The sequence below is a fragment of the Promicromonospora sp. Populi genome (genome assembly GCF_041081105.1).
In the GTDB taxonomy this organism is placed as follows: Bacteria; Actinomycetota; Actinomycetes; order Actinomycetales; family Cellulomonadaceae; genus Promicromonospora.
Genome location: NZ_CP163528.1, coordinates 3,993,439 through 4,221,464 on the forward strand (window position 1 = coordinate 3,993,439; position 228,026 = coordinate 4,221,464).

General features: G+C 70.9%; 210 protein-coding genes and 1 tRNA gene (2 of these 211 only partly in view). 127 read left to right on the forward strand and 84 right to left on the reverse strand.

The window, feature by feature from the left end; genetic code table 11:
• Positions 1-283, reverse strand: partial view of a M50 family metallopeptidase gene (locus AB1046_RS18080; RefSeq protein WP_369370677.1) — the 5' end (the start) only. It extends 485 nt beyond the left edge of the window; only the first 283 of its 768 coding nucleotides appear in the window; it begins with the start codon at positions 281-283; its stop codon lies off the left edge, out of view.
• A 190-nt stretch (positions 284-473) separates the two neighbouring features.
• Here AB1046_RS18080 and AB1046_RS18085 point away from each other — a divergent pair, with 190 nt between their 5' ends.
• Together AB1046_RS18085 and msrB are read left to right on the forward strand one after the other, a co-directional pair.
• Entirely contained in the window at positions 474-1,988 is a 1,515-nt protein-coding gene (locus AB1046_RS18085; protein WP_369370678.1) for a DEAD/DEAH box helicase, read from the forward strand.
• A 133-nt stretch (positions 1,989-2,121) separates the two neighbouring features.
• Positions 2,122-2,520, forward strand: coding sequence for a peptide-methionine (R)-S-oxide reductase MsrB (msrB, locus tag AB1046_RS18090; protein ID WP_369370679.1), 399 nt, complete (start codon positions 2,122-2,124; stop codon positions 2,518-2,520).
• A gap of 32 nt (positions 2,521-2,552) precedes the next feature.
• On the opposite strand, the gene AB1046_RS18095 is transcribed toward msrB, so the two are convergent.
• The 11 genes from AB1046_RS18095 to acs all read right to left on the reverse strand — a co-directional run bounded on the left by AB1046_RS18095 (position 2,553) and on the right by acs (position 16,402).
• Positions 2,553-3,101, reverse strand: a complete 549-nt coding sequence (locus AB1046_RS18095; protein ID WP_369370680.1) for a MarR family winged helix-turn-helix transcriptional regulator — start codon at positions 3,099-3,101, stop codon at positions 2,553-2,555.
• An 85-nt stretch (positions 3,102-3,186) separates the two neighbouring features.
• Positions 3,187-4,803 carry a DHA2 family efflux MFS transporter permease subunit gene (locus AB1046_RS18100; RefSeq protein WP_369370681.1) on the reverse strand — a complete coding sequence of 539 codons (1,617 nt, stop codon included), beginning with the start codon at positions 4,801-4,803 and terminating at the stop codon, positions 3,187-3,189.
• Entirely contained in the window at positions 4,800-5,303 is a 504-nt protein-coding gene (locus AB1046_RS18105; RefSeq protein ID WP_369370682.1) for a MarR family winged helix-turn-helix transcriptional regulator, read from the reverse strand. Before AB1046_RS18105 ends, AB1046_RS18100 begins: the two co-directional genes overlap by 4 nt.
• Positions 5,304-5,483: 180 nt before the next feature.
• Positions 5,484-6,923, reverse strand: a complete 1,440-nt coding sequence (locus tag AB1046_RS18110; protein WP_369370683.1) for a sugar porter family MFS transporter — start codon at positions 6,921-6,923, stop codon at positions 5,484-5,486.
• Positions 6,924-6,933: 10 nt separating this feature from the next.
• Positions 6,934-7,938 carry an anion permease gene (locus AB1046_RS18115; protein WP_369370684.1) on the reverse strand — a complete coding sequence of 335 codons (1,005 nt, stop codon included), beginning with the start codon at positions 7,936-7,938 and terminating at the stop codon, positions 6,934-6,936.
• Position 7,939: 1 nt separating this feature from the next.
• Positions 7,940-8,557, reverse strand: a complete 618-nt coding sequence (locus tag AB1046_RS18120) for a DUF47 domain-containing protein (protein ID WP_369370685.1) — start codon at positions 8,555-8,557, stop codon at positions 7,940-7,942.
• 336 nt (positions 8,558-8,893) lie between these two features.
• On the reverse strand, positions 8,894-9,493 hold the full coding sequence (locus AB1046_RS18125) for a hypothetical protein (protein ID WP_369370686.1): 600 nt from the start codon (positions 9,491-9,493) through the stop codon (positions 8,894-8,896).
• A gap of 105 nt (positions 9,494-9,598) precedes the next feature.
• Positions 9,599-10,552 carry an NUDIX domain-containing protein gene (locus AB1046_RS18130; protein WP_369375762.1) on the reverse strand — a complete coding sequence of 318 codons (954 nt, stop codon included), beginning with the start codon at positions 10,550-10,552 and terminating at the stop codon, positions 9,599-9,601.
• Between the two features lie 80 nt (positions 10,553-10,632).
• The gene (locus AB1046_RS18135; protein ID WP_369375763.1) at positions 10,633-12,888 is read right to left on the reverse strand and encodes an RNA degradosome polyphosphate kinase; all 2,256 of its coding nucleotides are present in this window, start codon (positions 12,886-12,888) and stop codon (positions 10,633-10,635) included.
• 372 nt (positions 12,889-13,260) lie between these two features.
• Positions 13,261-14,262: a mycothiol synthase gene (gene mshD, locus AB1046_RS18140; RefSeq protein ID WP_369370687.1), complete on the reverse strand. Its 1,002-nt coding sequence runs from the start codon at positions 14,260-14,262 to the stop codon at positions 13,261-13,263.
• Positions 14,263-14,371: 109 nt separating this feature from the next.
• On the reverse strand, positions 14,372-16,402 hold the full coding sequence (acs, locus tag AB1046_RS18145; protein ID WP_369370688.1) for an acetate--CoA ligase: 2,031 nt from the start codon (positions 16,400-16,402) through the stop codon (positions 14,372-14,374).
• 181 nt (positions 16,403-16,583) lie between these two features.
• Between acs and AB1046_RS18150 the strand changes: the two genes are divergently transcribed.
• A complete protein-coding gene (locus AB1046_RS18150; protein ID WP_369370689.1) occupies positions 16,584-17,675 on the forward strand; it encodes an NADH:flavin oxidoreductase/NADH oxidase in 1,092 nt (363 codons plus the stop codon).
• Positions 17,676-18,166: 491 nt separating this feature from the next.
• On the opposite strand, the gene AB1046_RS18155 is transcribed toward AB1046_RS18150, so the two are convergent.
• A complete protein-coding gene (locus tag AB1046_RS18155; protein ID WP_369370690.1) occupies positions 18,167-18,997 on the reverse strand; it encodes an HAD family hydrolase in 831 nt (276 codons plus the stop codon).
• 289 nt (positions 18,998-19,286) lie between these two features.
• Between AB1046_RS18155 and AB1046_RS18160 the strand changes: the two genes are divergently transcribed.
• From AB1046_RS18160 to AB1046_RS18200, 9 genes are all read left to right on the forward strand, one after another.
• Positions 19,287-20,069, forward strand: a complete 783-nt coding sequence (locus AB1046_RS18160; RefSeq protein WP_369370691.1) for a pilus assembly protein FlpE — start codon at positions 19,287-19,289, stop codon at positions 20,067-20,069.
• Positions 20,066-21,271 (forward strand): TadA family conjugal transfer-associated ATPase, encoded by a 1,206-nt coding sequence (locus AB1046_RS18165; protein ID WP_369370692.1) that lies wholly within the window; start codon positions 20,066-20,068, stop codon positions 21,269-21,271. The genes AB1046_RS18160 and AB1046_RS18165 overlap by 4 nt, the downstream gene beginning before the upstream one ends.
• Positions 21,265-22,410 carry a type II secretion system F family protein gene (locus AB1046_RS18170; RefSeq protein ID WP_369370693.1) on the forward strand — a complete coding sequence of 382 codons (1,146 nt, stop codon included), beginning with the start codon at positions 21,265-21,267 and terminating at the stop codon, positions 22,408-22,410. Before AB1046_RS18165 ends, AB1046_RS18170 begins: the two co-directional genes overlap by 7 nt.
• A gap of 166 nt (positions 22,411-22,576) precedes the next feature.
• Positions 22,577-22,795 carry a DUF4244 domain-containing protein gene (locus AB1046_RS18175; RefSeq protein ID WP_369370694.1) on the forward strand — a complete coding sequence of 73 codons (219 nt, stop codon included), beginning with the start codon at positions 22,577-22,579 and terminating at the stop codon, positions 22,793-22,795.
• 2 nt (positions 22,796-22,797) lie between these two features.
• Positions 22,798-23,142, forward strand: a complete 345-nt coding sequence (locus AB1046_RS18180) for a TadE family type IV pilus minor pilin (protein ID WP_369370695.1) — start codon at positions 22,798-22,800, stop codon at positions 23,140-23,142.
• Positions 23,139-23,537 (forward strand): Rv3654c family TadE-like protein, encoded by a 399-nt coding sequence (locus AB1046_RS18185; protein ID WP_369370696.1) that lies wholly within the window; start codon positions 23,139-23,141, stop codon positions 23,535-23,537. The genes AB1046_RS18180 and AB1046_RS18185 overlap by 4 nt, the downstream gene beginning before the upstream one ends.
• A gap of 81 nt (positions 23,538-23,618) precedes the next feature.
• Positions 23,619-24,635, forward strand: coding sequence for an ABC transporter ATP-binding protein (locus AB1046_RS18190; protein WP_369370697.1), 1,017 nt, complete (start codon positions 23,619-23,621; stop codon positions 24,633-24,635).
• Positions 24,632-25,498: an ABC transporter permease gene (locus AB1046_RS18195; RefSeq protein WP_369370698.1), complete on the forward strand. Its 867-nt coding sequence runs from the start codon at positions 24,632-24,634 to the stop codon at positions 25,496-25,498. The genes AB1046_RS18190 and AB1046_RS18195 overlap by 4 nt, the downstream gene beginning before the upstream one ends.
• Before the next feature lie 3 nt (positions 25,499-25,501).
• The gene (locus tag AB1046_RS18200; RefSeq protein WP_369370699.1) at positions 25,502-25,735 is read left to right on the forward strand and encodes a helix-turn-helix transcriptional regulator; all 234 of its coding nucleotides are present in this window, start codon (positions 25,502-25,504) and stop codon (positions 25,733-25,735) included.
• A 2-nt stretch (positions 25,736-25,737) separates the two neighbouring features.
• Here the strand turns inward: AB1046_RS18200 and AB1046_RS18205 are convergent, their stop codons facing one another.
• Positions 25,738-28,335 carry a DEAD/DEAH box helicase gene (locus tag AB1046_RS18205; protein ID WP_369370700.1) on the reverse strand — a complete coding sequence of 866 codons (2,598 nt, stop codon included), beginning with the start codon at positions 28,333-28,335 and terminating at the stop codon, positions 25,738-25,740.
• Positions 28,336-28,512: 177 nt separating this feature from the next.
• On the opposite strand from AB1046_RS18205, the gene AB1046_RS18210 reads away from it, so the two are divergent.
• Positions 28,513-28,713, forward strand: a complete 201-nt coding sequence (locus AB1046_RS18210) for a hypothetical protein (RefSeq protein ID WP_369370701.1) — start codon at positions 28,513-28,515, stop codon at positions 28,711-28,713.
• 103 nt (positions 28,714-28,816) lie between these two features.
• On the opposite strand, the gene AB1046_RS18215 is transcribed toward AB1046_RS18210, so the two are convergent.
• The 6 genes from AB1046_RS18215 to glp all read right to left on the reverse strand — a co-directional run bounded on the left by AB1046_RS18215 (position 28,817) and on the right by glp (position 35,396).
• A complete protein-coding gene (locus AB1046_RS18215) occupies positions 28,817-30,379 on the reverse strand; it encodes a UDP-N-acetylglucosamine 1-carboxyvinyltransferase (RefSeq protein ID WP_369370702.1) in 1,563 nt (520 codons plus the stop codon).
• 115 nt (positions 30,380-30,494) lie between these two features.
• Positions 30,495-32,327: a gamma-glutamyltransferase gene (ggt, locus tag AB1046_RS18220; RefSeq protein WP_369370703.1), complete on the reverse strand. Its 1,833-nt coding sequence runs from the start codon at positions 32,325-32,327 to the stop codon at positions 30,495-30,497.
• 133 nt (positions 32,328-32,460) lie between these two features.
• The gene (locus AB1046_RS18225) at positions 32,461-33,009 is read right to left on the reverse strand and encodes a methylated-DNA--[protein]-cysteine S-methyltransferase (protein WP_369370704.1); all 549 of its coding nucleotides are present in this window, start codon (positions 33,007-33,009) and stop codon (positions 32,461-32,463) included.
• A 34-nt stretch (positions 33,010-33,043) separates the two neighbouring features.
• Positions 33,044-33,316 (reverse strand): DUF6457 domain-containing protein, encoded by a 273-nt coding sequence (locus AB1046_RS18230; protein WP_369370705.1) that lies wholly within the window; start codon positions 33,314-33,316, stop codon positions 33,044-33,046.
• Positions 33,317-33,369: 53 nt separating this feature from the next.
• Complete coding sequence (locus AB1046_RS18235; protein ID WP_369370706.1) at positions 33,370-34,017, reverse strand: molybdenum cofactor guanylyltransferase; 648 nt, start codon at positions 34,015-34,017, stop codon at positions 33,370-33,372.
• On the reverse strand, positions 34,014-35,396 hold the full coding sequence (gene glp / locus AB1046_RS18240) for a gephyrin-like molybdotransferase Glp (RefSeq protein WP_369370707.1): 1,383 nt from the start codon (positions 35,394-35,396) through the stop codon (positions 34,014-34,016). The genes AB1046_RS18235 and glp overlap by 4 nt, the downstream gene beginning before the upstream one ends.
• Positions 35,397-35,486: 90 nt before the next feature.
• On the opposite strand from glp, the gene AB1046_RS18245 reads away from it, so the two are divergent.
• The 5 genes from AB1046_RS18245 to AB1046_RS18265 all read left to right on the forward strand — a co-directional run bounded on the left by AB1046_RS18245 (position 35,487) and on the right by AB1046_RS18265 (position 42,929).
• Complete coding sequence (locus AB1046_RS18245; RefSeq protein WP_369370708.1) at positions 35,487-35,876, forward strand: VOC family protein; 390 nt, start codon at positions 35,487-35,489, stop codon at positions 35,874-35,876.
• 240 nt (positions 35,877-36,116) lie between these two features.
• Positions 36,117-37,466 (forward strand): MFS transporter, encoded by a 1,350-nt coding sequence (locus AB1046_RS18250; RefSeq protein ID WP_369370709.1) that lies wholly within the window; start codon positions 36,117-36,119, stop codon positions 37,464-37,466.
• Between the two features lie 2 nt (positions 37,467-37,468).
• Complete coding sequence (locus tag AB1046_RS18255; protein ID WP_369370710.1) at positions 37,469-39,724, forward strand: molybdopterin oxidoreductase family protein; 2,256 nt, start codon at positions 37,469-37,471, stop codon at positions 39,722-39,724.
• Positions 39,721-41,391, forward strand: a complete 1,671-nt coding sequence (locus AB1046_RS18260) for an FAD-dependent oxidoreductase (protein ID WP_369370711.1) — start codon at positions 39,721-39,723, stop codon at positions 41,389-41,391. The genes AB1046_RS18255 and AB1046_RS18260 overlap by 4 nt, the downstream gene beginning before the upstream one ends.
• A 107-nt stretch (positions 41,392-41,498) precedes the next feature.
• On the forward strand, positions 41,499-42,929 hold the full coding sequence (locus tag AB1046_RS18265; protein ID WP_369370712.1) for an ATP-binding protein: 1,431 nt from the start codon (positions 41,499-41,501) through the stop codon (positions 42,927-42,929).
• Positions 42,930-42,951: 22 nt separating this feature from the next.
• On the opposite strand, the gene AB1046_RS18270 is transcribed toward AB1046_RS18265, so the two are convergent.
• Positions 42,952-43,644 carry a class I SAM-dependent methyltransferase gene (locus AB1046_RS18270; RefSeq protein ID WP_369370713.1) on the reverse strand — a complete coding sequence of 231 codons (693 nt, stop codon included), beginning with the start codon at positions 43,642-43,644 and terminating at the stop codon, positions 42,952-42,954.
• An 86-nt stretch (positions 43,645-43,730) separates the two neighbouring features.
• Here AB1046_RS18270 and AB1046_RS18275 point away from each other — a divergent pair, with 86 nt between their 5' ends.
• The 16 genes from AB1046_RS18275 (at position 43,731) to AB1046_RS18350 (ending at position 61,964) form a co-directional block, all read left to right on the forward strand.
• A complete protein-coding gene (locus AB1046_RS18275) occupies positions 43,731-44,936 on the forward strand; it encodes a Fic family protein (RefSeq protein ID WP_369370714.1) in 1,206 nt (401 codons plus the stop codon).
• Between the two features lie 113 nt (positions 44,937-45,049).
• Positions 45,050-47,686 (forward strand): nitrite reductase large subunit NirB, encoded by a 2,637-nt coding sequence (nirB, locus tag AB1046_RS18280; RefSeq protein ID WP_369370715.1) that lies wholly within the window; start codon positions 45,050-45,052, stop codon positions 47,684-47,686.
• Positions 47,683-48,123, forward strand: a complete 441-nt coding sequence (gene nirD / locus AB1046_RS18285; RefSeq protein WP_369370716.1) for a nitrite reductase small subunit NirD — start codon at positions 47,683-47,685, stop codon at positions 48,121-48,123. The genes nirB and nirD overlap by 4 nt, the downstream gene beginning before the upstream one ends.
• Before the next feature lie 86 nt (positions 48,124-48,209).
• Positions 48,210-49,004, forward strand: a complete 795-nt coding sequence (gene cobA / locus AB1046_RS18290; RefSeq protein WP_369370717.1) for a uroporphyrinogen-III C-methyltransferase — start codon at positions 48,210-48,212, stop codon at positions 49,002-49,004.
• Positions 48,973-50,148: a uroporphyrinogen-III synthase gene (locus AB1046_RS18295; protein WP_369370718.1), complete on the forward strand. Its 1,176-nt coding sequence runs from the start codon at positions 48,973-48,975 to the stop codon at positions 50,146-50,148. The genes cobA and AB1046_RS18295 overlap by 32 nt, the downstream gene beginning before the upstream one ends.
• Before the next feature lie 55 nt (positions 50,149-50,203).
• Positions 50,204-50,776 (forward strand): nucleotidyltransferase domain-containing protein, encoded by a 573-nt coding sequence (locus AB1046_RS18300; RefSeq protein WP_369370719.1) that lies wholly within the window; start codon positions 50,204-50,206, stop codon positions 50,774-50,776.
• On the forward strand, positions 50,773-51,138 hold the full coding sequence (locus AB1046_RS18305; RefSeq protein WP_369370720.1) for a DUF86 domain-containing protein: 366 nt from the start codon (positions 50,773-50,775) through the stop codon (positions 51,136-51,138). The genes AB1046_RS18300 and AB1046_RS18305 overlap by 4 nt, the downstream gene beginning before the upstream one ends.
• 103 nt (positions 51,139-51,241) lie before the next feature.
• Positions 51,242-52,660, forward strand: a complete 1,419-nt coding sequence (locus AB1046_RS18310; protein ID WP_369370721.1) for an RNA polymerase sigma factor — start codon at positions 51,242-51,244, stop codon at positions 52,658-52,660.
• A gap of 34 nt (positions 52,661-52,694) precedes the next feature.
• Positions 52,695-53,042 (forward strand): hypothetical protein, encoded by a 348-nt coding sequence (locus AB1046_RS18315; protein ID WP_369370722.1) that lies wholly within the window; start codon positions 52,695-52,697, stop codon positions 53,040-53,042.
• Between the two features lie 87 nt (positions 53,043-53,129).
• Entirely contained in the window at positions 53,130-54,968 is a 1,839-nt protein-coding gene (locus AB1046_RS18320) for an RNA polymerase sigma factor (RefSeq protein ID WP_369370723.1), read from the forward strand.
• A gap of 162 nt (positions 54,969-55,130) precedes the next feature.
• On the forward strand, positions 55,131-55,877 hold the full coding sequence (locus AB1046_RS18325; protein ID WP_369370724.1) for an RNA polymerase sigma factor: 747 nt from the start codon (positions 55,131-55,133) through the stop codon (positions 55,875-55,877).
• 201 nt (positions 55,878-56,078) lie between these two features.
• Entirely contained in the window at positions 56,079-57,821 is a 1,743-nt protein-coding gene (locus AB1046_RS18330) for an RNA polymerase sigma factor (protein WP_369370725.1), read from the forward strand.
• A gap of 99 nt (positions 57,822-57,920) precedes the next feature.
• On the forward strand, positions 57,921-58,499 hold the full coding sequence (locus AB1046_RS18335) for a sigma-70 family RNA polymerase sigma factor (protein ID WP_369370726.1): 579 nt from the start codon (positions 57,921-57,923) through the stop codon (positions 58,497-58,499).
• Positions 58,496-60,238 carry a hypothetical protein gene (locus AB1046_RS18340; protein ID WP_369370727.1) on the forward strand — a complete coding sequence of 581 codons (1,743 nt, stop codon included), beginning with the start codon at positions 58,496-58,498 and terminating at the stop codon, positions 60,236-60,238. The genes AB1046_RS18335 and AB1046_RS18340 overlap by 4 nt, the downstream gene beginning before the upstream one ends.
• A 128-nt stretch (positions 60,239-60,366) precedes the next feature.
• Complete coding sequence (locus AB1046_RS18345) at positions 60,367-60,918, forward strand: sigma-70 family RNA polymerase sigma factor (protein ID WP_369370728.1); 552 nt, start codon at positions 60,367-60,369, stop codon at positions 60,916-60,918.
• Entirely contained in the window at positions 60,915-61,964 is a 1,050-nt protein-coding gene (locus tag AB1046_RS18350) for a hypothetical protein (protein ID WP_369370729.1), read from the forward strand. Before AB1046_RS18345 ends, AB1046_RS18350 begins: the two co-directional genes overlap by 4 nt.
• A 52-nt stretch (positions 61,965-62,016) precedes the next feature.
• Here the strand turns inward: AB1046_RS18350 and AB1046_RS18355 are convergent, their stop codons facing one another.
• Entirely contained in the window at positions 62,017-63,474 is a 1,458-nt protein-coding gene (locus AB1046_RS18355; protein ID WP_369370730.1) for an oxygenase MpaB family protein, read from the reverse strand.
• A 173-nt stretch (positions 63,475-63,647) separates the two neighbouring features.
• Here AB1046_RS18355 and AB1046_RS18360 point away from each other — a divergent pair, with 173 nt between their 5' ends.
• The 6 genes from AB1046_RS18360 to AB1046_RS18385 all read left to right on the forward strand — a co-directional run bounded on the left by AB1046_RS18360 (position 63,648) and on the right by AB1046_RS18385 (position 72,070).
• Positions 63,648-64,244 carry a sigma-70 family RNA polymerase sigma factor gene (locus AB1046_RS18360; protein ID WP_369370731.1) on the forward strand — a complete coding sequence of 199 codons (597 nt, stop codon included), beginning with the start codon at positions 63,648-63,650 and terminating at the stop codon, positions 64,242-64,244.
• Positions 64,241-65,476, forward strand: a complete 1,236-nt coding sequence (locus AB1046_RS18365) for a hypothetical protein (RefSeq protein WP_369370732.1) — start codon at positions 64,241-64,243, stop codon at positions 65,474-65,476. Before AB1046_RS18360 ends, AB1046_RS18365 begins: the two co-directional genes overlap by 4 nt.
• Positions 65,477-65,576: 100 nt before the next feature.
• Complete coding sequence (locus tag AB1046_RS18370) at positions 65,577-66,908, forward strand: M18 family aminopeptidase (RefSeq protein WP_369370733.1); 1,332 nt, start codon at positions 65,577-65,579, stop codon at positions 66,906-66,908.
• A 423-nt stretch (positions 66,909-67,331) separates the two neighbouring features.
• Positions 67,332-68,831 carry a helix-turn-helix domain-containing protein gene (locus tag AB1046_RS18375; protein ID WP_369370734.1) on the forward strand — a complete coding sequence of 500 codons (1,500 nt, stop codon included), beginning with the start codon at positions 67,332-67,334 and terminating at the stop codon, positions 68,829-68,831.
• A complete protein-coding gene (locus tag AB1046_RS18380; protein WP_369370735.1) occupies positions 68,828-69,580 on the forward strand; it encodes an HAD family hydrolase in 753 nt (250 codons plus the stop codon). Before AB1046_RS18375 ends, AB1046_RS18380 begins: the two co-directional genes overlap by 4 nt.
• 186 nt (positions 69,581-69,766) lie before the next feature.
• Complete coding sequence (locus tag AB1046_RS18385; protein ID WP_369370736.1) at positions 69,767-72,070, forward strand: sodium-translocating pyrophosphatase; 2,304 nt, start codon at positions 69,767-69,769, stop codon at positions 72,068-72,070.
• 104 nt (positions 72,071-72,174) lie between these two features.
• Here the strand turns inward: AB1046_RS18385 and AB1046_RS18390 are convergent, their stop codons facing one another.
• Entirely contained in the window at positions 72,175-72,750 is a 576-nt protein-coding gene (locus AB1046_RS18390; protein WP_369370737.1) for a DinB family protein, read from the reverse strand.
• A gap of 309 nt (positions 72,751-73,059) precedes the next feature.
• Here AB1046_RS18390 and AB1046_RS18395 point away from each other — a divergent pair, with 309 nt between their 5' ends.
• From AB1046_RS18395 to AB1046_RS18425, 7 genes are all read left to right on the forward strand, one after another.
• Positions 73,060-74,832, forward strand: a complete 1,773-nt coding sequence (locus AB1046_RS18395) for a M20/M25/M40 family metallo-hydrolase (RefSeq protein ID WP_369370738.1) — start codon at positions 73,060-73,062, stop codon at positions 74,830-74,832.
• Between the two features lie 67 nt (positions 74,833-74,899).
• Entirely contained in the window at positions 74,900-75,232 is a 333-nt protein-coding gene (locus tag AB1046_RS18400; RefSeq protein ID WP_369370739.1) for a CD225/dispanin family protein, read from the forward strand.
• 79 nt (positions 75,233-75,311) lie between these two features.
• Complete coding sequence (locus AB1046_RS18405; RefSeq protein ID WP_369370740.1) at positions 75,312-76,505, forward strand: hypothetical protein; 1,194 nt, start codon at positions 75,312-75,314, stop codon at positions 76,503-76,505.
• Between the two features lie 17 nt (positions 76,506-76,522).
• A complete protein-coding gene (locus AB1046_RS18410; RefSeq protein WP_369370741.1) occupies positions 76,523-78,106 on the forward strand; it encodes a methyltransferase in 1,584 nt (527 codons plus the stop codon).
• Positions 78,107-78,236: 130 nt separating this feature from the next.
• On the forward strand, positions 78,237-79,190 hold the full coding sequence (locus tag AB1046_RS18415) for a LysR family transcriptional regulator (protein WP_369370742.1): 954 nt from the start codon (positions 78,237-78,239) through the stop codon (positions 79,188-79,190).
• A gap of 171 nt (positions 79,191-79,361) precedes the next feature.
• Positions 79,362-80,486, forward strand: coding sequence for a S1 family peptidase (locus tag AB1046_RS18420; protein ID WP_369370743.1), 1,125 nt, complete (start codon positions 79,362-79,364; stop codon positions 80,484-80,486).
• Positions 80,487-80,677: 191 nt separating this feature from the next.
• Complete coding sequence (locus AB1046_RS18425) at positions 80,678-82,126, forward strand: S1 family peptidase (RefSeq protein WP_369370744.1); 1,449 nt, start codon at positions 80,678-80,680, stop codon at positions 82,124-82,126.
• Between the two features lie 67 nt (positions 82,127-82,193).
• Here the strand turns inward: AB1046_RS18425 and AB1046_RS18430 are convergent, their stop codons facing one another.
• Entirely contained in the window at positions 82,194-83,174 is a 981-nt protein-coding gene (locus AB1046_RS18430) for a phosphatase PAP2 family protein (RefSeq protein WP_369370745.1), read from the reverse strand.
• Positions 83,175-83,406: 232 nt separating this feature from the next.
• Here AB1046_RS18430 and topA point away from each other — a divergent pair, with 232 nt between their 5' ends.
• From topA to AB1046_RS18470, 8 genes are all read left to right on the forward strand, one after another.
• A complete protein-coding gene (gene topA, locus AB1046_RS18435; protein WP_369370746.1) occupies positions 83,407-86,220 on the forward strand; it encodes a type I DNA topoisomerase in 2,814 nt (937 codons plus the stop codon).
• Between the two features lie 57 nt (positions 86,221-86,277).
• Positions 86,278-87,753 carry an ATP-binding protein gene (locus tag AB1046_RS18440; RefSeq protein ID WP_369370747.1) on the forward strand — a complete coding sequence of 492 codons (1,476 nt, stop codon included), beginning with the start codon at positions 86,278-86,280 and terminating at the stop codon, positions 87,751-87,753.
• Between the two features lie 49 nt (positions 87,754-87,802).
• Positions 87,803-88,546 (forward strand): dTMP kinase, encoded by a 744-nt coding sequence (tmk, locus tag AB1046_RS18445; protein ID WP_369370748.1) that lies wholly within the window; start codon positions 87,803-87,805, stop codon positions 88,544-88,546.
• The gene (locus AB1046_RS18450; protein ID WP_369370749.1) at positions 88,543-89,679 is read left to right on the forward strand and encodes a DNA polymerase III subunit delta'; all 1,137 of its coding nucleotides are present in this window, start codon (positions 88,543-88,545) and stop codon (positions 89,677-89,679) included. Before tmk ends, AB1046_RS18450 begins: the two co-directional genes overlap by 4 nt.
• Positions 89,680-89,823: 144 nt before the next feature.
• The gene (locus tag AB1046_RS18455) at positions 89,824-91,494 is read left to right on the forward strand and encodes an enoyl-CoA hydratase-related protein (protein WP_369370750.1); all 1,671 of its coding nucleotides are present in this window, start codon (positions 89,824-89,826) and stop codon (positions 91,492-91,494) included.
• Positions 91,495-91,608: 114 nt separating this feature from the next.
• On the forward strand, positions 91,609-92,277 hold the full coding sequence (locus AB1046_RS18460) for a hypothetical protein (protein WP_369370751.1): 669 nt from the start codon (positions 91,609-91,611) through the stop codon (positions 92,275-92,277).
• A gap of 63 nt (positions 92,278-92,340) precedes the next feature.
• A complete protein-coding gene (locus tag AB1046_RS18465; RefSeq protein WP_369370752.1) occupies positions 92,341-93,882 on the forward strand; it encodes an alpha/beta hydrolase in 1,542 nt (513 codons plus the stop codon).
• 132 nt (positions 93,883-94,014) lie between these two features.
• Positions 94,015-94,087: transfer RNA gene (locus tag AB1046_RS18470), tRNA-Thr, on the forward strand.
• Between the two features lie 146 nt (positions 94,088-94,233).
• On the opposite strand, the gene AB1046_RS18475 is transcribed toward AB1046_RS18470, so the two are convergent.
• From AB1046_RS18475 to AB1046_RS18540, 14 genes are all read right to left on the reverse strand, one after another.
• The gene (locus tag AB1046_RS18475; protein ID WP_369370753.1) at positions 94,234-95,274 is read right to left on the reverse strand and encodes a tyrosine-type recombinase/integrase; all 1,041 of its coding nucleotides are present in this window, start codon (positions 95,272-95,274) and stop codon (positions 94,234-94,236) included.
• The gene (locus AB1046_RS18480; RefSeq protein ID WP_369370754.1) at positions 95,271-95,507 is read right to left on the reverse strand and encodes a helix-turn-helix transcriptional regulator; all 237 of its coding nucleotides are present in this window, start codon (positions 95,505-95,507) and stop codon (positions 95,271-95,273) included. Before AB1046_RS18480 ends, AB1046_RS18475 begins: the two co-directional genes overlap by 4 nt.
• Positions 95,508-95,677: 170 nt before the next feature.
• Positions 95,678-96,961 (reverse strand): hypothetical protein, encoded by a 1,284-nt coding sequence (locus tag AB1046_RS18485; RefSeq protein WP_369370755.1) that lies wholly within the window; start codon positions 96,959-96,961, stop codon positions 95,678-95,680.
• The gene (locus tag AB1046_RS18490) at positions 96,961-97,740 is read right to left on the reverse strand and encodes a hypothetical protein (RefSeq protein ID WP_369370756.1); all 780 of its coding nucleotides are present in this window, start codon (positions 97,738-97,740) and stop codon (positions 96,961-96,963) included. Before AB1046_RS18490 ends, AB1046_RS18485 begins: the two co-directional genes overlap by 1 nt.
• Positions 97,737-97,967, reverse strand: a complete 231-nt coding sequence (locus AB1046_RS18495) for a hypothetical protein (protein ID WP_369370757.1) — start codon at positions 97,965-97,967, stop codon at positions 97,737-97,739. The genes AB1046_RS18490 and AB1046_RS18495 overlap by 4 nt, the downstream gene beginning before the upstream one ends.
• On the reverse strand, positions 97,964-98,380 hold the full coding sequence (locus tag AB1046_RS18500; protein ID WP_369370758.1) for a hypothetical protein: 417 nt from the start codon (positions 98,378-98,380) through the stop codon (positions 97,964-97,966). Before AB1046_RS18500 ends, AB1046_RS18495 begins: the two co-directional genes overlap by 4 nt.
• Before the next feature lie 17 nt (positions 98,381-98,397).
• Positions 98,398-98,964, reverse strand: coding sequence for a hypothetical protein (locus tag AB1046_RS18505; RefSeq protein ID WP_369370759.1), 567 nt, complete (start codon positions 98,962-98,964; stop codon positions 98,398-98,400).
• 140 nt (positions 98,965-99,104) lie between these two features.
• The gene (locus AB1046_RS18510) at positions 99,105-99,476 is read right to left on the reverse strand and encodes a hypothetical protein (RefSeq protein WP_369370760.1); all 372 of its coding nucleotides are present in this window, start codon (positions 99,474-99,476) and stop codon (positions 99,105-99,107) included.
• 34 nt (positions 99,477-99,510) lie between these two features.
• Positions 99,511-99,837 carry a hypothetical protein gene (locus tag AB1046_RS18515; RefSeq protein ID WP_369370761.1) on the reverse strand — a complete coding sequence of 109 codons (327 nt, stop codon included), beginning with the start codon at positions 99,835-99,837 and terminating at the stop codon, positions 99,511-99,513.
• A 1-nt stretch (position 99,838) separates the two neighbouring features.
• Entirely contained in the window at positions 99,839-100,954 is a 1,116-nt protein-coding gene (locus AB1046_RS18520) for a hypothetical protein (RefSeq protein ID WP_369370762.1), read from the reverse strand.
• A gap of 2 nt (positions 100,955-100,956) precedes the next feature.
• A complete protein-coding gene (locus AB1046_RS18525) occupies positions 100,957-103,203 on the reverse strand; it encodes a hypothetical protein (RefSeq protein WP_369370763.1) in 2,247 nt (748 codons plus the stop codon).
• Entirely contained in the window at positions 103,200-103,394 is a 195-nt protein-coding gene (locus tag AB1046_RS18530; RefSeq protein WP_369370764.1) for a hypothetical protein, read from the reverse strand. Before AB1046_RS18530 ends, AB1046_RS18525 begins: the two co-directional genes overlap by 4 nt.
• Positions 103,395-103,405: 11 nt before the next feature.
• A complete protein-coding gene (locus tag AB1046_RS18535; RefSeq protein WP_369370765.1) occupies positions 103,406-103,732 on the reverse strand; it encodes a DUF6284 family protein in 327 nt (108 codons plus the stop codon).
• Between the two features lie 67 nt (positions 103,733-103,799).
• Positions 103,800-104,054 carry a hypothetical protein gene (locus tag AB1046_RS18540; RefSeq protein WP_369370766.1) on the reverse strand — a complete coding sequence of 85 codons (255 nt, stop codon included), beginning with the start codon at positions 104,052-104,054 and terminating at the stop codon, positions 103,800-103,802.
• A 135-nt stretch (positions 104,055-104,189) separates the two neighbouring features.
• Between AB1046_RS18540 and AB1046_RS18545 the strand changes: the two genes are divergently transcribed.
• The 3 genes from AB1046_RS18545 (at position 104,190) to AB1046_RS18555 (ending at position 106,574) form a co-directional block, all read left to right on the forward strand.
• Entirely contained in the window at positions 104,190-105,038 is an 849-nt protein-coding gene (locus AB1046_RS18545) for a GntR family transcriptional regulator (RefSeq protein ID WP_369370767.1), read from the forward strand.
• A complete protein-coding gene (locus AB1046_RS18550; RefSeq protein ID WP_369370768.1) occupies positions 105,035-105,718 on the forward strand; it encodes an HAD family hydrolase in 684 nt (227 codons plus the stop codon). Before AB1046_RS18545 ends, AB1046_RS18550 begins: the two co-directional genes overlap by 4 nt.
• Before the next feature lie 181 nt (positions 105,719-105,899).
• Positions 105,900-106,574, forward strand: a complete 675-nt coding sequence (locus tag AB1046_RS18555; RefSeq protein ID WP_369370769.1) for an NYN domain-containing protein — start codon at positions 105,900-105,902, stop codon at positions 106,572-106,574.
• A 462-nt stretch (positions 106,575-107,036) separates the two neighbouring features.
• Here the strand turns inward: AB1046_RS18555 and AB1046_RS18560 are convergent, their stop codons facing one another.
• Entirely contained in the window at positions 107,037-107,417 is a 381-nt protein-coding gene (locus tag AB1046_RS18560) for a hypothetical protein (RefSeq protein ID WP_369370770.1), read from the reverse strand.
• A 128-nt stretch (positions 107,418-107,545) separates the two neighbouring features.
• Positions 107,546-107,944 (reverse strand): nuclear transport factor 2 family protein, encoded by a 399-nt coding sequence (locus AB1046_RS18565; RefSeq protein ID WP_369370771.1) that lies wholly within the window; start codon positions 107,942-107,944, stop codon positions 107,546-107,548.
• A 445-nt stretch (positions 107,945-108,389) separates the two neighbouring features.
• Here AB1046_RS18565 and AB1046_RS18570 point away from each other — a divergent pair, with 445 nt between their 5' ends.
• Positions 108,390-108,842: a MarR family winged helix-turn-helix transcriptional regulator gene (locus tag AB1046_RS18570; protein WP_369370772.1), complete on the forward strand. Its 453-nt coding sequence runs from the start codon at positions 108,390-108,392 to the stop codon at positions 108,840-108,842.
• Here the strand turns inward: AB1046_RS18570 and AB1046_RS18575 are convergent.
• A complete protein-coding gene (locus AB1046_RS18575) occupies positions 108,811-109,284 on the reverse strand; it encodes a DUF2809 domain-containing protein (protein WP_369370773.1) in 474 nt (157 codons plus the stop codon). The genes AB1046_RS18570 and AB1046_RS18575 overlap by 32 nt on opposite strands.
• Complete coding sequence (gene zapE / locus AB1046_RS18580; protein ID WP_369370774.1) at positions 109,274-110,341, reverse strand: cell division protein ZapE; 1,068 nt, start codon at positions 110,339-110,341, stop codon at positions 109,274-109,276. The genes AB1046_RS18575 and zapE overlap by 11 nt, the downstream gene beginning before the upstream one ends.
• Positions 110,342-110,364: 23 nt before the next feature.
• Between zapE and def the strand changes: the two genes are divergently transcribed.
• Positions 110,365-111,054 (forward strand): peptide deformylase, encoded by a 690-nt coding sequence (gene def, locus AB1046_RS18585; RefSeq protein WP_369370775.1) that lies wholly within the window; start codon positions 110,365-110,367, stop codon positions 111,052-111,054.
• A gap of 56 nt (positions 111,055-111,110) precedes the next feature.
• Here the strand turns inward: def and AB1046_RS18590 are convergent, their stop codons facing one another.
• The 3 genes from AB1046_RS18590 to AB1046_RS18600 all read right to left on the reverse strand — a co-directional run bounded on the left by AB1046_RS18590 (position 111,111) and on the right by AB1046_RS18600 (position 113,291).
• Positions 111,111-111,695, reverse strand: coding sequence for an alpha/beta family hydrolase (locus tag AB1046_RS18590; RefSeq protein WP_369370776.1), 585 nt, complete (start codon positions 111,693-111,695; stop codon positions 111,111-111,113).
• Between the two features lie 87 nt (positions 111,696-111,782).
• The gene (locus tag AB1046_RS18595; protein WP_369370777.1) at positions 111,783-112,625 is read right to left on the reverse strand and encodes a hypothetical protein; all 843 of its coding nucleotides are present in this window, start codon (positions 112,623-112,625) and stop codon (positions 111,783-111,785) included.
• A 45-nt stretch (positions 112,626-112,670) separates the two neighbouring features.
• Positions 112,671-113,291, reverse strand: coding sequence for a hypothetical protein (locus tag AB1046_RS18600; protein WP_369370778.1), 621 nt, complete (start codon positions 113,289-113,291; stop codon positions 112,671-112,673).
• A gap of 298 nt (positions 113,292-113,589) precedes the next feature.
• Here AB1046_RS18600 and AB1046_RS18605 point away from each other — a divergent pair, with 298 nt between their 5' ends.
• From AB1046_RS18605 to AB1046_RS18635, 7 genes are all read left to right on the forward strand, one after another.
• Positions 113,590-116,151 carry an ATP-dependent Clp protease ATP-binding subunit gene (locus tag AB1046_RS18605; RefSeq protein WP_369370779.1) on the forward strand — a complete coding sequence of 854 codons (2,562 nt, stop codon included), beginning with the start codon at positions 113,590-113,592 and terminating at the stop codon, positions 116,149-116,151.
• A gap of 207 nt (positions 116,152-116,358) precedes the next feature.
• Positions 116,359-117,372, forward strand: a complete 1,014-nt coding sequence (locus AB1046_RS18610) for a TRAP transporter substrate-binding protein (RefSeq protein ID WP_369370780.1) — start codon at positions 116,359-116,361, stop codon at positions 117,370-117,372.
• Positions 117,373-117,377: 5 nt separating this feature from the next.
• Positions 117,378-117,890 carry a TRAP transporter small permease gene (locus AB1046_RS18615; RefSeq protein ID WP_369370781.1) on the forward strand — a complete coding sequence of 171 codons (513 nt, stop codon included), beginning with the start codon at positions 117,378-117,380 and terminating at the stop codon, positions 117,888-117,890.
• A gap of 38 nt (positions 117,891-117,928) precedes the next feature.
• Positions 117,929-119,194, forward strand: coding sequence for a TRAP transporter large permease (locus AB1046_RS18620; protein ID WP_369375765.1), 1,266 nt, complete (start codon positions 117,929-117,931; stop codon positions 119,192-119,194).
• Between the two features lie 51 nt (positions 119,195-119,245).
• Entirely contained in the window at positions 119,246-120,115 is an 870-nt protein-coding gene (kduI, locus tag AB1046_RS18625) for a 5-dehydro-4-deoxy-D-glucuronate isomerase (RefSeq protein ID WP_369370782.1), read from the forward strand.
• Positions 120,116-120,157: 42 nt separating this feature from the next.
• Positions 120,158-120,970, forward strand: coding sequence for an IclR family transcriptional regulator (locus AB1046_RS18630; protein WP_369370783.1), 813 nt, complete (start codon positions 120,158-120,160; stop codon positions 120,968-120,970).
• 50 nt (positions 120,971-121,020) lie between these two features.
• A complete protein-coding gene (locus AB1046_RS18635) occupies positions 121,021-121,812 on the forward strand; it encodes an SDR family oxidoreductase (protein ID WP_369370784.1) in 792 nt (263 codons plus the stop codon).
• 7 nt (positions 121,813-121,819) lie between these two features.
• Here AB1046_RS18635 and AB1046_RS18640 read toward each other — a convergent pair whose 3' ends face one another.
• Positions 121,820-122,566 (reverse strand): IclR family transcriptional regulator, encoded by a 747-nt coding sequence (locus tag AB1046_RS18640; protein WP_369370785.1) that lies wholly within the window; start codon positions 122,564-122,566, stop codon positions 121,820-121,822.
• 69 nt (positions 122,567-122,635) lie between these two features.
• On the opposite strand from AB1046_RS18640, the gene eda reads away from it, so the two are divergent.
• The 4 genes from eda to AB1046_RS18660 are packed head-to-tail and all read left to right on the forward strand — an operon-like array spanning position 122,636 to position 126,358.
• Positions 122,636-123,298: a bifunctional 4-hydroxy-2-oxoglutarate aldolase/2-dehydro-3-deoxy-phosphogluconate aldolase gene (gene eda, locus AB1046_RS18645; RefSeq protein WP_369370786.1), complete on the forward strand. Its 663-nt coding sequence runs from the start codon at positions 122,636-122,638 to the stop codon at positions 123,296-123,298.
• Positions 123,295-124,395, forward strand: coding sequence for a sugar kinase (locus AB1046_RS18650; RefSeq protein WP_369370787.1), 1,101 nt, complete (start codon positions 123,295-123,297; stop codon positions 124,393-124,395). The genes eda and AB1046_RS18650 overlap by 4 nt, the downstream gene beginning before the upstream one ends.
• 36 nt (positions 124,396-124,431) lie before the next feature.
• The gene (locus AB1046_RS18655; RefSeq protein WP_369370788.1) at positions 124,432-125,424 is read left to right on the forward strand and encodes an NAD-dependent epimerase/dehydratase family protein; all 993 of its coding nucleotides are present in this window, start codon (positions 124,432-124,434) and stop codon (positions 125,422-125,424) included.
• A 37-nt stretch (positions 125,425-125,461) separates the two neighbouring features.
• A complete protein-coding gene (locus AB1046_RS18660) occupies positions 125,462-126,358 on the forward strand; it encodes a hypothetical protein (RefSeq protein WP_369370789.1) in 897 nt (298 codons plus the stop codon).
• A gap of 8 nt (positions 126,359-126,366) precedes the next feature.
• Here AB1046_RS18660 and AB1046_RS18665 read toward each other — a convergent pair whose 3' ends face one another.
• The 3 genes from AB1046_RS18665 to AB1046_RS18675 form a co-directional block, all read right to left on the reverse strand.
• Positions 126,367-126,774, reverse strand: a complete 408-nt coding sequence (locus tag AB1046_RS18665; RefSeq protein WP_369370790.1) for a type II toxin-antitoxin system death-on-curing family toxin — start codon at positions 126,772-126,774, stop codon at positions 126,367-126,369.
• Between the two features lie 6 nt (positions 126,775-126,780).
• Complete coding sequence (locus AB1046_RS18670; protein ID WP_369370791.1) at positions 126,781-126,966, reverse strand: CopG family transcriptional regulator; 186 nt, start codon at positions 126,964-126,966, stop codon at positions 126,781-126,783.
• Positions 126,967-127,172: 206 nt separating this feature from the next.
• Positions 127,173-129,266, reverse strand: coding sequence for an alpha-glucuronidase (locus tag AB1046_RS18675; protein WP_369370792.1), 2,094 nt, complete (start codon positions 129,264-129,266; stop codon positions 127,173-127,175).
• A gap of 335 nt (positions 129,267-129,601) precedes the next feature.
• On the opposite strand from AB1046_RS18675, the gene AB1046_RS18680 reads away from it, so the two are divergent.
• Positions 129,602-130,939 carry an ATP-binding protein gene (locus AB1046_RS18680; RefSeq protein ID WP_369370793.1) on the forward strand — a complete coding sequence of 446 codons (1,338 nt, stop codon included), beginning with the start codon at positions 129,602-129,604 and terminating at the stop codon, positions 130,937-130,939.
• Positions 130,940-130,957: 18 nt separating this feature from the next.
• Here AB1046_RS18680 and uxaC read toward each other — a convergent pair whose 3' ends face one another.
• The 3 genes from uxaC to AB1046_RS18695 all read right to left on the reverse strand — a co-directional run bounded on the left by uxaC (position 130,958) and on the right by AB1046_RS18695 (position 134,197).
• Positions 130,958-132,394 (reverse strand): glucuronate isomerase, encoded by a 1,437-nt coding sequence (gene uxaC / locus AB1046_RS18685; protein WP_369370794.1) that lies wholly within the window; start codon positions 132,392-132,394, stop codon positions 130,958-130,960.
• A 75-nt stretch (positions 132,395-132,469) separates the two neighbouring features.
• Positions 132,470-132,940 carry a hypothetical protein gene (locus AB1046_RS18690; protein WP_369370795.1) on the reverse strand — a complete coding sequence of 157 codons (471 nt, stop codon included), beginning with the start codon at positions 132,938-132,940 and terminating at the stop codon, positions 132,470-132,472.
• A 105-nt stretch (positions 132,941-133,045) separates the two neighbouring features.
• Entirely contained in the window at positions 133,046-134,197 is a 1,152-nt protein-coding gene (locus AB1046_RS18695; protein ID WP_369370796.1) for a response regulator, read from the reverse strand.
• 78 nt (positions 134,198-134,275) lie between these two features.
• Here AB1046_RS18695 and AB1046_RS18700 point away from each other — a divergent pair, with 78 nt between their 5' ends.
• Entirely contained in the window at positions 134,276-134,647 is a 372-nt protein-coding gene (locus tag AB1046_RS18700) for a hypothetical protein (protein WP_369370797.1), read from the forward strand.
• A gap of 1 nt (position 134,648) precedes the next feature.
• The gene (locus AB1046_RS18705) at positions 134,649-135,125 is read left to right on the forward strand and encodes a hypothetical protein (RefSeq protein WP_369370798.1); all 477 of its coding nucleotides are present in this window, start codon (positions 134,649-134,651) and stop codon (positions 135,123-135,125) included.
• A gap of 748 nt (positions 135,126-135,873) precedes the next feature.
• Here AB1046_RS18705 and AB1046_RS18710 read toward each other — a convergent pair.
• Positions 135,874-137,142, reverse strand: coding sequence for an ATP-binding protein (locus AB1046_RS18710; RefSeq protein WP_369370799.1), 1,269 nt, complete (start codon positions 137,140-137,142; stop codon positions 135,874-135,876).
• Positions 137,143-137,403: 261 nt separating this feature from the next.
• On the opposite strand from AB1046_RS18710, the gene AB1046_RS18715 reads away from it, so the two are divergent.
• The 9 genes from AB1046_RS18715 to AB1046_RS18755 all read left to right on the forward strand — a co-directional run bounded on the left by AB1046_RS18715 (position 137,404) and on the right by AB1046_RS18755 (position 145,487).
• Positions 137,404-138,066: a LacI family DNA-binding transcriptional regulator gene (locus AB1046_RS18715; protein ID WP_369370800.1), complete on the forward strand. Its 663-nt coding sequence runs from the start codon at positions 137,404-137,406 to the stop codon at positions 138,064-138,066.
• Entirely contained in the window at positions 137,970-138,470 is a 501-nt protein-coding gene (locus tag AB1046_RS18720) for a LacI family DNA-binding transcriptional regulator (RefSeq protein ID WP_369370801.1), read from the forward strand. Before AB1046_RS18715 ends, AB1046_RS18720 begins: the two co-directional genes overlap by 97 nt.
• A gap of 56 nt (positions 138,471-138,526) precedes the next feature.
• Positions 138,527-139,753, forward strand: coding sequence for an extracellular solute-binding protein (locus tag AB1046_RS18725; protein WP_369370802.1), 1,227 nt, complete (start codon positions 138,527-138,529; stop codon positions 139,751-139,753).
• The gene (locus AB1046_RS18730) at positions 139,750-140,808 is read left to right on the forward strand and encodes an ABC transporter ATP-binding protein (RefSeq protein ID WP_369370803.1); all 1,059 of its coding nucleotides are present in this window, start codon (positions 139,750-139,752) and stop codon (positions 140,806-140,808) included. The genes AB1046_RS18725 and AB1046_RS18730 overlap by 4 nt, the downstream gene beginning before the upstream one ends.
• Positions 140,754-140,882, forward strand: a complete 129-nt coding sequence (locus AB1046_RS18735) for a hypothetical protein (protein WP_369370804.1) — start codon at positions 140,754-140,756, stop codon at positions 140,880-140,882. The genes AB1046_RS18730 and AB1046_RS18735 overlap by 55 nt, the downstream gene beginning before the upstream one ends.
• Positions 140,883-140,919: 37 nt before the next feature.
• On the forward strand, positions 140,920-141,846 hold the full coding sequence (locus AB1046_RS18740; RefSeq protein WP_369370805.1) for an ABC transporter permease: 927 nt from the start codon (positions 140,920-140,922) through the stop codon (positions 141,844-141,846).
• The gene (locus tag AB1046_RS18745; protein ID WP_369370806.1) at positions 141,846-142,700 is read left to right on the forward strand and encodes an ABC transporter permease; all 855 of its coding nucleotides are present in this window, start codon (positions 141,846-141,848) and stop codon (positions 142,698-142,700) included. The genes AB1046_RS18740 and AB1046_RS18745 overlap by 1 nt, the downstream gene beginning before the upstream one ends.
• Positions 142,693-144,186: a mannitol dehydrogenase family protein gene (locus AB1046_RS18750; RefSeq protein ID WP_369370807.1), complete on the forward strand. Its 1,494-nt coding sequence runs from the start codon at positions 142,693-142,695 to the stop codon at positions 144,184-144,186. Before AB1046_RS18745 ends, AB1046_RS18750 begins: the two co-directional genes overlap by 8 nt.
• Before the next feature lie 119 nt (positions 144,187-144,305).
• Positions 144,306-145,487 carry a serine hydrolase domain-containing protein gene (locus AB1046_RS18755; protein ID WP_369370808.1) on the forward strand — a complete coding sequence of 394 codons (1,182 nt, stop codon included), beginning with the start codon at positions 144,306-144,308 and terminating at the stop codon, positions 145,485-145,487.
• Here AB1046_RS18755 and AB1046_RS18760 read toward each other — a convergent pair.
• Positions 145,484-146,506, reverse strand: coding sequence for a LacI family DNA-binding transcriptional regulator (locus AB1046_RS18760; RefSeq protein WP_369370809.1), 1,023 nt, complete (start codon positions 146,504-146,506; stop codon positions 145,484-145,486). The two genes, AB1046_RS18755 and AB1046_RS18760, sit on opposite strands and share 4 nt — an antisense overlap.
• Positions 146,507-146,663: 157 nt before the next feature.
• Positions 146,664-148,109, reverse strand: coding sequence for an APC family permease (locus tag AB1046_RS18765; protein ID WP_369370810.1), 1,446 nt, complete (start codon positions 148,107-148,109; stop codon positions 146,664-146,666).
• Positions 148,110-148,324: 215 nt separating this feature from the next.
• Between AB1046_RS18765 and AB1046_RS18770 the strand changes: the two genes are divergently transcribed.
• From AB1046_RS18770 to AB1046_RS18815, 10 genes are all read left to right on the forward strand, one after another.
• Complete coding sequence (locus AB1046_RS18770; RefSeq protein ID WP_369370811.1) at positions 148,325-149,854, forward strand: sugar ABC transporter ATP-binding protein; 1,530 nt, start codon at positions 148,325-148,327, stop codon at positions 149,852-149,854.
• Positions 149,851-150,855 carry an ABC transporter permease gene (locus AB1046_RS18775; protein WP_369370812.1) on the forward strand — a complete coding sequence of 335 codons (1,005 nt, stop codon included), beginning with the start codon at positions 149,851-149,853 and terminating at the stop codon, positions 150,853-150,855. Before AB1046_RS18770 ends, AB1046_RS18775 begins: the two co-directional genes overlap by 4 nt.
• Positions 150,852-151,952 carry an ABC transporter permease gene (locus AB1046_RS18780; protein ID WP_369370813.1) on the forward strand — a complete coding sequence of 367 codons (1,101 nt, stop codon included), beginning with the start codon at positions 150,852-150,854 and terminating at the stop codon, positions 151,950-151,952. Before AB1046_RS18775 ends, AB1046_RS18780 begins: the two co-directional genes overlap by 4 nt.
• Positions 151,949-152,959 (forward strand): rhamnose ABC transporter substrate-binding protein, encoded by a 1,011-nt coding sequence (gene rhaS, locus AB1046_RS18785; RefSeq protein ID WP_369370814.1) that lies wholly within the window; start codon positions 151,949-151,951, stop codon positions 152,957-152,959. Before AB1046_RS18780 ends, rhaS begins: the two co-directional genes overlap by 4 nt.
• Positions 152,960-153,166: 207 nt before the next feature.
• The gene (locus tag AB1046_RS18790; protein ID WP_369370815.1) at positions 153,167-155,116 is read left to right on the forward strand and encodes an N-acetylmuramoyl-L-alanine amidase; all 1,950 of its coding nucleotides are present in this window, start codon (positions 153,167-153,169) and stop codon (positions 155,114-155,116) included.
• Between the two features lie 174 nt (positions 155,117-155,290).
• Positions 155,291-156,466, forward strand: a complete 1,176-nt coding sequence (gene rhaI / locus AB1046_RS18795; RefSeq protein WP_369370816.1) for an L-rhamnose isomerase — start codon at positions 155,291-155,293, stop codon at positions 156,464-156,466.
• Positions 156,463-158,523 (forward strand): bifunctional aldolase/short-chain dehydrogenase, encoded by a 2,061-nt coding sequence (locus AB1046_RS18800; protein ID WP_369370817.1) that lies wholly within the window; start codon positions 156,463-156,465, stop codon positions 158,521-158,523. The genes rhaI and AB1046_RS18800 overlap by 4 nt, the downstream gene beginning before the upstream one ends.
• A 94-nt stretch (positions 158,524-158,617) precedes the next feature.
• Positions 158,618-160,204, forward strand: coding sequence for a rhamnulokinase family protein (locus tag AB1046_RS18805; RefSeq protein WP_369370818.1), 1,587 nt, complete (start codon positions 158,618-158,620; stop codon positions 160,202-160,204).
• Between the two features lie 97 nt (positions 160,205-160,301).
• Positions 160,302-160,934 carry an RNA polymerase sigma factor gene (locus tag AB1046_RS18810; protein WP_369370819.1) on the forward strand — a complete coding sequence of 211 codons (633 nt, stop codon included), beginning with the start codon at positions 160,302-160,304 and terminating at the stop codon, positions 160,932-160,934.
• The gene (locus tag AB1046_RS18815; RefSeq protein ID WP_369370820.1) at positions 160,931-162,064 is read left to right on the forward strand and encodes a CU044_5270 family protein; all 1,134 of its coding nucleotides are present in this window, start codon (positions 160,931-160,933) and stop codon (positions 162,062-162,064) included. The genes AB1046_RS18810 and AB1046_RS18815 overlap by 4 nt, the downstream gene beginning before the upstream one ends.
• Positions 162,065-162,162: 98 nt before the next feature.
• Here the strand turns inward: AB1046_RS18815 and AB1046_RS18820 are convergent, their stop codons facing one another.
• The 8 genes from AB1046_RS18820 to AB1046_RS18855 form a co-directional block, all read right to left on the reverse strand.
• Positions 162,163-162,486, reverse strand: a complete 324-nt coding sequence (locus tag AB1046_RS18820) for a hypothetical protein (RefSeq protein ID WP_369370821.1) — start codon at positions 162,484-162,486, stop codon at positions 162,163-162,165.
• Positions 162,483-162,821 (reverse strand): hypothetical protein, encoded by a 339-nt coding sequence (locus AB1046_RS18825; RefSeq protein WP_369370822.1) that lies wholly within the window; start codon positions 162,819-162,821, stop codon positions 162,483-162,485. Before AB1046_RS18825 ends, AB1046_RS18820 begins: the two co-directional genes overlap by 4 nt.
• Before the next feature lie 60 nt (positions 162,822-162,881).
• A complete protein-coding gene (locus AB1046_RS18830) occupies positions 162,882-163,742 on the reverse strand; it encodes a sugar phosphate isomerase/epimerase family protein (protein WP_369370823.1) in 861 nt (286 codons plus the stop codon).
• Entirely contained in the window at positions 163,739-164,959 is a 1,221-nt protein-coding gene (locus AB1046_RS18835; protein WP_369375767.1) for a dihydrodipicolinate synthase family protein, read from the reverse strand. Before AB1046_RS18835 ends, AB1046_RS18830 begins: the two co-directional genes overlap by 4 nt.
• 89 nt (positions 164,960-165,048) lie before the next feature.
• Positions 165,049-166,179, reverse strand: coding sequence for a Gfo/Idh/MocA family protein (locus tag AB1046_RS18840; RefSeq protein ID WP_369375769.1), 1,131 nt, complete (start codon positions 166,177-166,179; stop codon positions 165,049-165,051).
• A gap of 101 nt (positions 166,180-166,280) precedes the next feature.
• Entirely contained in the window at positions 166,281-167,369 is a 1,089-nt protein-coding gene (locus AB1046_RS18845; protein ID WP_369370824.1) for a LacI family DNA-binding transcriptional regulator, read from the reverse strand.
• An 82-nt stretch (positions 167,370-167,451) separates the two neighbouring features.
• Positions 167,452-168,657, reverse strand: a complete 1,206-nt coding sequence (locus tag AB1046_RS18850) for a glycosyltransferase (protein WP_369370825.1) — start codon at positions 168,655-168,657, stop codon at positions 167,452-167,454.
• 70 nt (positions 168,658-168,727) lie between these two features.
• Positions 168,728-169,384, reverse strand: a complete 657-nt coding sequence (locus AB1046_RS18855; protein ID WP_369370826.1) for a uridine kinase — start codon at positions 169,382-169,384, stop codon at positions 168,728-168,730.
• A 157-nt stretch (positions 169,385-169,541) separates the two neighbouring features.
• On the opposite strand from AB1046_RS18855, the gene AB1046_RS18860 reads away from it, so the two are divergent.
• Together AB1046_RS18860 and AB1046_RS18865 are read left to right on the forward strand one after the other, a co-directional pair.
• On the forward strand, positions 169,542-170,186 hold the full coding sequence (locus AB1046_RS18860) for an RNA polymerase sigma factor (protein WP_369370827.1): 645 nt from the start codon (positions 169,542-169,544) through the stop codon (positions 170,184-170,186).
• A gap of 166 nt (positions 170,187-170,352) precedes the next feature.
• The gene (locus tag AB1046_RS18865) at positions 170,353-171,243 is read left to right on the forward strand and encodes a CU044_5270 family protein (protein WP_369375771.1); all 891 of its coding nucleotides are present in this window, start codon (positions 170,353-170,355) and stop codon (positions 171,241-171,243) included.
• Positions 171,244-171,414: 171 nt separating this feature from the next.
• Here the strand turns inward: AB1046_RS18865 and AB1046_RS18870 are convergent, their stop codons facing one another.
• On the reverse strand, positions 171,415-171,780 hold the full coding sequence (locus AB1046_RS18870) for a DoxX family membrane protein (RefSeq protein WP_369370828.1): 366 nt from the start codon (positions 171,778-171,780) through the stop codon (positions 171,415-171,417).
• Between the two features lie 209 nt (positions 171,781-171,989).
• Positions 171,990-172,778 (reverse strand): helix-turn-helix domain-containing protein, encoded by a 789-nt coding sequence (locus AB1046_RS18875; protein WP_369370829.1) that lies wholly within the window; start codon positions 172,776-172,778, stop codon positions 171,990-171,992.
• A 51-nt stretch (positions 172,779-172,829) separates the two neighbouring features.
• On the opposite strand from AB1046_RS18875, the gene AB1046_RS18880 reads away from it, so the two are divergent.
• A complete protein-coding gene (locus tag AB1046_RS18880) occupies positions 172,830-173,243 on the forward strand; it encodes a DUF2000 family protein (RefSeq protein WP_369370830.1) in 414 nt (137 codons plus the stop codon).
• A 7-nt stretch (positions 173,244-173,250) separates the two neighbouring features.
• On the opposite strand, the gene AB1046_RS18885 is transcribed toward AB1046_RS18880, so the two are convergent.
• The 3 genes from AB1046_RS18885 to AB1046_RS18895 are packed head-to-tail and all read right to left on the reverse strand — an operon-like array spanning position 173,251 to position 176,287.
• Positions 173,251-173,991, reverse strand: coding sequence for a lactate utilization protein C (locus AB1046_RS18885; protein WP_369370831.1), 741 nt, complete (start codon positions 173,989-173,991; stop codon positions 173,251-173,253).
• Positions 173,988-175,505, reverse strand: a complete 1,518-nt coding sequence (locus tag AB1046_RS18890; protein ID WP_369370832.1) for a LutB/LldF family L-lactate oxidation iron-sulfur protein — start codon at positions 175,503-175,505, stop codon at positions 173,988-173,990. Before AB1046_RS18890 ends, AB1046_RS18885 begins: the two co-directional genes overlap by 4 nt.
• Positions 175,502-176,287 (reverse strand): (Fe-S)-binding protein, encoded by a 786-nt coding sequence (locus AB1046_RS18895; RefSeq protein WP_369370833.1) that lies wholly within the window; start codon positions 176,285-176,287, stop codon positions 175,502-175,504. Before AB1046_RS18895 ends, AB1046_RS18890 begins: the two co-directional genes overlap by 4 nt.
• Positions 176,288-176,357: 70 nt before the next feature.
• Here AB1046_RS18895 and AB1046_RS18900 point away from each other — a divergent pair, with 70 nt between their 5' ends.
• Positions 176,358-177,056 (forward strand): FadR/GntR family transcriptional regulator, encoded by a 699-nt coding sequence (locus tag AB1046_RS18900; protein ID WP_369370834.1) that lies wholly within the window; start codon positions 176,358-176,360, stop codon positions 177,054-177,056.
• 18 nt (positions 177,057-177,074) lie between these two features.
• Here AB1046_RS18900 and AB1046_RS18905 read toward each other — a convergent pair whose 3' ends face one another.
• Positions 177,075-177,584, reverse strand: a complete 510-nt coding sequence (locus AB1046_RS18905) for a MarR family winged helix-turn-helix transcriptional regulator (protein WP_369370835.1) — start codon at positions 177,582-177,584, stop codon at positions 177,075-177,077.
• Between the two features lie 102 nt (positions 177,585-177,686).
• Between AB1046_RS18905 and AB1046_RS18910 the strand changes: the two genes are divergently transcribed.
• The 4 genes from AB1046_RS18910 (at position 177,687) to AB1046_RS18925 (ending at position 182,120) form a co-directional block, all read left to right on the forward strand.
• Positions 177,687-180,005 (forward strand): LLM class flavin-dependent oxidoreductase, encoded by a 2,319-nt coding sequence (locus tag AB1046_RS18910; protein ID WP_369370836.1) that lies wholly within the window; start codon positions 177,687-177,689, stop codon positions 180,003-180,005.
• 120 nt (positions 180,006-180,125) lie between these two features.
• On the forward strand, positions 180,126-180,740 hold the full coding sequence (locus AB1046_RS18915) for a SprT-like domain-containing protein (protein ID WP_369370837.1): 615 nt from the start codon (positions 180,126-180,128) through the stop codon (positions 180,738-180,740).
• A gap of 4 nt (positions 180,741-180,744) precedes the next feature.
• A complete protein-coding gene (locus tag AB1046_RS18920) occupies positions 180,745-181,029 on the forward strand; it encodes a hypothetical protein (protein WP_369370838.1) in 285 nt (94 codons plus the stop codon).
• Entirely contained in the window at positions 180,972-182,120 is a 1,149-nt protein-coding gene (locus AB1046_RS18925) for a Gfo/Idh/MocA family protein (protein ID WP_369370839.1), read from the forward strand. The genes AB1046_RS18920 and AB1046_RS18925 overlap by 58 nt, the downstream gene beginning before the upstream one ends.
• A gap of 138 nt (positions 182,121-182,258) precedes the next feature.
• Here AB1046_RS18925 and AB1046_RS18930 read toward each other — a convergent pair whose 3' ends face one another.
• Positions 182,259-183,395, reverse strand: coding sequence for an AEC family transporter (locus tag AB1046_RS18930; protein WP_369370840.1), 1,137 nt, complete (start codon positions 183,393-183,395; stop codon positions 182,259-182,261).
• Positions 183,396-183,549: 154 nt separating this feature from the next.
• Between AB1046_RS18930 and AB1046_RS18935 the strand changes: the two genes are divergently transcribed.
• A complete protein-coding gene (locus AB1046_RS18935) occupies positions 183,550-185,217 on the forward strand; it encodes a UxaA family hydrolase (RefSeq protein ID WP_369370841.1) in 1,668 nt (555 codons plus the stop codon).
• 83 nt (positions 185,218-185,300) lie between these two features.
• Here AB1046_RS18935 and AB1046_RS18940 read toward each other — a convergent pair whose 3' ends face one another.
• From AB1046_RS18940 to AB1046_RS18950, 3 genes are read right to left on the reverse strand one after another with little or no spacing between them, the layout of a single operon-like run.
• Complete coding sequence (locus AB1046_RS18940) at positions 185,301-187,487, reverse strand: discoidin domain-containing protein (protein ID WP_369370842.1); 2,187 nt, start codon at positions 187,485-187,487, stop codon at positions 185,301-185,303.
• Positions 187,484-188,893: a DUF1996 domain-containing protein gene (locus tag AB1046_RS18945; protein WP_369370843.1), complete on the reverse strand. Its 1,410-nt coding sequence runs from the start codon at positions 188,891-188,893 to the stop codon at positions 187,484-187,486. Before AB1046_RS18945 ends, AB1046_RS18940 begins: the two co-directional genes overlap by 4 nt.
• Positions 188,894-188,947: 54 nt before the next feature.
• Positions 188,948-191,188: a discoidin domain-containing protein gene (locus AB1046_RS18950; RefSeq protein ID WP_369370844.1), complete on the reverse strand. Its 2,241-nt coding sequence runs from the start codon at positions 191,186-191,188 to the stop codon at positions 188,948-188,950.
• 310 nt (positions 191,189-191,498) lie between these two features.
• On the opposite strand from AB1046_RS18950, the gene AB1046_RS18955 reads away from it, so the two are divergent.
• From AB1046_RS18955 to AB1046_RS18970, 4 genes are all read left to right on the forward strand, one after another.
• Positions 191,499-192,545: a LacI family DNA-binding transcriptional regulator gene (locus AB1046_RS18955; protein WP_369370845.1), complete on the forward strand. Its 1,047-nt coding sequence runs from the start codon at positions 191,499-191,501 to the stop codon at positions 192,543-192,545.
• 151 nt (positions 192,546-192,696) lie between these two features.
• Positions 192,697-193,632: a glycoside hydrolase family 19 protein gene (locus tag AB1046_RS18960; RefSeq protein WP_369370846.1), complete on the forward strand. Its 936-nt coding sequence runs from the start codon at positions 192,697-192,699 to the stop codon at positions 193,630-193,632.
• Between the two features lie 100 nt (positions 193,633-193,732).
• Positions 193,733-194,785, forward strand: a complete 1,053-nt coding sequence (locus tag AB1046_RS18965; protein WP_369370847.1) for an aldo/keto reductase — start codon at positions 193,733-193,735, stop codon at positions 194,783-194,785.
• Positions 194,786-194,954: 169 nt separating this feature from the next.
• Positions 194,955-196,190 carry an NAD(P)/FAD-dependent oxidoreductase gene (locus AB1046_RS18970; RefSeq protein WP_369370848.1) on the forward strand — a complete coding sequence of 412 codons (1,236 nt, stop codon included), beginning with the start codon at positions 194,955-194,957 and terminating at the stop codon, positions 196,188-196,190.
• Between the two features lie 31 nt (positions 196,191-196,221).
• Here the strand turns inward: AB1046_RS18970 and AB1046_RS18975 are convergent, their stop codons facing one another.
• Positions 196,222-196,974: a TetR/AcrR family transcriptional regulator gene (locus AB1046_RS18975; protein ID WP_369370849.1), complete on the reverse strand. Its 753-nt coding sequence runs from the start codon at positions 196,972-196,974 to the stop codon at positions 196,222-196,224.
• Between the two features lie 105 nt (positions 196,975-197,079).
• Here AB1046_RS18975 and AB1046_RS18980 point away from each other — a divergent pair, with 105 nt between their 5' ends.
• The 6 genes from AB1046_RS18980 to AB1046_RS19005 all read left to right on the forward strand — a co-directional run bounded on the left by AB1046_RS18980 (position 197,080) and on the right by AB1046_RS19005 (position 201,038).
• Complete coding sequence (locus AB1046_RS18980) at positions 197,080-197,577, forward strand: nitroreductase family deazaflavin-dependent oxidoreductase (protein WP_369370850.1); 498 nt, start codon at positions 197,080-197,082, stop codon at positions 197,575-197,577.
• Positions 197,574-198,545 carry an NAD(P)-dependent alcohol dehydrogenase gene (locus AB1046_RS18985; RefSeq protein ID WP_369370851.1) on the forward strand — a complete coding sequence of 324 codons (972 nt, stop codon included), beginning with the start codon at positions 197,574-197,576 and terminating at the stop codon, positions 198,543-198,545. The genes AB1046_RS18980 and AB1046_RS18985 overlap by 4 nt, the downstream gene beginning before the upstream one ends.
• Positions 198,546-198,718: 173 nt before the next feature.
• Positions 198,719-198,907 (forward strand): hypothetical protein, encoded by a 189-nt coding sequence (locus AB1046_RS18990; protein WP_369370852.1) that lies wholly within the window; start codon positions 198,719-198,721, stop codon positions 198,905-198,907.
• Positions 198,904-199,572: a ThuA domain-containing protein gene (locus AB1046_RS18995; protein ID WP_369370853.1), complete on the forward strand. Its 669-nt coding sequence runs from the start codon at positions 198,904-198,906 to the stop codon at positions 199,570-199,572. The genes AB1046_RS18990 and AB1046_RS18995 overlap by 4 nt, the downstream gene beginning before the upstream one ends.
• 54 nt (positions 199,573-199,626) lie before the next feature.
• Positions 199,627-200,370 (forward strand): hypothetical protein, encoded by a 744-nt coding sequence (locus AB1046_RS19000; RefSeq protein WP_369370854.1) that lies wholly within the window; start codon positions 199,627-199,629, stop codon positions 200,368-200,370.
• Positions 200,371-200,435: 65 nt separating this feature from the next.
• Positions 200,436-201,038, forward strand: a complete 603-nt coding sequence (locus AB1046_RS19005) for a dihydrofolate reductase family protein (protein WP_369370855.1) — start codon at positions 200,436-200,438, stop codon at positions 201,036-201,038.
• 64 nt (positions 201,039-201,102) lie between these two features.
• Here the strand turns inward: AB1046_RS19005 and AB1046_RS19010 are convergent, their stop codons facing one another.
• Entirely contained in the window at positions 201,103-202,362 is a 1,260-nt protein-coding gene (locus AB1046_RS19010; protein ID WP_369370856.1) for an ATP-binding protein, read from the reverse strand.
• Positions 202,363-202,465: 103 nt separating this feature from the next.
• Positions 202,466-202,930, reverse strand: coding sequence for a tRNA (cytidine(34)-2'-O)-methyltransferase (locus AB1046_RS19015; RefSeq protein ID WP_369375773.1), 465 nt, complete (start codon positions 202,928-202,930; stop codon positions 202,466-202,468).
• A gap of 345 nt (positions 202,931-203,275) precedes the next feature.
• Between AB1046_RS19015 and trpS the strand changes: the two genes are divergently transcribed.
• Complete coding sequence (gene trpS / locus AB1046_RS19020) at positions 203,276-204,409, forward strand: tryptophan--tRNA ligase (RefSeq protein WP_369370857.1); 1,134 nt, start codon at positions 203,276-203,278, stop codon at positions 204,407-204,409.
• 127 nt (positions 204,410-204,536) lie between these two features.
• On the opposite strand, the gene AB1046_RS19025 is transcribed toward trpS, so the two are convergent.
• Complete coding sequence (locus tag AB1046_RS19025) at positions 204,537-206,450, reverse strand: phosphoenolpyruvate carboxykinase (GTP) (RefSeq protein ID WP_369370858.1); 1,914 nt, start codon at positions 206,448-206,450, stop codon at positions 204,537-204,539.
• A 203-nt stretch (positions 206,451-206,653) separates the two neighbouring features.
• Here AB1046_RS19025 and AB1046_RS19030 point away from each other — a divergent pair, with 203 nt between their 5' ends.
• The 3 genes from AB1046_RS19030 to AB1046_RS19040 all read left to right on the forward strand — a co-directional run bounded on the left by AB1046_RS19030 (position 206,654) and on the right by AB1046_RS19040 (position 210,449).
• Positions 206,654-208,147, forward strand: coding sequence for a helix-turn-helix domain-containing protein (locus tag AB1046_RS19030; protein WP_369370859.1), 1,494 nt, complete (start codon positions 206,654-206,656; stop codon positions 208,145-208,147).
• Between the two features lie 61 nt (positions 208,148-208,208).
• Positions 208,209-208,904: a hypothetical protein gene (locus AB1046_RS19035; RefSeq protein ID WP_369370860.1), complete on the forward strand. Its 696-nt coding sequence runs from the start codon at positions 208,209-208,211 to the stop codon at positions 208,902-208,904.
• Positions 208,905-209,054: 150 nt separating this feature from the next.
• Positions 209,055-210,449: a hypothetical protein gene (locus tag AB1046_RS19040; RefSeq protein ID WP_369370861.1), complete on the forward strand. Its 1,395-nt coding sequence runs from the start codon at positions 209,055-209,057 to the stop codon at positions 210,447-210,449.
• A gap of 111 nt (positions 210,450-210,560) precedes the next feature.
• Here AB1046_RS19040 and AB1046_RS19045 read toward each other — a convergent pair whose 3' ends face one another.
• Positions 210,561-211,859 (reverse strand): alpha/beta fold hydrolase, encoded by a 1,299-nt coding sequence (locus AB1046_RS19045; protein WP_369370862.1) that lies wholly within the window; start codon positions 211,857-211,859, stop codon positions 210,561-210,563.
• A 178-nt stretch (positions 211,860-212,037) separates the two neighbouring features.
• Here AB1046_RS19045 and AB1046_RS19050 point away from each other — a divergent pair, with 178 nt between their 5' ends.
• The 4 genes from AB1046_RS19050 to AB1046_RS19065 all read left to right on the forward strand — a co-directional run bounded on the left by AB1046_RS19050 (position 212,038) and on the right by AB1046_RS19065 (position 214,228).
• On the forward strand, positions 212,038-212,493 hold the full coding sequence (locus AB1046_RS19050) for a helix-turn-helix domain-containing protein (protein WP_369370863.1): 456 nt from the start codon (positions 212,038-212,040) through the stop codon (positions 212,491-212,493).
• Positions 212,490-212,888: a DUF86 domain-containing protein gene (locus AB1046_RS19055; protein WP_369370864.1), complete on the forward strand. Its 399-nt coding sequence runs from the start codon at positions 212,490-212,492 to the stop codon at positions 212,886-212,888. Before AB1046_RS19050 ends, AB1046_RS19055 begins: the two co-directional genes overlap by 4 nt.
• Before the next feature lie 133 nt (positions 212,889-213,021).
• Positions 213,022-213,651, forward strand: coding sequence for a hypothetical protein (locus AB1046_RS19060; RefSeq protein ID WP_369370865.1), 630 nt, complete (start codon positions 213,022-213,024; stop codon positions 213,649-213,651).
• Complete coding sequence (locus tag AB1046_RS19065) at positions 213,635-214,228, forward strand: TetR/AcrR family transcriptional regulator (protein ID WP_369370866.1); 594 nt, start codon at positions 213,635-213,637, stop codon at positions 214,226-214,228. The genes AB1046_RS19060 and AB1046_RS19065 overlap by 17 nt, the downstream gene beginning before the upstream one ends.
• A gap of 148 nt (positions 214,229-214,376) precedes the next feature.
• Here the strand turns inward: AB1046_RS19065 and glpK are convergent, their stop codons facing one another.
• The 3 genes from glpK to AB1046_RS19080 form a co-directional block, all read right to left on the reverse strand.
• Positions 214,377-215,891 carry a glycerol kinase GlpK gene (gene glpK, locus AB1046_RS19070; protein WP_369370867.1) on the reverse strand — a complete coding sequence of 505 codons (1,515 nt, stop codon included), beginning with the start codon at positions 215,889-215,891 and terminating at the stop codon, positions 214,377-214,379.
• A gap of 40 nt (positions 215,892-215,931) precedes the next feature.
• The gene (locus AB1046_RS19075; protein ID WP_369370868.1) at positions 215,932-216,663 is read right to left on the reverse strand and encodes an MIP/aquaporin family protein; all 732 of its coding nucleotides are present in this window, start codon (positions 216,661-216,663) and stop codon (positions 215,932-215,934) included.
• 117 nt (positions 216,664-216,780) lie between these two features.
• Positions 216,781-218,526 (reverse strand): glycerol-3-phosphate dehydrogenase/oxidase, encoded by a 1,746-nt coding sequence (locus AB1046_RS19080; protein ID WP_369370869.1) that lies wholly within the window; start codon positions 218,524-218,526, stop codon positions 216,781-216,783.
• Between the two features lie 205 nt (positions 218,527-218,731).
• Between AB1046_RS19080 and AB1046_RS19085 the strand changes: the two genes are divergently transcribed.
• Positions 218,732-219,265 (forward strand): amino-acid N-acetyltransferase, encoded by a 534-nt coding sequence (locus AB1046_RS19085; RefSeq protein ID WP_369370870.1) that lies wholly within the window; start codon positions 218,732-218,734, stop codon positions 219,263-219,265.
• Between the two features lie 21 nt (positions 219,266-219,286).
• On the opposite strand, the gene AB1046_RS19090 is transcribed toward AB1046_RS19085, so the two are convergent.
• Positions 219,287-220,183 carry an A/G-specific adenine glycosylase gene (locus tag AB1046_RS19090; protein WP_369370871.1) on the reverse strand — a complete coding sequence of 299 codons (897 nt, stop codon included), beginning with the start codon at positions 220,181-220,183 and terminating at the stop codon, positions 219,287-219,289.
• 266 nt (positions 220,184-220,449) lie between these two features.
• On the opposite strand from AB1046_RS19090, the gene AB1046_RS19095 reads away from it, so the two are divergent.
• On the forward strand, positions 220,450-221,172 hold the full coding sequence (locus AB1046_RS19095; protein WP_369370872.1) for a hypothetical protein: 723 nt from the start codon (positions 220,450-220,452) through the stop codon (positions 221,170-221,172).
• A 51-nt stretch (positions 221,173-221,223) separates the two neighbouring features.
• Here the strand turns inward: AB1046_RS19095 and disA are convergent, their stop codons facing one another.
• Positions 221,224-222,306 carry a DNA integrity scanning diadenylate cyclase DisA gene (gene disA / locus AB1046_RS19100; protein ID WP_369370873.1) on the reverse strand — a complete coding sequence of 361 codons (1,083 nt, stop codon included), beginning with the start codon at positions 222,304-222,306 and terminating at the stop codon, positions 221,224-221,226.
• Between the two features lie 53 nt (positions 222,307-222,359).
• Positions 222,360-223,793, reverse strand: coding sequence for a DNA repair protein RadA (gene radA, locus AB1046_RS19105; RefSeq protein ID WP_369370874.1), 1,434 nt, complete (start codon positions 223,791-223,793; stop codon positions 222,360-222,362).
• A 113-nt stretch (positions 223,794-223,906) separates the two neighbouring features.
• Between radA and AB1046_RS19110 the strand changes: the two genes are divergently transcribed.
• The 5 genes from AB1046_RS19110 to AB1046_RS19130 form a co-directional block, all read left to right on the forward strand.
• Positions 223,907-224,884 carry a phosphatase PAP2 family protein gene (locus AB1046_RS19110; RefSeq protein WP_369370875.1) on the forward strand — a complete coding sequence of 326 codons (978 nt, stop codon included), beginning with the start codon at positions 223,907-223,909 and terminating at the stop codon, positions 224,882-224,884.
• Positions 224,885-224,920: 36 nt separating this feature from the next.
• Positions 224,921-225,574, forward strand: coding sequence for a hypothetical protein (locus tag AB1046_RS19115; RefSeq protein WP_369370876.1), 654 nt, complete (start codon positions 224,921-224,923; stop codon positions 225,572-225,574).
• A 40-nt stretch (positions 225,575-225,614) separates the two neighbouring features.
• Complete coding sequence (gene proC / locus AB1046_RS19120; RefSeq protein ID WP_369370877.1) at positions 225,615-226,418, forward strand: pyrroline-5-carboxylate reductase; 804 nt, start codon at positions 225,615-225,617, stop codon at positions 226,416-226,418.
• A 14-nt stretch (positions 226,419-226,432) separates the two neighbouring features.
• Positions 226,433-227,467 carry a LacI family DNA-binding transcriptional regulator gene (locus tag AB1046_RS19125; protein WP_369375775.1) on the forward strand — a complete coding sequence of 345 codons (1,035 nt, stop codon included), beginning with the start codon at positions 226,433-226,435 and terminating at the stop codon, positions 227,465-227,467.
• Positions 227,468-227,642: 175 nt separating this feature from the next.
• Positions 227,643-228,026: the start of a carbohydrate ABC transporter permease gene (locus AB1046_RS19130; RefSeq protein ID WP_369370878.1), read on the forward strand. The gene runs 504 nt beyond the window's last position; 384 of the gene's 888 nt are visible here — the first part of the coding sequence; it begins with the start codon at positions 227,643-227,645; the stop codon falls past the right edge of the window.

The following is a 228,026-nucleotide window of genomic DNA, read 5'->3' on the forward strand; positions in this document are numbered from 1 at the left end:
CGGAGGTGTCGGAGTGCAGCCGGATGCCCTCGAGCTTGCGGCCCGTGAGCAGGGCGCCCAGGCCGTGCGACGCCTCGTGGGCAATGGTGATGACGTGCCGCGTCACGTGCCACAGGGGGCGGAACAGCACAACGACCAGGGCGATCGCGCACATGCCGAGCACCATCAGGTTCGACGGCGGGTCGACCGGGGTGACCGCGTTGGTCCAGATGGTGCCCACCACGTCGCCGATGGCGGCGAACGGTCCGGCGGAGCTGGTCGCTGCGGGAATCATGCGCCACATAGAACCACACCGAACGTGACGTGCGCCGCAGCCAACGACGATCAGGACGTGACACAATAGGTGGTCGTGGGTGGCTTCAGCCGCCCGACGTCGTGGCCCCGGCCCGGGTTAGCACCCGCCGCCCGGTGTGAGCACGGCGGACCACCGGCGCAAGACGCGCCGCCACCGAGCCCGAGAGGCCCATCCCCCCTTGACTACCTTTGCTGACCTCGGTCTGTCCGCGCCCGTTCTGCGCGTTTTGACGGACCGCGGCATCACCTCGCCGTTCCCCATCCAGACGGCGTCCCTGCCGGACTCCCTCGCCGGCCGCGACGTGCTCGGCCGTGGCCGCACCGGCTCCGGCAAGACCCTCGCCTTCGCCCTGCCGGTCGTGACGCGCCTCGCGGCGTCCAGCGCTCGCTCGGCGTCGGCAGGACAGCCGCGCCGTGCGGCTGGTCGCCCCCGCGCCCTGATCCTGGCTCCCACGCGTGAGCTCGCCAACCAGATCGACGAGTCGATCGCGCCGCTGGCGCAGGCGCTCGGCCTGAAGACCACCACGATCTTTGGTGGCGTGGCGCAGTCGCGCCAGGTCACCGCGCTGAACGCGGGCGTCGACATCGTCATCGCCTGCCCCGGCCGGCTCGAGGACCTGCTCGGCCAGCGGCACCTGACGCTCGACGACGTCGAGATCACCGTGCTCGACGAGGCCGACCACATGGCCGACCTCGGGTTCCTGCCCGGCGTGAAGCGCATCCTCGACCGCACTGCCTCGAACACGCAGCGACTGCTGTTCTCGGCCACGCTCGACAACGGCGTGGACGTGCTGGTCAAGCGCTACCTGCACCAGCCCGTCACCCACTCCGTCGACGACGCCGCCGCGCCGCCGCCGCAGATGACGCACCACATCCTCGCCGTGGCCGACAAGGACGTGAAGAAGAACGTGGTGCACCAGCTCGCACAGGGCACCGGCCGCCGCATGCTGTTCACGCGGACCAAGCACCAGGCCAAGAAGCTCGCCAAGCAGCTCACCGCCGCGGGTGTGCCCGCCGTCGACCTGCATGGCAACCTCGGCCAGGGCGCGCGCGAGCGCAACCTCGCCGCGTTCTCGTCCGGTGACGTGCGGGTGCTGGTCGCGACCGACATCGCCGCGCGTGGCATCCACGTGGACGACGTCGAGCTCGTGGTGCACGTGGACCCGCCCGCCGAGCACAAGGCGTACCTGCACCGCTCCGGTCGGACGGCGCGTGCCGGTTCCGGCGGCGACGTCGTGACCATCATGCTGCCCGAGGAGCGCGGCGACGTGCGTGACCTGACCCGCAAGGCGAAGATCACCGCCCGCCCGCAGGACGTCCGCCCGGGCGATGCCACGGTGACCAGCCTGGTCGGGGAGGTCGCACCGTACGTGGAGTACGTGCCGCCGGCCCCGCAGCAGCAGGTTCGCCAGGGCCAGCCCCGCAGGCAGGGTGGGCGTTCGCGCACCGGCGGCCAGAGCACCGGTCAGGCCGGCCAGGGCGGCGGCCGCCAGGGCCAGCCGCGCACCCAGGGCGCAAGCCAGGGTGCAGGCCAGAGCACGGGTCAGTCGACGGGGCAGCGCTCGGCCGCGCGTCCGTCGTCCGGCGGCCGGCGTGCCGCTGACCACTTCCCGAGGACGGACAGCACCCCCCGTCGTCGGCGGGGCGGCCGTGGCCGTGGCGCGGGCAACCCGAACGCCTCTGCCGCTAGCTAGCGGTCGGTTTATCTCGACCGCGTAAGGCCTGCCGATCACCCCAGTGATCGGCAGGCCTTACGCGCGTCTTACGCCTTCTTATGCTGGGAACAGCGTGCTCTGACCGGGAGTTGCACTGCGCGGAGGTGTCGACATGACCTACAAGATTTCGAAGTCCGACCAGGAGTGGCGCGAGCAGCTCTCGTCCGACGAGTACGCGGTGCTGCGAAAGGCAGGCACGGAGCGGGCGTGGACGGGTGAGCTGCTCGACGAGAAGCGCACCGGCGTCTACCGGTGTCGCGCGTGTTCCGCCGAGCTGTTCCGGTCGGACACCAAGTTCGACTCGCACTGCGGCTGGCCGTCGTTCTACAGCCCGCTCGCGGGGGACTCGGTCGAGCTGATCGAGGACCGTTCGCTCGGCATGCTGCGCACCGAGGTGCGCTGCGCGACCTGCGGTTCCCACCTGGGGCACGTCTTCGACGACGCGCCGCAGACCCCGACCGGTGACCGGTTCTGCATGAACTCGGTGAGCCTCACGTTCGAGGAGAGCTGAGCTCGAGGAGAGCTGACCAGAGGCAGAGCGGTTCAGCGACCGCTCTGCTTCCACGCCACGATGTCGGCCGAGTAGCGGTTCAGGAGCTGGGCCAGCTGGGCGACGTCTTCGGTCTCCCAGGTGGCCAGCGCGCCCTCCAGCATGGCGAGCCGGCGGGTGCGCGCCCGCTCGAAGCGAGCCGCGCCGTCCGGGGTCAGGGTGATCCGCTGACCGCGGCTGTCGTCGGGGTCGACCGTGCGCTCGACGAGGCCGAGCTCGAACAGCCGGCTGAGCTGCCGCGAGACCGTGGCTCGTCCGACGCCGAAGAACGTCGCGAGGTCCGAGCCGCGCGCGCCGGGCCGCTCCGCGATGTGCGCCAGGAGCGGGTAGGCGCTCGCGTCGAGCTCGGGGTGGACCCGCCGGGCGATCGACGCACCGTTGGACTGTGCGCGGCGGATCACCAGCCGTAGCTCGCGTTCCAGGCCCTCGAACGGCCCCTGCTCGGGCGCGTTGTCTTCGGCCGTGTCGTCGTCGGCGTCCTTGCCTACAGCGACACGACCGACCGACGTGTCCGTGCTGGACCTGTCTGTATTCGGGACCATGCGCCCATGATGACGTGTCTGGCGCACCCAGCACAGCCCGCGGGCCACAAATCCCCCGTGACAGGGGTAGCGGCCCGCGGGGCGGTCAGACCTCTGCGGTCTCGAGGTCCTTGAGCTGGTCGATGCCCGACCGGTTCCCCAGCGGCACCTCCTTGATGAGGGAGACGCAGATCAGGGCCACCACGGCGAGGGGGACCGCCGCGAGGAAGATGTCCGCGATGCCGTTCGCGTACGCCTTCTCGACGACCTCGACCAGGAGCGTCGGGAGCGTCGTGAGGTCGGGCAGCGTGCCGCCTGCGGACTGGAGCGCGGACGGGTCGATCCCCTGCTCGGCGAGCTGCGGGGCGGCGGCCGTGATGCCGTCCGTCAGCCCGACCTGCACGCGGTGCCCGAGGATGGCGCCGAGTGCGGAGACGCCGATCGCGCCACCGAGCGACCGGAAGAACGCCACGGTGGACGTGCCCGAGCCCGAGTCCTTGATGTCCAGGGTGTTCTGCGTGGCCAGCACCATGTTCTGCATCAGCATGCCGACGCCGGCGCCCAGGACGAACAGGTAGATCGACACAAGCACGAACGACGTCTGGTAGTCGAGCGTGGAGAGGAGCAGCAGGCCCCCGGTCAGGAGCACACCGCCGACGACCATGTACGGCTTGTACCGACCGGTCTTGGAGATCAGCTGCCCGGCGACCGAGGACGACAGGAACAGGCCGACGACCATCGGGATGGTGTACAGGCCGGACTCCGTGGGAGTCATGCCACGCGAGAGCTGCATGTACTGGCTGAGGAACACCGACGAGCCGAACATCGCAACACCCACGGCGACCGAGCCGATGACGGCGAGCACCAGGGTCCGGTTCTTGAACAGGTACATCGGGATGAGCGGGTTCTTCACCCGTAGCTCGACGAGCACCGCGATCGCGAGGACTGCTAGCGAGCCGCCGACCATGACCGCCGTCTGCCAGGAGAGCCAGTCGTACTCGGTGCCCGCGAAGGTGATCCACAGCAGCAGGGTCGCGATACCGGCCGAGATCAGCGTGGCGCCGATGACGTCGATCTTCGCGGAGCTGCGCGGGCGCTTCGGGAGCTTGAGCGTCATCTGCAGCACGATGATCGAGGCCACCGCGAACGGCAGACCGACGAAGAAGTTCCAGCGCCAGTTGAGGGCGTCCGTGAGGAAGCCGCCCAGGATCGGGCCGCCGACCATCCCGACACCCATGATCGAGCCCATCAGGCCCATGTACCGCCCGCGCTGCCGCGGGCTGATGATGTCGGCGAGCAGCACGGCGGCCAGCGCCTGCAGGCCGCCGGCGCTGATGCCCTGGAAGGCGCGGAACGTGATGAGCTGGCCGACGTCCTGCGAGAACCCGGCGGCCGCGGCCGACAGCACGGAGATGACCAGGGCGATCTGGATCAGCGTCTTGCGGTTGGTGATGTCCGCGAGCTTGCCCCAGATCGGGGTTGAGATCGTCGAGGTCAGCAGGGTGGCGGTCACGACCCACGTGAAGGACGACTGGCTGCCCTCGAGGTCGGTGATGATCCTCGGCAGCGATGACGAGACGACCGACATCGCTAGGACCGAGACGAACATGCCGAGCAGGATCCCGGACAGCGCCCGCAGCACCTCGCTGTGGGTCATGGCGGGCGGCTCGCCCTGGAGGTGGTCGGGCTCGATCACGAGGGACTGGGTGCTAGGGCTGGTCATGCAGGCTCCTGCCGGTTCTGGGGGCGATCGCGGAGCGCGGCGTCCGTATTGATGGTGTCGACGAGGCGGTCGAGCAGCTGGGTCGCTGCGGCTAGCTCCTCGGGTGACCAGGCGGCGAACGCCCGGTCGATCAGGTCCGCGTACTGCTCACGGACCTCGGCCGCCAGCGCGCGCCCGGCGTCGCTCAGCTCGACGGTGCGAACCCTGCGGTCCTCGGCGTCGACCGTGCGCACGACGTATCCGCCGTCGACCAGCGTGCTCACCTGGCGGCTCGCGACGGAGATGTCGACCCGCAGGTGGCTGGCGATGTCCGTCAGGGAGACCGGGCCGCACTTGGTGAGCAGGTGCACCACGGCTATCCCGGACCGCGGCCAGCCGAGCACGTGGGCGACCCGGGCAGCCGCCTCCCGTTGCGCACGCGAGAGGCTCTGGAGCGCGGAGATCAGGGCGACGGCCGGCGCATCGGTGCCGGCCGTGGTCTGGCTCAGTGGAGTAGTCATCACGCCTCGTATTTGATTGCTTAGAGCAACCATATCGGAATGGTTGCCGCATGCAAGCGTTTTCGGGGAGCGGTTCGAGATCCGCCGTGTGATCTGTACAACACGGTGGCGGGCGCACAAGAACGGCGCCGCTCCCTGGTGGTGAGAGCGGCGCCGTCGGCTGTCGGACGGGCGGAGGCGTCAGGCGGCGCGGGACCCCTCGCCCATGTCCTCCAGCTCCATGCCCCTGGTCTCGCGCACCTTGGTGAGCACGAAGAAGAAGCTCAAGCCCGCGAAGATCGCGTACATCAGGTACGGCACGGCGGCGCCGAAGGCGGCCAGCATCGGCGGGAACGTCATGGTGATCGCGAAGTTGGCGATCCACTGCATGGCCGCGGCGACCCCGAGAGCGGCGGCCCGGATGCGGTTGGGGAACATCTCGCCGAGCAGCACCCAGACGAGCGGGCCCCACGAGGCGCCGAAGAAGACGACGAACGCGTTGGCGCAGATCAGGGCAACCACACCCCAGGTCCCGCTGAGCTGGATGTCGCTGCCCGAGCCGGTGGCCTGGGTGAAGGCGATGGCCATGAGGCCCAGCGAGACGGTCATTCCCGCGGAGCCGATGAGCAGGAGCGGGCGCCGGCCCACCTTGTCGATGAGCGCGATGGCGATGAACGTGACAGCGACGTTGGTGATCGACGTGATGGTGGAGACCAGGAACGCCTGGCTCTCGTCGAACCCGACGGCCTGCCAGAGCGTCGTCGAGTAGTAGAAGATCACGTTGATGCCGACGAACTGCTGGAACACGGACAGCAGGATGCCTACCCAGACGATCGGCTTGAGGCCCAGTGCGCTGCCCCTCAGCGAGCCCGCGGAAGCGTTGGCCTCGTCGGTCGCGATGCTGTGGTGGATCTGGGCGAGGCGGTCGTCGACGTCCTCGTCGGGACCGAGCACGCTCGTCAGGACGGCGCGCGCCTCGTCGTCGCGACCCCTGGCGGCGAGATAGCGGGGCGACTCCGGGATGCGCAGGGCGAGGATCCCGTAGACGGCGGCCGGGACGACCGCCACGATGAACATCCAGCGCCACGCCTCCCACCCGAGCCACAGCACGTTGGCGGCGCCGCCGGCCGACTCGGCGAGGATCTGGTCCGAGAGCAGCGCGGCGAAGATACCCACGGTGATGGCGAGCTGCTGCAGCGAGCCGAGCCGGCCGCGCATGGCAGCGGGCGCGATCTCGGCGATGTACGCGGGGGCGATGACGGACGCGATGCCGATGCCCACGCCGGCCAGGAACCGCCAGATGCCGAGGTCCCAGGCGGAGAACGCGATGGCGGACAGGATCGACGACACGAAGAAGAGGATGGCGCCGAGCACCATGACGTTGGTGCGGCCCCAGCGATCGGCCAGCCGCCCGCCGGCCCACGCGCCGAGCGCGCAGCCGAGCAGCGCGATCGCGACCACTATGCCGGTGACCGACGGGTCGAGGGCGAACTGGCCCTCGATGGCATTCACCGCACCGTTGATCACGGAGCTGTCGAAGCCGAACAAGAAGCCGCCCACCGCTGCGGCGAGGGCGAGGGCCGTCGCCTTGCGATGGGCGGATCGTGCGGTGGCGTTCGGAGCCGAGGGTGAAATGCTCATACGATCGATGCTAGGTCAGTAGCGGCCAGAGCGCCCAGGTCGCCAGCGCGGCCACCAGCGCCGCGGCCGGGATGGTCAGTACCCAGGCGACGGCGATGTTCTTCGCCACGCCCCAGCGCACGGCGGAGAGCCTGCGGGTGGCGCCCACGCCCATGATTGCCGAGGTGATCGTGTGGGTCGTGGAGACCGGCGCGTGCAGCGCGAACGCGTTGACGTAGAGCACGAGTGCCGAGACGGACTCCGCCACGAAGCCACGAGCCGGGTCGAGCTCGATGATCTTGCGGCCGAGCGTGCGCATGATGCGCCAGCCGCCCGAGTAGGTGCCCGCGGAGATGGCTGCGGCGGCGCACAGCTTTACCCAAAGCGGGATGCCGGTAGCAGGGTTGGCCCAGCCCACGGTCAGCAGCGCCAGGTAGATGACGCCCATCGTCTTCTGTGCGTCCTGCAGGCCGTGGCCCAGGGCCATCGCGGCGGCGGACGCCGTCTGCGCGATCCGGAACCGGCGGTGCGCCTTGGCCGGCGCAGCGTTCCGGAAGATCCACATGATGGCGATCATCACCGCGAAGGCGAGGCCGAAGCCCACGAGCGGCGAGATGATCATGGGCAGCACCACCTTGTCCACGATCGCGGACCAGTACACGCTCATGCCGCCCGCGATCCCGGCGCCGACCAGGCCGCCGATGAGGGCGTGCGTGGAGGACGACGGGAGCCCGAACCACCAGGTGATGAGGTTCCAGGTGATCGCGCCGAGCAGTGCGCACAGCACGACGGTGAGCTCGGCGTGCGTGTCGGCGCCCGAGAGGTTGACGATCGAGGTGGCGATGGTCTCGGCGACCTCGGTGCCCAGCAGGGCGCCGGCGAAGTTCATCACTGCCGCCATGAGGAGTGCGACGCGCGGGGTCAGCGCCCTGGTCGACACCGACGTGGCTATCGCGTTGGCGGCGTCGTGGAAGCCGTTGGTGTAGTCGAAGCTCAGGGCGAGCGCCACCACCAGGACGACGAGGGCGACCTCCAACTCAGGACTCCTTGAGGGCGATGGTCTCGACCATGTTCGCCACCTTCTCGAAGCTGTCCGCGGCGTTCTCGAGCACCTCGACGATCTCCTTCAGCTTCATGAGCTGGACCGGGTCGTTCGCCAGGTCGTCGAAGAGCTGGGCGATGAGCTTGCGGTGCAGCTTGTCCGCCTGGTTCTCCAGCCGGTTCACCTCGACCCAGTAGTCGGCGAGCTTGTTCATCGAGCGCAGGCGGGGCATCGCCTCGGCCGTCAGCTCCGCGCACCGCTGGAGCACCTGGACCTGTTCGGACACGCGGTCCGGCAGGCCCTCGACCTTGTACAGGACGATGAGGTCCGCGGCCTCGTCCATCTCGTCCATGCAGTCGTCCAGCGCCGACGCCAGGCCGGAGATGTCCTCCCGGTCGAATGGCGTGACGAAGGTCTGGTTGAGGCGGCGCATGATCGAGTGCGTGGCATCGTCGGCGAGATGTTCGACGTCGTGCATCTCGTCGGCGAGCTTCTCCCGGCCGGCCCGGTCGGCGCCGAGCAGCTCCGCCAGCAGGGACGAACCCCGGACGAGGTGCTGGGCCAGGTCGGCAAGAAGATCGAAGTACGTTGTGTCGCGCGGAGTAAGGCGCACGAAGGCTCCCGTTCTGAGGGCTCTGGAACAGGCTTCAGCGTAGGGCTGTTGCCGACCAGTGCCAATTTGCGAGGTTGCACTTTGGTAACCCGTGACGAAGCGCACAGGCGCCTGGGCAGCGCTTGGCCGACGGCTTCGTCGGCCGGGAGCGGGAAGTATGGGCGACGCCGAACCGGGAGCGCCTCTCGGCGCGGGGCCGCTCGAAGCGGCTTGAGATGGAGCCCGGGGCTTCCGCAGCCCGGCGTCGCTTGCACCATCATAATGGCGTGCGCGGATCTGCCAAGGGGGTCGGACGTCACAGGGTCCGCGGACGGCGCGCTGTTGACACGGCCCGAGCTACTCGAGCGAGCCGCTGCGCCACAGGTCTCCGGCCCGTTCCAGCTCCTCAGCGGTACGCAGCAGGGAGCTGGCGCTGCGCGTCATCCGGGTCGCGCCGGTGGGGTCCGCGACCTCGCGGGAGTCCGCGTCGAACGCGGCTCCGGTCGACAGGATGCGGCAGAACGCACCGGCCCGTTCGAGCGCGACGGCGAGGTCGCCGGTGAAGACGCCGGACAGGACGGCGTCGGCCAGGATCTGCAGGTCGCCGGGCTCCGGGGGGCTCGGCACGCCGGCCACGGCCTCCTGGACGGGGGCGGCTTCCACACCGAGCCGATACCTGAGCATGACGGTCGGCATATCGCGGCGCACCCACTCACGCAGCACGTACAGCCGCCAGAGCGAGCCGGGCAGGGACACGGGGGCGGCGTCCGCCCACAGGCCGGCAACGGTGTCCAGGCCCTCGTTCTCTACCAGGTGGATGAGCCGCTCCACGACCGCCGGGTCCTCGGTGGTGCGAGCGCGGTCCACGAGGGCACGGGCCGTCGTGTGCGCTACCTCGTCGCGCCGGGCAGGGTCCACTTCGCCCGGGAGCGCGTCGGCGTCCCGGGGGTCCAGCATGGCTGGACGCCTTGGCGGTCGTTGGTCGCTGCTCATGGTGACCGATAGTGCGCCGAAATGAAACGTGTGTCCACCTCTCGGCCAGCTCTCTGCTGGTCGAGAGGGTCACCAGACCTGCGGACTCACCTTCTCGGTGGCCACCACCCGCGGTCCGGAAGGGGGGTCGGCGACGTGCGCGACCAGCACCTCGCCGGGCTCGAGGAACGGGTCGAGGGTAGGCAGACCGTTCGCCACTGCGCGCGACGCGCTCTGGCCCAGCACGTCCAGCACCGTGGGCAGGACCGGGCGGTGGGTGCAGAGCACCGACGACTCGGTGGTCTCCTCCAGCAGCTCGCGGACCGTGGCGGCGACGCGCGACGGCAGCCGCTCGTGCTGCGCCTCGGTGAGGTATTCGCTGTAGCTCGGCCGCAGGCCCGCGGCCCGAACGTACGGGTCGATGGTCGTGGCGCACCGCTCCCACCGGGAGCTGATGACGTGCTCGACGCCGTAGGCCGCCAGCACCGGGACCAGCGCCGCCGCCTGCCCGTGCCCGAGCGGGGTGAGCGGGCGGTCGCGTTCCGAGCCGTGCCACGCCGTGCGCGGTACGGCTCGGCCGTGGCGCGCGATGACGAGCGTGCGGGTGACGAGCAGGCCCTCGGCCTCGGTGGCGACCAGGGCGTCCAGCGGCGCACGGTCGGAGGTCCGGGTAAGGCGGCGCGCCGCCTCGTCCACGCCCAGCCACTCCGTCCGGTCCACCTCGTCACGGTCGAGCGGAGCCACCGGTGCGCGCGCCGCGAGTGCCGCCGTGTCGTGTCCCTTGCGGGCGCGGCGGGACGCCCAGTAGTGCACGCGCTTCACGCGGCCGTCGGGCGTGAGGTACTGCAGGCCGGGCAGGGGGCGGCCGAGGATGATCTCTTTGCCGGTCTCCTCGGTGACCTCGCGGATCGCGGCACCCTGGAAGGACTCCCCGGCTTCGAGCTTGCCCTTCGGCCAGGACCAGTCGTCGTACCGGGGGCGGTGCACCAGCTGCACCTGGAGCTCACCACCACGACGGCGCCAGACGAGCCCCCCGGCCGTCATCACGACCGGGGTGTGCGATCCCGCAGGGGGAGAGTCCGCCGTCGTCGTACCCGTGCCCACCACCGATGATCGCCTGCTCGTCACCGGACCGGCTCGAGCCGGCGCCGCTGCCGCTGGATCAGGACTGCCTGCAGGTCGCGGAGGCCGTTGCCGTCCGGGCCCGACGACGGCCGCTCCCACCGGCCGTCCGGCAGGAGGTGCCACGAGGCCGTGGTGTCGGCCATGGACTCGTCCAGGAGGCCGAGGATCTCGCCCACGTGGTTGGGGTCGGAGATCCGGATGAGCGTCTCGACACGGCGGTCCAGGTTGCGGTGCATCAGGTCAGCGGAGCCGATGAACACCTCGGGGCCGGACTCCGGGCCCTCCGCGATGGCCGGGCCCGCCGAGTTGGCGAACGCGAAGAGCCGCGAGTGCTCCAGGAAGCGGCCGAGGATGGACCGCACCCGGATGTTCTCACTGAGGCCCGGGATGCCTACCCGGATGGCGCAGATGCCGCGCACCACGAGGTCGACCTGCACGCCGGCCTGCGAGGCGCGGTACAGGGCGTCGATCACCGTCTCGTCGACCACCGAGTTGATCTTCATCTTGACCCACGCCTCGTGGCCGGCCCGAGCCGCCGTCGCCTCGCGCTCGATGCGCTCGACCAGGCCCGAGCGCACGGCCCGCGGCGCGACCAGCAGGCGGTGGAACGTCGACTTCGGGGCGTACCCAGAGAGCTGGTTGAACAGGCGGGTCAGGTCCTGGCCCACGTCGGGGTCGCAGGTGAGCAGCCCGTGGTCCGTGTACAACCGCGCGGTCTTGGGGTGGTAGTTGCCCGTGCCGACGTGGCAGTAGCGCAGCAGCGAACCGTCGGGCTCCTGGCGCACCACCAGCGACAGCTTGCAGTGCGTCTTGAGGCCCACGATCCCGTAGACCACGTGCACGCCCGCCTCCTCGAGCTTGCGCGCCCAGGAGATGTTGGCCTCCTCGTCGAACCGCGCCTTGATCTCCACCAGGGCCAGGACCTGCTTGCCGGCCTCGGCGGCGTCGATCAGCGCGTCCACGATGGGCGAGTCGCCCGACGTCCGGTACAGCGTCTGCTTGATCGCCAGCACGTTCGGGTCGGCCGCGGCCTGCTCCAGGAACGTCTGCACGCTCGTGGAGAAGCTGTCGTAGGGGTGGTGCAGCAGGATGTCGCGACGGCGGATCGCGGCGAAGACGTCCGTCGGCTTGGAGCTCTCCACCTCCGCGAGGTGCCGGTGCGTGGACGGCACGAAGGGCGGGTAGTGCAGGGAGCTCAGGTCGAGGTCCGCGATGAGGTTGAGGCCCGTGAGGTCCAGCAGCGCGGGCAGCTCGTACACCTCGTCGCTCTTGACCCCCAGCTCCCGGACGATCAGGTCCCGGATGCGGGGGCTGATGTCCTTGGCGATCTCCAGGCGTACCGGCGGGCCGAACCGGCGCCGCAGGAGCTCCTTCTCCATGGCCTGGAGCAGGTTCTCGGCGTCGTCCTCCTCGACGTCCACGTCCTCGTTGCGGGTGACGCGGAACGTGTGGTTCTCCCGCACCTCCATCCCGGGGAACAGGTAGTCGAGGTGCTGCGCGATGACCTCTTCCAGCGGCACGAAGGAGAGCGGTCCGCGCTGCGGGTCGGCCTTCTTGGTGCCGGGGCGGCGGGGCTTGCCCGACGCGTCCACGGCGATGAAGCGCGGCAGCAGCGGCGGCACCTTGACGCGAGCGAAGTGTTCCTTGCCCGTCGCCGGGTTAGCCACCACCACCGCGAGATTCAGGCTCAGCCCCGAGATGTAGGGGAACGGGTGGGCCGGGTCGACCGCCAGCGGCGTCAGCACCGGGAAGATCTGCTTGCGGAAGAACTTGTGCAGCCGCTCCTGCTCCTTGGTGTCCAGCTCACCCCAGTGCACCAGCGTGATGCCCTCGGCGGCCAGCGCGGGCTGCACCTCGTCCTCGAACACCCGCGCGTGCCGCCCCATGAGGGAGTGCGCCTCGTCCGAGATACGGGACAACGCCTGGCGCGGGCTGAGGCCGGACGCGCTCGTCACCGCGATGCCCGTGGCGATTCGGCGCTGCAGACCGGCCACCCGCACCATGAAGAACTCGTCCAGGTTGGACGCGAAGATCGCCAGGAACCGGACGCGCTCCAGCAGCGGGATCCGCGGGTCCTCGGCGAGCTCCAGCACCCGCTGGTTGAACGCGAGCCAGCTCAGCTCGCGGTCCGCGAACCGGTCCAGCGGTAGCGCCGCGCCCAGCAGCGGGTCGAGCAGGCTGGTGCCGCTCGGGCTCTCCGCGATGTGCTCGGCGATGTGCGCGGCCAGGCTCGCGTCCAGGCCGTACGGATCCATGATGTCGTCCGCCGACGCGCCGTCCTGTACCGGGGCTGTTCGCCGGGCCTTCGCGACCGCCGCCGCGACGACGGCTGCCGCGGCGGTGTCGACGGGCTCGTCGGCCGGGTGCTCGGCGGGCTGCTCGACCGGGCTCGCGGGCGCCTTCGCCGCGGGCTGCTCGACTGGCTTGTCGAGCGGCTTCCCGGCGTGATCACCATCGCCGTCAGGCCTGCCGTTCACGGGCTCTGCGGTTGCCGTGCGGGGGCTCTGCTTCATGAATCGGCCGTTCCTGTCCCGGGTCCTGACGGAGGTGTTCGCGGCGCTGTCCTTCATGTGGTTCATGGTGTCACCGTTCGGTACACAGCGGGTAACGCGCTCGGAGAGCGTTCGTCACGGGCGGGCGTACTGGACGTGTACGGCGGCCCGGGTGAACCCGGCCCGCTCGTACGTGGCCAGAGCGGGTGCGTTGTCGCCTTCCACGTACAGCACGGCGCGCGCCGCACCGGTGCGGGTGAGGTGCGCCAGCCCGACGTCGGTCATCAGGCGGCCCAGCCCCTTGCCCTGATGGTCCGGGTCGACGCCGAGCGCGTAGATCTCGCCGTCCCGCGCATCGTCCGGCTGACCTGGCTCCGTCTTGGTCCACTGGAACGCGGCGGGGTCGGGGTTGTTCTCGGGAGCTGTCTCGGGACCTGCGTCCGGACCTGCGTCGGGAACCAGGAGGAAGAAGCCCTCCGGGTCGAACCACGGCTCGCCCTGGCGGGCACGCAGGTCGTCGAGCGTCATCCGGCCCTGCTCCGGATGGGTAGCGAACGCGCGGGCGTTGACGCGCAGCCACGCGTCGTCGTCGGCCCCGGGGCGGAACGTGCGCAGGCGGTAGCCGGCGGGTGCCTCCGGGAGCCGGGGGGAGTCTGCTGCGTCGCTCGACGCGGCCGCGTCGAGCGGGCGGGTGAGGAAGAGAAGCTCGCGCACCGGGCTGAGACCCGCCGCCCGGGCGAACCCGCGGGCGGACTCCAGGTCGCCGTGCGCCCAGACGCGCAGGTGCTTGCCGTGCTGGCCCGGCTCGCCCGACCTGGACGGGAGCGTGGCGTCGCGCTCCGCGGTCCGCAGGAGCACACGGCCGTGGCCATTGCGGCGGTGGTCCGGGTGGATCACGAGCTCGGCGCTCGCGGTCTCGCCCGAGCGGTCGATCTGCACGTAGCCGATCGTGCTGCCGAACTTGCTGTGCGCGACGACGTGCGTGAGCCACTCCGCGTCCGTGCCCAGGTGGAGCAGGGGTTGCTCGGAGAGCGGCGCTACGCCGTCGTGCGCCTCGGCGGCCGCGGCCAGGTCGCGGACAGCCTGCTGGGTGTTGGTATCGAGCGGGCCGATCTCGATGGGGGCAGCGATGCGCATGGACTCATCCTCTCCCGTCCGCCATCCCCTCTCGTCGAGTGCCGGCTGTCTGCTGGGGTCTGGTGCGTCGACCCAACGGACAGCCAGCACTCAACGGGAGGGGAGCGGGTCAGTCCTCCGAGGCGGCCGTCGGGGCCTGGAGGCCCGCCGTGATCAGGTCCATAACCGAGGAGTCGGCGAGGGTCGTGGCGTCGCCCACCTTCCGGTCCTCGGCGACGTCGCGCAGCAGGCGGCGCATGATCTTGCCGGACCGGGTCTTGGGCAGCTCCGGCACCACGAGGATCTTCTTCGGCTTCGCGATGGGGCCGATCTCCTTGCCCACGTGGTCGCGCAGCTCCTTCTGCACCTCGGCGGCGCCCTCCGGCGTCGAGGCCCGGCTCGCGTGGCTGCCGCGCAGGATCACGAACGCAACGACTGCCTGGCCGGTGGTCTCGTCAGCAGCGCCGACAACGGCGGCCTCCGCCACGATCGGGTTCGACACCAGGGCCGACTCGATCTCGGTGGTGGACAGGCGGTGGCCGGACACGTTCATGACGTCGTCCACGCGCCCAAGCAGCCAGATGTCGCCGTCCTCGTCCTTCTTGGCGCCGTCGCCCGCGAAGTACAGGCCCTCGAACCGCGACCAGTACGTCTCCTTGTAGCGCTCCAGGTCGCCCCAGATGCCGCGGAGCATGGACGGCCACGGCTCGGACAGGACGAGGTAGCCGCCACCGCCGTCGGGCACGGGCTTCGCCTCGTCGTCGACGACGGTCGCCGCGATGCCCGGCAGCGGGACCTGCGCCGAACCGGGCTTTGCCGCGGTGACGCCCGGGAGCGGGCTGATCATGATCGCGCCGGTCTCGGTCTGCCACCACGTGTCGACGATCGGGGTGCGGTCGCCGCCGATGACCCGGCGGTACCACATCCACGCCTCCGGGTTGATGGGCTCACCCACCGAGCCGAGCACCCGCAGGGAGGAGAGGTCGAACCCGCCGGGGATCTCGTCGCCCCACTTCATGCACGTGCGGATCGCGGTGGGCGCCGTGTACAGGATGGAGACCTTGTACTTCTCGATGAGCTCCCACCAGCGGCCGCGGTGCGGGGTGTCGGGTGTGCCCTCGTAGATGACCTGCGTCGCGCCGTTCACGAGCGGCCCGTAGACCACGTAGGAGTGACCGGTGACCCAGCCGACGTCGGCGGTGCACCAGTAGACGTCGGTCTCCGGCTTCAGGTCGAAGACGTTCTTGTGCGTGAACGCCGCCTGCGTGAGGTACCCGCCGGTGGTGTGCAGGATGCCCTTCGGCTTCCCGGTGGTGCCGCTCGTGTACAGGATGAACAGCGGGTGCTCCGCCTCGACGGCGACCGGCTCGTGCTGGTCCGACGCGGCAGCAAGGGCCTCGTGCCACCAGACGTCGCGGCCCTCGATCCACTCCACGTCCTGCTCGGTGCGCCGCACGACCAGCACCTTCTGCACGGTCGTCGCCTCGGCGCCCTCCTTGGGGGCGAGCGCCTCGTCGACGGCGGGCTTGAGGGCCGACGGCGCGCCACGGCGGTACCCGCCGTCGGCGGTGATCACGAGCTTGGCCTCGGCGTCGGCGATCCGGCTGCGCAGGGCGTCGGCGGAGAAGCCGCCGAAGACCACGGAGTGCGGGGCGCCGATCCGGGCACAGGCCAGCATGGCGACCACGGACTCGACGAGCATCGGCAGGTAGATGACCACGCGATCACCGGTACCGACCCCCAGCGCGGTCAGGGCGTTCGCCGCGCGGGACACCTCCTGCTGCAGGTCCGCGTACGTCACCGTGCGGGTGTCGCCCGGCTCGCCCTCGAAGTGGATGGCCACCCGGTCCCCGTTGCCGGCCTCGACGTGCCGGTCCACCGCGTTGTACGCGGCGTTCAGCGTGCCGTCCGCGAACCAGCGGGCGACCGGAGCGCCGCTCCAGTCGAGCGTCTCCGTGAACGGGGTCTTCCAGGTCACGAGCTCTCGAGCCTGCTCGGCCCAGAACTCGGGGCGGTTGGCAGCAGCCTTCTCGTACAGGTCGGCCCCCGCGTTCGCCTGAGCCGCGAACTCCGCACTGGGCGGAAAGCTCCGGGTCTCGTGCAGAAGATTCTCGAGGCTGGGGCCGGCTGCCGGGTCCGACGTCGGGTTGGTGTCTGTCACGGTGACCTCCGGTGCGCGTCTTCGCGATCGTTCGGGCAAGTACATGGGCCTGCCATGACGTTCTCTCTGGTCGGTGAGTGTAGTCCCGGACGGTGACACCCCTCACAATCCGGTGCCGCTCCTGAGACGGCTGGGCTCTCGCCGCGGAATGACCCGGTCATCGACCACGTTGCGGGCTGACGTGAGCCTTCTCTTCGAACCGATCGCCCTCCGCGACCTGGCAGTCCCCAACCGCGCGTGGCTGTCGCCGATGTGCGAGTACTCCGCGGTCGACGGCGTCCCGAACGACTGGCACCTGGTCCATCTCGGAGCACGCGCCGCGGGCGGTTTCGGGCTCGTCCTGACCGAGGCCACCGCCGTCGTGCCCGAGGGACGGATCTCCCTGCAGGACACGGGCCTCTGGAACGACGACCAGACCGCCGCATGGAAGCGCATCGTCGACTTCGTGCACGAGCGCGGGGCGCGCATCGGCATCCAGCTCGCCCACGCGGGGCGCAAGGCGTCCACCTTCCGCCCGTGGTCGCCCGTGCACGGCACGGTCCCGGTGTCCGACGGCGGCTGGCTCACCCTTGGCCCGTCGGCCTCGCCGTACCCGGGATTCGACAGCCCGGCCGAGATGACGCCCGCGCAGGTGGCGGACGTTCCCGAGCAGTTCGCGGCGGCAGCGCGCCGGGCACGCGAGGCCGGGTTCGACGCGGTCGAGATCCACGCCGCGCACGGCTACCTGCTGCACCAGTTCCTGTCGCCGCTCGCGAACTTCCGCGACGACGAGTACGGCGCGACGCCGGACGGGCGCTCGCGGCTGGTCGAGGAGACGGTGGCGGCGGTGCGGGCAGCATGGCCGGACGAGCTGCCCGTGCTGGTGCGGCTCTCCGCGACCGACTGGCTCCCCGAAGGCCTAGGGGTGGACGAAGTCGCCGCGGTCGCCGGCCGCCTCGGTGCGCTCGGCGCAGACCTGATCGACGTCTCGACGGGCGGCTTGGCACCGGCGAAGATCGCCGTCGGGCCTGGTTACCAGGTGCCGTACGCGCGTCGGGTGCGTGACGTGTCCGGGCTGCCGGTGAGCGCGGTCGGGCTCATCAGCGAGCCGGCGCAGGCCGAGCAGGTCCTCGTGGAGGGTTCGGCGGACGCTGTCCTGCTCGGCCGCGAGGCGCTGCGCGACCCGTACTGGCCCTTGCGCGCGGCGCACACGCTGGGCGAGCAGATCGGCACTCAGCCCGTGGATTCCGGAGTGGGGACACAGCCGCAGTACTCGCGTGCCAGGTGGCGATGACCTGCAGGCGATGACTTGCGATGGTGGCCGGCGGATTCACGGCCGATGGTGTTTCAAGCCCGGGGAATGTGGGGCGCGGTGATTCTTTTCCGCCCGGCGTGCATTCCGCGAAACGATTCGCCGTGCGGCCGGGCTCCTCGCGCCATCCGATCTTGATTCGGAAGAGCGAGGGCCCGGCCACTGCGGTGGCGAGATCTCGACCTGCGAGTACGGAATCCGGGAGCATCCTCAAGCCGGGTTCCGCTCTCACCAGCTGGCGGGGTGACCGTGCAACGTCGCTCGCTGTCGATCCGGCCTAGGCCTTCACAACCCCAGGGCACGGTCCCTTCCGCCCTGAATTCTTGCTGTGAACACAATCACACTGCCTTCTGCAAACAAAAGCAACCTGAACGCAGTGATCTTCACAATTGCCAATTCCTGTCATGAGACCAATTGGCTGGGAAACATTCGGCCTTGCCAAGACTTGACCTGATGTGGCGGTTCGGTCGACCTCAGCGGCGCCGGGCACGGCGTCGGGCAGCGCGCCAGACCAGCCAGACCGTGACACCCACCGCTATGGCCCCGACCACCGCGATGACCGGGATGGGCTCGATGCGCGGCCGGAGGGCGATCGGTCGCGTGAAGGCGAGGACGCCCCAGCCCGACTGCGCGGCCCGTCGCTTCAGAGCACGGTCCGGGTTGACCACGTAGGAGTTGCCGACCGCCGCCAGCATCGGGGCGTCCGTGATGGAGTCGGAGTAGGCAAAGCTCAGTGCGAGGTCATAGCCCTCACGCGCCGCCAGCCGGCGCATACCTACTGCCTTGTTGTCGCCGTAGTTGTAGAAGTCGATCTTGCCGGTGAACCGGCCGTCCTGGACCGACATCTGCGTGGAGAGCACGTGGTCCGCGCCGAGCACGGCGGCGATCGGTTCCACCAGCACTGCGGCCGACGCCGAGACCACAACCACGTCGCGGCCGGCGGCGTGATGCTCGTCGATGAGCTCGACCGCCTCCGCGTAGACATAGGGGTCGATGAGCTCGTGCACCGTCTGCGTCACGATTCGCCGGACCTTTTCCACGTCCCAGCCCGTGACGAGCGACGACAGGTGCGCGCGCATCCGTTCCGTCTGGTCGGCGTCGGCATTGCCGATCATGAAGACGAAATGGGCGTAGGCGCTGCGCAGCACGTCGGCGTGCGACAGCAGCCCGCCAGCGAGGAACGGCTTGGAGAAAGCCGCCGAAGAGCTGGTGGCGATGATCGTCTTGTCGAGGTCGAAGAACGCGGCCGTTCGCGGGGCGCGCGACAACGGTCGGGTGGCGGTCTGGGGAACCTGCTCGGTCACCCGATGAGCCTAACGGGGCAGCCCGCCGCTGGTGGGTTCTCGCGGTGGTGTCCCACGACTCGAATGAAACTCGTCCGCACGGACGGCAGACCCTGTCGACGGCGGTACGGGCCACCGAGCCTGACCACAGGCACGACATTCCCCGATCTGTGCACAGGTGCGCCGCTGCGGGCTCCGCGGGCCGGTGCCGAGCGTCCAACCTGATTCCGGACCGGGCAGTCAGCCCGGAGCGAGGGCCGGGCGGTGTGCCCGGCGGAAGCCCGGGGCGGCCCGGGCTAAGGAGGCGGCGATGGTCAGCACAGCGAGTGGTGTGGGGCCCGGGCGGGTGATCGGCGTGATCGGCGCCTGCGGGGGAGCCGGTACGTCCGTCGTCGCCGCGTGCGTGGCCCATGGCCTGCGCCGGAGCGGCGAGCGCGCCACGCTCGTCGACCTCGATGCGTTCGCACCGGGCACGGATCTGCTCCTCGGGTCCGACGGCGGGCGCGGCGCCCGCTGGCCGGACCTGGTCGAGGCGCGCGGCGAGGTTGACGGGGTCGGGGTGGTCGCCGCGTTGCCGCGCTGGGGCGCGGTGCCGGTGCTGAGCGGCACGGCGTCCGGCGCTCCGCCGGACGACGACGTGGTGCTCGACGTCTGCCGCGGGCTCGTGCGGGCCGGCGAGACCCTGGTGCTCGACCTCCCGCGGCCGGGCTGCTGGGGGACCGCCACGCGTCGCGGCACCGGCGTCGCCGCCGAGGCGCCGGGCAGCGACGGCCTGGCGGTACGCACCCTGCTGGCGGGCTGCGACACGGTGCTGCTCGTGGTGCCGCTGACCCTGCCGGCGACGGTCGGCGCACGACGGGTCCGTGACGCCTTGCGCGGTGCGGGCGCACCTGACGTGCGGATAGTGGTGCGTGGCCCGGCTCCAGGGTCGGTCGACGAGGACGACGTCGCCGCCGCGCTCGGGCTGCCGGTTGCTGCGGCCATGGGCCGGGATGCCGGGCTCGCGCGCGCCATCGAGCGGGGCGAGGGCCCGGCGATGTCCCACCGGACCACCCTTGGCCGGTTCGCGGCCGAGGTCGCGGGTGCCCTGTGAGCGCGCCCGCCGTCGATCCCGCTCTGCTCGACCCTGCCCTGCTCGACCCTGCCCTGCTCGACCCTGCCCTGCTCGACGACGTCCGCGTGCGGCTCGCGACCGGTCGCACCGGCGCGGATGCCGCCGTCCGGGACGCCGTGCGGGACTCCGGACGCGTGCTCGGGTCCGATGCGCTCCGCGACCTGGAGCGGGCGGCCCGGGCCGCCCTCACCGGGGCCGGACCGCTCCAGGCGCTGCTCGACACGCCTGAGGTGACGGACGTGCTCGTGAACGGCCCGCGCGAGGTATGGATCGACCGCGGTACGGGGCTGGAGCGGACCCGGGTCGACCTGGGAACAGCCGCGGAGGCGCGGACGCTCGCGGTCCGGCTGGCCGCGCTCGGCGGGCAGCGCCTCGACGACGCGTGCCCGACCGTGGATGCCCGCCTGCCCGACGGCACCCGGCTGCACGCGATCCTGGAGCCGCTCGCCGAGGCCGGGGCAGTGATCTCGCTGCGGGTGCTGCGCACCCGCGCGTTCACGGTGGAGGAGCTCGTGGCCAGCGGTGCCCTGCCCCGCCAATGGGCGGGCCTGCTGCGGGCGCTCGTGCTGCGGCGGGCAAACGTGCTGGTCAGCGGCGGCACGGGCACCGGCAAGACGACGCTGCTCGCCACTCTGCTCTCGCTGGTGCCCGACGACGAACGCGTCGTGACGGTCGAGGAGGCACGCGAGCTACGACCCGCGCACCCGCACGTGGTGCACCTCGCCGCCCGGCGCGCGAACGTCGAGGGCGTCGGCGCGGTGGACCTCGCCGACCTCGTGCGCAACGCGCTGCGTATGCGACCCGATCGGATAGTCCTCGGCGAGTGCCGGGGCGCGGAGGTCCGTGAGGTCCTCATGGCGATGAACACCGGGCACGACGGCGGCTTCGCGACCCTGCACGCCAACGCCGTCGCCGTGGTGCCTGCCCGGCTGGAGGCGCTCGCGGGCCTGGCCGGGATGACCAGAGAGGCGGTGGCCGCGCAGGCCGCCGGTGCGCTGGACGTGGTGCTGCACCTTCGGCGCTCGCACGGGGCCCGGTACCTGGCCGAGATCGGGCTGGTGGGGCGCACACCAGGGGGAGAGCTGGGGGTGCGGACCGCCGCGCGCTGGAGCGGGAGCGGTGGTTGCGAGATCGAACCGGATGCGTGGGGCGAGCTGGTCGGCAGGTACGGGCCGTGGTGAGGGTCGCGGAGTCGCTCGGCGTCGGCCTGCTTGTCGCCGTCGGTGTCAGGCTGGTGCTGGCGCGCGGCGGACGCCGGCTCGGTGAGGTGCTGGCCGAGGCCGGTCAGGGACACGGTCCCGGCGCAGGTGCCGGTCCTGGCACCGAGCCGGTGACCTTCACGATCCGGCCAGTCCGCGGACCGTGGCTGGGCCGCAGGCCCCGGGCCGAGCGAGGCCCGGGCAGCGACGTCCGGGTGGTCGTGCTGCAGGTCGTCGCGCTGCTCAAGGCCGGGTCGTCACCCGGGGCATCGTGGTCGCGTGCGGTCGGCGTGGGCGTTGACCTCATGGGTGTGCCCGACGGCGATGCGCTCGCCCGGCTGCTCGGCGTCCGGCACGCGCAAGCCGTGGTCGCGGCGACCCGGCTCGCGCTCGACGTCGGCGCACCGCTCGGGCGAGTGCTGGAGCAGGTCGCTGGAACGCTCGTCGCGGAGGCCGAGTCGAAAGCCGAGCGGGATGCGGCCCTGGCCGGCCCTCGGACCACCGCGCGGCTGCTCATGTGGTTGCCCATCGCCGGCGGGTTCCTCGGCTGGACGCTCGGCGCCGACCCGTTGGCCACGGCCGTGGACGGTGGCGTCGGCACCGTGGCGGTGGGTGCCGGACTGCTGCTGCTCGTGGCCGGGCGCGTCTGGTCGGATCGGCTGGTGTCCGTCGCCCGCGGGGTGGATCAGCCCGGTGTGGGCGTACCGGTCGTGCTGGAGCTCGTTGGCGCTGCGCTCCGGTCCGGGGCCGGGTTGCCGCGAGCGCTGGAGGCGACCGGCGCCGCCGTCGGAGAACCGGACGGCGAGGCGCTCGCCCGGGCTGCACACGCCCTGGTGCTTGGCGCCACGTGGGAACGGGCCTGGACCCACGCACCCGTGACGCTCGACCCGATGGTCCGCGCGCTGCGCGGCGCCTGGGTGGACGGCGCCGCACCGGGGGAGGCGCTCCGGGCCGCCGGCGAAGAGGTGCGGCACGAGCGCAGGTCTGCGGCACGGACCGCCGCCGCTCGGCTCGGCGTGCAGCTCGTGCTTCCGCTCGGCGCGTGCTATCTGCCGGCGTTTGTGCTGGTGGGACTAGTTCCGGTGCTGCTGGCGCTGGGGATCGACCTGCTGGCGGGCTGAGCTGGCGGGCTGAGCCGGCGGGCTGAGCCGGCAGGAACGAGGACTTCGGCGCGTTCGCGCGCCGACGCCGTCCGCCGAATCGCGGGCGGGGCCCGCTGCGGCGGGTCGTAACAGGTGGCCCGTGCGCGGGCCCGGATGCCCGGACACGGGCGGAGAAGGAGGAGACATGACCAAGACGACGGCGGTGGCCTGCCCAGAACCGGAGGACCGGTCGCGGACGGAGGTCGACGAGCGTACGTCGGAGCGGGGCCTGGCTACCGCCGAGTACGCGATCGTCACACTCGGCGCGGCTGCCTTCGCGGGCGCGCTGACGCTGATTCTCAAGGGTGGTGACGTGAGCGCGATGCTCAAGTCGCTGATCCATTCGGCGCTCTCGGTCGGCTGACCATGGCGGAACGTGAGCCGGAGCGGGGCACGGTCACCGCGGAGCTGGCCATCGGCCTGCCCGTAGTGGTTCTTGTCCTGGTGGCCGTGCTCACCCTCGCGGCCGCGTCCACGGCGCAGATGCGCGCCCTGGACGCGGCCCGCGCGGGGGCACGAGCGGTGGCGATCGGAGAACAGGAGCCGTCGGTGAGCGCCGCCGTGGCGCGGGTCGGCGGGCCCGAGGCAGAGATGTCGCTCGCGCGCGAGGGCGAGTGGGTGCGGGTGACGGTCACGCGACCGGTAGCGGGTGGCTGGTGGTCCGGGCCGTTGCGGGCCACGGGTACGGCGTCGGCGTGGGTGGAGCCATGAGATCCGGGCGTGACAACGGGCGGTGCGACGACGAGCGCGGCTCAGGCACAGTGCTGATTCTCGGGATCGTCGCTGCGGTCCTGCTGCTCGCGGTGGGGATCGCGGCCCTTGGCGCTGCGCAGAACACGCGGGGTGCGGCGCAGTCGGCGGCGGACCTCGGCGCGCTAGCCGGGGCGGCCGCCTTGCGAGACGGCTTTGATCCGTGCGGCACCGCGGGTGCCGCCGTGGCGCGCAATCGCGCCGAGATCGAGTCGTGCGGAGTGCTCGGCGCGGGTGTTGTGCGGGTCGTGGTGACGCGGGCGGCGTCGGGTCCGGGTGGTGCGTTCGGTGCGCTGGGCCAGGCTCGGGCGTCCGCGCGGGCCGGGCCGCGGGTCGGTGAGTCAGGAGATCCGTGAGCAGATCCGTGAGTAGAAATTGGATGACATGCGACAAGTACGAGTCGTAGTATCTCTGCTATTGATCATAAGGAGACTGCGATGACTGCTGAGCATGCGCCTCCGCCGTCGAGCGATGTAGCGCTCGACGTGCGTGACCTACGGATGCGGTACGGAACGAAGGACGTGCTCACCGGGGTGTCGTTCACGGCGCACCGGGGCGAGGTGCTCGCCCTGCTCGGGCCTAACGGCGCGGGCAAGACCACCACCATCGAGATCCTCGAGGGCTTCCGCATGCGGTCGGCCGGCGAGGTCTCGGTGCTCGGGCAGGACCCGGCGCACGGCGACGAGGCGTGGCGTGCGCGGCTCGGCGTTGTGCTCCAGTCGTGGCGCGACCACGGCAGGTGGCTTGTGCGGGACCTGCTGGGCTACCTCGCCCGGTTCTACGCCCCGTACGCCACCGCGGAGGTCGCGCGGCCGTGGGACGTGGACGAGCTGATCAAGGTCGTGGGCCTGGCAGAGCACGCGAACGCCAAGGTGCAGACGCTCTCCGGCGGGCAGCGGCGGCGGCTGGACGTGGCGATCGGGATCGTCGGGCGGCCGGAGCTCGTGTTCCTGGACGAGCCGACGGCGGGCTTCGACCCGCACGCTCGGCGGGAGTTCCACGACCTGGTGCACCGTCTGGCCGATTTTGAGAACACGACGATCCTGCTCACCACGCACGACCTCGACGAGGCCGAGAAGCTGGCCGACCGGATCCTCGTGCTCGACGGGGGCACGATCGTCGCCAACGGCTCTGCGGACCAGCTGGCGCGTGAGCTGACCACCCAGGCGGAGGTGCGCTGGACGTCCGAGGGACGTCGGCACGTCCACGCGGTGACGGAGGGTGATCCGACCGGGTTCGTCCGGCAGCTGCTGGTGGGTGACCCCGGCGTGACGGAGCTCGAGGTCAAGCGGGCCAGCCTCGAGGACACCTACATGTCGCTCGTTCATCGAGCCGAGACAAGCCAAGCCGAGGCGTTCCAGTCCGAGGCAGGTCAGGCGAAGACGAACCAGGCCGAGACGAACCAGGCCGAGACGACACGCCCGGCCGCGCCGACCGAGGAGGTGCAGTCATGACCACGACCACGCAGTCGGACGCGCGATGGGCTGCTGTGCGTGCCGGGCTCTCCCGGGGCTGGCTCGAGACGAAGTATTCGATCAAGGATCCCGGCGATCTCATGTGGAACCTGGCGTTCCCCGTGATCTACGCGGTGGTGCTGCTGTTCATGCGGGGCAGCACCGTGCCCGGCACGGACTTCGCGCTGGGCGCCATGGTGCTGCCGAGCCTCGTCGGCATGAGCATCGCGTTCGGCGGGCTGACCGGGCCCGCCAGCACGATCGCCGTCGACCGGGAGGACGGGACGTTGCTGCGAGCGAAGGCGACGCCCAACGGGATGGTCGGCTATCTCGTCGGCAAGATTGTGATGTTCGCGCTGACCACGTTCGTGAGCCTGCTCGTGATGGTCATCCCCGGTATCACGGTCGCGGGTGACCTGCGGCTGGACGCCCGCACCTGGCTGCTTCTGGTGCTGATCTTCCTGGTGGGGATGATCGCTACCGTCCCGATCAGTGTCGCGCTCGGGTCGCTGTTCAAGCGGGCGTCGCAGACCGGGCTGTTGTTCCTGGGGTCGATGCTCCTCATCGTGCCGTCGGGGATCTTCTACCCGATCACGGCGCTCCCCGAGTGGCTGCAGTGGGTTGGCCAGGTGTTCCCGTACTACTGGTTGGGACTTGGCGCTCGGTCGGCGATGCTCCCGCAGGAGATGGTGACCGCGGAGATCGGCGAGTCGTGGCGCACCCTCGAGATGTTCGGGGTGCTCGGCATCTGGGCAGTGGTGGGTATGGTGCTGGCGCCGATCGTGCTCCGCAGGATGGCTCGACGGGAGTCGGGCTCCACGGTGGCGGCGGCGCGGGAGCGTTACATGGCCAAGGGGTACTGAGTGGTGACAGAGCAGTCCGACGTCGTCCACAACCGCATAGCGATGCTGCGGGCGGAGCGCGGCATCTCGCGGCGGGAGCTGGCGGAGGCACTTGGGGTGCACTACCAGACTGTCGGATACCTCGAGCGGGGCGAGTACAGCCCGTCGCTGTACGTCGCGCTGCGGATCGCTGCGTACTTCGACGTCGCGGTCGAGGTTGTGTTCTCGACGAGCCCGTTCAAGCGGCTGGGCGAGTAGGGCTACGAGGCGACCGTGAGTCGTGTGGCGTCCTGGGGGTCGTGCGACAGCACGGCGTCCAGGAGCCGCACGGCCGCTGCCTTGTCGAGCGGCGCGTTGTACGAGCCGCACTTCGGCGACTGCACGCACGCCGGGCACCCGTCGGTGCAGGGGCAGGACGCGATCGCGTCGCGGGTGGCCCGGAGCCACGTCGCGCCCAGGTCGTAGGCCCGCTCCGCGAAGCCCGCACCCCCGGGGTAGGCGTCGTAGACGAACACCGTTGCCTCGCCGGTGTCGGGGTGCAGCTCGGTCGACACGCCGCCGAGGTCCCAGCGGTCGCAGGTAGCGAGCAGAGGCAGCAACCCGATCGACGCGTGCTCGGCGGCATGCAGGGCGCCCGGCGTCTGCTCAGGGGAGATGTCGGCCGCTCGCAGCACAAACTCGGGCACCGACCACCAGACCGCGACGGTACCGAGCGTGTGCTCCGGCAGCTCTAGCTGCTCCGTCCCCAGCACCTGCATGTCCGGCACACGACGCCGCTGGAAGCTCACCACCTGCGACGTCACCTCGACCGGCCCGAGCCCCCACGTGACCGGTCCCCATTCCCGGGTGACCAGGTCGCGGCCTGGCCCGTCCTCGGCGTCGGCGCCGCCGCCGGCCTCCTCGCCGTCCCAGCCCTCGATAGCCACCGACATGACCGAGCGCGACCAGGTCCCGTAGTCGAGCCGCCTCCGCTGCACGACGGCGGTGTGGTCGGCCAGGTCGAGGTGTGTCACCACGTAGGTGGTGCCCTGGTGCACGTAGACGGCGCCGTCGTGCACCTGCCCGTCCGCCGAGCCCGCGTCGACCGTTCCGAGCATCCGCCCGGTGCTCTGCTCCACCACTCGCACGGGAGAACCGCCCGCCCCGCGCAGGTCGGTGAGGCCCGCGGCACCCTGGTGGTGGGTCCAGTACCACCCGGATGCCCGACGCCGGAGCGCCCCCCGCGCGACCAGCACCTCCAGGATGCCGCGCACGTGAGCGGGGTCGCCGAACGCCGAGAGGTCCTCGGACCGCAGCGGTGCCTCCTGGGCCGCGGCGCACAGGTGCGGCGCCAGCACGTGCGGGTTCGCGGGGTCGAACACCGTGGCTTCGAGTGGCGCGTCGAACACGGCCTCGGGGTGGGTCACGAGATAGGTGTCGAGCGGATCCTCGCGCGCGACGAACGCGACCAGGCCGTCCGCGCCCGCGCGCCCGGCACGGCCCGCCTGCTGCCACAGCGACATGCGCGTGCCCGGCCACCCGGCGATAAGCACCGCGTCCAGACCGGAGATGTCCACGCCGAGCTCCAGCGCGTTGGTCGTCGCCAGGCCGAGCAGGGCGCCCGTGCGGAGCGCCTGCTCCAGCTCTCGTCGCTCCTCCGGGAGATAACCACCGCGATAGGCCGCGATCCTGCCGGCAGCGTCGGGGGCGTGGCGCAGCCGGTCGCGGGCCTGCTGCGCCACCGACTCGGCACCTCGCCGGGACCGGGTGAACGCGAGGCTGCGTGCCCCGGCCGCGGCCAGGTCGGCGAGCAGGTCGGCGACCTCGGCGGTCGCCGACCTGCGCGGATGCTCCGGCGGGGTCTCAGCGGCGACGGGCTCTGCCTCGGTCCCGGGCAGCGCCCAAGGATCGGGTTCCGAGAGGTCGGCACGTTGCATCGAGATCGGCTGAGCGCTGGACCGATCTCGATGCGAACTACCGACCTCAGCGGTCCCGTCAGCAGGGGGGCGCCAGGATGTGATCTCCGGGGGTTGCCAGAGCACTACCGTGCGCCGCCCCGAGGGTGAGGCGTCCTCGGTGACGGCGACGACGTCGTCGGGCGCGACGCCGATGAGGCGGGCCGCGCTGATCGCGGGCTCCGCCGTCGTCGCCGAGGCGACGACGAACGTGGGCGAACCATCCCCGTACCGCGCCGCGAGGCGCGCGAGGCGCCGCAGCACCAGCGAGACGTGCGCGCCGAACACGCCGCGGTAGGCGTGCCCCTCGTCGACGACGACGTAGCGCAGCCCCTTCAGCAGCCGTGACCAGCGGCGATGGTTCGGCAGCAGGGCGTAGTGCAGAAAGTCGGGGTTGGTGAGCACGACGTCGGCGTGGTCCTGAACCCAGGAGCGCTCCTCGCGCGAGGTGTCGCCGTCGCACGTCGCCACACGGACGTCGCGAGTGCCGGCCGCGTCAAGGACCCGTTCGAGCGCGCTGAGCTGGTCGGCGGCCAGCGCCTTGGTGGGGCTGAGGTAGATGGTCGTGGGCCGGACGTGCGCCGACTCGATGTTGCCCGGGTCGAGCGTGGCCGCTGCCGCGGCCGTCCGGACCGCGGAGAGTGCGGGCAGCCAGAACGCGAGCGACTTGCCCGATCCGGTCGACGTGGCCAGGGCGGTGTGCCGGCCCTGGTGAACGAGGTCGGCGGCCACCGTCTGGTGCGTCCACGGCCGGTCGACGCCGAGCTTCCGGTACCCCTGCACCACCGTCGCGTCCGCCCAGCCCGGCCAGTCAGCGTGCTCGGCTGCGCGCGCAGGGAGGACGCGCGATGCCGTAACCCGCTCGGCGCGCGCGCCACCGGCGAGGAGCACGTCGAGGAGGGGGTGGGTGGAGACGTCGGGCACGCTGGACAGTCTCGCACCCGGGGCATCCCTCCGGACTGGGGGCAGGCTCTCCAGCAATGACCGGTAGGGAATTACTCACGCCCGAATAGTTCACCCCCGAAATGCCTGAATCGTGCGCCTGAGGGCGGGTAAGTTCGCGACGTCACACTGTTCGAACGGTCCCCGCTGGAGGACACGATGAAGCACTCCCTTGTTGCACGAGCCATAGCGGTCGGGATGCTGTTCGCGGCGTTCGGCACGCCTGCCACGGTCGCGGCGTCCGCGGAGATCTTGCCGTCTCCCGAGGGTGACTGCGGCATCACGGTCTGGAGCGAGGCGGATGCGGTCGCCCCTGCCGAGGCGTGCGACAAGGACGTCAAGGTGCCCGGAGCGAGCTGACCGGATCGTGAGCTGACCGAAGCGACCCGCAGGGGTCGCTCCGGTCAGCGGTCGAACGGTCAAGCGGTCGGGCGCCAGGCCAGTGGCCCGGCGCCCGGCCCGGTCAGTCGCGGAACGTCTCGATCCGCGCGCCGAGCTCGATGAGGCGCTCGGCGAGCTGCTCGTAACCGCGGGCGATGATGTCGACGTCGCGCAGCACCGACGTGCCAGTGGACGCGAGCATCCCGAGGAGGATGACGACGGCGGGGCGCAGCGCAGGCGGGCAGCTCACCTCGGCGCCGCGCCAGCGCGTGGGGCCGTTGACCTGGAGGCGGTGGGCGTCCATGAGCCGCACGTCCGCGCCGAGGCGGGTCAGGTCGGTGAGGTGGATGGCCCGGTTCTCGTAGACCCAGTCGTGGATGAGCGTGCTGCCGGTCGCGCGCGCCGCGATGACGGCGAAGAACGGCAGGTTGTCGATGTTCAGCCCGGGGAACGGCATCGGGTGGATCTTGTCGATCGGGGCGCGCAGATCGCTCGGCTGGACCGTGACGTCGACCAGCCGGGTGCGGCCGTTGCGCGCCAGGTACTCCGGGCTGAGCGTGTACTTCTGGCCCATCTCGGCGAGGGTGGCGAGCTCGATCTCCATGAACTCGATCGGCACGCGCGAGACGGTGATCTCGGACCCTGTCACGATGCCAGCGGTCAGCAGGCTCATCGCCTCTACCGGGTCCTCGGAGACCGTGTACTCGACGTCCGTCTCGAACCTGGTGCGCCCGTGCACACGCAGCGTGGTGGTGCCGATGCCCTCGATCCGCACACCCAGCAGCTCCAGGTAGAAGCACAGGTCCTGGACCATGTAGTTGGGGCTGGCGTTGCGGATGGTGGTCACGGCGTCGCGTCCGGCGGCCGCCATCAGCGCGTTCTCGGTGACGGTGTCGCCGCGCTCGGTGAGCACTATGGACAGGTCGCCGGTGCCCGGCGTGACCGTCGCCTGGTAGTGGCCCGCGGTCGCGACGACGTCGAGCCCGAACGGGCGCAGCGCGATCATGTGCGGCTCGACGGTGCGCGTGCCGAGGTCACAGCCGCCGGCGTACGGGAGCTCAAAGTTCGGCTCGCGGCCGAGCAGCGGGCCGAAGAACATGATGATCGAACGGGTCCGCACCGCGGCGTCGACGTTGATGGACGCCAGGTCCAGCGACTCGGGGCGGATGATCTCGAGGTCGCGCCCGTTCGGCGCCCACGTAGCGCGCACGCCGATGGAGCGCAGCACGTCCAGGATGCGGTCCACCTCGACGATCCGGGCGACGTTGCGCAGCACCGTGCGGCCGTGGTTGAGGAGCGACGCGCACAGCAGCGCCACGGCGCCGTTCTTGGACGAGTTCACCGCGATCGTGCCGGACAGCTGGTGACCGCCCTCGATGCGAAGATGGGTGCGCTTGGCCGCGCCGACGGTGATCAGCTCGGAGTCGAGAGCGGCGCTGATACGGCCGATCATCTCAAGACTGAGATTCTGTGCGCCCTGCTCGATTCGGTGCACGGCGCTCTGGCTCGTGCTCAACCGCTCGGCGAGCTGTGCTTGGGTGAGGCCCCGGTGTTGACGGGCGCCGCGGACCAGGGATCCTACCTGTGCGGCATCCACCGCGGGGATCGAGCCGGTCAGCGGTCGTTCGGTGCTAGCGATAGTCACGGGGACGACTGTAACTCACATATGAGATATGAGCGTCCGGTGGTTGTGGACGTCACAGACCTGTGACGAAGCGAGCGGTCGGCGCGTTTTCGACGCACCGACCGCCCGACTCAGGTCAGGACCCGGCCGGCCACACCACGCGGGCCGATCCGCCACCGTTTCGTGTCGGCTCTGCCACGGCGGTGAAGAGGCCGTCCGGGCCGATCTCGATAGCGGTCGCCGAGCCGATCACCCTCCCCGTGGCGACCGGCGTGAGCGTGTGCCCGTAACCGGCCAGCGCCGAGCCGTAGGTGTTGATGAAGGCCGGCTCCGCGGGTGTGTTCGCCGAGTTCTGCGGCGCCATCCGCGGTGCGGCGATCGCCTCCTGGATCGTCATCCCTCGGTCGATCCGATTGCTCAGCATCTGTGTGACCGTCGAGATGATGTTCGAACCGCCCGGGGACCCGAGAGCGAGCACCGGACTTCCGTCGGCGAGCACGATCGTCGGTGCCATGGACGAGCGCGGGCGCTTGCCCGCCTCGATCCGGTTGGGGTCGTTGGCGTTGTACACGATGCTGAAGTCAGTGAGCTCGTTGTTCAGCAGGAACCCGCGACCGGGCACCACGATCCCCGAGCCGCCGATCTGCTCGATCGTCAGCGTGTACTCGACCACGTTGCCCCACCGGTCGGCCGCAGTCAGGTTCGTGGTCGATGTGCTCTCGGTGTCCTCGGGTTCGGTGCCTGGCGCTGCGGGCGCGCCGCATGCGCCGTCGTACGACCTGGCGTCACCGGCGGCCACCGGCTTGGTGGCCGCAGCCTGCGGGTTGAGCAGGCACGCCCGCTCCTGGGCGAACGTGTCGTCCAGCAGACCGTCCACCGGCACGTCGACGAAGTCGCCGTCGCCCAGATAGGCGGCCCGATCCGCGAACGCCAGAGCGCTCGCCTCGATGGTGTGGTGCAGCACGGCAGGATCATCCAGAGACGCCAGATCGAACTGCTCCAGGATGTTCAGCGCCTCGCCCACGGTGGTCCCGCCCGACGCCGGCGGCGCCATCCCGTAGATGTCGTACCCGCGGTACGAGAAGACGGTCGGGTCCCGGTCTACTACCTCGTACGATGCCAGGTCCTCGGTGGTCATCGAGCCGACCGGCACCGGAAGCTCGGTCCCGTCTGCGACGGGCGGCGCCTGCACCGCGTTCACGACCTCCTGCGCGAGCGCGCCCTCGTAGAACGCATCCGCGCCGCCGCGCGCGAGCGTCCGGTAGGTCGCGGCGAGGTCCGGGTTACGGAACACCGACCCGACCTCGGGGGCCGCACCGCCCGGCAGGAACAGCTCGCTCGTGGAGGTCAGTGCCTCGAAGCGCGCCTGGTTCTCCACGGTCTGGTCGTGGAAGAGCTGGTCGACGACGAAGCCCTGCTCCGCCACGGCCGTCGCCGGGCGCAGCGCCTCGCGCAGCGACGTCGTGCCCCACAGCTCCAGCGCACGCTCCCACGTGGCAGGCGTTCCCGGGACGCCGACGCTGACGCCGCCGGTGACGAGATCCGGGAAGAACGGGTACGGACTTCCGGTCCCAGGGTCGATGAACGCATCGTGCTCCATCGCGGCCGGCGCGGTCTCGCGCCCGTCGATGGTCTCGACCTGGCCGGTCGCGGCGTCGTAGTGCACAAAGAACCCGCCGCCACCGATTCCCGCGCTGTACGGGTCGGTCACCCCGATCGCCGCCGCCATCGCGACCGCGGCGTCGGTGGCGTTGCCGCCCTGCCGCAGCACCTTCAGGCCCACTTCTGAGACGACCGGGTCGAGGGAGCTGACTGCACCGCCGTACCCGACCGACGTCGGCACCCTCGGCGGAACTTGCTTCGACTCCGGGGTGGCGGCGCCGACCGGGCTTGCCGCGATGGCACCGGCGAGCACCAGCGCCAGCGCGCCTGTGACCGCTGACGAACGAAGGACGAATCTCGTGCGCATGGAGAGATGTGCTCCTCAAGGTGTGCGTCTACCCCGGTGTGGGAAGACGTGTCTTAGACGTGCGCAGGTACCAGAACGTTGCACCACAACGTTGCCTGTCAGACGAAACGCATGATGCTCGAACTCGCGCGGCTCACAGGTCGAACAGCGTGGGCTGCTCCAGGTAGACCCCCTCGGTCTTGAGCATGTGCAGCTTGGTGCGCGTCCCACCGCGGGCCGAGAACCCGCCGGGGCGGCGGCCCGCCGCAAGTACGCGGTGGCACGGCACGATCGGCGGGAACGGGTTGCGGCCCATCGCCTGGCCCACGGCCTGGGCCGCACCTGGCTTACCCAGCTCGGCCGCGACCTCGCCGTACGTGAGCGTCTCGCCCGGCGGGATCGCCCGTACCACCTCGTACACGCGGCGGTCGAAATCGGGGACGGCGCTCATGTTCAACGGGATCTCGGCCAGATCGCCGACGCCGTCGGCGAGCAGACGCGTCAACGCGGCGACCGCCGGCTCCACCGGTGCCGGCGACGCCTCGACGGCGCCCGGGTACCAGCCGCGCACGGCGCCCCGCACTTGGTCCGCGCCGCCGTGGGGCAGCGCCGAACCGACGATCTCCGCGTGCTCGTTCCAGACGAGCGCGCACTCACCGATCGCCGTCGGGATCACCGCGAACTCGAGCCTGTTGCCGTCCATGCGCCACACCCTAGGCTGGCTCACCGACAGTCGGTCAGTCGGTGACCCACCGGGCCGCGAGGGCGGTCGCCTTGTCCGCGGCCTCCTCTGCGGCGTCCGGTCCGCCGCTCGCTGCCGCGGCGCCGTCCTGCGCCGCGGCAAGGCCCGCCGCGTAGCCGACCGCATACGTGGTGACCGGCGCGGCCGGCCGGGCGACGGCGTGCGCGGCGTCCCGGGCGAGGTCGAGAACCGCTCCGACGTCGATCGTTCCCGGGGGGAGGCCGAGCTCGGCCTCCAGGGCCTCCACCCAGCTGTCGAGGTCTGCCATCTTGTGTCCTTTCGGGATCCTCGCCGGTTGGTAGTCCGGATCGGCGGTGCTGGTCAGCGGCTTCGGCCGGGGATACGTGCGCCGAGGCGGGTCGCGTCGGCCGGGGTGTCGATGTCGTCGCTCCAGCCTGCCGGGTCCGGGACCTCGATGCAGCGGAGCGCGCCGACCAGGCGCTTCATCGGCGCCCCGTCTGTCTCGATCCCGTCGAGGGCGGCATCGAGGGCCGCCCGGCGGTACAGCCCGACCAGCCACTGGGCCCGGCCGTCGCGCACCAGGTAGGCGCCGTCCACCGGTTCACGCGCAGCTGCCCGCTCGAGCGCAGCCCGCTCCAGGAGCGCGACCGCCCCGGCCGCGCGCGGCACGTCCACTGCGAGGAGCAGCACCCACGGTGCGCTCGGGTCCGGCAGGGCGCGTAGCCCGGCGGCCAGGCCCGCGACCGGCCCGCCGAACGGCGGATCCTCCCTGGTGAGACCAGGCGCCGGGCCGGTATGGCCCGGCGTCGGATCCGGGAGTGCCCCCGCCAGCTCCGGCGGGCCTACGACCACTGCCCGGCGGGCCCGGGTGCTTGCCGTGAGCGCCCGGTCGAGCAACCGCGCGCCGCCAACGACGAGGCCCGCCTTGGACGTGCCGTCCAGCCGAGCGGCCCGGCCGCCGGCCAGCACCACGGCGTCGTACGTGATCTCGGGCGCCCGGGTGGTCATCGCAGCATCAGCACCTGGACCAGGTCCCCGGCATGCACCTTCTCGATGTCGGACGGCACCAGGGCCAGGCCATCGGCGGTGGCTAGGGCCGACAGGGAGTGCCGTGAGCCGACAGGCTTGACGCCGACGGCGCTCGCGTCGCTGCTGTGGGCCGCGCCGCCGTCGGGCAGCGGGACGAGTCGGACTGGGACGACGAGGAGCCTGCCGGGCGAACCGGACCAACCGACGGCGGCAGAAATTAGTACTGCGGGAGGTGTGTTGCTCCGCGTGGACGATGTCGACGCAGAGCAACCGATCTCGGAGAGGTGGTGCTTCCCCGCGAGGTCAAGCCCGCGAAGTCGGCCGATGGCGGGGCGGGCGAACAGCTCGAACGACGCGTACGCCCCCACCGGGTTTCCCGGCAGTGCGAGCCATGGCACACCGTGCCAGCGGGCCAGCGCCTGTGGCTTGCCGGGGGACATGGCGACGGTGGCGACGTCGACGTCGGTCACGCCGGCGCCGTCGGTGGCGGGAGACGGCGGCGCCAGGACCTCCCGCACCACGTCCGCGGCCCCGGCCGACACACCACCGGCAGTCACGATCAGGTCCGCCCCGGCCCTCGATCCGGCCCCCGACCCGACCCCAGGCCCGCCGCGCGCAGCCGCATCCAGCGCCGCACGGAGCGCCGCCGGGTCGTCGGGCACCGGCCCCAGCCGGACGACGTCGGCTCCCGCCGCGCGGGCCGCCGCTGCGAGCATCGGTCCGTTGGAGTCGGTGATCTGCCCTGGTCCGAGCGGCTCGCCGACCGGCACCAGCTCCGCCCCGGTGGAGATCACGACGACCAGCGGGCGGCGTCGGACCGGAACCCGCACCGCGCCCGACGCCGCCAACGCACCCACCAGGGCCGCCGTCACCTCGGACCCGGCACGCGCCAGGAGCTCCCCGCTGCGAACGTCCTCCCCTGCGCCGCGGACGTGCGGCCGGGGCCGCCGGGCGAGCGCGACCGTCTGCTCCTCCCGGGGTGCACCGGCGACAAACCGTCCGGTCGAGGTGTGTTCCACGGGGATCACGGCGTCCGCCCCGGGCGGGAGCGGAGCGCCGGTCATGATCCGGACGGCCTGCCCCGGTTCGACCGCCGTCGTGTCACCAGGTCCCGCGGCGACGTCTCCCGTCACGTGGAGGGTCACCTGGCCGCCGTCGGGCGGAAGATCTGCCAGCCGCACGGCGTAACCGTCCATCGCGGCGCTGTCGAACGGCGGGACGGACACGGAGGCGTACAGATCCTCGGCGAGGATCGAGCCGAGCGCGGACTCGAGATCCAGCGAAGCGGCGGGCAGCGGCGCGACCAGGGCGAGCACACGCTCGATGTGCTCGATGACGCTGCGCGCGTGCGGCTCCATGGGTCCGACCCTAGGCCAGTGCGGGGCCAGCAAAGGTTTCGGCTGCCGCACAACTTGTCTGCTGGTCGTGTGAGCGGCCATGATCGCGGCATGCGCCTCCATCACATCCAGGTTGCCTGCCCGCCCGACGGCGAGGCTGCCGCCCGCCGCTTCTACGGGGAGGGCCTCGGTCTGACCGAGGTCCCTAAGCCCGAAGCGCTCGCGGCCCGGGGCGGCTGCTGGTTCCGCGACTTCGACCAGGACGGACGCACCATCGCCGAGATCCATGTCGGCGTCGAGGACCCGTTCACTCCCGCCCGCAAGGCGCACCCGGCCCTCGTGACCGACGACGTGGCGCAGCTCGAGGCCGCCGGCGCCCGGCTCGAAGAGCTCGGGTTCGAGATCTCGTGGAAGGACCGGCACACCTTTGACGGCTACGAGCGCTTCCATGCGTTCGACGGCGCAGGCAACCGAGTGGAGATCCTCACCCCGGCCCTGTGACGCCTCGGCGGAGGTTGGGCCGTCAGCGGTTGATGCATGCGCCCGAAACGCCTCACACGGGAGACCAGTACCCTGTGCGTTCTTCCTTACGGTCGATTAACTGCGCTTTGCAGGGCGATGAAACACCGTCTCCATAGGTTCTGACACGTCGGTCCGACGTCGGGCCGGCCCCGGATCCGGCACCTGTCGGTCCGGGCGCGCCCGGCGTCGTCGGGCATACGCCCATGCAGGGAGGACGCCATGTCCACTCCGACAACCCACGACGACCAGACCCCGGTGACGAGCAAGCCCGCAGCCGCACCGGCCTCCGCCATCCAGCGCCACACCGGACGGTGGATCGAGCACTGGGACCCCGAGGACAAGACCCTCTGGGAGGACGGCGGACGCCGGACCGCCCGGCGCAACCTCGTGTTCTCGATCTTCGCGGAGTTCCTCGGGTTCGCCGTCTGGGCCGTGTGGTCGATCGTCGTGCCGCAGCTGCCCGCCGCGGGCTTCGACCTGACCGTCGACCAGATGTTCTGGCTCGTCTCGGTGCCGATCCTCGTCGGCGCTACCCTCCGCATCCCCTACACGTTCGCGGTCCCGGTGTTCGGCGGCCGCAACTGGACCATCGCATCCGCGCTGCTCCTGCTGCTGCCCACGGGCGCGCTGATCCTCGCCGTCGGCGACCCGACCACGCCGTTCCCCGTGCTGCTGGCCGTGGCATCGCTCGCGGGCCTGGGCGGCGGCAACTTCGCCTCGTCGATGGCGAACATCTCGTTCTTCTTCCCGGTGAAGGAGAAGGGCGCGGCCCTGGGCCTGAACGCCGCTGGCGGCAACCTCGGCACGGCGGTGGTGCAGCTCGTGGTGCCGCTCGTAATCGTGACGGGCGCGGGTGTGTCGCTCGGCCGGGCGGGCCTGATCTTCATCCCGTTCATCCTGCTCGCCGCGTTCCTCGCCTGGCGCTGGATGGACAATCTCGCCACGGCCAAGGCGGACCCGCGCTCGTTCGGTGTGGCGATACACGACAAGCACACGTGGATCATCAGCTTCATCTACATCGGTACGTTCGGGTCGTTCATCGGCTACGCGGGTGCCTTCCCGACGCTTCTTGCCTCCCAGTTCCCGGAGGTCGCCATCCCGCTCGCTTTCATGGGGGCCCTCGTCGGGTCGATCGCCCGCCCGTTCGGCGGCATCCTCTCCGACCGGGTCGGCGGCATGGTCGTGACCGTCGGGTCCTTCGCCGTCATGGCGCTCGGCGCAATGGGCGCGATCTACGCCCTCGGGACGGGCAGCTTCGCGCTTTTCTTCGGCTCGTTCCTCGTCCTGTTCGTCGCGACCGGCATGGGTAACGGTTCTGTCTACCGGATGATCCCGGCGGTCTTCCGCGCGAGCGGTGCGACGGCGAAGGCCGCCGCCGGGTGCATCGGCATCGCCGGGGCGATCGGCGCGTTCGGCGGATTCCTTATCCCGCGCGGGTTCGCGCTGTCCACCACGCTGGCCGGGTCGCTCGTGCCCGCACTGTGGCTGTTCATCGGGGTGTACGCCGTGATGGCCCTTGTCACCTGGCTGGTCTACGGGCGCGGCGCCATGGCCCAGGCGCGGGTCTGAAGATGCTCGCTGCCCCCGGAACCAGCGTCGACTCGCACTGTCCCTACTGCGCGCTGCAGTGCGGGATGTCGCTGACCCGCCCCCGGGCCGACGGCGGCAGTGGTGCGAGCGCGCCGGTGGTCCAGCCCCGCGACTTCCCCACCAACCGGGGCGGGCTGTGCCAGAAGGGGTGGACGTCGGCGGCGGTGCTCGGGGTGGCCGACCGGCTCGTCACCCCGCTGATCCGGGGCGAGTCCGGCGAGCTCGAGCCGGCGAGCTGGGACGCGGCGCTCGACCTGGTCGCGTCCCGGCTCGCCGCCCTGGCCGCCGAGCACGGGCCGGGGGCGGTGGCCGTGTTCGGGGGCGGCGGGCTGACCAACGAGAAGGCGTACGCGCTCGGCAAGTTCGCGCGGACCGTGCTGCGCACCCCGAACATCGACTACAACGGGCGGTTCTGCATGGCGTCCGCGGCGGCCGGGATGAACCGGTCGTTCGGCGTCGACCGGGGCCTGCCGTTCCCGCTGTCCGACGTCGGCGGGGCGCAGGCCGTGCTGCTCCTCGGCTCCAACCTCGCCGAGACCATGCCGCCGGCCGTGCAGCACCTTGCGGGGGCCCGGGCAGCGGGCGGGCTCGTCGTTGTCGACCCGCGACGTTCCGCGACCGCCCGGCTGGCCGAAGACCCCGGCTCGGGGCGGCCCGCCGAAGGTGTGCACCTCGCCCCGGTGCCCGGCACGGACCTCGCGGTCCTGCTGGGGCTGCTGCACGTTGTGCTCGCGGAGCAGCTCGCGGACCGGGAGTATCTCGAGGCACGCACCACCGGGTTCGACGACGTCGCTCGCTCGGTCGCCGCCTGGTGGCCGGAGCGCGTCGAGGCCGTCTCGGGTGTGCCCGCCGACGACCTGCGGCGCGTGGCCCGGCTGCTGGCCGCCGCCGCGCCGGTGCACGGGGGCGCGGGCGCGTACGTGCTGACCGGCCGCGGCGTCGAGCAGTCCACGCAGGGCACCGCCACCGTTACCGCGTCGATCAACCTCGCGCTCGCGCTCGGGCTGCCGGGCCGGGTCGGGTCGGGGTACGGCGCGATCACCGGGCAGGGCAACGGGCAGGGCGGCCGCGAGCACGGACAGAAGGCCGACCAGCTCCCCGGCTACCGCAAGATCGACGACCCGGCCGCGCGCGAGCACGTCGCCGGCGTATGGGGCGTGGACCCGGAGACGCTGCCCGGACCGGGGCTGCCGGCGGTGCAGCTGCTGAAGTCGCTGGGCACGCCCGGCGGGCCACGGGCGCTGATGGTGCACGGCTCCAACCTCGTGGTCAGCGCCCCCAACGCGGGCCGGGTGATCGACCGGCTGAAGAGCCTGGATCTCCTGGTGGTCTGCGACTTCGTCCCGAGCGAGACGGCGCTCCTGGCCGACGTCGTGCTCCCCGTGACCCAGTGGGCCGAGGAGGAGGGCACCATGACGTCGCTCGAGGGGCGCGTCATCCGCCGTCGGGCAGTTGTGGCACCCCCGGGCGAGGCGCGCTCCGAGCTGTGGATCTTCGCCGAGCTGGCGCGCCGCCTCGGCGCGCCATCGGCGCTCGCCTTTCCGACCGAACCCGCGGTGGTGTTCGACGAGCTGGCTCGCGCCTCCGCGGGCGGCCCCGCCGACTACTCCGGACTTTCGCACGCCCGGCTCGACGCCGACGAGGCGGTCGGCGGCCCGGGCCTGTTCTGGCCGGTCCCGGCTCTTCCGGGGCACGCGGGCACACCGCGGCTGTTCCTCGATCGCTTCCCGACGCCGGACGGGCGGGCGCGTTTGATCGCCGTCGACCACTCGGGCCCGAGCGACGACGTGCGGCCCGGGGCGCCGTTCTACCTGGTCACGGGCCGGGTGCTGCAGCACTACCAGTCGGGCGCGCAGACGCACCGCGTCGCGGAGCTGGAGCGCCTCGTCGCCGAGCCGTACGTCGAGCTGCACCCGGTGCTGGGCTCCCGCATCGGAGTGCCCGACGGCGCCCGCGTGCGCCTCACCAGTTCTCGTGGCCGGGTCGAGGCGACGGCGCGCTGGACCGACGCCGTCCGCCCCGACACCGTCTTCATGCCGTTCCACTGGAGCGGCATCGGGTCGGTCAACCAGGTGACGACGGACGCCACCGACCCGATCTCCGGGATGCCGGAGTTCAAGGTCTGCGCCGTGGACGTCTCGGTGGTCCCCGCGGAGGCCGAGCCGCTGGCGTCGGCCCTGCAGCCAGTGCCCGTGCCGCTGGCCGTGCCAGTACCGCAGAAGGAGCTTTCGACATGAACCTGCGTGTTCCGCTGAGGGTCGTGGTGGTGGGCTTCGGGATGGTCGGCTCGCGGCTCGTCGACGAGCTGCTGCGCCGCGAGCCCGAGGCGTTCGACATCACGGTGCTCGGCAGCGAGCCCTACGAGCCGTACAACCGGGTGCTGCTCAGCGACGTGGTGGCCGGGCGCACCGACGTCGCCGCCATCACCATGCCCCTGCCCGACGGCGCCCGCGTCACCGTGCGCCGGGGCGTCACCGCGGCGTCGATCGACCGGCAGTCGCGGGTGGTGCTCGCCGACGACGGCAGCGCGCACCCGTACGACCACGTGGTGCTCGCCACCGGTGCGGCCGCACGCATCCCGCCGATCTCCGGCCTGCGCACGCCCGACGGCGGCCTGCCGGCCGGGGTACACGCGCTGCGGACGCTCGACGACGCCCGCGAGATAGTGGCCGCCACCGTGAACTCCCCGCGGGCCGTGGTGGTGGGCGGCGGGGTGCTGGGGCTGGAGGCCGCCGTCGGGCTCGCGGGCCGGGGCCTGAACGTGACGCTGATCCACAACGCGGCCTCGCTCATGGAGCGCCAGCTCGACCCGGAGGCCGCCGACGTCGTCCGGGCGGGCCTGGAGGGGCAGGGCGTCACCGTGCTGCCGAGCAGCCTGTCCAGCGAGGTGCTCGTGGCGGGCGGCCGTGCCGTGGGCATCCGCGTCCGGGCCGACGCCGGGCCGGGCGGCCCTTCGTCGAGCTCAGGACAGTGTGACCAGGTGGTCGCCGCACGCCTGATCGTCTTCTCCGTCGGCACGATCCCGGAGACCGGGCTCGCCGCGGCGGCGGGGCTGACGACGGACCGCGGCATCGTTGTCGGGTACAACCTCGCCAGCCCCGACGACCCGCGGGTGCACGCGATCGGCGACTGTGCGCAGCCGCCGAACGGCTCGCGCGGGCTCGTCGCCGAGGGCTGGGATCAGGCGCGTCGCCTGGCGGAACACCTGGTCTCGCTGGTCGAGCCTGCCTCCGCACTGGGTGAGCCCGAGGTCCGGCCGGTCTCCTCCGGGGCCGGGCCCCACCTGCGCCTGCCGCACGACGACACCCAGCCCAGCCTGGCCGTGCGCCTGGGCGCGCTGTTGACGAGCGGTGCCACGAGCCGCGCGCAGTCGGACCAGGGCATCGACACGCGCGGGACCGACGTCGTGAAGGTCAAGGGCGGCCCGCTCAGCGTCACCACGATGGGGGTCTGCGGGCCGTCGCGCCCGGACGGCGTGACGCAGCGCGCGATCCGGCTGGCCGACCCCAGAGCGGGCCGGTACATCGAGGTAGTGGTGTCCGACGGCATGCTGGTGGGCGCCACCTGCGTGGGCGACCCTCGGGTCGCCGCGGACCTCACCGCCGCCTACACCCGCCGCACGCCCGTGCCGCTGGACCCCGCGTTCCTGCTGCTGACGCCGGTGATGCCGGCGGCGGCTCCGGCGTCGTCCCCCGAGCACATGCCGGAGGATGCAGTGGTCTGCCGCTGCAACGGCGTGACCAAGGGCGATATCGCGGGCTCGTGCGCCGCGGGCACCCACACGGTCGAGGGTGTGGTGCGCGAGACCCGGGCGACGACTGGCTGCGGCTCGTGCAAGGACGCTGTTTGTGGGCTTGTGGACTGGCTCAAGGAGAGCGAGGCGCCGGTCCCGGAGCCGGCGTGAGCGGGGTCGCGGGGTGCCGACGCGCGCGGTCTCATCCTCCATGAGACCGTCATCCATGACAGTGTCATCAATGACACTGTCGTGGATGACGGTAAGTGGGAGGGTGAGTGTCCGGCTACGTAGAGCGGAAGGCTCAGACGGCAGAGCTGCAGAATCTTCTTGATCAGGTGACGGAAGGGAAGGATCGACCCGGCAGGGCGGTCCTGATCCGTGGACGGCGGCGCGTCGGCAAGTCACGTCTCGTTGAGGAGTTTGTTGATGCCGCAGGCGTCCCCAGCGTGTTCTTTACGGCGTCCGGGCGCTCAACGCGGGACGACCTGGCGGCGTTCGCGGACGATGTCTCGCGCTCGAACCTGCCCGGTGCGGCATTGCTTGAAGGGGACCCACCGTCCAATTGGGAAAATGCCTTTCGGTTGCTCGCGGCCGCCTTGCCGAACGACACGCCGGCGATTGTCGTGCTCGACGAGTTGCCCTACGTGACAGCGGCCGACGAGGGCTTCGAGGGTGTGCTCCAGCGGCACTTCGACCGTGAGTTCAGCCGCCGACCCTTGCTGCTGATCGGGATCGGTTCCGACTTGGCGATGATGGAGGCGCTCAACGACTACGACCGGCCCTTCCATCAGAGGGCGACCGAGATGGTGGTCCCGCCGCTCACCCCCGCAGAAGTCGGGCACATGCTGTCTCTCGAGTCTGGCGATGCGTTTGACGCCTATCTCGTGAGTGGCGGGCTTCCGCTTATCTGCCGGGACTGGAACGAGGGCCTGGATCTCTGGGCCTATCTCAAGTCGGCCCTGACGCACGCGACGTCGTCGCTCCTGGTGAGTGCTGAGCGTTCGCTTGCCGCCGAGTTCCCCGGAGACGTGCAGGCCCGCCGAGTGCTGGAGTCGATCGGTCAGGGGCAGCGGCGATTCAGTGATATCGGGTCGAAGGTGGGTGGGCTCCAGTCCAAATCCCTCACCAGGTCGCTGGACGTGCTCAAGGAGAAGCGGGTAGTCACGGTAGAGCGCCCACTCTCTCTCAAGATGTCGGCCGATACGCGATACCGGATCGATGATCCGTATCTCCTCTTCTGGCTCCGCTTCCTGGGTCCGCACCTCGCGGAGATCGAACGAGGTCGTGGCGACCGCGTGCTTCAGCGAATCCGCGACGAATGGACGCGATGGCGTGGTCGAGCGATCGAGCCCGTGCTCCGGGAGTCGATCGCCCGGATGCCTCACGAGGACCTGCGCATCCAGACGGACACGACGTTGGCGGTCGGAGGTTTCTGGAACCGTACTAATACGGTCGAGGTCGATCTGGTCTTGGCGGACAAGGAACCGGTTGCGAAGCAAGTCTTCGGCGTCGGCTCGATCAAATGGACAACCAAGGCGTTCGGTGTCAAGGAACTCGCGGAGCTGATCGCGCACCGCAACCAGGTTCCTGGCGCATCGGACAGTACTGGGCTCGTCGTCGTCAGCCGGAACGGCGTCGACGATCAGGTCCGTGCTTCCGGAGCGGTCGTCCTCGGTCCTGACGAACTGCTTGCCCAGTGGGGATGAGGACGCGTGATGCGTTTGGTCGTCAGACCGGCCGTGTCCACTCCAGGGAGTAGCGGAAGAATAGGCGGCGGCGGATCCGCGCGCCCGGCAGTACCTCGTGGGCGGTCCGGATGATCTCCGCGAACGTATCGGCGGGATCGCGCACCGGCATCGCTGGGCCGTCGTCGTCCCCGGCGCCGCCGTCCGCGGGCACAGTGACCGGCCGGGGATGCTTGACCAGCCCGACCAGCGGGTTGAGCAGGGACGATGCCACGTCCCAGACAAGGTCGGTCACGGTCTCACCCCGCGCCAGGCCGACGACGAGCAGCCGGCCGCCCGGTTCGAGCAGCTCGGACGCGTGCCGCAGCGCGGGCTCCAGCGGCATATGATGCAGCATCGCGATCATCGTGACCAGGTCGAACGCGTCGTCGACCTCCTCGAACCGGGCGTGGCGCACGGTCACCGAAGGGTCGCTGGCGAACCGCTCGGCAGCAACACCGGCCATGGCGGCGTCGGCGTCCACGCCCAGCACCTCGTCGAAGTTCCCGCGCAGCCGGCCGAGCAGGGTCCCGGCGCCGCAGCCGACGTCGAGCGCCCGACGCCGTCGGGCCGGGAGCCGCCGCAGGATCCAGCCATGGAAGTGGTCGTTGTGGCTCCACGGGTGCCGCTGGTTGACCCGGTGCAGCCAGCGGCCGGCCGCGCGGACCAGCGGATTGGGCACGGTCCGGATGTCCATGCGGCCACCGTAGCGGCGAGCGGGGAACTTGGAGTAAGCCGCGTCCTTAATCCAAGTTTCGCCGAAACTTGGATTAGCGTGGGCTCATGCTCCAGGTTCCTGCGTTCCAGCACGAGGACGAGTACTGGCAGGCCGAGCCCGACGGCATGACCAGCCGTGCACGGATGGCTGAGGCTTCCGGGCCGTACCAGTCCACAGTCCCGCCACGGATTGCTGACTGGGCACCCGATGTCGCTGCCGACCTCGCGGCGGACACAGAGGAAGCGGCCGCTGCCCTGAGCAGGTTCGACGACTATGCCCGCGCGGTACTCGGGGAGTCGAGCCCGTCGCTCGGGCCGATGAGTTCCATCCTGCTTCGGACCGAGTCCACGTCGTCGTCGCAAATCGAGAACCTGACCGTCGGGGCACGGCAGCTCGCACTGGCGGAGATCGACCAGTCGACGTCGGAAAACGCGCGGACCGTGGTCGCGAACGTCCGAGCCATGGAGGCTGCGCTCGACCTTGCCGACAGTCTCGACACGGCGGCGGTGCTGGAGATGCACCGGGCGTTGTTGTCCGGACAGCGAGGTTGGGAGAAGCACACCGGCCAGTGGCGTGACCAGCTGGTGTGGATCGGTACGAGCACCGTGAGTCCTCGCGGTGCATCCCACGTCGGTCCGCAGGCAGAACTCGTGCCCGGGGCGATGGAGGACCTGATGGTCTTCGTCCGCCGGGACGATCTTCCCGTGGTCGTGCAGGCAGCAGTGGCGCACGCGCAGTTCGAGAACATCCACCCCTTCGCGGACGGGAACGGCAGGACAGGCCGTGCGCTCGTCCACGCGATGCTCCGTGCCAAACGCCTGGTCACGAGCACGACGGCGCCGGTCTCGGCAGGCCTGCTGAAGGACACCGACAGGTACTTCCAGACGCTCTCGGCCTATCGGGACGGGGACGCTCGGCCGATCGTCGAGCAGTTCTCCGCCGCTGCGCGGTTCGCTGCGACGGCGGGTGCTCGCCTGATCGACGACCTCGCGGCGCAGCTCGAGGGCTCCCGTGATCAGATGTCCGGCCTTCGTCCACAGGCCTCGGCATGGAAGGTGCTCCCGCATCTGCTCTTCCACCCGGTGCTCAACGCGAGCTACCTGTCCGCCCATGTCGGTATGGGTGCACAGAGCGCGCAGAACGCGCTCGGCCAGCTGGTCGACGCCGGTGTGCTGGAGGAACGAACGGGCCTGCGTCGCAACCGGGTCTGGCAGCACCCGGGGATACTCGGTGTGCTGGACCACTTCGCGCAGAGCCTGATCCGCGCTTAGTACCCGCGACGATGCCGCACTCACCGACCCCCCATCAGGCCTGTGAGGAAGAGTTTCGGCCGGGGTAACGACCGGCGCACCAGCGCGAAAAGCCGCCGACATACGGTCAAGACATGGTCAACTCCGGCACCCCCCAGCGCCTCGTCGTGGTCGGCGGCGGCATGGTCGCGCAGCGGCTCGTCGAGGCCCTCCGCGCCCGGGATGACGCCGGTCGCTACCACGTCACCGTCTTCGCCGAGGAGCCCCGCGCACCCTACGACCGGGTGGGCCTGACCCGCTGGTTCGCGGACGGCCCCGACGGAATCGCTCTGGGTGACCCGGCCCTGTGGGCCGACCCGCACGTGACCCTGCACACGGACCGCAAGATCGAATCGATCGACCGCGAGGCCAAGACCGTCACCGACCGCCTGGGCAACGTCCACGCCTACGACGAGCTCGTGCTTGCCACCGGCTCCAGCGCTGCGATGCCGCCCATCCCGGGCAACGACCTGCCGGGCGTCTTTGTGTACCGCACCATCGACGACGTCGCGGCGCTGCGCGGTTGGGTGGAGCAGAAGCGCAAGACCTACCCGGAGGGCAAGCCGGTCCGCGGGGCCGTGATCGGCGGCGGCCTGCTGGGCCTGGAGGCCGCGGGCGCGCTCACCGCGCTCGACGCGCAGGCCACGGTGATCGAGTTCGGCACGCACCTCATGGGCGTGCAGGTGGACCTCGGCGGTGGCCAGGCGCTGAAGCGCCTTATCAATGGCCAGGGCATCGGAGTCCGCACCGAGACCGCCACCAGCCAGATGAAGCCGCACCGGCGCACCGGCCACGTCGGTCGGCTGGACTTCGCCGACGGCGGGCGGCTCGACGTCGACGTCGTAGTGGTGGCCACGGGCGTGCGCCCCCGCGACGAGCTTGCCCGCGCGGCCGGGCTGCCGATCGGGGAGCGCGGCGGCGCCGTCGTCGACCTGTCGTGCCGTACCGAGGACCCGAACATCTGGGCCGTGGGCGAGGTGGCCTGCATCGAGGGCCGCTGCATCGGCCTGGTCGCGCCCGGCAACACGATGGCCGAGGTGGTCGTGGACCGGCTGCTCGGCGGCCTCGCGGAGTTCCCCGGCGCGGACACCGCGACCAAGCTCAAGCTCTCCGGCGTCGACGTCGCGTCGTTCGGCGACGCGCACGCCCGGACCGAGGACGCCGTCGAGGTGGTCTGGGCCGACCCCGTGGCCGGCGTCTACAAGAAGCTTGTCCTGTCCGACGACGCGCGCACCCTCCTGGGCGGTGTCTTCGTGGGCGACGCCGGACCCTACGCCAGCCTGCGCCCCATGCTCGGCGCGGCGCTGCCCGGCGAGGACCCGAGCGCATTCCTGCTCCCCGAGGGTGGCGGCGGCGCCCCGAGCCTGGAGCTGCCCGACGACGCCAACGTCTGCTCCTGCAACAGCGTCTCGGCCGGCACGATCCGGGGCGCCGTCACCGAGCACGACTGCACCGACGTCCCGGGCGTGAAGGCCTGCACCCGGGCAGGCACCACCTGCGGCGCCTGCCTGCCGCTGGTCAAGAAGCTCGTCGACACCGAGCTGGAGCGCGCGGGCATCGAGGTCAGCACCGCGCTCTGCGAGCACTTCGAGATGTCCCGCGCCCAGCTGTTCGACGCTGTCCGGGTAGCCGACCTGCACTCGTTCAGCGACATCGTGGGCCGGTTCGGGCGCGAGAGTGTCGCAGCCGACGGCACGGGCGTCGCCAAGGGCCGGGGCTGCGATATCTGCAAGCCGGTGGTGGCCTCGATCCTGGCGAGCCTCGGCAACGGCCACATCCTGGCCGGCGAGCAGTCCACGCTGCAGGACACCAACGACCACATGCTCGCCAACCTGCAGAAGGACGGCACGTACTCAGTTGTGCCCCGGATGCCCGGCGGTGAGGTCACACCGGACGGGCTCATCGTCGTCGGACAGGTTGCCAAGGACTTCGGGCTGTACACGAAGATCACCGGCGGTCAGCGCATCGACATGTTCGGCGCGCGCGTGGAGCAGCTGCCGGACATCTGGCGGCGGCTTGTCGACGCCGGCTTCGAGTCCGGGCACGCCTACGGCAAGTCGCTGCGTACCGTGAAGTCGTGCGTCGGGTCCACGTGGTGCCGGTACGGCGTGCAGGATTCCGTGGGCATGGCCGTCGAGCTGGAGCTGCGCTACCGGGGCCTGCGCTCGCCGCACAAGCTCAAGCTCGGTGTCTCGGGCTGTGCCCGCGAGTGCGCGGAGGCGCGCGGCAAGGACGTGGGCGTCATCGCCACGGACAAGGGCTGGAACATGTACGTGGGCGGCAACGGCGGGCAGACGCCGCGGCACGCGAAGCTGCTCGCCGAGGACCTGACGTCCGAGGAGCTGCTGCGCACCATCGATCGGTTCCTCATGTACTACGTGCGCACCGCCGATCGGCTGCAGCGCACCGCGCCGTGGATCGAGGAGGTCGACGGCGGCCTCGACGGCGTCCGCGAGGTGATCATTGAGGACTCGCTCGGCATCTGCGCTGACCTCGACGCCGCCATGGCCCGCCACGTGGAGAACTACGAGGACGAGTGGAAGGCCGTGCTGGAGGACCCGGAGAAGCTGCGCCGGTTCTCCTCCTTCGTCAACGCCCCCAAGGACGCCGACCCGTCGCTGGCCTACGTCGAGGAGCGCGGCCAGCGCCGCCCGGCGACGGCGGCGGAGCGAGCAGCGGGAGCGACGTCCGGCGTCGTCATCGCGGGCCCCAAGCTGGAGGTGCGCGCATGAGCCTCCCCGACCTGTCAGACGCCCAGATCACTGGGGAGACCTGGGCGTCTGACAGCCTGGGCGTGGGCCGCTGGGAGCGGGCCTGCCTCCTCACTGACCTGTTCCCCGAGCGCGGCGCGGCCGCGCTCTTCGGCACGGTCCAGGTGGCACTCTTCCGGCTGCCCGACGACGCCGCCTACGGCGTCCACGCCGGTCAGGTGTACGCGGTCCAGAACCTCGACCCGTTCTCCGGGGCGCACGTGCTGTCGCGGGGCATCGTCGGTACGCGGGCCGGGGAGCCCACGGTGGCCGCCCCGGTCTACAAGCAGGTGTTCTCCCTGGTCACAGGCAAGTGCCTGGTCACGGCGGACAAGACCCCCAAGGAGAACCTGCCCTCGGACCTGGCGACCTACCCGGTCAGGCTCTGCGACGGCATGGTCCATGTGGGCCTCCCATGACACCGCCCGAACCCGCCCAGTGCTGTGTGTTCGCCCGTCCGGGAGGCTCGGCGGGGGCGAATGTCCAGCACTCAGCGAAGGGGCGGGTGACGCTTGTCGGGGGTGGGCCCGGGGCTGTTGATCTGCTGACCGTCCGGGCCTGGCGGGTGTTGCAGTCGGCCGATGTAGTGGTCGCGGACCGGCTGGGTCCCGTCGAGATCCTCGCTGAGCTCCCGCCGCACGTCCGCGTGGTCGACGTCGGCAAGGAGCCCGGCCGTCATCCCGTGCCGCAGGAGCGCATCAACGAGCTGCTCGTGGAGCACGCGCGGGCGGGCGCGCACGTGGTGCGGCTCAAGGGCGGCGACCCGTTCGTTCTCGGCCGGGGCGGCGAGGAGGTCGCCGCGTGCCTGGCGGCCGGCGTGCCGGTCGAGGTGGTGCCGGGCGTGACGTCCGCCGTCGCCGTGCCGGGGCTGGCCGGGATACCGCTCACCCATCGCGGGGTCACGACGGGGTTCCACGTGGTCTCGGGCCACTGCGCCCCTGGGTCGGCAGATCCAAAGGTCACCCCCACGTCTGATACAAAAGGGCCGCTCGATGCGGCCGCTCTGGCCTGCGTACGGGATGCCACGGCTACCCTTGTTGTACTGATGGGGGTGCGGTCCCTCGGCGCGATAGTGGCGCAGTCCCTGGCCGCAGGCGCCGATCCCGGAACTCCCGTGGCGATCGTGGAGAACGGTTCCATGCCGGAGCAGCGTGTCACGCGGGCCCGCCTCGAGGCGGCGGCCGAAGTGGCAGCGGCCCGCGGTGTGCGTTCGCCCGCGGTCGTCGTCATCGGCCGAGTGGCAGCTGCTGGGCTTCTGGAGGGTACAAGTGAGCGACGTCTGGCAGGTGCCGGTGTCTGACGTCGCGGCGCCCGCCCACGCCCACGCGACTCACCCGACACTGGGTCAGGTCATGGCCGGAGCGACGGTGCTCGTCACGGCGGAGCGCCGGGCCAGCGAGCTTGCCGCCGCCCTGGAGCGGCGCGGCGCTACGATCCGGCACGCGCCGGTGCTCAGCATGATCCCGCACGTCGACGACGAGACGCTGATCGCCGCGACCCGCGCCATCGTCTCCGCCCCGCCCGACGTCGTGGTGGTCACCACCGGGATCGGCTTCCGCGCCTGGATCGAGGCCGCCGACGCGCACGGGCTCGCCGAGCCGCTTCTTGACCTGCTGGGGGAGACCCGGCTCGTCGCCCGCGGCCCCAAGGCCCGCGGCGCGATCCAGGCCGCGGGTCTGCAGGCGGACTGGGTCGCCGAGTCCGAGACCTCCGCCGAGGTGGCGGAGGTGCTGCTCAGCGAGGGTGTGCAGGGGCTACGAATCGCCATCCAGCACCACGGCGCCGGTGCCGACGGGCTCGACGAGGTGTTCGAGAAGGCGGGCGCGCAGGTGGCGAGCCTCGTCGTCTACCGGTGGGGCCCGGCGCCGGACCCGCAGGCGGTACGCGACTCCGTCTACGCGGTGGCCGACGGTGAGATCGACGCCGTCGTGTTCACGTCCGCGCCCGGTTCCTACGCCTGGGTGCAGGCCGTGGAGGCGGAGGGCCTGCTGGACCGGGTGCGCGCCCGGTTCGTCGACGGCGGGACGGTCGCGGCCGCCGTCGGGCCGATCACCGCCAAGCCCCTGGAGCACCGGGGGATCGTGCCCCTGCAGCCCGAGCGGGGCCGGCTCGGCGCGCTCGTCCGTGCGCTGGTGGGGCACTACGAGCACATCGACTCCGTTGCGCTGGGCACCGTTGCCGGGTCGCTGGTGATCCGCGCGCGCGTGGCGGTGCTGGACGGGAAGGTGCTGCCGCTGTCGCCGACCGGCGTCACGGTGCTGCGCCTGCTCGCCGCCGCCGAGGGCGACGTCGTGCCCCGCGACCAGGTGCTGGCCGCGCTGCCGGGCGACTCCCAGGACACGCACGCCGCGGAGGTAGCGATCGCCCGCCTGCGCGAGGCGGCCGGCCGCCGCGACCTGATCCGCACGGTGGTCAAACGCGGCTACCGCATCGAGCTGGCCTGAGGTCGTTACAACGACCCGGTTGTATCGCTCACCAGATGAGCGATAGGATCTGGGTATGTCGCAGACGGTCCCGATCTTCCGCTCCGCCCTCCAGGAGTCGGTGCTGCGCGCGATCTTTCGGTCGGACCGGCCGCTCTCGTCGGCCGAGATCGCACGCGCTACCGGCGAGCCCACATCGTCGGTGTCCCGTGAGGTCCGCGCGCTCACAAAGGCGGGCGTCCTGACGACCCGACAGGCAGGGCGCCGCTCGCTGGTCTCGTTCGACGAGTCGTCGCCTGTCGTTCCGGGTCTACGCATGATGCTCAGCGCGACGACACGTCACGGATTCCGGCCGCGCTCAAGGCTGGGCTGGGCTGTCGCAGCGCACCGTAAAGAGTTGGTTGCCCTCGCTGGGCGGTACGGGTTGTTGCACCCACGGTTGTTCGGCTCCGTCGCACGAGGGGACGACGGCCCCGACTCCGACATCGACATCCTGGTCGATGTCGCGCACGGACGTGGCCTGGGCGACCTGGCGGCGTTTGTAGTTGCGGCCACGGACCTGCTTGGCGCCAAGGTCGACGTGGCGGACGCCGGGGCACTGATCCCCGACGTCGTTCGTGAGGCCGCGCGCGAGGCGGTGCCCCTGTGAACGCCGCTGCGCGCAGGACGCCGGCCTGGCACGTTCGCCGGGCCCTGGACCACATCGCGACACTCCGGGATCACCTGGATCGGGGACTGGATTTCGACGACCCGCTGTTGCAGGACGCAGTCGCAATGCAGCTGGCGTCCGCGATCGATGCGTTGAAGGCAGCCGACTCGGCCGGGAACGGCAGGGTCGCCGAGGCGTTCGGCAGCGCTTGGCCGAAGACCACCGGTATGCGCAATGTCCTGGCTCACGAGTACTTCGGCGTCAACGTCGAAGTACTCGAGGCGACGGTCACGAACGAGCTCGACGGGCTCGAGCAGACTGCACGTGAGCTCGTCGCCGAATGGGACGAGAGCAAGGGCTGACCAGGTTCGGCGATCCGCCCTGGATCAATCGGGCTTCACGGTCCGGACTCAACGTTCTGTGCCTCCCGACCGTTACAGGCGGCGGGACGAGAGGAGCGTCGACATGGCGCAGTGGGAGACGGAGCTCAACGAGCTCGTGATGCGGCGCAGCGGTGCGCTGGTCGGGTACGCGTACTCGTTGACGCGGGACAAGTCGCAGGCCGAGGACCTGGTGCAGGACGCGCTGGTCAAGGTGTACTCCCGCCTGCGGCGTCCGCCGTCGGTCGGGCAGTCGGGGTTCGACCTGGACCGGCCCCAGTCGTCCAACGCCGAGGGCTACGTGCGGCGCGCGATCCTCACGATCTACCTGGACGGATACCGGCGCCGGAACCACTGGTCCGGACTCAAGCACCTGCTGGCCGACGACGCATACGCACCGGCCGCAGACCGCGTCGCCACCGCGCGCGTCGATGTCGGCGTCGCGCTGAAGCAGCTCTCGCCCCGGCAGCGCGAAGCGGTGATGATGCGCTTCTTTGACGACCTCACGGTGCCGCAGATCGCGGCCGCCCTCGGCACGAGCCAGGGCACCATCAAGCGGCACCTCTTCGACGCGACGGCGGTGCTGCGCCAGGCCCTGGCCGAGGTCTCGGTGCCCGCGATGGACACCGATCTCGACGAGCGGCTGGACACGATGGCCGGTGCGGTGCGCCGTCGTCGGACGGCGAAGGTGGGCGCCGTGGCCGGGGTGTCGATGGTGCTGGCCGTTGCGCTCGCGTGGGGCGCGTTCGCCGTCAGGCCATGGATCCGGTCGGAGCCGCTGCCTGCGGACGAGCGGGTCGACTACACGCCGGGATACGTGCCGGCGGGCTGGCAGAGCGAAGACGGGCGCTACAACGAGCTCTACTGCGGGATGCCGGTCGAGGAGCTCTACGCCATGGACCCCGGGACCTACGACGTCGAGATAGCTGGCGATCTCACGCCGATCGTCGACGGTACGGACTCCCACTGGGAGCTCCCTGTCACGATCTCCGGCACCCTGCCCGACGGTGCGCCCGAGGAGCCGGACCAGGAGGGCGCGACGTTCATCACCGACCCGTTCATCCTGTGGATTCATGACGGTCGGGTGGTCGACTTCGTCGGTACCGGGTGGAGTGGGGGTGACGCGGCGCCCGAGCTGGTAGAGGCGGGGACCTGGAGCGGGACGGCGAGAGCGGAGAACTCGACGTCGTGCCGAGCGGAGACATTCGTGCAGGAGGGCTTCGGGGAATACGTCAACGAGCGGCAAGGCGCACGGTACGAGCTGCGGGCGGCGGCGGTGGATCTCTGGGCACAGAACATACGAGGACAACGGGTTCACCCTCGCGATCAGCGACCCGATCACCGTGGACCTGGACAGCGGCGCCGCCCCGCTACCAGCCTTCCCCGCGCCGTCGGACGACTGCAGCGGGGCCGCCTACGCGGGCCGGGAGGTGAAGGCCCAGGACCTTCCGGACGAGGTGAGAGCTCTCGCAGCGGAGCTCCTCGAAGCTGTCACCACCTGTGACCCGCGGCAGGTCGCCGAGCTCGGTCAAGGCATCATGACGCTGCCTCGTTCCCCCTGGCTCACGCCGGGGATCAACGAGGTCTTCGGATTGCCGGAGACCGACGGAAGAATGCCGTACGCGATGGTCGCGCGGCTCCTGACTGAGACCGAGCCGGGCGCCCTGGCCGTGCCGGGGTCCTCCCAGCTTGTCTGGCCGGCGGTGTCTCAAGGGGTCGAGAACGACGCGGCATGGCAGGAGGCGATCGACGCCGGGGTGGTCACCGAGGAGCAGGCCGCAGCAGACCGTGCTGAGGGGACCTACACGGGGTGGCGGCTGCAGATCTCTTTCGGCGGTGAGATGCCTGGGGCCCGCTGGGGGGCGTTCTACGAGGGCAGCGACTGACGCTCCCGAATTTTCTCGCGGTTGCCTGCATCGTTTTCCCGTTCCCGCCCGTCAGGGAGCATGAGGCAGGCAGAGGAGGCGTTTTTGATGGCGCAGTGGGAGACGGAGCTCACGGAGCTGGCGACGCGACGTGGTGGGGCGCTGGTCGGGTACGCGTACTCGTTGTGCCGCAACAGGGCGCAGGCCGAGGACCTGGTGCAGGACGCGCTGGTCAAGGTCTACTCCCGCCTGCGCCGCCAGCCCGGGATGGTCGACGGCGAGCGGCAGGTCGTCGACCTGGATCAGCCTCGGCTGACGAACGCTGAGGCGTACGTCCGGCGTGCCATCCTGACGATCTATCTGGACGGTTACCGGCGGCAGGGTAGTTGGTCCGGTCTCCAACACCTATTGGCCGACGACGAGTGGTCACCTGGCGCGGACCGGGTCGCTACCGCGCGGGTCGATGTCGGGGTGGCTCTTGCTCAGCTTTCTCCGCGGCAGCGTGAGGCGGTGGTGCTGCGGTTCTTCGAGGACATGACGGTGCCGCAGATCGCGGTGGCTCTGGGGACCCGGCCGGGCACGATCAAGCGGTACCTGTCGAATGCGATCGACCTGTTGCGTAGCTCGCTCGCGGAGATCTCGGTGCCTGCCGTGGAGACGGACCTGGAGGGGCGGCTGGACACGATGGCGGGTGCGGTGCGTCGTCGTCGGGCGGCGAAGGTGGGTGCCGTGGCAGGCGTGTCGATGGTGCTGGCGATTGCACTCGTGTGGGGCGCGTTCGCGGTCCGGCCGTGGATCCGGTCGGAGCCACTGCCGGCGGACGACAGGATCGAGTACACGCCGGGATACGTGCCTCTCGGCTGGCCGATCGACCTCGGCGTCTATTGCGGTATGCCGGTCGAGGACCTGGAGGCATTGGACACCGGCAACTTCGACATCGAGATCAGCGGCGACCTGGTGGCAGACTCGAACGGGCTGACCTCGGTCTGGAACCTGCCGGTGACGATCTCCGGCGAGGTGCCGGACGGCACCTTCGCCGGACCTGTGGACTATATGGCCTTTCCGCTGATCGTCTGGGCTTACGAGGGCAGGATCGTCGACCTTCCGACGTGGTGGGCGGAGGCCGCCAACAGCGAGGCTCCCCCGGCGCTCCTCGAGCACGGTACCTGGACAGGGCTCGCGTCCGCAGACAACGCATCGTCCTGCCGTGCGGACACGCTGGTTGGTCCGCCGAACGATCCTGCCAGCCACTACGACAACGAACGTGCGGGAGGGCAATACGAGCTGATCGCGATTGTCAGCGACCCCTCCGTGACCGACAACGACCACGGGGACCCCTATCCCTTCCTGGTCAGTGACCCGGTGAACGTCGACCTGGACAGTGGCGTGGCACCTTCGCCGGAGTTCGCGACGCCGTCCGACGATTGCAGCGGAGCCGAGTACGCCGGGCGGGACCTCGTCGCGCCGGGCGCACCTGAGGACGTGCGAGCCGTGGCCGCACGGCTGCTGGAGGCGGTCACCACCTGCGACGAGCGGCTGGTCCTGGCGCTGGCCGGCAACAGTCTGGTGACGGCGCCGCCGAACGAGAACGAAGACCTGTCGGCCGACGAGACCTTTGCGCTCCCGGAGTCTGGTGGCCGCATCCCCTACGCGACGATCGCGCGGCTCCTGACGGAGACCCAGCAGGTCAGCTCGGACCGTGGCACGTCCAGGACGTGGCCCCGGGTGGCAATCTCCCTCACGAACCAGGCGGCATGGCAGGAAGCGGTAGATGCGGGGGCCATCAGTGCGGAGCAGGCAGTTGTCGATCGTGCTGCCGGGAAGTACACGGGGTGGCAGCTGACGATCGACGTCCAGTACTACGGGGAGCCACCGCACTGGTCCGCGTACTTCGAGGGCGACGCCGAGTGGTGCACCGCTCCCGGCGCTGATCCGGGCTGCGCCTAGCCCGGGCCCGTGCCTCGGCTGTGCCGGAATGGATCTTCATCTCCGTAGGGGCAACGTCCCCAGCTCATCATCTGGTGACCGCGAACTAGTTTCGTGGTCGCCTGCATCGCTTTCTCGTTCCCGCCCGTCAGGGAGCATGAGGCAGGGAGAGGAGGCGTTTTGATGGCGCACTGGGAGGCAGAACTCACGGAGCTGGCGACGCGACGTGGTGGGGCGCTGGTCGGTTATGCGTACTCGTTGTGTCGCAACAAGGCGCAGGCTGAGGACCTGGTGCAGGACACGCTGGTGGATCCGGATGAATATCCCGCGCACGTCTACGACAACGAACGTGCCGGCGGGCGGTACGAGCTGATCGCGCTTGTTGCCGACCCCGCCGTGAACGACGTCGACAACAGGGACGCCTTCCTGGTCAGCGACCCGGTCACCGTCGACCTCGACAGCGGCGGGGCGCCGCGGCCGGAGTTCCCGCCACCGTCGGACGACTGCAGCGGGGCCGCGTACGCCGGGCGGGACCTCGTTGCGCTGGGATCCCCGGACGGGGTGCGGGATATGGCCGCGCGGCTCCTCGAGGCGGTTACCACCTGCGACGAGCGGCTGGTCCTGGAGCTGGCCGGCGGCAATCTGGGGACGGTGCCGGCACACGAGAACGAAGACCTGTCGGTCGACGAGATCTTTGCGCTCCCGGAGTCCGGTGGCCGCACCCCCTACGCGACGATCGCGCGGCTCCTGACCGAGACCCAGCCGGTCAACACGGACGCCGGGTTCGACCGCGATAGTTCCGGGACCTGGCCGCGGGTGACCACCTTCGTCAAGAGCGAGGCCGCATGGCAGGAGGCAGTCGATGCGGGGGCCGTCAGCGCGGAGCAGGCCGCCGTCGATCGTGCCGCCGGGAAGTACACCGGCGGCTGAGGATCGAGCTCCAGACCTCCATGGAGATACCGAACTGGTCCACCTTCTTGGAGGGCGACACCGAGTGGTGCCCCCTCCCCGACGCTGGTCCGGACTGCGTCTAGCCCAGGCCCGTGCGTTCGGTGAACTTTCTCGCCGCAGCCATCATCGTTCGCCCCTTCTCGCCCGTCAGGGAGGATGAGAGCGAGAGGGGGCGTCACGATGGCGCAGTGGGAGAACGAGCTCGAGGAGCTCATGGCGCGGCGCAGCCGCGCACTGGTGGGGTACGCGTACACGCTGACGCGGGATCGGGCGCAGGCCGAGGACCTGGTGCAGGACGCGCTGGTCAAGGTCTTCTCGCGCCTGCGGCGTCCGCGGGGGATGGACGACGACGGCGGTCAGCTCGACCTGGACCAGGATCAGCCGCGGCTGACGAACGCGGAGGCCTACGTGCGCCGGACGATGCTGACCATCTACCTGGACCGCTTCCGGCGGCAGAAGAACTGGACCGGCATCAAGCACCTGCTGGCCGACGAGGACCGCGCACCCGCGGCGGAGCGCGTCGCGACGGCCAAGGTCGACGTCGGTGTGGCGCTGGCCCAGCTTTCCCCGCGGCAGCGCGAGTCGGTGGTGCTGCGGTTCTTCGAGGACATGACGGTGCCGCAGATCGCGCAGACCCTCGGTACGAGCCCCGGCACCATCAAGCGGCACCTGTCCAACGCGATGGAGCTGCTGCGCGGATCGCTCGCGGAGATCACGGTGCCGGAGATGGAGACCTCGCTGGAGGAGCGGCTCGGTGCGGTGTCGGGTTCGGTGCGCCGCCGTCGTGCGGCCAAGGTCGGCGCCCTCGGTGGGGCCACGCTGGTCCTGGCGGGCCTGCTTGCGATGGCGGCCCTGTGGGGGCCGGCGCGGCTCCTGTCGGAGCCGGTGCTGCCGGCTGAGCAGGACGTGTCGACGCAGAACGTCGGCGCAGATTTTACGCCCAACCAGTGGCTCGACCAGGGCGAGAAGTACCAGTGCGGCATGGAGGTCACGGACCTGACGTCGACCTCTGACGTCATCCAGCTTGAGCTGACCGGTGACGTCGAGGCCGGGGAGTACGGCCTGACCGCACCCGTCCGGATCACCAGGGACGGCGCCGAGGGGCCGGCGCTCGACGGGGGATATCCCCGGCTGGTCTTCGCGCAGAACGGCCAGGTGGTCGACCTCGGCTCAGGCTGGAACGAGGGCGGATACGTGCTGCCCGATCCTGGCGAGTCCGCCACCGACACCGTGGACGCCGACCCGACCACGGCCTGCGGCAACTGGACGACCGGCATGGTCTTCGAGACCTACCTGGAGGCCCGCCCGGCGGGCACCTACGACGTGTACGCGGTGCTGCCCTGGACCGATTTCGAAGGCACCGACGCCATGGCCGTGAGCGAACCCGTCACCATGGAGGTCCCCGAGCTCGAGGTACCGGCGGAGGAGCCGCTGAGCGCCGACTTCCGCGACGGCTATCAGCCGGAGTGGCTGGCGGGCACGACCCTGGCCTGCGGCGCCCACGCGTCGGACATCCCGGGCGGCCCTCGCGCGGCGTGGCAGCTACCGGGCCTGGAGGGTACGCCGTCCGACGACGTCGCTCCCGACGGCGTGGCGTGGATCACGCTCACCGAGATGGACGGCGAGGCCATCAGCACGACGCGCACGCCGTTCAACCTGGTCTGGATGAGCAGCACGGGGCGGGTGGTCGGGTTGGGCCACGACGTCTGGTCCGAGCCAACCGAGGAGCTGCAGCTCGAACCGAGGGGCGACACCCGCGTCGTCGTGCCGGTCGAACCCGACACGACCTGCCTGACCAACCCCGAGGCCGGGCTCCCGGCCGGCGACTACGTGCTGTACGCGTTCGCGGAGATCGATCCCGGTTCGGACGGTGAGCCGCAGTACCTGGCCGTGGAGGCAGGAACCCGCACGATCGCTCAGTGAGCAGGTCAGACCACCAGGACGCGCCCAACGAAACCCTCACCCGGCGCGTCCTGGTGGTTGTGGAGACGATGACAGCACAAACGCACCGGGGTGGTGGCCATGGCGGTATGGGAGAACGAGCTCGATGAGCTCATGCGGGTACGCGGGAGCGCGCTCGTCCGCTATGCCTACATGCTCTCCGGGGACCGCGCGCTCGCCGAGGACCTGGTCCAGGACGCGCTGGTGAAGGTCTACTCGCGCCTTCGTGGTTTACCGAGCAGGGGCGGCAAGGTGGGTGTCGCTGAGGGAAGCCGTGCGCACGACCTCGAGTCCCCGTTCACGAACGCGGAGGGCTACGTGCGGCGCGCGATCCTCACCATCTACCTGGACGGCTACCGCAAGCGGCAGCGCTGGACCGGGATCAAGCACCTCCTGGCCGACGACCCCAGCGCGCGCGGGGCCGACCTGGCCGCGTCGGCGCGCGTCGACGTGATGGCGGCGCTCGCGCAGCTCGGTGCCCGCGAACGGGCCTGCGTCGTCCTGCGCTACTTCGAGGACATGACGGTGCCGCAGATCGCCGAGTCCCTGGGCACCGCCCAGGGAACTGTCAAGCGGTACCTGTCTGATGCCACCAAGAACCTGCAGGAGTTCCTGCGCCCCGACGACTTCCGACCTGCCGAAGGGAGGGCCGCCCGATGAACCGAACTGACCCGAACGAAGGTTGGGACGACGAAAGCAACTTCCTGAGCGGCGCGCTCCATGGAGCTGCCGACGAGATGCCCGGTGCGGAGGTGGACGACCTGCATATCTCATTCGGAGTGGTGCGGGACCGCGTGCGACGCCGGCGCGCGGCCAAGATCAGTGGCGTAACCGGCGCGAGCCTCGTGGTGGTGGGCGTGCTCGCCCTCGGTGCCACGCAGATACCGCTGCTGGACAGGAACTCGGCGCTCCCGGGTGTGTCGGGCGACGTCGAGGCCTACGCGAGCGTGGGCCCAGAGGCCGCGCCATCCCCGTCGGGGCCGCCGGCGACGAGCGTCATCCAAGACGGGTACCAGCCGTCCTGGCTCGAGTGGAGCGACCTGACGTGCGGCATGCCGGTCGCCGATCTGGAGACGACGGCGGCGGGCTGGGCGGTCGCATCGGCCGGCGACATCTACGCCACCGTCTCGGACTTCGGGGGTGACCCGTCGACATCCTGGGGCATGGCGGCGACGGTCCAGGAGGGGGAGGGCGCGCTCGGCGTCGCCCCGGTCCTGGTGTGGAGTCAGGACGGCGTGGTGGTGGACCTGGGCTCGAACGTCTTCGGCGCTCCGGGGCCCCAGTCCGAGCCGCTCATCGGTGGCGACGAGGGCTCGGCAGGGACGACTGTGGCGGCCACGGGCAACTCGCTGACGACGTGTGCGCCCACCGAGACCGAGACCGACCCGATCTTCGAGACGACCCTGCCCGAGGGGGACTACGAGGTGCGGGTGGTCGCGTACCCGGAGGTCGCCTCGGGTCAGCGGGCGACGGCGGTGAGCGAGCCGGTAGCGGTCCGCCTGGACGCCGTCGGCGCGCACAGCCCGACCTTGATGCGCGGCGGATTCGCGACGATCGAGCCGTCGCCCGTCGAGCCGCCGGCGCCGATCGACGGCGAGCAGTCGCGGTTCGTGCTGGACCGCACGACGGACTGGGTCACCGCGGAGCTGACGCGGAGCGACTACAACTCGACCGACCCGGTACAGGTCATCTCCGCGTGCGAGAGTGCGGACGAGGGGGACACGGTGCCGTTCGAGGTAGTGGTGCCGTCGACCCAGGCAGTGCTCAGCTCCGGCTTTGTCAGTTGTGACGGCGCTCAGACGGTCGAGACCTTCGGGGTGCTGGACGGCGGCGGAGAGGTCCTCGACATCCGGCTGGGTGCCGTGCCCGACGGCGTCGAGCGGCTCTGGGCCGTCCTTGCTCCGGACGGCAGCACGGCCGTGGGCGACGCCGCCGGCGAATGCTCTGCCAACGACGTCCCACTGGAGTACGACCCGGCCAACTCGCCGAACGAGGGCGCCGGGGCGACCGCTCGGGCCATCGTGGAGGCGGCCCAGGCCTGCGACAACGGAGCGCTCGTCGGCCTGGCCACGATGTACCCGACGGAGCTGCTCATTCCCGCCGAGCCCGCGGACGAGGTCTTCCTCCTGCCCGAGGGCGATGTGCACTACCGGACGCTGGTCGCCCTGCTGGCCGGCACGGTCGGCGCAGACCAGGGGAACGGCACGATCGTCTGGCCGCGCGTAGTGACCGAGGAGTTCCGCGACTCGGACGAGGCGTGGGACGAGGTGGTGGCCGCGGGTCTGCTCACGCAGGAGGAGGCTGATGCGCAGCGGGCGGACGAGGTGTTCGGTTACACGGGGATGCAGATCGCGATCGATACGCTCGGAAACTGGCGCTACTACTCCGCCACCCCCTGACCTGAGAGACTTCGGTCTGAGCACCAACGGTTCCTGCGCCCCGCTCGTATAGGACTACGAGCGGGGCGCAGGGCCCCCGGCGAGGAGATGGACAGGGTGGCCGGAGAACAGCTGGACGGGGGCGCATGATGAGCACCCGCTGGGATGACGAGCTCACGGAGCTCGTGACGGTCCGAGGGCGCGCCCTCGTGGGATACGGATATGCGCTGACGGGTGACGTGCGCCGGGCGGAAGACCTGGTGCAGGACGCGCTGGTCCGCGTATTCCGGCGGTTCCGCCGACCTGAGGCCGCAGGCACTGAGGGCCACACCGAGTTCGCCCTGAACGAGGGCGCGAGCCACGCCGGCATCGAGGCGTACGTGCGGCGGACGATGCTCAACCTCTACCTCGACGAGACCCGACGCTTCGCGTTGTGGCGCAAGGCCGAGCCCAAGATTGCGGTGGACGACCGCGTGAAGGCCCCGGCGTCGGACATCACCGCCCGCGCCGATGTGACGGTCGCCCTGCGCGGCCTGAGCCCGCGCCAGCGCGCCTGCGTCGTGCTCCGCTTTTACGACGACCTGACCGTGCCCCAGATCGCCGAGACGCTCGGCATTTCGCAGGGCACCATCAAGCGACACCTGGCCGACGGGGTCCGCGCTCTGCGTGGGGTGCTCGTGCCGGAAGGAGGCCTCCTGTGAGCAACCACGACGAATTCGACTTCGACGCCGACCTCGGCCCTGGCCGCGACGTCCTGAAGCAGACCATCGGTGCGCTGGTCGACGGCGCTACCCCCGTGGGCCTGCCCAGCGCACCGGAGCAGAACCTCGGGTTCCTGCGCCGCCGCGTGCGCACCTGGCGCATCGCCAAGGCCGGCGCCGTCGGGCTGAGCACGGCGGTCGTGATCAGCGCCCTCGCCTTCAGCGCGGCGCAGGCCAACACCTGGAACCAGTCCGAGCCGCTGCCCGGCCGGCCCACCATCGAGAGCACCGAGTCGGGGCCGGTGCCGTCGGAGATCCCGACGACGCGCATGTCGCCGAGCCCGTCGGTCACTGCGAGCCCGTCGCCTTCGGCGTCGCCGACGGACATTCCGGAGACGACTCCGTCAGGGACCCCGTCCGGCCAACCTGACCCGGAGCCCGGTGGGACTGCGACCGGGTCGCCGGATGTCGCCTGGCCGCCGTTTGAGCCGTTCGAGGAGGGCTACCTGTCCTGGTTCTTCGACGTTCCACCGATCGCGTGCGGAGTGCCGATCGGGGACCTGCCCACTGACCCCGTGCGGTTCACGCTGGAGCCGAACGACTCGCCGGCGGACCTGACGGTCACGTCGGGGTTCACCATCACCGAGGTGGCGGGCGAGTCGTACCAGCTGCGCACTGGTGGCATCCCGGAGTACCTGCTGTTCCAGAACGGGCGCCTCGTGAGCACCAGCTGGGGCCAAACGGACGTGGGCTGGTGGGGGCTGGGGGAAGGAGGCGACATCGTCGAGGAGGAGGACGAGGACGGAAACACCGACCAATACGAACAGACCTCGCCTAACCAGATCTGGCAGCTTGACGTGTCCGACAGGATCGACGACATCTCAACGTGCGGCGAGAGGACCGATGTCGGCCAGCCCCACCCGGAGTTCTCCACCCCCCTCCCGGCCGGTGAGTACGAAGTCGTGTTTGCGGCGCCGTACACACTGGTCGGCGACGACACCGCGGAGCTCGCCTACAGCGACCCCTACACGGTCACCATCCCCTGACCGCACCTTTCAGACGCTCAGGTCACCGAAAGTGACCTGAGCGTCTGACATGTCAGGGCCGTTCTGACTGGTAGCTCGCCACGATCGCGTGGGTCCGACGTTGGCCCCAGCGTTCGAGCCGTTCCCGGCCACGCCGAGTGCGACCCAGCACGCGGTACCGCCACGTGTTGAGCGGCAGCAGGTACGCGTGCGCCCACGGCGGGCGCAGCGGCAAGCCGAGCTCGCCCATGCTGCGCACCCCGAGAAACACCGTGAGCATCGACAGCAGCCGCTCCCGTTCCAACCGCGCCCGCCACGGCTGCCACCAGGACGGCCCGCGGTAGACCCGGTCGGCCTGCGCGGCGACCACCGCCTGGGCCAGGCGCGGCCCCGCGGCCGAGACCCCGGCCTGCGCGAGCAGCACGTGATAGTTGATGTGGTGCCGCGCCCACTCGTCGTCGACCAGGAAGTCCGGGTGCACCCCCATCAGGTGCCCCACCCACTTCCACAGATGCATCAGGGCTTTGCTGTCCGACGGCGGGATGCGCACCCCGAGCGCGCGGCACCCGAGGATCAGGGCGCCGTCGAACAGCCCGAGCGTCGCGGCCTGATCAGCCTGGTTGATCGGCAGACCCCAGCGGGCGACGTCCCAGCGGGTCGGCCCGGACTGATGGACGCCGGACGGGCTTTCGTCGGACGAGCCGTCATACGACGGGCTTGCGCCGTGCGGGCCCGCGAACGATGCACTGACCAGCGCGTGCATCACCCGGACGTGCACGGTCGCTCGCCAGGCGGGGGCGTAGGCCCGGAGCGCTCCGGGCTCGGACAGCCCGACCGTCCACTCCTGGGTCTCGGCGAGCCGGCGCAGCGCATCACCGGTCAGCGCGCCGGTCGCAACGAGCAGATCGGTGGGCCCGCCGAACCGGTACCCGCCCACGAGTGAGAGCTGCAGCAGCACGTCGCTCGCGTTCTGCCCGAGCCGGCGTTGCACTGCGGCGCCGGTCTCGACGAGGTCCCAGTCCACCCAGTCGGGCACGCGGGTGACCTCGCTGAGGAACCCCCGGAGCGCATCGGGCACCTGCGCGCCGAGTTCGGTCCCTTGCTCAGGTCCCGCGCCCAGATCGGTCCCTTGCACCGAGATCGGTCCATTAATTGACCGATCTCGGTGCAACGGACCGATCTCGCCGTCGCCAGCGTGCAACGGACCGATCTTGCGCCCCGTCCCCCCGCGCGACGGACCGGCGAGCGCCGTCCGGAGCTGCGCGTGCGTCACCCGCCCCGGCGCTCCGGCCGGCAGCCGCATCGCGGCGGCGAGCGCCGCCCCGGCGTCGTCCTCCTCGAAGAAGGCGTGGCCGATCCGGTCCAGGAGTGCCTCGTCCACGCCGCGCACGCCGCCGAACAGGCGCAGTGGGCGCCCGATCCGGGCCCCGCGTGCCTCGGCGGCGCGGAACCGTGCCGGGTACGGCGACCTGGTGGTTGGCCCGGCGTCGTCGACCCGGCTGTCCACAGGGTTGTCCACCGTGTCGGCCATGCACCCATCCTGACCCGCGCGCTGCCCCCAAACACAGCCCTCCTTGGTTGTGGGCGTGACCGTTGCGACGAAGCGCCCGTCTTAGGCGCAACGATCGCGCCCACAACCAGGTACCCCAACCTTTTGGTCGGGTGGTTCGTCGGTACGGTCAAGTTGGCAGGAAGGAGCTGGATATGGGCTGGCACGAAGACCTGGAGACGCTCGCCGCGCAGCGCGGCAGTGTGTTGGTCGGTTATGCGTACACGCTCTGTGGCGATGTCCGGCAGGCCGAGGACCTGGTGCAGGAAGCGCTCGTCAAGTACTGCTCCCGCCTGGTGCGACCCGGCGGGCGAACGGGAGGTCGGCGCGGTCCGGCGGCGTCGGGCATGCATACGGTCCCGCTCGATGGGACCGACGGCGGGCACACCCCCGTCGAGTTCGCGGAGGCGTATGTGCGGCGCACGGTGCTGAACCTGTACCTCGACGGATGGCGCCGCAAGAAGCGCTGGGCCGAGATCGTGCCGAGGGTCGCCTCGGACGACCGGCTGCGGTTCCCCGACTCGGGCATCACTGCCCGGGCGGACGTGGTGCATGCGCTCACCCGGCTCATGCCCCGGCAGCGGGCATGCGTGGTGCTGCGCTACCTGGAGGACATGACTATCGAGCAGGTGGCGAACGAGCTCGGCATCGCGCCGGGGACCGTCAAGCGCTACCTGCATGACGCGCTGCGCACTCTGCGCGATGTGCTCGAACCGGCCGGGGCGGCCGTGATGAAAGGAGCTCCCCGATGAACCAGCACGATGATGCCCGGGACCCGAACCACGGCTGGGTGGACCCCGCTGAGACGGGTCTCCTGGCGGAGACGCTCGGCGCGATGGCCGGCGGGGTGGACGCCGAGTCGCCCACCGGTCCCGCGGCGGCCATGCCGATCATGCACAGGCGGGTGCGGTTCCGCCGGACGGCGAAGCTGGGTGGGCTCGGCGGGGGCGCGCTGGCGCTCGTCGCCGTGCTGGCGCTCGGGGCGACGCAGCTCGCGCCGCCCGACCAGTCCGACGCGCTGCCAGCCGCGCCCGCGCCCTCGCCCTCGACCACGCCGGACTTCCAGCTCCAGGACGGCTACCAGCCGCCCTGGCTCGGCTGGAGCGACCTGACGTGCGGCATGCCGGTGGCCGACCTGGAGTCCACGGCGCCGGGCTGGTCGGTGGCGCCGGCCGGTGACATCTACGCCCGGGCGGAGGAGCTCGGCGACGAACAGTCGACGTCGTGGGGGATGGCGGCGGCGATCGAGGAGGGACTGGGCGGCGTGCTCAGGTCTTCCGTCGCCCTGGTGTGGAGCCAGGACGGCAGGGTCGTGGACCTGGGGCCAGACGTGTTCGGTCCGGCGGGTGATACCGGGAACGCGCCGCTGCTCGGTTCTGCCCAGGAGGGAGTCCTCGAGGCCCACGGCGCAGCGGCGTCGACCTGCTCGCCGACCGGGGCCGAGGCCGACCCGGTCTTCGCGTCGCCCCTGCCCGAGGGGGACTACGAAGTGCGGGTGGTCGCCTTCCCGCAGTTCGTCTCGGACGACTGGTGGACGGTGGTGAGCGAGCCGGTGCCGGTTCGCATCGACGCCGACGGCGCGCACAGCCCGGTCGAGGTCGGTGACGACTGGACGACCATGGAGTTCCCGGAGCCGCTCGCGGGCCAGGTCTCGCGGTTCGAGATGGAGCGCGCCACGGGTTGGGTCCACGCGGAGATGACCCAGCACCGCTACTGGTGGAACACCGCGCTGCGGATCATCGGCTACTGCGTCGGTTCGGCGCCCGGGACTCCGCTTCCGATCGAGCTGGTGCTGCCGTCCACCGGCGAGGTGCTCGCGACGACTCAGATCACCTGCGACGGCGAAGAGACCGTGGCGCAGGTCGAGGTCTCCGCAGGCGAAAGGGGGGCCATCGACATCCGGGTGCCGGAAGTGCCCGACGACGCCATGCACTTCTGGATCTCCCTCGAGTCGGCAACACCCGCCGGTACAGACGCAGACTGACCCCGACCGACCCCGAACGTGTCAGATGCTCAGGTCACCCCGCGTGACCTGAGCATCTGACACCTTCGACGGCTGAGGAACCGCCGGACATAATGGCCGGGTGACCGCCCAGACCTTCCCAGCCCAGACCGCAGCCTCCGCCGTCCCCGAGGAGGCCCGCGCCCACGCCGAGGCCCTGGGCGCGTTCATAGCGGCCGCGCCGTCGTCGTACCACGCGGCCGAGGAGGTGGCCCGGCGCGCGGAGGCGGCCGGCTTCACCCGGCTGGTGGAGGACGCCGCCTGGGCGATCACCCCGGGCGGGCGGTACGCAGTGGTCCGCGACGGTTCGGTCATCGCCTTCAACGTGCCCGACGCCGCCGGCCCCACCACACCCTTCACGATCGTCGGCGCCCACACCGACTCCACGGGCTTCAAGCTGAAGCCGAAGCCGACGACACGCGGCGCGGGCGGCTGGTGGCAGGCCGGGGTCGAGGTCTACGGCGGGCCGCTGCTCAACTCCTGGCTCGACCGCGAGCTCGAGCTGGCCGGCCGGATCGTCACGCACGACGGCACCGAGCACCTCGTGCGCACCGGCCCGATGCTGCGCATCCCCCAGCTCGCGATCCACCTGGACCGCGGCGTCAACGACCACGGCCTCACCCTCGACAAGCAGCGCCACACGCAGCCCGTCTGGGGGCTCGGGGACGCGCAGAGCGCCGATATCCTGGCGGCGCTCGCGGCGGACGCCGGCATCGACCCGGCGTCGATCGGCGGGTACGACGTCGTCCTGGCCGACACCCAGCCGGCCCGCGCCTTCGGTGCGGACCAGGCGCTGTTCGCCTCGGCCCGGCTGGACAACCTGCTGTCCGCCCACGCGGGCCTGACGGCGCTCCTCGCCCGGGCGGCGGACGCCGGGACCTCGAGAGGCGTCGAGATGTTCGCGGCCTTCGACCACGAGGAGATCGGCAGCGCGTCCCGCTCGGGCGCGGCCGGGCCGTTCCTCGAGGACGTGCTGGTCCGCATCGCCACCTCGCTGGGCGCCACCGCGGAGGAGCGGGCGCGGGCGTTCGCGGCCTCGCTGCACGTCTCGTCCGACGTCGGACATGCAGTGCACCCGAACTATCCCGAGCGGCACGACCCGGCCAACCACCCGGTGGCCGGCGGCGGTCCGATCCTCAAGATCAACGCGAACCAGCGGTACGCCACGGACGCGCACGGCGCGGCCGCGTGGAATGCGGCTTGCGCGACAGCCGGAGTGCCCACCCAGGAGTTCGTCTCCAACAACACATTGCCGTGCGGCTCCACTATCGGACCGATCTCGGCGACGCGTCTGGGTATCCGCACCGTGGACGTCGGGGTACCAATTTTGTCGATGCATTCGGCGCGTGAGCTCACTGCCGTCGTCGATCCGTGGTACCTGGCGCGGGCCATGAAGGCCGTCCTCGCCCGCTGATTCGTCGAATCATCCCGGAACCGGGTGAGAAGCCTGGTTCATCGGAGCGACCTGCGCTTTTGCATGTTTCAGTTGGTTCTGTCCGGGTATACATTTGGCACAATGCGGACACAAGTTGGACGCTTGTCCAAGAAGGCACCCGTCTGACCTGCGAAAACGCCCTAGCGAGGTCCTGCTTCTGTATGGAAGAAAATGCCCAGTACCGTCCGGATGCAGGGTCCTCACGAGGGTGATACCACTGTGGTCATCCAGAGCCGATGAACTCGGCAAAAGAGAAATGCCGGACCCCAGGAGCCCCCGTTGCCTCGTGCCACCGTTCGCACTTGCGCCCGATGCGGCTGTGTACTCAGTCGTTACAACTCCGAAGCTCGCTGCGCCGCGTGCCGACGCACCGAGTCAGTTCCCGTCGTCTCACTCCCCAGCGTGCCCACCCGGGTCTGGCAGGACGAAGCAGTCCGGGCCGCGCTCGCCGACTGGGATTTCGGACAGGTCAGCCGCATGGTGCGGCAGCTCGTCCCACTGCGGCAGGAGGACGTGGCGGCCCTCACCGGCCTGAGCCAGTCCTATCTGTCGATGCTGGAGTGCGGTGACCGCCGCCTCACCGACGTCTCACGCGTCGTCCAGTTCCTGACGGGCCTGGGCACGCCGCCGGACCTGGTGCGGCTCCCGCTCCCGGGAATCAGCCCCCTGCCCGACGCCGGTACAGCCGCGCGCACCGGTGCGTCCGGCCAGGCCAGCGCCGTGCCGGAGCAGGTGACGCCCACCGCGCCCGACCCGGTCCTGCCGTGGACGGCTGATCGTATGCTCACCGCGCTCCGCCTGGCGCACGTCGCGGACAACACCGCGGACTGGCTGCCCAGCGACGCCAACGGGCCAGTGTCGGCCACGGCGATGAGCGACGCGGCCGGGACTGAGTCGCCGCGTCCGGCGTCCGGCATCGCGCTGAACTCGATGATCCAGCGGTGGGACGCCGAACAGGCCGAGCCCCTGCGTCGTGCCACGGCCGGCACTCGGGTATCCCTCGAGCTGTGCGGGCACCTGCAGGGCACGCTGGACGAGCTGCGGGTCATGGACAAGGGCTCAGGCAGCGGGGCGGTGGCCGACCTGGCCCGCGCCCACCTCGCCCTCGTGGTCCGGGTTCTGGAGCGCAGCACGTACGACGAGGTCACGGGCCGCAAGCTCGCCGCCGTCGCCGCGGACACCGCCACCCAGGCGGGCTGGTTCGCGTTCGACGCCGGACGGACGGACGCGGCCCGCGCCTACATGCTCGCCGGCCTGCGGGCCGCGCACGCCGCGGCCGACGACAGGCTCGGGGCTGGCGCCCTGTCCTACCTCGCGATCCACGGCTACTCCAGCGGCGACCCGCGCGACGCTGTCCGCGCCGCGGAAGCGGGGCGGCGTCGGATCTCCCGCCTCGACGCACCGCACCTCGCGGCGACGCTGCTCACCCGGCAGGCTCGCGGCCATGCGGCGGCCGGTGAGGGCGAGGCAGCGCGCCGTGCCCTCGGTGAGGCCTCGGACCTGTGCGCCCGCGGCCGCGGCGAGGACGACCCGCACTGGCTGTACTGGATGAACGAGGGCGAGATCCACGGGCAGTCCGGGTCGGCGCACCTCGCGCTCGGCAACACGGCGCGCGCCGTGGAGAGCTTCGGCCACGCGATCCAGGCCGAACGGGCGGGCGAGCGTCGCACGCACGGGCTGTTCCTGAGCCGGGCGGCCCAGGCGCACGCCAGGGCGGGCGACCTCGACGCCGCCTGCTCGACCGGCGAGGAAGCGGTAGCCATCGCGGAGACCGTGCAGTCGGCGCGGCTGCGCGAGCACCTGCGCGACCTGTCGGCGGACCTCCGTCGAGGCGGACCGACAAGACGGTCCGGGGTCGGCGCGCGGGTGCTGACCGAGCGGATCGCGGCCCTGACGTCGTGACCGTGCCGGCCACCTCCCGCGGTGCAACCAGAGCGCTGGTGCTCTGGGACATCGATCGGACTCTCGTCTACGTCGGGGAGGTGGACCGGACCGCATACCGGGAGGCGTTCGCCGAGGTCGTGGGACGGCCCGCCGAACGCCTCCCGGCGCGCGGGACCGGGGTGACGATGCCGCTGGCGATCCGTGCTCTCCTTAAGGACAACGGCGTCACAGGGAGCGAGGTCGACGACCTCCTGCCGCGGATGCTCGAGGTGGTGCCGCTGCGTTTCGCGGCGCACACCGAGGACGTGCGGCGCCTCGGCGTTGTGCTCCCCGGGGCCATCCAGTCGCTCAAGGCCGTCGCGGCCGAGCGCGACCTGGTCGCGACCGTCGTGACGGGCAACCTCGAGGCGAACGCCCGGATCAAGCTGGGCGTCTTCGGCATGGAGCAGTACCTGGACCCGAGCGTGGGCGGGTACTCGTCCGACGACGCCCACCGGCCGGCCCTCGTGGCCGTCGCGCAGCGTCGCGCGGGGGACCGGTACGACAGCACCTTCGACGTCTCCAACACCGTGATCGTCGGGGACTCGCTCGAGGACGTGCGCACGGGGCTGGAGGGTGGCGCGCGGGTGGTGGCCGTGGCGTCGGGCACCACACCGCCGGAAGTGCTCGCTGCGGCCGGCGCCGATGTCGTGCTGCCGGACCTCACGGACCCCGAGCGGCTGCTCCAGGAGATCCGGGGGCTGACCGACCGCCCGGGACGTCAGTAAACACGGGCGGATCCGCGCGCAGCGCACGGCCGTTTCGACATAGTGACTGCTGTCACATGTGGGTAGACTCTGGTCTCTTCCCGCCATCGACGGTGCTGGCGGGACGCATCGGCCTTGTGCTGGTCAAGCGGGCACAGGGCAACACATATCTGGGGAATCTGCCCCGGAGCTCGTCGAGGAGGACGAATGCCTGAAGACGGTATTGTTTTCGGCGCAGGCAGCTACACCACGGTGGCGGTGATCGCCCTCATCGCGGTTGCCGCACTCGGGTGTGCGTTCGTGCTGCGTCGCCAGGTGCTTGCCGCGCCTGATGGAACCACGAAGATGCAGGACATCGGCCAAGCCATCCAGGAAGGCGCCTCCGCCTATCTGAAACGGCAGTTCCGCACCCTCTTGCTCTTTGCGGTGGTCGTGTTCGGACTGCTCTTCCTGCTACCGGGGGACAGCGGCATCCGGATCGGGCGCTCCATAGCGTTCGTCTTCGGCGCCGGGTTCTCCGCGGCGATCGGCTACCTGGGCATGTGGCTCGCGGTGCGGGCCAACGTCCGCGTCGCCTCGGCCGCCACGCGCCCCGGAGGCCGCGCCGAGGGTGCCCGGATCGCCTTCCGTACCGGCGGCGTCGTCGGCATGTCCGTGGTGGGCCTCGGCCTGCTCGGTGCCGCGCTCGTCGTTCTTGTGTACGACGTCGACGCGCCCGCCGTGCTGGAAGGGTTCGGCTTCGGCGCCGCGCTGCTCGCCATGTTCATGCGCGTGGGCGGCGGCATCTTCACCAAGGCCGCCGACGTCGGCGCCGACCTGGTCGGCAAGGTCGAGCAGGGCATCCCCGAGGACGACCCCCGCAACGCAGCCACCATCGCCGACAACGTGGGCGACAACGTCGGCGACTGCGCCGGCATGGCCGCCGACCTCTTCGAGTCCTACGCCGTGACCCTCGTGGCCGCCCTGATCCTGGGCAAGGCCGCGATGGGCGAGCAGGGCCTCGTGTTCCCGCTGATCGTCACCGCGATCGGCGCGTTCGTCGCGCTGCTGGGTGTGTTCATCACGCGGGTCCGCGGGTCCGAGAGCGGCCTCGCCGCGATCAACCGCGGCTTCTACATCTCCGCGATCGTCGGCGCCGTGCTGGCCGGGATCGCCTCGTTCATCTACCTGCCGTCCTCGTTCGACCAGATGACCGGTACCGCTGACCTCTCGGCTGTGACCGCCGACCCGCGTGTTGTGTCCGCCCTCGCCGTGCTCATCGGCGTCGTGCTGGCGGGTGTCATCCTCTGGGTTACCGGCTACTTCACCGGCACCGACAAGAAGCCGACGCTGCACGTGGCTGCGACCTCCCGGACGGGCGCCGCGACCGTGGTGCTCTCCGGCATCGGTGTGGGCTTCGAGTCCGCCGTCTACACGGCCGGCATCATCGCCGCCGCGATCTGCGGCGTCTTCCTGCTGGCCGGCGGTTCCGTCTCCCTGGCGCTGTTCCTCGTGGCCCTCGCGGGCTGTGGGCTGCTGACCACGGTGGGCGTCATCGTCGCCATGGACACGTTCGGCCCGGTCAGCGACAACGCGCAGGGCATCGCCGAGATGTCGGGCGACGTCGACGAGGAAGGCGCGCAGATCCTCACCGACCTGGACGCCGTCGGCAACACCACCAAGGCGATCACCAAGGGCATCGCGATCGCCACGGCAGTGCTCGCCGCGACCGCGCTGTTCGGCTCCTACGCCGACGCCGTGTCGCACGCGCTCGCCCAGGTCCAGAACGTCGGCACCGGGCTCGTGACCTCGATGCTCAGCTACGAGATCATCTCGCCGGTCACGCTCGTCGGCGTGATTCTCGGTGGCGCCACCGTGTTCCTGTTCTCGGGGCTCGCGGTCGACGCCGTGACGCGCGCCGCCGGCGCCATCGTGTTCGAGGTGCGCCGCCAGTTCCGCGAGCACCCGGGCATCATGACGTACGAGGAGCGCCCCGAGTACGGCAAGGTCGTCGACATCTGCACCCGGGACTCGCTGCGCGAGCTCATCACGCCGGGTCTGCTGGCGGCGTTCGCGCCCATCGCGGTGGGCTTCGGCCTCGGCGTCGGGCCGCTGGCCGGGTTCCTGGCCGGCGCCATCGGGACCGGTGTGCTCATGGCGATCTTCCTGGCCAACTCGGGCGGCGCCTGGGACAACGCGAAGAAGATCGTCGAGGACGGCAAGTACGGCGGCAAGGGCTCCGACGCCCATGCCGCGACCGTCATCGGCGACACCGTAGGCGACCCGTTCAAGGACACCGCCGGCCCGGCGATCAACCCGCTGATCAAGGTGATGAACCTGGTCGCGCTGCTGATCGCGCCGGCAGTGGTGGCGATGAGCGTGCCCGCGGACGCGAACCACGCGCTCCGCATCGGCATCGCGCTCCTGGCTGCGGCCGTGGCGTTCGGCGCCGTGATCTGGTCCCGCATGCGGGCCAGCCGGGTGGACGCCGAGCAGCAGGCGGAACAGGACCGCGCAGAGGCCACGGTCTGACCTGACCTGGCCTGACCTGTAATACGACTTCGGTCGGTTGCCATGAGATCGGTCCTTCAACGGACCGATCTCATGGCAACCGACCGAAGTCGTCTCAGTCCCAGCTACTGGCCCACGCGGCCGTCTACGCACTCGCGGAGCAGGTCGGCGTGGCCGACGTGGCGGGCGTACTCCTCGATCATGTGCACCAGGATGTCGCGCACCGGAGTCTGGTCCCCGTGGTGCGTGACGGTCGCGCCCAGCCCGTCCTCGGGAAGGGTCTCCATCCAGGCGTCGGCGGCCTGGACCTCGTTCCGCCAGGTCTCCCACGCCTCAGCGACGACGGCGGGGTCGGCCACAGCGCCGTCGAAGTCCTCGTCGCGGTTCTCCGACTTGCCGAACAGCCTGGGCAGGTCCTCCTGCCCCTGCAGCGCCCGCTGGAACCAGCTCTGCTCGACGGCGGCGAGGTGCCGCACCAGCCCGAGCAGCGACATGGTCGACGGCGGCACCGACCGCCGCGCCATCTGCTCGGCGTCGAGCCCGTCGCACTTCATCTCCAGCGTGATCCGGTAGTGCTTGAGGTAGTTCCAGAGGGTTTCCTTCTCGCCGACCGGATTGGCCAGCGCCTCGCGCGGGTCGTCGTCGGGGTCCGTCCACATGTCGGGGTAGACGGTGGCGGAGGTCCAGCGCTCAGTGGTCATGCGAACAGTGCACCCCCGGGCACGGGCGCGGTCAACGGCATTGTTCGGCGCTGCCGGCACTCTCTCGCGCACCCGCGCGCGGCCCGCTCGGTGCGCTGCACCGCAACGTCGTCGGGCGAACCGGCGCAGTATCCGGCAAAGTAGGACAAGCGCGGGCGTTTGAGTTCCGCACCGGGGGTAGGTTAAAAACCGGGTGCACCGCTATCGTCTGCGATGTTGCGCTCCCGAACGACCCGTGGTCCACGGGTGTTGGCGAGAGCCCCGAAGCAGGAGCCCCTACGTGGGAGACCCGGAGCAGGAGAAGGTCCCGTGAGTGCCGACATCGACCCGACCGAGGCCATCCCTCAGGTCACGGCCGAAATGATCGCCAAGGCAGCCGCCCAGCCGGGCGCATCGACCAGCGACGTGACGGCCCAGGCACGCTCGCAGGCGGCTCCGGCTGCTTCCCCCGTGCCGCTGTCCACGACGCGTCCGGAAGCGTCTCCTGCGCGGTCCCCGCGGGCCGAGCCGTCGCGGGCCGAGCCGTCGCGTGCCGCGGCCTCGACGACGGCCAGGTCGTCGACGACGGCCGCGTCCCCGACGACGGCCGTGCGCGAGACGCTCCGGCAACCGGGATCGCAGAAGGACCAGCCGGTCGCCGAGCAGCCGGCGGCTCCGGACGCCGCGCTGTCCGGCCGGCCCGCCGCCTCCTCGTTCACGCCCTCGGAGCCGTACGGCGAGCGCAACGCCGCTGCGGGCCACCTCGCGGCCGGGCACCTGTCCTCGCTCGTGCAGATCCCGACGCTGTCGTCGTGGGACCCGCAGTACGTCGACCACGAGGCCTTCGGCCGGCACCGCGCCGCGCTGGCGACGTTCTACCCGCGAGTGCACGCCCTGCAGAGCGAGCCGGCGGGCGAACACGGTCTGCTCTACCGCTGGCCGGGCCGCGGGCGCCAGGACGTGCTGCACCCCTTCCCGGTGGTGCTCGTGGCGCACCAGGACGTGGCAGCGGTCCAGGCGGCGGACTGGTCCGCGAACCCCTTCTCGGGCGAGATCCGGGACGGCGTGGTGCACGGCCGCGGCACCCTCGACGACAAGGGCGGCCTGGTCGCGGTGCTCGACGCCGTGGAGACGCTGCTCGGCGAGGGCTTCCTCCCCGAGCGGGACGTCTGGCTGTTCTTCGGGGCCGACGCCGAGGCCGCCGGCGGGACGGCGAAGATCGCCGTCCGGCGCCTGTACGAGCTCGGTGTGCGCCCGTGGCTCGTGATCGACGAGGGCGGGGGCGTCGTGACCGACGCCTTCCCCGGCGTGAACCGGCAGACGGCGCTGGTGGGTGTGGCAGAGAAGGGCCTGGTCGGGGTGAACCTGTACACCACGGATGCCGGGGGCCACTCGGCGATACCCAGCCGGCGGACCGCGACGGCGCGCCTCGCCCGCGCGGTGACGCGGGTGAGCGGGCGTCGGTTCGCGGCGCGGGTCAACACCCCCACCGTGGCGATGCTGGAGCGGGTCGCGCCCACCGCCAGCGGCTTCAGGGGCACGCTGCTGAAGGTCGCGAGCAAGATCGCCTCCGGGCCGCTGAGCAAGCTCGCGGCCTGGATGCTGGCCTCCGGCGGGCCCGAGGCCGTGGCGGTGGTCCGTACCACGGTGGCGGTCACCGAGCTCCAGGGCGGTGCGGGGGCGAACGTAGCGGCGTCGTCGGCCCGTGCTCACCTCGATGTCCGGGTGGCGCTCGGCGAGACCGTGGACCGCACGGTGGCGCGGCTGCGCCGCATCATCGGGGACAAGGACGTCGAGATCGAGGTCGTGGAGCGCAGCGAGCCCAGCGAGGTCTCGCCGACGGACAGCCAGCAGTTCGCGCTGATCGGCGAGGCGATCAGCGCGTCGTACCCGGACGCCGTCGTTGCGCCGTACGTGCTGCTCGCGTCCTCCGACGCCCGCACCTTCACGCCCATCAGCGATCACGTCTACCGGTTCAGCCCGTTCGCACTGACGCGTGAGCAGCGACAGTCGATTCACGGCGTCGGGGAGCACCTGAGCGTTGATTCTCTGGGTCGCGGAGTGCATTTTTATCGTGAGGTACTGCGAAAAATCCCCGCCTGACCTGCACATTCAACAAATCTCCGAAATTGGACTAAGTTCTCCCTTTACGTAGGTGAGGGGGACGTCCATGAGCAGCTCCGCCAACCCACCCGTGGTACCGGGTGGTTCGCGCGCGCCCGTGCACGTCAACGTCCACACCTACCCGGCGCAGCTGCAGTATCCGCCGCGGTCGTATCTTGTGTTCGCCGTCCTGGTGACCATCTTCGGCTTCCCGCCCACCGGCATAGTCGCCCTCGTGAACGCGGCGCGGGTCAATTCCCTGTGGCGGACGCAGCAGCACGACAAAGCCCGTAGGGCGTCCCGCCAGGCGCGTAACTGGGGCCTCCTGACGCTCGGTATCTGGGTCGTCCTGGTGATCGTCGTGGTCTTCTGGGCGAGCATCAACTACCTGAACAGGTAGCGACTTCACCCAAGGTTCGCGAGGTATCACACACTTGCCCCTCCTGCCCAGGGGGGTGTAGCGGGTAAAGTGCGCGGCTATGAGTGCGACACGGCGCAAGGGCTCGCGAGGTGGCCGTGCTGCGTCCCGCGCTGGAGGCCCCCCCGCAAGCAACGCGCTCACCTGGGCGGAGAGCCTCGCGGCCGGGGAGTCAGCGCCAACCGCCAGTGCTCTTGAGTGGGCGGAGAGTCTCGCGGAGAGCGAGGCCGCGCCCAGCCCCTGGGGCAGCACCCCGGCCGCACCGTTCCCCGCCTCGGCCGACGCCCTGCCAGGTGACGCGCTGCCGGGCGACGAGAGCGGCTCCCCCTGGGGGCCCGTACCGGCTCCCGTCGTGGCCGACGGCGACGGCAGCGGCGAGGGCGACTCGAATCCGTGGGGGGCCGTCGCAGCCGCCGAGCCCGCGGTGACCCGCGGCCGCGGCAAGAACGTCGGCGGCAAGAGCGGCAAGGTCAGCAAGTCCCGGTCCAGGAGCAAGGGCGCCAAGTCCGGCACGAAGGGCGCGCCCAAGGACGACCTCGAGCCAACTCCGGCAGGCGGCTTTCCGCTGAACACACCTCCGGTGGCCGACGAGGCCCCGGTCGAGCTGCTGCCGGGGCCAGTTCCGGGTCCGCTCCCGGAGCTGCAGCCCGACGACGTCCCGCCCACCCGCTCGGGCCTGCCGGCCGCCAAGCCCGCCACCAAGAACGCCGGCCGGAAGGGCGCCAAGGGGCGCATCCCCGCACCCAGCACCGCGCAGCAGAGGCGGATCAAGACCGTCCTGCGCCAGGGGCTGCCCAAGGTGCTCGACAAGCCGGTGGTGCTGGTGGCGTCGGGTGTCGTCGCCGCGCTGCTCGGCCTGGGTACCGGCTGGGGCACGAGCCTCGGCGGGGGCGAAGGCGGCGCGGTCTCGAGCGCGGACGCCGCATCGTGCGCGCAGACGCAGATGGCGTGGACGCAGGCCGCCAACGCGCAGTCGGCGATGGTCGAGGACCAGCCCGACACCCTGCGCAACGGGTTCGTCAACGCCCGCAACGCGCTCGAGGGTGTGACACCCCCCGAGGACATCTCCGCGGACTGGGCGGTCGCCTTCACGTACTACTCGACGGTGGCCAACAACATCGAGCGGGTCGAGCCCGACGACGGCCCCGCGGTGATCTCGGCCGTGGGCGGTGCGCAGCAGGAGCTCGACACCGAGGCCATGGTCGCGGCGTCCGAGGCCATCTCCGTCTACGTCAACTCGAACTGCAACCCGTAGGGGCCCAGGATGGGCTCGTGCAGCCTCTCGTGACCGACCTCGCCCTCGTCGACTCCCTGCGTGCCGACCTGGTCTCGTCCGCCTTTGACGTCGACGGCGTCGAGAACCTCCTCGGCAAGCTCGCCGCGGCGGCGCTGCACCGGGAGCAGTCGCTGCCCGCGCGGCGCGCATTGGTCGCGGCGGTGGCCGGCAAACCGCCGTCGGACCGGGACCCGCTGGCGACCCTCACCGACCTCTTTCTGCTCGGCGCGGCAGTGCCGCGGGCCGCGTTGGACCGGGCCCTGCCCGAGCTCGGGGTGACTGGCGCCGTGCGCATCGGCCTGGTCTCCGCGCAGGGCACCGGGGACGACGACGAGGTGCGCGCCCTCGTGGACCTGCGCCCCTACTCGTCGGCCGACGCCGTCGGCGATGCGCGCTGGTGGCTCGCCTCCGACCTGGGTGAGCTGGCGACGGGCGGGCGCCTGGCGGGGGACCACGTGCTCGGCGCCGGCGGTGCGTCGCTGACGCTCGCGCAGGTGACCGTGCGCACGCCGACCGGCCGGGTGCTCGACCTCGGCACCGGCTGCGGCATCCAGGCCCTGCACGCGGCGCGGCACGCGCAGCAGGTGGTGGCGACCGACATCTCCGAGCGTGCGCTCGCCTTCGCGAGGTTCAACGTCGCGCTGAACACGCAGGCCGGTGCGGAGGTGGAGCTGCGGCACGGGTCGATGCTGGAGCCGGTGGCCGGGGAGCGCTTCGACCTGGTGGTCTCGAACCCGCCGTTCGTGATCACCCCGCACGCCGGGGCCGCCGGGCGGGCGGTGGCCGAGGCGCTCGGCGACTACGAGTACCGCGACGGCGGCCGGGCCGGTGACGACCTGGTGCGGGACCTGATCCTCGGCGTCGGCGGTGTGCTCGCGCCGGGCGGCACCGCCCAGCTCCTCGGCAACTGGGAGCATCGCCGGGGCGAGCCCTGGACCGAGCGGGTCGGCGCGTGGCTCGACGACGCCGGCCTGGACGGCTGGATCATCCAGCGGGAGGTCCTCGACCCCGCCGAGTACGCCGAGACGTGGATCCGGGACGGTGGCACCACCCCCGACCGGGAGCCGGACGCCTGGGCCGCTGCCTACGGTGCATGGCTCGACGACTTCGCGTCCCGGGACGTCGAGGCGGTCGGCTTCGGGATCGTGACGCTCCGCCGCCCGGTGACCGGGCCGCCCACCCTGCGGCGCCTCGAGGAGCACACGGGGTCGGTGCGGCAGCCGCTCGGCGCGCACATCGCCCGCAGCCTCGCCGGGCACGACTGGCTCGCGGCGCGCGACGACGCCGCGCTGGCCGCCGCGCACCTGGTGACGGCCGCCGACATCACCGAGGAGCGATACCTGACGCCCGGCGCGGCCGACCCGAACGTCGTGGTGCTCCGGCAGGGCGACGGCCTGGGGCGCGGCGTGCAGGCGTCGAGCCCGCTCGCGGCGCTGGTGGGTGCTTGTGACGGCGAGCTGACGGTGGGCCAGATCGTCGGTGCGCTCGCAGCGCTGTTCGACGTTCCAGGGGACGCCCTGGCGGCCGAGCTGCTGCCAGCGGTACGCGGCCTGGTTCGTGACGGTTTCCTGGCGGAATGACGTCAGGCGCCAGTTTCTGCCCCCAGGACGGTTTTCGTTTCGTTTCTGGGACGTAACGGTCAGTCGTCGTCGCCGATAAATCTTGCGCGCGACCGAGACATCTGGAGCTATGACAGATATTTTCCACCGTGTGGAACTCGACATGCGGCACTTGAGGATGGTTGTCGCTGTTGCCGAGTCGGGCAGCGTCACAAAGGCGGCCGCTGCCCTCGGCATCGCGCAGCCGGCGTTGACTGCGCAGCTCAACCGCATCGACCGGTCGCTGGGCGGGAACGTCTTCGTCCGCGATCGCTTCGGTGCGCGCCCGACAGAGCTCGGTGAGCTGATACTCCGGCACGCTCGCGTGCTTCTCCCGGCGATGTCGGCCCTGGCCGACGACGCCGAACGGCTCGTCAACGGCGACGTGGCCCGGGGCGAGACGGTGCGGGTGGGTATCACCGGCACCGCGCTCGGCGGACTGTTCGTCAACCAGCTGCACATCGCCATCCCCGGCGCGCAGGTCACCACGGCCATGCCGCACCTGGCGGACGACGTCGCGTCCCGGCTTGCCCGGGGGACCATCGACGTCGGGCTGGTCGGCATGTGCTCCGACGTCTCGCCGCCGCCCGCAGTGGAGGTCGCGTGGACCCGGGTCTGTACCGACCCGATGTTCGTGCTGCTCGACGAGCACCACCCGTACGCGGGCAAGCCCGAGGTCTCGCTCGCCGAGCTGGCCGAGGAGCAGTGGCTCTGCGTGCCGTCGCACAGCGACCTCGAGGACTGCTTCGTCTCGGCGTGCGTCCGTGCGGGGTTCACCCCACGCGGTATAGGCGAGGCCGAGTGGACCATCGCCGTCGACCAGGTGCGGTCGGGGCGCGCCGTCGCGCTCGTCGAGCCGGGGCAGCTCGACCCGCCGGGTGTCGTGACGGTCCCGCTGGCCGGGGCGCCGCTGCGGCGCACGCACTACCTGGGCTGGCGGCACGACGCCGATCTGCGGGTGGACCTGGAGGCCGTCGAGGGCGCCGCCCACCGCGCGCACCGGGACGCCGTGCGGCGCAGCCCGCAGTACGAGCAGTGGCTGGCGATGTACGGGATGCTCACCTGATCGCGCCCTGTCCCGTCGTGAACTCGTACGTAGTTTGCCCTCCATAGGAAACTTGTATGACCTCAGTGTGATCTGGGCCTGAAGTCCATCTCCTCCTACAGTGACGCCACGGGTGAAAATCACCTGTGGGCGGACTATTCGCCCGCTGTACGACACAAGGAGTCGCTGGAGATGAGACACACTTCCCTCCGGGCCGTCGCCGTGGCAACAGCCACCGTGGGCCTCTTTGCCGGCACCATCAGCGCCGTCGCTGCCGCACCGTCCGACGTCGAGGCCGCATCCTCGGGCTACGCGCCGGGCCTGGTGGCCGCCATGGAGCGTGACCTGAACCTGAGCACCGCTCAGGCCGTGGCGCAGCTCGAGGCGCAGGAGAACCTGGCCGTCACGCAGCAGGGCCTGGCCAAGTCGCTCGGCGCGACCTACGCCGGTGCCTGGGTCGAGGGCACGGACGCGCTGCACGTAGCCGTCACCGATGCCACCGAGGCCGCTGACGTCCGTGCCGCAGGTGCCACTCCAGTGACCGTGGACAACTCGCTCAAGGCGCTCGACGCCTGGACGGCCGACCTGGACGGCGCGCTGTCCTCCTCCGACGTGACGACGTACCGCGTCGACGTGCAGACCAACCAGATCGTCGTCGACGTGGTCAAGGGCGCCGAGGCCGAGGTCGCAGCGGCCGTGGCCGCGGCGGGTGTGCCCGCCGACGCCGTCACCCTCGCGACTGCCACGGAGCGTCCCCGGACGCTCATCAACGTGATCGGCGGCAACGCCTACTACATCGACAACGTCTCGCGTTGCTCGGTCGGCTTCTCGGCCACCGGTGGCTTCGTCACCGCCGGCCACTGCGGCGACGTCGGCAGCACCACCACGTCGCCGACCGGCACCTTCACCCGGTCGTCGTTCCCGGGCAACGACTACGGCTACGTCAGCACGGGCAGCGACGACGTCTCCGTGGGCGCCGTCAACAACTACGCGGGCGGCAACGTCGCCGTCCAGGGTTCGACGCCGGCCGCCGTCGGCGCCACGGTCTGCCGTTCCGGTTCCACGACCGGCTGGCACTGCGGCACCATCCAGGCCCTGAACGCCACGGTGAACTACGCCGAGGGCAGCGTCACCGGGCTGATCCGCACCAACGTCTGCGCCGAGCCGGGTGACTCGGGCGGCTCGCTGCTCGCGGGCTCGCAGGCCCAGGGCATGACCTCCGGCGGTTCGGGCAACTGCACCTCCGGTGGTCAGACCTACTTCCAGCCGGTGGGCGAGGCGCTGAGCGCGGCCGGTGTGTCGCTCGTGACCAGCTGATCCCGTAGGCGCTGGACGCCGACGGTCATATCGGGCCGCAGGGCAGGTAGGGGGTTCCCTTACCTGCTCTGCGGCATGTCCGCATATTCCTCCGATATGCCCTAATCGGTATCTGTGAGTTTCCTGAGGGCGACCCTACGCTTTGCCGCACTGGGTGAATCCATTGCCCCGACGACAAGGAGTCGCTGGACATGAGACGCACATCCTTCAGAGCGATCACCGTGGCTACAGCCGCGGCGACGCTTCTCGCCGGCAGCATCACCGCTGCAACCGCAAGCGCAGCCGCCGGATCCGACAAGCCAGAGGTGTCCACGTACGCCCCCGGTTTGGTCGCCGCCATGGAGCGCGACCTTGGCCTGACCACCTCACAGGCCGTGGCTCGCCTCAAGACAGATGAGGTCCTGTCCGACAAGCAGCACACGATCGCCAAGACCCTCGACTCGGCATACGCCGGCGCGTGGGTCGAGGGCAGCAAGCTGTTCGTAGCCGTCACCGACCAGGCCGGAGCCGCGGACGTCCGCGCTGCCGGAGCGACTGCCGTCACCGTCGACCAGTCGCTCAGCCAGCTCGACCGGCTCGCTACGAAGGCCTACCGGGCCGCACCGACCGCCAAGATCGCCGCCACCTACGTGGACGTCGAGTCGAACGCGGTAGTCATGGAGGTTGCGGAGGGCGCCAAGGCTGCCGTCACCGCCGCCGTCCAGCGAGCAGGGGTCCCAGCAGGCTCCGTCTCCGTCGTCGAGGTGGCAGAGCTGCCCCGCACCTTCATCAACGTGATCGGCGGCAACGCGTACTACATCGGCGGGTCCCGCTGCTCGGTCGGGTTCTCGGCCACCAGCGGCTTCGTCACCGCAGGCCACTGCGGCACCGTCGGCGCCACCACCACCTCGCCGACCGGCACCTTCCGCACGTCGTCCTTCCCGGGCAACGACTACGCCTACGTCAACACGGGCACCGACGACGTCCCCGTGGGCGCCGTCAACAACTACGCCGGCGGCACCGTCGGTGTCGCGGGCTCGACCGCTGCCGCCGTCGGCGCCACGGTCTGCCGTTCCGGTTCCACGACCGGCTGGCACTGCGGCACCATCCAGGCGCTGAACGCCTCGGTCACCTACCCCCAGGGCACGGTCTCCGGGCTGATCCGCACCAACGTCTGCGCCGAGCCTGGTGACTCGGGCGGCTCGCTGCTCGCGGGTTCCCAGGCCCAGGGCATGACCTCGGGCGGTTCGGGCAACTGCTCGTCCGGCGGCACCACCTACTTCCAGCCGGTGGGCGAGGCGCTCAGCGCCGCGGGCGTCGCGCTGATCACCGGTGGTGGCGGCACTCCGACGGGTTGCGCGACCGAGGAGACGGCGTTCAGCGGTTCGCTGACCTCCGGCGCCTCGGCGTACGAGCCGACCAGCACCGGGTTCACGGCGTCTGCCGGCACCATCACGGGCTGCCTCGACGGGCCGAGCGGGGTCGACTTCGACCTCTACCTCCAGAGGCTGAGCGGCAGCACCTGGTCCAACGTGGCCCAGGGCATCACCTCGGCCCCTGACGAGACCGTGAGCTACTCGGGCACGGCCGGGACCTACCGCTGGCGCGTGCTCGCGTACTCCGGTTCGGGCTCCTACACGGGCGGGTACTCGACGCCCTGATCCTCATCGCATGACGTGTCAGACGCCCAGGTCACCGGTGACCTGGGCGTCTGGCCCGTTCTGGGCCCTACGAGCCCTGGGGGCGCGCCGTCGACTGGCGGACCATGAGCAGCAGCGCGAACGAAGCCAGCGTCACGGCCACGACCCCGAGCATCCCGCCCATGTACGCGGTGAGGTCACCGCCGGGCAGCCCCCAGTCGTAGCCGCCCACGCTACCGAGCGCGCCGACGGCGAGAACCCCGGTGCCGACGGCGCCGACCAGCAGCAGGCCCACTGCGGTGGACGACCCCGGCTCCCCGCCGCGCCGCGGCTCGTCCAGGGACGAGGGCGAGCTCAGCGCGCAGACTCCCGCACTCCAGGCGAGCACCACGAGGATGGCGGCGGCGACGTCGGAGGGCCGGTGCCACTGCCCGATCAGGGTGGAGACGCCGGTGGCCGCCGTGTAGGCGGCGCCCGCCACCGCGACCAGCGGCCGCCAGCGCCGGGGCACCGCGATGAGCAGGCCCGCGGCGACGGACGCGGCGACAGTGGTGTGCCCGCTGGGGAGGGTGTTGATGTCGGCGCGCGCGGAGTCGAGCAGGGGCGGCCGATCGAGGATCACCTTGATCACCTGCGTGCTGAGGTTCGAGCCGGCCACCAGGATCGCCACCTGCGCCGCGAGCCACCAGCGCCCGCGCGCCAGCGCCAGGACCACGGCGACCGCCAGGCCCAGCCCGACGAACGAGGTCGACACCACGCCGAGCACGGGCCCGGCGAGCTCCATGAGCGCACCCTGCCCGGTCGCGGCGCCCTCGAGTGCGAGCTGGTCGACGCGCTGGCCGCTCTCCGAGGCGACGAACGTGTCCCACGTGGCCCACACGCCCCAGAGCGCGAGCACGGCGGCGGCCGCTGCCGCCAGGCGCGGCCCCACGCGGGGTCTGAGGCCCGCAGTCCGCCCCGGCATCGGGGTCCCGACGCTGGTCGGCGGCGGGTAACCCTTGGCCGTGCCGACGACGTGGCCTCGCGCGGGCTGCGGGACTTCTGGTGGCGGGAGGGTACGGTCGGTCATGATTCAACCGTAGGGGAGCGGCCTGCAGAGACCGTGTGGCCCGTGTGAGACTCTGTCCGATTTTCGGCCCGGCTTTCACGGCACGAGTGATTATCACCACGGTCATGCGAGACCACCGGGCAACCCGCCGCCCGCCCGGATAGGGTGCGATCCGTCGCGCCTGGCGTACCGTGAACTCTCCAACGCCGCTCGGCGCCCTCCCCCAGACCCCGCAGGAAGCAGGCAGGACCGCATGTCCCAGGCACGCAAGCTCGTGATCGTCGAGTCGCCCACCAAGGCTCGCAAGATCCAGAGCTATCTCGGCGACGACTACGAGGTCGAAGCCAGTGTCGGGCATATTCGCGACCTCCCGCAGCCCAAGGACCTGCCCGCGGAGATGAAGAAGGGTCCGTACGGCAAGTTCTCCGTGGACGTCGACAACGGGTTCGACCCGTACTACGTCGTGCACTCGGACAAGAAGAAGAAGGTCAGCGAGCTCAAGAAAGCGCTCAAGGAAGCCGACGAGCTCTTCCTCGCCACCGATGAGGACCGCGAGGGCGAGGCCATCGCCTGGCACCTGATCCAGGAGCTCAAGCCCAAGGTCCCGGTCAAGCGCATGGTGTTCCACGAGATCACCCGGGACGCGATCCTCCGGGCGCTGGAGAACACGCGGGAGCTCGACCAGGACCTCGTGGACGCCCAGGAGACGCGACGCATCCTCGACCGCCTGTACGGCTACGAGGTCTCGCCGGTGCTGTGGCGCAAGGTGCGGCAGGGCCTGTCCGCCGGCCGGGTGCAGTCCGTGGCGACCCGGCTCGTGGTCGAGCGCGAGCGCGAGCGCATGGCGTTCGTCTCGGCGGACTACTGGGACGTGGCGGGCACCTTCGCAGTGGCGCCCGACGGCGGCGCGGCCGCCTCCGGCCAGCCCTCCTTCCGCGCCCGGCTCACCCAGCTCGCTGGCGACAAGGTCGCCTCGGGCCGCGACTTCGACGACCGGGGGCGGCTCAAGGTCCGCACCGGCGTGCGGCAGCTCGACGAGGCGACCGCGAACGCCGTCGTCTCCGGGCTGGCGGCTGCCGACTTCGCCGTCCGCAGCCTGGAGACCAAGCCCTACACGCGGCGCCCCGCCGCGCCGTTCACCACCTCCACGATGCAGCAGGAGGCGGGCCGCAAGCTGCGGATGTCGTCGCGCCAGGCGATGCGCACCGCGCAGGGCCTGTACGAGAACGGCTACATCACCTATATGCGTACCGACAGCCCTTCCCTCTCAAAGGAGGCGACGGACGCCGCGCGCCGGCAGGCCGCCGAGCTGTACGGGCCCGAGTACGTGCCGGGCGCTCCCCGCCTGTACCAGTCCAAGTCGAAGGGCGCCCAGGAGGCGCACGAGGCGATCCGCCCCGCGGGTGACTCCTTCCGTACCCCGGCGCAGGTCGCCAGTGAGCTGAGCGGCGACCAGTTCCGTCTGTACGAGCTGATCTGGAAGCGCACGGTGGCCTCCCAGATGGCCGACGCGAAGGGCTCGACGGCTTCGGTCCGGCTCGGGGCCGTCGTCGTGGGCGGTGCGCAGGACGGCAACGAGGCGGTGTTCTCGGCGTCGGGCACGGTGATCTCGTTCCGTGGCTTCCTCGCGGCCTACGAGGAGAGCGCGGACGCCGACGCCGAGCAGAGCGAGGGCGCGGCGGCCAAGGAGGCGCGCCTGCCGACGATGTCGGAGGGCGACGCGCTGGTCGGCACCGACCTCGCCGCGGACGGCCACTCGACGGCGCCGCCTGCCCGCTACACGGAGGCGTCCCTCGTCAAGGCGCTGGAGGAGCGCGGCATCGGCCGCCCGTCCACCTACGCCGCGACGATCTCGACCATCCAGGACCGCGGCTATGTCATCACGCGTGGCCAGGCACTGGTTCCGACGTGGCTCGCGTTCGCGGTGATCCGCCTCCTGGAGGAGCACTTCGACCGGCTCGTCGACTACGACTTCACGGCCACGATGGAGGCCGACCTCGACCAGATCGCCGCGGGGTCGCGGGACCGGGTCGCCTGGCTGCGCGAGTTCTACTTCGGCGAGGCCCCGGGCAACATCGGCACGTCCGACCCGCTCGGCGTCGACAGCGACGGCGGCGGTCTCCGCGCGCTCGTGGCGAACCTCGGCGAGATCGACGCCGCGGCGATCAACTCCGTGGACATCGGCGAGGGCATCCGGGTGCGCGTGGGCCGCTACGGCCCGTACATCGAGGACCTCGCGGCCGAGGTCGAGGAGGGCAAGACTCCGCCTCGCGCCTCCGTGCCGGACGATGTCGCGCCCGACGAGCTGACCGTCGCCAAGGCCCGCGAGCTGCTCGCGGCCGGGGCCGACGACGGCCGTGTGCTCGGCCAGCACCCGGAGTCGGGGAACCCGATCGTGGCGAAGAACGGCCGCTACGGCCCGTACGTGACGGAGCAGATGCCCGAGCCGGAGCTCGACCCTGACCTGTCCGCCGCCGCGAAGAAGCGGGCGCTGGCCGCCCTGCCCAAGCCGCGGACGGCGTCGCTGCTCAAGACGCAGGCCCTCGACTCGGTGACGCTCGAGGACGCCCTGCAGCTCATGTCGCTGCCGCGCGTCGTGGGTGTGGACCCGGAGTCCGGGGAGGAGATCACCGCGCAGAACGGTCGCTACGGCCCGTACCTGAAGAAGGGCACGGACTCGCGCACCCTGCCGTCCGAGGAGGCCATGTTCACGGTCACCCTGGACGAGGCCGTGGAGATCTACAAGCAGCCCAAGCGGGGCCGCGGACGTACCGCGACGCCGCCGCTGCGCGAGCTCGGGGACGACCCGAACAGCGGTAAGCCGATCCAGGTCAAGGACGGCCGGTTCGGCGCGTACGTGACCGACGGCGAGACCAACCGCACCCTGCCGCGCGACGTCACGCCGGAGTCGATCACCGCGGAGCGAGCGATTGAGCTGCTCGCGGAGAAGCGCGCCCAGGGCCCGGCGAAGAAGCGCACCACCCGGACGACGACGGCCAAGAAGCCGGCGGCGAAGAAGGCCCCGGCCAAGAAGGCTCCGGCGAAGAAGGCATCGACCGCCAAGTAGCGGGCATCTATTGCAACTCCAGTTATAGTAACTGGAGTTGCAATAGATGGAGGGCGCGTGAGCACCACCCGCAAGCCCGCCGCCCTGAGTGGCCGCGCGCACGAATGGCGAGTCCTGAACCGCTTCGTAGGCCTGCCCGACGACGGCGCCCGGCTCGGCCTGGTCTACGGGCGCCGTCGCCAGGGCAAGACCTTCATGCTCGACCTGCTGAGCAGCTCTACCGGTGGCTTCATGTTCACCGCGGCGCAGCAGTCGAGCGCACAGAACCTGCGGATGCTTGGGGCCGCGTACGCGCGATTCCTCGGGATCGGCGATCCCGTCAGCTTTGCGTCCTGGGAGGCAGCCTTCGATGCGCTCCTTCGCCTCGGGGAGCGCCGTGACGAGCCCACCGTGGTGGTGCTCGACGAGTTCCCGTTCCTCATGGAGACCGAGCCGTCGCTGCCGTCGCTGCTGCAGATCGGCATAGGCCCGACTTCGAGCGCCTTCCGCTCAGGCAAGACACGCCTTGTCCTGTGCGGCAGCGCGCTCACCACCATGCGACGGCTCCTCGTCGGGACTGCCCCACTGCGTGGTAGGGCAGTACTCGAGCTCGTCGTCCCTCCGTTCTCCTTCCGCGAGGCGGCGGCCTTCTGGAGCAACACCGATGACCCCGACCTCGCGTTCCGCGTCAACGCCCTGCTCGGCGGCACCCCGGCGTACAAGGACATGAGCGGTGGTGTCCCGACGTCATCCGACTTCGACGAATGGGTCGCGGACGGGCTGCTTGACCCGGCGTCGGCCCTCTTCCGCGAGGGCAACGTGCTGCTCTACGAGCAGCCTGGGCTGACCGACCTCGGTCTGTATTTCTCGGTCCTCGGGGCTGTGGCGAACGGTGCGGCCAAGCGCAGCGAGATCGCCGGCATCCTGGGCCGACCGGACACTGCGCTGGGTCATCCGCTCGCCGTGCTGACCGAGCTCCAGCTCCTCGCACGCACTGAGGACGCCCTCCGCGCGCGCCGTCCGGTGTTCCGGATCAGCGAGCCCGTCATCCGGTTCCACCACCTCGTGATCCAGCCACGTGAAGCGACCCTCGCAGCGCACGGCGGGGCTCGTGTGTGGTCGGATGTCGCGGACACCGTGGCGAGCAAGATCTACGGTCCACACCTTGAAGACCTGGCGCGGGAGTGGACCCTGACCCATGCGGTCGCCGAGTCGCTGGGCGGGATCGCGAACAAGGTGGATTCCGCGGTGGTCGCATGTCGTGAGCACCGGGCTGGTCACGAGATCGACGTCGTCGCCATCGAGGACCTTCCCGGCGAGAAGGCCCGGGTGCTCGCGATCGGCGAGGTCAAGGCCACCGAGAAGCTTGTCGGTGACGGCGAGCTCACCCGCTTGGCGCACCTGCGCGACCTGTTGCCATCCGAGAAGCGGGCTGACCAGGTACGGCTGCTCCTCTTCTCGCGCACCGGATTCACCAAGGAGCTCGACGCGACGGCCCGGACGCGCGACGACGTCGAGCTGATCGACCTGGCACGCCTGTACACGGGGGACTGAGGCTTCGGTCCAGCCGGTCGATGTCGGTGGGCGCGGTTAGGGTTGCGGCGTGAACGCACCGGGCTACTTCATCTCTTTCGAGGGCGGCGAGGGGGTCGGCAAGTCGACGCAGCTCCGCCTCCTCGGCGGCTGGCTGGCCGACCTGACCGGCCGTGAGGTCGTGCTCACGCTCGAGCCCGGGGGCACCGCGCTGGGCAAGGAGCTGCGGGCGGCGGTCATGCACGGCCAGGACATGGGCCCGCGGGCCGAGGCGCTGATCTATGCGGCGGACCGCGCCCACCATGTGGAGACCGTGGTGCGGCCCGCGCTGGAGCGCGGCGCGGTGGTGATCACCGACCGCTATCTCGACTCGTCGATCGCCTACCAGGCGGGTGGCAGGGACCTGTCCGACGCCGAGGTGGAGCACCTCTCGCTGTGGGCCACCAAGGGCCTGCGGACGGACGTGACGATCCTGCTGGACCTCGATCCGGAAGCCGCCGCGGCCCGCCGTGCAGCGGCCGAGGGCAAGGGTGAGCTGGACCGCCTGGAACGCGCGGGCCTGGAGTTCCACACCCGGGTCCGGGACACGTTCCTCCAGCGCGCCGCGGCGGACCCGGAGCGCTGGGTGCTCCTCGACGCCTCCGCTCCGGTCGACGACATCCAGGGGCAGATCCGGGTGGACGTCGCGGCCCGGCTCGGCCTCACGCCGGTCGTCGTCGAGGCCGGGGAGCTCGCCGAGGCGGGCGGCTTCGCCGAGACCGGCGGTTATGTCGAGGCGGGCGGGCGCGCCGCCGTCGGCGAGGACCCCTCATGACGGTGTGGGACGACGTCGTCGGGCAGGAGTCCGCCGTCGCCGCACTCCAGAATGCCGTGGCCAACCCGGCAGCGATGACGCATGCGTGGCTCGTGACGGGACCGCCCGGATCGGGCCGGTCGGTGGCCGCGCGGGCCTTCGCGGCCGCGCTCCAGTGCCCGCAGGGCGGCTGCGGTGTGTGCCAGGCGTGCACCACAACCATGGCGGGCACCCACCCGGACGTGACGCTGCTGGCCACCGAGAAGGTGGTCATCGCCATCGACGAGGTGCGCGACCTGATCATGACGGCGTCGCGGTCGCCGTCGGGCGGCCGGTGGCGCGTCATCGTGATCGAGGACGCCGATCGCATGGCGGAGCGCACCACCAACGTGCTGCTGAAGACCATCGAGGAGCCGCCGCCGCACACCGTGTGGGTGCTGTGCGCGCCGTCGGCCCAGGACGTGCTGCCGACCATCCGGTCCCGTTGTCGCGCCGTGGTGCTGCGGGTCCCGCCACCGCAGGCCGTCGCCGACCTGCTGGTCCGCCGCGACGGGGCCGACCCGGCCGTGGCGCTGAGCGCGGCCCGCGCGGCCCAGAGCCACGTCGGCCTGGCGAAGCGGCTGGCGCGCGACGCCGGGGCGCGCGAGCGGCGCACCGCCGTGCTGAGCATCGCCCGGCGTATCCGCGGGGTGGGCGACGCGGTGCTGGCCGCGGGCGAGCTCGTTGACGTCGCGAAGGCGGAGGCGGTCTCGGCCACGCAGGAACGGGACGCGGCCGAGAAGGCCGAGCTGCTGCGGGGCCTGGGGGTGGCCGACGGCGAGACGCTGCCGCCGCGGCTGCGTTCGCAGCTCAAGCAGCTGGAAGACGACCAGAAGCGACGTGCCACCCGGCATCAGCGCGACGTGCTCGACCGCGCGATGGTCGACCTGCTCTCCCTGTACCGGGACGTGCTCGTGGTGCAGCTGGGGGCGGAGGTCGACCTGGTGAACGCGGAGCTCGCCGAGACGGTGCGCTCGCTCGCCGCCGACTCCACCCCGGAGCAGACGGTGCGCCGGATGGACTCGATCGGGGTGGCCCGGACAAGGCTGGACGGCAACGTCGCGCCCCTGCTCGCGTTGGAGGCGATGGCGATAGCACTGCGCCCGCAAGGGTGACCGCCGGCCGATATGGTCCCGCGCCTGTGAAGATTTCGCACGGGTGACGTTGAACCACTGAGGCACATTGTCCCGATTGCCGTCCCTGGCTAGAGTGCGGGGCGCCCCCAGAGCTTTTCCGTGCGACAAGGAGTCCACCGCCCGATGAGGATCCTCCTGCTGGTTTCTGCCTTCAACGGTCTCACCCAGCGGGCTTGGTGTTCCCTGCGGGAACAGGGGCACGATGTCGGTGTCGAGCTGGCCCCGACCTTCGAGTCGGGCGCCGCGATGACCAGAGCCGTTGAGCGCGCGGACCCGGACCTGATCCTGGCTCCGTTCCTCAAGCACCGCGTGCCCGACACGATCTACAACCGCTGGCCGACCGTCATCGTGCACCCGGGCCCGGTGGGCGACCGCGGGCCGTCCTCGCTCGACCACGCGATCCGCGACGGCCGCGACCGGTGGGGCGTCACGGCCCTGTCGGCGGTCGAGGAGCTGGACGCCGGCCCGGTGTGGGCAACGGCCGTGTTCGACATGCCCGACCAGCCGATCGCCAAGAGCGCCCTCTACAACAGCCGGGTCGCGGACGCGGCGATGGCCTGCATCGGCGAGGTGGTCCGCAAGGTGGCCGACGGCGAGCGGCCCATCCCGGCCGAGGCCTGCCTGCGCATCGTGCCCGTCGACGGCGAGCTGCCCCTCCTGCGCCGCGAGGACTTCCGCATCGACTGGAGCCGCCCCGCGACCGAGCTGGAACGGCTCGTCGCGGCGGCCGACGGCGCCCCCGGCGCTCCCGCTGGGGTGAACGGTCGATCCATCTGCGTGTTCGACGCCGTGGCGTCGCCGGAGCACACCGGCGCGGTGCCTGGCACCGTGGTGGGCCGCAACCTCGACGCCGTGGCGATCGCCTGCGGCGTCGGCACGCTCTGGGTCGGCTATGCCGCCGAGCTGAGCGGCCGCCGCGGCGCCAAGCTGCCGGCCGCCCAGGTGATCGACGCGAGCAACGCCCCGTTCCGCCGCATCCCGGACGCTCTGGCGGAGACGACCTACGTGCGGGACGGCGCCGTCGGGTACCTGACGATCCGCTCGTACAGCGGTGCGATGTACACCGAACAGTGCCGCCGCCTGACCAGCGCCGTCGAGAAGGCCCTCACGGAGGACACGCGGGTGCTCGTCATCAAGGGCACCGAGCACGCGTTCTCCAACGGCATCCACCTGGGCACTGTCGACGCGTCGCCTGACCCGGCTGCCGAGGCCTGGGACAACATCTGCGCCATCGACGAGCTCTGCCTCGCCATCGCGACCGCGGAGCAGCTCACGGTGGCCGCGTTCACGGCGAACGCGGGCGCGGGCGGTGTCATGGCCGGGCTCTGCGCGGACGTGACGCTCGCACGTGAGGGCGTCGTCCTGAACCCCTACTACGACATGGGGATCTACGGCTCCGAGCTGCACTCGTGGAGCGTGCCGGCACGGGTGGGGGACCACCGCGCGTCGCTGCTCCTGAACCGCAAGCTGCCGATCTCGGTGGCGGAGGCGGCCCGCATCGGGCTGATCAGCGCCGTCGGGCCGCGGGAGTGGGGCGAGTTCACCACCTGGCTGTCCTCGGCCGCTCAGGGTTACGAGGAGCCCGCCACGCTCGGCTGGATGCTCGCCGCGCGAGCGGAGCGCCGGGCGACGGACCGCCCGCTGTCGTACTACCAGACCATCGAGCTGGCCGAGATGGCGCGCGACTTCTTCGACGACCGCAACGCCTTCTCGGTGCACCGCCGGGCCTTCCTGCGCAAGACCGCCGCGGACGCGACGCCGGAGAAGCTGCGCTTCTCGACGGCCCGCGTCTGAACTGCCGATCTCCGGACGGACTGCAAGAAATCACCCACTCGCCACATGGACTGGGGTAGCGGGGCGCAATCCTGCTGCCCTGCGCTGAGGTCAGGCGAGTGGAAGGATCTGGGTATGACGATCAGGCGGATGGACCGGACCGGTGTGACCACGCGGAACTTGGGGCGTGCGACAGCGACAGCCCTGGGCCTCGGCTTGACGGCGGCGCTCGCGCTGTCGGGATGCGCGCAGTCGGACGTCGGCGGGACCGGAGGGTCCGCTGCGGACTCGTCGTCCACCACGTCCCCGACCCCCGAGGAGAGCGACACGAACAGCCCCAGCCCCAGCCCGACGGACAGCGCAGGAGAGGACGGCAGGCTGCCGGACGCCGCGGACATGGAGGTCGCCGCAGGCAGCTCCGGGCGTGGTCTACCGCCGGGCGTCGAGGGCAGCACGGAGTCGAGCGTCGGGGTCGCCTGGGCGCCCGTGGACGGTCTGCTGTACGTCGTGACCAACGGATCCAGCTCGTGCCCGACGTTCGCTGAGCCCGAGGCGACCCTGGGCTCGGGTGATGGGAACGGACGCGTCGCCGCCGAGAACGGCGTGCTGACCGTGCAGTTCGAGGAGCCGAGCAACGGCATCTGCACCATGGACTTCGTGCCTACCACCACTGTCGTCGAGGCGCCCGCGGAGTCCGACACCGGTGCCCCGATCCCGGTCGTGCTGGGCGACCTGGGCCAGGTCGAGCTGCTGCCCCGAGAGGCCGAGGGCGAGCCCGGTCCGGTCGCGTGGCTCGACTCGTGAGGGTCGCGTGACGGTTCCCCAAGGGGTAAGAAATCTACCGAGCACTACCGGTAGGTTGTCCGGGTGATTCGCCCCGCCCGCCGTCGTCAGCCTGCGGCCGTCGTCGCCACGCTGCTTACCACCGTCCTCCTCCTCGCCGCCTGTGGTGCGCCTCCCAAGGTGCAGACGGCGCTGGAGGACGTGGGTCAGTCGGACGGCTCGGCGACGGAGGGCGCCCCGGAGGGGTTCGAGGACTATTACGGCCAGTCGCTGGAGTGGACCGAGTGCGGTGAGGGCTTCCAGTGCGCCACCGCCTCGGCCCCCCTCTCCTGGCACGACGCCGGGGCGGGCAGCATCGAGATCGCGCTCAGGCGCATCCCCGCTACGGGGCAGCAGGTGGGGTCGCTGCTGGTCAACCCGGGCGGGCCGGGCGGTTCGGGAGTCGACTTCGTGGGCGATCCGGCGCGGTTCGGGCAGGCGCTGCGCTCGTCGTTCGACATCGTGGGCTTCGACCCCCGCGGGGTCGGGCAGTCGACGCCGGTGACCTGTTACGACGACGCGGGCAAGGACGAGTTCCTCAGCACCGACTACCCGTACACCCCGGCGGGCATCGCCGACCGGGAGGACGCGGTCCGGGCCTGGGGCGAGGCCTGTGCCGCGAACACCGGCCCGCTGCTGGGGAACGTGGACACGCAATCTGCCGCGCGCGACATGGACATGCTCCGGGCCGCGCTCGGCGACGACGAGCTCAACTACCTCGGTTACTCCTACGGCACCCAGCTCGGCGCCGTCTACGCCGGTCTGTTCCCGGGCCGGTCGGGGCGCCTGGTCCTCGATGGCGCGCTCGATCCCACGCTGGAGTCGGACGAGGTGGCGCTGCAGCAGGCCGAGGGCTTCGAGAGCGCTCTGCGCGCCTACGTGACGGACTGCCAGGCGGGCGCCGACTGTCCGCTCAGCGGTGACGTCACCACTGGCCTGCAGCAGATCCAGGCCCTGGTCGAGGACGCGGAGCCCAACCCGATCCCGACGTCGTCCGGGCGCGTGGTGACGAAGAAGCTCGCCTTCTACGGCGTGGCCGTGACGATGTACGACGAGGCCTCCTGGTCGTTCCTGACGCAGGCGCTGACGGAGGTCCTCCAGGAGGGCACCGGCGACGACCTGCTCTACCTCGCGGACGTCTACAACGACCGCAACGACGACGGCACGTTCCGGTCCAACAGCGAGGAGGCGTTCCGCGCGATCAACTGCGCTGACTCCCGCGCGGTGGAGGACATGGCGACGATGCAGGAGCTGGCAGCCGAGATCGAGGCGGCGGCGCCCACGCTCGGCGAGTCGTTCGGGTACTCCGGCGTCGAGTGCACGGACTGGCCCTACCCGCCGGCGGAGCAGGAGTTCGACCCCGCGGCAGAGGGCGCGCCGCCGATCGTCGTCATCGGCACGACCAACGACCCGGCGACCCCGTACCGCTGGGCCGAGTCGCTCGCGGAGACTCTGTCGTCGGCGGTCCTGGTCACGTACGAGGGCGAAGGCCACACGGCATACGGCCGGTCGAACACCTGCATCAGCGGCGCCGTGGAGGCCTACCTGGTGGAGGGCACCGTCCCGGAGGACGGCCTCACCTGCTGACCTGCCGGCCTGCTGATCACCCGGATCCGGGCGGTCGAGGACGTCACACGGTTTCGCTTTGGAACCTGGGCCGTCCATTGGGTACAGTGATGCCCGCTCGCCCATCCGGTTCTGCCGGGTCGTGGTGTGTGCGCCGCCTTAGCTCAGTCGGTAGAGCGTCTCACTCGTAATGAGAAGGTCGTGAGTTCGATTCTCACAGGCGGCTCAACCAAGGAATCCCCGCTTGACCAGGGCATACGCTCTGGTCAAGCGGGGATTTCTGCTTACCTCAGTAGTCGTTCCCGGCGGGGCGTGCCCCCCTGGTGCCCCCCCGGGGCTCAAAAGGGGAGCCATGAAGGGAGCCATTGCGCCTTACAGGTCGTCGTTCAGGCGGTCCAAGCCTGCGACGTCGGCGCCTGTCCCGAGGAAGTGCAGGTACCGGTTCGTCGTGGCGATGGACTCGTGACCGCACCATGCCTGCACCGTTCCGGGGTCGACACGCCGTGCGAGCCAGAGGCACGCGGCGGTGTGCCGCAAGTCGTGCAGGCGACGGCTCTGTCCGGTCTTCTCCCAGTCGAGCGTACGCAGCGTGGCCGTTCGCCAGAGCTGCGCTCCGCTTGACGTTGTGAACAGGAGCTCGTGCGGCGCCTTGCCATGAGCGAGGTCGAGCACGATCGGCAGGACACGATTCGCCAGCGGCACACGGCGCATACTGCGGCCCTTGGTCGCCTTCACCGGAACACCCTCGGGCTGATTGCGGCGGACCATGAGGCCGGGCGTGGGAACCTCCATGACATTGGCGACCTGCATCGCACGCAGCTCGCCCCAGCGCAAGCCTGTCCAGCCTTTGACGAGCATGATGTCCGCTAGCCGCTTGTCTTTGGCGGACCACGCGAGATAAGCGGTCTCCAACTGCGCCTCGGTGAACGGGTCCATCTCGTCCACCTCATTGGAGCCTTTCGGCACCTTGACGGCGGTGACGGGGTTCACCGCGATCAGCTTCTCGCGCACGCACCAGGCGAAGAACGCCGACAGGCTCGCCCGGTACCGCACGACCGATGACTCCACCAGGCCATCGGCCAGCAGCTTCTCGAAGGAACGCGCGACCTCACGATCCCCAACTGCCGACAGGTGTACGTTCTGCATACTCGCGGGCATCAGGCGCGTCAGGGCCTCGTCCGCCGCATAGGTCTTCTGCGCAACGGTGATCCGGCGGACGGCCAGCCATCGGTCAAGCACCAACCGCAGGCGTTCCTTGCCCGCCCGGGGATCGACTCCGCCCGCAAGGACTGCCTTCTCTCGACGCAACCAGCTCTGCGCCTCGGTCTTCGTGTCGAAGATCTGAGAACCGATATCGACCCGGCCGTCCTTGAGCTTCGCGCGCCACCTCTTGCCGTGCTTGACGACGCTCATGCTGCCACCTGCTTGAGCCAGGCCGTCACGTCTTTACGGTCGTAGCGGGGGAGTGAGGACGAGAGCCAGTGGACGCGCGGACCCTTGCCCTTCATGCGCCAGCGGCAGACTGTCGAGGGAGCGACCTTGAGCCAGGCGGCGACTTCATCGGTCGTCAGGAGTTCCTCGGCGAGAGGTATGGCGGTGATCGTAGGTACGGTCTCGACATAGACAGGCGGGGTGGAGGTTGCCATGACACGTCTCCTTCCGGGCGGTTCGCGGGGTACGGCGGGTGGTGGTCCGAGCGGGTCAGCCCTGGCATTTGCCAGGGCTGACGTGCCAGGCATGAAAAGGGCGGTTGACCTGCTGTTTCATGCCTGGCATTTGCAGCCCTGGCAGCCCTGGCAGATGCCAGGGCTGCGGGTCACTGGCGCAGCCGGAGCATCGTTCGGGGCTGCCCCCGGTACACGTCGTCAGCCCGCTCGACGAGGCCCCGGGCGATGAGCGCGTCAGCGGCGGCCTCGAAGTAGTCGCGCAGGTTCTTGCCCAGTGCCGACCGGACAGTGCTCGATGGGACGGGGTCGGTGGTGAGCCGGGTCAGGATCTTCTCTGCGGTGCGGCGGACGACGGCGTCGTCCTGGTGCTCGTCGAACGCGGCCCGGGCCTCGGCCCGCTCGCGGACGGCGTGGGCGGCGTCGGCGCGCAGGGCTTCCCGCATCCGGTTGCGTGTGTGGTCGGAGACGCTCATGACGTAGTCGGCCAGGCTCCAGTCACTCTCGGTGACGTCGGTGCGTCGGGCCAGCAGCGCGAGCAGTGCGGCGACCTTGAGCCGCACGAGGGACTGCTGTCCGTTGTCGTCGGTCAGCTCCTCGCGCAGCCGGGCGCGGCGTTCGGCTTGGAGTCGGGCCTTGATCGAACCGGCCACGTTCAGGTGCACGCGGCGTGGCTCGGTGCACAGAACCGGGCTGGTCCAGGTCAGCGGTTCGGGGGCTGGCGGCAGCTCGTCGGGTGCGCCGGGATCTGTGGCGGGCATCCACAGGAACCGCTGGGGCGTACCCCCGGCGGCGTCGTCGAGTAGCGGCCCGGCCTTGCGGGGCTGTACTCCGGCGACGAGCGCGGCCCGGTAGGAGTGGGCGGGGACGATCTTGCGGCGGGTGGCGTCGGCGTTCTGGAAGCCCAGGCCCTCCCCGGTGAACATCTTGCGGACCTCGGACGCCAGGGTGGATGCCTTGCGGCCGACGAGCGCGGTAAGGGTGTCTACCTCGGGCACGTCGAACCACACGGAGTGCACGGCGGGGGTGTCCTCGCCGTCGTCGTCGGTGTCGGTGAACACGTGTGCCATGCCCTCACCAGACCCGAGGGGACGTTCCACGATCAGGCGGCCACCGCCGGGCGGGATGCTGAGGACTCCCTCGGCGGCGCGGGTGGCGACTCCCTTGCCGACGCCGGACGGCGCGACAAGGCCCACGAACAGGTTGAGGGAGGCGACGGCGGAGGCGTCGTTGCCCAGGGGCGGCAGGACGACGACGGGCGGCACCGACAGCGCGACGCGGGCGAGGGTGCAGCCCAGGACGGCCCAGGGTGAGGCCATCGCGGCGCGGGCGTACTGCCGCACGGCGGCGAGCTCGGGGCGGGCTTCCCAGAACACTGACTCGGGGTCCAGGTCACCGGACTCGGTGGTGTGCAGGTCGGTGGTCGTGGCGGTCATCAGGCCACCGCCTCGGCGTAGGTGCGAACCGCGAGGATCTGGGTGCCGACGTGCTCGGTGAACGCGGGCGGAATCGACTCGAACAGGCCCTTCCACGTCATGTCGTGCTCGATCCCGAGCAGCCGCTTCACCACGGCCTTGTCCCGGGGCACGTACCCGCCGTGGCGGACGAACTTGGCCTCGTACTTGTCGCGCCGCGCTCCGCCGTACGCCCCGGCGACCCACTGGTGAGCGGAGTGGTCGCACGGTCGCGGCGCGGTGAGCGGGGTGTTGGTCTCGAACAGGCGCTGCCGCTGCAGGTGGATGGTCACGCCATCGGTGTCGATCGTCCGCAGGTCGAACATGCAGCCGCACAGTGCGACCGGCTCGACCATCTCAGGACCGGCGTCCTTGACGTTCTCGATCACGTACGGCAGACCGGTCAGGATCACGAGAGCGCGCACGTCGGGGATGAGCTTGGGCCAGGCGGTGACCTTGCCCGCGTTGCCGCGCGTGTACCCCTGGCACGGCGGGGACGCGTGGATCGCGTCGAAGTCCGCCAGGCCCAGCAGCTCGACGGTGCCGTCAGGGTGCGTGAACGGCAGCCGGTGCCCGGCCAGCAGCAGCTGGAGCGCGGTCAGGGCGTCCATGCGCAGGAACGGGAACGGGTAGCGCGGCTGGGCCACGAGGTCGATGCCGTAGGAGTCGTACCCGGCGCGGTGGTAGCCGGTACCGGCGCCGCCCTGGCAGCAGAACAGGTCCAGCACGCGCGGCCTGCGGAACGTGGTCAGGGTGCTCATCGGTCGGCCTCCTCGTCGTTGTCCAGCTCGGTGTTCAGGTCGTCCAGGCAGGTGGTGCCGTCCCAGGGGTCGAGGTCGTCGGGGTCGTCGTCCCACGGGCCTCGGTTCCACACGTCGTGGCATCCGGCGCACACGTGGTCGCCCACGTGCTCTGGCGGTTCGAGGCAGTCGTGCGGGCCGTTGTTCGCGCCGCAGTGCCTCGCAGCCGTGCTCAACGAGCGGGTCATGAGCGGGCTCCCTCGGTGTCGAGGCGACGCCACGTGGCAAGCGGCGTGCCATCGTCGTCGGTCATCGCGGCGGCCCCGTCGATCACCTCGTCGGTGAGCCACGCGACGTCGGACACCGTGCGGGCGTAGAGCCGCTCGACCTTCGGGAAGATCCACCGCCAGGTGATGCGGCGCATGACGAACGTGTCCAGGTCCACGACCGCGAGCAGGTCGCCCACGGGGCTGGTCTCGACGCGCACGGGGTAGGTCCCGGCCTGGGCCTCGGAGAGCTCGTAGCGGCGGCGCTGTCCGTGCTGGGCGGGCCAGTAGCACCAGCTCGTGTGGGTGCGGTGCACGTCGAGAACGAACTCCTCGACGTGGCGTGCGGGTCGTGCCGGCCGAATGGTCAGGTGGTGGCGGGTGGTGTTCCTCATGGCGGTGTCTCCCTCGGTCAAGCGGCGGCAGGGGTGGCACTGATGGCGGGTGCCGTGGGCCGGTCGGGTGAGCCCGTGGCGACGACGACGGCGACGGCGTGGGCGCAGTGCCGCTCGGACTCGGGCCAGTTCGCTGGGTACACGTGCCCGATCGCGGTGTGCATCGGCCAGGCGCCGTTCTGCCGCAAGATCTGCCGTTGCCGTGCTGCGCGAGCACGCTCGACGGCGGCGCCCTCGGCAAGGCCGCGCTGGACAGCGGCGCTCTTGGCCTCGCGGGCGCGTTCGTCGTCGTTCGCGGCGCGGCGGTTGCACAGCTCGTCGTACGGAAGCCGGTTCTGTGCCAGGTCGGCGCGGACCCGCGCCGAGTGTGCGTCTGCGGCGGCCTCGGCCTCGACGTCGAGCTGACGGCGAGCGGCCTCGATCCCGTCGGCGTGCCCGGCGTCGTAGCCCTCCTTCCAGGCGTCCCGGGTGCCGAGCGTGGTCCCGACGTGCTCGCCGGTCTCGTAGCCGTCCAACCACCCCGCAATGAACTGCGGGTCGTAGGTGCGACCGGTGGCGGTCGGTGCGGCTGTGGTGGTGGTCATGGAGTCGTCCTTCCTGTTCAGCGGCCTGTTTTTGGCATGGAGGGGGTAGGGGCACGGCGGGTAGCGGTAGCGGCCCGCCGTGGCCTCAGCAGTGCGTGAGGTGGGGGTTTCGGGGTGCGCCCAGGGGTGGCGCTACCCCGCTACTTCGTTGGAATCACGCCATTTCCGGCGGTAGCGGGGCCGCTACCGGTAGCGGGGCCTCCGCTACCGTTCGCCGGGTGCTCGACCAGTGCGGCGGGGGTGGTGGTGGCTACCTCGGCGGGCATCGGCCCAATGGCGATCCGGACCATGAGCGAGACCAGTGCGGCGGTGAACGCGGTCACGGCGACCACCGCGGCGAGTGAGGCGACCAGCTCCAGCCCGAGGGCCGTGGCGGCGACGGTGAGGGCCATCGTCACGACGAACACGGCTCCTGTGCGGCGGATGGCGCGCTCGACGGCGGCGATCAGCTCGCGGGCGTCGCGGACCAGGTCGGCGTACTCGGTCGGGCTGAGGTTGTCGTTGCGGTTCACGGTTCCTCCTGCGGGTGACGAGGTGTGGTGCGGGTCAGGCGGCGGTGTGCCAGTGCTCGGGCAGTTCCTCCCTGTCGGTGGCGTAGAGCCGTTCGGCCCACGCGGTCTCGAATGCCTCGACGGTCAGCCGGGGCCGGGCGGCCCAGAACTCGCGCAGCTCCTCCGAGGCGTACGCGGCGGCGAACGCTCCTCCGGCGAGGAACAGACGCTCCTCACTGACTCCGGCGGCTCGGCCGCGCGGGTTGAGCAGGACACTGTTGGTGGCGTCGTAGGCGGAGGCGATGTGGGCTTCCAGGTAGTCGCCGTACTCGTACCGCATCGCGGCCCACTCGCGGGCGGCGCGTTGGAAGATGGGCGACATGTCACGCCTTGACCACGGCGAGCATCGTGGCCGTGTCCGGGGTCCAGTCCGGGATCGGGTCCGGGATGGTGTCCGGGGTGTTGTCTGTGCCGCGCGCCTCGGACAGCAGGCGGCGCGCGGTCCGGTCGGTCACGTGGTGTCCGGCCTCGGACAGGGCGGACAGGGCGTGGCGGGTGGTCGCGTCCGGGTTGCTGGTCAGCAGGTCGGACACAACTTCCTGCCGGGCGGCGCGGTCGTCGTCGGACGGTCGCGCCGGGCGGACAGAGCGACGCGGCGCCGGGCGGACAGCAGCCCGGACACGAGGCGTGTCCTGTCCGGCCGCCGGGGTGGCGGACAGTCCGGCCATGTCCGCCAGCTCTGCCCGGACAGACTCGGCGGCGCGGTCGGTGTAGTCCGGCCCGGACACGGCCGGGGCGGACACGAACCCGGCGACGCGGTTGTTGGCCTCGACGTGCAGGCGGGCGACGTCGGTCACGGCGTCCGCGACGGCGCCCAGCGAGTCCAGCCACTCGACGGTCCGGGTCCGCATCTGGGCGGGCGGTACCGACTTGAGCGCGACGGCACGGGCCTGACGGCGCCGGGCCTCGGCCTTGGCGATGGCGCGTCGGGCGGCGGGGGTGCCGTCGTCGGCGGCGTGTGCCCGGACAGCGTCCTCGGTGGTCAGGAACAGTGCGTGCATCCGCATGGACTGCCGCATCCCGGACCAGGACGCACCGGACGCGAGGTGGCGGTCACCGATCAGGGCGAGGTGCCACATCAGGGCGGCCAGCAGGGGCACGATGAACCGGAACGCGACCGCGCCGGCCGGGTGGCCCATGTAGACCTCGTGGATCGCGGCGAACACCCCGGAGGCGGACGAGAGGATCCAGGTCAGGGCGAGCAGCGTCCCGCCGGGCCGGTTGTCCCGGGCCGCCTCACGCGCCAGCAGCGCGACCGTGACGAGCGAGAGCTCGAACACGCCAGCCGTGGTGTACGCGGTGACGGGGTCCATGCCCAGGACGTCGACGCCGAACCCGACCATCGCGAGGTAGGCGGACACAGTGCTGATCAGGGCGACGGAGACGGCGCCGCCCAGGACCAGGCGGCGCGAGCCGCTGGGTGTGGTGTGGGTGCTCATGGTCAGTCCTCCTTGGACTCGTCGGTGAGGGTGGTGAAGTCGGGCAGCTCGTCCGACAGAACGGCGATGACCTCGTCGCGGACCAGGCCCTTGCGGACGGTGTTCGCTCCGGCGCCGCGCTTGACGTTCTTGGCGGCCACGCCGTGGCGCTTGGCGGCGGCGTTGACCTGCGCGGCGTCCCAACCCGCGTAGAGGGCGGGCTTGGACTCGGCCAGGCGGGCGGCGAGTTCGTCGGACCAGACCTTGCCCGTGGGCCACTCCGGGTCGTTCTCAGGCCACACCGCGAGCAGGTGGTCCAGGATCGTGGAGTGGTCCAGGTCGGCGGGCTCCTCGCCTGCGGCCATGCCGGTCAGGCGTCCCTGGGCCTCGCGGATCGCACGGGCGCGGTCCGCGATGGTCTCGGCCATCGGGGCATCGATGTAGGCGCTGCGCACGATGATCGGGTCGTCGCCCTCACCGACCAGGTAGGCCACCCCACGGTCCTTGCGCGAGAACGTGGTAGCCGAGAAACCGGCCCCGTACGACCCCGGGCCGAGGATCATGTTGTTCACCGCGGCGTCCATGACCTTCAGCGCCAGGCGCAGCCCGGCGTTGGACGACACGGACTTGGGGATCGACTTGTCGTCGGGCCGCTGGGTGGCGTGCCAGACCATGATTCCGGCGGCCGGGCCACGCCGGACCAGGTCCTCGAAGATGGCCCGCAGCTCCTTGCCGTACTGCGGGTGCTCGTACATGACCTGGGTCTCGTCGTAGGCGGCCATGATCGGGTGCAGACTCAGCGACTTGTCCGAGGCCAGCTCGTCGGTCACCTTCCCCTCCGGGCACCGGGGGTCGCCCGCGAGGGTGGTCCGGATGACCTTGTAGCGGCGCATCATCTCCTTCTGCATCGCCTTGGCGTCGGCCAGCAGAGCGGCCATGTCCTCGGGGTCATCGCCGGAGCGGTAGTAGTGCGCGACCTTGGCCAGCGGTGCCAGGTCCGCGCCGCCGCGTAGGTCGTGCGCGTGGATCTCCACACGCGGGTCCAGGGCAGCGGCGAGCAGCAGCAGGCGCAGCGTGAACGTCTTGCCCATGCGCGGAATCGAGCCGATGATGCCCGCGACGTACATGAGCGTGGCCTCGACGACCTGCCCGCGCGGGTCCACCCCGAGGGGGATCGGGTTGAACAGGTTCGCGGTGCCCTTCTTCGCCAGGGGCCACTCAGCAGGCTTGGACTCGCTCAGCGATCGGTCCGCGACGTACAGGATCAGGCGGCCCTCGTGGACGTCCGGGTCGCCCTCGGGCCACACGCACCCGATCGGGCGGCGCAGGCCCGAGGCGAGCTGCGAACGCCGCTCCGTGACCTGCGCGGCAGTCGCGCCGGGCGGCAGATCGATATCGGCACGGAACCCGGCGCCGTCGCGCACGATCGACAGGAACCGGATGGCCTTGTCGTCCTGCCGCACTCCCTGGTTGACCGACCCCAGGCGCAGCGCCAGCAGCGCCTCCTTGATCAGGTCACCGGTCAGCGGCGGGATCTTCGCCGACGACGTCGCGTTGCCCGCGATCTTGGCCTCACGGTTACGGCCGACGACGCCCAGCACCCCGAGCGCCACGGCGGCGGTTGCGGCCTGCCAGATCGGGTCGGCAGCCACGGCGACACCAGCGACGGCGGCCGACGCCGCAGCGAGGCCGAACACGGCCAGGGCACCACGACGGCGAGCCTGCGAGCGGGCCTCGGCGCGCACCTTGAGGAACGCGGCCGGGTCGGACTTGGTCGAGACCAGCAGCGCCCGGCGCACCTCGACGTTCTCCGAGTCGGCCGCCCACCGCCACACGGCGGAGGTGATCCGGCCCGCGCCGATCGGTGCACGACCGGCCAGGCGGAGCGCGTACAGCGGCAAACGGACGCCGTGATAGGCGCACACGTGGGTGGAGAAGCCCACGGCCCATCGGGCGGTGGCCAGGAACGCCTCACGCGACTTGAGCCAGTCCGGCAGCACCGCGCGCCGGTCGGCCGGACGCTGCTCGATCACCCGGGGTGCCTTGGGGGCAGGCGCCGTCTCGGGCTCGGTCGGGGCGTCGATCACCTCGCCCGTCAGCACGTTGTCCTCGTCGAGCTCGGCGCCGTCCGGCTCGACCATGGCTGTGCCCTGGTCCAGCCCGTAGGCCTCGACCTCGCGACCGGGGCCGTAGACCATGGCCGACAGCGTGGCGTCGTCGGGCAGCCCGTCATCCGGGGTGCCGGGCATGGACTCGTTCGGGGTCGTCATGCGAACAGACCCCCGAGCCAGGTGGTCAGGTTCGTGACCATGGCGACGGCCCAGCCGCCGAAGATGGTCCCGCCCAGCAGCATGCCGGTGATGACGTGGATGACATCGGTGATGCCGGAGCGCACCTTGCCCTTGATGAAGCAGAGGCTCAGGCAGACGAACAGAAGCGTGGAGGCGGCGAGAATAGTCATGTCGGTTCCTCTCAGGCAGTGCGGGTGGCAGGACGGATGACGACCCGGCGGGCCGTGGACAGCGGGTCACCCGGCGCGAACACCGGGGCCGTAGACGCGGTGCGGTTAGTGCTGGTCTCCACAGCCGTTCGCATGGCGACGTTCAGCGCCAGCACCGCGCGGCGGTGAGCCCTGATCGCGACCTCGTCGGACGACATCGCCAGGCGGCACTCGGCGTCCACCACGGCGACCTCAGCGGAGATGACCGGTTCCTCGGCGGCGATGGCCGCGAGGTCGGTGAACGACGGCTCGACGTCGGAGACGTCAAGGGCGGTGTAGGTCTGGTTCAGCGAGCCCATGCGATCACCGCCCAGCCGAGCAGGACCGCCGCGAGAACGGCGTACAGGACGACGAGAGCGGCCGGGATCATCGGTTGCCCCCGGTGCTCTCGTCGTCCTGCTCAGCGGCGCGGGCCGCGTTGTATGCCGTGCGCATGGTGGTCTTCAGTTCCTCGGCACGGGCCGACATCTCCAGCGCCTCGCGGCCGACCTCGGCGGTGCCGTCGTCCTCACGGCCGTGACCGTGAGTGATCAGGGTCCGGGCGGCCGCACCCAGTGCGTGAGCGGCCTCGAACAAGTACTGACGCGCTGACTCCAGCGCCCCGGTGCGGTACCTCGACATGTCTCACCTCTCGATTGGGCTAGGCTGGCTAGCCATTTGATCCAACGAGTGGAGACTTGCATAGGCTGGCTAGCCATGTCAACCCAAACCCGAAAGTTGGCTGACTTGGCTGTCCAAGCAGGTACCGTGGAGCACATGAGCCTTCTCGACCCTGACGACCCGCGTCCGCCCTACCAGCAAGTCGCGGCGGCACTCCGCGCCGCGATCCTCACGCGCACCATCGCGCCAGGCGACAAACTGCCGTCCCAGAAAGAACTGGGAGAGCGCTACGGCGTAGCGCGTATGACCGTTCAGCAGGCACTACGCATCCTCAAAGACGACGGGCTCGTGACGTCCCGGCAGGGGAGTGGGATGTACGCACGCGAGCGGACCGAGCGACCCGTTGGGCTCCGCCCACATCTCGAAAAGGCCTTCGAAGAGGACGACGTCCGGATCGACTTCGTGGGCTACACCGCCGAGACACTCCACGGTGCAATCGCGGAGCCGCTCGACAAGATCCGGACAGGCCGCCTCACGCCCAAGTCGATCCATCTGCGGCTCCTGGTGTCGGACATGACCGCGCGGCTGGCGCTGCCAGCCGCGACGAGTGGAGACGACGACGAGAGCGCCCGAACCCGACAGCGCATGGCAGATATCGGCGCACGGCACATCAGCGCCGTCAGAGACTCAGTGCTCGAACTCGCAGACCTCGAACTCGTCCCCACAGTCACGGTCGAGACCCGATCGTTCGGCTCCGCGCCGGTCTTCAAGGCGTACGTCATCAACGGCGATGTCGCCTTCTTCGGCTTCTACCCAGTGGTCACACACGACGTCAGGGTCAACGGCGAAAAGGTCAGCATCTTCGACCCGATGGGCAAAGACGCCGTCCTCTTCCACTACACCGACGACGGCGACCCGGAGTCGATCGAGTCAACGTTCGTCGTGCAGGTCCGCGAGTGGTTCGACAGCGTCTGGAACAGCGTGGCGACAGAGGTGACTCAATGACCGATGCCGCACAGCTCCTCAACGAGGCGGCCGCCGTACTCCTCGACTTCGACGGCCCAGTCACACCGCTCATGCCCGCGCCGGCCAACATGCACGCCGCCGACGCGGCCCGACAGGCGCTCACCGCCCACGGCGCCGTCCTGCCCGGCGACATCGCGGTGACGTCGGACCACCTCGCTGTCATCCGCTGGGCCGGGACGCACGGACCAGAAGCCCTCGCCGACGTCGAGAACGCATGTACAGCCGCAGAGATCGACTCCGCCCGGACCTGCACACCCACGCCCGGTGCGCACGAGCTCCTAGCCGCTCTCCACGCCACTGGAACGCCGGTCGTCATCGTTAGCAACAACGCCGCAGAACCGATCCACGCCTACCTCGAACGCCATGGCCTGACGGCGTACGTGCGCGACGTCGTCGGGCGCCCATACCTCCGCCCGGACCTCATGAAACCTGACCCGCACACCGTGCACCGCGCACTGACCATTGCGGAGGCCAGCGCGCGGCGCGCGGTCCTCATAGGTGACTCTGTGTCCGATATCGAGGTGGCCAGGGCAGCAGGCGTCCGCTCTATCGGATACGCCAAGACGCAGCAACGGGGAGCGGAGTTGCGCGAGGCTGGCGCGGACGCCGTTACGGACAACATGGCCAGTCTCACCAGCGAGAGCGGGTCACGTCGCTGAGCCGGTTGGACCCGCCATTGATCCCCAGTGGCGCACCCGAAACCGCCACGGCAACCCCCATCACGCCGACGTGGGGCCTCTTTCATGCTCTGGCATGGACTCGCGGGTGAACATGGGTGCTTCTGGGGTGATTGTCATGGCGCATCCTGGGTGAATGGCTGTTGCCGAGTAGGCTCTGTGCATGTCATCGAAGGGCCGTGCGCGGGTGTATATCGACGGGTTCAACCTGTATTACGGCGCGCTCAAGGGCACGAAGGAGAAGTGGCTCGACCTCTCGTGCTGGAGCGCCATGCTGCTCCCTGGCTACACCGTCGACCGCATCGTGTACTGCACCGCACGAGTCTCACCGCGCCCCCATGACCCCGACACGCATGTTCGCCAAGACGCGTACATCCGCGCCTTGGCGACACTGGCCAACGTCCATGTCATTGAGGGTAAGTTCAACGTGTCGAAGCCTTGGATGCATCGAGTTCCAGGGGCTAAGTGCGACTGCTGCGGGGGACTCGTGGCAGCGTGCGCGTGCTGCTCCAACGACAGCGTGCAAGTCGTGAAAACTGAGGAGAAGGGCTCGGACGTCAACCTCGCGGTGCAGTTGGTCTCGGACGGCTTCCAGGACCTCTTCGATACTGCATTCGTCGTGAGCGACGACTCCGACATCCAGCCCGCGGTAGATGTGGTCCGTGGCCAGCTGGGCAAGCGCGTGGTCGTCGCTGATCCGCGGAACCGTCCGCATCCATCACTGGTCGGGGACGACCGCCGCAAGATTCGCCGTCCTGCGCTTGAGCAGTCACAGTTCGCGAGTCCAGTGATCGACGCAGTCGGCAGGGAGATCGCCCGACCTGCCGGTTGGGGATAAGCAAAGAGCCAGATCCCCGAAGGGATCTGGCTCTGGCCCCGCCCACCGAAGTAGTGCGGGTGTGTACCTACAAGATAGGCAGTGTTGCGAACTACACGCAAGTGTTCACACGGGTGAAGCCAGGTGAAGCCAGTCACCCGGCCAGGGCTGGCCACGACAGGGCGGGCCCTGTCTGTCGGCCCATGCCGAGCTGCCGATGTAGGCCAGGCTAGCGTGCCCCCCTGGTGCCCCCCGAGAATGAAATCGGAGGGAGCGGGTGCACTCGATGCACTGAGAGTGCACCCTGTGGATCCGGCTCTCTGGGGTGGAGAACTCGCTCGTAATGAGAAGGTCGTCAGTTCGATTCTGACAGGCGGCTCCACAGAAAAACCCCGCTTGACCAGGCCAAACCGGCTGGATCAAGCGGGGTTTCTCGTTGCCTAGGAGGCGCCTTCTCCGGCCTGGGTACTCCCTAGGTACCCATCACTGCTGGGTTCCGCTCTGCGGCTCGCCCGGCGCGTCGATGACGACGTAGAGGCTGACGATCTGCTCGTCGCGAACTAACAGCACATCACGACCTGAAGCGATCGCTGCTTCTCCGGACGGGCCTAGCGTCCACGCATAGGTGACCAGGTCTTGTGCGACCTGAATGGGTCCGGATCGAGAGATCCTGGTGCCGGGCAGCTGCGTCTGGAGGGCAGAGATCGCTTGTTCCATACCGCCGCGGCCCTCGTATGCGCCTTCGGGCTCGCCGATGAAGACCTTCGGTGAGTAGGTCGCCGAGATCAACTGCTCCCGCGTGGCGCCTGCCGGGGAGTTCCAAGCGTCGAGGTGGGCCCCGACGAGGTTTTCGAGTGAAGCCATTGGTTCATCCCTTCGTGTGCTCGTGCCGCAACGGCACGAGACTCATCTGGTGTCTGGATGGGGTATCCAGCGGGAGCGGTTGGGCAGTCACCCGTGCGCTCGGTCATAACCTGCGGGCCGACATGGGATCAGACCATCGGGTTTCCGTTGATGGATTCGGTCGACGGCACCTCGGTCTGGACGACATCCCAGTGCTCCACGATGCGGCTGTCCTTGAGCCTGAATATGTCGACGATGACTACCGGTTCCGGGGCCCAACCGAGTACTCGACTGTGTGTCATCACCAGGTCGCCCTGAGCCGCGATGCGAGCAGGGGTCCACGAGAACCCTGCAAGTTGTGGGGCGACAGTGCGGAGTCCCTCGAGCCCATTGGGCATGGTGGGATTGTGCTGGACGTAGGGCTCGCCCAGTAGCGGTCGACCGCGCTCGAGTCCTTCTCCGCGAAAAGTTCCCGCATTGCGGTGAGCGCGATCTGGGTGTTGCGCTCCTCGAGCGTGCCCCCTTCGGGGTTGTCGGTCATGAGGCATCCTGGATGACGCCGACGAGCCGGTAGAGCTGGCCCTCGACGGTGACGTTCGAGTAGAGCTTGCCGCTGTCGAAGTCCTCGATATGCGACACGGTCGCTCCCCGTTGCCTCGCGCCAGGAGTTCAGGAAGACGCCTGGGCGGATCTCGTGAAGCTCGATCGCGACGTGCTCCGTGTGCCCATCAGGGGCCAGGCCGCCGCCGCTCTCCACGACGAAGGTCGCCGAGTCGCTGCTGTCGAAGGTGTACCGGATCTGCAAGGTGCCGAGATCGAATCTGTACGACTTGCCAACCGGGGTGAAGGGCGGGGACGCGGACACGAGGTGCTCCTTGCCTTGGGGCGCCGGACGCGTCCGACAGTGACTTGAACATTCAAGTCACTCGATGTGTTCCGCGCAAGCCCTATGTGGTTTTCTTGGGATCACTCAGGCCGGATTCGAGGAGCCCGATGCTCAACGAAACAGAGAGTCGAGCCTGGCGCAACGTGGCCATGATGCTCCACCTCGTAGAGACGATGCTGGAACAGCAGGTGCAGCGGGAGGCGGGGATCTCCCATGCCCACTACAAGATATTGGTACTGCTGAGCGAATCCCCCGACCACACTGTGCAGCTCAAGACGCTGGCGCAGACACTGCAGTTCTCGATCAGCAGGGTCTCTCATGCGGTCACCCGGCTCGAAACACTCGGCATGGTCGCGCGCTCACCGGCCCCACAAACGGGCAAGGTCTTTCAGGCGACGCTCACCGGGGCCGGCCTAGACGTGCTGAACCGGGTGAGGCCGATCCAAGCAGAAGCGATTCGGCGACACATATTCGGACCGCTGGCCGAGGGCGAGGTCGAGAGGCTGGATCAAGATGCCGCCGCTATCGTCAGCGAGCTGACTCAGCTGTGGCGGCCCTAGCTGCTTGCATCAGCACTGCGCGGGCTGTTCGGTGCAACGCCCACCCCAGCGCCGCGCCGACCGCGTAGAACGGCAGGTCGGGCGCGTTGAAAGTGGTGCCGAGCACCAGCCGGGCGAGCGTGCTGTGCGTGCCCAGTTCGGCGGGGATACCGGTGAGCTGGAAGAGCTCGACGGCGGCGCTCACCACGAATGCCGTCACGGCGGCCACCCACCCGCGCGTGCGCGGCGCCACCACGAGCACGAGCCAGAAGATCAGCAGCGCGTAGAGCGCGTCGCCCGCGTACTTCGCCAGGTCGCCGTCGAGCACCGACCGCACGGACAGCCCGGCGGCTACCGTCACCACGGCTGCGAGGGCGGGGCCCACCCGGCGTCGCAGCCTCGCCCCACGCCGCGTCTCGGCGTCGAGCGGGAGCGACGGTCCGCCAGATGTCTCAGCGTTCATGCGCACCGCTCAGCGGCGCTGCCTGCCAGAGCTGCCGCAGGCGGCTCGTCGCGCGGACCAGGTCAGGCGGGGTCGGCCGTCCGGCGGACACTGCCAGCACCTCGGCCAGCGGACCCGGCGCCGTCACCACCAGCGGCAGGTCCCGGTCGTAGAGCACGTCCACGAGGCTCACGAACCGCTGCTGCGTGCTCACATGGCAGTCGGTGAACGGTACGACGTCGGACACCACCCACCGGCCGAACCGCTCCGCCAGCGACAGCAGGTCCAGCGCGGACACCGGCGCGGCGCAGAGACCGACAAAGTCGAACCACACGGAACCGTCGGACGCCCGGAGCGCACGCACGCTCCGGCCACCGCTCAACGGAACGTCCACCGCCTCGCCCGGCGTCGGCCGGACCAGGCCCGCTTCCGCCAGATCGCGCGCCGAACCCGGCACCAGCACCGACCCGACACGCCAGCCCGGAGTGACCGGGGCGGCGTCGGGCACGCGCAGCTGGCGGTAGTCCACTGGACCGTCCACCTCCAGCACTTGCAGCGACGACTCCAGCAGGGCGATGAGGGGCTCCGCGAGCTGGTGGAACAGCGGGTCCGGGAGCAGGCCCTGGGGCGGATAGTTCGACGTCGCGACGAGCGTCACTCCGCGGCCGAGCAAGGTGCGCAGGGCGCGGGAGAGCAGCATGGCGTCCCCAGCGTCGTGCAGGTGGAGCTCGTCGAAGCAGAGCACCCGCGTGTCCCCGAGCAGCGCGTCCAGCGCGCGGTCCATGGCGTCGGGTGTGCCGGTGCGCGCCCACAGCTCCGTGTGCAGCACGCGATAGAACTCGTGGAAGTGGAAGCGCGGGCCACCCGCGAGGCTGTGGAAGCGGTCCAGGAGCCAGGTCTTGCCGCGGCCCACCGGACCCCAAAGATACGCGCCGTGCCCGACGGCGCTGGGCCGGCGCCCGACCCCCGTGCGTATGGTCTCCAGCAGGCCCTCAAGGTGCTCCGCCGCGGCCAGCTGCGCTGGGTCGAGCACGTACCCCGCGGCGCCGGCGGCGTCGCGGATCGGCGTGGACGGCATGCGTCGAAGGTACCCTCTGTGCCATGGCATGGACCCGCGCCCGACGGCGCAAGCCCGTCACCTATCTGCTCGGCGAACCGGTTGAGGAGTACCCGGCGACCGCCCCCGAGGTGGACCGCGGCCGGGTGCTGCGCATCACCGAGATCGGTGAGCCGGTGCTGCACAACCCGGCCCGGACCGTCGAGAAGTTCTCCACCCCCGAGCTGGCCCGGCTGATCGACGACCTGTTCGCCACGATGGAGTCGGCGCAGGGGGTCGGCCTCGCGGCCCCGCAGATCGGCGTGGACCTCCGGGTCTTCGTGTTCGACCTCACGGACTCGTCGGGCGACCGGCACGTGGGGCACGTGGTGAACCCGGTGCTCGAGACGGATCCCGCAGCCGAGCCCGAGACCGAGGAAGAGGGCTGCCTCTCCATCATCGGCGCGTACGAGCCGCTGGAACGCCCCGGCGCCGCCACGGTGCGCGGCGTCGACCAGCACGGTGCTCCCGTTCAGCTGTCGGGCACGGGATTCCTGGCCCGCTGCTTCATCCACGAGTCGCAGCACCTCGACGGCACCCTGTACTGGGACCACCTGAGCGCCGACCTGCAGGCGGACGCGTTGGAGCAGCGCGACGAGGAGCGCGACGAGATCATCGCGGAGCGGCGCGAGATCGCCATCGAGCTGGACAAGACCCCGCCGGACTACCCGCCCAAACCGGCCGGCGGCCGCTGACCCTCTTGGTTGTGGGCGCGAACATTGCGCCTAAACCGGCCAGGTAGTCGCAACGATCACGCCCACAACACTGCTATCCAGTTCGCGACGGCCTGGGCCACTGCTTTCTCCCGGGCGACGCCGCGCATGTCGTGCGCGCCGGACAGCGTGACCGTGGTGACGGGCCCGGGGATCGCCGCGACGTGCTCGGCGAGCTCGCCGGGAGTCCCGAACGGGTCCTTGTCACCGGACACGAACAGCGTGGGCACCGTGATCTGCCCGAAGTGCTCCACGCGCAGCTTCTCCGGCCGGCCCGGTGGGTGCAGCGGGTAGCTGAGCAGCACCAGGCCGGCCGCGGGCAGCCCCTCGGCCACGGCCATGGAGCACATCCGTCCGCCATACGACCGTCCGCCCAGGAGCAGCCGGTCGCCGGCCACATCAAGCTCCTCCGCCCATGCGGCGGCCTCGGTCCGCAGGTGCCCGACGGCGACCGGTGCCCGGTCTGGCATCCGCCGCCCCGCGAGGCGGTACGGGAAGTCGACGCGGCGCACGGGGAGGGGTGGTTCGACGTCGGACAGGGTGTGCTCGACGGCGAGTAGCGCCGGACTGTCCCGGGTCGCGCCCGCGCCGGGTGTCAGCAGGAGGCCCGCGGGGTTGGTCACGACCCAAGTCTGCCCCGGTCGGTTGAGAACGGGGTTGTGCGCGCCCGGGACCCCCCGACGTGCACAACCCCGTTCTCGAGCCTCGCGTCAGGTGAGGCGACGCCAGAGCATCAGGAGGCCGCCCGCGGCCAGCAGCCCGCCGCAGCCGAGCACCGCGAACCAGCCGAGCGACGAGACGGCCTCGTCCGGCTCACCGCCGGCAGCCACCTGGGTCCGGAACGCCGACCCCACATCGACGCCCGGTAGGAATCCCGCCGCGGCGGACGGGGCCGAGGTCGACGGGCTCGGCGTGCTCGACACGGTCGGGGACGGCGTCGGGCTGGGGGTCGGCGTGGAGGACGGGGCGGACGCCACGGTCGGAGCAGCCGCGGGGATCGGCGCCGCTGTCACCGGCTGGCCCTGAGCGGGCCCCGGCGTCGCGGTCTGGGCCGGTTCGTGGTCCTCGGCGGTGGGGGGTGTCGGCGTCGGGGTGGGCGTGGGCGTCGCCGTGGGCGGGCCGGTCGGGGGCGGCGCGGCGGCGGTGCACGCGGTGCTGCCGTCCGTCTCGTGCCAGCTGCTCGCGTCCTCGACCTCGACCCACACCACGCAGTAGCCGTCCGGGTAAACCTGCCCGGCCTCTCGGAACGCGGCCCAGCCGCGGTACTGCTCCTCGCGCGTGAGGTCGCGCCCGAACGCCCGGCCGTCACCGTTCCCGCCGGCGGGTCGGACCACATAGGTGACCTCGTCGCTCTGGCGCCCGGGCTCGAAGGCGACGCCGTCGGCGCTGACCTGGATATCGCCGCGCGAGGCGGCGGCGGCGCGCTGTCCGACGGCGGTCGTGCCCACCAGAGCGAGCAGCGTCACCAGGAGCAGAAGCAACAGGACCGGCCGTGCTGCGGCGCTGCGCACCGTCGGCCGCGGCGCGGCGGCAGAGGCAGTGGCACGGATCACAGCGGCGATCCTACCGCCGAGCCGGTGGGCGACGGGAAGGCCCGGTCAGAACCGGGGCCCTTCCTCGCCGTGGAGGAGGTTGCGGATGGGGCGGGTGATGACGTCGACCCGGTCCACGAGGTCGGCGGGGCCGGTCACGACGACGGCGCGGTCGGCGGCCGGGGAGTACACGGCAGTCACGTTGCGCACCGTCACGCGCATGCAGCGCTTGGCCGTGCCGTCCACGTAGAACTGGCGGGTCTCGCACGGCACGTCGTCGACCTCGGCGACGATCGCGCGCATGGCGCTGCGGTAGTCCTGGTACGACTCCGCGAGCTCGGCCACGTCGGTGATCGCGGCCGGCGCGGCGGGATCGACGTCGGCATGCAGCGGCGCGACGAGCGCTCCGCTGCACGCGGCGCGCACGATGTCCTCGATCTGAGCCGGCGTGGCCGGGACCCGGAGGGTCTCGACCTCCACGGTCTCGCCGGAGAACGTGCGGTAGGAGCGCAGGAACCGTTCCTCGGTGGGGTCGGTGCTGTTGGCGGCCCCCGTGACCTCCTCCTCGACGAGGTCGAGTCCCCAGGTCAGGGGATCGTCGACCTCACCGACGACGCCGGAGAAACGTGCGAAGCGCGCGACGATCTGTTCCCAGGACTCGGGGGTCGGGCTCGGTTCGTCTGCCATGTGGCCTCCCCGGGGCAGGTGCGGGTCTGACAACGAGACTGCCGGGTGAGTGGGGAGGCGTCAACGACCTCGGTTGTAATCGGCCTCGAATCAGCCCGGACTCGCCGCCAAATGCCGTTGCCCGGGCGTGTCGTCCTGGGCCAGGGCACTTTTTGCCGCTCGCGGGGTGTACATCGTCACGCCCCTGGCGAACATCGGCATCAACCGTCCCATGGGCGCGTTGTGAGCGCATAGAGTCGTTGCGGTCAGGCCTGGTACCGCCGGTGCAGGTGCCCGCCGCTTGCGTGAGGAGCAGCACATGTTCGAGAGATTTACGGATCGCGCCCGTCGCGTCGTCGTCCTCGCCCAAGAAGAGGCGCGGATGCTGAACCACAACTACATCGGCACGGAGCACATCCTGCTCGGCCTCATCCACGAGGGTGAGGGCGTGGCAGCGAAGGCGCTCGAGTCGTTGGGGATCTCGCTTGACGGGGTCCGCACCCAGGTCACCGAGATCATCGGTGAGGGGCAGCAGGCGCCGAGCGGGCACATCCCGTTCACGCCGCGCGCCAAGAAGGTCCTTGAGCTGTCGCTCCGCGAGGCGCTGCAGCTCGGCCACAACTACATCGGCACGGAGCACATCCTGCTCGGCCTCATCCGCGAGGGCGAGGGTGTCGCAGCCCAGGTGCTCACCAAGATGGGCGCCGACCTGAACAAGGTGCGCCAGCAGGTCATCCAGCTCCTGAGCGGCTACCAGGGCAAGGAGCCCGTCTCCTCGGGCGGCCCCCAGGAGGGCCAGCCCGCAGGCTCGGCCGTGCTCGACCAGTTCGGTCGCAACCTCACCCAGGCTGCGCGCGAGGGCAAGCTCGACCCGGTCATCGGTCGTACGCAGGAGATCGAGCGGGTCATGCAGGTCCTGTCTCGCCGCACCAAGAACAACCCGGTGCTGATCGGCGAGCCCGGCGTCGGCAAGACCGCCGTCGTCGAGGGCCTGGCACAGGACATCGTCAAGGGCGACGTCCCCGAGACGCTCAAGGACAAGCAGCTCTACACGCTTGACCTGGGTGCCCTGGTGGCCGGCTCGCGCTACCGCGGTGACTTCGAGGAGCGCCTGAAGAAGGTGCTCAAGGAGATCCGCACCCGCGGCGACATCATCCTGTTCATCGACGAGATCCACACCCTGGTGGGTGCGGGTGCCGCCGAGGGCGCGATCGACGCCGCCTCCATCCTGAAGCCCATGCTGGCTCGCGGTGAGCTGCAGACCATCGGCGCCACCACGCTCGACGAGTACCGCAAGTACGTCGAGAAGGACCCGGCCCTGGAGCGTCGCTTCCAGCCGATCCAGGTGTCCGAGCCGTCGCTCGAGCACGCCATCGAGATCCTCAAGGGCCTGCGCGACCGCTACGAGGCGCACCACCGCGTGTCCATCACGGACTCCGCGCTGGTCTCCGCGGCCACGCTCGCCGACCGGTACATCAACGACCGGTTCCTGCCGGACAAGGCGATCGACCTGATCGACGAGGCCGGCGCACGCCTGCGGATCCGTCGTATGACGGCGCCGCCGGAGCTCAAGGAGCTCGACGAGAACATCTCCGAGGCGCGCCGTGAGAAGGAGTCGGCGATCGACGAGCAGGACTTCGAGAAGGCCGCCGGGCTGCGGGACAAGGAGAAGCAGCTCACGCAGGTCCGCGCGGACAAGGAGAAGGCCTGGAAGTCGGGCGACCTCGACACGGTCGCAGAGGTCGACGACGAGCTGATCGCCGAGGTGCTGGCGATGTCCACGGGCATCCCGGTCGTCAAGCTCACCGAGGAGGAGTCCAGCCGGCTGCTCCACATGGAGGACGAGCTGCACAAGCGGGTCATCGGCCAGGAGGCCGCGATCAAGGCGCTGTCGCAGGCCATCCGCCGTACGCGTGCCGGCCTCAAGGACCCGAAGCGTCCCGGTGGCTCGTTCATCTTCGCCGGCCCCACGGGCGTCGGTAAGACCGAGCTCGCCAAGGCGCTCGCCGAGTTCCTGTTCGGCGACGAGGACGCGCTCATCCAGCTCGACATGTCCGAGTTCTCGGAGAAGCACACGGTCTCGCGACTGTTCGGCTCCCCGCCCGGATACGTCGGCTACGACGAGGGTGGCCAGCTCACCGAGAAGGTGCGCCGCAAGCCGTTCTCCGTGGTCCTGTTCGACGAGGTGGAGAAGGCGCACGCCGACATCTTCAACTCGCTGCTGCAGGTGCTCGAGGACGGTCGCCTCACCGACTCGCAGGGTCGAGTGGTCGACTTCAAGAACACCGTGATCATCATGACCACGAACCTCGGCACGCGGGACATCGCCAAGGGTCTGCAGACCGGCTTCAACTCCGGTGGCGACCTGGTGACCTCCTACGACCGCATGAAGGCGAAGGTCAACGACGAGCTCAAGCAGCACTTCCGGCCTGAGTTCCTCAACCGTGTCGACGACACCGTCGTGTTCCCGCAGCTCTCGCAGGACGAGATCATCCAGATCGTCGACCTCGAGATCGCGAAGCTGGACCGCCGCATGCGCGACCGGGACATGGGCATCGAGCTCACGACCGTCGCCAAGGGGCTGCTGGCCGAGAAGGGTTACGACCCGGTGCTGGGTGCTCGTCCGCTCAAGCGGGCGATCCAGCGGGAGATCGAGGACTCGCTGTCCGAGAAGATCCTGTTCGGCGAGCTCACGGCTGGTCAGCTGGTGATCGTGGACGGCGTCGGCGAGGGCATCCTCGGCGAGTTCACGTTCCGCGGTGTGCCGCGCGACGAGCGTCGTCGTCCGACACCGGCGGAGCCTCAGTCGGTGCCTGCCAGCGCCGGCCTGGCGCCGCGGGACCTGCCGTCGTCGGGCCAGATGGCTGCCGGCGGGGCATAACCGCCCGGTAGTCACAGGACCGAAGAACAAAGGCCCGGCCACCCCCCGAACGGGGGGTGGCCGGGCCTTTGTCGTGCCCGCGGGTTGACAGACTTCACCTGCCTATGATTCTGTACCGCGGAACATGGTTCCGCTGAGCGGACCTTGCGATGGCAGGGGGCGAGAGTGCACTCGCGCCTGGCTCGACGACGAGCAGGAGGAGAAACCATGCAGTTCAAGACCTTGGCGGCCGCGGGCGCCGTCACCCTGATGGCGCTGTCGCTGACGGCGTGCGGGGGATCCGGCACCGGCAACGGTGGTGGGTCGGCCGGTACCACCCTGACGATCGCGTTCAACCAGAACGCGGAACACCCCCAGGCCCAGGCGATGACCCAGGCCGGGGCGGCGCTCGAGGAGGCGACCGGCGGCGCGTACGGCCTGGAGGTCTTCCCCGACGAGCTGCTGGGCGCGCAGGACGAGACGCTGGAGCAGGTGCGCTCCGGGACCATCGACATGGCCGTCGTAGCGGGCTCGGTGCTTGAGGGGATCAACCCCGACATCTCGGTGATCAACCTGCCCTACCTGTACTCGTCGGCCGAGCAGCAGGTGTCCGTGCTGAACGACGACGCGATCGTGGGCGAGCTCTTCGACACGCTGAACGCCGACAACCTCGAGGTGCTCGCGGTCTACCACGCCGGTGCCCGCAGCCTGTACACGACCGACGGCCCGGTGACGACTCCCGAGGACCTGGCCGGTCAGCGGATCCGCGTGATCGAGTCCGACACGAACATCACGATGATGCAGCTCATGGGCGGTGTCGGCGCCCCCATGGACATGGGCGAGGTCTACACCGCCATCCAGTCGGGGGTGCTCGACGGCGCCGAGAACAACGAGCTCGTCTACTCGAACATGGCCCACGCCGAGGTCGCGCCCTACTTCTCCGAGACCCGGCACCTGATGTTGCCGGACCTGCTCGTGATCAACACCGGCGTGCTGGACGCCATGGACGACGAGTCCGAGGCGGCGCTGCGCGAGGCCGTCGCCGCCTCCGTCGACACCGAGGTCGAGCTGTTCGCGACGGCCGTCGAGGAGGCGCGGACCGCGGCGGAGGAAGCCGGTGCGACCTTCTCCGAGCCCGACGTCGAGGCGTTCCGCGCGGCGGTCCTGCCCCTGCACGACGAGGTGGTGACGTCGGACTCGGCCCGTGCCGTCTACGACGCCATCACCGCAGCCGCGGAGTAGGCGAGGTGACCCGAGTCAAGGGCGCGGTCGACCAGGCGCTCAAGGTCGTGTGCGTCACCCTGTTCGCGCTGCTGGTCGTCCTGGTGACCTGGCAGGTCTTTACCCGCCTCGTGCTGGGCAGCCCGAGCGCGTGGAGCGAGGCCGCTGCACGGTACACGTTCATCTGGGCGAGCCTGCTGGGGATAGCGATCGCCACGGGGGAGAAGGCCGACGTCGTCATGGACTTCCTGGTCCGCAGGCTGCCCGTGTCCATGCAGCGGGTCACCGAGCTGCTCGCCTACCTCACCACGCTCGCGTTCGTGGCCGGCGTGATGGTGTGGGGCGGGGTGATGGTCGTCGATGCGGCCTGGAACCAGCTCCACGCGAGCCTGCCCTTCACGGTCGGCCAGCTGTACCTGGCCCTGCCGATCGCGGGGCTGTTCATGGGGGCCTACCTGTTGTTCCACCTCGTCAACACGCTCTCCCCGGCATACGCCGGGATCCAGGAGATCGCTCCAGAGGACGAGGTGGAGCTGTGAACGCCGTCGAGATCGTCCCGTGGATCCTGATCGGGGGCATGGCCCTGCTCCTGGCGCTCGGCGCCCCGGTCAGCATGTCGATCGGCCTGCCCTCGGCAGTGTCCATGGTCGTGGTGCTGGGCTTGGAGAACGGCGCCGTCACCTCGGCGCAGCGCTTGTTCAGCGGCATCGACTCGTTCACGCTGCTCGCCATCCCGTTCTTCGTCCTGGCTGGCGTCATCATGAACTCCGGGGGGATCGCCACCCGGCTGATCAACCTGGCCAAGATCGTCGTGGGCCGGGCCCCGGCGCCGCTCGCGCAGACCAACGTGTTCGCCAACGTGCTGTTCGGCGCGGTCAGCGGTTCCGCCGTGGCGGCAGCGGCCGCCGTCGGCTCGACCATGGCGCCCTTGCAGCGCAAGGAGGGCTACGACCGGGGTTTCACTGCCGCGACCAACGTGGCCTCCGCGCCCGCGGGCATGCTCATCCCGCCGAGCAACACCCTGATCGTGTACGCCCTGGCGAGCGGCGGCACGTCGATCGGCGCGCTGTTCCTGGCCGGGTACGTGCCGGGCCTGCTGTGGGCGGCGGGCTGCGCCGTGGTGGTGTGGCTCTACGCGCGCAAGCACCCGGAGCTGCGCAACCCGCGCCAGGTCACGCTGCGCGAGGCCGGCACGGTGTTCGTGCAGGCGATCCCGTCGCTGCTGATGATCGTGGTGGTGATGGGCGGCATCGTGGGCGGCGCGTTCACCCCGACCGAGGGCTCGTGCATCGCGGTGATCTACGCGCTGGTGCTGTCGTTCGTCTACCGGACCATCACCGTTCGGGACCTGCCCGCACTGCTCTACTCGGCGTGCCGCACCAGCTCCGTGGTGATCTTCCTGATCGGCGTCTCCACGATCATGAGCTGGGTCATGAGCTACACGCGGATCCCGCAGCTGCTCGCTGACTCGTTGTTCGGCTGGACCGACAACAAGGTGGTGGTGCTGCTGATCATGATGGTGCTGCTCCTGATCATCGGCATCCCGCTCGACGCGACGCCGGCCATCCTGATCTTCACGCCGATCTTCCTGCCGATCGCCCAGAGCTACGGGATCGACCCGGTGCACTTCGGCATCATGATGGTCTTCAACCTCTGCATAGCGGTGATCTCACCGCCGTCGGCCCCTGTGCTGTTTGTGGGCGCGCAGGTCGCTGGCTCCCGGATCGAGCCTGTCATCCGGCACCTGATGCCGTTCTTCGTCGTCCTGATCGTGGTGCTCTTCCTGGTGGTGTTCGTGCCGCAGCTGTCCACCTGGCTGCCGACGCTCGCCGGACTGATGTAGCGGACCACTCCCGACGGACGAACAACCATGCACATGAAGCAAGGAGCAAAGATGGAACAGCGTTACGCGACCGCCCCGGACCAGATTCCCGGGATGGACACCGCAGAGCTGCGCGAGCGCTACCTGGTACCCGGCCTGTTCGTGGACGACGAGATCTGTACCGTCTACACCCATCACGACCGGATAGTGCTGGGCGGGATCAGCCCGGTGTCCGGCCCGCTGACCCTTACCGGTTTCCCCGAGATCCGCTCGGAGCAGTTCTTCGAGCACCGCGAGGCCGGCATCGTGAACGTGGGCGGGCCGGGCACGGTCACGGTGGACGGGACGGTGCACCAGCTCGGGCACGGGGCCTGCCTGTACGTGGGCCGGGGGGTGGGCGACGTCGTCTTCGCCTCCACTCCCGCTGGTGTTGAAGCGGCCGACGACGCCGCTGCCGCGGTAGCGGCGCCGTCGGCCCGGTTCTACCTGTTCTCCGCGCCCGCCCACACCGCGTACCCGACGACGCTCGTGCCCGCCGGGCAGGGCACCGTCCGGGAGCTGGGCGACCCGCTCACGAGCAACCGCCGCACGCTGAACCAGTACATCCACGAGAACGGCGTGCGGTCGTGCCAGGTGGTCCTGGGGGTGACGACCCTGCACCCCGGTTCCATGTGGAACACGATGCCCGCGCACACCCACGCTCGGCGCACCGAGTGCTACCTGTACTTCGACCTGCCGGCCGAGGCGCGCGTGCTGCACGTCCTGGGCGAGCCGTCCGAGACGCGGCACCTCGTGGTGGCCGACCGGGAGGCGATCATCGCCCCGAGCTGGTCGGTCCACTCCGGCGTCGGCACGGCGGCATACTCCTTCGTGTGGGCGATGGCCGGGGAGAACCAGGCCTTCGACGACATGGACGGGTTCGACGTCGCGACGATGCGCTGACCGGCCCGCGCGCAGCAGACCGAGCACCTCTGGGAGGACCACATGACCGAATCTGCCTCGACCCCAGCCCCAGATCCGGGGACGGGCCGGACGGTCGCGCCCCAGGACGCCGGGATGCTCAGCGCGAGCGAGAAGACGCTGATCGTGCTGGAAGCCGCCATGACGCACGACCGGTTCAGCGAGATCGTCGCCGCGACCGGTCTGCCCAAGGCGACGGTGCACCGCATCCTCGCGACGCTCGTGGACCACGAGTTCGTAGTGGTGTCCGACGGCGGGTACGTGCCTGGTCCGCGGGTGCTGTCCCTCGCGGGCCAGGCCTACGAGCGGATCGACATCTCGCGGCTCGTGCGGCCGTACATCGACGAGCTGGTGGAGCGGGTGCACTGCACGGTGCACGTCGGGACGCGCAGCGGCGACGAGATGGTCTACCTGGTGCGCACCGACTCGGACAAGCCGTACCGCATGCCATCTCGGGTGGGCGCCTCGATCCCGTTGCACACCTCCGCGATCGGCAAGACGATCCTGGCCGAGGAGGACGACGACGCGATCCAGCGGCTCGTGGCCCGGGCCGGGCTGCCGCAGCGCACCGCGCGCTCGATAGTCACCATCGAGCACCTGCGCCGCGAGCTCGCGGACGTGCGGGAGCGCGGGTTCGCGTTCGACCGCGAGGAGAACGTGCCCGGGGTGGTCTGCATCGGCGCGCCGATCCGCGACCACACCGGCCACACCAACTACGGGCTGTCGATCTCGTCGCTGGCCCTCGAGCACACCGAGGAGCAGCTCGTCGCGATGTCCGACGACCTGCTCCGCACCGCAGCAGCGATCACGCGCGCGCTCGGCGGGGCAACCCGCTGACCCGTCGCGCCACACGACCGCAACCGACGCGTACCGACGAAGGAAGAACCATGACGCCTGCCGCTTCGCCTGCTGAGACCTCCGTGGAGTCCCTGTTCCGCATCGAGGGGCGCACGGCGGTCGTCACCGGGGCCAGCAAGGGCATCGGGCTGGCGACCGCGGGCCTGCTGGCCCGCGCCGGCGCCGACGTGGTGGGCGTCAGCACCACGATGCCCGACGGCGCATCCGGCGCCCGGGCGGCCGTCGAGGCAGCCGGCCGCACCTTCACGCCGATCGCCGCCGACCTCTCGGACCGGCAGGCCGTGGCCGACCTGGCCGCCCGGCTCGCCGCGCTGGACGTCGACGTGCTCGTCAACAACGGTGGCACCATCCGCCGGGCCCCGGCGGCGGAGCACCCCGACGCGGACTTCGACGAGGTGATGGACGTCAACCTGCGCAGCGCATGGGTGCTGTCCCGCGAGGTGGGCCGCACCATGCTGGCCCGCGGCCGCGGCAAGATCATCAACACCGCCTCGATGCTCAGCTTCCAGGGCGGCATCAACGTGCCCGGCTACACCGCCTCCAAGTCGGCGCTCGCCGGCCTGACCAAGGCGCTCGCCAACGAGTGGGCCGGCCGGGGTGTGAACGTCAACGCCGTCGCGCCCGGTTACGTCGCCACCGCGAACACCGACCCCCTGCGGGCCGACGCCGAGCGCAGCGCCGCGATCCTCGACCGGATCCCGGCCGGACGCTGGGCGACCCCGGACGACATAGCGAGCGCGGTCCTGTACCTGTCGGCCCCGGCGTCGGACTACGTCCACGGCGCCATTCTCCCGGTAGACGGCGGCTGGCTCGCCCGCTGACCGAACGTCAGGGGGCCGATGGCACGGTCAGGCCCGCCGGGAGCAGGCCGGGAAGTGTGCTCCGCAACGTATCGATCCGCTCGGCGCGCGCCGCACCCCGCAGCCGCTCGACCGGGGCCGTGATGCTGACCGCCGCCACTGCGCGCCCGGCGCGCAGCAGCGGGACCGCGATGCAGGCGATGCCGGGCTCGTTCTCCTCGGTCTCGTGCGCGATGCCGCTCCGCCGGGCCTCGGCCAGGACGGTACGCAGCCGCGCGGCCGCCACATCTGTCCCGGCGAACCGGGCCAGCGCCGCGTCGTCGAGCTCCTGGGCCGACAGGAGCGCGCGGCCCAGCGCCGTCGTCGCGGCCGGGCGCCGTCGTCCGACTGCCGACCACACGCGGACCGCGCGCTGCGGCTCGACCTTGTCGAGGTAGACCACCTCGCGGCCGGCGAGCACGCCGAGGTGCACCAGCTCGCTGGTCTGCTCGCTGAGCGCGGTCAGGGCCGGGTGCAGCAGGGCGGGCAGGTTCTCCTCGGCCAGGTAGGTGCTCCCGAGGGCGAGCGCGGCGGGGCCCAGGCGGTAGGCACCGTCGGGCGTCTGCTCGGCGTAGCCGCGGTGCCGCAGCGCGGCGAGCGTGCGGTGCAGGGTGGGCTTGCTGACGCCGACGGCCTGGGCGAGCGCGGCCAGCGGAGCGCCCGCCGCGCCGAAGCCCGCGAGCGTGTCGAGCGCCTGGAGCGCCTTGTCGACGCTTCCGAGCGGGCTGGCATCCATGGGGCTCCCTCACGTAGCATGCGTTTCGCAGTGAACAACTGGCGTTCACCATAGCGAAACGGAGCATGCATGTCATCCCCCGACAACCCGGTCCTCGAGACCCTCGCCGCGCATCGGCTAGTGCCGGTAGTCGTGGTCGACGGCGCCGACGAGGGTGCCCGCCTCGCCGACGCGCTCGTCGCCGGCGGCCTGCCGGTGGCCGAGATCACGCTGCGGCTCGCGGGCGGTCTCGACGCCATCCGTGCGGTGGCGAAGAACCAGCCCGACGTCGTGATCGGCGCGGGCACCGTGACCACCGCGGCGCAGGTGGACGACGTCGTCGCGGCCGGCGCCCGCTACATCGTGTCGCCGGGGCTGTCGGCCGCCGTCGTGCGGCGCGCACAGGAGCACGGCATCCCCGTGCTGCCGGGCGTGGCCACGCCGTCGGAGATCATGGCGGCGCTCGACCTGGGGATCGACGTCGTCAAGCTGTTCCCCGCGTCCGTCGTCGGCGGGCCTGCCGCCATCAAGGCGTTCTCCGCGCCCTTCCCGGCCCTGCGGTTCGTGCCGACGGGCGGCGTCAGCGCCGCCAACCTGGCCGACTACCTGACGCTCAAGCCGGTCCTCGCCGTCGGCGGATCGTGGATGGTCGACCGCAAGCTCGTCACCGACGGCGACTGGGCCGAGATCACCCGCCGCACCCGTGACGCCGTGGCCCTCGCCGCGCAGATCGACGAGGAGAAGAACCGATGAGCTCGCTGAACGTTCGGCCCGCCGCCGAGAGTGCGTACGACGTAGTGGCCCTGGGCGAGGTCATGCTCCGCCTCGACCCGGGCGACCGCCGGGTGCGCACCGCCCGGAGCTTCGACGTGTGGGAGGGCGGCGGCGAGTACAACGTGGCGCGCGGCCTGCGCCGCTGCTTCGGCCTGCGCGGCGCGATCGTGACGGCGCTCGCCGACAACGAGATCGGGCGCCTGGTCGAGGACTTCATGCTGACCGGCGGCCTCGACACCCAGTACGTGCGGTGGGTGCCCTACGACGGCATCGGCCGTGAGGTGCGCAACGGCCTCAACTTCACCGAGCGCGGCTTCGGCGCGCGCGGCGCCGTCGGCGTGAGCGACCGCGGACACACCGCCATCGCGCAGATGCGGCCCGACGACGTGGACTGGGACGCGCTGTTCTCCCGCGGCGTGCGCTGGCTGCACACGGGCGGCATCTTCGCCGCGCTCTCCGAGAGCAGCGCCGACGTGGCCGAGGCCGCCATGTCCGCGGCCCGCCGGCACGGCACGATCGTCTCGTACGACCTGAACTACCGGCCCTCGCTGTGGAAGGGCATCGGCGGCGAGGAGCGGGCGCGCGAGGTCAACCGGCGCCTCGCGAGCCACGTCGATGTGATGATCGGCAACGAGGAGGACTTCACCGCCTCGCTCGGCTTTGAGGTCGAGGGCGTGGACGAGTCGCTGACGGACCTGGACACGGGAGCGTTCCGCGCGATGATCGAGACGGCGTCGGAGGCCTACCCGAACTTTCAGGTGATCGCGACGACGCTGCGCGGCGTCCGGTCGGCGTCGCGCAACGACTGGGGCGCCATCGCGTGGTCGCGCAAGGAGGGCTTCGCCGAGGCCACGCACCGGGCGGACCTGGAGATCTTCGACCGCGTCGGCGGCGGCGACTCGTTCGCGTCCGGCCTTGCGTACGGGCTCATGGAGCTCGGTTCGCTTCAGGAGGCCGTCGAGTACGGCGCGGCGCACGGCGCACTGGCGATGACCACCCCGGGGGACACCACGATGGTCACGCTCGCCGAGGTCGCCAAGCTGGCTGGTGGGGGGAGCGCACGGGTGCAGCGGTGATTCGCGAGTGGCCCGCAGGGTGCAAGGATTGGAGCCATGTCCAAGAGCATCCTGTTCATCGGCGGAAGCGGAATCATCAGCCACGCTTCGGTGGCCCGAGCCGCGCGGCTCGGCCACCGGGTAACGGTGCTCAACCGGGGCAGATCCTCGGCCCGTCCGGTCCCCGCGGCGGTGGAGACGCTGGTGGCCGACGCGAACGACGCCGACGCCGTGGCAGCGGCTCTGGGCGGCCGGGAGTTCGACGTCGTCGCCCAGTTCCGGGCGTTCAGCCCGGAGCACGTCGCGCGCGACGTCGCGCAGTTCGCCGGCCGGACCGGGCAGTACGTGTTCATCTCGTCGGCGTCGGCGTACCAGACTCCGCCGTCGGGCCTGCCCGTGCGGGAGTCCACGCCGCTACGCAACCCGTTCTGGCAGTACTCCCGCGACAAGATCGCGTGCGAGGACCTGCTGGTGCGCGAGTACCGGGAGAACGGGTTCCCCGCGACCATCGTGCGGCCCTCGCACACCTACGACCGCACGCTGCTGCCGACGTCGGGCGGCTGGACCGACGTGGCCCGTATGCGGGCGGGCAAGCCCGTGGTGGTCCACGGCGACGGCACCTCCCTGTGGACGATCACGCACACCGAGGACTTCGCCGTCGGGTTCGTCGGGCTGCTCGGCCACCCGCTCGCCGTCGGGGACACGTTCCACATCACCGGGACGCACGCGCCCACCTGGGACCAGATCTACACGTGGCTCGCCGCGGCGGCGGGTGTGGACAGCCCGGACCTGGTGCACGTCGCCTCCGAGACGATCGCCCGCGTGCTGCCCGACGTCGGGCCCGGTCTGGTGGGGGACAAGGCGCACTCGATGGTGTTCGACATCTCGAAGGTGCGGACGCTGGTTCCTGAGTTCGGCACCACCATCACCTACGACGTCGGTGCGGAGGAGCAGCTGTCCTGGTTCGACGCCCACCCGGAGGCGCAGGTGGTGGACGCCGGGCTGGACGCGGCGTTCGACCGGTTGGTGGCCCACGCGCGCTCGATCTGACATTGTCCGATCTGGGCGCTTGCGCCAGGGTTAGCGCATGGCTATCAAGCAGGGGGACCCGGCGCTACTGACGTACCGCTATCTGCGTGTGGCGATCGTTGCGGTGGTGCTGGCGCTGTTCGCGTCGTTGATCATGCAGATCGTCGCCGACCACGGCAGGCTCGCCTCGGGCGAGGAATGGTGGCGCGCGACGATCAGCTCGTACTTCTACACGCCGGTGCAGAGCATCTTCGTGGGCGCGCTGGTGAGCATCGGGACGTGCCTCATCGCGATCAAGGGCCGGCACGGGGCCGAGGAGGTGCTGCTCAACTTCGCGGGCATGTTCGCGTTTGTCGTGGCCCTGGTCCCGGCGCGGCTCGACGCCTCGATGTGCACCAGCGAGCCGTACTGCCTGGACGTGCCCGAGCGGGTTACCAACAACATCGGGGCGCTGCTTGTGGTCGGTGGCCTCGTACTGCTGCTGGCGACGTGGCCCCGACGTCGCGACCTGGGCAGCATCGCGGGCCTTGACCTGTGGCTCACCTGGCTGACGTGGGCGGCGGCCGGCGTCTGGCTCCTGGTGTGGCCGGCGAGCTTCGTGGCGGGGGCGCACTACGCCGCGGCCGTCCTGCTGTTCGTCTGTCTTGTCGCCGTCGCCTGGATCAACGGCACGGACCATGCGGTCACGACCCAGGCCCTCGAACGGCTCCGCGGTCTGTCGGCCGCCGCCTACCGGGTCTGGTACCGGTGGATCGCGGTGGTCATGGCCGTCGTGCTGGTGGGTGGGCTTGCCACCTCGATGATTCTCGACCGGTACTTCCCGGAGTTCTTCCCGCAGACGGTGTTCGTGGCCGAGAGCCTGATGATGCTGATCTTTGTGCTCTTCTGGACGCTGCAGACCATCCAGTTCTGGGACATCGGCCTGCCGGCGCGGGCACGGTCAGGCCAGGACTGAGTGGAGGCTCAAGCGAGCGGGTTCTCGTCAGGCGCGAGCGGCCTGCGCCAGCCCGCGAGTGTTTCGGCGATCTTCGCGACGTCCCGCTGCGAGCCGTCAGCAGCGGCCATGACGAGCTCGTAGACGTCGTCGAGCGGCGGGTCGAAATAGAAGCCGTTGATCTCGTAGAAGGTCGCCACTGCGATCAGGCCGAGGCGCTTGTTCCCGTCGATCAGCGCATGGTTGTTGACCGTCGAATCGAGCAGCGCCGCAGCCTTGAGGTCGAGCGTCGGATAGGCCTCTACGCCCATCATTGAGGCGGCGGGGCGGGTGACTGCCGAATCGAGCAGCCCCGGATCCCGGACCTCTACGGCGCGACCGAGGAACTGTTCCGCGATCCAGAGCAGTTCTGGCGCGGTCAGATAGCGGATCTTCACCTGGGTCTACTTGAGCCGGTCGAGGACCGGGCCGAAGCGGTCGACAGCGCGCCGGACGACGTCCTCGAAATGCGCCCGCTCGTCGACGAACACGCGGATGGCCTCGCGCGCGGCCTCCTGCTTCGAGATCCCGAGCCGTTCGGCAGTGGCGGTGAGGGCGAGGTCCTCTTCTTCGGTAAGGCGAAGGGTCATAGCCATTAGTGTGACTCCTCTGGATCTATTGCGCACTCCGAAATCGCCTTCACGTCTAAGGTATCACCCTGATACCAGACCCGGGCCAGGGTGCACGCCAGGCGGCGCCGATGACTTCTCCGCGCGTCCTCGGTCGGACCAAGGGAGAGCAACAGCCCACACCGGAGGGAAGACCATGGGTAGCGCCCGCGGCGCGTGCCGCGCGCTCAGTAGATCCGGCGCCCCCGCTCGTCCGGGATCCCCGACTTCCGCAGGAAGTAGGTGTTCACCTGGTCGCGCCATTCCGTGGCGCTGCGTAACTGCTCGGCGAGCCGTTCCGAGACCCGCTCGGAGACGCGCGGGTCCACCAGCTTCGAGGCCGCGGACCACGCGCCGATCATCGCCTCGACCTGGGACACCCCCTCGAAGTGGGTGTCGTAGATGTGCTGGATCACGGTCTTGCCGCTGTGCAGCACGTGCGTGTACGGCACGTGGTGGAAGAACAGCAGCAGGGCGTCGGGGCACGTCGACGGCGACTCGTAGATGGCCGACCAGGGTGCCGGGTACTGGCCCGCGTAGCCCGTACCGGTCCGGACCGTGCGGTCCACACCGATCCCGTCGCGGTCCGCGAAGTGGTACGCGCCCCACGGGGTGTACTCGTAACCGTCGACGTCGGGCCCGTAGTGGTGGTCGGGGCGCACCATGAAGCCCACACCGAGCGGCGCGGTGTACTGCTCGTACGTCTCCCACGACCGGTCAAGCACGGCATGCACCGCCTGCCCGACGGCGTCCGGCGCGCCCGGGAACGTCAGGCCCACCCACTCGTCGAGCACGGCACCCGGGTCGAGGGTGGGGTCCCAGCACAGCCGTCCGTAGGCGTAGAGGTTGGCCTGGGCGAACGGGTGCCCCGTCCAGAACTCGTCGTCGCCCACGTTGGAGACTGCGGCGAAGCCGCCGGCGGGCTTGTGCCACGTGCCGGTGCCGGGATCCTCCGCTGCCTTGCCGCGGCCGGTGGCGAGGTCGGCCACCGTGGGCGAGCCGTCGTCCCGGCCGTCGGGGTCCCAGAAGCGGAACCCGAGGAGCTGGCTCCACTGCGGCCCGAGGTACACGGCGTGCTGCTGCTGGCCGGTGTACTCCTGCGTGACCTGCAGCTCCAGGGCGACCCGCGTGCGCGGCATCGCGGCCAGCACGGGGGAGAGCGGTTCGCGGACCTGGAAGTCGAGCGGGCCGTACTTGACCTGCACCACGACGTTGTCCGAGAACGTGCCGTCCAGCGGGCGGAGGTGGTCGTACGTGGTGCGGGCGCGGTCGGTCGACCGGTCGCGCCAGTCCTGCCGGTGGTCGCGGACGAACGCCCGCCAGTGGATCAGGCCGTCGTACGGCTCGACGGCGGCGGCCAGCATGTTCGCGCCGTCGGCGTGGGTGCGCCCGTAGGTGAACGGGTCTGGCCCGCCGTCGGCGTCCGCCATGACCACAAACCCGCCGAGGTCCGGGATCGCGCCCCACACCCGCGCCGCGACCCGCACCCACCAGTGCGCGACGTTCTGGTCCAGCGGGTCCGCGGTGCTGAGGCCGCCGAGCAGGATCGGGGACGCGAACGACACCGACAGGTGCACCCGGATCCCCCACCGCCGGAACACGGCGGCCAGCCGGACCACATCGCCCAGGTCGTCCGTCAGCAGCCGGGCCTCGTGCTCGTGCACGTTGACGTTGTTGATCGCCACATGGTTGATCCCGACGGCGGCCAGCAGCCGGGCGTACCGCTCCACGCGCGCCAGATCCCTGCGGACCAGACCGTCGTCGTAGAAGATCGAGCCGCCCGAGTACCCGCGTTCGACCTGGCCCGTCGTGGGGTGCGCGTACACGTTGTCCCAGTGGTCGAGCATCCGCAGGTCGGTGGCGGGGGCATGCGTCTCGTCGGCATCGGGGCCGTCGAACGCGGCCTCACCCAGCCGTACTACGTGGAACAGTCCGTGCAGCAGCCCGGCATCGTTAGGTGCCTGCACGACGACGGCGCCCGCCTCCCGCGTGAACCGGAAGCTCTCGTCGGCCGTGGGGTCGGTGGCCGACGTCGTCGAGACGACCAGGGCTTCGACCGGCTCGCCCGAAGAGGGCGCCAGCGTCAGCACCAGCTCGGCGTCGGCCACGCCGTCACCCACCTCGAGCCGCGAGAATCCTCCGCCGAACCGCTTGGTCGCCGCCGCGACCTCCTCTGCGACGGTTCCGGTGAGCGCGCCGTCGCCGGCCACCACTACCCGGCGGCTGCCGATCGCGGCGAACGCGTCGTCGGGCAGCCAGGCCGCGTGTACTACTTCAGTCATGGACCGTCCCGTCCGTCTTGCGGTTGATGGGGAGGTTTGTGGGGCCTACTCACCCTAACGCCGCGATCGGTTCACGCTCGCGCTCACGCCGAGGAGCTGCCACTGCCCGACCGGCTGCACCCGGACGCGGCGACAAACCGGCTCATCGGGGAGCGGTTCGCGAAGCACGTGTTCGGCGAGGGCGGGCCGCTGGAGTTCAGGCTGCCCACTGTGCTTGATCAGTTACTTGATCTACTCTTAAGCAACTTAGTCGTGAACATGATCAGCACAGGGGAGTCGAGTGGCGGAAGACGATGTCATCGACCTGATCGCAAGTCTGCGACGGAGACCGGCGCATGGTCGAGGCCGAGGTTGGCCTTCTGTATGCGAACCGCACCCAGCCTAAGTACGACGCGGAGGCTGTGCCGGAGACATCCCTGAAAGACCTGGATATCGACAGCGTTCGTCGAACCCTTGAACGAGTCCGGCGTGGGTCGGCGGCTCTTGCTCGGGTTGAGGACAATGTCGCACTGACACGAATCGGTGTGCTCGCCGAACCGAGCGATGAGTCCGCTCTGACTCTTGCGGGCTTGCTCGCCTTCGGCTCGTACCCCCAGCAGTACTTTCCTCAACTCATGTGCTCGCTTGTCGTCCACGCACCGGGAGGTGTCACCGGCGAGACCCGATTCCTCGACAACGCGACTCTGCGCGGCTCGATCCCAGAGATCGTCGACTCTGCGCTCGCCATGATGCGACGAAACCTCGCTGCACGAGCCGTCATGAGTGACACCGGTCGGACGGACAAGCTGGAGTTCCCGCTCGGCGTCGTGCGTGAAGCGCTGGTCAACGCGTTGATGCATCGTGACTACAGCGGCATTACCCGCGGGACCCAAGTCCAGGTCGAGCTCTTTCCGGACAGGCTTGAGATCCGGAGCCCCGGGGGGATTTACGGTGGGATAGCCGTCGAGGACCTCGGTGAAGAGGCGGTCTCGTCGTCGAGGAACGCCATTCTGGCGGGGTTGCTCTCCGATACCTACATGCCGACGTCGCGCGAGATCGTCGCAGAGAACCGTTCATCCGGGATCCCGACGATGATCGCACTTGCACGCGAGAATGGATTGCCTCGGCCGAGTTTTCGGAGCACGGTCAGCTCGTTCGTCGTGACCGTTAATCGGTCGCAACTTCTGTCACCAGAAGTCCTGAGCTGGATCTCAGCGCTGCAGATCGCAGGGCTGACACCTGCACACGAAATCGCCCTCGCCATGATGCGCGCAGGTGTTGTCACGAATGCGGCGCTCCGGCAGTGGGGCGTCGACCGGATCCAGGCGGGGCAGGTGCTACGCGACCTGGTCGAATGGGGCGTCGCGGTCAAGGAGGGTGGTCGGAGGTACGCCACGTATGTTCTCGACCCCAGGACGCGGGATGCGGGTGCGTTCGCAAAACTGGCGAGGGGCTCGAATTCGGCTGGCGACCCGAACCCAACCGAGATGTCGGCAAAGGACCAGATCGCGGACGCTGTCCGGACCGCAGCACACGAGGTGAGCGCGCAAGACATCGAAGTGGCGACAGGGTTGAGCCGTCCAACAATCGTCAAGTACCTCCGCGGTCTGATCGAGGCTGGGGAGGTCACGCCGATCGGTTCCGCACGCAGTCCCCAGCGTCGGTACCTGTGGTCCGGTCGGGCTACCGCCTAGGCCTCGGCAGCTGGGCGTTCACCCGGCCGCGTAGGCCAGCTTCGGCAGGTGGTAGGCCAGGTCGGCGGCCGTGTCGACGGCCTCGGCCAGGTCCAGGCGGTGTTCCGCTACCAACCGGGCCAGGTATCCGGCGTCGATCCGGCGGGCCAGGTCGTGGCGGGCCGGGATCGAGCAGAACGCACGTGTGTCGTCGACGAAGCCCGACATGTTCGAGAACCCCGCCGTCTCCGTGGCGGCTTCCCGGAACCGGCGCATCGCGTCCGGCGCGTCCAGGAACCACCAGGGCGCACCCAGCCGCAGCGCCGGGTACACGCCGGCCAGCGGCGCGAGCTCGCGCGAGTACACGTCCTCGTCGATGGTGAAGGCGATCATCCGGAAGGCCTCCGAGTTGCCGAACGCCTCCAGCACGGGCCGCAGGCCGTGCGCGAACTCGACGGCCACGGGAATGTCGTACCCCCGGTCGGGACCGAACGTGGCGGCCACCGCCGGGTCGTGATCGCGCAGCACACCGGGGTGGAACTGCATGACCAGGCCGTCGTCGGCGGCCATCGCCGCCATCTGGAACAGCATGTGGGCGGAGAAGGCTGCCTCCTCCGCCGCACTGATCGCCGCGCCGTCCCCGCCCGGCTCGCCGCGCAGCGCCTTGTCGAAGAGGGCGCGCGCGGCGTCGTCGGGCAGCGGGGTGGTGTCCGCACTGAGGTGACCATGGTCCGTGGCCAGGCCGCCCGCGGCGACGAAGGCCTGGCGGCGCTCGCGGAGCGCCGCCAGGTAGCCGGCGTACGTGTCAGTTGCGATGCCCGACGACGCGGCGAGCCGCTCCAGGTCGCCCCGCCACGTCGACCGGGCCGGGTGCAGCAGCGGGTCCGGCCGGAAGGTCGGCAGCACCCGACCCGGCAGCTCGGCGGCGAGCCGGGCGTGCGCCTCCAGCGTGCTCCAGGCCGGGTCGGTGGTGCCGATGACCTCGATGTTGAACTGATCGAGCAGGGCCCGCGGGCGGAACGCGGGGTCGGCGAGGCGCTCGGCGATCTGGTCGTAGACCTGGTCGGCGGTCTCGGCCGACGGGCGCACTGTCACGCCGAAGATCTCGACGAGCTCGTGCTCCGTCCAGAACCGCGTGGGTGTGCCCCGGAAGTGCTTCCAGCCCGCGCAGAAGCGCCGGAAGATCTCGCGCGGGTCGTTCTCAAACCCTGGCGCATCGGCCGGGCCTATGCCCAGCTCCGGGAGCTTCGCGCCCTGTGAGACGAGCATCCGCACCAGGTAGTGGTCGGGGACGACGAGCAGCTCCGCGGGGTCCGGGAACGGCTCGTCGTCCGCGAACGCGGCGACGTCGACATGGCCGTGCATCGACACGATCGGGAGGTCGTGGACCGCCAGGTAGATCTCGCGGGCGATCGGCCGCGTCACGGGATCCGCGGGCAGCGCCCGGTCGGGGTGCAGGGTCCAGACGTCGGTCACGGGCTCCTCCTGAGGCGTCGCTGCCGGCTTTGGCAATCGCTTGCACAGGTCATCGTAGGGCGTCGCGGGACCGGCTCAGGCGTCCCGACGCCGGACCGCGCTGACCCGCCGTCGGGCGACCCAGAGCAGGGCCAGCGCGCCCAGGACCAGGGCGACCTGGATCGCGACGCCGACGGGGTGCAGACCGTACTGGCTCGCCTGGACCAGGAACCCGGCCCAGCAGTAGGTGAGCAGGGCGCCGGTAAGGACGGCGAGCTGGTGTCGTTCGGTCCAACCGGTCCGGCGGCTCTGGCGCACGATGACAAATCCCGCCGTCACGAGGGCGAGCACCGTGACCGCAACCGCTACCGGGGCGGGGAACAACCCGGCCTCCGCACCGAGCTCGTAGCTGAGGAAGACCAGGCTGCCGGCCAGCAGCGTGAACCCGGCCAGCGCGACTGGCGGCCGGGCGCCAAGCGGGTCATGGCTGGTGCCGCCTTCTTCTTCTGGGCTGGTGTGGGCGTATTGGTCATGTGATCCAGCCTCGGCGGGCCGGTCCCGGCGCAACAGCGCCGTCGGGACTGGTCCGGCGCGTCGTCCGTCGGTCTCCGGCCAGTACTTCCGGACCGGGCCGCTCGGGACCGCCCGGCTCGACGCGGCGGCGCCGCGGCGTCAGGCCGACCGCTGCGCCAGGACCGCGAGCTGGGTGCGGTTGGCGCAGCCCAGCTTCTCCATCAGCCGCGACACGTGCCCCTTGACGGTGCTCTCGGCCAGGTAGAGGGTCCGCGCGACGTCGGCGTTGGAGTGGCCCTCACCGACCAGGTTCAGCACCTCGCGCTCGCGCTCGGTGAGTGCATCGACCCGGGGGTCCGACGCCGGACGCGCCTCGCCGTCGGCCAGCCGGAGCAGGCGCTGTGTGGCCTCCGGCGAGAGCACGTCCATTCCGCGTGCCGCCGCTCGGATCGCCTCGATGATGGTCGCCACCGGCGCCGTCTTCAGCGTGAAGCCTCGCGCGCCCGCGCGCAGACCGGCGACCAGTGCCTGGTCGGAGTCGACGGTGGTCATGAGCACCACGGCCGGCCCGTCGTCGGACCTGGTCAGGGCCGCAGCCGCGTCGATCCCGTCCACGCCGGGCATCCGGATGTCCATCAGCACGACGTCGGGCCGGGTCCGGGTAGCGAGGTCCACGGCCTCCGCGCCCTCTCGTGCGGTGCCGACGACGCGCACGCCGTCGACGGCATCGAGCTCCTGCTGCAGGTAGCCGCAGACGAGCGGGTCGTCGTCGACAAGGAGCACGGTGAGGTCGGTCATGAGGTTGATCCTGCCGCCGCTCCCGGCGTCGGCGCCATGCCAGCCACGTGCAGGGGAACGGTCACCCGGAGGCGGAACCGGTCGCCGTCGCTCCCGGCGGCGAGCTCGCCGCCGAGCATCTCCGCGCGCCGGGTGATGCCGAGCAGACCGGTTCCAGAACCGCTCCGGGCCAGGCTGTCGGCCTGCCCGTCCGGGCCGCCTGCCTGCGGCCTGGCCGTCGGCGTCCGGGGCCAGCGAGTTCTCGACGACGACGGCGCAGTGGCCCGGGCCGACCTCCAGCCGCACCGTCACCGGCGTGCCCGGGGCGTGCTTCGCGGCGTTGACCAGCCCCTCCTGCACCGCTCGCACCAGGCAGCGGCCGGCGGCGTCCGACAGGCCAGCGTCTGGCCTTGTGTCCGGCCTTGCGTCTGGCCCGGCATCCAGCCCGGCGTCCGGCTCGGGATCCGACCCCGTGCCCGGTTCCGGAGGCAGGTCCAGGCTGATGCGCTGCCCCAGGTCCCGGCCGGCGAGCACCAGCTCCTCGATCTGCTGGGCCGTGTGGCGTACTGGTGCGGCGCCGTCGTCATGCTGCCAGGGGTCGCTGGAGATGCGGTGCGCTCGATCGCCTTTGCCAATTCACTGATGGGTGTAGTTGACGTTGCCATACACTGCACCTCAACAGGTGCAGACTGCACCAATATGGGAGAACTTTCCCTTTATGCTGCGCAGGCCGGCAACGAAGCCTTCTGGTCGTTCGCTTACGCAACCATATATGCGGCGAGCGGCGTCGGAATCGGCGCTGCTGCTGGAGGGGCTTTGGGTGCAATGTTTGCTGTAGTGGGTGCAGGCCCAGGGGCAGCCATTGGTTCAGTAACCGGAGGTATTATGGGGGCTGGCCTTGGTGCGATGGCTGGTGCCGCAACGGGGCGTGGGATGAACACTGGCATTGAAAGGCATTGGCGACGTAACGGATGGATTGACTAACGTGAATTCCGAGCTATCGCTATTAGGGTTGTTGTTCAGGGTTGTTCTCGGGGTTTCTGGAGGCGTTGCGACGGCGGCGGGACTTGCTGGGATTATCGGTATTTTGCGTGGAAAGACCGTTCTAGCCGGCGCGAAAGATTTTGAAGAGTTTGTAAAATGGCACTGGAATGACCCGGACCAAGCGGCGGCCGTGCTCCGAACAAGGGCTCACCTCTTTTCGGTCGTTCTCGTTTCGGGCCTTGTTGCCCTTTCCTTCGGAATCTTCGGACGGCGCTTTGAGGCCGCATCGCTTTTCCTATGGTGTGTATCGCTCTTTGTGATCGCTCTGTGGTGGTGGCTCGAACGTCAATTTGCCTGGCCCGGATGGCTCGTAGCGCGCGAGGCCCGAGGTACACGAGGCTTGTTCCAAGCTCGGCGTGATGACCGTCCGCAGATCCGTCAGAGTGGCGACGATGGTGAGGACGTCGGTAGCAGTTGACTCTGGGCGGCTGAATGCGGGCGGTATCGAGCCGACCAACCGTAAGGAGGCGACCTTTAGAAGTTCGTGACTCACTACACAATAAGTGCGCATCGTCGGATGGCCCTCCGGCCACTCGCTGTCGAGATCGTGCTGGCGTTGGTTGCCATAGCTTTGGGTTTCGCTTTCAACCCAACGGACAGTCGAGCGCTTCCGGCGTTGTCCGCTGTAGCGGTACTTCTAACCCTCTCTGGTGCAGTGAGGGCTGGCATTTGGCTGCTGGTCGGAGGATGGTGCACACTCACGATCGCCAACGATGTCACGACACTGGAGTCCCGGACTCGATGCGTGGACTATCCAATTGAGGGTATTCGTTCGATAACGATCACCCCGGGTGACGCATGGCCGGAGCTGTCACGTTGGGCCACATTGCCCGCGATCTCGGTTGAATTGGTTCATGGAGAAAAGGTAAGTGCGAAGATCCTCCTGCCCGACAGGCGGGTAGCGGCGGTCAATCGCGAGATCGAAAACGCTCTTTTGCCCCGACAATAGGTTCGAGCGCTCATTCGGGATGTCCAGAGTGGCCGCCGGGCTTAGGTCAGCACGCACCCTCAATCTGGATGGGCCCAAAATCTCGCCACCGTTCCTCGCCAGAGCGGCATCATGGACAGTCACGGTTCTTCTTCGATCACCTCAGCGACGAGGAGATCGCGGAATGGGAGTCCTCGCACTGGCGATCCACCTGACGTGAGCTGCGCCGCCGAGAGCCCTACGGTCCGAGCAGCGCAGCCGGTACCACGGCGACGCCGTCCTCGCGGCGATGGGCCCAGGGCCCCGGAGTAATGACGAGCATGTCGGTCAGGGTCTCGCCGAGCTCTCCCTTGAGCCAAAGCAGATGGCGGACATCTCGGCTGCTCGGATTCTGAGTGACCTTGACCTCGATCGCGATAACGCGGCCGTCGGGATGTTCGACGATTATGTCGATCTCCCTGTCGCCGGAGTCCGAACGCATGTGGAAGACCCTGGCGTCGGTGATCTGCGCGTAGACCTGGACCGACTGGGCGACGAGGTTCTCGAACAGTGCACCGAGGAGCGCACCCTCGTAGAGGGTCGGACGACTTCCCTCGGATCCGCGCAGCAACGCACTGGGGCTCACTCCGAGCAGATGTGCGGCAAGCGCCGGGTCGGCGAGCTGGTGCTTCGGAGAGCGAGCGAGGCGGTTGAGACGATTCCGGCTCGGCTGCCAGGCAGGCAGGGGATCCAGCAGCCAGAGCTGCTCAAGCACGGTGCGGTATGACTCCGCGGTGTGGCGTGACGGCGGATCGCCATCTCCGGGTGTGGCGGCTTTGAGGATCCGCTGGTACGTGGTTGTGGTGGAGGTCGCTGCGGCGTACGCCGTCAGCCAGTCCCGAAGGGCCTGCGGCTTGCGGACTGCGAGTCCCTGCTCGGGAAAGGAGCGCTGCACGATCGAGTGGATGTAGCCCTCCAAGCGAGCGCTGCGGGATCGCGCGGACAAGCCATGGAGGTCGGGGAACCCCGACCCGGTGATCTCGTTGGCGTAGTCAGGGAGTCCGAGTTCGGTGCGCCCGTCGATCCTGTCGGCGCCGTCGAACAGCGCAGACAGGCTGACGGTTGGGTGCTCGATACCGCGCTCAGCCAGGCTGAGTGGTCGCATCCGGAAAGAGACCATGCGTCCGGCTCCGGAGTGGGTCGGGGCTTCGGTCGGGACGGAACTTCCGGTGAGGAGGTAGGAGCCGTCGTGGTCGTCTACGGCGCGACGCACCAGGTCCCATGCGCGGGGGAATCTCTGCCACTCGTCCAGAAGGAGGGGATGATCCACTCGCCGCACGCGGTCCGGGTCGCCCGCTAGCAGATCTCGCTCAACGGGATCGTCCAGGGCAATGACGGTCGCCGCACGGCGTCGTGCTGTCTCCGTCTTGCCGACGCCTTTTGCGCCGAAGATCTCGATCGCGGGCAACTCGTCCGCAATCTCGTCGAGTACATCGTCGAGAACGCGACGACGGTAGCTCGCCACCATCGGTATCCCTTCCGGATTGGTCCAGCCGGACAGATCCTGGCCCGACTACTGGACAGATTTAGGCGTATCTACTGGACGAATTTCTGCCATCCTACTGGACGGATTCCACCCACTCTACTAGGCAGATTCCGGCTCGCAATCGGAGGATGCCGGCTTCGCTGACGCGGCTCGGCGGTCGGCAAGAGCCACGCTGCGAACGTTTGCCATCAAACCGTGCGATAGGGTGCAAACGTTCGCAGAGCCGCGGATCGCGGAGGTGTCATGGTCACGGTGCACGACGTCGCTCGCGCCGCCGGGGTATCGATCTCCACGGTGTCGCGCGCCCTCGCGGCCCCCGAACGGGTCGCCGCCGAGACCCGCGAGCGTGTTACGCGCGTCGCCACCGAGCTGGGCTACCGGCCCAACCACGCGGCGAGCGGCCTGCGGATGGGGCGCACGCACGCCGTCGGCCTGGTCGTGCCCGACCTGGAGAACCCGTACTTCGCGTCCGTGACCAAGGGTGTGCAGGCGAGGGCTCGCGCCGAGGGCTACGAGGTGTTCGTCGCCGACACGGACGAGGACGCCGACGCCGAGCCCGAGCTGATCGGCGCGCTCGCCGCTCGGACGGACGGCCTGATCGTGGCCTCGCCGCGGTCGGGCGAGGCCGAGCTGCGCGCGGCCCTCGTTGGTGTGACGGCGGTCCTGGCCAACCGCGAGCTGTTGCCCGCCGGGCCGGGCTCATCCGCCGGGTCCGGCGGGAAAGCCATGCCCGGCGGGCAAGCCGGCCCGGCTCAGACGCGCCGGACATTCCGTTTGTCGCCGGCGACGACGCCGACGGCGTCGCCCAGGTGCTCGGGCACCTGTACGCGCTCGGCCACCGGTCGGTGGGCGTCGCCGCCGGCCCAGCGTCGTCGTGGTCGGGCCGACGGCGGGTTGCCGGGCTGATCGCTGCGGCCGAGCGCTGGGACGTCAAGCTCGTGGAGCTCGGCAACTTCCAGCCGTATTTCGCCGGGGGCACCCAGGCCGCTGACTTCGCGCTGGCGAACAGCGTCACCGCCGTCGTCGCGTTCAACGACCTCATGGCGCTCGGCATCCTGGACCGGCTGCGGCACCGAGGCATCGACGTCCCGGCCCAGATGTCGGTGGTCGGGTTCGACGACGTGCAGCTCGCGACCCTCGTCTCCCCCACCCTGACCACGGTCCACACGCCGATCGCCCGCCTCGGTAGGCGGGCCGTCGATCTGTTGCTCGAACGCCTGCGCGGCGGAACCCCGGGGAGCACGCAGCTCCCGGTGGAGCTCGCCATCCGTGGGTCGTCCGGACCTGTACCCCCCGAGACGGCCAACTGACGCCCGTCCCGGTCATCAAATCCCGGGCGAAGGAGCCCGAGAGAGAGGAAGGCACCATGCGCACCTCGAAGAAGGCAGTGGCGCTCGCCGGAGTCGCCGCGCTGACCCTGCTCACCGCCTGCACGCCCCCGGCGTCGCAGGGCGGTGGCGGCACCGCCGTCACCGACCCCGCCGACGTCCCGGACACGCCCTCGGAGCCTGTCACCCTGAACATCCTCGACGTCGCGGGCAACCAGCGGCTCACCGAGGGCATGGTCGACGAGTTCGTGGAGAACAACCCCGACGTCATCGAGTCCGTGACCTGGGAGACGGGCGGCGCGCCCGACGTCACGGGCATCGTCAAGCCGCAGGTCGACAGCGGCAACCTTTCCATCGACGTCGTGTTCACCGGCAACGACGGTCTCGCGGCCGGCATCAGCCAGGACCTGTGGCTCCCGGTCGTGGACGACTACGGCGACCGCGTGACCAACCAGGAGAACTACCTGGAGCCGGCCGCGGCGATGCAGGAGCTCGCCGAGGGCTACGGCGTCGTCACGACGTACTACCCGTCCGGGCCGCTGCTGCAGTACGACCCCGAGGTGGTGGACACACCGCCGTCGACCCCCGAAGAACTGCTCGGGTGGGCCGAGGCCCACCCGGGCCAGTTCGGCTACGCGCGCCCCGCCAACTCCGGCCCCGGCCGCACCTTCCTCATGGGCCTGCCCTACCTCCTGGGCGACGAGGACCCGACGGACCCCGAGAACGGTTGGGACAACACCTGGGCATACCTCCAGGAGCTGGGCCAGTACGTCGACACGTACCCCACGGGCACCGGCCAGGTAGTGACCAACATGGCCGACGGCACGTGGAGCATGATCCCCACGACCACCGGCTGGGAGATCGCGCCGCGTGCCGAGGGCCAGCTCCCGAACACGCTGGAGGCGGCCGCGTTCGACGACTTCACCTGGGTCACCGACGCGCACTACGCGGCGATCCCCAGGGGCCAGAGCGCCGACAAGATCAGCGCGATCATGCTCCTCCTGCAGGACATGCTCACCCCGGAGCAGAACGCCAAGGCTTACGACGCCGGCTACTTCTACCCCGGCCCCGCGATCGAGGGCGCGACGCTCGACCTCGCGCCGCAGGAGTCGCAAGACGTGATCGAGGAGTTCGGCCGCCCCCTGTTCGACGAGCTCATCGAGTCGCAGGACGCCGTGACGCCGCTCGACGCCGAGTCCATGGTGACGGCGTTCGACATCTGGGACCGCGAGGTCGGTGGCGGCAAGGTCGAGGAGGCAGAGTGAGCAGCTTCGAGTCCCTGGAGCTGCGGGGTGTCGGACGCCGGTTCGGCGGGGTCGACGCCTTGTCCGGGCTGAACCTGACGATCAAGTCGGGCGAGTTCGTCGCCCTGCTGGGGCCGTCGGGCTGCGGCAAGTCGACGGCGCTGAACTGCCTGGCCGGCCTGCTGCCGCTCACCCACGGCGAGATCCTGCTGGACGGCAAGCGGATCGACACGCTGCCCCCGGAGCGGCGCGGGTTCGGCATGGTCTTCCAGTCGTACGCGCTGTTCCCGCACCTGACCGTGGAGAAGAACGTCGCGTTCGGCCTGCAGATGCAGGGGCTGCCGCGCGCCGAGATCGACTCCCGGGTGCGTGAGGCGATCGCGCTGGTCAAGCTCGGCGAGCACGCCAAGAAGCTGCCGGGCCAGCTCTCGGGCGGGCAGCAGCAGCGCGTCGCGATCGCGCGGGCGGTGGTGCTCGAACCGGCGCTGGTGCTCATGGACGAGCCGCTGTCGAACCTCGACGCGAAGCTCCGGCTCGACATGCGCACGGAGATCCGGCGCCTGCACCAGTCGCTCGGGCTCACCACGATCTACGTGACGCACGACCAGGAGGAGGCGCTCTCCCTGGCCGACCGGCTGGTCGTCATGCGCGAGGGGCGGGTGCAGCAGGTCGGCACACCCGACGAGCTCTACGAGAGCCCGGTGAGCTGGTACGTCGCGGACTTCATGGGGTACCGCAACATACTGCCTGCCACGGTGGTCTCGGCGTCCGGGGGCGAGGTGGTGGTCGAGCTGCCCGGGACGGCCGATGGCGGTGTTCGGCTCACCGGGCGCGCGGTCGGCGCCCTGGGCGCCGGGGACAGCGTGCGGGTGGCGGTGCGGCCGGAGGACTTCTCGGTGTCGACCGGCTCGGTCGGCGTCGGCTCGACGGCGCCGGCACCGCCGGTTCGATCCCCGGCTCCGTGTCCGTGGTGGAGTACCACGGGCGCGAGCACGCCGTCGGCGTGCAGACCGGCGACACGATGCTGCACGCCCGTACGACGACGGCGCCCGACGTCGGCGGTGCGGTTTCCCTGACCGCGCCCGTCGAGCGGGTGCTGGTGTTCCCGGAGGCGCTGGACGCCGTCGCACCGCAGGAGGTAGCGGCGTGAGGCGCGCTACGGGCAGGCGCACCCGCGGAGGCGCGCGATGACCGGCGTCGGGCAGCGGCCGCAGCGAGCGACAGCGAGCCTGCGGCATCGCCTGGCCGAGCGGGGGGTTGACCCGGCCCTGCTCCTGCTCGTGCCGGCGCTCGTCGTGGCGCTCGCGCTGTTCGTGTACCCGTTCTCGTACGGGATCGGGCTCACGATCCAGCCGACGGCCGCCATGCAGGAGCAGTGGGGCGGCGGGATCCTCGCGAACTACGTGGCGTTCTTCCAGGACCCATTCGTGTTCGACTCGGTCGGGCTCACGATGCGGCTCGCGCTGCCCGCGGCCCTGTTCAACGTGCTGGCGTCGGTCCCGGTGGCGATGGTGCTGCGGCACCGGTTCCGCGGCAAGCGGCTGCTGACGTCGCTGCTGGTGCTGCCCATCACGCTGGGCACCGTGCTCACCGCGCAGGGGCTGCTGATCTTCGCGGGGCGGCAGGGCTGGCTCAACCGGACGCTGCTCGCCACCGGCCTGATCGACGAGCCGCTCCAGCTCGTCAACAACTACCTGGGCGTCTTCTTCTCCCTGGTCATCACCGGCTTCCCGTTCGCGTTCCTGCTCATCTCGTCGTACCTGTCGGGCATCGACCCGTCGCTGGAGCAGGCCGCCAAGACGCTCGGCGCCGGCTGGTGGCAGCGGTTCCGGCGGATCATCCTGCCGCTGCTCGCGCCGGGGCTGGCCACCACGTTCGTGCTGACGTTCGTGCTCGCCTTCTCGGTGTTCCCCTCGGCCCGGCTCGTCGGTGACGCCATGGGCGAGACCCGGGTCATGTCGCTCATGGCGTTCCGGGCGTTCGGGGAGCAGAACGACTACGCGATGGCCTCCACCATCGCGCTGATGATGGGCGCCGTCGAGCTGATCGTCGTCGTGGCCGTGCTCGGCCTGCGGTCGCTGCTGTACCGCGGGACCACGGGAGGGAAGGGCTGATGGCCGTATCAACGCTGGAGCGGCCGCTCGCCGCCCGGCCCTCCACCTGGTTCGTCTGGGCCGGTATGGCCGCGTTCGGCGTGTTCCTGCTCGGCATCCTGATCGCAGTGGTCGTCGACTCGTTCGGCCGCCAGTGGTTCGACACCTGGCTGCCCGACGGGTTCACCACCGAGCGGTACGTCGAGGCCTGGGACCAGTTCGCCCTGGGTGAGGTGGTGGGCGCGACCGTGGGCGTCGCCGTCCTGGTCGTGGCGATCTCCGTGCTCGTGGGTGTGCCCGCCGCGTACGTGCTGGCCCGCCGCGACTTCCCGGGCAAGCGCGCGATCATGCTGCTGTTCCTGCTGCCCGTGCTCATGCCACCCATCACGTACGGCATCCCGCTCGCCACCGTCATGTACTCGTTCGGGCTCGGACGCACGCTGACTGCCGTCGTGCTGGTCAACCTCGTGCCGTCCGTGCCGTTCGTCATCCTGACGATGACGCCGTTCATCGAGCAGATCAACCCGGCCATCGAGTCCGCCGCCCGGATGTGCGGGGCACGGACCCGGCAGGTGTTCACCCGGGTGCTCGCGCCGCTGCTCGTACCCGGGATCCTCGCCGCCGGGATTCTGGTGCTCGTGCGGACCGTAGGGTTGTTCGAGCTGACGTTCCTCGTGTCCGGCCCCGGTTCGGACACGCTCGTGGTGGCGATCTACCGCGGCATGACGTCGGCCGGTGGTGGCGAGGCGAGGCAGCTCATCTCGGCCATGTCGGTGATCTACACCGCGACCATGCTGGTCATGCTCGTGGTGGCGCTGCGGTTCGTGAACCCGACGCAGCTCGTGGCACAGGTGAAGGAGACACGCGATGACTGACGACCGCCTGCACCGGGACCGTGTCCCGGTGGGCCTGGACGCCCCCGTTCGGCCGACGGCGGTGGGCATCGTCCACCTCGGCATCGGGGCGTTCCACCGGGCCCACCAGGCCGTCTACACGGAACGGGCGGCGATCGTCACCGGCGACACCTCATGGGGGATCCTGGGGGTGACGCAGCGGTCCGCGACGGTCCGCGACCAGCTGCGCCCCCAGGGCGGGGTGTACGCGGTGCTCACGGCGGGCGAGCAGGAGTCCACGGTCGAGCTGATCGGGTCCGTGGTCGACGTCGCCTACCCCGCGCAGGAGTCCGAGCGGGTGCTGGCGGCGCTCGCGGCGCCGTCAACCCACGTGGTCACGCTGACCATCACGGAGAAGGGCTACGCCCGGACGGCGGACGGGGCGCTCGACCTGGACGCGGTGTCCGGTGACCTGGCCGCGCTCCGGGCCGGATCCCGGCCGGAGGAGCCGGTGCGGCCGGCGACGTCGGCGATCGGGCTCCTGGTGCGGGGCCTCGCGGCGCGGGCCGCCTCCCGGGCGCCCCTGACCGTGCTGACCTGCGACAACCTGGTGGACAACGGGCGAGTGCTCGAACGCCTGGTGCGGGAGGCCGTAGCGGCGGCCCTGCCCGGGGCCGACGGCGACGCGCTGCGCGGGTTCCTCGACGCACACGTCACGTTCCCGTGCTCGATGGTGGACCGGATCGTGCCGGCCACGACTCCCGAGCAGCGCGACCACGTCAGCCACGCCCTCGGGGTGCGGGACGAGGGGCTCGTGGTGGGCGAGCCGTTCGCGCAGTGGGTCATCGAGGACCGGTTCGCGGGGCCGCGCCCCGCCTGGGAGGCGGCCGGGGCCACCCTGACCAAGGACGTGGCACCGTTCGAGCAGGCCAAGCTGCGGCTGCTCAACGGGACGCACTCGCTGGTCGCCTACTCCGGGTGGCTCGCGGGGCACACGACCATCGCGGAGGCCATGGGTGACCCGGTGATCGCCGAGCGTGCCCGGCAGTACCTCTTCGAGGACGCGCTGCCGACGCTGACCCCGCCCGACGGACTGGACCTGCAGCACTACGGCGAGCAGATCCTCACCCGGTTCGCGAACCCGCACACCGGGCACACCACCGCGCAGGTGGCGATGGACGGCACGCAGAAGATCCCGGTCCGGTGGGGCGGTGTCCTCGCCGACGCGCTGGCCGCTGGCCGCGAGCCCCTGGGCGTGGCGTTCGGCCTGGCCGCCTGGGCCGGGTTCGTCCGGCTCCGGACCGCCTCCGGGGAGGGTGTGGACGACCCGCGGGCCGCGGAGCTGGCCGAGCTGGTGAACGCCGCCGACACTCCGGGCGGCGCTGACGGCCTGGGCGACGTCGAGGGGCTGGCGGGTATCGAGGAGGATGTCCGCGCGCTGCTCACGCTCCCGGGCCTGCTGCCCGCCGAGACCCCGGACAGCTTTGTGGACGCGGTGGCCGCCGAGATCGAAGAGGTGCTCGGCTGAGCTCGGCGGGGGTCATCCGAAGGGTGTAGGCGGGTCGGGCGGGGTACGTCCAACGGGCGATGCACAGCTGCGCGCCCCCGGCGGAGACTCCTGACATGCCGAGACCAAGGAGTGTCCCCATGAAGGCGAACCACCGAGTCAGAGCTGCGCTGAGCGTGCTGGTGGCCGGATCCCTGTCGCTGGCCGGGGTCGGCACGGCCTCGGCCGCGCAGGGTGCGTCGGCCGTCGACGTGGCCACCCGAGACGTCGGCGACGAGCTCGACCAGGTCCTCTCCGACCTGGTCGACGACGGAGCCGTGGCCGTCACCGCGCGGGTCGACACGCCGAACCTCAGCTGGGCCGGTGCCGACGGCGTCCGTGACCTCGGGAGCAGCGTCCCCGCCCGGACCAAGGACCAGTTCCGCGTCGGGAGCATCACCAAGCCGATGATCGCCACGCTGGTGATGCAGGAGATCGAGAAGGGCACCTGGACGCTCGACACGAGCGTCGAGGACGTGCTGCCCGGCGCCCTGCCGCGCGACGTGACGATCGAGCAGCTGCTCAGTCATACGTCGGGCGCCCCGACCGCAACCGAGTACCTGCTGCACGACCACATGGACGACCCGGACGACGTCGACCAGTTCATAGCTGCGCTGGGTGAGCACTACTCCGAGGGTGATCACGTCCGCGCCGCCCACACCGAGCCCTGGGTGCTGGAGCCCGGCACCGGCTACTCCTACTCGAACGCCGGATTCGTGACGCTCGGCATGATGCTGGAGAAGGTGACAGGGAGGGACCTCGACGACCTCCTGGAGGAGCGCGTGTTCGAGCCCGCCGGTATGCGGCACAGCGACTACCCGGAGCGCCCGGGCCCGCGGGGGCCGTTCCTGTCCGACGTCGCCTACACCGGGGCGGAAGGTGACGGCTGGTACTCGATCAAGCACCAGGATCCGTCGGCCTTCCGTGCGGCGGGTGCGGTGACGGGCACGACGGCGGACCTCTCCGCCTTCACCGAGGCCCTGGTGACGGGCGAACTCGTGGACCCCGCGACCGTCATCAACATGCTCACCCCGCGCAGCCCGGACAACGGGGCGAACGAGTACGGCCTGGGCATCTACCGGGTCCCTGACCCGTGTGTACCCGGCGAGTACCTGTACGGGCACGACGGCGCCACCTACGGCACCGTCAGCGTGGCGATGACGTCGCTCGACGGCGAACGCCGGGTGTCGCTGGGCGTGACGGGGCGCAACATCTCGGACGATCCCGAGGCGCTGTACAACCTCGACGACCTGCTCACCCCGCTGTTCGAGGCGAGCTGCTAGTCCGTTGCCGAGCTGGAGCCGCGAACCACCAGTGTCGGCTGGAACATCACGTGCTCGGCCGCCGCGTCGGGCCCGTTGAGCAGCAGGTCCGCGGCGCGGGCGCCCAGCTCGTGGGTCGGCTGGCGCACCGAGGTCAGGGGCGTGGAGAGCTCCGCGGCGAACGCCACGTCGTCGTACCCCACCACCGCCATGTCGGTGGGGACGGTGATCTTCTCGGTGCGGAGCGTGCGCAACACGCCCAGCGCCACCAGGTCGTTGACGCAGAAGACGGCTGTGGGCCGCTCGCCCGACTCCAGCAGCCCGCGGATCGCGGCCTCGCCGCCGTCGGCGTTGAGGCTGGTCACCGTGGTCTCGACCAGCGCGGTCGCCGGGTCGAGCCCGGCGGTGACCAGCGCCTTGACCACACCCTCGTGGCGGTCGGCGCACTGCCGGATCGTGTGCGGCCCGTTCAGGAAAGCGATGCGCGTGTGGCCCTGGTCCAGGAGGTGTCGCGCGGCGAGCTCGCCGCCCCGGACGTCGTCGACGGCGACGGAGGAGATGCTCGGGTCGGACGACGGGCGGTCCAGCAGCACGACCCCCGTGCCGCGCCGGCGCATCGCGAGGAGGTGCTCGATGTCGTGCGTGACCGGCACCACCATGACGCCCTGCACACCGTGCTCCTCGAACAGGCGCAGGTAGCGCTGCTCGCGCTCGGGGTCGTCGTCGGACGAGGCGACCATGAGCGTGAAGTCGTCGCGGTCGAGCCGCTCCTCGATGCCCCGGGCGACATCGGTGAAGAACGGGTTGGCGATGTCCAGGACGATGGCGCCGATGGTGGTGATGGTTCCCGCGCGGAGCTGCCGGGCGGACCCGTTGCGCACAAAGCTCAGCTCGTCGATGGCGGCCTCGACCCGCTCGCGGGTGCCCGGCAGCACACGCTCGGGCCGGTTGAGCACGTTGGAGACGGTGCCGACAGAGACGCCGGCGGTCCGGGCGACGTCGGCGATGGATGCTCGGCGGTGAGCTACCGGCTGGGTCATGGAGCGCCTCCTTGCTTCGGCACCATTATGAAGCGTTTCACGGTGCGGCGGCCGGGACTCGGTACCCCGGGCCCAGGTCCCGACGACGAGAACGGGGTTATGTTCACCAGGAGGCCCCGGAGGAACATAACCCCGTTCTCGTCAGACGGTCGGCAGACTAGTTGACGCCGCCCTCCGGCTCGTTCAGGGCCTCCAGGTCCGTGATCTCGGTGCGCTGGCCGAGCAGCCGGTTGGTGATCCACATCAGGACCCACAGGATGAGGCCGATTCCCAGCAGCCAGCCGGCGATCTGGTACTCGAGGACGGGTCGCCCGGTCCACGGACCCACGAAGAACGCGCAAGCGAGCGCGCCGATGACGGGCAGCACCGTCGGCGCCACGAAGTGCTTGCGGTCGATCGGGTCACGGCGCAGCACCAGCACGCACACGTTCACGATCGCGAACACACCCAGGAGCAGCAGGGACGTGGTGCCACCGAGCGCGGCGATGACGTCGTTGTCCGGGTCGCGGCTGACGAAGTAGATCAGCCCGAACGAGATCGCGGTGGTGACCAGGATGGCGACCCACGGCGTCTGGCGGCGGGGGTGGACGCGACCCAGGACGCTGGGCAGCACGTTCTGCTTGGCCATGCCGTACAGCAGTCGGCTGGCCATGAGCATGTTGATGAGCGCCGAGTTGGCTACAGCGAACATCGAGATGAACGGGAGGATGTCGCCGGCCGGGATGCCGGGTGCGGCGGTCTCGACCACCGTGACGAGCGGGGTGTCGCTGGCGCCGAGCTCGCCCACGGGCACGATCGCAACGGCGAAGAGCGCCACGAGCACGTAGATGACCCCGGTGATGCCGATGCCGGTGATCATCATCTTGGGGAAGTTCCGGACCGGGTCCTTCGTCTCCTCCGCCATGTTCACGGAGTCCTCGAAGCCGACCATCGCGAAGAAGGCCAGCGACGTCGCCGCCGTGACGGCGAAGAAGACACCCCGGTCGCCCACATCCTCGAAGATGATCGTTCGGCTGAAGTCCGTCCGTCCCGCGAAGATGGCATAGAAGCCGACCATGATCACGAGCAGCAGGCCCGACAGCTCCACGAGGGTGAGGAAGATGTTGGCCTTGACGCTCTCGCCCACGCCGCGCAGGTTCACAGCGGCGACCGCGGCCATGAAGATCAGCGCGACCGTGATGACAAGGGTCGCGTTCTCGGCATCGAGCCCGAAGCCCACCGCGAGGTTCGAGGCGAATGCCCGCGAGGCGGTCGACGCCGAGGTGATGCCGGAGCACATGACGGTGAAGCAGACCATGAACGTCAGCAGGTGCACGCCAAACGCCTTGTGGGTGTACAGCGCCGCGCCCGCGGCCCGCGGGTACTTGGTCACCAGCTCCAGGTAGGAGAACGCGGTGACCAGGGCGACGGCGAACGCGAGGATGAACGGCGCCCATGCCGCTCCGCCAACTTGTTCCGCGACCCGCCCCGTCAGCGCGTAGATGCCGACCCCGAGGATGTCGCCGACGATAAAGAGCAGGAGGAGCTTGGGCCCCATTACCCGCTTGAGCTCAGTTGGTACCTCGCCGGGAGGTGCGTGCTCCTCGGCCGTTGGTTGGCTCATCTCCGGTCACCTCCATGAAGTGCTACGGGCAGTGTTCACCCCTGATCGCCCAAGAGTTCCGTAAGAAGTAACCGCACGGCAACGGACGCGCCGGAAGTTCTTGACGCTCTGACCTGGTGGGTCTATCTTCCGGAGTACCCGTTTTAACGATTCAACCGCCCACGCAAGAGACCCCGCGGTCACCGCCGACCGCCCGCACCGCTCGACGGAGAGACATGCCGAACGCCGCACCGACGCTGCGCCTCGAGGGGGTCACCAAGTCCTTCGGGCCGGTGGTCGCGCTCAGATCCGGCACCCTGGTGGTCCGGCCGGGCAGCATCCACGCGCTCGTCGGCGAGAACGGCGCGGGCAAGTCCACGCTGGTCAAGGTCGTGGGTGGCGTGCACCGCCGCGATGCGGGCACCGTCGAGCTCGACGGCGTACCCGTCGACTTCGCCGGGCCCGCCGAGGCCAAGGCGGCTGGCGTCGCCGTCATCCACCAGGAGCCCGCGAGCTTCCCGGACCTGACCGTCACCGAGAACATCTTTCTCGGCCGCGAACCCCTCGATCGCTTCCGCCGGATCGACCGCCGCGCCATGCGCCAGCGGGCCCGTGACCTGTTCCGGGACCTCGGCGTCGACCTCGACCCGGACCGCCCCGCGGAGGGCCTGTCCATCGCGGACCAGCAGATCGTCGAGATCGCCAAGGCGATCTCCCTGGACGCCCGCCTCCTGGTCATGGACGAGCCGACGGCGGCGCTGAGCGCCGTCGAGGTGCGCCGCCTGTTCGCCGTCGCGCGCGGACTGCGGGACGCCGGTCGCGCCGTCGTCTTCATCTCGCACCGCCTCGACGAGGTCGCCGACCTCTGCGACACCGTCACCGTCATGCGCGACGGTGAGCACGTCTCGACGGACGCCGTCGCCGACGTCACCGCCGACGAGCTGGTGCGGCGCATGGTCGGCCGCGCGGTGGCCGACCTCTACCCCAAGGTGCCGAGCACACCCGGCGAGGTGGTGCTGCGGGTCGAATCGCTGGAGTCCACCGGCACTTTCCACGACGTCTCCTTCGAGGTGCGGGCCGGCGAGATCGTCGGCCTGGCGGGACTGGTCGGTGCGGGACGCAGCGAGATCGCCCGCGCGATCTTCGGCGTCGACCGGTACACGGCCGGGCGCGTCGTCGTCGGGGGCAAGGACCTGCGCCCGGGTGACCCGGCCGCGGCTATCGCCGCCGGCCTCGCCCTGGTCCCGGAGGACCGGCGGCTGCAGGGCCTGGTCACCGAGTCGTCGGTCGCGCGCAATGTCTCGGCCGTCTCCCGACGGCGCCTGGCCCGCCTCGGCATCCTCCTACCCGACGCCGAGGCGCGGCTCGCGCGCGACTGGTCCGGCCGCCTGGCGGTGAAGGCCGGGGCCCTCGACGCGCCGGCGACCACGATGAGCGGCGGCAACCAGCAGAAGGTGGTGCTCGCGAAGTGGCTGGCCACCGGGCCCAGGGTGCTCATCGTGGACGAGCCGACCCGCGGCATCGACGTCGGCACCAAGGCCGAGGTGCACCGGCTGCTGTCCACCCTGGCCGCCGAGGGGCTGGCCGTCCTCATGATCTCGTCCGAGCTGCCGGAGGTGCTGGGCATGGCCGACCGGGTGCTCGTGGTCCGCGAGGGGCGCATCGCCGCCGAGCTGAGCCGGGTGGAGGCGACGCCGGAGGCCGTGATGCGCGCGGCGACGCCGGGTGCGACCGAGACAACGTCCGAGAGGGATGGGGCGGCATGAGCCTGCTCCGCCGCCGCGAGGCCGGCATCGCCCTCGCCCTGCTCGTCGTGATCGGCGTGACCACGGTCGTCCAGCCCGGCTTCCTGCTCAGCGCGGGCGGCTGGCGCGACCTGCTGCTCACCCCCGCGATCCTCGTGGTGCTCGCCGTGGGGCAGGCGGTAGTGGTCATCACGCGCAACGTGGACCTGTCGGTGGGTTCGGTGCTCGGCCTCACGGCGTACCTGACGGGCCGCCTGTTCCTGACCGCGCCCGACCTGCCGATCCTCGTGGTGGCGCTGGTCGCGATAGCGGCCGGCGCCGTGCTGGGCCTGGTCAACGGCGCGATCGTCGCGTTCGCCCGGGTACCTGCCCTCGTCATCACGCTCGGCACGCTCTACGTGTACCGCGGGATCACGCTGACCTGGGCCGGCAGCGACCGGATCAACGCCGGCGACATGCCGCGCACCTTCCTCGGCCTGGGCACGCGCCAGGTGCTCGGCATCCCGGTGCTGACGATCGTCGCGGTGATTGTGCTCGCGGCCGTGGCCTACTACCTGCACACCTCGCGCGGCGGCCGGCAGCTGTACGCCATCGGGTCCGATCCCGACGCCGCGGCGCTGCAGGGCCTGCCCGTCCGCCGTCGGCTGCTCGGGGCGTTCGCCCTGTGCGGGGCGCTCGCCGGGCTGGCCGGCGTGCTGTTCGCGGCCCGGTACGGCACCGTGTCCTCCGGTGCGGGGACCGGTATGGAGCTGCAGGTCGTCGGGGCAGTGGTGGTGGGTGGCGTCGCGATCTTCGGCGGCAGCGGCACCGTCGCGGGTGCCGCGCTCGGCGCGATGCTGCTGCTCACGATCAACCGGGCGCTGCCCGTCGTCGGCATACCCGACTTCTGGCAGCGCGCAGTGGTGGGCGCACTCATCATCGGCGCCATCGCGCTGGACCGCGTGCTCGCGACCCGGCGCTCGCGCCGACTGGCCGCCGCGCGAGATACCGGACCGAGCGACCGCGAGGAGGCGACCGCATGAGAACCCACGCCCGCCCGTGGTGGCAGCGCGCGCTGCTCACCCGCGAGATGCTGACCTTCCTGATCCTGGTCGTGGCCTGGGTAGTGGCCGCGTCGGTGGTGCGGGGCTTCGACGGCCCGCTCACCATCACCTACCTGGTGCTCGACGTCGCCCCCGTGCTGCTCATCGCCCTGCCCATGACGCTGATCATCGCCACGGGGGAGATCGACCTGTCGGTCGCGTCCGTCGTCGGGCTGTCCAGCGTGACGTTCGGGCTGCTGTACCAGGCGGGTCTCGGCCTGGGGGTGGCCGTGCTGGCATCGGTGCTGCTCGGAGCAGTGTGCGGCGCGGTCAACGGAGCACTGGTCGCGTACGCGGGCCTGCCCTCGCTGGCCGTCACCATCGGCTCGCTCGCCCTTTACCGCGGCCTCGCCGTGGGCCTCCTCGGTACGACGGCGGTCACCGGCTTCCCCGAGACCTGGACCGACGGCGCCACCGCGAACCTGGGGGAGTCGCCCTACCCGGTCATCACCCTCGGGCTGCTCCTGCTGGTCGCCGTCTTCGCGGTGCTGCTGCACGCCACGCCGTTCGGTCGGAACGTGCTGGACATCGGCCGAAGCAGCGAGGCCGCGCGGTTCTCCGGCGTCGACGTCAAGCGCACCCTGCTGATCCTGTTCGTGCTTTCCGGGGCGGTCTCGGCGCTCGCGGGCGTCTACTACACGCTCCGCTACGGCAGCGCCCGCGGCGACAACGCGACCGGCCTGGAGCTGCAGGTCGTTGCGGCCGTGCTGCTGGGCGGGGTGTCGATCTTCGGCGGGCGCGGCGCGATCCACGGGGTGGTCGCCGGCGTGCTGCTCATCGGTGTGCTCGGCAGCGCGCTGCGTCTGGAGGGCGTCACCGTCAACGTCATCAACATCGTGATCGGCACGGCGCTGGTCGTGTCAGTGGTCGCGCCGCGGATCGCGGGCGGCCTAAGAGTCCGACGGCGCAGCGTCGCCGCACCCGATGGCGGCTCCGCCGCCCCACCCCATGAGCCTCCTCGCTTCGCTGCGGGGGCTCACGGGGACCCCGGTGGCGGCTCCGCCGTCGGGCAACGAACCCAGGGAGACGAACGATGAAGTTCACATCTGTGCTCGCGGCCGGCACGGCCGCCGTGCTCGCGCTGGGCCTGACCGCCTGCGGCTCCGGCGACGGCGGAGGCGGCGGCACCGACGGCGTGACCGTCACGATGCTGCCCAAGAACCTGGGCAACCCGTACTTCGAGGCGTCCACCGCCGGCGCCGAGGAGGCCGCCGGGGAGCTGGGCCTCACCGTCGAGGAGGTCGGGCCCGATGCCGCCTCGCCCGACGCCCAGGTCCCGTTCATCAACACCGCCGCCCAGCAGGGCGTAAGCGCCCTGGTGGTGTCGGCGAACGACCCGACGGCGATCGGCGACGCGCTGGAGGAGGCGCGGTCGGCGGGCACCAAGGTGGTCACGTTCGACTCGGACACCGAGCCACAGTTCCGCGACCTGTTCATCAACCAGGCGTCGCCCGAGGGCATCGCCGACAAGCAGCTCGAGCTGGTCGCGGAGCAGATCGGGGGTGCGGGGGAGATAGCGATCCTGTCGGCGTCGGCCAACGCGACCAACCAGAACGCGTGGATCGCGCTCATGGAGGAGAGGCTCGCCTCCGACTACCCGGACATCGAGCTGGTCGAGACCGTCTACGGCGACGACGACGACCAGACCTCGTTCGACAAGACGGCTGCGCTGCTGCAGGCGCACCCGGACCTCAAGGGGATCGTCTCGCCGACGACGGTCGGCATCGCCGCGGCGGCGCGCTACGTGTCGACGTCGGAGGCCAAGGGCGAGGTGGCGGTGACCGGCCTCGGTACACCCGACCAGATGCGCGAGTACGTCGAGGACGGCACCGTCGAGGCGTTCGCGCTGTGGAACCCGACCGACCTGGGCTACCTGGCCACCCAGGCCGCTGCTGCCCTCGCGGCGGGCGACATCACGGGCGCGGAGGGCGACACCTTCGAGGCGGGCCGGCTCGGCGAGTTCACGGTGGGGGCCGACGGCGAGGTCCTCCTGGGCGAGCCGTACGTGTTCGACGAGAGCAACATCGCGGACTTCGACTTCTGAGCTCCGGACCAGGAGAGTGACCGGAAGTTCACCCCCCTAGCGGGGGGTGAAACCCCGGTTGGCCCGGGATCGTCGCAACTACTGTCCCGTGTTGTTTGCGCGGTTTGCGCCGGTGTGATCCGCGCTCTACACGAGGAGAAAACAGTGGCTCGGCATGTGGCAGCACCATCCCGACCGAACCTGAGGGCTTCGGTCGCTCGCGGAGTGGTGGGTAGGACGATCATCCTCGGCGTGGCGCCGGCGATGATGCTCGGGGGCACGCTCGCCCCGGCGGCGACGGCGCAGACCCTGGAGCACTCGCTAGAGCCCGAGAGCGCCTCGGCCCCGGTGGCCCCGCAGGACTCCGTGCTCCCCGACACCGGGACGACAGCGGCTGAGGTCCAGACCGTCGCCGTCGCCGCGGCTCCCGCGACCGAGCAGGTCACAGACGTCACGGAGGCGGCCCCTGTCTTGGCCGCCCAGGGCCCGACGGTCGCCGACGGCGAGCTGGTGCTGGACACCACCGACACCGCCGGACGCATCGCGGGTGAGGTCGCGGCCCCCGAGGGCTTCCAGACCGTCGGCGTGCGCTGGCCCGCTGCGGTCGACGCCGCGATGCCCGAGCTGCAGGTGAGAGCCCTGGCCGCGGACGGCACCTGGGGTGGCTGGACGCACCTGGAAAGGTCCAGCGACGTGCCGGACGGCAAGCAGACGGAGTTCATCTCGGCCCCCGTCCACGTGGGCGAGGCGCTGGCGGTCCAGGTCGCCACCGTCGACGCGGCGGCGACCGTCCCGGAGGGCGTCGAGCTCTCGCTCGTGTCCTCTGACCAGGTCCGGACGGCGGCCGCGACGACGTCGGGCGCGGTCGCGGCGACGTCGGTCGCGGCGGCGGCCGTGGACGGGCCGACGATCATCACGCGCGCCGAGTGGGGCGCCGCCCCGCCGCGCGCCATCCCCGAGTGCCCGCCGGAGGGCGAGATCGGCGCGCCAGGCGTGAGCTGGGGTGCGGCGGACGGGCTCGACGCCGCCGCCGTGCACCACACGGTGAACCCCAACGACTACACGACGGTCGCCGAGGCCATGCAGCTCATCCGCAACGACCAGGCGTACCACCAGGAAACCAACGGCTGGTGCGACATCGGCTACAACTTCCTGGTCGACAAGTGGGGCAACATCTACGAGGGCGCCCAGGGCAGCATCGACGCCCCGATCATCGGTGCGCACACCGGTGGCTTCAACACGCGGACCGTCGGCGTCTCGATGGTCGGCACCTACACGACCGAGGCGCCGTCCGCGGCGCAGATGGACAGCGTCGCGAACATCATCGGCTACCGGCTGTCGCGGTACTCCGTCGACCCGGACGAGTCGGCGACGTTCACCTCGGCGGGCCTCACTGCCGGCGGTCGGTACCCCGCGGGTCAGCAGGTCGTGCTGCCCCGCGTCTTCGGGCACCGGGACACGCACCAGACCGAGTGCCCGGGTATCCTCGCCTACCCGCAGCTCGTCAGCATCCAGGATCGGGCAGCGGAGTACGCGGAGCAGTACGTCGCGGAGAAGTACACGAACCTCGTCCAGGCGGCCTACCTGGACAGCCTCGGGCGCGAGGCCACCGCCGCCGAGATCGCGGCCTGGGAGTACAAGGTCTCGGTGCAGGGCGCCGGGGTACTCGCCGACGGTCTCGAGAACTCGGACAAGTACCGCACGGCACGGATCGTCTCGGCCTACGAGGGCACGCTCGGTTACACACCGTCGTCCGCGCAGGTGTCCACCCACCTGACCGCCATCAAGAACAGGACGCGGACCGTCGACGGCATCGAGCCCTTCCTGCTCGGGAACCCCGTGTACTACAGCCACGTGGGCGGCACCGACACGGCGTACGTGACCGCGCTCTACCTGCACATCCTGGGCCGTACGCCGACGGCTGCCCAGCTCGACCACTGGACGACGCGGCTGCCCACCCTGGGTCGCCCGGCCGTCGTCAAGCAGCTCTGGGACAACCCGCAGGCGGTGCGGGCGCGGGTGGTGGCGACGTACCAGCACTACCTGGGCGTCACCCCGACCAGCGCCCAGGTGGAGGTCTGGGTGGGGCGGATCACCTCGGGCCAGAGCCCGGCGGCATTGCGCCGCGCCATCATGGTGACCGGCAAGTACCTCGCCTACGCCGACTCGCGGTACTGATCCCCCGGGGATCCTGCCCGGCGCGTCAGGTGGTCGGTGGCGCAAGCTGCCGACCACCTGACGTTTGTCGATCAAGCAGCGGTGAACCGGTGCTTGACCACTTGGCGGTGTCGGAATAGGGTCGCTGTGAATCGTTTCAAGATGCACGAGGGTGTGCGGAGAGGAAAGGACGCCATGGCGGCATCCACCCGTGTCGAGGCGGCCAGGTCCGCGCTCCAGCAGCAGACGATCGAGCTGCCGTCGTGGGCGTTCGGCAACTCGGGCACGAGGTTCAAGGTCTTCGGCCAGCCGGGTGTGCCGCGTGACCCGTTCGAGAAGATCGCCGACGCCGCCCAGGTGCACCGGTACACCGGCGTCGCGCCGCGTGTCAGCCTGCACATCCCCTGGGACCTCGTCGACGACTTCGCCGGTCTCTCGCGGCACGCCGAGGACCTGGGCGTGCGGATCGGCATGATCAACTCGAACGTCTTCCAGGACGACGACTTCATGCTGGGCTCGCTCGCACACCCGGACCCCCGGATCCGCCAGAAGGCGGTGGACCACCACAAGCAGTGCATCGACGTCATGCGCGCCACGGGCTCCACCGACCTCAAGGTCTGGCTCTCGGACGGGCTCAACTACCCCGGCCAGGACTCGATCCGGGCGCGCCAGGACCGGATCGCCGAGTCGCTGAGCAAGATCTACGCCGCGCTCGACGACGACCAGCACCTGGTGCTCGAGTACAAGCTCTTCGAGCCCGCGTTCTACGTCACCGACGTCCCGGACTGGGGCACGGCCCTGCTGCACGTCCTCGCGCTGGGCGACCGGGCGAAGGTTGTGCTCGACACGGGCCACCACGCCCCCGGCACCAACATCGAGTTCATCGTGGCGCAGCTGCTGCGCCAGGGCCGGCTCGGCGCGTTCGACTTCAACAGCCGGTTCTACGCCGACGACGACCTCATGGTCGGCGCCGCGGACCCGTTCCAGCTCTTCCGGATCATGCACGAGATCGTGTCCGCCGGGGCCCACGCCCCGGACAGCGGGGTCAACTTCATGCTCGACCAGTGCCACAACATCGAGCCGAAGATCCCCGCCCAGATCCGGTCGGTCATGAACGTCCAGGAGGCGACGGCGAAGGCGCTGCTCGTCGACGTCGAGGCGCTCACCGCCGCGCAGCTTTCCGGCGACGTGCTCGGCGCACACGCCGTGCTCATGGACGCGTACAACACGGACGTGCGCCCGCTCGTCGCGCAGGTGCGCGAGACCCTGGGCCTGGCCCCGGACCCGATCACCGCCTTCAAGGCGTCGGGTTATGCCGAGAAGATCGCCGACGAACGCGTCGGTGGCGCGCAGGCGGGATGGGGAGCATGACCGACGTCGTTCAGGAGCTGGTGGAACGGTCGAACCGGCTCGGTGCCGACCCAAGGAACACCAACTACGCGGGCGGCAACACGTCCGCGAAGGGGATCGCTACCGATCCCGTGACGGGCGATCCCGTGGAGCTGCTGTGGGTCAAGGGCTCGGGTGGCGACCTCGGCACGCTGCGACCCGAGGGCCTGGCCGTGCTCCGGCTCGACCGCATGCGGGCCCTCACGGACGTCTACCCGGGCGAGGGGCGCGAGGACGAGATGGTCGCCGCGTTCGACTACTGCCTGCACGGCAAGGGCGGCGCGGCGCCGTCGATCGACACGGCGATGCACGGCCTGATCGACGCCGTCCACGTGGACCACCTGCACCCCGACTCGGGGATCGCGGTGGCCGCTGCGGCCGACGGCGCGGCGCTCACCCGGGAGATCTTCGGCGACGAGGTCGTGTGGGTGCCGTGGCGCCGCCCCGGCTTCCAGCTCGGCCTCGACATCGCGGCCATCGAGGCCGAGAACCCGCAGGCGGTCGGCTGCATCCTCGGCGGGCACGGCATCACCGCCTGGGGTGACACGTCGGCGGAGGCGGAGGAGCGGTCGCTCGGGATCATCCGGCGGGCGGAAGAGTTCATCGCGGCCCGTGCCGCGGCCCGGGACACCCACCCGTTCGGCGTCGTGCGGCAGGGCTACGAGCCTTTGCCCGACGACGAGCGGCGGGCTCGTGCGGCGGCGCTCGCGCCGGTGATCCGGGGCCTGGCGAGCTTCGACGCCCCGCAGGTCGGCCACTTCACCGACTCCGAGCCGGTGCTGGACTTCCTGGCTCGTGAGCGCCTGGTGGCGCTCGCCGCGCTCGGCACGTCGTGCCCCGACCACTTCCTCCGCACCAAGGTGAAGCCGCTGGTGGTCGACGTCCCGCCGTCGGCCGGGGTGGAGGAGATCGTGGCCGCGCTACGCGCGGCGCACGAGGCGTACCGCGCGGACTACGCGGCCTACTACGAGCGCGGCGCGGCGGCCGCGCGGGCCCGCGGTGAGGAGCCGCCGGCGATGCGCGGCGCCGATCCGGCGATCGTCCTGGTCCCGGGGGTCGGTCTGTTCTCGTACGGGCGGAACAAGCAGACGGCCCGTGTGGCCGGCGAGTTCTACGTGAACGCGATCAACGTGATGCGGGGCGCGGAGACCATCTCCACGTACGCACCCATCGCGGAGGAGGAGAAGTTCCGCATCGAGTACTGGGCCCTGGAGGAGGCGAAGCTCGCGCGGATGCCCACGCCAAAGCCGCTGGCGACGCGGGTGGCCCTGGTGACCGGGGCGGCGTCGGGCATCGGCAAGGCGATAGCGACGCGGCTGGCGGCCGAGGGGGCGTGCGTGGTGGTCGCCGACCTGGACGCCGGGAAGGCCGCTGCGGTGGCGGCGGAGCTCGGCTCGTCCGACGTCGCGATCGGGGTGGCGATGGACGTTTCCTCCGAGGCGGCGGTGCGGGCCGGGGTGCGGGAGGCCGTGCTGGCGTTCGGCGGGGTTGACCTCGTGGTGAACAACGCCGGCCTGTCCCTGTCCCGGTCGCTGTTCGACACCACCGAGGCCGACTGGGACCTGCAGCACAACGTCATGGCCAAGGGGTCGTTCCTGGTTTCACGTGAAGCGGCGCGGGTGCTGGTGGACCAGGGCCTGGGCGGCGACATCGTCTACATCTCCTCGAAGAACTCCGTGTTCGCCGGGCCCAACAACATCGCCTACTCCGCTACCAAGGCCGACCAGGCGCACCAGGTGCGGCTCCTGGCCGCCGAGCTCGGCGCGCACGGGATCCGAGTGAACGGCGTGAACCCCGACGGGGTGGTGCGCGGGTCCGGCATCTTCGCCGGCGGGTGGGGCGCGCAGCGCGCCGCCGTCTACGGCGTGCTGGAGGCGGAGCTCGGCGAGTTCTACGCGCAGCGCACCCTGCTCAAGCGCGAGGTGCTGCCCGAGAACGTCGCGGCCGCCGTGTTCGCGCTGTGCACCGCCGACTTCTCGCACACCACCGGTCTGCACGTGCCCGTCGACGCGGGCGTGGCGGCGGCGTTCCTGCGGTGAGCGAGACGGGCGGGCCCCTCGGATCGACCATGCAGTTGCTGCCAGAACGGGTAGGGGTTTGGCAGCAACTGCATGGTCAATCGGACGTGGACCGATGAGTCCCGCGTTCGTCGCAGTTGATCTGGGGGCGACCAGTGGGCGCGTGATGCTCGGGGTCGTCCACGGGTCTACTGGGCCGGAGCGGGGGCCGCGCTCGGGGCCGACGCCGGCGGGTGGCCCGCGGATCGAGCTCGTCGAGTGCGCGCGGTTTCCAAACGGACCCCGGCGGGACGCCGCCGGCGCGCTCCGGTGGGACGTGCGCGCGCTGTGGCGGGCAGTGCTGGACGGCCTGCGGTCCGCCGCCGACGTCGCACACGAGCGGGGCGCCGAGATCCGCGGCATCGGCGTCGACTCGTGGGCCGTCGACCACGCCCTCCTCGATGCGGCCGGCGACCTCGTCGCGGACCCGTTCAGCTACCGCGACCCGCGCACGGACGGAGTTCCCGACGAGGTGTACCGGCGTACCCCGTTCGCCGACCACTACGCGGTCAACGGGCTGCAGCACCTGCCGTTCACCACGGAGTTCCAGCTCGTCGCGGGGCGTGCAGACCCGGACTGGGCGCGGGCCCGGCACGTGCTGCTGATCCCCGACCTGATCACGTACTGGCTCACGGGCCGCCGCGTCGCCGAGGTGACCAACGCGTCCACGACGGGGCTGCTCGACGCGCGCTCGCGCACCTGGTCGGCCGACCTCCTGGACCGGCTCGCGGCGCACTACCCCGCGCTCGCCCGGCTCCGCGGCCGGCTGCCGGAGCTGGTCGAGCCGGGCGCCGTCGTCGGACCGATCCTCCCGGAAGTACGGGAGGCGACCGGGCTGGGCGAGGTGCCGGTGCTCGCGGTCGCCTCGCACGACACGGCCTCCGCCGTGGCGGCGACCCCGCTCGGGGAGGTGGCCGTTCCGCTCGGGGACGCGGCGACCCCGCTCGGGGAGGCGGGCAGGCCGAGCGGGGGCGTCGGGGCGTACATCTCCTCAGGTACCTGGTCGCTCGTCGGGCTGGAGCTGCCCGCCCCCGTGCTGACGGCGGCCAGTCGCGCGGCGAACTTCACCAACGAGCTCGGGCTCGACGGGACGGTGCGGTACCTGCGCAACGTGATGGGCCTGTGGGTGCTCGACGAGTGCGTCCGAGCCTGGGCGTCGGACGACGGCGCGCCCGTGGACCTGTCCGGCCTGCTCACCGCGGCCGCCGGCGAGCCCGGTGGCCGCTGCCTCATCGACGTCGACGGCGACGAGTTCCTCGCCCCGGGCGACATGCCGCGCCGGGTGGCCGACGCCGCGGCCCGCCTCGGAGCCGGCCTCCCCGCCACACGGCCGGCCCTGGTCCGCGTGATCCTCGACAGCCTCGCGGCGGCCTCCGCACGCGCGATCTCGGAGGCATCGTCGCTGGCAGGCGTGGTTGTGGCCGCCGTGCACGTCGTGGGCGGCGGCTCGCGGAACGAGCTGCTGTGCCGGCTCACGGCCGACGCGACGGGCCTGCCGGTCATCGCGGGCCCGGTCGAGGCCACCGCCCTCGGGAACGTGCTGGTCCAAGCGCGGGCCGCGGGTGTGGTGCCAGGGCGCGACGGCGGCGTCGCCGACCTGGCCGCGCTCCGTGATGTGGTGCGTGCGAGCAGCACCCTGCGCCGCTACGACCCGACGCCGTGACCTGCCTGCCGTGAACCGATCCTGTCGCTCGTGCGGATACATGAGTGACAGTGGGTTCCGACGGTCAGGGAGACACGATGCAAGCAAAGAAGAAGACGTGGGACGGGGCGGCGCCATGACGGCGGCCGCGGAGCTGGTGGGTACCGACTTCGCATCCGAGGTGGAGCGGACCGACGCCCAGCTCATCGCGTTGTCCATGCACGAGCCGGAGGACTTCGCGGCCGTCTACGGGCGCCACGCGCGGACCGTCCATCGGTACGCGTACCGCCGCGTGGGTCCGGAGCACGCCGACGACGTGGTGGCGGAGACGTTCGTGGCGGCCTTCCGTCGTCGGGCCTCCTACGACCTGAGCCTGCCGGATGCCAGGCCGTGGCTGCTCGGGATCGCGACCAGGGAGATCGCCCAGTTCCGCCGGGCGGAGGAGACCCGGTACCGGGCCACGGCGCGGTTGGTGACGGCACTCCCCGAGGACGGTCTCGCCGATCTGGCGACGACCAACGTTGCCGCCCGGGCCGCCGGGAGCGCGCTCGGCAAGGCACTCGGCGGCCTGCGACCCGGCGACCGGGACGTGCTGCTGCTCTGGGCGTGGGGTGACCTCAGCTACGAGGAGATCGCCACGACTCTCGACATCAAGAAGGGCACGGTCCGGTCTCGGCTGCACCGGGCACGCAAGCTGGTCCGCGCGGCACTTCCGGGCGGACTCTGGGACGAAGAGGAGGACGGGCGATGAGCACGAGCACCAAGGGGACTGGGCAGGAGCCTGGCGGCAGCGAGCGGGACGCACTGCAGATGACCGGTTTGCTGCTCGACCCGTCGGAGGCGGAGCTGGAGGCCGCGTTCCGGTCGGGGCAGGCGCGGCTGACCTCGGAGCTGGGGTCGTCCGCCGCCGCGACGGACGGGCAGCGCCAGCACTCGGCCGGAGCCAGCCTGCTCCGGTCCGTGCGGGCTCCGGGCGGTCGGAGCGGGTCGGCCGACGGGCGGCGGCCGGGTGACCGGCGACGTACCGGGGGAACGCGGAGGCCCGTAGTGCGAGCCGCCGTCGGCCTGGGCCTCGCGGCCACCGTTGCGGGCGGCCTACTCTTCGCCCCCACGGCCACGCTCTCGATGCCGTGGGACGACGACGGCAGCGCGGTCGTGGTGCCGCCGGCCTCGGCCTCGGCGGCGGAGATCCTGCAGGCCGCCGCCACCCGGACGGTCGCCGCCGCGGACGACTCGTGGGCGAACATCCGGCCGGACCAGTTCCTGTACACGCACTCGACGGGGACCACCCGTTACGAGATCGTGGGCGATGAGCCCCAGATCAGCCTGGAAGAGGAGGAAAGCTTCATCTGGTCTTCGGTGGACGGGACTCAGGACGGCCTGTCCGCGGGGACGTTCGCCGAGGAGCCGTACCACGAGTACCCGCTCATCACCTGTGCGGGGGACGGGGCGGAACGGGCACTTGCGGCCGGCGGTGACTGCAGCTCAGAGCCGGGGCTCAACCTGGACGCACCCACCGACGCCGACGCGATGTACGACTACCTGCGAGACCAGCCGCCGTTTGAGGACGAAGGACCGGCAGCGTCGATGTTCATCAGAGCCGGCGAGCTGCTGGGCTACCTGACGCCGAGGTCGCAGGCGGCGGTCTTCGAGGCGCTGAGCCGGGTGGACGGGCTGATCGTGACTCCCGGCGTCACCGACGCCGTCGGGCGGACCGGCATCGCAGTCGGCGTCGAGCTGGAGTACTACCGGCAGGACCTCATCTTCGATCCGGAGACCAAGGACCTGCTCGGTGTTGCGTCCTTCTACCCCGACGGTATGGCGGACGGGTACGCGATCGTCGAACGGACCATCGTGGACGAGGTAAACCAGAAGCCCTGACACCACTTGTCAGCGAAAGACACATGCGCGAGGCCTGTCACCCACGGTGGGTGGCGGGCCTCGCGCTGGTAGCGCTTGTCCGGGCTGGACCTCAGCCTTCAGCCAGCCTTGAGGAACTCCGGGCGGATCACCTCACGCAGCGCGGTTGCGACGACGTTCGCGCTGATGATCTCGACGGTCGGCCGCGTGGCCTGCGCCAGACCCTCCAAGATCGCCAGCCGGGCCATCGTCGAGACCGGCAGGTCGCGCTGCGCCGCTGCGGCGGCCAGAACGTCGTACTGCTGCGCTGACAGCCGCACGGACAGCACCTTCGGGGCCGCGGCCTCGGACCGACGAGCTCCGACTGCGTCGTCGGGCAGTGGGTCGTGCCTGCGCGCCTCGGACTCTTCCGCGACCTCTTCAAGAAGCTTCTCGATACTCATCGCTCCTCCTCCTGCTCGCCTTCGTTCTGCTTGTCGTTCTCGTAGTGGCGCTGGTCCACATCGTTGGACCGCCACGCGTTCGCGCCCCATACCTTGGTGCCCTCAAGCACGGTGATCACCGTGATCAGGAGACCGGCGGTCTCTGACCACCCAATGGTTCGATCCGAGGATCCGGACTTGGATGCGGGGTCTGGGCTGAATGTGACGGCATGAGGATCGATGAAGGCTTCATCGGCCCACTCAGGTTCGATGTTCGTCTCCCCGGCCGACCCCTTGCGTGTCGACCTCGTGCGGATGTAGTCAGCCCGGTGCTTCCAGTCAGGAACCTCACTCACGTAGTTGAATCTACTACACGCAAGATCAAGGTGACAGGGTGTGCGGCTGGGAGGACGGGTCTACAGGTGAGGGGCGATGTGTTGCTCGTAGCGGTCCAGCACCGTCTTCGCGGTCTCCGACGGGGGGCGGGACCAGATCTGCTCGTTGAAGATCTCCGTCTCGATGTCGCCCACGTAGCCGGCATCGCGTACCCAACCGGTGATCGTCGCGAAGTCGATGTAGCCGTCGCCGACGTGCCCGCGTGAGTTCAGCGGTTCCGCCGCGAGCGGGAGCACCCAGTCGCACACCTGGTACGACGCGATCCGGTCCTCGCGTCCGGCCCGTGCGATGGACCTGCGCAGCGCCGGGTCCCACCACACGTGGTAGGTGTCGATGACTACCCCCACCTCGGACGGCGCGAACGGCGCCGCCAGGTCGAGCGCCTGCGCGAGCGTGGAGATCACCGCCCGGTCGGCGGCGAAGATCGGGTGCAGCGGCTCCAGCACTATCCGCACGCCGTGCTCGGCGGCGAACGGAACCAGGTCGGCGATCCGGTCGGCGACCCGGCCGCGCGTGGCGACGAGGTCGCGGTCCACGGCCGACGTCGGGGCTCCGCCCGGAGTGGAGCCCACCAGCCCGCCGACTACAAAGACCAGCTCCGAGGTGCCGATCGTCGCGGCCTCCTCGATCGCCCGCCGGTTGTCGTCCAGTGCTGTGCGGATCCCGACGTCGTCCGCTGCGGTGAGGAACCCGCCGCGGCACAGGGACGACGCGCGCAGGCCGGCGTCGGCGATGATGCGTGCCGCCTGCGGGGCGCCGACCGCCTGCACGACGTCGCGCCACGGGCCGACCGCGCCGAACCCCGCGGTGGCCGCTGCCTCGCATGCCTCCGCGAGCGAGGCATGCTTCACCGTCGCTGTGTTCAGCGAGGCCCGGCTCATGCGCTCACCCCGTTCGTCGTCAGGAAGGCCCGCAGGCGCACGCCCGCGAGGTCCGGGTCGAGCAGCATTCCGCAGCCGTCGGCCAGGCGGGCCAGCTCGACCAGGTGCCGCAGCGACCGCCCGGAGTGCAGCCCGCCCACCAGCGAGAACCCGGGCTGGAACCCGTTGAGCCAGGACAGGAACGCGATCCCGGTCTTGTAGTAGTAGGTGGGCGCGGCAAAGATGTGCCGGCCCAGCGCCTCGGTCGAGGCCAGGATCTGGTGCCCACGGGCAGCGCCGTCGGGGTCGCCCGCCGCCCCGGCGTCGAACGCCTGGAGCGCCATGGAGGCCGCCGGGTAGATCGCGGCGAAGATGCCGAGCAGTGCGTCCGAGTGGCCCTGTTCGTCGCCCGCGATGAGCTCCGGATAGTTGAAGTCGTCGCCCGTGTAGAGCCTGGGCTTGGTCCCGCTGTCCGATGGCGGCAGCGCCGCCAGCGACCGGCGCAGGCTCACCTCGTGGGCGGCGTCGAGCAGCGACACCTTGACGCCGTCGATCCGGGGCTGGTGCGCGCGGATCAGGTCGAGGAAGGTCGCCGTCGCGTCGTCCACCGAGGACGATCCCCAATAGCCTGCCAGCGTCGGGTCGAACATGGTGCCCAGCCAGTGCAGGATCACGGGCTGGTCGGCCTCTGCCAGCACCGCGTCGTACACGCGGGCGTAGTCCTCGGGCCCGCGCGCGACCCGCGCCAGCGCGCGCGAGGCCATGACGATGACCTGCGCCCCGGCGTCCTGCACCACGTGCACCTGTTCGCGGTAGGCATCGGTCACCGCCGCGAGCCCGGCCGCGCCCGGCTCCAGGGCCGCCACGACCTCCGGCGCGAGCTGGTCGGTGCCCGCCCCGCACGCGATGCGGGCGCCCACGGACGCCGCCTCGACCGCCGACCGCCGCACCAGCTCCTGCGTTGCGGCCCAGTCCAGACCCATGCCGCGCTGCGCGGTGTCCATCGCGTCGGCCACACCCAGCCCGTGCGCCCAGATCCGGTGCCGGTAGGCGAGCGTCGCGTCCCAGTCGACGACGGCGGGCGCGCCCGGCACGTTCTCCGCCCCGACCTGCGGCACCACGTGGGCGGCCGCGAAGGCGATGCGGCTCGTCAGCGGGCCTGACGGCGTCGTCCATGGCCCGGGGGTGTTGAGATCTAGGGTCTCCGATCCGGAAACCCGGCCCTCGGCGTCGAACACCGGGAGGGTCACCGTCACGCCGCTGGCAGAGGCGATCGAGTCCGGTGTCTCGACAGGCTCGACCCGCGCGGCAGGCCCCGCCGCCCCGCTCACAGCACGATCTCCGGGATGTCCAGCCGACGCCCCTCAGCCGACGACCGCAGCCCCAGCTCCGCGAGCTGCACACCGCGCGCCGCCGACAGCAGGTCATAACGGTGGGGGCGCCCCGCTGCGACGTCGCGCAGAAACTCCTCCCACTGCAGCTTGAAGCCGTTGTCGAGGTCGGCGTTCGCAGGGACGTCGAGCCACTGGTCGCGGAACGGCTCGGTGACCGGCAGGTCCGGGTTCCACACGGGCTTGGGGGTGTGCGAGCGGTGCTGGGCGCGGCACTCGCGCAGGCCGGCGACGGCGGAGCCGTGGGTGCCGTCCACCTGGAACTCGACCAGCTCGTCACGGAACACGCGCACGGCCCAGGACGAGTTGATCTGCGCCACGACGCCGTCCCCGCCGGGCGTCGTGACGTCGAAGATGCCGTAGGCGGCGTCGTCGGCGGTCGCGGCGTACTCGCGGCCCTGCTCGTCCCAGCGGGTCGGGATGTGCGTCGCGGTCCTCGCGGTCACCGACCGTACGGTCCCGAGGATGCCCTCCAGCACGTAGTTCCAGTGGCAGAACATGTCGGTGGTGATGCCGCCGCCGTCCTCGACGCGGTAGTTCCAGGACGGGCGCTGGGCGGGCTGCGAGTCGCCCTCGAACACCCAGTACCCGAACTCGCCGCGCAGCGACAGGATGCGGCCGAAGAAGCCCTCGTCCACGAGGCGGCGCAGCTTCACGAGGCCCGGCAGGTACAGCTTGTCGTGCACCACACCGACGGTGACGCCGGTGGTCACCTGGAGCCGCGCGAGCTCGATCGCCTCGGTGAGCGTCTCCGCCGTCGGCTTCTCGGTGAACACGTGCTTGCCCTGCTTCATCGCCTTCGTCAGGGTCGCGGCGCGCAGGTTGGTCATGGCGGCGTCGAACACGATGTCGGCCTCCGCTATGGCGGCGTCGACGTCGGTGGTCCAGTGCTCGACGTCGTGCAGCGCGGCGAGCTCCTTGAGCCTGTCCGGGTTGCGGCCCACGAGCACCGGCTCGACCTGCACCCGGGAACCGTCGGGGAGCGTGACGCCGCCCTGGTCGCGGATCGGCAGGATCGAGCGCACGAGGTGCTGGCGGTAGCCCATGCGGCCGGTGACGCCATTCATGGCGATGCGAAGTGTGGTCACGGGCGACTCCATCGTCAGGTGCTGGGAATGCGCTTTCCCGAGGAGCCTAACGCACTAGACGGCGGCGGTACACCGCCGGTTTAGTGGTGGCGCTCCGGGGTGGAGTCCCGCAGGACCACCTCGCCCTGGACCGGCGCGCGCACCTGGTCCGTGCGGCCCAGGGCCAGGTCGGTCGCCAAGGCGCCGATCTCGGCCAAGGGGATCCGCACCGTCGTGAGGCCGGGGGTCACGTCGCGCAGCGTGTGGATGTCGTCGAACCCGGCCACGGCGACATCGTCGGGCACCCGCAGGCCGGCGTCGCGGACGGCGGCCATCGCGCCCACGGCCATGACGTCGTTGACGGCGAACACCACCTCCGGGGTGTTCGCGGCGGCCCGAGCCGCGGCCGACGTCATCCGCGACAGCAGCTCGGTCATCGCGTCGTAGCCGCCGTCCCGCGTGAAGTTGCCGTGCACCACGTCCCGGTCGAGCGCCGGGCAGCCCAGCGCGGCGAGGGTGTCGCCGAACCCACGGGTCCGGTCGGCGGCCGTGCGCAAGCCCGGGGGACCGGTGAGCACACCGAACCGGCGGTACCCGATGCGGTGCAGGGCCTCAGCGAGGGCGCCGGCGCCGCCCGCGTTGTCGATCTCCACGACCGGCAGGCTGCCGACGGCCTGCCCGATGACGGCCACGCCGCCCCCGGCCTCCTGAAATGTGGTGAGGGCGGCCTCCAGCGCGGCCATCCGGGCGACGACCGCTGAGGGGGCCGCCCCCGCCCCGCCGTCGGGCAGGGTGACCCTGCTGCCCGCGAGGATGATCGCGCGCGACCGCTGCCGCCGAGCCAGCTCGACGAACGCGAGCTCACGCTCCGGGCTGTTCTCGGTGGCGGAGAGCGTGACGATCAGGCCCTCGCGCTCGGCGGCGCGGGCGATACCGGCGGCGATGGTGGAGAAGTACGGGTCGGCGATGTCGTGCACCACCAGCCCCAGCGCCGTGGTGCGGCCGCGGGCCATGGCCTGCGCGCTGGGGTCGGGGGAGTAGTCGAGGCGCTGGGCGGCCTCCAGCACCCGCTCGCGCAGGTCCTCCCGGACACTGCGGGTCGCGCTCCCGTTGATCGCGCGCGACGCCGTGGCGAGCGAGACACCGGCCTCGCGGGCGACCTGGCTCAGTGTGACGGGCGCGTCGGGCATGAGGTCATACTGCCCTGCCCCGCCACACCTGCACACCGAACCGGAGCCCGGAGGTCTCTCCTTCCTCCGGGCTCCGGCTCGATCAGACCCTCGCCATACGTAACCCCGCCTCGCGGTGCGTGCGCTCGATGATGCTCGAGTACCCGGCGATCATCCGGACGTGGCTGAACCGGGGCCGCACTGCGGTCCGCGCGGACTCCAGCTCCTCGCGTCGAGCGGCGGCCTCGATCCACGTCGCCGCGATCTCGGTCGGGTCGAACGACGTCACGAACCCGATGCGCTCCACGATCGACGGCGCGTCGCCCACGGGGGTGGTGACCGGCACCGCTCCGCACATCGAGCCCTCGATGAGGCACAGCGGCGCGGCCTCGCCGAACGCCGAGGTGAGTGCCACGACGTCGGCGGTCGCGTAGACCAGCTCCATGTCGTGCCGCACGCCCAGCAGGTCCAGGCGCCCCAGCAGGTCCGGCCGGTCCCCGAAGATGCGGGTCAGGTCGTCCTGCAGGTCCGGGTTGGCCGCGCTCATGCCCGCGCCGCACATCAGCACGTAGCCCTTGGGGTCGAGCTCGAGGAACGTGCGGGCCGAGCGGAGGAAGAGCTCGGGGTTCTTCATCTCGTCGTACCGCGCGGCATAAACCACCACCGTCGCGTCGCTCGGCACTCCGGCCGCGCCCCGCAGGGCGAGCCGGCGCGCGCCCTGGACCGGCCGGAACCGGGCCAGGTTGATGCCGTTCGGCACCACGCGCAGCAGCTCGGCGGGCACGCCCGCCTCGCGGTACGCGTCCCGTGTGGACTCCGCGCAGCAGACCACGGCGGCCAGCCGGCCGCGATCCGCCGCGGTCAGCAGGTCGTTGAGGGCGTCGCCCTGGTGCTCCGGGTCGGACCGGTGCAGGCAGGCGATGACCGGGCGGTCCGGGAACACGTCCTGGTTCACGAGCCGGAGCGGCTGCTCCTTCAGGGACAGCACCACGTGGGAGCTCTCGACCTCGCGGACCGCGTTCTTGAGCTCGTCCTCGGTGAAGACGCGCGGGTCGAGGCCCGCCTCGGTGCTCCGGCCCAGCGAGCCGATCCGGACGCCCGCGGCGCGCAGGGCGCGGTAGCGGGGGTCGTCCTCCATCCGCTGGAGGGTGGCCTCACGCCGGACCTCGTGGTGCAGGCTCAGCACTGAATGCTGCTGCCGACCGCCCTGATGCAGACCGGCTACCACGGTCGAGTGCAGGACACGAGCCCCGCCGCTGAAAAAGCCCTCGTACAGCGAGAGCACACGCAAGCCATTGCGCTGGATCACAGACACCACCTCCTGTGCCCAGAGTGAGGCCCATGCATGTGTAATACATGGCAGTCCGGTTACGCGTGGATTACGTGTTCGAGGACTTTCGGGCGAGCAGGCGGCGGACGTCCTTCTCCGCCTGTGCGGGTGAAGTTTCGCGGCAGCCCAGCGCCACCCACCGCTCGATCATCGCCGGCTCCGCGCGCAGCAGCGAGGTGCCCCGACGCAGCAGCGTGCCGATGGGCTTGCGGGCCTCCGCGACGTCCCGGAGGAACCGGAACCAGAAGGTGACCAGGCGCGGCCGGGACAGGCAGATCGCGTCCGCGAGCAGCCCTTCCGCGCGGCACTCCTCGACGAGCTGCGCGGCGAAGATCCCCTCGGCCAGCACCAGCGGCGAGTCGCCGATGTCGAGCCGGCGCATGCCCGTGCGGCGCGACGTCGGGATGTCGTAGACCGGCACGTCAGCGCGGCCGTCGGTGGCCAGCTCGTGCAGCGCGGCCAGCGCACCCTTGCCGTCCCAGGTCGCCGGGCTGTCCCAGTCCACGCTGCCGTACCGCTGCGGCAGGCCGGGGTGGTCGATGTCGAGATAGAAGTCGTCGAGCTGCACCACCGGCAGGCCGAGACGCTGCGTGAGCGACGTCTTGCCCGACCCCGACGGCCCGGTCAGCAGCACCACCTGCGCCCGGGGTCGCCGGGCCCCCGGCGGGAGGTCGAAGAGGGTGGTCTCGGGCTCTGGGTCGGTCACGAGAGGCCATTCTCCCGCACCGCCGGCGCTGGGCACGCACGGCGTGCGCGAACACTTTTGCGCGCTCGCGGCGATACATGGACGACAGTAGATGCGGCGAGGCGAGGGGAAGCGATATGAGACACGTTCGTACTGGGCCGACGGCGGGATGCCCGACGTGAGCGCGGCAACGGTGCCGCAGGCTGGCGCGTGGACCGGTGCCGGCATTCCGATCGGCTTGGTAGCCCTCCCGGAGATCACCACGGACGCCGCGGTGATCGCCGCTGCCGACCAGGACACCGAGCAGTTCGCGGTGCTCTACGACAGATACTCGGCGGGGCTGTACCGGTACGCCTACCGGCGCGTCGGGGCCGAGCACGCCGAGGACGTGGTGGCCGAGACCTTCGCGGTCGCGTTCCGGCGCCGGCACACCTACGACCGGTCGCGGCCGGACGCCCGGCCCTGGCTCTACGGGATCGCCACCAAGGAGATCGCGCGGTGGCACCGGTCGGAGGAGGCGCGGCTGCGGGCTTGGGCCCGCTCCGACGTCAGGCACGACGAGGAGTCGCCCGCGGACCGGGTGGCGGAGCGCGTGAGCGCGAGCGCCGCCCGACCGGAGCTGGCGGAGGCACTGCGACAGCTCAGTCCGGGCGACCGGGACGTGCTGCTGCTGGAGGCCTGGGGCGAGCTCACACAGGAACAGATAGCGCGGACGCTGGGGATCCGGCCGGGCACTGCCCGGTCGCGGCTGCACCGCGCACGACGACAGGTGCAGGCCGCGCTCGGCGCGGGTGCGACGGACGAGCTGGAGGCTGGACGATGAACGACGAGATGACGATGCTGCGGGCTGCTGGGACGGACCTCGACCCGCCGGGCGGAGCTCCCGCGGCACTGCGCGAGCGGGTGGTGGCCGGGTTTGTGGCCGACGGCGGCGCGGCGAGCGCGCCGGATCGGGCCGTGGCCGGTGAGGTGATCCGGATGCGCCGGCCCTGGGCCGGCGGGTCGCCCTGGTGGGCGGTGTGGCGGCGGCCCTCACGGGTGCGCTGGTCCTGGGGCCGACCGTGGGCGGGTCGGGCGACGGCGAGCAGCCGGTCCTGGGGATCGACGCCGCGGCGGCCGCTGTGCTGCAGGACGCGGCGGTGGCCGAGGCGGAGCTGGAGCCGTGGGCTCCGCGGCCGGACCAGTTCGTGTACCGGAAGTACGTGAACTCCTACTCCGTGCAGGGCGAGGGGGCGGACGGTTCGTTCGTGCAGACCCTGAACACCGCGTCCACCGAGGAGTGGATGTCGGTGGACGGCCTGCACACGGGGTTCAGGACGTCGTGGATCGAGCCGGGCGAGGCGTACCCGGACGGGGAGCTGTCCGAGGGCCCGCTCGACCCTTGTGCCGAGGGCACCGAGTCGTGGTGCATGAACGTGCAGGCATACCCGCCCGACCTCCCCACGGACGGGGACGCCGAGGTGATGTTGCAGTACCTGCGGGACAACAACGGCGGCGCGCCGGTGCCGGACGACCAGCCGGAGCCGTTCCCCGACACCGACACGTTCCAGCAGGCCGAGGAGCTCCTGACACTCGGCAGCCTGCCGCCCCAGTCGCGCAGTGCGGTCTTCGGGGCGATCGCGCTGATCCCGGGCGTGACGGTCACGGGCGATGCCCTCGACGTGGCAGGACGGCCCGGTACCGCGGTCGGCTTGACGTTCGCGACGGAGGCGAGGCACGAGCTGATCTTCGACAGCGAGACGAACGAGTTCCTTGGCTTCCGCCAGCTCTGGTCGCCGGACGACATCGCCGACGGCGTGCCTGCGTCGGAGGACGGCGCCGGGTGGTCACTGGCGCTCCTGGAGTCCGGTGTGGTGGACGAGGTGGGTCAGAAGCCCTGACCTTCGGTGAGTGACCGGTACGGGGTCAGGTGATCGGCAGGCTGCGCTGCCGGTCACCCGACCTCTTGCTTTTCGTCCGTTCGCTCGCTCGATCACTGGGTTCGCTCGATGACCAGGGCTGCCGCGGCGCTCAGCGGGATGCGATCAGCCGCGCGCCCAGCGCCTTGGCCGCTACCACGGCCCCGGCGCAGGCCACCACGCCCCGTACAGCACGACCAGCCCGACCCGCAGGCCGACCCCGGTGATCAGCGTGATCCCCACGAACGTCTCGATGATCGCGGTCATCAGCAGCGCGGCGCTCGCCGGCATGATCCCCAGCGTCAGGATGTCGATCGTGCGGACCGCCAGCGCCTCGGCCGGTGAGGCGCCCTGGAAGAACTTGAGCACCCCGAAGTAGGTGAAGATCAGCCCGACGCTGATCCGCAGGGCGGTGATGCTGTGCGCTGCCAGCAGGCGCTCCAGCGCGCCGGCCGCTGTGCGGATCGTGTCCGCCGCACGGAGCGATCCCGTGGGGCGGGCCGGCTGGGTGTTCGTCATGGTGGACATCTCGGTACCTCCGGTTCCCGGGATGCCCTGGTGGCGTCCATGGGTCAACCGTCCCGCCGGCGGGCTGCGCGAGAATCCGCCGTTCGGCGGCATCTTGACTGCGCTGCCGGACGGCGCCCGGCCGCCACGACTGCGCTGTCCGACGTCGCTCGCGCGCCTCTCGTACGCGCCCTGCGGTACCCGGGGGTCGCGCGGGGGACCTAGTTGCCGCGCTGGTAGCGGCCCGGGGTTGTCCGCAGCAGGCGGCGGAAGTGCCGCGTGAGGTGCGCCTGGTCGTAGAACCCCGTGGCGGTCGCGACGTCGGCCGCCGGCTCCCCGGCGAGCAGCCGACGTCGGGCCAGGTCGAGCCGCCGCCCGACCAGGTACCGGTGGGGCGGGAGGCCGAGCTCACGCGTGAACGCGCGCACCAGGTGCGGCACGGTGACGCCAAGCTCGCCGGCGACCTGGGCGAGCCGGACCGGTGCCGCCGGGTCGGCGTCGAGCAGGTCGCGGGCCCGCCGCGCCGTGGTGCCGGCGGACGGCTCGCGCGGCGGCGTCGGGCGGCCGGAGAGATGCCAGGCCAGGCCCTCCGTGACCAGGGCGAGCAGGCTCTCGGCCGCGAGGTCCTCGCGCACGGTGAGGGCCCGGTCGAGGCCCACGAAGCGTGCGCGGAGCGTGTTGTCCATGACGAGCGGTGCGTCGACTGCCCGGCCGACCAGGCCGTCGTCGAGCAGCCTGGGTTCCAGGTAGACCACGCGCTTGCGGAAGCCCGTGGCGGTCACGGACCGCCCGTCGTGCACCACGCCCGGCGGCAGGACCGTCACCCCGGTGTGCTCCGCCGCGTGCTCCTGCCCGTCCAGGCCGTAGCCGATCAGGCCGCGGTCGACGATCAGTACCGCCCAGGTGTCGTGCGTGTGGGCCGGGTACGCGTGCTCGTGCCAGGCGGCGTGCAGCACCTCGGCGACGCCGGGCACCTCCGGCCGCCAGGCGCGCACAATATCCGGACCCATGATCAAGAACGTACAAGATTGTCGGTGCCGCGCGGCACCAGGCTGGACGGCATGACCTTCGAACAAGCCAAGATCGTGATCGTGCTGCGGGACGACCTGCTCGCCTGGCAGGAGAACAACGTGACCGCCTTCCTGGCCAGCGCCGTGACCGCCGCCTACCCCGACCTGATCGGGGACACCTACCGGGACGCCGATGGCCAGGAGTACCTCGCGATGCTCGGCACGCCGGTCATGGTGCTGGTGTCCGACGGCGACCAGCTCGCCACGATCCGCGAGCGCGCCGCCACGCGCGGGCTGCGCATCGGCGTCTACACGGCGGACCTGTTCGCCACGGGGAACGACGTCGACAACCGGGCCGCCGTAGCCGCCGTCGCCACCGAGAAGCTCGACCTGGTCGGGGTGGCAGTGGCCGGCGAGCGGCGCGTGGTGGACAAGGTGGTCAAGGGCGCCAGGCTGCACCCCTGACGGTCCGTCAGGAGACCAGCACCACGTGGAGGGTGCGGGGGCCGTGGACGCCCTCGACACGTTCAAGCTCGATGTCGCTCGTCGCGCTGGGGCCGCTGATCCAGGTCAGGGGGCGAGCGGGCTCAGCGCCGAGCAGGCGCACGGCCTCCGGGACGGTCTGCATCACCTGGTCGGTCCGGACCATGCACACGTGCACGTCGGGGACCAGGGAGATCGCGCGGCGGCCCTGGTCGGGCTCGCCGTCCAGCACGATGGTCCCGGTCTCGGCGGCGGCGACCCGCGCGGCCGTCACCACTGCGTCGACCTGGTCCAGCTCGGCCGCGGACATGGGCGCGTCGCGTGAGTCGGTGTGCACGTCGACGTCTGCCGCGCTGAGCCACGCGGGATCCAGCCCGGCTGGCACGACGACGGCGCCGCGCCCTGCCGACTCCTGGGTTGCTGACTCCCGGGTGGTCGGCAGGACGTCAGGTGATCGGTAGTCCGAGCTGCCGATCACCTGACTTTTTGCCGACCGGCCGAGCAGGTCCGCCAGCAGGCCCGGGAGGTCGGCGGCCGGGACCTGGTGCACGTGCGCCTTGTAGTCCTCCAGCCGGTCGACAAGCAGGGCCAGCACAACGTCGGACCCGGGCGCGTGCTCCCCGGCCGATCGGTACTCGCGGGGCACGACGCCGGCCGCCGTCGGACCGGGCGCGTCCGAGCCCAGCGCGGTGCGGATGCGGGACAGGATCTCCGTCCGGGCGTCGGTCATCGTCGTTCCTCCCGTTCAGCCCACCAGTCGTGAAACGTCTGCTGCGGGGGCTCCATCAGGTCCCGGGAACGTGTCCACAGCGAGCCGGGGAACGGCAGCCGCCGGATCACGCCGTTGCGCGAGATCGCGCGCAGCAGCCGCGGCACGCGGGCGGCGCGGCGGAACCGCCCGCCGTCGGCCATCGCGAAGGAAGCCGCCTTCATGGCGGCCTTCCAGACGCGGTCCGCGGTCTCGGGCGAGGCGCCCGACAGGGACACCTCACGGGCCCGCAGCTCCACCAGGATCGACGGGATGTCGATCTTGACGGGGCACACCTCGTAGCACGCGCCGCACAGCGTGGACGCGTACGGCAGGTCGGACTTCTCGCCGGTGAGCTGCGGCGTCAGGATCGCGCCGATGGGGCCGGGGTAGACAGAGCCGTAGGCGTGGCCGCCGACCCGCTCGTACACGGGGCAGACGTTGAGGCACGCGGAGCAGCGGATGCAGTGCAGGGCTGAGCGCCCGGCCTCGTCGGCGAGCACCTTGGTGCGGCCGTTGTCGAGCAGCACCAGGTGGAACTCCTGCGGGCCGTCGCCGGGCGTCACGCCCGTCCACATCGAGGTGTACGGGTTCATCCGCTCGCCCGTCGAGGAGCGCGGCAGGAGCTGCAGGAACACCTCGAGGTCGTCGAACGTCGGGATCAGCTTCTCGATCCCCATCACGGTGATCAGGGTCTCGGGCAGCGTGAGGCACATCCGGCCGTTGCCCTCGGACTCCACGACGGCGAGCGTCCCGGTGTCCGCGACGGCGAAGTTGGCGCCGCTGATCGCCACCTTCGCCGACAGGAACTTGCGGCGCAGGTGCGAGCGGGCCGCCATCGCGAGCTCGCGCGGCACGTCCGTCAGGTCGGGCGGGGCGTCGGCCATCCGCTCCAGGAAGATGTCGCGGATCTCGGTGCGGTTGCGGTGGATGGCGGGCACCAGGATGTGCGACGGCATGTCGTCGGCGAGCTGCACGATCAGCTCCGCGAGGTCCGTCTCGACCGCCGCGATGCCCTCCTCGGCCAGCGCCTCGTTGAGCCCGATCTCCTGGGTCGCCATGGACTTGACCTTGACCACCTCGTCCGCGCCCTTGGCGCGCACCAGGTCGGCGACTATCCGGTTGGCCTCCACGGCGTCCCGCGCCCAGTGCACAACGCCGCCGCGCGCGGTCACGTTGCGCTCCAGCTCCTCGAGGAGCTCGGGCAGGCGGGCCAGGACGTCGGTCTTCACCGCCGAGCCGGCGTCGCGGAGCGCCTCCCAGTCGGGGACCTCGCCCACCACGCGGGCCCGCTTGGTCCGGATGGTGGAGGTCGCCTTGCCCAGGTTGCGGCGCAGCTGGCCGTTCTCCAGCGCGGCCTTCGCGGCGTCGGGGAACGAGGCGCCCCAGTGCAGGGGGTCTTCCGGGCGGCCGATCCCGGACAGGGTGCCCGGCGCGGCCTGCGGGCTCGGCCCGGCCCCTTCGCGTGCGGCGGGCATACCGAGGAACGTGCTCATCGGGCCACCGCCTGCCCGGCGCCGGGCACGACCGGCGACTCCCGCGTCGAGGCGAGGATCTCCGCCAGGTGCATGGGCCGCACTCCCGTGCCGCCCCGCGAGAGGCCGCCGCCGATGTGCATCAGGCACGACCAGTCGCCGGCGGTAACCACCTCGGCGCCCGTGTCGACGACGTTGGCGACCTTGTCGGCAAGCATCGCAGTGGACGTGTCCGAGTTCTTCAGGGAGAACGTCCCGCCGAACCCGCAGCAGCCCTCGGCCTCCGCGAGCGGGGCGAGCTCCAGCCCTTCGACGGCGCGCAGGAGCCGCTCGGGCTTGTCGCCCACACCGAGCATCCGCAGCGAGTGACACGTGGGGTGGTAGGTGACGCGGTGCGGGAACCAGGCGCCGACGTCGGTCACGCCGAGCACGTCGACCAGCAGCTCGGACAGCTCGTAGGTGCGCTCGGCGACGGCGGTCGCGGTGCGGGCCTCGGCCCGCAGGCCTGCCCGCTCCAGGACCATCGCCTGCTGGTGCCGGATCGACCCGGTGCACGAGCCGGACGGCACGACTACTGCGTCCCACTCGCCGTCCGCCACCGGGGCGAACGTCCGCACGTGGTTCTGCACCACGGGCACGGCCTCGGCGAGGTAACCGGTGTTGACGTGCATCTGGCCGCAGCAGGCCTGTGCGGGCGGGAACACCACCTCGTGGCCCAGGCGCTCCAGGAGCGTGACGACGGCCCTCGGGGCCTGCGGAAACATCGCGTCGCCGATGCAGGTGGCGGCCAGGGCTAGGCGCATGGGCACTCTCCTTCGAGGTCTGTCCACACCATAGCCCACTGTGGACAGACCACAGAAGTATGCTGGCTCCGTGCGAACCCACGAGCGTGTCCTGGCCCAGATCGAGTCGGGCCTCAGCGCGGGCAAGTGGCCCATCGGCGACCGGCTCCCGGCGGAGCGGGCGCTCGCGGAGGAGCTGGGGGTGTCCCGCCCGTCCGTGCGCGAGGCCATCCGGATCCTGGAGGCGATGGGGCTGGTGCGTACCGCCGTCGGCTCCGGCCCCAGCTCGGGCGCCACCGTGATCGACCGGCCCGCGGCCGGCCTGGGCGCGGCCGTCCGGCTGCACATCGCCTCGGGCGCCCTCCCGGTGTCCGACGTCGTACAGACGCGCGTGCTGCTCGAAGCCGGTGCCGTGCGCGACGCCGCCACCAGGGTGCCCGACGACGCCGCGCTGGCGAGCGTGCGGGAGCACGTCGAGGCGATGGCGGATCCGGCTCTCGACGTCGCCGCCTTCGTGGAGCACGACCAGGACTTCCACATCGAGCTGGCTCGCCTGGGCGGCAACCAGCTGGTCGAGGCGATCCTGAGCGGCATGCGGGCCGCCGTCGCCTCCTATGTGATGGCGGGCGCGGAGGCGGTCGAGGAATGGCCGCGGACGGCGGCCCGCCTCTGCGCGGAGCACCGCGCGATCCTCGACGCCGTCGCGCGGCACGACGGCGCCGAGGCGGAACGCCTCATGCGCGAGCACATCGAGGGCTTCTACCGCGAGACGGGCTTCGGCGAACGCTGAGCCTGGCCGGCTATATGGCTACCCGGCTCGTCCCGGCTGCTGGGTCGTTGCCTCCACGACCGTGCGGCACGGGTCGTGGTCCGGGCCGGTGCCGGTAGCCGCGCGCTCCAGGAGTTGGCGGAGCAGCGCGCGCTGCTCCGGCTCCAGCCCCGCGAGCAGCTCCTCCTCCGCGGCGGCGACACGCGCGTCCATCGCGGCGAGCACCTCCAGGCCGCGGTCCGTGGCGACGATGCGCCGCGCGCGCCGATCGGTGGGGTCGAGCTGGCGTTCTACCAGCCCGCAGCCCTCGAACGCGTCGAGCAGGTAGGTCATGACCGTGCGGTCGATGCCGAGCGTCGAGGCGAGTGCCGCCTGGCTAGGCAGGTTGCCGTGCACCACCGCCGTGAGCAGCTGGTAGCCGCGAGTGCCCTGGGGCAGGTCGTCGGCCGCGGCGTCGACCCGGGCGCTCCACTCGCGCAGCAGCGCGGCGAGCGACCAGCCGAACAGGGAGTGCTGGCCGGTGCGGGTCTCGGTGGGTGTGGTGCTCATGTGCCCATCCTACGGGAATGTGCGGCAAACCAGAAGAGTTGTGCGTAATATCATCTGCAGTACAGACGACTCTCGCCGACTCGGACAGGACAGAAGACTCACATGACCGACTACGGGCACGAGCTGCTCTTCGGCACGTTCATCACCCCGACCAACACCGACCCGCAGGGTCCCGTCCGGCTCGCCCAGCTCTCCGAACAGCTCGGCCTGGACCTCGTCACGTTCCAGGACCACCCGTACCAGCCGGGGTTCCTGGACACCTGGACGCTGCTGTCTTGGGTGGCCGCGCAGACCGAGCGCATCCACATCTCCGGGAACGTGCTGAACCTCGGCATGCGCCAGCCCGCCGTCCTCGCACGCGCCGCCGCGAGCCTCGACCTGCTCAGCGGTGGCCGGTTCGAGATGGGCGTCGGCGCCGGCGGATTCTGGGACGCGATGGCCGCCATGGGCGCCACCCGCCGCACGCCCGGCGAGGGGGTCAGCGCTCTCGAAGAGGGCATCGAGATCATGCGCGGCATCTGGGATGCGAACAACCGCACGCCGCTGCGCGTGCCCGGTGAGTTCCACCGGGTCGACGGCGCCAAGCGCGGCCCAGCCCCCGCGCACGACATCCCGATCTGGCTCGGCGCCCTCAAGCCGCGCATGCTCCGCCTGGTCGGCGCAAAGGCCGACGGCTGGCTGCCGTCCCTGCCGTACCTGAAGGACGGCGACCTCGCTCGCGCCAACACGATCATCGACGAATCGGCCCTGACGGCCGGGCGCTCGCCGAGCGAGATCCGTCGCCTGCTCAACGTTGGCGGCACCATCACCGACCGCTCGACGGGGCGGCTGCAAGGCCCCGTGGACCAGTGGATCGAGGAGCTCACGCAGCTCGCGCTGGAGGACGGCGTCAGCGCGTTCATCGCCATGGGCGACGACCCGGAGCAGATCCGGGCGTTCGCGCAGGAGGTGGCACCCGCGGTGCGGGAGGCCGTGGCGGCCGAGCGGCGATCCGCCGGAACGGCCCCGGCGTCGGCTCGCCGCGGTGCGACGGCCCTGGCCGCGCGCCGGGAGGGCATCGACTACGACTCGCTCCCGCCGGAGCTGGCGGCGCGCGCAGTCGAACCGGGCGACCGGGAGTACGGCGCGGTGCGGCACAACTACCTGCGGTCCGGCGCGCCGGGCCTGGTGCTGCGGCCGCAGGGCGCCGAGGAGGTCGCCTCCGGGCTGGCCTGGGTGCAGAAGCAGGGCGTGGAGTTCGCCGTCCGCTCGGCCGGGCACGGAATCTCCGGCCGGTCCACCAACGACGGCGGCGTGGTGCTGAGCACGCGCGGCATGCGGTCGGTCGAGGTGGTGGACGAGGCCACCCGCCGCGTCCGGATCGGCGCAGGGGCGACCTGGGGCGAGGTAGCGGCGACGTTGGCACCGCGCGGCTGGGCCATCACCTCGGGCGACTACGGCGGCGTAGGCGTCGGCGGGCTCGGGACCACCGGGGGCATCGGCTTCCTGGGCCGGCTGCAGGGCCTGACGATCGACCACGTGGTGGCCGCCGAGGTCGTCACCGCCGACGGGCGAGTGCTGCACGCCTCCCGCGACGAGCACCCGGACCTGTTCTGGGCGCTGCGCGGCGCCGGCGGGAACATGGGCGTGGTGACGTGGCTGGAGATCGAGGTCGGCGCCATCGGCGACGTGGTGTTCTCCCAGATGACGCTCGACGCCACCGACACCGCCGGCCTCCTGGAGAAGTGGGGCGCCACCGTCGAGGCGGCGCCGCGCGGGCTCACGTCGTTCATGATCCTGGGCGGCGGCGGCGGCGGCCGCGGCGGCCAGGGGCCGATGGCGCAGCTCCTCACGGTGTTCGCGGCCGACGGCGCCGACGCCGACCCCGACGAGGCCATCGCCCAGCTGGAGCTGCTGGCCGGCGCCGGACCGCTGCTCGGGCACCAGGCTCAGCTGCTGCCGTACTCCGGCGTCGTACGGCAGGAGGATGCCCACCACTCCGGCGGCGGCGACCCGTCGGCCCGGTCGGGCCTGCTGGCCCACCTGGACCAGGGCACGAGCAGGGCGATCGAGCGGCTGCTCAGCTCCGGGGAGTCGTACTTCACCGCGATCCGCGCGACCGGCGGCGCCGGGAACGACGTCGCGCCCGACGCGACCGCGTACGCGCACCGGCACCAGAACTTCCAGCTCTCGGCGCTCGCGAGCAACCAGGACCGGATCAACCAGGCGTGGGACGCGGAGATCGGGCCCGTGATGGACGGCTCGTACCTCTCCTTCGACACCGACAGCCGGCCGGAGCGCCTGCTTGAGGCGTTCCCCGAGCCCACGTTCTCCCGGCTGCGGACGGTGAAGGCCACGTACGACCCGTCGAACGTGTTCCGGACCAACTTCCCCATCCCGCCGGCGGACCCGTCGCCAGATTCCTCGGGGAGCGAGGCCTGACCTCTGCCTGGAGACGCCTGCCTGTGGATAACCTCGCGTGGATGTCGGTGGCGACCCGTAGGTTCGACCACGTCCGGAACGGCCGGGCACTTCCCGATCACGATCACCGCAGGGGCACCAATGAATCTTGTCGCCGCCTCGCGCCTGGCGCGCGAACTGATGGACCAGCACGGGCTGAAGGCCTGGACTTTCGAGTTCGACGACGCCGTTCGGCGCGCCGGCATGTGCAGCTACGCGAAGAGCCGCATCAGCTTGTCCGCGCCGCTCACCCGCATCCATGACGAGCGCGAGGTGCGGGACACGATCCTGCACGAGGTGGCGCACGCGCTCGCAGGCTCCAGAGCCAAGCACGGGCCGGCGTGGCGCGAGGTGGCGGTCCGGATCGGGTGCTCGGGCCGGCGGTGCGTGGATCCGTCCGCGCCGTCGATCGACGGGCCCTGGGTCGGGGCCTGCCCGGCCGGGCACCGGACCACTCGGTTCCGGCGTCCGCCGGGAATCATGTCCTGCCGCTCGTGCGGGCCCCGGTTCGACCTGGGCAACCTCATCGCGTGGACGTACAAGGGCCGCAACGCAGCGATGGGGGAGCGGTACGACGTCCAGCTGCGCGGAGCGTTCATCGAGGTGGGCGAGGTCCCGGAGACCGGCCCGGGGGCCGAGGAACGCATCGCCCGGGCGGCGCGGGAGCGGGTGCCCGGCCTGAGCATCGAGCCGTTCGACCTGGGCGCGCTACGTTGATCTCATGGCGGCCGCGTCGATCCCCCTGGGACTGTCCGAGGTGAATCCGAGGCCCGCGGGGCGCCGTCGGTACGCGGTGGTGGGAACGGGACACCGGGCGTCGATGTACGTCGACGCCCTGATCGGCACCCACGCGCCCGACGGTGAGATCGTCGCCTGGGTCGAGCCCAACCCCGTGCGCGCGGCGGTCCACGAGGCCCGCGTGGCCGCCGCGCTCGGGGCCGGCGCCCCGTGTACGGGCCGGGCGACCTGGAGAAGGCGATCGCCGAGCAGTCCGTGGACCGCGTGATCGTCACGTCGATCGACCGCACCCACGGCGACCTGGTGGCCCGTGCGCTCCGGGCGGGTGCGGACGTCGTGGTGGAGAAGCCGATAGCGGCGCACGCCGACCAGGCCCGCCAGATCGTGGACGCCGTCACCGAGACCGGCCGGGACCTCGTGATGACGTTCAACTACCGCTACTCGCCGCGCAACAGCGCGCTGCGCCAGGTGATCGCCGGCGGCGAGATCGGTCGTGTGCTGTCGGTCCACTTCGACTGGGCGCTGGACACCGTGCACGGCGCCGACTATTTCCGCCGCTGGCACCGCGAGAAGGTGAACAACGGCGGCCTGCTGGTGCACAAGTCGAGCCATCACTTCGACCTGGTGAACTGGTGGATCGACGGTGTGCCGCGCCGGGTCTTCGCCACCGGCGGGCGGCGCTTCTACGGCGACGACGGCGCGCACGAGACCGGCTACGAGCCCACCGCCGGCGAGCGCGCGCTCAACGAGCGAGGCGTCGACCCGTGGCAGCTCGACGTCGACCGGGACGAGTGGCTGTCCGCGCTGTACGGGCCGGAGGCCCAGGCCGTGGACGGCTACGTGCGCAACCGGTCGGTCTTCGACGACGGGATCACCACCGAGGACACGCTCGGCCTGGTCGTCGAGTACGAGGGCGGCGCGCTGCTGACCTACTCGCTCACCGCGCACGCGCCCTGGGAGGGCTACCGCGTGGTGGTGAACGGCACGCGCGGGCGGGCAGAGCTGGAAGTCACCGAGCGCGGCTCGGTCGAATTCGGTGACGACTCGGCGGTCCTCGACCCGAGCGCGTCGGCGGCGTTCCGGCCCGACCTGGTGCGCCCCAACGGGGAGCGGCTCGTGGTGCAGCGGCATTGGGAGCGTGCCGAGGAACGGCCCATCGTGCGCGGCGAGGGCGGGCACGGCGGCGGTGACGCGCTGCTGCTCGCTGACGTGTTCGCGCCGTCGGGCGAGCCGGATCCGCTGGGCCGCGCCGCCGGCTACGTCGACGGCGTCCACGCCTCATCGGTTGGCTACGCGGCCAACCGCTCTCTGGAGACGGGCACCCCGACCCGCATAGCGGACCTAGACCTAGGCCTCTGACACCACAAGCCATTGGGCACGCCCCTCAGAGACGCCACGAGCCGTTGGGCGCGCCCGCACCTCCCTTTGAGTCCTAGGTTTCTCCGCTTTGAGCGCCCTCAAAGCGGAGAAACCTAGGACTCGAAGAGGAGGACAGGGTCAGGCCAGGAGGGCGCCGATCGTTATCAGGGCCGGGACGCACAGGGCTGTGGTCCAGACCGTCGCGCGGGCCGCGACGCCGTCGAAGACGCCGTACCGGGTCGCGTATGTCGTGACGTTTACCGCGGTCGGCAGCGCGGCCATGGTCACCACTACTGCGAGGGCCGGGGCGTCCAGGCCCAGTGCGGTGCCTAGGCCCCACGCCGCGAGCGGGTGCAGCACGTTGCGCATCAGGACGGCGAGCGCGATCACCCAGCCCACAAGCCTGGGTCGCTGTGCGGCGGGCCCGAGGTCGGCGTCCGCCGGCGGCATCGGGACGGCGAGCGTCATGCCGAACGTCAGCAGCCCCAGCGGCGGCGCGGCTGCGCCGATCAGGTCGAAGGGCAGCAGCACGACGTCGGGCAGCCGCAGGCCGGTCAGCTCGCTCACCACCGCAACCAGCAGGCCCGCGACCGTGCCGAGCGTGATCGGGTTCCGGATCGCCGCGAGCGCGACGTGCACCACCGAGGTCCAGCCCGACCGCGCCGCCCGCCCGCGGCCCGACCGTGCACGTCCCGCCCGCCCGCGCTCCGACGGGGCCTGATCCGACGGATCACTCCCCATGTCGCTCTCGTCGGCCGACGACGCCCCGGCCCGGTCGAGCACGGCAAGCGTCAGCGGCGCCAGGACGAGCAGCTGGAAGAGCAGGGTCGGCACCACGGCGAGCGCGTCGTCGAACAGGTAGACCGCGAGCGGGATCCCGATGTTCCCGCCATTGACGTAGACGGCGGCCAGCGTGGTCACGGCTGCGGGGCCGGCCGGCAGCCGCAGCACCCAGCGGGCCAGCGCGGCAGTGATCAGGGCGAGGACGGCCGTTGTCGCCCACGTGACGGCGGCGCCGCGGGACACGACGTGGGCGAGGTCGGTACCGGCCAGCGTGCTGAACATCAGCGCGGGCGCGCAGATGGTGAAGGACAGCGTCGCGAGGATCCCGCGGGCGCTCGCGCCGCCGGTCTCTCCGCCAGCCCCGACGTCGGCTCCGGCGGCTGCCTCGCCCTCCGTGCCGCCCTCCGCCCGTGCGGCCCGGCCGGGGAGCATCCGCCCGGAGAGGAGCCCGCGCCGCTGGATCACCCAGCCGAGCGCGACGACGCAGGCCATGGAACCGATAGCAGTCAGAACGGGTAGCACCCGTGCACCTTCCCACGCTCGGGTGTCCTCCTTCAGGGTTGTCCAGGTGCAGGGCGCCGACGCCCGGGCCTGGCCGGCCACAGCTCGTCGCTACGATCAAACGGTTCACAGGGAGGTGTGCCGAGTGCCCGAGGTCGATCTGCTCGTCCTGCGCGAGGGAGACGACGTCGCCGTCGCGACGCGCGATCTGAACCCGGGGGACCGAGCCACGGCTCCCGGGACCGGCCCGGTCGCCGTCGGGCAGCCCGTGCCGCGGGGGCACAAGATCGCGCTCCGGGCCGTGCCCGCGGGCGCGGAGGTGCACAAGTACGGGCAGGTCATCGGGGTTGCGACCACCGACATCGCGCCCGGCGACCACGTGCACACGCACAACCTCGGCTTCGAGGAGTCCGCGCGCGAGGCGCCGCTGGGCGGCACCCACACGGACCTCCCGCTGCCCGACGGCGCAGCCGACCCCAGGTGTCCCCGCCAGGTAACGCGGCGAAGCGCGGATACTCCGGGGGGTGCGGACAGCGCCCGCCCCACCTTCCGCGGCTACCGCCGGGCCGACGGCCGGGTCGGCACCCGCAACTTCGTGGCGATCCTGACGAGCGTGAACTGCTCGGCGTCGACGGCGAAGATGATCGCCGACCAGTTCCGCGGCGCGGCCCTGGACGAGTTCGGGAACGTAGACGGCGTGATCGCCCTTACTCACACGAGCGGCTGCGGCCTGGTCCCGGACTCCGAGGGCGGGCAGGTGCTGCTGCGCACCCTGCGCGGTTATGCCGCCCACCCGAACGTCGCGGGCCTGCTGGTGCTGGGGCTGGGCTGCGAGATGGTGCCGGGCGCAGCGCTGTCGGCGCGCTCGGGCCAGGTCGCGGACCTGGGGATGCCCACGGTCGGCGCCCCCGACGACACCCGGTCCGGGCTGCTGGCCGCCATCCCGGACGACACCGTCGTCCGCTCCCTGACGATCCAGGACGCCGGCGGCGTGCGGGCCTCGGTGCGGGCCGGCGTCGCCGCCGTCCGAGCGATGTTGCCGCTGGTCAACGCGCGCGAGCGGGTCGATTGCGACGTGTCGGAGCTGGTGCTTGCGCTGAACTGCGGCGGATCGGACGGCTACTCCGGGATCACCGCCAACCCGGCGCTCGGCTGGGCCTCAGACCGTCTGGTCGCCTACGGCGGCACGTCCGTGCTGGCCGAGACCCCTGAGGTGTACGGCGCCGAGCACCTGCTCACGGCTCGGGCGACGTCGCCCGGCGTCGCGAAGAAGCTGCTGGACCGCATCGACTGGTGGCGGGGTTACGTCGCCGCGGGCGGCGGAACACTCGACAACAACCCGTCGCCGGGCAACAAGGCCGGCGGGCTCACGACCATCCTGGAGAAGTCGCTCGGGGCCGTGGCCAAGGGCGGCCAGGCCGACCTCGGCGCCGTCTACGAGTACGCCGAACCCATCACCGAGCGGGGGTTCGGTTTCATGGACACCCCGGGCTACGACCCCGTATCGGTCACCGGCCTGGTGGCGGGCGGCGCCAACGTCGTCGTATTCACCACGGGCCGCGGCTCGGTCTTCGGGTGCCGCCCGACGCCGTCGATCAAGGTGGCGACCAACACCCCCATGTACTCGGTGATGTCCGAGGACATGGACCTCAACGCGGGTGTGATCGTGGACGGCACGGCTACCGTCGCCGAGGTGGGCCGGCAGATCTTCGACCGGATCCTCGCGGTCGCCTCGGGGGAGCAGACGGTGAGCGAGGAGCTGGAGATCGGTGCCGAGGAGTTCATCCCCTGGCACCTGGGCGCGGTCACCTGAGCCGCGGTCAGAAATGACCATGCACCTGCTGCCAGGATCGGGCTCCGCCTGGCAGCAGGTGCATGGTCATTCCGGCCGCTCGGCTAGGGGTAGCTCACCACCTTGGCCGGGATGGTTTCCGTTCCGGCGGCGCGGGGGCCGACGCCGTTGATGACGTGCTCGTACGTGCCCACCCCGCCGAGCGACACCGTGAGCAGCGAGTGCATCCGCACCCCCGGCGTGACCGGCACCTCGAAGCCGTTGTCCGAGGTGATGGACGCGTCCGAGGTGAACACGCAGTACGAGCCCAGACCCCAGGCCTCGTGCTGCGTCACGCCGTCCGCGACCTTGTACGCCGCCCAGCCCCGGACGCCGTCGTGGTTCCACGCCGCCTGGTTCGGCGGGTCGTACGGCAGCTCGTTCTGGTAGAAGATCGTGCGGCCGCGCTCCCCGGTCCACAGGGTGTTGTACTCCTGGAAGTGCTCGACGAAGAGCCCGTACCCGTCGACGTCGTCGCCGCTCACCACCAGCCCGTTGTCCGCGGTGTTGACGTCCCAGCCGACGCCGTCGCCGTGATCACCGCGCCAGGACCAGATGTGGTCGATGATCGTGTCGTCGGCGTTCACCACTATCGCCTGGTCCACCCGCCCCACGTGGGCGCCGCCGACCCGCACGAACACGTCGTGCAGCGAGATCGGGTCGTCCGAATGGTCCGCGGTCGACCCCGCCGTGCCGACCGTCAGCATCGACGGCGACTCGGTGGTGCCGGCGTCGAACAGCACACCCGCGATCCGGACGCCGTCGACGTCGCCTACCCGCATGGCCGTCTGCCCCGCCGTCGGCACGATCGTGGCGTAGCCGAGCCCGAGCACGACGGTGTCGGCGCGGTCCACCTCGATCGTCCCGGTGGTCTCGTAGATCCCCGGCGTGAGCAGCAGGTGCAGGCCCTGGTCCAGCGCCTCGTTGATCCGCGCGGCGGAGTCGCCCGGCTGGGCCACGTAGAACTCGTCGAGCGGGATCGAGGTGCCCGACGTCGTCCCGCCGTCCCAGGTCGCACCCCTGGTGCCCGACCGAGCCGACGGCACGAAGACCGCATAGTCGTCGCCGTCGAGGTAGAGGTACGGCTTCTCGCGGATGATGCCGGTGGTGTCCAGAGTGGTCACCGCGGGTTCGGGGAACGACGTCGGCGGTGCGTTCTCCACACCGGAGAACACCATGTTCCACAGCGTCCCCGCCCAGCCGCCCGTGAGCGTCGAGTCGCGGGTGTACCACTGCTGCTGCGTCCAGGCGCGGACCTCGCCGTCGACCACGGAGTCGGCGATGTAGCCGCCCGACGCCCAGCCGTAGCGCGACGAGTGCAGCATGAGGTTGCCCTTGACGTGCACGCGGCGCATGGGCGCCGCCTGCGACACGGCCCACCGCATGTCCCCGCCGGTCGGGGTGACCGCGAGGTTCTCGACCGAACGCCAGAAGTTCTGGGTGGCGTTGCCCTCGAACCACTCCGCGTCGGCCCAGACGCCACCGGTGATGTTCACGTCGTCCGGCCTTGTCCCCAGGCCGGAGATCGAGGTGTGGAAACCGGCGTTCACGTGCACCGGATAGGTGCCCGGCTCGAAGAGGAACTGGTGCCGACCGTCACCGAACTGGTCCGACTCCTGCTGGTCGTAGACGGTGTCGACCGCCGCCTGGATCTGGGTGGCCGGCGTGTCCGGGCCGAAGACGTGCACGTTCGGCCCGAGGTCACCGCCACCGGGGATCGGGTCGCCGGGCGTGGTGCCGCTGTCGCCCGTGAACACCTTGAGCTCCCAGAGCGAGTACCCGTAGCCCGTGCCCCGCTCCGTGCCGGTGAGGCGCACGTACCGGCCCGACCCCGCGATGTCGAGGGACTGGTTGCCACCGGTGCCGTTCGTGGTGGTGTTGAGCGTGCGCCAGGTGGCGCCGTCGTCGGAGGCCTCGATCCGGAAGCCCTTGCCGTATGCGGCCTCCCAGGCGAGCTCGACCCGGCACAGGTCCTGGACCGAGCCGAGGTCGACCCGGATCCACTGCGGGTCGCTGAACTCGCTGGCCCAGCGGGTGCCGGGATCGCCGTCGACGGCCGAGGCCGCGCCGAACGGGCCCTCGGTGGACGACGCCGTCGCCGCGCGTCCGAGCGCGGCGTTCGTGGTGCCGCAGGCCGCCGCGGCGGGGACCGGCGCCGAGGCCGGCGCGGCCGCCGCCGTCAGCGGTGCCGCGACGCAGGCCGCGACCGCCGCGGCGGCGAGCCAGCCCCGCCGCCCGCGCCGCGCCGTCATGAAGTCACCTCCTCGCGTGCGGCGGCCGGCTCCGGCACGAGCTCGTAGTTCTCGTCGAGCACGGTTCCGCGGTGCGGCTTGTACAGGTCGTAGCCGCGGGGGTTGCACTGGAGCCCGCCGTTGATGCAGTGCTCCACGAGCCGGCGGAGCACCTCGGGGTCCCAGGCGTTGACGAAGTCGTAGTGCCACGACTGGTCGGACCCGCTCACCAGCGCGACGTCGGACATGTCACCGCTGACCGGCCAGGCGATCTTGAACTCGAGCATCGGCACGGCCACGGGGTGGCTCAGCGGGCACTGGCCCGAGACCGGGTACGCCATGTGCGAGCCGTGGCCCATGTGGGCGGACTCCTCCGGCGTCAGGTGCACGCCGTCCCAGCAGCTCGGCGCCTGGTAGCGGATGTTGAGCTGCGTCCCCGCGGGGCAGTTCGCCGGGATCTCCCAGCTCTTGGAGATGTCGCCGCACTCCCAGCCCTCGACGGCGCCGGGTGCGGTGCGGAACTCGTCGACCGTGGCCATCATGTCGCCGGTCACGAACTGGAGGCCCTCCGGGAACGGCACCACGTCGGTGTAGTCGTCGATCCCGGACTTGTAGTAGACGGTCATCGGGATGTTCGGCTCTACCGGCACCCCGCCCTCCGTGATGGCGGGGAACCAGTAGGCCGACTGGTCCTGCGGCACCGTGCAGGTGCTCGCCGGGTTCGCGAGCAGGCTCGCGGGCGTGGTGTAGGCGTTCGTCGACCGGTTGCCGATGAACGTGTGCAGGTGCGACCGGCCGGGCTGCCCGGGGTACACGATCGAGTCGTCGGGCAGGAAGTGCGAGAACTCGCAGTTGGCCTGGAACTCGTGGTGCGTCACCTCGTCCCCGGGGAACGGCGGCGGGTCCTCCGGCCCGCCCGCCTCGCCGTCGCCGAACACCTGGAGCTCGATGAGCGAGTAGCCGTACCCGGTTCCGCGCGCGGTGCCGACGAGCTGGACGTACCGGCCCGTCACCGACACCTCGTACACCTCGGTCCCGCCGGTGCCCGCGCCCTCGGTGACGACGGTGTTCCACGCCGCGCCGTCGGACGAGACCTGGAGCGTGAACGCCGCGCCGTACGCGGCCTCCCACTCCAGGGCGATGTGGTCGAGGTCGTAGGACCGCCCGAGGTCAACCTTGATCCACTCGTTGTCCGTCGGGTTGCTGGCCCAGCGCGTGTTGCGGTCGCCGTCGACGGCGAAGCGCGGCCCGAGACCGCCGGACTCGGAGCTCGACGCCGCCGTGAGCGCGCCCTGCGAGAGCAGCGTGTTCGGTTCGGCGACGGCGGTGGTGGCGCCGAGCGTCCCGGCCGCGCTGAGGGTCGAGGCGAGCAGTGCTGTGGCGAATGCCCCCGCTAACAGGCGGGGTGTGCTGAGTGCTGTGCGCATGGTTCCTCCTTAGATGGTGGTGTGCCTTGCTGACTCGTCACTGCTGGTGCACGGTCACTGCTGGTAGATGCCGAGCTCGTACAGGGAGTAGCCCCACTCGGTCCCGCGCTCGGTGAAGTTCAGCCGGACGTACCGGCCGGTCCCCGCCACGTCCAGGCTGTCGACGCCGCCGTTGCCGCCCGTGACCGCGCGGACCGTGGTCCAGGTGTTGCCGTCCGTGGAGGTCTGCACCTCGTAGGACTTCCCGTAGGCCGTCTCCCAGACGAGCTGGACGTGGTCGAACGACTGCACCGAGCCCAGGTCCACCTGCCACCAGGCGGTCGGGCCCCACTCGCTCGCCCAGCGGGTCGAGGCGTCGCCGTCGACGGCCCGGCCCGGGGTCCAGTCGCCGTTCCACGGGTCAAAGCTCGACGCCGTCGCCGTCTTGCCCCGCGCGATGTTCGTGCCGCCGACCTCGGGCGCGACGACGCGGAACGACCGCGTCTCCACGCCCACGTTGCCGTTGCCGTCCTCGGCGAACACGTAGACCTTCCAGACGCCGAGCATCTCGGGCGCCGTGACCCGGAAGGTACCCGGGGCCGTCTGCGTGAACTGCGCCTGCGCGATGCCGCCGGCGTTGTTGATGTACTTGCTGTTCAGCATCACGTTGGACGTGATGGTGTCGCCGTCCGGGTCAGCCACGTCCACGGTGACCGTGAACTGCTCGCCGGCCTCCACCGCCGTCGACCCGGGAACATCCATCGCGGAGATGCGCGGCGGGGTGTTCATTGCCGAGGTGTCGACGCCCCAGGCCTGGGCGATCGAGTAGTAGCCGAGACGCTTGTTGTCGCCGGGCAGGATGTTGAACCACACGCCGCCGAAGTCGCCCTCGATGCCGTAGTGGAAGAACGTGGCGCCCAGTGCCACGCCCTCGTGGCCCCGCAGGCAGCGCCAGGAGTCCACGTAGGCCGCGCCCTTCTCCAGGTCGGTGGGCTCCTCGGGGACGCCGTTCGCGTCGTCCGGCACCTCCCACTCGCCGGCCGCGCCGCCCTCGGTCAGCAGGTAGGGCCGGTCGTAGCCGCCGGACTCCCAGGCCGCCTCGATGTTGCAGACGTCGCCGTAGGCGTTGACCGACAGCAGGTCGAGGTCGGGGGCGTTCCGCTCGATGTAGGGCCAGGCGCCGACCCACGCGTCGGTGCTGGTGGTCGGGTGGTTCGGGTCGGCCTGGTGGACGGCGACGCTCACCTCGTTGACGAACGCCGCATACGCGTTGCGGATCTGCTCCAGCTCCGTGCCCGAGTAGCAGTTCTGCAGGCCGAGCAGCGCCTCGTTGCCGATGTTCCACATGAGCACGCCGGGGTGGTTCTTGTAGGTGTTGACCCAGTTCAGGATGTCGGCCTTGGTGTTGGCCTTGTAGGTCGCGTCGGAGCGATAGTCGATACAGCCGCCCGATCCGGGGCCGCCGCCAGGCAGCAGCCAGAAGCCCATCACCACGCGGACGTCGTGCGCGGCGGCCGAGTCGAGGAGCTGACGCGTGTCCGCCCCGGTGCCCCACGTGCGGATCGTGTTGGCGCCCATCTCGACCAGCGGCGGCATGTAGTGGTCGGCGGTGCTGAACGCCGGACCCCAGGTGAAGCCGCGGACGGTATAGGGCTGCCCGTCGACTCGCAGGTCCCAGGCCCCGTTGCCGCCGACGACCTCGACGTCGCTCGGCCCCGAGTCCCGCACCGGGACGTTCGGGTGGCCGGGATCGGCGTCGACGGGCCCCGGGTCGCCAGGACCCGAGCCGTCCGCCTCGCCGAAGACCCGCAGCTCCCACAGCGAGTTGCCGTAGCCGCTCGCCCGCGCGGTGGACAGCAGCCGCACGTGGCGGGCGGTCGCGGTGACATCGAAGGTGTCGGTGCCGCCGTCGCCCGACGTCGTGGAGTACACGGTGGACCAGGACGAGCCGTCGGCCGAGACCTGGAACTGGTAGGTGGTCGAGTACGCCGACTCCCAGACCAGCTCCACGTGATCGAGGTCGGCGGTCTGGCCGAGGTCGACCCGGATCCACTGCGGGTCGCTGAACTCGCTGGCCCAGCGGGTGCTGAGATCACCGTCGACCGCGGCGCGCGCGGGGGTGTAGTCGGGGTTCTCCGTGGACGAGGCGGTGGCGGTCCGGCCCTGCGAGAGCAGCACGGGCTCCGCCTGGGCCGAGGTCGCGGGGACAACAAGAGCCGTCGCGGCCAGCAGGCCGGTCGCGAGGGCGGCAGCCCCGGCACGTAGGCCGCGCGTGAGCCGGGGCGCTGCTGCGCCGGGTGATCCGGTGGTGGTCATGGTCTTCCTCTCCGTCCGCTCGTCGGCCAGGGTGCGGTGGCCGGTGGCGCGGTTCGTCGTTGAGCCTGCCTTCGCGTCGCTCCGATGCGCCGCGAGTTGGGAGAGCGCTCTTACGCCGCCAATCTTTGACCCGCTGTCACGGGGTCGTCAAGGCTTTGACGCCGCTCCTTCTCGGGTGGTTTGGCCACTATTCAGGAGGTTTGATTCCTAATCCAATGTCTTTCGTACGACGACGGCGGCTCCGGGGCGCGCGCCACGTCACCCGCACCGGGTCCATGGGAGAGCGCTCTTACTCTGTTAACGTCAGCCTGTGAGCAAGGATCTGCGGCGTGCGGCGCCGACCCTGGAGGACGTGGCGAAGGTCGCCGGCGTCTCCCGCGCGACCGTGTCCCGGGTCATCAACGGCAAGCGCAAGGTCGCGCCCGCGGTGCAGGAGGTGGTCCTCGAGGCGGTGGCGGAGACGGGCTACGTCCCCAACCGGGCGGCGCGCTCCCTGGTCACGCGGCGCACGGGCACGGTCGCCGTCGTCATCTCGGGTGCCGATGCGGACCCGGAGGGCGAGCTCGACCTGTCCGGCGTCTTCTCCGACCCGTTCTTCGGGCGGGTGGTCGGGTCGCTCGTGCGCACGCTCCGCCCGCACGACGTGCACCCGGTCCTGATGTTCGCCGACGACGACCAGACCAGGGGCCAGGTGGTCTCCTACCTGCGGTTCGGCAATGCCGACGGGGCGCTGCTCGTCTCCACGTACGCCGACGACCCGCTCCCCGAGGACCTGCTGGGCACCGGCCGGCCCATAGTGCTCTTCGCGCGGCCCGGCCACGCGATCCCGGCGAGCTACGTAGACCTCGCCAACGCCGACGGCGCCCGCCTGGCCGCGAACCACCTGATGGATCGGGGCTGCCGAAGGCTCGGTGTGATCTCCGGGCCCGTCGACGTCGCCTCGGCGCGGGACCGGCTCGACGGCTTCCGCGACGCCGCGGCGCGCCGCGGGCACGCGTTCGTCCCGAGCGTCGCGGGCTCCTTCACGTTCGACAGCGGCGAGGCGGCGATGGCTGAGCTGCTCGCGATCGCCCCCGACGTCGACGGCGTCTTCGTCTCGAACGACCTCATGGCCCAGGGTGCGATCCACGTGCTCCAGACCCTCGGCCGGCGCGTGCCCGACGACGTTGCGATCGTCGGGTTCGACGACAGCCCCGTGGCGGTGCAGACCCGTCCCCGCCTCACGACGGTGCGCCAGCCCGTGGAGAAGATGGCCCAGGAGATGGCCCGGATGCTGCTCGAGCAGATCGACGCCGACGAGCCGGCCGTGCGCTCGGCGATCTTCGAGCCGACCCTGGTGGTCCGCGACTCGGCCTGACCCCTTGGCTGTGCGCCCACAACCAGCTGGTGGTGTACGGGTTACCCGTGTGGGAATCCCTCACGCCCTGCCTGGGCGCACCTTGCTAGGTTCCTGAACAAATCGGTCGTCGACGCCCGACGGCCCAGGACCCGAAGCGAGGTGGTTCCCCGTGAGATCTCGTCGTGTACCGCTCTTTGTCACAAGTCTTGTCGCTGCGATCCTGTTGACCGGAGTCGTCGCAGTCCCCGGCTCGGCAGCCCCGGCTACGGGCCCGGTGGCCCCGGCCGCGGTGGCCGACTGCAGCGCACCCGCCTGGAACAGCGGCGCCGTCTACGTCGCCAACAACCTGGTCACCCACGGCGGTCTCGCCTGGCGCGCCAAGTGGTGGACCCAGGGCGAGACGCCGGGGACCACCGGCCAGTGGGGTGTCTGGGAGCAGATCGGCACCTGTGGCGGCGAGCCGCCCGTCGATCCCCCGAGCAGCGGGGCGTTCCCCGTCAGCGAGGCCCAGTTCAACTCGTTCTTCCCGAACCGGAACTCGTTCTACACCTACTCGGGCCTTGTCACGGCGCTCAGCGCCTACCCGGCTTTCACCAATGCCGGCAGCGAGACCATCCAGCGGCGTGAGGCCGCGGCGTTCCTGGCGAACGTCTCGCACGAGACCGGCGGTCTGGTCCACATCGTGGAGCAGAACACGGCCAACTACCCGCACTACTGCGACACCTCGCAGTCCTACGGCTGCCCGGCGGGCCACGACCAGTACTACGGCCGCGGGCCGATCCAGCTCAGCTGGAACTTCAACTACCGGGCCGCGGGCATCGCGCTCGGCATCGACCTGCTGAACAACCCGCGCCTCGTGCAGACCGACTCGGCCGTCGCCTGGAAGACCGGGCTCTGGTACTGGAACACCCAGAACGGGCCGGGCACCATGACGCCGCACAACGCGATCGTCAACAGCGCCGGGTTCGGCGAGACGATCCGCAGCATCAACGGCAGCATCGAGTGCAACGGTGGAAACCCGGGGCAGGTGCAGAGTCGTGTCGACACCTACCTCCGCTTCACCAGCGCGCTAGGCGTGGACCCGGGCGGCAACCTCTACTGCTGACCTGAAGCTCGTTCAGCACAGCTGCTGCTGCCAGAAGCACGGCCGATCTGGCAGCAGCCGCTGTGCTCAACGACCCCGGGGGGCGGGGGATGATGTAGGTATGGCTCACGTTCCCCACCTCGCTGCCGAGGACCGTTACGACACCATGCAGTACCGCCGCGCCGGCCGCTCCGGTCTCGACCTCCCGGCCCTGTCGCTGGGCCTGTGGCAGAACTTCGGTGACACCAGCCGGTTCGACACCCAGCGCGCCATCCTGCGCCGCGCGTTCGACCTCGGCGTCACGCACTTCGACCTGGCGAACAACTACGGCCCGCCGGCCGGGTCTGCCGAGGAGAACTTCGGGCGGCACTTCGCGGCCGACCTGAAGCCGTACCGCGACGAGCTGGTCCTCTCCACGAAGGCCGGCTACGGCATGTGGCCCGGCCCGTACGGGGACCACGGCTCGCGCAAGTACCTCCTCGCCTCCCTGGACCAGTCGCTCACCCGGATGGGTGTGGACTACGTCGACGTCTTCTACCACCACCGCCCCGACACCTCGACGCCGCTCGAGGAGACCATGGGCGCGCTCGTGTCGGCGGTCCAGCAGGGCAAGGCGCTGTACGTAGGCGTCTCCAACTACTCGCCGGCCCGGACCCGCGAGGCCGCGCGCATCCTTGACGAGCTGGGCGTTCCGCTGCTCATCCACCAGCCGTCCTACTCGATGTTCAACCGGCACATCGAGAACCCGGCGCACAAGGACGGGTACGACGGTGAGCAGACCGAGTCCCTGCTCGACGTCGTCGGCGACCTCGGCGTCGGGACCATCGTGTTCTCCCCGCTGCAGCAGGGCCTGCTGACCAGCAAGTACCTCGCCGGTCAGGCGCCCGAGGGATCCCGGGCCGCCCGTTCCGACTCGCCGTTCCTCTCGGCCGGCGCACTCACCGAGGACTACCTGAGCCGCGCCAAGGCCCTCGATCAGATCGCCGCCGGCCGCAGCCAGACGCTTGCGCAGCTCGCGCTCGCCTGGGTGCTGCGGGATCGGCGCGTGACCTCCGCCCTGATCGGCGCGTCGTCGGTGGGACAGCTCGAGGACAACGTGGCGGCGCTCGCAGCCGGCCCGCTGACCGAGGACGAGATCGCCGCGATCGAGCCCCTGGCCCAGCCGCTCGGCTGACTCGCGCCCCGGGCCGGCGTCGGACGGAAGATCCACACCCCACGTTCCAACGCACTTCACCCGATCGTCGCGCCCAATCGATCCGCAGGGCGGACGATGGGACGCGTCAGCCGCTCGAGGGGGAGGGGTGCCGGGGAGGTCAAGACCCTGAACAGCAAGGAGCACTGGCGTGCGTGAAACGAAGACGGCAATCGTCGTAGGGGCCGGGATCGTCGGCCTCTCGACCGCTTGGCACCTGCAAGAACACGGTGTGGAGGTGACGGTCCTCGACCGGGACGGCGTCGCCGCCGGCGCATCCTGGGGGAACGCCGGCTGGCTCACCCCCGGCATGGTCATGCCGCTGGCCGACCCCTCGCTCTGGGCCTACGGCCCGAAGGCGATGCTCGACCCCACCGCCCCGCTCAGCGTCCCCTTCCGGTTCGACCGAGCGCTCTGGGGCTTCGTCGCCCGCTTCATGTCGCACGCGACGCCCGGCGCGTGGCGGCGCGCCATGGCGGACCTCACCCCGATCAGCCGCGTCGCGCTCGCGGCGTACGACGAGCTGGAGGCCGGTGGTGTGCACGCGACATCGCACCCCAGCCGCTGGATCGTCGGGTTCGAGCGGGAGCGGGAGTCCGGCCCGTTTGTGCACGAGCTGCGCGGTGTGGCCAAGGCCGGCCAGGAGGTCCGGCTGTCCAGGCTGCCCGACGGCGTCCGCGTGCCGCACCTCTCCCCGGCAGTCCAGTCGATCTGGGCCGTGGAAGGGCAGCGCTACGTCGAGCCGGGCCCCTACGTGCAGGCGCTCGCGACCTCGGTCAGCGCGCGAGGAGCGAAGGTGCTCACGGACGCCCGCGTCACAGGGATCCACCCGGCGCCTGGCGGCGTCCAGGTAGCGGTCGAAGGGCACGGTCGGATGACGGCGGACGCCGTGGTGGTCGCCACCGGCGCATGGCTCCCCGACCTGGTGCGGCAGCTCGGTGTGCGAACCCGGGTGCAGGCGGGGCGGGGCTACTCGTTCAGCGTGCCCGTGACGGGACCGCCGATCGACCACCCCGTATATTTCCCGGGCCGGCGGGTGGCCTGCACCCCGTACCAGGGGCGGTTACGGATCGCCGGGACCATGGAGTTCCGCGGTCCCGACGAGCCCTTCCAGCCCGGCCGAGTCCAGGCGATCGTGAACTCGGTCCGAGGGCTCTTCGAGGGTGTCGACCTCGACTCCCGCGAGGACGAGTGGGTCGGCGCCCGGCCGGTGACGCCGGACGGGCTGCCGCTCGTCGGCCGTACCAACGCGCCGGGCGTCTACGCCGCCGGTGGCCACGGGATGTGGGGCATGGTGCTGGGCCCGGCGACGGGACGGGCCCTGGCCGCGCTCATCACGACGGGGGAGACGCCGGAGGAGATCCGGCCGTTCGACCCGCTGCGCTGACGCCGGCTCGGCCCGGCCTGGCTCGGCCCGGTCAGTGCGCCTCGCGCTCGGCCAACCGGTCGAGTCCGTCGAGGATGATGTCGAGGCCGAACTCGAACTCGGTCTGGTCGTCGCACCAGCCGAGCGTGGCTCCGGGACCCTCGTGCGCCACCTCGGCCAGCATCTCGATCATGTGCGGCACCTCGTCGGCCATCTGCTGGAGCATCGCCTCCGCGGCGGCGTCGGCGCCCTCCGCGGGGCTGCCGCCGGCCGTCGAGCCCGCCGTGGCGCCGTCGGGCTCGAAGAGCTCCTGCGAGAATCCGAGCGCCCGGCTGCCCAGGGCGTGCATGGCGTGGTGGACCAGGTCGTAGGAGAAACCGCCGCGCCGCATCAGCCCGAGGAGCGAGTCGAAGTACCGCACGATGGGCAGGCTGAAGGAGGTCCTGGTCTCCAGGACGGTCGTCGCCCAGGGGTGGCGGAGCAGCACCCCGCGCGCCGTGAGGATCTGCCGGCGCATGGCGGGTTTCCACGCCGACGACGGGGCGTCGTCGGCCAGTGGCTCCAGCCCGCCCACCGCCTCCTGGATCTCGGCAGCGACGACGTCGATCACGCCGTCGAGCAGGTCCTCCTTGTTGGCGACGTGGTGATAGAGCGACATCGCCTCGATCCCGAGCTCCCGGGCCAGGCTGCGCATCGTGAGCGAACGGAGGCCGTCCCGGTCCGCCAGGGCGACCGCGGACTCCAGCACCCGGGCGCGGCTCAGCGCGCTCCGTTGCGTCGTGCCTGCCGCCCGGGGTGAAGTCATGATCCCGCGATCCTACGTCGGCCGAACCCTTGACCGGATGGTCGGGCAGCCCTACCTTACGACGTAAGGCTTACACCGTAAGTCACAACGAGAAGGCGGAACATCATGTGGGTCTGGATCCTCTGGGTCGTTGTCGGGCTGGTGGTGCTGGGGCTCGGCCTGTTCCTCGCGCTCGTGCTGGTCATGCGCACCAAGAACCCGCGCGGGCTCGCGGTCATCCGCCGCTTCAACCGGCGGTTCACCAACCGGGGAACGATGCGGGACGCGGGGGAGCCGGGCTCGTCCAGCGCGGTGATCCGGCACGTCGGGCGAACGTCGGGCAAGTCGTACGCGACCCCGATCGGTGTGTACCCGATGGACGACAACTTCCTCGTCTACCTCCCGTACGGGCGCGACGTGGACTGGCTGCGGAACATCCGCGCGGCAGGCTCCGCGGAGCTGAAGGTCGACGGGCGTACCTACCTCGTGACGCCGGAGCTCGTGGGGCAGGCCGAGGCGCTGCCCTACCTGTCTGCGGCGGACCGCCGGGTCGTGCGGATGTTCCGCGTCGCCGACTTCCTCGTGCTGCAGCCCGCCCCGGTCGTCGCCGGCGGCGGCGCATGAGAGCCGTCGTCCGGGACCCGTATGGGCCGGTCGACGTCCTGCGCATCGACAACATCGAGCCACCGGTCCCTGGTTCGGGCGAGGTGGTGGTCCGCGTCGAGGCAGCCTCGCTGAACATGGCCGACCTCGATCACCTCCTGGGCCGTCCCAGGGCCTCTCGCGTCGCCACCGGTTTGTTCCGCCCGACGAACCGCCGGGTCGGGATCGATGTCGCCGGAACGGTTGAGCAGGTCGGGCCGGACGTGAGCAGCCTCCGGGTGGGCGACCGCGTCTGGGCTGACCTGTTCGACAGCGGGCACGGTGCGCTCGCGGACCGGGTGTGCGTCCTGGCGTCGGCCCTGTCTCCACTGCCGGACGACGTGTCGTTCGACGCCGCCGCCACCGCACCGCACTCCGGGTCGCTCGCGCTGCAGTGCCTGCGCGCCGTCGGGCCGATCCGGCCGGGCGAGCGGGTGCTCATCAACGGGGCGGGCGGCTGCGTGGGGCCGTTCGCGGTGCAGATCGCGAAGCTGCGCGGGGCCCAGGTCACGGCCATCGATCACGGTGACAAGCTCGATTTCCTCCGGGACCTGGGTGCGGACGAGGTGATCGACTACACCCGTGAGGACTTCACGCGGGGCGCGCGCCGGTTCGACGTCGTCCTCGACATCGCCGACACCCGGTCCGTGTTCGCACTCCGGCGTCCCCTCGCGCCGGGTGGCCGGTACGTGCTGATCGCGCGGCGGATCGGCTCCTTCGCAGCGATGACGCTGCTGGGCCCACTGGTCGGCAGGCTGACGGGTACCCGGATGGGCACCTTCTTCTGGCAGCCGAACCAGCGGGCGGACCTGGACGAGCTGGCCGGGCTCCTCGCCTCGGGAGAGGTGGTGCCGCGGATCGACCGCCGCTACGGCCTCGACGACACGATCGAGGCGTTCCGCCGCCTGGAGTCCGGAGCGGCCCGGGGCAAGATCCTGGTGCTCCCGTAGGCCAGGGCGCTCCTGCTCGCCTGATTCGCCGAGTTCGGTCGCTTGCACGCCCGGCTTGATGACTTCGGTCGGTTGCTCTGAGATCGGTCAATCAAACGACCGATCTCAGAGCAACCGACCGAAGTCACAGATGAACTGGTGCAAGGGACCGAAGAGACGCGAGGATGACCAAGATGACTGACAAGCAGCAGGCAGAGGGCTCCCTCGCCGAATGGGCCACGACCGCCGAGCTCAGGCCGCGTCTTATGGTGCGCGGCGAGGAGGCGGCTGCGGCTGGCCGCGCACTGCTTGAGTCGGTTGGTGTCGACGTCGTGCAGCTCGAGCGCAGCGTGGGTGGCCGCCCGGGGCCCGGAGCACTGTGACGGCGAAGCGCATCCTCATCCTGTCCGGCCGCGGGCGGTACGAGGATCCTTGGCACGACCACGCTGCGACCTCGCACGGCGTGGCCGTCGTCCTCGATGGCCTGGGCCCCGTCGAGGTACGCGGGCTCTTCCGCGACGCGCTGGACGACCTGGACTCTGTGGGCCTCCTGGTCGTCAACGGCGGCGCCGGTCGCCGGGATGCGGACTTCGACGGGTCCGACGACGACTGGCTCGGCTTCCACGTCCGGCTGGCGGACTGGGCGCGGGCCGGGGGCGCGGTGCTCGGCCTGCACCAGGCCGCGAACGTGTTCAACGACGCGCCCGACTGGGAGTCGGTGCTCGGCGGCCGGTGGATCTCCGGCGAGTCGATGCATCCCCCGATCGGCGCGGCTCGTTTCGACCTGGCCGAGGGCCACCCGGTCACCGACGGACTCCCGACGGTCGATGCGTTCGACGAGCGTTACTGCAACCTCCGGGTCGCCCCGGGCTCGCGGGTCCTCGGCACCACCCCGGACGACGACGGCGACGCGCACCCGGTTCTCTGGGTCAACGAGGCGCACGGCGGCCGCAGCATCTACTCGGGGCTGGGCCACGACGTCCGCTCGTTCGCCTCGGAGAGCCACCGCGAGCTCCTGCGCCGATCGGCGTCCTGGCTGCTGTCGTAACGGCCGCAGGGCGGTCTTGACCTCAACCAACATTGAGGTTGTTGGCTGGGACGCATGGAGATCATCAGCGTCGACACCGTGACCCGCTCGACCGCGGAGACCGCCGCCTACTACGAGACGGTCCTCGGCCTCCCGGTGCAGAAGGAGATCGGTGCGGTCGAGATCACCGTCGGCCGCACGGTCGTCCGCTTCCGGGAGGACCCGGCAGCCGAGGGGGACCAGCACTACGCGTTCCTCATCGACGACGCGCGCTTCGACGCCGCCAGAGCCTTCCTCGAGGCCGGCCCCGGGCTGCTGAGCGACGGCGACCGCACCGAGTTCGAGTCGCAGCCGGCCTGGAACGCGCGATCCCTGTACTTTCCCGGACCGGACCGACCGGTCCTGGAGGTCATCGCGCGCCGCGACCTCCCCCAAGACCTGGGTGCCGGGCGCGCGGCGGGTGCGAAGGCCTCAAGCCCGCACACGCCCGGCACCCAGCCCGGTCCGTTCGGACCGGGCGACCTGCTGTCAGTGAGCGAGGTGGGTATCGCGGTGCCCGACGTCGTCCGCACTGCCGACCGGCTCACCGACGCCGGCATCGGCCGCTACCCCGACGGGTCCGAGACGTTCAGCCCGGCCGGGCACATCGACGGGATGCTCATCCTGGTCAGCCTGGGCCGCGCGTGGTTCCCGACGTCGGACCGCGTGGTGGCCGAGCCGCCCGTCACGGTGGTCGCGCAGGCCGGGGCCGCGAGCCCCGGCATCGTGCAGGGGCGGTACGAGCTGGCCCCGGGCCGGGTGCTCGTCGTCCGGCCCTGACCGGATCGATGAGTTACGCCTGGAGTGGCCGTCAGACGGTGTACGGCCACTAAGGAGGCAGGCTCATGGGACGCACGGTGATGTCGGCGGTTGTCTCGCTCGACGGGTACATCGCGGACGACGACGGCGTCGGCCCGCTGTTCGACTGGTTCGGCAACGGCGACGTCGAGTGGACCCTCGGCGACGCCGCCCGGGGCTTCCGCTCCACGCAGGCCTCGGTCGACTTCATGCGCGACTTCTCCGGCCGCAGCGCGTGCGAGGTGATCGGGCGCCGGCTCTTCGACCTCACCAACGGGTGGAACGGAGTGCCGGCCGACGGTGAGCACGTCTTCGTCGTCACCCACCAGGCGCCCACCGACTGGGAGTATGCCGACACCGCTCCGTACACCTTCGTGACCGACGGCGTCGCGGCCGCGATCGAGCGTGCGCGAGAGTTCGCCGGCCCGGACCGGGACGTCTCGGTGACGCCCGGCGAGATCGGCGGACAGGCGCTGCGGCTCGGCCTGGTGGACCAGGTGGTGATGAACATGGTGCCGGTCGTCTTCGGGTCCGGCCGCCCGTTCTTCGGCGCCATGGGTCCGGGCGAGAAGGTGCTGCTGGGGGATCCCTCGCAGATCGTCCCGGGCAAGCGGGTCACGCACGTGGTCTACGACGTGCCCAGGGGCTGATTACGCCCCCTCGGCGAACCCCGCCTGGCGCCACACCTCTGAGGCTGTTTGGTACCTCTACCTGTCAGGCAGCGCCTAGGTGCCCGAGAGCAACGACGTTGATGCCGTCGGGGCGGGTGTAACTGGTGGTTCCGGCTGTAAGGATGTTGAGCGAGGCCAGCTGGCCTGAGCGCTTCTCGGAGACCTTGGCCGCGAGGACTGTCAGGTTGTGCGCGGCGAGTTCGATGTTCTTTGTGCCGCCCATCTTGACCTCGAACGCGGCCCAGCGGCCGTCGTTGAGCTCGACGATCGCGTCGATCTCCAAGCCGACCTCATCGCGGTAGTGGTACACAGAGCCGGCGAGCTCCTGGGCATGGACACGCAGGTCTCGGATGCACATTGACTCGAACAGCAGACCTAGAGTGTTGAGGTCGTCGAGGAGCATCCGCCGGTTTGCCCCCAGTGCGGCGGCCGCGAGCGACGGGTCGATGAAGTGCCACTTGGGCAGCGTGCGCAATCGGACCTTTGAGCGCAGGTGTGTGGCCCAGGCAGGTTGCTCCTCGATGACGAAGACACGGGTCAGGGCGTCGAGGTATTTACGGACTGTCTGCGCGGAGACCTCCGTGTCTGACGCTCCGATCTCGGCCTCTTTGCTGAGCTTCGTTGCGGATATCTCGGTCGAGACATTGCGTGCCAGCGCGCGGATGAGTGCACGCATGCGCAGAGGGTCAGCTCGGAGATCGGCATGAGGCAGATCGACGCGGGCGACGTCGTCCAAATAGCTACTGAGGTAGTCCTGGGCCGAACGGTTGGGCTGCGCGACGAGGGCAGGCCAACCGCCGCGTACCAGTAGCTCGGTGTACTCCTCGACGGTGGGACCGCCGACTCCTGCGATCTTGGCGCCATCGAACAGGTCCGCGAGGGTAAAGGCCTCCGTGCTTTCGCCGCTCTCGGCCAGCGTCATGGGGCGGAGGGTGACACGGCGGAACCGACCTGCGCCGCTGTGGCGGGTGATGTCATCGGGAGGTGTTGCTGACCCGGTGAGGATGAACTGACCCGGGACTGCGCGCTCATCGACCTCGTGGCGGACGGCATTCCAAAGTGTCGGTGCGAGTTGCCACTCGTCGATCAACCGTGGAGTTTCGCCTGTGAGGATCGTGCTGGGTGAGGTCTCGGCCAGAGCCACGATCTCGGGCGAAGAGTCCAGGCGGATGCTGCTGGCGGCCACCTGTAGGCCCGTCGTGGTCTTGCCGGTCGCGCGCGGTCCCTGGATGATTACTGCGCCGAAGGTGACAAGGGCGTCCTGAACGATCCGGTCGACGATCCGCGCTCTGTAGCCGCTCATCCGGCGACGCTATCACTCTTGCGATGATCTCAGTATCACTTCTGCGATCAATCGGTTATCACTTCTGCGATGATCCCAGCATCACTTCTGCGATCGACATCCGTCACGCCCCCTCGGAGAACCCCGCCTGGCGCCACACCTCGTACACCGCTATCGAGGCCGCGTTCGTCAGGTTGAGCGACCGGCGCCGGGGCAGCATCGGGATCCGCAGCTCGTCCGTGACCCGCGGGTGCGCCAGCGCCTCGGGCGGCAGCCCGGTGGGTTCGGGCCCGAACAGCAGCACATCGCCCGGCACGTACTCGACGTCGGTGAACCGCGTGGTCGCCCGGGTGGTGAACGCGAAGACCCGCGCTCCCGGGAGGGCGTCGAACGCCGCGTCGAGCGACGGGTGCACGTCCATCACGGCGAGGTCGTGGTAGTCGAGGCCCGCGCGCTTCAGCTTGGCCTCCGACAGGTCGAAGCCGAGCGGCTCCACCAGGTGCAGCCGCGCGCCCGTGACGGCCGCGAGCCGGATCGCGGAACCGGTGTTCCCGGGAATGCGTGGCTCGAAGTACACGATGTGCGCCAGCGGCGTCTCGGGCGGAGCGGGGGCAGCGGAGTGGTTCGGCACGGCTCCATTCTCGCTGCCCGATTCCCCGGGGCCCCCGCGAAGCGCCGCAGCGGAGCGAGGACGCTTCGCGGGGTGGGGCGGCGGGGCGTCGTCCCACCGTCAAGCCCGTCCGGGCGCTTGCCGCCCACAGGTGTCCCGCATAGCCTGGGGCGCATGACGCACGGGCTGAGCTGGTGGCGGCTGCACTCGCAGCCGTGACCTGACGCGCCCACCGCACAGAAGTCCCGAGCTGCCCGCCGCAGCCCGGGACTTTTTTGTGCCCGACGCCGTGCGTGGGCGGCTCCCTGACCCAAGGAGACCCACATGTCCGTCACCACTACGCCTGAGGCGACCACGCCGCCGTCGGGCACAGCCTCCGAACTTGGCAGCATCACCCGGTCCGCCGAAGCGGCCCGGGAGCGCACCGCCGTCCTGGAAGAGCAGATCGTCGACAACCCGGGTGCGTACCGCGTCCTGACCGGGGACCGCCCCACGGGCGTGCTGCACCTGGGGCACCTGATCGGCACCCTGGACAACCGCGTCCGCCTGCAACGGCTGGGCGTCGAGGTGTTCCTCGTCGTCGCCGACTACCAGGTCATCACCGACCGAGACGGCGCGGGGGACCTGCCCGCCGTCGTCCGCGAGGTGCTGCTCGACTACCTCGCCGCCGGGATCGACCCGGAGCGCACCACGATCTTTACGCACTCGGCGGTGCCAGCCCTGAACCAGCTGCTGCTGCCGTTCCTGTCCCTGGTCACCGTCGCCGAGCTGGAGCGCAACCCCACGGTCAAGGCCGAGGCGGCGGCCGCAGCCGAACGAGGCGGCCGGGGAATGAGCGGGCTGCTGTTCACCTACCCGGTGCACCAGGCGGCGGACATCCTGTTCTGCCACGGCAACCTCGTACCGGTCGGCGAGGACCAGCTGCCCCACCTCGAGGCCACCCGGCTGGTCGCGCGCCGGTTCAACCAGCGCTACTCGGCGGCGCAGCCGTACTTCCCCGAACCGGACGCGCTCATCGCGCCGTCGACCACTGTTCTGGGCAACGACGGGGCCAAGATGTCGAAGTCGCGTGGGAACGCCCTGGCGCTGCGCGCCTCGGAGGACAACACCGTCGCCTTCTTCAAGCGGGCCAGGACCGACGCCGAGCGGACGATCACCTACGAGCCGGAGCTCCGGCCCGAGATCGCCAACCTGCTGAGGATCGGCGCGCACTTCGCCGGGACAACACCGGAGGCGCTCGCCGACGAGCTGGGCCCGGCGGGCGCGGGGCGGCTCAAGGCAGTGGTCACCGAGGCGGTGGTGGAGGGCCTGCGCCCCCTCCGTGCCCGACGGCGGGAACTCGCCTCGGCCGGGCCGAGTCACCTCGACGAGGTGCTCGCCCGGGGCAACGCGCGGGCGAACGAGATAGCGGACCGCACCCTGGACGACGTCCGCGGGCTGATGGGGATGCGGTACTGACTGACAACTCGGGCAAAAAAGATCCCCGGCCGGGATGCCTCAATAACCCGGCCGGGGAACCTGGATCGGACGGCTGACGGCGCGACGGGCAGCCACCCTAGAATGTCGCGCTGTCAGCCGCCCGAGATCAGCGGGCCAGACGCTCCTTGAGGGCGTCCAGCTGGGCGTGCAGCGCGGCCGGCGTGTGGTCGCCGAACTGGGCAAAGAACTCCTCGGTCAGCTCGGCCTCGGCCTGCCACGGCTTGGTGGGGACGTCGAAGAGGGCGGCCATGTCGGCGTCGGGCACCTCGATACCGGCCAGGTTCAGCGTGCCGGGCGCGGGGATGCTGCCCACGGGTGTGGCGACCGAGACGTCCTCGCGCAGGCCGCGGCCCGACTCGACCTGGCCGACGATCCACTCGATGACCCGCGAGTTCTCGCCGAAGCCCGGCCACAGGAAGCGGCCGTCCTCACCCTTGCGGAACCAGTTGACCTGGAAGATCTGCGGGCGCTTCGACTCCTCGATGCCCGCGCCGACCTCCAGCCAGTGCGCCCAGTGGTCGGCCATGTTGTAGCCGCAGAACGGGAGCATCGCGAAGGGGTCCCGACGCAGCTCGCCGAGCGCGCCCTCGGCGGCGGCCGTGCGCTCCGAGGAGATGGTGGCGCCCATGAACACGCCGTGCTCCCAGCCGAACGACTGCGCCACGAGCGGCACGTTCGTTGCCCGGCGGCCGCCGAACACGATCGCGTCGACCGGCACGCCGGCCGGGTCCTCCCAGGTGTCCGCGATGGTGGGGCACTGGTCGGCGGCCACTGTGAAGCGGGAGTTCGGGTGAGCCGCCGGCTTGTCGGAGGCGGGCGTCCAGTCGTTGCCCTGCCAGTCGATCAGGTGCTCCGGCGCCTCGGGCGTGAGGCCCTCCCACCAGACGTCGCCGTCGTCGGTCAGGGCGACGTTCGTGAAGATGGTGTCGCGGTCGAAGGTCGCGACGGCGGTCGGGTTGGTGTCGATGCCGGTGCCGGGTGCGACGCCGAAGAAGCCGGCCTCCGGGTTGATGGCGCGCAGCGTGCCGTCGGGGCCGGGGCGCATCCAGACGATGTCGTCGCCGATGGTCTCGACCTTCCAGCCCGGGATGGTGGGCTGGAGCATCGCGAGGTTCGTCTTGCCGCAGGCGCTCGGGAACGCGGCGGCCATGTGGTACTGGCGCTGCTCCGGCGAGGTGATGCGGATCAGCAGCATGTGCTCGGCGAGCCAGCCCTCGTCGCGCGCCATCGCGGAGGCGATCCGCAGCGCGAAGCACTTCTTGCCGAGCAGGGCGTTGCCGCCGTAGCCGGAGCCGTACGACCAGATCTCGCGGCTCTCCGGGAAGTGCACGATGTACTTGGTGTCGCTGCACGGCCAGGCGACGTCGGCCGCGCCGTCGGCGAGCGGTGCGCCGACCGAGTGCACGGCGGGCACCCACTGCTGCCCGGCGTCGATGAGCCGCAGGATCTCGTCCGAGACCCGGGTCATGACGTGCATCGAGACCACGACGTACGGCGAGTCGGTGAGCTCGATGCCGACCTGCGAGATCGGGCCGCCGACGGGGCCCATCGAGAACGGCACCACGTACATGGTGCGGCCCTTCATCGAGCCCTCGAACACGCCCTTCAGCTCGGTGCGCATGTCGGCCGGGGCCATCCAGTTGTTGGTGGGTCCGGCGTCCTCCTCGTCCTGCGAGCAGATGAAGGTGCGCGACTCGACGCGGGCGACGTCGGCCGGGTTGGACCGGGCGAGGTACGAGCCGGGGCGCTTCTCCTGGTTCAGCTCGACGAGTGTGCCCGCGGCGAGCATCTGGTCGATCAGGCGCTGCTTCTCCTCGGCGGAGCCGTCGCACCAGACGATCTCGTCGGGCTGGGTCAGCTCGGCGATGCTTGCCACCCAGGACCGCACGTCCTGCTGCCCGACGGGCGGCACGGCGTAAGCCGTCGCCTCGGTCGGCGGCGTGGCTCCATGGTCGGTCGCCATGTCGGATACGAGCTCGGCGACGAGCCGTGTGCGGCGGGGGTTCGCGAGGACGGACATGTGCGCTCCGATCGTTACAGCAGGCCACGGTGGCGGGCTTGTTTCTACTGTCACGTGCGGATCGTCCCGAATTCCAGTCCTCGGGCTGTCAAGAATCGCCGATCTTCACGTATTGTGAAGGAGCGGATTCCTGTTGGTCTGTCCCGGGTGTCTCCCGGTGACGGCCGTCACACAATTGGCCATTCGAATGGACGGAGCACGACGTGCCGAGCTCGGGTGAGACGACTGCTGGTGGCGAGACCGACCTCATCACGCTCGGGCGCCGGATCCGGCACCTGCGCACCGGACAGGGGCTCACGCTGGACGCCCTCGGCGAGAAGGTGGGCTCCGCCCCGAGCCTGCTGTCCCTCGTGGAGAACGGGCGGCGCGAACCGCGCCTCAGCCTCCTGCGGTCCATCGCGGAGGCGCTCGGTGTGCCGATGAGCGAGCTGCTCAGCGCGCAGCCGCCGTCGCGCCGCGCGGCCCTGGAGATCGCGCTCGACCGCGCGCAGCGCGGACCGCTGTTCACCACGCTGGGCGTGCCGTCCGTGAAACCCAGCCAGAAGCTGCCGATCCCCGTGCTCGAGCAGCTTGTCGGCCTGCACGACGAGCTGGCGCGGCGTGAGCAGCTGGCCATCGCGACCCCGGAGGAGGCGCGGCGGGCGAACACCGACCTGCGCCTGGAACGAGAGGCGCGCGACAACCACTACCCGCAGTTCGAGGCGATCGCCGAGCAGATGGTCAAGGCCGCCGGGTACACGGGCGGCGCCCTGACCCACCGCACGGTGGCGCGGATGGCGGAGCAGATGGGCTTCACCCTGCTGCACGTGGACGACCTGCCGCGGTCCGCCCGCTCCGTGACGGACCTGCACAACGGCCGCATCTACCTGCCCCCGGCGTCCACCCCGGGCGGCCACGGCCTGCGGTCGCTCGCGCTGCAGGCGCTCGCGCACCGGGCGCTGGAGCACGACCGGCCCCGCTCCTACGGCGAGTTCCTGCGCCAGCGCGTGGAGATCACCTACTTCGCCGCCGCCTGCCTCGCGCCGCAGTTCGTCGCCGTGCCGTTCCTGGAGGCGCGCAAGCGGGACCGCGACCTGGCGGTCGAGGACTTCCGCGACGCCTTCGGCGTCACGCACGAGGCAGCCGCCATGCGGCTGACCAACCTCGCGACGCACCACCTCGGCATCCCGCTGCACTTCCTTAGGGTGGGGCCTGACGGCGCGCTGTTCCGGGGCTACGCGAACGACGGCCTGCCGTTCCCGCGGGACGTCACGGGCGCCATCGAGGGGCAGCTGATCTGCCGCCGGTGGGCGGCGCGCGAGGCCTTCGAGCGCCGCGACCGGGCCACCGAGTTCTACCAGTACACCGACACCCCGGCCGGGACGTTCTGGTGCTCCACCCAGACGGGATCGATGTCGCCGTCCGGTGGACCGGACGGCGGGTCGGGCGCGTTCTCCATCACCGTCGGGGTGCCCTACGCGCACGCCAAGTGGTTCCGCGGGCGCGACACGCAGGTGCGACGCGTCTCCACCTGCCCGGACCCGGCCTGCTGCCAGCGGCCGGCGCCGGAGCTCACCGAGCGGTGGTCGGGCGAGGCCTGGCCATCTGGGCGCATGCACCAGCAGATCCTGGCGGCCCTGCCGCGCGGCGCGTTCCCCGGTGTGGACGATGCCGAGGTGTACGCGTTCCTGGACAAGCACGCGCCTGAACCATCCTGAATGACAACGGTGAAGTTCCTGGCGAGTCGTCTGCGCCGCTGCCGGGTTAGCGTAGGCAACCGTGGCATCGAACCTGGCTTGCATCGGACTGGACGTCTGGCGACGTAGCGACTTTCGCGACATGGTGGCGGCGGCCCGCTCCGAGGCGGAGACCGTCGCGAAGGACGGCGACGTCGGCGTGCACATCTGGACCGATGTGTCCGGAGCACGGCTGATCCTCACCACCGAGGGCGACCTCGTGCGCGTGGTCACACCCACGTTCTTCGCGGCGCCCGGCGCCATCATCTCCGAGCCGCAGGCCGTCGACGGCGGGCTCGTGCTCGCCGAGCTGGTGAACGAGCACGACGAGGTGGTCACCGAGATCGCCTGCCAGCTCGAGGAGCTCGCCCTGCTCGGTGCCGCGGAGCACCCGATCACCGGCCCGGTGTCCATAGTCGTGCTCGGCAACTCCGTCCAGGTGATCGGCCGGGCCGACGGCGACGTGGCCGGCCTGGTCTTCGAGCCCACCGGTGCGTACGCCGCGTCGACCGACGCCGTCGCGCACCTGACCGGAGTTGTGCTGGCGACCGAGGAGCGCACCGTGGCCCGCACCGGCCAGGCCTTCACCGCGGCGCGCGTGCAGACCGACGGCTTCGAGGTCACCCTCTGCGCGCCGGCTGGCGAGCCGCCGCTGGCCGTCGGCGACGTCGTCGAGGTGGACGGTTACCTGGTCGCGTCGATGCCGTCGCTGCGCTCAGCCCTGCTCGCGCAGCGCTGAGCCTGCTCTGGGTGGGGTGATCCCGGCGGCGATCCTCGTTGGGGGAACTACTGATGACACCGCACGCGCGCGCCTGGTGTGATTCACCCGGCCGATGCCCGCCCTGATCGGTCCCCGAGTCGTGCAGTCCCGAGGAAGGGTCCCCGTCTGATGAGAACCTCCCGAACCCTGCTCGCCGTCACCGCGGCACTGGCGGCCGTCGCCATCGCCTCCGCGGGCGCGGCCGGAGCGGTCGCCGCGCCTCCGACGCAGGCCGGCCCGGCCGCCGCCCCGCCCGGCGGGATCTACTACGTGCAGAGCACCGTCACGGGGCTTAACGCGGCGGCCGCCGCGGCCGCCGTCGAGCAGCACCGGCCCAAGGGCAACGAGGACCACCAGCAGTGGACCCTCCGCGGGGCCGGGTCCGCCTATGTCCTGGAGGACGTCGGTGCGGCCGGTACCTGTCTGGGCCGATCTGGTGGTCAGGCCCGGACCGTGGGCTGCACGGCGTCCGACGCCGCCTGGGAGCTCGTCGACGTCGGCGGCGACCGCTACCGGCTCAAGGCGCCCGGCGCCGAGAGCTACCTCACCGTCGCGGCCAAGCCGGGCGGCCAGAACTACCCGGCGCAGCTCGCGGTCGGCGGCAGCGGATCGCTCGCCGAGTGGTACCTCACCCCGGTCGGACCGGTGCGGAACCCGATGCCGCCCGCCGACCAGCGCACCCTCGACGAGATGTCGTTCCTCACCGCGCACAACGCCTACGCGAACGGGGTGGACGGCGGCTTCGCCCCGCCGTTCATCAACCTCGCGCCCAACCAGAACCGCGGCATCAACCAGCAGCTCGCTGACGGCGTGCGCGGGTTCCAGCTCGACATCCACCAGACCGGCGACGGCGCGATCCTCTGCCACAACAGCTGCACGCTGGTCAGCCGCCCGGTCGCGCTGTGGGTCGACCTCCAGCGGATGGTCGACTTCCTGGCGGCCAACCCGGACCAGTTCGTCACGGTGTTTCTCGAGGACTACGTGGACCCGGGTGTGCTGCGCAGCGAGATCGAGCGCGTGGCGGGGCTGTCGGACGTGCTCTACCGCCCGAACCTGACCGGCGTGCGCGAGAACGGGTGGCCCACGATGGCCCGGCTGATCGCGGACAACGACCGCCTGCTGATCTTCAGCGACCACAGCCGGTCCGCGGACGAGGGCGCCGGCCTCACGCGGGAGAGCTTCGGCGTGCTGTACCAGCGGGAATGGACCGTCGAGAACTACTGGTCCATGGGCCCGGGAATCGGTACCTCGGACTGGTCCTGCTACAGCCGCTGGTACGACGCCGGCACGAACATCCCGCTCACGCAGACCGGGACGGCGTTCCGGCCGCTGTACGTGATGAACCACTTCCGGGACGTCCCCGTCGAGGCGACGGCCCGCACCGACAACGAGCGGCTGCTCGACCGGGCCCAGCGGTTCTGCCAGCCGGCCGCCCGCAAGAAGCCGAACTTCGTGGCGGTAGACCGCTACGACGTCGGCAACCCGGGTGCGGCGGTCACAACCCTGAACACCTACACCTACTGATCCGCGCGGCCGCCGGCGGACGACCCCCGAAGGTCCGCTTTGATCAAGCGGTTCGGCATGGGAACTGGCCGAAAACCATGCCGAACAGCTTGATCTAAGCGGACCTCGGCGTCAGTCGCGGAGCGGGCCGCCGCGGGCGTCCAGGCGGTCCAGGAGGCGGGGGAGGACGTTGCCCAGGCGGAGGCCGTCGTGCTCGAACTCGTTGGTGACCCACGCCGCGACGTTGCCCACGCGCGCGGCCGTCTCCAGCGAGAGGGACGAGTCGACGAACATGTCGTCGAAGTACACGGCCGCCTCGACCGGCACCTCGTTCTCCGCGAGGCGGTGCAGGTCGTACAGGTCGGGCCAGTCCTGGCGCTCCGCGAGCGCGTTCGCCGCGGCCTCGAACGGCCGCAGCGCGGCGATCTCGGCGAACATCCAGGGGTAGATCATCTCGCCGGTCAGCAGCAGCGGCCGGGCGTCCTCGCTGAACGCCGGGTCGGCGTCGCGCACCGACTGGGCCGCCCACGCAGTCGGTCCGGTGTGTGCCTGGGCGTAGATCGACTCGTGCAGCAGCGCGTACATCGGGTTCGTGGCGAACGAGGTCTCGGCCGCGACCGTGGCGACAAACGTGTCGCTGAGGGGTCCGTCGTGCGGGGAGTCGAAGGCCTCGTCGACGGTCCAGTGCACCCGCTCGAAGCCGGACAGCATGCCGAAGTCCATACCGAGCGTCTGGAACCGGCGGGTGGTGAGCGTGTCGCCGCCCGGCTCCGCCACGTCGTCGGCCGAGAGGCGGTCGGCGATGCGCCCGAGCGCCTTCGCGACGTGCGGGTAGCGCGCCCGGAACCGCTCGTTCTTGGCCACAACCCGCGGCTGGGTCCGCTCGTAGACCTCCCGGGCTGACGCCGTGAGGCCCGGCAGTCCGCCGGTGACCAGGCTCGCGTTCAGCCCTTCGGGCGCGGACGACAGGTAGGTCATCGTGATGAAACCGCCGTACGACTGCCCCAGCGAGGTCCAGCGGCGGCCGCCGAAGAGCGTCTTCCGGACGTGCTCGGCGTCGTGCACGATGTTGTCCGCGCGGAAGTGGGTGAGGTACTCCGCCTGCTGCTCGGGGGTGCCGATCGCGTTGAGCGACCCCGCCCGGACGGTGCTGGACCGCCCGGTGCCGCGCTGGTCCAGCAGCACCACGCGGAACCGTTTCAGGGCGGCGCCGACCCAGCCGTCCGCGCCGGTCGGGCGCGGGCCCTTGCCGCCCGGGCCGCCCTGCAGGAATACCAGCAGCGGCAGGTCCTCGGTGCGGTGGGTGGGATCTACAAGCTCGCGGGCGAACACGGAGATCGTGGGTGAGCCGTCGGGCTGGGACCAGTCGAGCGGGACGTCGACGGAGTGGTCGGTGACATGGACCCCGGGAAGGGTGTAGCTGATGGGCACGGGGCAACGCTATCGGTGCGAGCACATCCTTCAACAAGGGGGAGCCTTGTTGAAGGTTAGGGCGACATCCTTCAACAAGGACGTCCGTTGTTGAAGGATCGGGCTCGGGTGGTGCGGCGGCGCGGAGTACGGCTGCAGTCTTTCGACGTTCTGATCACAAGTCGATATAATGGTGGTCATGGGCAACTACGGGAGCGACCTGCGCGCCGCGCGTCTACGTGCCGGTCTGACGCAACGCGAGCTGGCGGTGAGATCCGGGACGTCACAGCCCGCGATCGCCGCGATCGAGAAGGGCGCCCGGATCCCCGCGCCGGAGACCCGCGTTCGGATCGAGATGGCCCTCCGCGTGCGGCCGTCGATCCTCCTGGAGAGCGCGCTCGATCAGGTCCGCGAAGTGCTTAGCCGGTATCGAGTGACCAATCCGCGCGTCTTTGGCTCGGTCGCGCGCGGCGAGGACACGGAGTCGTCGGACGTCGATCTGCTGGTGACAACCCCACCCGACTTCGACATCTTCGACAAGGCCCTGCTGGTCGAGGCGCTCGAGGAGGCGCTCGGCGCTCCCGTGGACGTCGTTCCTGACGATGCACGCGGGCCTGCCGTCGCGCGAGCCGTGGCCGAGGCGGTGCCGCTGTGACCGGTGCCGTCCCGGACCCGGCTGGCGAAGGCGGGGAGGGCGACCGAAGGAAGGTCGACCGGTACTTGGCGGACCTGGACCGATTCGGGGAACAGGCGCGCCAACTGGTGTCCGAGGGGCGTGACGCGTATCTGGCCCAAACCTTCGACGGCGAGCGCAGCAGGGGGTTTGGCGAGCACATCGTCCTGAACATCGCGACAGTGGCCGAGCGTCTTCCGGAGTGGTTCAAGGTGCAGCATCCGGACGTCGGCTGGCCGGCTCTCAAGGGCATGCGCAACTTGATTGCCCACGTCTATGACGGCGTCGACGACGAGCTGGTGTGGCGCGCTCTGGAGAAGCGCGTGCCCAAGATGGTCGCGGAACTGGTCGGCGACGAGGAAACCCCGTTGCATTAGTGGAGTGCGTGCTCTAATAATTGGGCCATGACGACCACCGAGGTACGCCAACCGCCAGCGCTCCCCGTCCTGATCGGTCTGGCCACGCTCGCGCTCGGCCTCGTGCTGGGCTGGTTCGCGTCTCCGTTGGCCGGTGGCCTCAGCCGGCCTGATCGACGCGACCCCGCTGCCCGTGCCCCGGCCGCTCGTGCTGATCGAGTCGCTGCCGCTGGCCTGGACCCTCGGCATCCTGGGCGGGCTCGGGCTGCTGGGCGGTGGGTTCCTCGCCTTCATGACCGTGGGTGAGGCGCCGGTCCTGACCGTCGCGGACGACCACCTGGAGCACCGGCAGGAGGAGCGCGAGATGTGGATCGAGCGGTCCGACGTCGGTGCCGCGTTCCTGGACAAGGCAGACCTGGTGCTCCTGCGGCCCGACGGCGGGCTGCGCGCCCGGCTGGACACCGACACTCTCGCCGCGGCGAAGGTCCAGGCCGCGCTGGAGCAGCACCGCTGGCCGTGGCGGGACGCCGACCCGCACGAGCAGCAGTTCGAGCGCTGGCTCGACGGCCGGCCCGGCTTCACGCCCGCCGAGCACGAGGTGCTCCGCCGTCGGCTCGAAGAGCGCAAGGACCGCACCGCCCGGACCAAGGCGGACGACGACCTGGCCGCGTTCGGACTGGTGGCGCGTGTCCGGGACGACCGGCTCCAGGTGCGCCGGACGACGTCGGCCGACAAGTCCGCCGACCGGTCCACAACCAAGGGGCCGCGTGGCACGGACCGTTGACCCGGCGCGCCACGAGGCGCGCCGGTTCGTCATCATCGACGCCGCCCTCACGGTGTTCGCCGAGCACGGGTACGACGGCGCCACCACCGCCGCCATCTGCCGGGCGGCGGGTATCGGGTCGGGCACGTTCTTCCACTACTTCCCGACCAAGCTCGACGTGCTGCTGGCGATCCTGTCGCTGGGCGCAGAGGAGGTACGTGAGCAGGCCGCGCGCTATGCGGGGCGCACGGACGCCCTCGGCGTGCTCCTGGACATCGTGGAACACGGCGCGGACGAAGCGGGGGACCCACGCATGCCGGGGTTCGTGCGCGCGGTGGGCGGCGTCATGCAGCAGCCGGACATCGCCGCCAAGCTCGAGGACGACACGGAAGCACAGCACGACCTGATCCGGCCCTGGGTAGAGAAGGGGCAGCAGGCCGGGGACATCCGGACCGACCTCACTGCGGACCGCATCACGTCCTGGCTGTACCTACTGACGGACGGCTTCCTGGGCCGCGTAGCCGTCGAGGAGAACTTCACCGCACACGAAGAAAAGGCAACGCTCGTAGACACGGCACGGCGCTTCCTGACCCCGTGACAAGGTGACGAACAAGCTAGAGCGGAGGGCAAGGAAGGCCTAGTCCGGCAGTATCTGTTCCCGAAGTGGAGCGCCCCTTGGGGCGCGTGAACGCTGCCGGACTAGGCCTTCCTTGCCCTCCGCGGACCCAACCACAGAGGGGCAAACCTCAGTCGACGTCCGAGTCGACCCAGTCGAACGTCTTCGTGACCGCCTTCTTCCAGCTCCGGTACAGCCGCTCCCGCTCGCCCTCCTCGACGTTGGGCACCCACCGCCGGGACTCGGCCCAGTTCGCGGTGACGTCGGACTCGCCCTTCCAGAAGCCGACGGCGATGCCCGCCGCGTACGCGGCGCCGAGCGCCGTCGTCTCGGCCACGACGGGCCGGACGACGGGAACCCCGAGCTGGTCGGCCTGGAACTGCATGAGCAGCTCGTTGGCGACCATGCCGCCGTCGACCTTGAGCTCGGTCAGCTCCACGCCGGAGTCGGCCTTCATGGCGTCCATGACCTCGCGGGTCTGGAACGCCGTGGCCTCCAGCGCGGCCCGCGCGATGTGGTTCCGGTTGACGTACCGGGTCAGGCCGACGAGTGCGCCGCGGGCGTCAGGCCGCCAGTACGGTGCGAACAGGCCGGAGAAGGCGGGCACGAAGTACGCGCCGCCGTTGTCCTCGACCTTGCGGGCGAGCCATTCGACGTCGGGCGCGTCGGTGAACATGCCCAGGTTGTCGCGGAGCCACTGGACCAGGGATCCGGTGACGGCGATCGAGCCCTCGAGCGCGTAGATGGCCTCGGCGTCGCCGATCTTGTAGCAGACCGTCGTGAGCAGGCCGTTCTCGGACGGCACCTTCTCCGTGCCCGTGTTGAGCAGCATGAAGTTGCCGGTGCCGTACGTGTTCTTGGCGGTGCCCACCTCGAAGCACGCCTGCCCGAACGTCGCTGCCTGCTGGTCGCCGAGGATGCCGGCGATCGGCACACCCGGCAGCATGCCGCGGGCGCGCCCGGTGCCGTACACCTCAGAGGAGGAGCGGATCTCGGGGAGCATCGACAGGGGGATGCCCATGTCGGCCGCGATGTCCTCACGCCAGGACAGCGTGTCGAGGTCCATGAGCATGGTGCGGGACGCGTTGGTGACGTCGGTGACGTGCACACCGCCGTCGACCCCGCCGGTCATGTTCCACAGGAGCCAGGAGTCGGTGTTGCCGAACAGCAGGTCGCCGCGCTCGGCGGCCTCCCGCGCGCCCTCGACGTTGTCGAGGATCCACTTGATCTTGGGGCCGGAGAAGTAGGTGGCGAGCGGCAGGCCCACTATCGCCTTGTACTTGTCCGCGCCCTCGGACCCGCCGAGCTCGTCGACGATGGCCTGCGTGCGGGTGTCCTGCCACACGATCGCGTTGTAGACCGGCTTGCCGGTCGTCTTGTCCCACACCACCGTGGTTTCCCGCTGGTTGGTGATGCCGACGGCGGCCAGGTCGCTGTGGTTGATGTTCGCCTTGGTGAGCGCGAGGCCCACCACCTGGCGGGTGTTGTCCCAGATCTGGTCGGGCTTGTGCTCGACCCAGCCGGCCTTCGGGAAGACCTGATCGTGCTCGATCTGACCGCTGGACACGATGGTCCCGGCGTGGTTGAAGACGATCGCCCTGGAGCTCGTGGTGCCCTGGTCGATCGCGAGTACGTAGTCAGCCATCGGTGTTGACTCCCTTGTCTGTGTCGCAGTCTGTGGAAAGTTACGCGACGGCCGCGGCCAGCAGGCCGCCGAGCACGCCGCCCACCAGCGGCCCGACCACCGGGATCCACGAGTATCCCCAGTCGCTGGAGCCCTTGCCCGGGATGGGCAGGACGAAGTGGGCGATGCGGGGTCCGAGGTCACGTGCCGGGTTGATGGCGTATCCCGTGGGGCCACCGAGGCTCGCGCCGATACCGACCACGAGGAGGGCGGCGGCCAGCGGCCCGAGGTCGACCGGCGCGTTGCCGAACGACAGGATCACGAAGACCAGCATGAACGTGGCGATCACCTCGGTGACGAGGTTCCACGTGTACGAGCGGATCGCCGGGCCCGTGGAGAAGACGGCGAGCTTGACGCCCGCCTCGGCCTCCTCGTCGAAGTGCTGCTTGTGCGCCAGGTACGCGAGGACGGCACCCACGAAGGCCCCGACCAGCTGTGCCACCCAGTACACGAGCATGTTGCCGAAGTTCGCCTCGATGCCGGGGGCGAACTCCTGGGCCCCGCTGGCGAGGATGCCGAGGGTCACCGCGGGGTTGATGTGCGCACCGGACGCCATCGAGACGTACACACCGGCGAAGACCGCGAGGCCCCAGCCGAAGTTGATCAGCAGCCAGCCGCCGTTGAACCCCTTGGTCTTCGGGAGGATGGCGTTGGCCACAACACCGGCACCGCCGAGGATGAGGATCATGGTCCCGAGGAACTCCGGCACCATGATGGCTGTGAATGCGTTCATCGCTGACTCGCTTTCTGCCGACCGCTCTGTCGGCGTACGGGGCTGAACCCGGCGGCTCCCCTGGGGCGGCCCGTCGGCGGTCTTGGTGTTGCGGGGTTGGTTTCCTGGTTGGTCGGTCTAGTTTCGGAGCGGCTGCATGGCCGCTACGTCCTGAGTGGTCTGGCGCGCCTGTTCGGCGGCCTCGTCGTCGGCGGTCTCTTCTGCGTTGCGTTCCGCTTCGATGCGCGACAACCAGGAGCGCACCTCACGTTCCGCATCGGCGGCGTCCCAGCCGAGCAGGGGCGCGACGACGGACGCGACCTCCTCGGCGGCTTCCGTGCCCCGGTCCGCGACCTCGTAGACGAGCCGCGTCCGGTGCGACAGGACGTCCTCCAGGTGGAGGGCGCCCTCGTGGCTGACGGCGTAGTACGCCTCGGCGCGCAGGTATGCCGGCGCGTGCTCCAGCGGCTTGGCGAGCGAGGGCTCCGCGTCGCACAGCTCGACGATCTCCGCGAGGTTGGCGCCGTAGCGGTGCAGCAGGTGGTCCAGCAGCGGGGGCGTCCAGCCGAACCGCTTGCCCCAAGTGCGCGACTGACGCTGCACCGCCCGCAGCCCGACCGCGCCCGTGAGCGGGATCTGGTGCGTGATGGACGGCAGGGCGGCGGCGCGCTGCCCGATCGCGAAGTCGACCGCGTCCTTGGCCATGATCCGGTAGGTCGTGAGCTTGCCGCCCGCGATGACGGTCAGGCCGGGCGTCGGCGAGGCGACCGTGTGCTCGCGGCTGACCTTCGCGCTGCTCGTGCCGGCCTTGGTGCCGGGCTGGAGCAGGGGGCGCAGGCCGGCATACGTGCCGATGATGTCTTCCCTGGTCAGGGGGTGTGCCAGCACCGCGTTGGCGTGATCCAGCACGTAGTCGATGTCGGCGCTGGTGGCCACCGGGTGCGTCGGATCGAGGTTCCACGGCGTGTCCGTGGTCCCGATGATCCAGTAGCGGCTCCACGGGATGACGAACAGCACCGACTTCTCGGTCTGCAGGATCAGCCCCGCGTGCCCCCGGATGCGCTCGCGCGGGACGATGAGGTGGACGCCCTTGCTGGCGAGCACCCGCAGCCCGCCCTCCGAGCCCGCCAGGGCCTCGGTCTCCTCGGTCCACACGCCGGTCGCGTTGATGACCGACCGGGCCCGGACGGTGATCTCCTTGCCGGTCTCCAGGTCGACGACCACCGCACCGTTCACCGCCCCGGTGGAGCCCTGCGTCAGGCTCACCACCTGGGTGCGGCTCGCGGCGTGCGCGCCGTAGCTCGCGGCGGTGCGGATCACGGTCGCGACCAGGCGGGCGTCGTCGACCGAGGCGTCCCAGTACTGCACGGCGCCGACGGCGGCGTCGTGCGCCAGGTCGGGGAACTTTGCCTCCATCTGGCTCTTGCTCAGGTGCCGGTGGAACGGCATCGGGCGGCGGCCCGGGGTGAGCGTCGCGAGGATGTCGTACATCGCGATGCCCGCGCCGACGTACGCGCGCTCCCAGACCCGGTGCTCCAGCGGATACAAGAACGGGACCGGCCGCACCAGGTGGGGTGCGAGGTCCCGGAGCAGCAGGTCGCGCTCGGTGAGCGCCTCGTGGACCAGCTCGAAGTCCAGCATCTGCAGGTAGCGCAGGCCACCGTGGACCAGCTTGCTGCTGCGGCTGGAGGTGCCCTGCGCCCAGTCCTGTGCCTCGACGACGGCGGTCGACAACCCGCGCGTGACGGCGTCCAGGGCGATACCGGCCCCCGTGATCCCGCCGCCGATCACCAGTACGTCAAGCTCTGCCGACGGGCTCACGCTGGCTTCCAGTGCGGCCAGCGCCTGTGTCCTCGCCTCTGCGGTCAGCCGTGTGGATGCCATGCGCCAAACTCACCATGCATTCCGTGACTTGGCAAGACATTGGCCTGCTCCGTGCGGTGTATCGGGAGGTTCTCTTGCTCACTTTCCGATTCGGCAAGCGTTTCGCCTGGAACGTGATTGGTCCGCGCACCCCTCCGCGGTCGGCGGGCGCCCGCGTGGCGGGCGCACCGGGCGGTGTGCGGTCGACCGGTCGTAGTGTGGCGCCGTGACGACACCCGAGGCGCCGATCGCCCCCGTGATCCGACCCGCCCTCCCTGCCGACGTCCGCACCATTCGCGATCTCGTCGAGCCACTCAGCCAGGAGCGCATCCTGCGGCCGTACGAGATGGTCGGGTACTACGAGGCGGTCCAGGAGTTCCTGGTCGCGACCGACCCCGCCGGCCAGCCCGGTGACCCCGTCGTTGGCTGCGGGGCGCTGCACGTGATGTGGGACGACCTCGCCGAGGTGCGCACGCTGGCCGTGCACCGCGACTGGCGCGGTCACCGCGTGGGGCACGCGCTGCTGGAGGCGCTGGTCGAGCGGGCTCGCGCGCTGGGCCTCCGCCGGGTGTTCTGCCTGACCTTCGAGGTCGGCTTCTTCGCCGCGCACGGGTTCCGCGAGATCGACGGCACGCCCGTGACGCCCGAGGTGTACACCGAGCTGCTGCGCTCGTACGACGAGGGTGTGGCCGAGTTCCTCGACCTGGCGCGCGTCAAGCCCAACACCCTGGGCAACTCGCGGATGCTCCTGGAGCTCTGACCAGCGCTCCTGGAGCTCTGACTAGCGCGGCAGGTGGAGGCGGGTCGCCTCGTCCTGTTCCGCCAGGCCGTCCTCGATCAGGCCGGCGATCGCGCGGTCGAGCTGTTGCGGGTCGTGCCACAGGCTCGCGAGCAGGGCCCGGTCCACGGGCTCGGCCGCCTGCCGGAGCTCCGCCATGACCCTCCCGCGCGCCTGCCGGTCGGTGCCGGCCCAGGCCTGCGTGCGGCGCTTGTCGGCGTGCGCGTCCGGGGGTGAGCCTGCCCGGCGCCACGCGCACAGCCCGGCCACCGGGCAGGCGCCGCACCTCGGTGCCTTCGCCGTGCAGACCAGTGCCCCCAGCTCCATCGAGGCGGCCGCCCAGCGGGCGGCGTCGGCGTCGCCGTCGGGGGCGAGCGTCGTCGCGAGCGCGCGTTCCGCCGCGGTGTACGACGGCGCAGGCAGCGCCGTCCCGTCGACCGCCCGGGCCAGCACCCGGCGCACGTTCGTGTCGACCACCACCGACCGCTTCCCGTAGGCGAACGCCAGCACGGCGGCGGCGGTGTACTCGCCGATGCCCGGCAGGTCGCGCAGCTCGGCGTCGGTGCGCGGCACCGCGCCGTCGTGCCGCTCGACGATCGCCCTGGCGCACTCCTGCAACCGCAGCGCGCGGCGCGGGTAACCGAGCCGGCCCCAGGCGCGCAGCACGTCGGCGGTCGGAGCGGTCGCCAGGTCGGCGGGGGTCGGCCACTGGTCCAGCCACGCGCGCCAGGCGGGTTCCACCCGCACCACCGGGGTCTGCTGCAGCATGACCTCGCTGACCAGCACGCCCCAGGGGGTCCGGTCGGGTGCGCGCCAGGGCAGGTCGCGCGCGGCGCCGTCGAACCACTGCACGACGCCGGAGCGCACCTCGGTACGCCGCGTCGCCTCTCCCACTGTCACGGGGACTCATCCTGCCGCACCACCCGGGGCTCCGCCCCACCCGTGAAGTAGGACACGTGACCGACTCGGCGCGGCTGCGGGCTCGGCGGCGTACCGCATCGTATTTTGGTGGCGCGGGATGTCACCGCACGTCAGACCGTTCGCAGGTGTTCAGCAGGGGGTTTACGCAGGTGGTCAGTTCGCCGGAGCGAGCCGAGCAGTCCCCGGGCCCGGACGAGGATCCGGCTCCGGCCGGCCGCCCACGTCGGCTCGGACGGTTGATTGTCGTGCTGGTCGTGCTTGCCCTCGGCGGCGTCGCGGTAGCGGTGACCTGGCCCAGGGCCGAGCCGTCCATCGTGTCGGACAAGGTCGACCCGCCGGCGCCCGTGGACCCGAACGCCGCCGCGTCACCGTGCACGGCCGAGGACCTCGACGTCGGGCTCGCGGCCGACCGCCTCACCATCACGCCCGGCGTGCCTGTCGAGTTCACCGTGTCCCTGCGGAACGAGGGCGAGGTGCAGTGCCTCGTCGACGCTCCCCGGCGCAGTGTTGCCGTGACGGTCTATCAGGGCGAGGTGGGCGAGCCGACGGCGGAGCGGGTCTGGTCCTCGGTGGACTGCGCGGACGCCGACGAGGAGCGGCTGTTGCTCCTCGGCCCCGACGACGTCGACGTCAGCAGCGCACGGTGGTCAGACTCCAGGTCGGTGCCCGGCTGCGAGCCCGGCCAGCCCAGGCTGTCCGCCGGGGAGTACACCGCGCAGGTCACGCTCGCCGACGTCGAGGGTGTGTCCAGCGACGTCGTGCGGATCACCTACACGGTGCCGCAGCCGAGCGGTTCGCCGTCGCCGTCGCCGTCGGGCAGTGCGTCCACCAGCCCTTCCGGGGAGGCGTCGGACGAGCCGAGCGCGGATGCGAGCGGCGACGCCGATGCGGACACCGACACCGACGCCGACGCGAGACCGAGCGACGAACCGCGCACGGACCCGACCGGCACCGGTACGCGGAACTGACGCGGCGGTCCGGTCAGACGTACCGCTCGGTTCAGAAGTACTGCCCTCGGGTCAGACGTACCGTTCGAGGATGCTTGACTCCGCCAGCCGGGACAGGCCCTCGCGGATGGTCCGGGCGCGCTGCTCGCCAACGCCGTCGACCGACATGAGGTCGTCGACGCTCGCGGCGAGGAGCTTCTGCAGGCTGCTGAAGTGGCCCACAAGCTGCTCGATGGTGGTGTTCGGCAGGCGCGGCACCTTGGACAGGAGCCGGTAGCCGTGCGGCGCCACGGCGGCGTCGAGCGCGTCTCCGCCGCCGGGCAGGTCCAGGACGCGGCCGATCTGGCTCATGTCGAGCAGCTGCTGCGACGTGAGCGCCGAGAGCTCGGCCTGGACGTCGGCGATCGAGCGTTCCTTGCGGCCGATCACGTAGTCGCGGATCACGAACTCACGGTCCGAGCCGACGTCGCCGATCAGCTCGTCCAGCTGCAGCGCCAGCAGGCGCCCGTCCACGCCGAGCTCGATCACGTAGCCCGCGATCTCGTCGGAGATGCGGCCGACCATCTCGAGGCGCTGCACCACCGAGCACACGTCGCGCACCGTGACCAGGTCCTCGATCTCCAGCGCGGACAGCGTGCCGGACACCTCGTCGAGGCGCGCCCGGTAGCGCTCCAGCGTCGCGAGGGCCTGGTTGGCGCGCCCGAGGATCGTGTCCGAGTCCTCCAGCACGTGCCGCTGCCCGCCCACGTAGAGGGCGACGATCCGCATGGACTGGCTCACGGAGATGATCGGGAACCCGGACTGCTTGGCGACGCGCTCCGCGGTCCGGTGCCGGGTGCCGGACTCGGTGGTCTCGATGGTCGGGTCGGGCAGCAGCTGCACCGCCGCCTTACGGATGCGGGTGGCGCCCTGGTCGAGCACCACCGCGCCGTCCATCTTGGACAGCTCGCGCAGGCGGGTGGCGGAGAAGTCGACGTCGAGCGAGAAGCCGCCGGAGCAGATCTGTTCGACTGTCGCATCGAGGCCGAGCACGATGAGTGCGCCGGTACGGCCGCGGAGGATGCGTTCGAGTCCGTCGCGAAGCTCGGTGCCGGGCGCAACGGCGGCCAGGGTCTCCCGAAGCAGCTCGTCAGGATGCGAGGAGGTGGTGGCCACGAAGAAATCCTACGCTGTGGGCCGGGTCATAAGCAGTTCGTTTCACAGATCGGTCACCCACCGTCCATCTCCTCGCCGGTTCTGCCACCCCCGGACTGCGCCCACTCGACCGCGTCGCGGATGTGGGCCGCCTCTACGAGCTGGAGCCCGTCGGGCGCCTTGACCCCGGTCCCGTGCGGCACGACAGCGTGCGCGAACCCCAGGCGCGCGGCCTCGCCCAGCCGGCGGTCCAGCCCGGCGACCGGGCGAAGGTCCCCCGCCAGGCCCACCTCGCCGACGGCGACGGTGGCGCCCGGCAGCGGCCTACCGGTGCGGGCGGACACGAGGGCGAGTGCCGCCGCGAGGTCCGACGCCGGTTCGGTGATCCGAGCGCCGCCCACTGTCGAGGCGTAGACGTCCTGGTCGGCGAGCCGCAGCCCACCGTGCCGCTGGAGCACGGCGAGGATCATGGCGAGCCGGCTGGAGTCGACGCCGCTGGTGGCGCGGCGCGGATTGGTCAGCGGGCTCGGGGCGACGAGGCCCTGGACCTCGACGGCGAGCGGGCGCCGTCCCTCCAGCGTCACCGTGATGCACGACCCGGCGACCCCTGCACCGGCGTGCGACAGGAACAGGCCGGACGGGTCGGCCAGCCCGACGATCCCGTTCTCCGACAGGTCGAAGCAGCCCACCTCGTCCGTGGGGCCATACCGATTCTTCACCGCGCGGATCATGCGTAGGCGGGAGTGCCGGTCGCCCTCGAACTGGCAGACCACGTCCACCAGGTGCTCGAGCGTGCGCGGTCCGGCGACCGAGCCGTCCTTGGTCACGTGCCCCACGAGGATCGTCGGGATCTGCCGCTCCTTGGCCACGGCGATCAGCGCCGCGGCGACCTCCCGCACCTGGGAGACGCCGCCCGGTGCACCGTCGACCTGGGCGGACGAGATGGTCTGCACGGAGTCCACGACGAGCATGTCCGGCTGGTTCGCCTCCAGGTGGCCGAGCACCGTCCCCAGGTCGGTCTCCGCCGCGAGCAGCAGCGTCCGCGAGAGCGCCCCGATCCGCTCGGCCCGCAGCCGCACCTGCGCGGCGGACTCCTCACCGGTCACGTACAGCACGGTGCGGGGCGACTCGAACCCGTGGGGGCCCAGGGCGCCGTCGGCCACGTTGCTCGCGACCGCGAGCAGCAGGGTCGACTTGCCCACGCCCGGCTCGCCCGCGAGCAGGATCACCGCGCCCGGCACCAGCCCGCCGCCGAGCACCCGGTCGAACTCGCCGACCCCGGTCGGGTTGGCGCGCGCCGACTCCACGTCGATGTCGGCGATGGGCCGGGCGGGCTCGCGTGCGGGGGACACGGCGGCCGTGCGCGGGCCGGACTGCGCCGGCCCGTCCTCGCTCACGGTGCCCCACGCCTGGCACTCCCCGCAGCGGCCGGCCCACTTGACGGTGGTCCAGCCGCACTCGGCGCAGCGGTACGCGGGCCGGGCCCGTTTGGAGGTCGATGAGGTCACGAGGGGAACGGTACGTCGAGCCACTGACAAGGGCTCGTGGCATCCCCGTGAAGATCCCCCCGCGTCGCCGCGGACGGCCTCGGCGAGCTCGCCGAGCCAGGTACGTTGCGTTCATGCCGGATCCGAACCGCACCCCGGCCCGCGCGGCCGGGCTCGTGGTGGCGTCGGCGGCGGCGCTCGGGGCCTGGCTCGTCTGGTGGGCGATGGTGACCACCTGGCCGGGGCAGCGGACCGAGGAGCGCGTCTTCGAGACGGCCGACCGGTTCCAGGACGTTGTCAACCACCTGGTGGAGCCGGTGCTGCTGCTCGGCTCGCCGCCGTGGCTCGTCGCCGGGTTCCTCGTGGTGTGCGGCATCGGGCTGCTGCGCCGGAGGTGGGTCGCCGCCGGCCTGGCGGCCGTCGTGATGCTGGGGTCGAACCTGACCACTCAGGTGGTAAAGGACGGCGTGCTCTACCGCACCGGCCTGCTCGGCGAGTGGAACCGCGACATCAACACCCTGCCGAGCGGCCACGTCACCGTGGTGGCGGCGGCCTGGGCGGCGCTGCTGCTCGTCACGCCGCGCGGCCGGCAGCCCGTAGTCGCGCTCGTCGGGGCCGTCGTGACCTGCGCCATGGCCCTGGCGACGGTCGCGGACCGCTGGCACCGGCCGTCCGACGTCGTCGCAGCCGTCCTGGTCGTCCTGGTGTGGGGGGCACTGGTGTGCGCGCTCGCGCCGGCGCGGTGGGCGGACCCGCTGCCGGGCCGCGATGCTCCCGGGGCGGACGCGGGTGCCAGCCCCGGCGCTGGCCTCACGACCTCGCGGGTCACCACCCTCCTCGGCGTCGTCGCGCTCCCGGCGGCCCTGCTCTCGGTCCTGGCCGCCGCCGCGACCGAGGGCCGGGTGGACCTGCCGTGGGACGGCGGCCTCACCGCCTACGTGGGGGGCCTCCTCGCCGCGTGCGCCATCTCCGCCGCTGCGTTCGCAGTGCTGCTCCCGCTGTGCCAGGCCGCGGCTCGCCCGGTCGCTCCCAGCCCCGCCTCGGTCGCCGGCGGGCGTGCCTCCGCGCGGATGTCGGTGGCACGTCATAAGGTGCCGACTGAGCCACCGTGACGTAACTCGTGGCCGGAGCACCAGGGGAGCCAGACCATGACCGACCAGCGCGTGAACTCACCGCGCACCGGCGCGACAGCATCGGTCGCCGCGAGGAAGCCCTCGCCCGCCGTATACCGCCGTCGTCGGCTGGTCGTGGTCGTGGGCCTGCTCGTCGTTGTGCTCGGGCTGGTCCTCGTGGCGGGCTTCGTCTGGCCGGGCTTCTGGCGCGGTGAGTCGACGCCGCAGCCCGTCCCCACGGTGACCGTCACGGCTCCGGTGCCGACACCGACGGTCAGGGCGATGGAGCGTGGCGACGACGAGACCGCCTTCCAGCAGGCCCTCCCGTCCTCGGTGCTGCAGTTCGCGCTCGGTGCGCTCACCGAGGCCGGTGAGCCCAGGGAGCAGGGCGCCCTGGAGGCCTGGAACGCGGAGTACGCCGACGGCGGCCCGGGCGAGATAGCGCTCGTCGCGGGCCAGTGGTCGACGCCGGACGAGGCGGCCACCGCGGCCGCCGCCTGGACCGAGGCTGCCGGCGAGGTGGATCGCGAGGGCGACGTGCAGGTCGGCAACAACGTGGTCGGGCAGTACGCGATCGTGCCGATCGAGGGCGGCAGGGCCGTCGTCGTCTGGCAGAACGGGACCGCCGTGATGCAGGCGACCGGACCGGCCGACGCTACGGAGGCCTTCTACGCGGCGTTCCCCCTGTGACCCAGCAGGAGACTGTGTTCCAGCAAGAGACAATGGCGCTGTGAACCAGCGACTTGCAGTGCTCGGTGCCGGGAACATGGGCGAGGCGGTGCTCGCGGGCGCGCTCTCGGCGGGCTGGGCGGCCGCCGACGTCGTGGCCACCGTGCGCACCGAGGCCAAGGCCCAGCACCTGCGCGAGACGTACCAGGTGGCCACCACCAGCGATAACGTGGCCGCCGTCCGTGGCGCGGGTCTCGTCCTCGTGGGCGTGAAGCCGAAGGACGTCGGCGCCCTGCTCGACGAGGTCGCGCACGCGATCGATCCCGCCGCCGTGGTGGTCACAGTCGCGGCCGGCCACCCCGCGGCGTTCTACGAGGAGCGGCTGCCGGCCGGCACCGCCGTCGTGCGGACCGTGCCCAACACGCCCGCCGCGATCGGCGCGGGCATCACGGCGATCGCGCCGGGGGCCGCCGCCACCGAGGCGCACCTCGAGGCGGTCGAGCACCTGCTCGCGGGCACCGGCGCGGTGGTCCGCGCCGCGGAGAAGGACCTGGACGCGGTCAGCGCGATCTCCGGATCCGGGCCCGCGTACGTCTTCTACGTCGCCGATGCGCTCGCCGAGGCGGGTGTTTTGCTCGGCCTGACGCGCGACGTCGCGCGCCGCCTCGCGACCCAGACCCTGCTCGGCGCCTCCCGCCTCATGGACGAGTCCGGGGAGCATCCAGTCATCCTGCGCGAGAAGGTCACTTCCCCGGGCGGCACCACTGCGGCAGCCCTGCGGGCCCTGGACGACGGGGGTGTGCGCGCCTCGTTCCTGACCGCCGCTGCCGCTGCGCGTGACCGGGCCCGCGAGCTGGGTGGATGATTCGTCCCGTGACCATGCCTCGACCCGCAACGACGCGGCCGCCCGCCATGGCCGACGTCGCCGCGCTTGCTGGTGTGTCCCACCAGACCGTCTCGCGGGTGCTCAACGGCCATCGGAGCGTGCGCCCCGCGACGCGGGAGAAGGTGCAGGCGGCGATCGCCGAGCTCGGCTACCGCCGGAACAGCGCGGCGCGCGCCCTGGTCACCGCACGGTCGACCACTGTCGGCGTGGTGACCACCGGTTCGCCGCTGTTCGGCCCGTCGAGCACGCTGATCGCGGTCGAGGAGGCGGCGCGCGAGCAGGGCTGGTACGTCAGCGTCGCCACCCTGCGACAGTACGACGCCGCCACCCTGCACGAGGCCCTGGAGCACTTCATGGCCCAGGCGGTCGAGGGCATAGTGGTCATCGCGCCACACAGCGACGTGGCCGACGCCGTGGACTCGTTCCGGGCGCCCGTGCCCGTGGTCATCATCGCGGCACGCGAGGTGCAGCCCGACCTGCCGACCATCCCGCTGGCCGTGGACCAGCGGGCGGGGGCCCGGCTCGCCGTCGAGCACCTGATCGAGCTGGGACACCGGCGGATCCTGCACGTCGCGGGCCCGCCGGACTGGCTGGACGCCGTGGAGCGCGAGGAGGCGTGGCGCGCCGTCCTCACCGAGCACGGCCTGCCCGTCGCCGAACCGGTCGCGGCGAGCTGGACCGCGGACAGCGGGTACACGGTCGGCCTGGACCTGGCGCAACGGATCAAGGCCGGCGACGGCCCGACGGCGGTCTTCGCCGCCAACGACCAGCTTGCCCTCGGCCTGTTGCGCGCCTTCTGGGAGTGCGGCGTCTCGGTGCCCGACGACGTCTCGGTGATCGGCTTCGACGACATCGACGGCTCCGGCCACTTCATCCCGCCGCTCACTACCGTGCGCCAGCCGTTCGTCGATCTCGGCCGGCGCAGCGTCGCGCTGCTCCTGGCGGCCGTCGACGGCGGCAAGCCCGCAGCCGAGCTGATCGCCCCCGAGCTGGTGGTGCGCAGGAGCGCCGCGGCGCCGCGCAAGTGATCCCGGCCGGCTGAGGAAAGGGGGCGTTGACACGGTCTGCGGGGCGATGGCAGAGTCGCCGCGCACGAGGATGTTCACGTTCACATTCATCGTCGGGCGCCGTTGCCCGGCGCGTTCCAGGACATCGACGTCCAGGTGATTCCGGACATTGCGGTCCGGGGAAAGGGGAGCGCCAGTGCCTGGTCGCCGCCCTCCGAGCCGCCGCGTCTCCGCGGCGGGCTGGTCTTTCATCGCGCCCTTTCTGGTCACGTTCGCCTTTGTGTTCCTCGCCCCGGTGGTCTACTCGCTGTACCTGAGCCTGTTCCGCGACCAGCTCATGGGCGGGAACCAGTTCGTGGGGCTGACCAACTACACCGCCGCGCTGACCGACCCGAGGTTCTGGGAGGGCGCCGGTCGCGTCTTCCTGTTCCTCGTGGTGCAGGTGCCGATCATGCTGGCGGTCGCCCTGGCCGCCGCGCTCGCGATCGACAGCGGCCGGCTGTTCGGCAAGCGGTTCACTCGTATCGCGCTCTTTGTGCCCTACGCGGTGCCCGGCGTGGTGGCAGTACTCATGTGGGGC

What these genes read in the sequence shown, in the direction of transcription:
- msrB (WP_369370679.1), top strand. Translation starts at nt 2,122, where the DNA reads ATGACCTACAAGATTTCGAAGTCCGACCAGGAGTGGCGCGAGCAGCTC.
- AB1046_RS18095 (WP_369370680.1), bottom strand. Translation starts at nt 3,101, where the DNA reads ATGGTCCCGAATACAGACAGGTCCAGCACGGACACGTCGGTCGGTCGT.
- AB1046_RS18100 (WP_369370681.1), bottom strand. Translation starts at nt 4,803, where the DNA reads ATGACCAGCCCTAGCACCCAGTCCCTCGTGATCGAGCCCGACCACCTC.
- AB1046_RS18105 (WP_369370682.1), bottom strand. Translation starts at nt 5,303, where the DNA reads ATGACTACTCCACTGAGCCAGACCACGGCCGGCACCGATGCGCCGGCC.
- AB1046_RS18110 (WP_369370683.1), bottom strand. Translation starts at nt 6,923, where the DNA reads ATGAGCATTTCACCCTCGGCTCCGAACGCCACCGCACGATCCGCCCAT.
- AB1046_RS18125 (WP_369370686.1), bottom strand. Translation starts at nt 9,493, where the DNA reads ATGCTGGACCCCCGGGACGCCGACGCGCTCCCGGGCGAAGTGGACCCT.
- AB1046_RS18130 (WP_369375762.1), bottom strand. Translation starts at nt 10,552, where the DNA reads ATGACGGCCGGGGGGCTCGTCTGGCGCCGTCGTGGTGGTGAGCTCCAG.
- AB1046_RS18135 (WP_369375763.1), bottom strand. Translation starts at nt 12,888, where the DNA reads ATGGATCCGTACGGCCTGGACGCGAGCCTGGCCGCGCACATCGCCGAG.
- mshD (WP_369370687.1), bottom strand. Translation starts at nt 14,262, where the DNA reads ATGCGCATCGCTGCCCCCATCGAGATCGGCCCGCTCGATACCAACACC.
- AB1046_RS18160 (WP_369370691.1), top strand. Translation starts at nt 19,287, where the DNA reads ATGGTCAGCACAGCGAGTGGTGTGGGGCCCGGGCGGGTGATCGGCGTG.
- AB1046_RS18175 (WP_369370694.1), top strand. Translation starts at nt 22,577, where the DNA reads ATGACCAAGACGACGGCGGTGGCCTGCCCAGAACCGGAGGACCGGTCG.
- AB1046_RS18180 (WP_369370695.1), top strand. Translation starts at nt 22,798, where the DNA reads ATGGCGGAACGTGAGCCGGAGCGGGGCACGGTCACCGCGGAGCTGGCC.
- AB1046_RS18185 (WP_369370696.1), top strand. Translation starts at nt 23,139, where the DNA reads ATGAGATCCGGGCGTGACAACGGGCGGTGCGACGACGAGCGCGGCTCA.
- AB1046_RS18190 (WP_369370697.1), top strand. Translation starts at nt 23,619, where the DNA reads ATGACTGCTGAGCATGCGCCTCCGCCGTCGAGCGATGTAGCGCTCGAC.
- AB1046_RS18195 (WP_369370698.1), top strand. Translation starts at nt 24,632, where the DNA reads ATGACCACGACCACGCAGTCGGACGCGCGATGGGCTGCTGTGCGTGCC.
- AB1046_RS18210 (WP_369370701.1), top strand. Translation starts at nt 28,513, where the DNA reads ATGAAGCACTCCCTTGTTGCACGAGCCATAGCGGTCGGGATGCTGTTC.
- ggt (WP_369370703.1), bottom strand. Translation starts at nt 32,327, where the DNA reads ATGCGCACGAGATTCGTCCTTCGTTCGTCAGCGGTCACAGGCGCGCTG.
- AB1046_RS18225 (WP_369370704.1), bottom strand. Translation starts at nt 33,009, where the DNA reads ATGGACGGCAACAGGCTCGAGTTCGCGGTGATCCCGACGGCGATCGGT.
- AB1046_RS18230 (WP_369370705.1), bottom strand. Translation starts at nt 33,316, where the DNA reads ATGGCAGACCTCGACAGCTGGGTGGAGGCCCTGGAGGCCGAGCTCGGC.
- AB1046_RS18235 (WP_369370706.1), bottom strand. Translation starts at nt 34,017, where the DNA reads ATGACCACCCGGGCGCCCGAGATCACGTACGACGCCGTGGTGCTGGCC.
- glp (WP_369370707.1), bottom strand. Translation starts at nt 35,396, where the DNA reads ATGGAGCCGCACGCGCGCAGCGTCATCGAGCACATCGAGCGTGTGCTC.
- AB1046_RS18245 (WP_369370708.1), top strand. Translation starts at nt 35,487, where the DNA reads ATGCGCCTCCATCACATCCAGGTTGCCTGCCCGCCCGACGGCGAGGCT.
- AB1046_RS18250 (WP_369370709.1), top strand. Translation starts at nt 36,117, where the DNA reads ATGTCCACTCCGACAACCCACGACGACCAGACCCCGGTGACGAGCAAG.
- AB1046_RS18255 (WP_369370710.1), top strand. Translation starts at nt 37,469, where the DNA reads ATGCTCGCTGCCCCCGGAACCAGCGTCGACTCGCACTGTCCCTACTGC.
- AB1046_RS18260 (WP_369370711.1), top strand. Translation starts at nt 39,721, where the DNA reads ATGAACCTGCGTGTTCCGCTGAGGGTCGTGGTGGTGGGCTTCGGGATG.
- AB1046_RS18270 (WP_369370713.1), bottom strand. Translation starts at nt 43,644, where the DNA reads ATGGACATCCGGACCGTGCCCAATCCGCTGGTCCGCGCGGCCGGCCGC.
- AB1046_RS18275 (WP_369370714.1), top strand. Translation starts at nt 43,731, where the DNA reads ATGCTCCAGGTTCCTGCGTTCCAGCACGAGGACGAGTACTGGCAGGCC.
- nirB (WP_369370715.1), top strand. Translation starts at nt 45,050, where the DNA reads ATGGTCAACTCCGGCACCCCCCAGCGCCTCGTCGTGGTCGGCGGCGGC.
- nirD (WP_369370716.1), top strand. Translation starts at nt 47,683, where the DNA reads ATGAGCCTCCCCGACCTGTCAGACGCCCAGATCACTGGGGAGACCTGG.
- AB1046_RS18300 (WP_369370719.1), top strand. Translation starts at nt 50,204, where the DNA reads ATGTCGCAGACGGTCCCGATCTTCCGCTCCGCCCTCCAGGAGTCGGTG.
- AB1046_RS18310 (WP_369370721.1), top strand. Translation starts at nt 51,242, where the DNA reads ATGGCGCAGTGGGAGACGGAGCTCAACGAGCTCGTGATGCGGCGCAGC.
- AB1046_RS18315 (WP_369370722.1), top strand. Translation starts at nt 52,695, where the DNA reads ATGACGCTGCCTCGTTCCCCCTGGCTCACGCCGGGGATCAACGAGGTC.
- AB1046_RS18320 (WP_369370723.1), top strand. Translation starts at nt 53,130, where the DNA reads ATGGCGCAGTGGGAGACGGAGCTCACGGAGCTGGCGACGCGACGTGGT.
- AB1046_RS18325 (WP_369370724.1), top strand. Translation starts at nt 55,131, where the DNA reads ATGGCGCACTGGGAGGCAGAACTCACGGAGCTGGCGACGCGACGTGGT.
- AB1046_RS18330 (WP_369370725.1), top strand. Translation starts at nt 56,079, where the DNA reads ATGGCGCAGTGGGAGAACGAGCTCGAGGAGCTCATGGCGCGGCGCAGC.
- AB1046_RS18335 (WP_369370726.1), top strand. Translation starts at nt 57,921, where the DNA reads ATGGCGGTATGGGAGAACGAGCTCGATGAGCTCATGCGGGTACGCGGG.
- AB1046_RS18340 (WP_369370727.1), top strand. Translation starts at nt 58,496, where the DNA reads ATGAACCGAACTGACCCGAACGAAGGTTGGGACGACGAAAGCAACTTC.
- AB1046_RS18345 (WP_369370728.1), top strand. Translation starts at nt 60,367, where the DNA reads ATGAGCACCCGCTGGGATGACGAGCTCACGGAGCTCGTGACGGTCCGA.
- AB1046_RS18355 (WP_369370730.1), bottom strand. Translation starts at nt 63,474, where the DNA reads ATGGCCGACACGGTGGACAACCCTGTGGACAGCCGGGTCGACGACGCC.
- AB1046_RS18360 (WP_369370731.1), top strand. Translation starts at nt 63,648, where the DNA reads ATGGGCTGGCACGAAGACCTGGAGACGCTCGCCGCGCAGCGCGGCAGT.
- AB1046_RS18365 (WP_369370732.1), top strand. Translation starts at nt 64,241, where the DNA reads ATGAACCAGCACGATGATGCCCGGGACCCGAACCACGGCTGGGTGGAC.
- AB1046_RS18385 (WP_369370736.1), top strand. Translation starts at nt 69,767, where the DNA reads ATGCCTGAAGACGGTATTGTTTTCGGCGCAGGCAGCTACACCACGGTG.
- AB1046_RS18390 (WP_369370737.1), bottom strand. Translation starts at nt 72,750, where the DNA reads ATGACCACTGAGCGCTGGACCTCCGCCACCGTCTACCCCGACATGTGG.
- AB1046_RS18400 (WP_369370739.1), top strand. Translation starts at nt 74,900, where the DNA reads ATGAGCAGCTCCGCCAACCCACCCGTGGTACCGGGTGGTTCGCGCGCG.
- AB1046_RS18405 (WP_369370740.1), top strand. Translation starts at nt 75,312, where the DNA reads ATGAGTGCGACACGGCGCAAGGGCTCGCGAGGTGGCCGTGCTGCGTCC.
- AB1046_RS18420 (WP_369370743.1), top strand. Translation starts at nt 79,362, where the DNA reads ATGAGACACACTTCCCTCCGGGCCGTCGCCGTGGCAACAGCCACCGTG.
- AB1046_RS18425 (WP_369370744.1), top strand. Translation starts at nt 80,678, where the DNA reads ATGAGACGCACATCCTTCAGAGCGATCACCGTGGCTACAGCCGCGGCG.
- AB1046_RS18430 (WP_369370745.1), bottom strand. Translation starts at nt 83,174, where the DNA reads ATGACCGACCGTACCCTCCCGCCACCAGAAGTCCCGCAGCCCGCGCGA.
- topA (WP_369370746.1), top strand. Translation starts at nt 83,407, where the DNA reads ATGTCCCAGGCACGCAAGCTCGTGATCGTCGAGTCGCCCACCAAGGCT.
- AB1046_RS18450 (WP_369370749.1), top strand. Translation starts at nt 88,543, where the DNA reads ATGACGGTGTGGGACGACGTCGTCGGGCAGGAGTCCGCCGTCGCCGCA.
- AB1046_RS18455 (WP_369370750.1), top strand. Translation starts at nt 89,824, where the DNA reads ATGAGGATCCTCCTGCTGGTTTCTGCCTTCAACGGTCTCACCCAGCGG.
- AB1046_RS18460 (WP_369370751.1), top strand. Translation starts at nt 91,609, where the DNA reads ATGACGATCAGGCGGATGGACCGGACCGGTGTGACCACGCGGAACTTG.
- AB1046_RS18475 (WP_369370753.1), bottom strand. Translation starts at nt 95,274, where the DNA reads ATGAGCGTCGTCAAGCACGGCAAGAGGTGGCGCGCGAAGCTCAAGGAC.
- AB1046_RS18480 (WP_369370754.1), bottom strand. Translation starts at nt 95,507, where the DNA reads ATGGCAACCTCCACCCCGCCTGTCTATGTCGAGACCGTACCTACGATC.
- AB1046_RS18485 (WP_369370755.1), bottom strand. Translation starts at nt 96,961, where the DNA reads ATGACCGCCACGACCACCGACCTGCACACCACCGAGTCCGGTGACCTG.
- AB1046_RS18490 (WP_369370756.1), bottom strand. Translation starts at nt 97,740, where the DNA reads ATGAGCACCCTGACCACGTTCCGCAGGCCGCGCGTGCTGGACCTGTTC.
- AB1046_RS18495 (WP_369370757.1), bottom strand. Translation starts at nt 97,967, where the DNA reads ATGACCCGCTCGTTGAGCACGGCTGCGAGGCACTGCGGCGCGAACAAC.
- AB1046_RS18500 (WP_369370758.1), bottom strand. Translation starts at nt 98,380, where the DNA reads ATGAGGAACACCACCCGCCACCACCTGACCATTCGGCCGGCACGACCC.
- AB1046_RS18505 (WP_369370759.1), bottom strand. Translation starts at nt 98,964, where the DNA reads ATGACCACCACCACAGCCGCACCGACCGCCACCGGTCGCACCTACGAC.
- AB1046_RS18515 (WP_369370761.1), bottom strand. Translation starts at nt 99,837, where the DNA reads ATGTCGCCCATCTTCCAACGCGCCGCCCGCGAGTGGGCCGCGATGCGG.
- AB1046_RS18520 (WP_369370762.1), bottom strand. Translation starts at nt 100,954, where the DNA reads ATGAGCACCCACACCACACCCAGCGGCTCGCGCCGCCTGGTCCTGGGC.
- AB1046_RS18525 (WP_369370763.1), bottom strand. Translation starts at nt 103,203, where the DNA reads ATGACGACCCCGAACGAGTCCATGCCCGGCACCCCGGATGACGGGCTG.
- AB1046_RS18530 (WP_369370764.1), bottom strand. Translation starts at nt 103,394, where the DNA reads ATGACTATTCTCGCCGCCTCCACGCTTCTGTTCGTCTGCCTGAGCCTC.
- AB1046_RS18535 (WP_369370765.1), bottom strand. Translation starts at nt 103,732, where the DNA reads ATGGGCTCGCTGAACCAGACCTACACCGCCCTTGACGTCTCCGACGTC.
- AB1046_RS18540 (WP_369370766.1), bottom strand. Translation starts at nt 104,054, where the DNA reads ATGTCGAGGTACCGCACCGGGGCGCTGGAGTCAGCGCGTCAGTACTTG.
- AB1046_RS18545 (WP_369370767.1), top strand. Translation starts at nt 104,190, where the DNA reads ATGAGCCTTCTCGACCCTGACGACCCGCGTCCGCCCTACCAGCAAGTC.
- AB1046_RS18550 (WP_369370768.1), top strand. Translation starts at nt 105,035, where the DNA reads ATGACCGATGCCGCACAGCTCCTCAACGAGGCGGCCGCCGTACTCCTC.
- AB1046_RS18555 (WP_369370769.1), top strand. Translation starts at nt 105,900, where the DNA reads ATGTCATCGAAGGGCCGTGCGCGGGTGTATATCGACGGGTTCAACCTG.
- AB1046_RS18560 (WP_369370770.1), bottom strand. Translation starts at nt 107,417, where the DNA reads ATGGCTTCACTCGAAAACCTCGTCGGGGCCCACCTCGACGCTTGGAAC.
- AB1046_RS18565 (WP_369370771.1), bottom strand. Translation starts at nt 107,944, where the DNA reads ATGCCTCATGACCGACAACCCCGAAGGGGGCACGCTCGAGGAGCGCAA.
- AB1046_RS18570 (WP_369370772.1), top strand. Translation starts at nt 108,390, where the DNA reads ATGCTCAACGAAACAGAGAGTCGAGCCTGGCGCAACGTGGCCATGATG.
- AB1046_RS18575 (WP_369370773.1), bottom strand. Translation starts at nt 109,284, where the DNA reads ATGAACGCTGAGACATCTGGCGGACCGTCGCTCCCGCTCGACGCCGAG.
- zapE (WP_369370774.1), bottom strand. Translation starts at nt 110,341, where the DNA reads ATGCCGTCCACGCCGATCCGCGACGCCGCCGGCGCCGCGGGGTACGTG.
- def (WP_369370775.1), top strand. Translation starts at nt 110,365, where the DNA reads ATGGCATGGACCCGCGCCCGACGGCGCAAGCCCGTCACCTATCTGCTC.
- AB1046_RS18600 (WP_369370778.1), bottom strand. Translation starts at nt 113,291, where the DNA reads ATGGCAGACGAACCGAGCCCGACCCCCGAGTCCTGGGAACAGATCGTC.
- AB1046_RS18605 (WP_369370779.1), top strand. Translation starts at nt 113,590, where the DNA reads ATGTTCGAGAGATTTACGGATCGCGCCCGTCGCGTCGTCGTCCTCGCC.
- AB1046_RS18610 (WP_369370780.1), top strand. Translation starts at nt 116,359, where the DNA reads ATGCAGTTCAAGACCTTGGCGGCCGCGGGCGCCGTCACCCTGATGGCG.
- AB1046_RS18620 (WP_369375765.1), top strand. Translation starts at nt 117,929, where the DNA reads ATGGCCCTGCTCCTGGCGCTCGGCGCCCCGGTCAGCATGTCGATCGGC.
- kduI (WP_369370782.1), top strand. Translation starts at nt 119,246, where the DNA reads ATGGAACAGCGTTACGCGACCGCCCCGGACCAGATTCCCGGGATGGAC.
- AB1046_RS18630 (WP_369370783.1), top strand. Translation starts at nt 120,158, where the DNA reads ATGACCGAATCTGCCTCGACCCCAGCCCCAGATCCGGGGACGGGCCGG.
- AB1046_RS18635 (WP_369370784.1), top strand. Translation starts at nt 121,021, where the DNA reads ATGACGCCTGCCGCTTCGCCTGCTGAGACCTCCGTGGAGTCCCTGTTC.
- AB1046_RS18640 (WP_369370785.1), bottom strand. Translation starts at nt 122,566, where the DNA reads ATGGATGCCAGCCCGCTCGGAAGCGTCGACAAGGCGCTCCAGGCGCTC.
- eda (WP_369370786.1), top strand. Translation starts at nt 122,636, where the DNA reads ATGTCATCCCCCGACAACCCGGTCCTCGAGACCCTCGCCGCGCATCGG.
- AB1046_RS18650 (WP_369370787.1), top strand. Translation starts at nt 123,295, where the DNA reads ATGAGCTCGCTGAACGTTCGGCCCGCCGCCGAGAGTGCGTACGACGTA.
- AB1046_RS18655 (WP_369370788.1), top strand. Translation starts at nt 124,432, where the DNA reads ATGTCCAAGAGCATCCTGTTCATCGGCGGAAGCGGAATCATCAGCCAC.
- AB1046_RS18660 (WP_369370789.1), top strand. Translation starts at nt 125,462, where the DNA reads ATGGCTATCAAGCAGGGGGACCCGGCGCTACTGACGTACCGCTATCTG.
- AB1046_RS18670 (WP_369370791.1), bottom strand. Translation starts at nt 126,966, where the DNA reads ATGACCCTTCGCCTTACCGAAGAAGAGGACCTCGCCCTCACCGCCACT.
- AB1046_RS18675 (WP_369370792.1), bottom strand. Translation starts at nt 129,266, where the DNA reads ATGACTGAAGTAGTACACGCGGCCTGGCTGCCCGACGACGCGTTCGCC.
- AB1046_RS18680 (WP_369370793.1), top strand. Translation starts at nt 129,602, where the DNA reads ATGGTCGAGGCCGAGGTTGGCCTTCTGTATGCGAACCGCACCCAGCCT.
- AB1046_RS18710 (WP_369370799.1), bottom strand. Translation starts at nt 137,142, where the DNA reads ATGGTGGCGAGCTACCGTCGTCGCGTTCTCGACGATGTACTCGACGAG.
- AB1046_RS18715 (WP_369370800.1), top strand. Translation starts at nt 137,404, where the DNA reads ATGGTCACGGTGCACGACGTCGCTCGCGCCGCCGGGGTATCGATCTCC.
- AB1046_RS18725 (WP_369370802.1), top strand. Translation starts at nt 138,527, where the DNA reads ATGCGCACCTCGAAGAAGGCAGTGGCGCTCGCCGGAGTCGCCGCGCTG.
- AB1046_RS18735 (WP_369370804.1), top strand. Translation starts at nt 140,754, where the DNA reads ATGCTGCACGCCCGTACGACGACGGCGCCCGACGTCGGCGGTGCGGTT.
- AB1046_RS18740 (WP_369370805.1), top strand. Translation starts at nt 140,920, where the DNA reads ATGACCGGCGTCGGGCAGCGGCCGCAGCGAGCGACAGCGAGCCTGCGG.
- AB1046_RS18745 (WP_369370806.1), top strand. Translation starts at nt 141,846, where the DNA reads ATGGCCGTATCAACGCTGGAGCGGCCGCTCGCCGCCCGGCCCTCCACC.
- AB1046_RS18750 (WP_369370807.1), top strand. Translation starts at nt 142,693, where the DNA reads ATGACTGACGACCGCCTGCACCGGGACCGTGTCCCGGTGGGCCTGGAC.
- AB1046_RS18755 (WP_369370808.1), top strand. Translation starts at nt 144,306, where the DNA reads ATGAAGGCGAACCACCGAGTCAGAGCTGCGCTGAGCGTGCTGGTGGCC.
- AB1046_RS18760 (WP_369370809.1), bottom strand. Translation starts at nt 146,506, where the DNA reads ATGACCCAGCCGGTAGCTCACCGCCGAGCATCCATCGCCGACGTCGCC.
- AB1046_RS18765 (WP_369370810.1), bottom strand. Translation starts at nt 148,109, where the DNA reads ATGAGCCAACCAACGGCCGAGGAGCACGCACCTCCCGGCGAGGTACCA.
- AB1046_RS18770 (WP_369370811.1), top strand. Translation starts at nt 148,325, where the DNA reads ATGCCGAACGCCGCACCGACGCTGCGCCTCGAGGGGGTCACCAAGTCC.
- AB1046_RS18775 (WP_369370812.1), top strand. Translation starts at nt 149,851, where the DNA reads ATGAGCCTGCTCCGCCGCCGCGAGGCCGGCATCGCCCTCGCCCTGCTC.
- AB1046_RS18780 (WP_369370813.1), top strand. Translation starts at nt 150,852, where the DNA reads ATGAGAACCCACGCCCGCCCGTGGTGGCAGCGCGCGCTGCTCACCCGC.
- rhaS (WP_369370814.1), top strand. Translation starts at nt 151,949, where the DNA reads ATGAAGTTCACATCTGTGCTCGCGGCCGGCACGGCCGCCGTGCTCGCG.
- rhaI (WP_369370816.1), top strand. Translation starts at nt 155,291, where the DNA reads ATGGCGGCATCCACCCGTGTCGAGGCGGCCAGGTCCGCGCTCCAGCAG.
- AB1046_RS18800 (WP_369370817.1), top strand. Translation starts at nt 156,463, where the DNA reads ATGACCGACGTCGTTCAGGAGCTGGTGGAACGGTCGAACCGGCTCGGT.
- AB1046_RS18805 (WP_369370818.1), top strand. Translation starts at nt 158,618, where the DNA reads ATGAGTCCCGCGTTCGTCGCAGTTGATCTGGGGGCGACCAGTGGGCGC.
- AB1046_RS18815 (WP_369370820.1), top strand. Translation starts at nt 160,931, where the DNA reads ATGAGCACGAGCACCAAGGGGACTGGGCAGGAGCCTGGCGGCAGCGAG.
- AB1046_RS18820 (WP_369370821.1), bottom strand. Translation starts at nt 162,486, where the DNA reads ATGAGTATCGAGAAGCTTCTTGAAGAGGTCGCGGAAGAGTCCGAGGCG.
- AB1046_RS18830 (WP_369370823.1), bottom strand. Translation starts at nt 163,742, where the DNA reads ATGAGCCGGGCCTCGCTGAACACAGCGACGGTGAAGCATGCCTCGCTC.
- AB1046_RS18840 (WP_369375769.1), bottom strand. Translation starts at nt 166,179, where the DNA reads ATGAATGGCGTCACCGGCCGCATGGGCTACCGCCAGCACCTCGTGCGC.
- AB1046_RS18845 (WP_369370824.1), bottom strand. Translation starts at nt 167,369, where the DNA reads ATGCCCGACGCGCCCGTCACACTGAGCCAGGTCGCCCGCGAGGCCGGT.
- AB1046_RS18870 (WP_369370828.1), bottom strand. Translation starts at nt 171,780, where the DNA reads ATGACGAACACCCAGCCGGCCCGCCCCACGGGATCGCTCCGTGCGGCG.
- AB1046_RS18875 (WP_369370829.1), bottom strand. Translation starts at nt 172,778, where the DNA reads ATGGGTCCGGATATTGTGCGCGCCTGGCGGCCGGAGGTGCCCGGCGTC.
- AB1046_RS18880 (WP_369370830.1), top strand. Translation starts at nt 172,830, where the DNA reads ATGACCTTCGAACAAGCCAAGATCGTGATCGTGCTGCGGGACGACCTG.
- AB1046_RS18885 (WP_369370831.1), bottom strand. Translation starts at nt 173,991, where the DNA reads ATGACCGACGCCCGGACGGAGATCCTGTCCCGCATCCGCACCGCGCTG.
- AB1046_RS18890 (WP_369370832.1), bottom strand. Translation starts at nt 175,505, where the DNA reads ATGAGCACGTTCCTCGGTATGCCCGCCGCACGCGAAGGGGCCGGGCCG.
- AB1046_RS18895 (WP_369370833.1), bottom strand. Translation starts at nt 176,287, where the DNA reads ATGCGCCTAGCCCTGGCCGCCACCTGCATCGGCGACGCGATGTTTCCG.
- AB1046_RS18905 (WP_369370835.1), bottom strand. Translation starts at nt 177,584, where the DNA reads ATGAGCACCACACCCACCGAGACCCGCACCGGCCAGCACTCCCTGTTC.
- AB1046_RS18910 (WP_369370836.1), top strand. Translation starts at nt 177,687, where the DNA reads ATGACCGACTACGGGCACGAGCTGCTCTTCGGCACGTTCATCACCCCG.
- AB1046_RS18915 (WP_369370837.1), top strand. Translation starts at nt 180,126, where the DNA reads ATGAATCTTGTCGCCGCCTCGCGCCTGGCGCGCGAACTGATGGACCAG.
- AB1046_RS18920 (WP_369370838.1), top strand. Translation starts at nt 180,745, where the DNA reads ATGGCGGCCGCGTCGATCCCCCTGGGACTGTCCGAGGTGAATCCGAGG.
- AB1046_RS18930 (WP_369370840.1), bottom strand. Translation starts at nt 183,395, where the DNA reads ATGGCCTGCGTCGTCGCGCTCGGCTGGGTGATCCAGCGGCGCGGGCTC.
- AB1046_RS18940 (WP_369370842.1), bottom strand. Translation starts at nt 187,487, where the DNA reads ATGACGGCGCGGCGCGGGCGGCGGGGCTGGCTCGCCGCCGCGGCGGTC.
- AB1046_RS18945 (WP_369370843.1), bottom strand. Translation starts at nt 188,893, where the DNA reads ATGCGCACAGCACTCAGCACACCCCGCCTGTTAGCGGGGGCATTCGCC.
- AB1046_RS18950 (WP_369370844.1), bottom strand. Translation starts at nt 191,188, where the DNA reads ATGACCACCACCGGATCACCCGGCGCAGCAGCGCCCCGGCTCACGCGC.
- AB1046_RS18965 (WP_369370847.1), top strand. Translation starts at nt 193,733, where the DNA reads ATGGCTCACGTTCCCCACCTCGCTGCCGAGGACCGTTACGACACCATG.
- AB1046_RS18975 (WP_369370849.1), bottom strand. Translation starts at nt 196,974, where the DNA reads ATGACTTCACCCCGGGCGGCAGGCACGACGCAACGGAGCGCGCTGAGC.
- AB1046_RS18980 (WP_369370850.1), top strand. Translation starts at nt 197,080, where the DNA reads ATGTGGGTCTGGATCCTCTGGGTCGTTGTCGGGCTGGTGGTGCTGGGG.
- AB1046_RS18985 (WP_369370851.1), top strand. Translation starts at nt 197,574, where the DNA reads ATGAGAGCCGTCGTCCGGGACCCGTATGGGCCGGTCGACGTCCTGCGC.
- AB1046_RS18990 (WP_369370852.1), top strand. Translation starts at nt 198,719, where the DNA reads ATGACTGACAAGCAGCAGGCAGAGGGCTCCCTCGCCGAATGGGCCACG.
- AB1046_RS19000 (WP_369370854.1), top strand. Translation starts at nt 199,627, where the DNA reads ATGGAGATCATCAGCGTCGACACCGTGACCCGCTCGACCGCGGAGACC.
- AB1046_RS19005 (WP_369370855.1), top strand. Translation starts at nt 200,436, where the DNA reads ATGGGACGCACGGTGATGTCGGCGGTTGTCTCGCTCGACGGGTACATC.
- AB1046_RS19010 (WP_369370856.1), bottom strand. Translation starts at nt 202,362, where the DNA reads ATGAGCGGCTACAGAGCGCGGATCGTCGACCGGATCGTTCAGGACGCC.
- trpS (WP_369370857.1), top strand. Translation starts at nt 203,276, where the DNA reads ATGTCCGTCACCACTACGCCTGAGGCGACCACGCCGCCGTCGGGCACA.
- AB1046_RS19025 (WP_369370858.1), bottom strand. Translation starts at nt 206,450, where the DNA reads ATGTCCGTCCTCGCGAACCCCCGCCGCACACGGCTCGTCGCCGAGCTC.
- AB1046_RS19040 (WP_369370861.1), top strand. Translation starts at nt 209,055, where the DNA reads ATGAGAACCTCCCGAACCCTGCTCGCCGTCACCGCGGCACTGGCGGCC.
- AB1046_RS19050 (WP_369370863.1), top strand. Translation starts at nt 212,038, where the DNA reads ATGGGCAACTACGGGAGCGACCTGCGCGCCGCGCGTCTACGTGCCGGT.
- glpK (WP_369370867.1), bottom strand. Translation starts at nt 215,891, where the DNA reads ATGGCTGACTACGTACTCGCGATCGACCAGGGCACCACGAGCTCCAGG.
- AB1046_RS19075 (WP_369370868.1), bottom strand. Translation starts at nt 216,663, where the DNA reads ATGAACGCATTCACAGCCATCATGGTGCCGGAGTTCCTCGGGACCATG.
- AB1046_RS19080 (WP_369370869.1), bottom strand. Translation starts at nt 218,526, where the DNA reads ATGGCATCCACACGGCTGACCGCAGAGGCGAGGACACAGGCGCTGGCC.
- AB1046_RS19110 (WP_369370875.1), top strand. Translation starts at nt 223,907, where the DNA reads ATGCCGGATCCGAACCGCACCCCGGCCCGCGCGGCCGGGCTCGTGGTG.
- AB1046_RS19115 (WP_369370876.1), top strand. Translation starts at nt 224,921, where the DNA reads ATGACCGACCAGCGCGTGAACTCACCGCGCACCGGCGCGACAGCATCG.
- AB1046_RS19125 (WP_369375775.1), top strand. Translation starts at nt 226,433, where the DNA reads ATGCCTCGACCCGCAACGACGCGGCCGCCCGCCATGGCCGACGTCGCC.